Below are 218,747 nucleotides of genomic sequence, written 5' to 3' on the forward strand. Positions count from 1 at the left end.
TCACGGCGACCATTATTGATCGTCCGCTCTCTTAATCCTGGTGGTGTAACCTTTTGACACTGATTCAGCAAGCCCTAAATAGGAAATACTAACCGCCAGTGTAAGGCAAAATTAAAATCCCCAACACGTGAAATAAACTGGTAGCTAAAAGCGCGCGCGATCGCACTGCCCATCCCGTCAAAAAATAGCCGATTCCGCTCAGTTCCAACCACAGGGGACAGAGATTCGCCAACACTTTTCCCCAACTCAAAAAAATGGCAAAGTCGGTTAGCAGCAATGCTAATAACATCAGTATTACCCAACCGTAAAGCACCCAAGTCAGGCGTTCTATTTTAACCCAATAGTATGTCCAGCTTACCATAGCTGCTGTACCTACGAGGCTGAGTGTTGACCGCAAACCTGCTGGCAGCATCCAACTCACAGAAAAAAATTGTGCCGTGCCGAATACGGGTATTAACAGCAAGCTCCACAAGAGGCAAGCTCGATCGAGACAAGTATAAAATTTTGAATAAAATCGATCTTTGCCAAGGGGAAACTGAACGTGCCAAAGCCCTTCTAAATCCTGAACTGCAATGTTAATCTGTTTGCGGCGCAGAGGCGGAACTGAATAATTTAAAAATGTCATGTTTGACACTATTAAAATTAATAATTAGTGGAATCATGTACCTGTATAAACAGTAATCGGTATAATTGCTATCTGCCAAACGGGTTAATTTTATTAAGTTGACTCTCTATCGGCAGTAATAGTTATTAAATCGCAATTTAAAAGCAGAAGAGATCGATTAGAAAAATTTATAAATAGCTCTTGCGACAGATTGCTGCACTATTACTTGTCCGATAACTTAAAAACAGTCAACTTTGTTACCGACCCAATTTATGGTCACTTCATCCCATCCTCTGAAACAGCTATTTCACTGCCCGGAAGAATCAGATTTTTACTCGCACTGCTTGGAAAGTTTAGTGTTAAATGCCAGCGACAATTCTCGACTTATCGTAGAGTTTGGTTCAGGAGAGGGAAGTCCTGTTATTAAGTCTTTGCTGAGAACTGATTTTGACGGAAAAATACAGGGATTTGAGCTAAATAATGTAGCTTGGAAAATTGCTCAGTCTCAAATTAAAGAATATCAACTGAGCGAACAATACACCGTCAACAATTGCTCTTTTTTTGATTCGCCTTTATACGAGTCGGCGGATTGTGTAATCTCAAATCCCCCTTACTTGCCTGCGGTGGATGATAAAATTTACCAGCCGCTGTTGCACGGCGGGAGTGATGGTTCTACAATTGCTAAAAAACTTTTATCTCTGGACAGTGACGAAGTTTTCCTGATGGTTTCTAGCTATTCTAATCCGGTGGGTTTGGTCGATTATGCCTTGGATCGAGGCTACTCGGTTGCGAATTTTGAAATTGCACCTTTAAGTTTTGGCTATTATAGTTCGGAACCCAAGGTAAAAAGCGCGATCGCCACTCTCAGAGAACAGGGAATGGCTTTTTATTCGGAAAATATCTATCTGCTGGCTGGAGTTTTGTTTAAGAAGCACCAAAAGTTGCAAAGAGATTTGTCGATCGAGCTAATTCAGTTAATGACAGCATTTTAAAATACAGCACGGATCGATCGGAGGTTGTTTTATCGGTGGGGGCGGGTTTATTAGATTGTGGGTTGAGTGGCAATTATTGTCTGTGAACCCGCCCCCACCCAACGGCAAATCCCCATCTACGTGTTAATTCCGTTCTGCCGCTTGGATCGATATTTTAAAATACAGTTTTATCGGTGGGGGCGGGTTTATGAGATTGTGGGTTGAGTGGCAATTATTGTCTGTGAACCCGCCCCTACCCAACGGCAAATCCCCATCTATTTGTAAGGGCGGGTTCACCAACAATCTCGGTCTAAAATTGATAATCTGATAAACCCGCCCCCACCCAACGGCAAATCCCCATCTACGTGTTAATTGTATTCTGTGCCTTGGATCGATCGCACTACAGCAGCCGCAGCCCGATCGCCGATCGACTTCTCCTGATCGTACCCCAACACCAGCTCCCAAGCGTCCTGCGGGTATCTATCAACCAGCGGGATCGCCACTTCATCCAACATCCAGCGGCCGTGACGCTCGTCTTCTTTGATGTGCAGTTCCCAATAACCCATCGCAGCCTGCGAGAGTCCCAAACGCTGGGCGGCGGCTAGATAATTGCGGTAAGCCACGGGCCCCGCCACCTCAAAATAAGTAAGTCCGCCGTTGTAGCGCAGAAAATGGCGCTTGCGTTCCGTCAGCAGGAAGTTGTGATTGATGCCTGCGAGCACTTGCCAAGGCACTAAATCGAAGTACGCTTCCGGTTCCGTACTCATATCGAATTCTGCCAGCATTTGGGCAAAAAAGGTCGAGTGCTTGCGGGGGAGGCGACCGCCGCCGTATTCTTCGATTAGCACTCGGGTAAGGGTGCACTGAATTTCGTTGCCGGCACCGCCGAGGATGCGAGAAAGGCGGCTGGCTTCCACTAAACCGTCGAAAGATGCGATCGCCAGCAGGTGTCTGTATCCGGCTGCTGTCATCTGTTCCCGCAAATAGCGATCGAGATCGGTTAGCGGAGGATCGACATCGGCGGCGGCGCGATCGCGCAGGGCTTGCTTGATATCGGGCAATTTTTGCAGCGCTGCAACGTCGATTTGTGCGATTTCCCACTGCTGCCAAGGTTCCTCAATGCGATCGCGCACGGAACGCAAATAGTGCGATCGCTCGTTATTGTAGCGGCGCAAATCGTCGTACCAAAACAAGTTGAGGCGGTTGATGCGGTAAAGTACGCGCTGCAAGAAGCGGTGAGCGGCCTCATCACCCGCTTCCTGTTGGTAAGCTGCTTGAATTGCATAGGCGATCGCGCTTTCAAAATCGCTGACAAGTAACGGTTTTGCCGCCACCGTCTTGTCTAAATCCTCGACTTCTAGCAAATTGACAAATTGCCGATCGGCTGCTTCGTAATTTGGGAGTGCGAGTTGCTTTTTGGAAAGACTCGGCGAGTCTATTTTGGGTAGTAAATCTGCTGTGTTTTGCATGGAATCAACTTATTATGACTTTGATTATTGTGCTGCCTGCCCACACAGCCAACCGTTGCAGATTGCTGAGGATTCTGGCTAATTAATTTCAACATAGCGAATCTGTCAGCCGCATACACCCTTCCATTGATATAGATTTGATAGAAATTAATTTGGTCACAACTGCCCCGATTCATTCCGAAAGCAGGGTGACTGACGGAGACTTTATCAAACTCCCCAAAGTAATTGGAGCTAATATCTGGGCATCTTTTGGAGCCGGCACTGCTTGCCGCCACGCTTTGATACCTCCTGAAAGGACAACAACATTCAGGGTAATATCCTTAATCTTATTAGTCTCATTTCCCACAGATTCTTGGGAATACCGAGCGACTTTTTCCAACTGTTTGTATGCTTTAACCGATCGCCCTCCTCTGGCACAATAAAGTACAATTACTGGCTGAGGTCGATCGTCGGATTTAACCCTAGATTTTACAATGGATTGAATCTGCTTGACACCGAACCCCATCTCAATATCAATTATGGGAACAAGGGGACTTTCACCGATGCGATCTTCCGCGTATTCTTCGGGCGATCGCACATCGATCAAAATCACTGGTTTCAACTCACCCTGCTGCAACTGGGCAACAGTTATTTGTTTCGTATTTAAACTGGCGATAAAAGTTAGGATATCCATGTGATGAAATAGGGCAACTGCACCCACAGAAGCAACACTCGTCAGCCCAAAACCCATAATTGCCAGCAAAAGGCGAGAATAGCGATTAATACCTGGTTTTGCATTTTTATCTAGCATTTTTAATCATCCTCGAAAATGGATAAAAAATTTGTCCGACATATCCAGCAGGTATAGAATCAGAGATTCCATATTTATGAGGCATTTTTTGGGCTGGCATATAGATAGTGCCAAATAGCAAATCTAACAGTGGCAACTGAACAGCAAAGTTTTTGTTGTTTATTCCGGGAATTTTACTGTGATGCCAGTGATGAAATTGTGGAGTGGCTACGAACCATTTTAGGATGCCAAATTTTAATTTCATATTAGAATGAATTAAAAAAGCTATTGTCGCCGAATAAAGAGCATAAACCACCAAACTCTCCTTAGTAAATCCCAACCAGTAAAGAGGCATAATTTTGCAAATCTGAGTAAAAATTTGCTCGCCGGGATGCACCCGCACTGCTGCTAACCAGTCCATGTGTTCAATGCTGTGATGGACTGCATGAAATTGCCAAAGCCAGGGTACTTCATGCAGTAGTCTGTGGGCAATATAATATGCCATATCTGAAACGATAACTGCTTCGGCAAACTGCAACCAGACAGGTTGAGAGGCTACTTTGCTTTGCAATTCCAGGTTGAGTAAATTAGTCATCAGCGACAAAATTACAGTTACAACAAGAGCCGCGGATCTGCCAATAAAGTGACCTGTAAAAAAATAAGTGGCATCGGTTGCCCATCCGAGACGGAATATCTTTTGCTTGTGCAAGGTAAAGATTCTTTCGAGGGGAATGAAGATGCAAGCTAAGATGATGAAGCCTTTGACAATTTCAGGTAACATGAGATTCTCATTAATGTCGATGTTTACTTCGTCAATGATTCTGTACCAGCAGCGCAGACAGGATTACCCTTGTAAAGGATAGGAGCAGGCGGTTGGGTATTTCCAGGAGAATTTGCTGCACACAGAATGGATACAGTAGTCTTCTCTTTGTGAGTTCCTTGGGAAACAGGTACTAAAAATACAGCCCCGACATAGCTAGTAAGATTATTGCTGCGGGCTACACCATAACTAAACGCAGCATTTTTGGTAGATATGGTTGAATAGTTATAGTTTGTTGTCTGAGTTTTAATGCCGAGACCCAGGGCATTAACGGAATTGGAAAATGCGCCATCCTCGACGTATATTGCTTGTTGACCTTTGTTTATTGAGCTAACATATTGTTTACCTTCTGATTGCTTCGCTTTCTTCGCGCCACCACAACCGACAACAGAAGGGAGGGCGATCGCACCAAGTATTATGCTGCCCAGAGGAAAGTAAATAAAAGTGATCCTCAGTAAGATGCCTACCCAAGATTTACGTTTTTTGTCAGGGGGAAGGTTTTTTTCTGAAGATTCCGCTTTTTTATCGAGTGCATCGAGTTGAGGGTTTGTCTTAAGCTGCGTGGTTGTTCTCGATACTGCTTGTTTGTTGAGTACATCGAGTTGAGGATTTTTTTTAAGCTGCATGGTGGTTGTCCAAATGTGTTAGCCGATTAGTTGTCCAGCGAGTAATGATTGGACCAGAGGCGCGACAATATTCAGGTTTCAGGTAAATGCCTCATTGAGCTTAAACTGAATATATTATTGAGTGCGGCGGGGTATGCAAACCTCGCATATTGTGCTTTGCTTCTACTCTATCTCTATTAAATCACCAGGCTATTTGAGAACTCGACTGACTTTTCATCGACTTCTCATCGACTTTAGACATCACTGGCATTTAATAGGGCGTGTGACTATAATCGAAGAAATAATTAGAGGAACGGTAAGTTATGGCAGTGCAGTTGCTCAAAAGACTTTTCACCGTAGAAGAATACCATCTGATGGGTAAAGCTGGTATTCTTTCAGAGGGCGATCGCGTAGAATTGATAGAAGGAGAACTTGTTCAAATGGCCGCAATTGGAACTCGTCACGCTTCGTCTGTGAGGCGCTTAGCCAGACTGTGCAGCCAAATTCCAGAAAATTTGGTTATTTTCGACGTGCAGAACCCCGTGCTGTTGAGCGATCGCACGGAACCGCAACCCGATTTAGTATTGCTGCAACCTCGCGCCGATTACTATTCAACCGCCCATCCCCTACCATCAGAAGTTTTACTGTTAATAGAAGTAGCTGACACTTCAATAGATTATGACAGAGACGTGAAACTTCCTATTTACGCTCGATCGGGAATTCAGGAAGTCTGGATAGTAAATTTACAGGAAAACTGCTTGGAAGTTTACCGCCAGCCAACGGTTAACGGTTACAGTTTAATGCTGAGGTTTTGGCGGGGCGACGAAGTTTCGCCGCTGGCTTTTCCCGAATTTATAGTTAGTGTGGATTTGGCGATCGGGTAAATAGGGATTATTGGCAGTCAAGCCGATCGCGAAAATACTCCTCATACAAACTGCATCTCGCAGTGCAATAATTGCCCTCCTGCTTCACCAAACCCATACTGTTTAATTTAAACGCCAATTCTAGCCTCAATCGGACTGGCTTTGACACACTCGAAACCTCTCTCATCGCCTCGATTAATTCTGGAGATTTTTCTAAATTCCACAAATGTCGGCGCAAATGGTCGCTGTAAATTCCTGCCTCGGTTGTCGCCGATTTCAGCAATTGATTTAAAGTCACATCTTGACGGGCAATGCGATACATAGCCAGCCGCATTAAATAGGGATGTCCTCCCACTAGCGCCATCATTTCTGCAACTTCTGTCGCGCTCCAATTCAATCCGTGCCGCGCTGCTAAGTCTTGCACTTGCTGGGAATTAAACTCAGGCAAATCAATGGGCAATCCCACATTAAACGGCGATTTATTCACATCTAGCGGGATGTAAACTTCCGTCGAATGCACCACAATCAAACGCAATTTTTTCCAAATATCTCGCCGTTTTGCTTCTTCGTGCAAAGCTCGCAATAGCCCAAAAAAATCGTCGGCAATTTCGGGCGATTCAAACAGGCGATCGCTCTCATCCAACCCTAACGTCAGAGGTTTTGAGGATTCTGACAGCAAATACTGTTCAAAATAAGCCTTACAGCACTGATTGCTGCCAATCAAATCGGCTAATTCCCAACACTTGGGCAACTGCTCTAGCATTCCTAACTCTTGACCGATGCTAGCACAAAACCACTGCAAGAATGTATCTGAATTAGCGAATATTTTCCGATTCGCTAGCTGAAAACTCAGCGCTACCGTGCGAGAACCTTGCTGTTCTGCATGATGCAAAATCCTCGCCATCAAAGAAGTTTTGCCCATTTGTCTGGGTGCTTTTATGCGGATCAGCGCTCCCGGTTGGGCGATCGTCTCGTAACAGCGGGATTCGATCGGAGGGCGATCGATATAAAAACGAGAAGCTATTTCAACTTGTCCTCCCGGCAATTCTGGCGGCGCTGCGGGCAGGGGTTGAATTATTGACTGTTTTGTGCTAGTAATTGCTTTCCATTCTACAGCCAATTCATTGTCGGCAGTTAACGATGTGCGACCTTCTTTGATAATGGTTAAAATTTGTGATAATAACTTAAATGAGTCGCCAACACCGCGCCACAGCCAGGGCTGAATTCCTGCTAAATAGCTGAGTAAATCAAAGGAAAGCGGTGTATTGACTTCAACTAAAATCGGTAAAATTGCGGGTTTGTGAGCCGTTAAATTGTGGGATTCTTTGGCTAGCTGCACTTGTTCCAATATCATTTCGCTAGCGGCAGATTCTTCGGAAATCAGCAACAGCAAATAATCGCAACCCTTTAAATATGAGCCTGAGTCGCTGCTGTTGTTAATAAAAAAGACTTCGTGGCCTCGGGCACTCAAAGCTTGGTGTAACTGCTGGGAAAGGGTGTTGTGTGAGGTCGATCGTCTTCGAGGGCTTTCCTTCGGATCGCCCTCGAAGACGATCGCCACTTTTGCCCTCACCAGCAGTACCTCGTCTGGATCTGAATTCGCCTCAAAATCGGCTATATCGCGCCATTCCTGCCCCAATCCGCGACAAATTTCGATGAAATTGGCATAATCCACAGGTTTGCCATTCAGAAAATGGCTGACAGTAGATTGGGCCATCCCTAAATCCTCAGCCAAGATTTTCTGACTGGGAAAGCCATTTCTCAGGAGACAGGATTTAACTGCGCGAATGCACTCTTCGCGCACCCTTAGCGATCGTGGCATTGCTTATAACGATCGAGACACTGAAACCATCATAAATGCCAACCGTCTGTAAAGTCGATGAAAAGTCGATAAAAAGTCGATGAATTTTCAAATAACTCAGTCACCAACTCAAATAGCCGCCTGATTAGATTAGAAATAACAAGGTTGAATCCCATCGCAACGAGGTAAAAGCATTGTGTATTCTATCCTAATTTGGTCGCTGGCGTCAGCCACTAATCAACCAGGTTTCGCCTTCACCCCGCCCCTATTCTGGCTGCTGATCGGAGGTGTGCTTAGTGCGATCGAGCTATTAATCATCAAAACTCAGCCCCAAAAATACAGGTTTTACCTGCTAATGATGGGAACTTCGGCTTTAATTGAATCATTTATTTTGTGGAGAGGATCTGTAGCATTTCAGTTTAGTTGGGCGAACATAATGTATGAAGATTTTGACTGGCAAATCTTCTACTGGATGGGTATAGCCGTCGCGCTGAGTATCTGGATTCGACCGATTTTTATTGTTCGCAAAAAGTTTGTCATTCCCGAAGCAACCGAAGCGACAACAATCTCCGAAATTTTCCCCGGAGAAACCGGAATGGTGATTTATGAAGGGGCTTCGTGGAAAGCCCGCAACGAAGATTCTCAAGGGGCGATCGCACCCAGACAAAAAGTTTACGTTTTGCGCCGCGAAGGAAACACGCTGATTGTTGTACCTGACAGATTAATTCACATCAACAGCTAAATCTGAGTTCTTTTATGACTAGACGATTGAAATCGCTTCTTGTCAAACAAAGTCCGCCTTCGCGGACTAAGAAATCATTGTCAACTGTCAACTGTCAACTGTCAACTATTTACCAGGAGATTCACTATGTATCAGTATTTTTTGATGGTGTTGTTTGCAATCACCGGAGTATCCTTAGCCAACAGCGTCAAAATCGTCCGTCAAGGAGATGAGGCTTTAGTTGAAATTTTCGGAAAGTACGATCGCAAGAAACTCGAACCTGGTTTGACATTTTTGATTCCCTTTGTCGAAACAGTGGCCTACAAACAAACTCTGCGCGAGCAAATTTTAAAACTGTCACCGCAACAATGCACGACGCGCGATCGGGTTGCCGTCACCGTTGATTTTATTGTGTACTGGCGAATCATCGACTTAGAAAAAGCTTCCTACAAAGTGCAGAATCTCAAGGAAGCGATGTTAAATATGCTGATTCTTTCAATTCGCACTCACATTGCGACATTATCTGTGGAGGAACTTTACACGGCCCGCAATCAAATAAATAATGCTTTAGTGGAGGAGTTGGATACAACAACAGATTCTTGGGGTGTGAAGTTTACAAGAGTGGAATTGCGCGATTTTGCGATCGGCAGTAAAGTGATTCAGCCCACATCCATTGACCGGAAAGAAGTACAAAAGCTGCTAGCTTAGGGATTAGTATTACCTCGTTTTCATCGTTACCAGGCTCTTCCTGGTAACGCAGATCCAGAGGCTCTGCCTCGCCGACTTTAATTTGCCTTGCATATACCATTTACGGAGACAATTCATGACTAAATATCAAGAATCAAGTATTAGTAATTCAGCTTATAACGGTAGCGGATGCTTATTGCTTTTAATGGGCATTGTAGTAATTGGCGCGATCGCTCTGCCATCATTTCTTAATACTAGCCATAGATCCAGGATTTCCGAAGCAAAACAGTATGTTGGCTCGATGAATCGCGCACAGCAAGCCCTATTTATAGAAAAAAGTGCTTTTGGTACTTCTGTTGATGCTTTAGGACTTGGCATTAAAACAGAAACAACAAATTTCAAGTATTCAATTCGCGCCACTAAGAAAGCAGCATTTAATTATGGAGTATCCAAGGAAAAAAACTTAAAAAGTTATGTCGGTGGTGTTTTTCTGGTTCCTGCTAAAAACTTTGAGCCAAATGCTGCTAAAGAGGAAATAACTACAACATCCATATTGTGCGAAGCAGATTTTCCCGGTACAATTAAACCAGCGGAACCTACCTATGAAAATGGTAAAATTGCTTGCGGTCAAGGCACAACACAAGTGACCAGATAATCTAACTATACGCAATATAATGACAGTCGATTACAAGATCGAATCGGCATTTAATTGAGATTGAGCGCACTAAAGTCTTTTGTGCAAACAGAGAGGATACAAAACTATGAGCCAACAAGATTCTCAATCAGCTAGCATTTCACCTAATGGTTGCGGATGCTTATTGCTTTTAATGGGCATTGGAGTAATTGGTGCGATCGCTCTGCCATCATTTCTAGGTGGTTGCAAGGGATGTAAATATAAGAAAATGGAAGGGATACAGTATGTTAGATCAATGAGCCGAGGTCAGCAAGCCTATTTTGCAGAAAAAAATGCTTTTTCCAGTTCTGTTAAGGCTTTGGGAATTGGTCTTAAAACAGAGACAAAAGTTTTCAAGTATTCAATTCGCGCCACTAAGAAAGCAGCATTTAATTATGCAGTAGCAAAGGAAAACGAATTAAAAAGTTATGTCGGGGGGGTTTTTATTGTTCCGCCAAAAAACTTTGTTCCCAATGCTACTAAAGAGGAAATAACTACAACGTTCATATTCTGCGAAGCTGATTTTCCCGGTAGAACTCAACCAGCGGAACCCACCTATGAAAATGGTAAAACTGCTTGCGGTAAAGGCACAAGACCAATGGTCTCACCAAACTAACTATACGCAATATAATGACAGTGAATTACCAATATTAAATCGGTATTCAATAGACATTTACCAGACTAAAGTCTTTACTGCTAACAGATAGGATGCACTACAATGAGTCAACAATATTCTCAGTCAAATAGCTCTGCATATAATGGTTGTGGATGCTTAGTGCTTGTGATATTTATTGGGATAATTGTCGCGGCGGCTGTGCCAGATTTGCTTCATAGGGGTAATAGAAGCCCGTTGTCGGAAGCGAAACAGTATGTTAGTTCCATGAGCAAAGCCCAGCAAGTTCACTTTTTAGAAAAAGGTGCTTTTACTAATTCCATTGATGCTCTTAAAGCTGTGGGTGTCAGCATCAAAACAGAAACAGCAAACTACAAATATTCAATCCGCGCCACTGAAAAAGTAGCATTTACTTACGGAGTATCGAAGCAAAAAGAATTGAAAAGTTATGTGGGCGGTGTTTTTGTAGTTCCTGCCAAAGAAGTCGATGCCAATGCTGCTAAAAATGAAACAACAACAGTATTCATCTTGTGCGAAGCTGATGCTCAGGGTACAATTAAACCAGCGGAACCCATTTATCAAAATGGCAAAGTTGCGTGCGCTAACGGCACAAGAGATTTGAAAAAATCGTCCAGCTAGAGGCAATATAATGACAGTCGATTACCAATATCAAATCGGCGGTAGTCTCCCGCACAATGCACCTACTTATGTAGTGCGACAAGCTGACTCAGAACTTTATCAAGCCCTCAAAGCCGGAGAGTTTTGTTACGTGCTCAATTCCCGACAAATGGGCAAATCCAGTTTGCTGGTGCGAACTGTACAAAAACTCTCGGCTGATGGCATTGCCTGTGCCACGATCGACCTTTCGGACATTGGCAACCAGCAAGTCTCTCTGGATAAGTGGTACGGCGGCGTCGCTTACAAACTCTTGTGCAGTTTCAACCTGTTTAACCCAGTCGAGTTTATGGCGTGGTGGCGGGAGAGAGAGTTGATGTCGCCGGTGCAGCGTTTAGGAGAGTTAATTGAAGAATTGCTGCTGGTCAAAATTTCTCAAAACCTGGTCATTTTTATTGATGAAATTGATAGCGTTCTGAGTTTCCAAGAACCGCTAGACGATTTCTTTGCATTAATTAGATGTTGCTACAATAAACGCGCTCACAATTCAGAATACCAGCGCCTTACATTTGCTTTGCTGGGAGTAGCTACGCCATCGGATTTAATTAGCGATGCAACTCGCACGCCCTTTAATATCGGCTTAGCAATTGAATTGCACGGTTTTAAATTACAGGAAGCTCTGCCTTTAGCAAAAGGGTTTGAGGGACAGGTAGACAATCCTCAAGAGGTTTTAAAAGAGATTTTGGACTGGACTGGAGGGCAGCCATTTCTGACTCAAAAGCTTTGCAAGCTGATTTTACACCATTTAAAAATCTTAGCGTCGGCTTCTATTATATCAGATTCAACTGATAAAACCCCAACTGAAAAATTTACTACAAATCAATTATTAATTAGCGATATCGTGCAATCTCATATTATTGATAATTGGGAATCATCCGATGAACCGGTACACATCAAAACAATTCGCGATCGCCTTCTCAGAAGTCAGCACCGCGCCAGTAGGTTATTAGGACTATACCAAAAAATATTGCAACCCTTTGAACCCCCCCAACCACCCTTAAAAACGGGGGATGAAATGCCAGAGTTACCTTTATTAAGCGGTGCTGGAGAAGTCTGGGCTGATGATACTCCCGAACAAACAGAATTGCGGCTGAGCGGATTAGTAATAAAACGAGCCGGAAAATTAACCGTATCCAACCGCATTTACGCAGCTATATTCAGCCACAACTGGGTCGAAAAAGCACTCGGCGACTTGCGCCCCTATGCTGAATCCCTAACAGCATGGATAGCTACAAATTGTCAAGACGAATCTCGCTTGTTGCGCGGTCAAGCACTGGAAGATGCCCGACAGTGGGCGGCAAATAAAAGCTTGAGTACCCAAGATTATCAATTTTTAAATGCGAGTCAAGAAGCGGAATTTGCCAAGTTCCGCTGTCAAGAAAAACAGCATAAAGCTGAAATAGAACAATTGCGCCGCGAAAAAAAGTTACTAGAAGAACTAAGCGAAGCACAAAAGCAGAAAAAAGTGATTGCAGTTAAACTTTGGCGCGAGCAACAACTGAGAGTGCAAACAGTTACAGTAGCAGCAGGAATACTGATATTAATTCTGATAGCAGCCTTTTGGATTAAACCATCAATTGAAGAAAGAAACCACAAAATTCTCACTCTCAGTTTGCTATCAGAAACGCTCTTGGCTGCCGATAAAAAAGAGGAAGCTTTGCTAGAAAGCATTAGAGCTGTTACAGAAATGAAACGATCGCTCGGAGTGAGTTCAGATATTCAGATGCGAGTGGCGATCGCCCTCGAACAGGCAGTTTACAGCTTTCGGGAACGCTGCAGCTTGCAGAGTCAAGCCAGTACCCTTGCTTTCGCGAGTTTCAGTCCCGACAGTCAAACAATTCTAACTGCTACCGATGATAATTATATCAAATTTTGGCAAAAAAATGGAACTTTGCAAGCAATATTAACCGGGCATACGGATAAAATTAGAATTGCTATTTTCAATCCTAACGGTCAGCTTATTGTGTCAGCCAGCGACGACAAAACCATCAAAATATGGCAAAAAAATGGCAAGTTAATTCATAATTTAAAAGGACACATCGATAAAATAACAAGCGTCTCTTTTAGTCAAGACGGTAATATTATTGCTTCAGCCAGTGTCGATGGAACTGTGAAACTATGGAAAATCAACGGTGAAGAATTGTCAAGTTTTCAAGTAGAGCGAGGTTGGATAACCAGCGCCAGTTTTAGTCCAGACGGTCAGATAATTGCTGCGGCTGGCACTGATGGCACTGTTAAACTTTGGAGTTTGACAAAGCTTGTGGAAAAATTGCGAAAACGGCAGTCGCTCGAATCAAGCACCGACATCAAATTGCTCAGAAGTTTACAGATTGAAAGTGATAAAATTATGAGTGTCACTTTCAGTCCCGATGGAGCATTGCTGGCGACTGCAAGTGCTGGGGGAACTGCGAGAATTTGGAGCAAAGACGGCACACCGCTAAGTATTTTAAAGCATACAGGTGGATTGACAAATATCAGCTTTAGTCCCGACAGTCAAATGTTGCTATCTGCAAGCACAGACAAAATGGTGAGGCTGTGGAATATTGACGGTAGGTTGCTCCAAACTTTAAAAGGTAACAAGGATGCTGTTTGGAGTGCGAGTTTTAGTCCAGACGGCAAGGCGATCGCAAGTGCTAGTGCTGACGGTACGGTGATGCTGTGGAATCTTAATCTTGACGATTTGCTGGTGCAGGGCTGCAATGTCGCCCGCAATTATTTTCAGACAAATCCGATCGCCAATCCCAGCAATCGCCACCTCTGCGACGGAATTGAAACTCAGTCAGGCATTAGGCAAAAAAAACCCGGTTAAGGCTCAAACTCGTGAGTTTTGCAGCAAAGCATCCAGGCAGAAACCGGCTTTTTGACCGCGAATTTCAAAGGTGGTACCCGCCACGTGATTTATCCGTGCAATCCATCCAAAATCTAAAATCGAAAATCCTCAAGCCCCCGCCTTTATCCGCAAGGTCAATCTAAAATCTAAAATCTAAAATCTAAAATCGATTGACTCCCCCTGGGTCTAGGGCTGATATGGTTACAATTGGTAGCAGCTAATAGGTAATAGGTCAGCCCGATCGGTGTATTCAACTCTAGAGCAAAAGTACCAGCGCCTGCAAAAAGACTTAACGGGCGGAGTTATCGCCCTGGGCGGCATTTTATGCACGGGTACTCTCTGGTATTGGCAAGTGGAAAAATGGTCTTTCCTCGATGCCGTTTACATGACAGTATTTACCCTAGCAACTGTGGGCTACGGTGAACTTCAGCCTCTGGGCCAACGCGGGCGAATGTTTACCATATGCCTGATTTTGATGGGCGTGATTGTGATTGGTTTCATCGTCAACCGCTTTACAGAAGCGCTGATTGAAGGATATTTTCAAGAAGGAGCAAGAATTAGGCAGCAGCGGCGATTGGTAGATTCTTTGATCGGGCATTACATTCTCTGCGGTTTTGGGCGCACTGGCCGCCAAATTGCCTTGGAATTTCAGGCAGAAAATATTCCTTTTGTGGTGATAGATTCGGCGGTACAGTCGGTTGAAGCAGCTTTGGCACTGGGGTACACGGCTGTCCAAGGAGACGCGACTCTGGACGAAATTTTGCTGAGTGTGGGGATCGATCGCGCAAATTGCATAGTAGCAGCTTTGCCTTCGGATGCCGAGAATTTATACACTGTCATGTCAGCGAAAACTCTGAATCCCAAGGTGCGGGCGATCGCCCGCGCCACCACAGAAGAAGCCGTCAAGAAGTTGCAGCGGGGCGGGGCCGATGCCGTCGTATCCCCCTACATTACCGGGGGAAAGCGGATGGCGGCGGCGGCTTTGCGGCCTCAAGTTATGGATTTTTTAGACGGTGTTTTGACCGGCACCGATAGTTCTTTTTACATGGAAGAATTTTTGGTCGATCCCAATACCTGTGTCTACGTCGGGCAAACTTTGAGAAATGCCAAGTTGCGATCGCAATCGGGGGCATTGGTTTTAGCAGTGCGGCGCGCTGGCGGGACTTTGATTGTGGGGCCTACGGGAGAAACTGCGATCGAAGGAGGAGATATGCTGATTTGTTTGGGCACCGCCGAACAACTGCGAACTCTCAATCAAATCCTCAGTCCCCTGAGTTTTCGTCTCCCCCGGCCCCCGAACTAATACGATGTCAGGTTTGTATAGCATTCGCCAAATCGGTTAGGACAAATTCTTGTAGGGAGGGCGCTGCTATCATCTCATCTCATCCGATTAGGAGAAATATTTTCACATCAGCGCCCACCCTACTGCTGTTACTCTGTCTCAACCACCTTGAGGGTTGCTAGATATCCCTTGTTAACGAAAAATAAACCAGCATTCTGACTCAGAAATTCGGGCGTCAAACTATAGCAGCGGAAAAGAAATTGTTTTCCCTTTATAAATCTAGAAAAAATGCTAGAAGAAAAAGATTTTATAGCCACAAAATTGCTAATTCTCTCCATTAAAAAACTGAGCGTTCAGATTAGCCCTAGGGCGAGCGCTTAAGAAAGTTATCCCATCTATCCCAAGAAATTAGAGATTAAATTTTCAGTTTTGTAGTTAGTCGAGGTTTGGGGATTTCAAAAGGCGGCAGGCGCTAACTCTGATGGATCTTGCACTGATGTCCTTTTGAATATAAAGTGTAAAAATCTTGGAGTGCTGACATTTTTTCTCTCAATCTAGATATCTCTATATCCAAGGGAGAAATTAGTTTCTCAACGTAGCGAACGTCACTCAACCACAGTCGCAAATCTGGTTTGAGAGTTGCATAGAGCGTTTCGGGGCAGGATAGTAATATTACTGTTATTGTCTCTGCTACGAATGACTGTTGCGATCGCCACTTCCCTACAACAGACATTGCATCCCAGTCATCGCTTGACAAGTATTGGCGAACAATATTAAACAGTGAATTTAACTCAATAGCTGCTCGTAATTTCTCCAGTGTCTCTGCCGTCTCTGAGGAGGTATGCAGCATAGTTGCGAACTCCACAGGCCAATGGTGCAGGATGGTACTGACAAATGAAGCAATTGAATCAGGTTGCTCTTTTCTCAGAATGTCGGGCAGTATTTCTGTAAAGTAAGGAGCAATACTACGCCACTGATGTAAATCAAAAACAATATGAAAAAAGGTTGCTTGCAACCCTTCAATCTTCTGCAATAAAATATAACCTCGACCTTGATTAGTGACCGGATCGACAGGCTCAAACGCTTTCCATAACAAAGGCAGAGAAACCCAGTGAGGTGGATATTTGAAACGGGCAACATCTAGCAGAAGCACTAGATCCCGCTTTGGATGATAGCCACCAATTGGTGAGAAGTGACCGTCACCAGTTTGTCCTAATACCTTTCGGCTGTAGGAAACAACTAGATGAATATCACCTGGCGCAGCAGTCACCTGCTGAACTGCTTGCCGAAAGTTTTCCAAACTGCTTTGCTTGTAACGGTTAGGTTTTACAACAGCACCGTTGCAACGTGCGATACAGACAAACTCATCAAAGGTGATACCATTTTCTTTAATGACTGACAGAGGCAAGCAACAGTCTAAAAATTCCTCTCCATACCATCTCCACACCCCTTTCCAAATGCGACCCGGATCGATGGATAAAGCATTAAGAACAACAACTAAACTACCCAATCCACAAAAAGCGGGTTCTGCTTGAGTATGAAACTGTTCAGCTAGAGCAAAATACCCTTCCATACCTCCGAATGCCAACGCTTCTCGAAAAATTTGCCTTCCTTCTACTGAGGAAAAGGCAATAGCAGAATCGGGGAGTGAACGACGATAAAATCCTTGAGCGGACATTGAGTGTTTTAACCCTCATTGCTAACGGCTAATAGATCTGATGCAACATCGCTACACTGATACTGATGAATGCACATATCTACTACCTTTTTTGCATTTTAGCAAGACAGCGCTGCGAACGTTTGACTTTCTGGGTGAAAACTTTAACAAACGCGACCATTTTTCTTAGATAGAGTAACCGCCTTGGCGGTGGCTGCAGTCGCGAATGCAAATCCTCTCTCGATCGATGCTTCCCAGAACAAATAAATATTTTTACAAGGTACGAACAAAATCTTGAAAAATATTTACTTTTGATTTAAAAAATTCACCAGATCCACCACCAAGGATTGAGGGCAAATAAAAATGCTCTCGGCAAGTCGCCGAGAACATTTTTAAGCCGTTAAACAGCGTTTTGAACCGCGATCGATCCCGCAAAGCAATTTGGTATTACACAAAATAGCTGAAACCCAAAGCCGATGGCGGGATTTGAACCCGCGACCGACCGATTACGAATCGGTTACTCTACCACTGAGCTACATCGGCACAGACAATTTTGAATTATAGCATAACTTAAGCGAAAAAAGCAACGAGTTGTAGAATTTAATTCAAAACTCCACAACTCCTAACTCAGAACTTGTTAAACGACCAGTTCCCCGTCTGTTGAGCCGCCTCTGGCCCCGGAATAAACTAAACCCCGCTGCATATCCAGCGTCAGCATAGTTCCGTCCCGAATTACCCGCGTGGCATTCTGCACGCCCACCATCACCGGCACGCCCAACCGCAAACCGATAATCGCGGCGTGAGAAGTCAAACTATCCTCCTCCGTCACCACACCTGCGGCTTTGCGAATCATGTCCACAAAAGCGACGCTGGTGTGCTCTACTACCAAAATTTCTCCAGCGTGGAAATTGCCTACATCTGCAGCAGTGCGAGCAACCCTGGCCATGCCGCTCACCGAGCCCAAACCGACACCAGTACCTCTGCCTAAAACGGCTGTCACTACCTCAACTTTGATCAAATCCGTCGATCCGGCAACCCCTTGCAGAGTACCGGCGGTCATCACCACTAAATCTCCGTCGCACAGTAACTCTTTTTCCTGGGCGACAGTCATCGCAGATTGAAATGTCTGGCCGGTGGAGGGCAAATCCAGCACCAGCAAGGGTTTGACTCCCCATACCAGTTGCAGTTGTCGGGCTACGTCTACGTGAGGAGTAACTGCCAAAATCGGAGTTTTCGGTCGGAATTTCGAGACATTGCGGGCTGTAGCGCCGGTTTTGGTCAGCGTCATGATGGCGGCCGCGTTCAACTGTTCGGAGATTTGGCTGACTGCTTGGCTGATGCCGTTGGGGATCGATCGACCGATATCTTCTACATTCCTGATATTGCCCCTAATTCCTTCCCTCTCCATCCGCACCGCAATTCTCGCCATCGTCGCTACCGCTTCGACAGGGAACTTGCCTACAGCCGTTTCATTCGAGAGCATCACCGCATCAGTTCCGTCGATAATCGCGTTAGCCACGTCGGAAATTTCCGCGCGGGTGGGACGAGGATTACTTACCATGCTGTCGAGCATCTGGGTAGCGGTAATTACCGGAATTCCCATGCGGTTGGAGGTAGCAATCAGCCGCTTTTGCAAAAGCGGCACGTCTTCGGCGGGCAGTTCCACTCCCAAATCGCCGCGGGCGACCATCACGCCGTTGCAAAGGGCCAGAATTTCCTCCATTTGTTCGATCGCCTCGTGCTTTTCGATCTTGGCAATCACCGGTACTTGCTTGCCCGCACTGGCTATTAGTTCTTTAATTTCGAGCATATCCTGGGGATTGCGCACGAAGCTCAGGGCCACCCAATCGACACCTTGGTCGAGACCGAACATTAAATCTTTGCGGTCTTTGTCAGTTAGCGCCTTAATTGACAGGTAAACTCGCGGAAAATTCACGCCTTTGTTGTTGGAAAGCGGCCCGCCGACGACGACGCGGCAGTACAGTTCTCGCGCCGCGCGGTCTACTTTTTCCACCAGCATTTCCACTTTCCCGTCGTCGAGCAGAATCATTGAGCCCTCTGGAACTTCGTCTGCTAGGGGTTCGTAGGTGACGGAGGAAATTAGCTCGGTGCCTGGAACCGGGCGGCTGGTGAGAATGAAAGGGTCGCCGTTTTTGACAACAATAGACCCTGTTTCAAAGCGGCCCAAACGAATTTTCGGGCCTTGGAGGTCTTGGAGGATCGCCACCGGCTGGTTAAGTTCAAAGGATGTTTGCCGGATTAACCGAATGCTGCGTTGGTGGTCTTCTTCTGTTCCGTGAGAAAAGTTGAGTCGCAAAGTTGTGGCACCAGCTTCTATGAGGTTGCGCAGCACTTGTGGGTCCGAAGTGGCAGGGCCAATGGTGGCGACGATTTTAGTCCGGCGTAGGGCTTTTGGCAGTTGCATGAATTGAGATGGGGTGGCTGGAGGATTTATTGTTTAATTTTCGGCTAACGTTTCATCTTTCACTACAAGCAATGACGCACGTCTTAGTTCTTACAATTTTCTCGATCGTCAAAACAGCGGGCATTGACCATTCTCTAGAATATCTGACTTTATTACCGATCGATAATCTTTTCTTTTGGAGCGCCTTTTCTTCAAAATAACTTTCGCTCCAAGGCTTGACAAATATACAGATATACCCATTTTGTTGCGGGTTTCCCAAGAGCGTTGTGCGAATCTAACATCGGTATGCTTGCAAAACAACAATAGTTTGATTGTTGTGCAGACGACGGGCGATCGAGATTAGATACAGTGATTTCATAAAACTTTACTATTTAGAGGCTTGTATCTTATACTACGCAAGTGTGAAATATTAAGGAGTGCTAACGAAGATGTCGGAGGCAGGACGGCCGCTGACCGTGCCTAAAGAGTTTCTGAGTCCTCCCGGTGACTTCAATCCGACACTGCTGCTGTTTTTGAGTGCAGTGGTGATTGTCGTGATTTCTTACTGGGGTTTCTGGTTTTGGGAATGGCCCCAATGGTGCTGTTTTTCATTGAACGTGTTGGCTTTGCATATGGCGGGAACAGTGATTCACGATGCGTCTCACAATGCAGCACATCGCGATCGCACAATTAACGCTATTTTGGGACACGGTAGCGCGCTGATGTTGGGTTTTGCATTTCCCGTGTTTACGCGGGTACATATCCAGCATCACGCCCACGTTAACGATCCCGATAACGATCCAGACCATTATGTTTCGACGGGCGGGCCTCTGTGGTTGATTGCTGCGAGGTTTTTTTACCACGAGATATTCTTTTTTAAGCGCAAACTGTGGCGAAAAAATGAACTTTGGGAATGGTTTTTCAGCCGTTTGTTTGTCGTAGCGGTGGTGTATATTTCCATTCAATACGACCAACTAGGTTACGTGATGAATTTTTGGTTTTCTCCAGCTTTGGTGGTGGGGTTGGCGTTGGGGTTATTTTTTGATTATTTGCCGCACCGTCCGTTTCACGAGCGCGATCGCTGGAAAAATGCCAGAGTATATCCTAGCCCTATTCTAAATATCTTGATTTTGGGGCAGAATTATCATCTGATTCATCACTTGTGGCCTTCGATTCCTTGGTACAATTACAAGCCTGCTTATGAGGCTGTTAAGCCGCTGTTGGATGAGAAAGGTTCCCCTCAAAGTTTAGGAATATTGGAAGGGAAAAAGGACTTTTGGAGTTTTATATATGACATCTTTTTAGGGATTAGGCTGCATCACAGGAAGGCCCTTGATTGACAAAAAACCCGGTTTCTTTGAGAAGCCGGGTTTTTTGTATTACAGAAGGAACAAGGCAAAGGCAATTGGGGGTAACGGTTTTAGTAGGGAAACGGTACTGCCTTTAGTGGTGTCAACTTAAGCTTTTAGTCCGCTGGTTCTCCCACCCGACAGTCCGCCAGGGAATGAATTCCCCCTCTCATAGCTAAAGTCCTCTCCAAGAGGACTGAAGAACTCATTAGTCCTCTTTGAGAGGACTTTCACTTTGAGGCAGGGGTTTCAACCCCTGACTCCCACCCGGCAGTCCGCCAGGGAATGAATTCCCTGTCTCATAGCTAAAGTCCTGTCAAAGACGACTGAAGAACTCATTAGTCCTCTTTGAGAGGACTTTCACTTTGAGGCAGGGGTTTCAACCCCTGACGGACTATCGGTTTTACCTGAAGTTGACACGACCAAAGCTACTGCCGTCTCCTGACTGTGGGTAAGATTTATTCCGATGCCACGGGATTTGATATCAATCCCCTATCGGGGAAGTGGTAAACAAGCTAAGTAGGGGCCAGCGAAACCGGGTTTTTTTACGAAAATATGTGGTTGTAGTCCACAGATTCGGTAAAAAACCCGGTTTCTTTCGTGGGAGTGGATAAATTCTGGCGTTGCCAAAAAATGGAAAAATCTCAAGCAGATGTAGTTTCAATCCCCTCTCGGGGAAGTGGTAAAGGAGACACACAGGGGGATGCTTTAAAGTGAAAAATTTATCTAAAGTAGTTTTAATCCCCTCTCGGGGAAGTGGTAAAGGAGACCATCATGAATACTATCAAAAACGTTTGGGCTTCTTTGTTTCAATCCCCTCTCGGGGAAGTGGTAAAGGAGACTCTTTTTTTGACGAGTTGAAAAAAAGGGGGGCGTATAACGTTTCAATCCCCTCTCGGGGAAGTGGTAAAGGAGACTTTGTTAAAGGCCAAACAACCCAAGGCGTTAACAGCGCGTTTCAATCCCCTCTCGGGGAAGTGGTAAAGGAGACAATAGTTTTTGGACTTTCAATTATGTCTACCTTGTTTCAATCCCCTCTCGGGGAAGTGGTAAAGGAGACTGGCTTTCATCAAAAACATCCGTCAAGCTTTTGCTTTCGTGTTTCAATCCCCTCTCGGGGAAGTGGTAAAGGAGACATTGAGCGGCGTGATAACGGGGATGTGGATATCTACCGTTTCAATCCCCTCTCGGGGAAGTGGTAAAGGAGACTTCTGAAGTTTATCCCCATATTGCGGGGGCTTTAGAGAAAATGTTTCAATCCCCTCTCGGGGAAGTGGTAAAGGAGACTGGGGATGTCTCCAGGACATAATGGAGCAGATAGTTTCAATCCCCTCTCGGGGAAGTGGTAAAGGAGACAGCCAGTTACAGACGCTGAGCCGGTTCCAGAACCAGTAGCAATGTTTCAATCCCCTCTCGGGGAAGTGGTAAAGGAGACATTTGTGCACTTCTCTTTAGCCTAAATATAGAGAGAAGGTTTCAATCCCCTCTCGGGGAAGTGGTAAAGGAGACAATTCACCAAGGTAACAGCTTGATGTTTCAAAAAAACGTTTCAATCCCCTCTCGGGGAAGTGGTAAAGGAGACGTTGAAATTTACTAACATCCTTTTCCAACAAAAGTTTCAATCCCCTCTCGGGGAAGTGGTAAAGGAGACGTTAATTTTCTGGAATTGGTCAAATTAGCTCAACAGAGTTTCAATCCCCTCTCGGGGAAGTGGTAAAGGAGACACAAAAATGACGATCTTAGACCATGGTAAAAACAATGTTTCAATCCCCTCTCGGGGAAGTGGTAAAGGAGACGGAAAAAAACAATGGAAGCTCAAGCTATCAAATGTTTCAATCCCCTCTCGGGGAAGTGGTAAAGGAGACCCGAATCCGCAATTCGGCATCTAAAGGCTCATCCGGAAGTGTTTCAATCCCCTCTCGGGGAAGTGGTAAAGGAGACAGTGTGTAGATTATGAGCAGAAATTCAAATTCTGAAGTTTCAATCCCCTCTCGGGGAAGTGGTAAAGGAGACCTTCTTCTCGAAGAAAGTCCGGAACAGGATTAGACTCAATGTTTCAATCCCCTCTCGGGGAAGTGGTAAAGGAGACTAATAGTGTCTACTATGACACTTATAGAAAGAAGCAACACAGTTTCAATCCCCTCTCGGGGAAGTGGTAAAGGAGACGAAAGTTGTCGATTGGGTTTATGGTAATGAAAACAGTTTCAATCCCCTCTCGGGGAAGTGGTAAAGGAGACGCGATAAGTATAATTGCGATTTTCTGCCACTGATTCTGTTTCAATCCCCTCTCGGGGAAGTGGTAAAGGAGACGCTGTTTTAAGATTCATTAAAACAAATAATGTAAGTTCTAGTTTCAATCCCCTCTCGGGGAAGTGGTAAAGGAGACTTGCACCAGTTGCAAAAGCTCAGGAAATGCCTCAGGTTTCAATCCCCTCTCGGGGAAGTGGTAAAGGAGACATAACCTCAAAAACGCCTCAGAAATTAGCATAGATTTTGTTTCAATCCCCTCTCGGGGAAGTGGTAAAGGAGACGAAGCCCGAGCAAAAGGGTTTGTGGAAGATATTCAAGTTTCAATCCCCTCTCGGGGAAGTGGTAAAGGAGACAAACCTTCCTCAATGCGTTCAAGACAGCCTAGTTTTAATCCCCTCTCGGGGAAGTGGTAAAGGAGACAAAGCCAGCTTCCACTAAGACTTTCTAAGTCTTAATCACAGTTTCAATCCCCTCTCGGGGAAGTGGTAAAGGAGACTAGAGATTTTGGGTCAAATGGTTGATTATGATCCTAATGTTTCAATCCCCTCTCGGGGAAGTGGTAAAGGAGACCGAGGAAACACCCCCTACCCCCGAATTTACAATTCCTAAAAGGTTTCAATCCCCTCTCGGGGAAGTGGTAAAGGAGACTTTGTTGTGCAGAGCCGGGTGCTCCATAAGTAAGTTTCAATCCCCTCTCGGGGAAGTGGTAAAGGAGACCACTCATTTGGATGAATGGAGGTTTAATGATCATTCTTGTTTCAATCCCCTCTCGGGGAAGTGGTAAAGGAGACATAAAAGAAGTCGAAACAGTTGGTTTTTTTACTGTTGGTTTCAATCCCCTCTCGGGGAAGTGGTAAAGGAGACACTGGATTAGAAACATTAAGCACACAACCTGCACAGAGTTTCAATCCCCTCTCGGGGAAGTGGTAAAGGAGACTCTTCGGCCAGGGAGCCTTACCCAGAAAGGGTTTCAAGCTTCAAATCGACGCACCATTTTTTAGCTGTCAATAAGACTGTAAAACCTGCAATAAGCTCTGTTGCTTGCAAGGCGTAACCCTTGGTATCACAGCAATCGACGCACCCCAACGAGAAAATCAGGGTTTTGCCTATCGCCCGAGGTGCGTCGATTGACATTCTGCGACACTGAAACTAGCCGCAGATCCAAAATAAAACTATGCAATTTTCAACGTTCTGGAGCGATCGAGCTTTGCAACTCGCAAACTCACCATACACCTTAACCTGCAACTTGTCAACAAGAATGAGAGTGAAATCGGACGAGATCTCTTTTTGAGTTGTCGGGGCCTGCGACAAAATCAAAGAAACCGGGTTTTTGCGGTTTTCGTCGCCTGCAACCAAGTATTCTAGAAAAAACCCGGTTTCAGGGGGCCCGTGAGTCTAGGACTGTTTGACTTTGTGAGTTGTGGGGCCTGCGACTTTCACAATCGCCAAGTCTACTTTTCCCCAGCCACCGCCACCGCTAAATTCCTATCCGGGCGCAAATTTTGAGCTCCCCGCAAATAAGGATGATAAATTTCAGTATGTGCCGGCCAATTGACGAGAATTAACAACCGGATGCAGCGTTCCAAAGCACCCTCAACGTGCATTTGCTGTACGTCCAGCAAAGCAACATTACACCAGTGAGGACGTTCGCGGGCGATCGCAGCCGGAAACACAGCATCTAAATCACGAGTAGCAGAAAACGTAGCACTAATAATTAATTCTGGATTTATATCATTTTTTGCTTCTAATTCATCTAACAATTCTTTCACCGCTTCTCGAATTGCTGCCACCGAATTCTCGCTAGCAGTAGTTGCCCCACGAATCCCCCGCACTTGCCACTCCACGCAAATTTCCTCCATATTTTTGTTATGAGTCATTAGTCATTAGTTATGAGTCATTAGTCATTAGTTATGAGTCATACTAAATTAGGCTTAAATACCCACTTTATTTCTTAATCCCCGCTTGAGTGGACTTCGTTTGTGTAGTTTGACCTCCAACTCCTAGGCAAAGCCAGGGCGAAGCGCCACATTGGAGTTGGAGGTCAACAGATTTCAATCGCCCAATCATCCAGGGAGTAACTAATGACTGCTGACTCCTGACCGATGACTAATTTATTTAATCACGGGCGATACATCCACAGCGGCAAACCGCTAGTAGAAAGCTCGAATTCCAGCAAATTATTGTAAGCCCAAAGCCCGGATATATCCAGACTACTCCCCAAGACGCGATTTAGGAAAGGTTTTTGTTTTTCTAGCGTGCAAGACTCGGTTTTTTCCGGGTCCAGGCCTGCGAGTTCGGCGGCAAGGCGGCGGGCGTCCTCTTCTGTTCCCAGTCGATCGACCAAACCCAATTCTAAGGCTTGCTGGCCGGTAAAAACGCGGCCGTCGGCAAAAGTTTTCACGTTTTCAACTGCCAATTTCCGGGCTTCAGCAACGGTTTCCACGAATTGCTGGTAGCTGGTATCGATCAAGTCTTGCAGAATTTGCTGTTCGGGATCGGTCAATTCTCGATCGAATGCCAAGATATCTTTATACGGCCCCGATTTAATCACCTGAAAAGAAACGCCTACTTTTTCTAACAGCCGTTCTAGATTGTTGCCCCGGATAATCACGCCAATGCTGCCGGTAATTGTACCGGGATTAGCAACGATATGCTCGGCTCCCATGCCGATGTAAACTCCGCCAGAAGCTGAAATATTGCCGAAACTGGCGACAATTTTGACTTTTTCCCGCAAACGCTTCAGCGCGCTGTAAATTTCCTGGGAATCGCCGACAGTGCCGCCGGGGCTGTCTATCCGCAGCAGCAAGGCGGGAAATTTGCGTTCTTCAACGGTTTTGAGAGCTTCTAGCACTCGTTTGCGGGTTTCTCCGGCAATGGCTCCGGTGATTTCGATACGGGCGATTTGTTTGCGGTAGCGGGGCTTGAATGGCCAAATCATGGGCAGTGTACAGGCAATGTTACGGATTTTTCTAGCTAACTTCTTATAGTGTGCCTTATTCATCAAGGTAGATGTTGTGCCATTTAGGAACAGGCAAGATGCCTGTTCCACAAGAAATTGCTTGATTGTGGAACGGGCATCTTGCCCGTTGCTGATGGCCGCAACAGGCTTTCGGGCCTGTTCCACCTTGATTTTGTGGAACAGACCCGAAAGCCTGTTCCTCATGGCCGAGATTTGTGCGATCGTACTTAACCCAACATCAATAATATATAATTGTAAAAATTGCTTAACAAAACTACATCATTCTCGTCAGAGCCACTCTCATCAATAATTATTTGGAGTCTCCGCCATGCAGCTAAAACTTACCGATTCAAAACTGCCTTTTGCCCCGCTGTTGCTAATTGCGCCGTTTTTCCTGTGGGGAACCGCGATGGTAGCGATGAAGGGCGTGATGCCACACACGACGCCGCTGTTTGTGGCATTCGTGCGTTTAGTACCTGCGGGCGTGTTGGTGCTGCTGGCGGCGGCACTGATGGGAAAACCGCAGCCGCAGGGTTGGAAAGCTTGGCTGTGCATTTCGCTGTTTGCTTTAGTTGACGCTACCTTGTTTCAAGGCTTTTTAGCCGAAGGTTTGACCCGAACCGGTGCCGGCTTGGGTTCGGTGATGATTGATTCTCAACCGCTAGCTGTGGCGATTTTGTGTTTGTGGCTGTTTCAAGAAAAAATTGGTTTTTGGGGCTGGTTGGGATTAGTTATTGGCGTTGCTGGCATCAGTTTAATTGGGTTGCCGGATGGCTGGATTTTGGGGCTTTTGCATCCTGAAAACGCGCCGGTTTCTGCGGGTATCGAACAGTTGTTTCAGGGTGGAGAATGGTTGATGCTGTTGGCCGCTTTGTCGATGGCTGTGGGTACGGTTTTGGTGCGCTGGGTTTGCCGTTATGTTGACCCGGTGGTGGCGACTGGTTGGCACATGATTTTGGGCGGTTTGCCGCTGTTGGCAATTTCGGCTGCAACTGAGTCTGACCAGTTTGTGAATATCGATTTTTCCGGCTGGATGGCGTTAGGTTATTCTACTGTGTTCGGAAGTGCGATCGCCTACGGTTTATTCTTTTATTTTGCTTCCAGTGGCAGTCTAACAAGTTTAAGTTCTCTTACCTTTCTTACGCCTGTATTTGCTTTGCTGTTCGGCAATTTGTTTTTGGGCGAAGTGCTCAGTCCGGTACAATCGATGGGAGTTGGGCTGACTTTGGTGAGTATTTATTTGATTAACCAGCGGGATACTTTGGGTGAGAAATTGCGAAAAGTGCGAGATGGTGAAGCGAGTGCAGAAGTTGAAGCAACAGGATTGTTAGAGTCGTCTGAGTTGAATTCTGTAGAATTACCCGTGCAGTTGCGGGTTAGCGAATTGGAATCAGAAGTTTAGCGCTTTGAGAAATTTAGGGAGAATTGGTTAATTCTTGAATTAACTGATTGGGAGTTACAATCCTAGGAGTAGTAACCGGAAAATCTCGCGGGTTGCGGGTGACAATGGCATCAATTCGATTGATTGCAGCAGTGCTGTACTGAATCGCATCTTCAAAATCCTTGAAGTTGCAAGTTAATGCCATTGAAATAACAGAGTTATCTACTGTTGCTACTTGACAAAATGTGGCTAACTGCCGCAAAAAATCCAGCGTCCAATCGCGGCCTTTGTCTCGGCGAATAATATAGTAAAGGTCGCTAAAAGTTGAGGCTGAAATATAGCCTTGAATTTGTGCTTCTTCAACAAAAGTTAAAATGCGATCGCTTTCAGCAGAGAAAGGTTCTCGCTCAAGCGCAACATCTACTATTATATTGGTGTCTATCAGGATTTTCACAAGTTATGTTTCTCCTTTAAATATTCCCATTTTGCTTGTTTGTCTGGATCGTCAAAATCCAGCGGTTCGGGTACAGCATCTCGATCGAATAAACCTTGAAATGCCTTCACGTTAGTTTTAAACTTTTTTTGAGGTGCTTCAAGTGCGATCGCATTTTCTGACGCGCTGACTTGTTTAACCGTATCAGGTAGCTGCAAGACGATGATTTCTACATCTCCCGGCGGCATATTCACGGGTTCCACAACTACCAAATTGCCAGTTGCATCGATTTTACCTCTAAGTTTGTATGCTTGCATGGTAATCTCCGATAACTATGTTTCTATTATATGACATAATAACTTGTTTCATTACCAATCCTCTTCACCACCAATCTTAATGTCTCTGCTTTGAATCTCTTCTATAAAAGTTTTTAAACTGGGATTTTCTGGGTAATGCTTCATCAAAACTTTATGCTTGCAATATTTTTCTGAAATTACTCGATAATATTCAGGATTTTTAGCATTAGCGTCGATCGTAAAGTTGTGTTTTTTCTGAACTTCCCGATTTAACGTGTCGAGACAGTTTGTAATTTTAGCTTTTCTACTGTCTGTATAATACAGTGGAAGCAACCAACACTCAATAGAATGTACGGAGATGGCAAATATAATTTGTTGTTGATATGTGCTGTAAAAATTATCGCCGATCGCACTTCTAAACTTTTCAATAACTTTTGCAATTAACTGCTGGGGAGTAAACTCACCGTTTTCATCTTGTTTGGCTACACCATAATCTTCTGAAACATCCGTATCTATCTGAATAATTATATAGTCAATAAATTGAAATGCTTCTTGAAATTTTTTTGACCTACAATAATCAAATACTAAAGTCCAGCCGCCGGTTTTGGATTTATCTCTTTTGGGCTGAAGAGGTGTCACCTCTATATATGCACTATTAAAATATCCAGCTAAAATATCTTCTATTACAATTTGGTCAGTCAGTCCCTCTGCAATCAATCCAAAACTAATCATATTAAAAATTCTTAGGAAGTCCGCCGATATAGCCTCTCAAAAATGCCTCTGATAATTCTACTGGTTCTTGGCCCTCTAGAGGTTTGGGGCCCAGAATGCGTCTGGCTTTAGTATAACCTAATTGGTTGCGAGAAATCACAAGCAGTCGCTGTTCGTCATCCTCTAAATCCAAACCGTCCAAAACTGCCGGGTTGTGGGTTGTAAAGATGACTTGTTTATCATGTTTCTTGGCTAGTTCGACTAATTCTTGCATTAATCGGCGGCACAATCTGGGGTTAAGAGAAGCATCAATGTTATCAATTGCAAAAAATTTGGGAGTGATATCGCTGATAAACAAGGTAAAGTAAAACAGTAACAATAAAAAGCCTTCATTCGAGCTTCTTTGGTCGAAATAACTTAAATCCTTATCTAAGTACCTATCTTGGATTTGGATAGAAGTTTGCATTGCTGCTAAATTTTGAGGAACTTCAAAATCTTTAAACCAATCTATTAAGCGCAGCTTTTGTTTGATTTCATCAAGCTTGTCTTGATTTTTATCTGAATTCAAAAAGTTAATAAGTTTAAATAGACCTTCACCATTAATGCCTAACGGTTGAATCTGGCCTTCTTTTTCAAAAGTTCGTAAAGCTGGATTCTCCGGAGAGTAAATTATAAATTTATTCAAGTCAATTATTGGAATAAATGATTCCGCATCCTTTTTAAAGTTTAACCATTCTTTTTCTGGTAGCTCTGTTTTGCCTTCTGAAACTGCTGTAAATTTTTCTAGTCCCCCATGTTTTTGAAATACCAGCATGACAGCATTCTTGAGAGAAATTTCAGTATTCCCCAAAAAGTTTTTACTAACCCAGGGAGAATAGGGAGAATTATCATTTTGTAAAACACAACTAAATTGTAGCTCATTATTCTTTCTTAACTCAATGCAAATATCTTTATCTAAATTTGCCTTTTCAAAAGCCGATCGCATAAATTGAGGTTCTGTAACTCGGATGCCCCGAGAAGCTAAAAACTCGTTATCCAGCTTGTCATCTGCCGCAGCAGAAGCAAGGGCGATCGCCTCTAGGATATTGCTCTTTCCGCAACCATTTTCACCGATCAATACAGTTACTCGTCCTAATTCTAGCTTCAGCTTTTGAATGGACTTATAATTTTCGATTCTGACTTCTCCAATCATAATTCAATCCCATATAATCTTAGTGTACTCATTATATCTCCGATCGCATGGATCTCAAGGAACGCCTGCACAGCCATCTGATTCAAATTGTACGCGATCGCAATCCATACCTCGCATCCGAAGGGCATTTTTATGCCCAGCAATACATCCGCGAACAGTGGGCACAGTGGGGAACTGTAGAAATTGACGATTTTTCGGTTCGCGGGCGAATTCATCACAATTTGATTTTGGATTTACCCCCCTTCGATCAGGCGAGTAAGAAGCAGTTGCCGCCGATCGTAATTGGTGCTCATTACGATACTGTACCCGGATCGCCTGGGGCCGATGATAATGCTACTGGTGTTGCTGTTTTGCTGGAACTCGCAAGGGATATCGCATCTGCGCCGCTCAAATATCCAGTGCAATTAGTCGCCTTTGATATGGAAGAATACGGTTATTTGGGAAGCAGTCATCATGCAGCTAAATACAAGCAACAGCAAGAGTCAATCCGGTTAATGATTTGTTTGGAAATGTTGGGTTATTGCAACCATAATCCTAATTCTCAAAACTATCCCGCTGGCTTGAAATATTTTTATCCAAATTATGGTAATTTTATTGCTTTAATTGGCAATTTGCAGACTGTTCCAGATTTGATTAATTTGACTGACAAAATTCGGAAATCGGGTCAGCCCTGCGAGTGGCTATCGGTGCCGAATCAAGGTTTAATTGTGCCGGATACTCGCCGCAGCGATCATGTTCCTTTTTGGGATAATGGTGATCCGGCTATTATGGTGACTGATACTGCTAATATGCGAAATCCGCACTATCATCGAGAAAGTGATAGGATTGAAACTTTGGATTTGGATTTTCTGGCGGGTGTTTGTCAGGGATTGGTTGAGGCTATTCGATATATATAGCAGTTTTATTTTAACGAACCGCTTTCGTCGCGTTAGGCGAAGCTGCGGGTAAGCGCTAGGGCGCGAAGGAAGGAAAGAGAAGATGAGAGAGAAATAGATATGATTTTTATGAGTCTGAGGTTCTGAATTTTATGAAATTTATGAATTGACTTGCCGATATTTTTGTTTAATAATTCTGAATCAGTTAAACAATAAAACTCAGGAAAAAGATATGAATGCTGTTTTTGACGATCGCACTCGCTGGCAATTTTGGATCGATCGCGGTGGCACTTTTACTGATATTGTCGCCAAGAACCCCGACGGTAAATTAGTCATTCACAAGCTGCTGTCGGAAAACCCGGAACGCTACACCGACGCGGCAGTTCAAGGAATCCGCGATATTTTAGGAATTGGCGCAGATTTTCCGATACCCGCTGCACAAATTGAAGCGATTAAAATGGGGACGACGGTAGCGACAAATGCTTTGCTGGAACGAAAGGGCGATCGCACAATTCTGTTAATTACTAAAGGTTTCGGCGATGCGCTGAGAATTGGTTATCAGAACCGCCCTAATATTTTCGCGCGTCACATTGTTTTGCCCCAGATGCTGTACGATCGAGTTATTGAAGTTGCGGAACGCTACAGCGCAACAGGTGAGGAGTTAACTGCTGTCAATCCCGAATTTATCCCGTCTTTGCAGCAAGCATACGATGAGGGAATTCGCAGTTGTGCGATCGTCTTCATGCACGGCTACCGCTACTCGGAACACGAAAAACAAGTTGCTAAAATAGCGAAAGAAATTGGCTTTACTCAAATTTCAGTATCTCACGAAGTTAGCCCGCTGATGAAACTGGTTTCGCGGGGAGATACTGCGGTTGTCGATGCTTATTTATCCCCGATTTTACGTAGATACGTCGAACAAGTAATCAGTCAGTTAATCGAGGCAGATTCCGGGAACGAGGGATTATTAATGCCCAATTCCCAATTCCCAATTCCCAATTCCCAATTCCCCAAATTAATGTTTATGCAATCAAATGGCGGCTTAGTGGAGGCGGCACAATTCCAAGGAAAAAACAGTATTTTATCCGGGCCTGCTGGGGGAATTGTCGGTGCAGTTCAAACTAGCAAAAAGGCAGGTTTTGATAAAATTATTACCTTTGATATGGGCGGAACTTCCACAGATGTTGCCCATTTTAACGGCGAATACGAACGCGAATTTGAGACAGAAATTGCTGGGGTGAGATTGCGATCGCCCGTGATGGCAATTCACACTGTAGCAGCCGGCGGCGGTTCAATTGTCTTTTTTGACGGGGCTCGCTACCGTGTCGGGCCGGAGTCTGCGGGGGCCAATCCTGGGCCTGCTTGCTATCGCAAAGGCGGCCCTTTGACGGTGACTGATTGCAATGTGATGTTGGGGAAAATTCAACCGGATTTTTTCCCGAAAGTGTTTGGATTGAATGGAGATTTGCCGATCGCCCCTGACGTAGTAAAGCAAAAATTTGGGCAATTAGCGGGGGAAATTGGGGGCGAGAGGACGGCGGAACAGGTGGCGGAGGGTTTTTTGGCGATCGCGGTGGAAAAGATGGCAAATGCTGTCAAAAAAATCTCGCTTCAGCGCGGTTACGATGTTTCGGAGTATACATTGTGCTGTTTCGGCGGTGCGGGCGGCCAACACGCTTGTGCGATCGCCGATGCTTTGGGGATGAAACGGGTATTTATTCACCCTTATGCGGGTGTGTTGTCGGCTTACGGTATGGGTTTGGCTGATGTGCGGGCTATTCGCGAAAGGGCGATCGAGCAACAATTAAGTGCAGGATTATTAGCTGATTTGCATCATATTTTAACCGAATTGGAGGCTGAGGGAAAGAGGGAATTGAACCGCAGAGGCGCAGAGAACACAGAGAATGAGTCAGAGGTTTTAGTTGTCAGCAAGTTGCGCTTAAAATATCAGGGAAGTGATTCGGTTTTGGCGGTCAATTGGGCTGACAATATTGAGGTCATGCAGGCTGAATTTGAAGCAGCCCACCGACAGCGTTACAGTTTTATTATGCCAGAAAAACCGCTGATTGTGGAAGCGGTTTCGGTGGAAGTTGTAGAAAGTATGGATGTGCCGGAAGCATCCACAATTTCCGCTGCTTGTGGCGCGGGCATCTTGCCCGTGCAACCAATTTCAACCGTGCAAATGTATGTTGCTGGCGGGTGGCGGGAAACGCCTGTTTATCAGAGAGACGATTTGCGATCGCACGACTGCATTAGCGGCCCTGCTATGATTGTTGAGGCAACGGGAACTAATATCATAGAACCCGGCTGGGAAGCGGAAATAACCGAAAATAACGATCTAATTTTGAACCGCCAATGCACGCAGATGAACGCAGATAGTATCCGCGTTCATCCGCGTTTATCTGCGGTTAAATCCGATCCAGTTTTGCTGGAAATTTTTAATAATTTGTTTCGGGCGATCGCCGAACAAATGGGCATCACATTGCAAAACACAAGTTCCTCAGTCAACATCAAAGAACGTCTCGACTTTTCCTGTGCAATTTTCGACAAAAACGGGCAATTAGTTGCCAACGCGCCGCACATTCCCGTACATCTCGGCTCGATGAGCGAAAGCGTTGAAGCTTTAATTTTAGCACAAGGCAATGCGATTCAACCGGGCGATGTTTATGTTTCTAACAATCCCTACAACGGCGGCACGCATTTACCCGATATCACCGTTATTACTCCAGTATTCGATCGTGATTCCTCCCTTCCTTTGTTTTATGTTGCCTCGCGGGGACACCACGCCGACATCGGTGGCATCACTCCCGGTTCCATGCCCCCTAACAGTACAACAGTAACCGAAGAAGGCGTATTGCTTGACAATTTCCTGTTAGTAAGCGAGGGTACTTTTCGAGAAAAAGAATTAATAAAAATTCTGACAGCGGGTAATTTTCCTGTTCGCAATTCCGCTCAAAATCTAGCCGATTTGCAAGCACAAATTGCTGCTAACAAGCGCGGCGCAGAAGAACTGATCGAGATGGTAGAACATTATGGATTAGAGACTGTGCAAGCTTATATGGGCTTCGTACAAGACAATGCGGAAGAGTCGGTACGCAGGGTAATTGATGTTTTGCAAAATGGCGAGTTTACTTATCCGATGGATAGCGGCGGACAAATTAAGGTAGCGATTACAATTGACAAATCTGCGCGCAGTGCAAAAATAGATTTTACTGGCACTTCCGGTCAACAAACTAACAATTTTAATGCTCCCGCAGCCGTGTGCAAAGCCGCTGTTTTGTATGTTTTCCGCACGTTGGTAGATGACGATATTCCTCTAAATGCGGGCTGTTTGAAACCTCTAGAAATTATCAATCCCGAAGGCTGTATGCTGAATCCTCGCTATCCGGCGGCTGTGGTTGCGGGAAATGTGGAAACATCGCAGAATATTACCGATGCTTTGTATTGTGCTTTGGGAGTGATGGCGGCTTCTCAGGGAACTATGAATAATTTTACATTTGGAAATCAGCGCTATCAATATTATGAAACTATTTGCGGCGGTGCGGGTGCTGGTGCAGATTTTGACGGTACTGATGCGGTGCAAACTCACATGACTAATTCGCGTTTAACTGACCCTGAAGTATTAGAATTCCGGTTTCCGGTGCTGTTAGAAAGTTTTGCAATTCGGGCTAATAGCGGGGGGAATGGATATCATCGCGGGGGGAATGGAGTTGTGCGGCGAGTGCGGTTTCGGGAGGCGATGACGGCGGGAATTTTATCGGGGCGGCGGATGATTTCTCCTTGCGGTTTGAATGGGGGTGAAGCGGGGAAAGTTGGGCGGAATTATGTTGAAAGGGTTGATGGAAAAGTTGAAGATTTGGGGAGTACGGCGACTGTGGAAATGCAGCCCGGGGATGTGTTTGTCATTGAGACTCCGGGGGGCGGAGGATATGGTACTATTGTTTAGCCACAGTAAAATTCATTATTTAGAGTGTAGAGGTGACTGTGATGGCTGACAGTTCTTTCTTTGATGAGTCGAGAGATAATTCTTTAGTCAAAGCAGAAATAGTTGCTAAATACTTTTGGGCGTGGGCAAAGGTAATTATACCCACAGCGAAGAAATGGAGTAATAAAATTGCCTATATTGATTTGTTCTCTGGGCCCGGTCGCTATAAAGACGGTTCTAAGTCTACTCCATTACTTATCTTGGAACGTGCTATTGCCGATCCAGATATGTCACAAATGCTAGTAACGTTGTTTAATGATAAGGACTCAGATAATACTCAGTCTCTCCAGCAGGCTATACAATCAATTCCCGACATAGGAAGATTAAAGCATACACCAATAGTTTTGAACAAGGAGGTTGGAGAAGAAATTGTCCAAGCCATTCAACAAATTAATAATGTTCCTACACTATTCTTTATCGACCCTTGGGGTTATAAAGGCTTGTCTCTTGGGCTAATTGGAGCGGTTATTAAAGATTGGGGTTGCGATTGTATATTTTTCTTTAATTACAATAGAGTAAATATGGGATTGCCTAACGTTTCTGTAGACAAACACATGAACTCTCTATTTGGTCAAGAGCGAGCTAATGCGCTTCGGGAACAACTAAAATTGAAACAACCGTATGAGCGAGAGTTAGTTATTGTAGAGGAGATTTCCCAGGCTCTCAAAGAAATAGGTGGCAACTACGTTCTTCCCTTTTGTTTTAAAACGGATACAGGAACCAGAACTAGCCACCATCTAATTTTTGTCTCTAAAAATGTGCGTGGTTACTCAATTATGAAAGAAATTATGGCAAAGGAAAGCTCTAGTACAGAGCAAGGTGTACCGTTGTTTGAGTATAATGCAGCCACACAATATCAACCTTTACTTTTCGAGCTATCACGACCACTTGACGATTTAGAAAATATGCTATTGCATGAGTTTGCAGGTCAAACACTAACAATGGAAGAAATTTATAATCAGCATCATGTTGGCAAGCGTTACATTAGTAAAAATTACAAAGAAGCTCTGCGAAAACTAGAACAACAAGGTAAAATCATAGTAGATCCAGATGCCAGTAAACGAAGAAAGTACAAAGGAGAGATTACATTTGGAGAGCAGGTGAGAGTTACATTTTCACCAAAGTAGGTATTACTACTTTATTTGAGTTGCGACTCACACTCAAAGTGTAACCTTTCCATTGCTTTTGGTGCTGTTGCCATGCTTCTGGCATCTCATCCCAGATTTTTTCATCCAGAAGTCGCCCACCAGCTTTAGGTGTTCTACCTCCCCATTGCTTGAAGAAAAACGCTACTTCAGCCTCCTCACACTGCTGTTGAATACTCTCAACCCATTCTGCTTGCATGGGACGGTGTTTTTGTCCAGATTCTCCCCCAACTATTACCCAATGAATGCCTTTTAAATCAATATCCAAAGCACCTAAAAGCGGTTCGCACGATAGAAATCTGACCTTTGCAGGTACTTTTCGCAAACAATCAATCCTGTCAACGTACTTTTGATTTTCAACAGAAACTCCCATCCAAATGTTTTCATGCCAGTCTAATTTATCTGCTAATTCGCGAAGGCGTTCGTGTCTTTTGGTCAGAATTTGATATACGTGCCAAGGAGTTTCTCGAATCACTTCAAAAACTTCTTGAAGGAATGAAAAAGGAACTTCTTCGTGAAATAAATCGCTCATCGAATTCACGAAAATGCGGCTCGGTTTTCGCCAGCGTTTGGGTTCTTGCAGGCGCTCGCGATGCAGTGTTAAATCAAAACCGTTAGGAAAATTAGTGTGAAACCTTTTTGTTAATGCTTCGGCATAACAATGCGTACAGCCCGGACTGACTTTATCGCAGCCAGTCGTTGGATTCCACGTTCTGTCGGTCCATTCGATACCAGTATTAATGCTAGACATACAAGGATTTTACCATTAAAATAACCTTTGTAGGTGACGGTGAACAAATAAAATTCGATCTACTAATTGAGGTTTATTCACCGTCACCTACAACTTAATTATATAATTAATTTGACTTTATTATCAACATATTTTTTAAGCACTTGCATCAAATGTATATCGTGTTGTAGAATCGGGCTGCACCCGCATTTATTCTCCAAGCTATTCCAGAACAATTGTGCAAACACCTAATTTTTCCGAACTCAACCATCCTGTGGTCAAATCCCTGTTCCATCACAGCGACCAGGAATTATTGACTCTGTTTCAAAACCATCCCGATCAGGGTCGCTTCTTCACGGCGATTTTTTGCCGCTACGCTCAAATTGTACACTCCCTGATCCGCCATTCCGTGCGATCGCCCGTACAAGGCGATTACCTGTTTGCCCACACTTGGCAGCATATCTATCACGAGCTCCGAGGCCTCGATTTGCGCCGCGAAACCCAAGAGTCTGATGGCGGAAATCTCAGTCTCCAAAACTGGCTGATTAATGTGACAGCCGTCTGCATAAATCAAGCTGAATTGCCCCCTGTTGAGTCGATTCACTATTCTTTGCAATCGGCTCCGCCTCCCCTGTGGTGTTACGTCAAACAAGCCTTAGAATTGTTAGCGCCGCTGCCGCGTTTAGTGGTCTTGATGGCTCAGACTTTCCGCTGGAGCGAAACTCGAATTGCAGCTTATTTGCAAGCAGAAGGCGAAGCTATTTCGCCCGCTCAGGTAAAGGCTTTGCTGCAAAAAGGATATCAAACTTTAGAATCAAACTTGCCGGAGGATATTCGGGCTATTTATCTAGATGAAAATCTCGATTATCAAGAAGCACTTGTCTAGATATACACAGTTAGTATCGTAAAACTAACAGCATACAAAACCCGCTTTTTTTAGTTTTAGAGGCGGGTTTTACCCGAAATATTTGCTAGGACGAACAGCATAGTAAACCCGCCCTTTCGCGAGTACAGATAGACCAGATATTTCGGTAAAAATCGACTGTTCCAAGCAGTCGAGTTTTAGCTCAAACGGATTCGATCGCTAATTTAGATTGGCAAAAGCAGAGCAATCTTAATACTGAGGAAAAAATGGCTGTTTATCAAGTTCGGCTCGTGAATCAGGAACTGGCGCTCGATCGCACGATCGCAGTACCAGACGACCAGTATATCTTAGATATGGCAGAAGATGCCGGCATCCGCTTGCCGAATGGATGCAAGCAAGGAGAGTGTTCTGCTTGCGTTGTCAAACTGCTGAGCGGTGAAATCGACCAAAGCGAACAAAAGTTTTTGAAGCCGTCAGAATTGCAAGCTGGCTACGCTGTTACTTGTGTGGCTTACCCGCTTTCTGACTGTACTTTGTTAACTCATCAAGAACAAGTTTTATATCAAACATCTCTTTATTTTAAGTAATAAGTATGGAGCGATTCAAAGATACTCGTGAAACAATCTACTCATTCCAGGATGAATTTCTGGTGCGATGCCCTTGTTGTGATTCACGTGCGATCGTGCGCTGTATCGAGCCTGATAACGCCGATTTCTTTGCTACTCGCAGATTTTCCTGTACAGCTTGTGGTTCCTCAAAAGATTGGTCTGAGAAGAAGATTGAAAGCTGGTATAGCGAGGCATTGGATAACTACTTCCACTATCCTCTGTGGCTTCAAACTTCCTGTTGCGGTGAGACGCTTTGGGCTTACAATCTTCGACATTTAGAATTTATTGAGGCGTTTGTTAGGGTAAAGCTGAGGGAACGAAAACCTCATCAACTTTATGGCTGGTCGAATCGCAGTCTCTTCTCTCGACTTCCACAATGGATACAATCAGGTAAGAATCGAGAAGAAATTATCAAAGCGATCGCAAAAATACGTAAATCTGTTGTTTGATTCCTACAATCCTGGACGCAAAAACCCGGTCTCTGCACGTAATTTTGTCGTATACGCTCAAACGTGAAAACGAGCGAGCGGGTTTTTTTGGGAAGCGTGCGTCCAGGACTGTTCTACCTAATATTGGTTCCTGGAAATGGTTCTTCAAGCAGATTTGGTATGGTGTAACGTGCGTGACTCTCCAGCATCTCGCTGTTAATTGAACAACTAGAAAGTCACGCATCCTACTTATTTACTCAACGGGGCAGCAACTGTAGAATCCGCTGAAGGGGAATTTCTACCCCATCCAAGCGGTAATTGAGTTCGTATACCAGTTCGGCAACCCCTTTTTCTAAGATATAAGCATCGAGCAAAACTTGCAGTTCCGGGATAGATTTTGGTAAGAAATTTGCATCTGCTGCTGTCGCCAAATAACTCTTGACAAAAGTCAGGCTAACCCAGCGATGCCAAACGTTCGCCCACTGCTGCATCTCCGGGAGATTTTCAGGGCGAATCATGCCGCTTTCTACTTCATTGCGGAGTGCCAAAGTAACGGCGTAATTAAAAGATTGCAGCATTCCCGCAACATCTCGCAGGGGCGACCTTTTCATCCGCCGCTCGCTTAAGGGTCGATTCCGTTCTCCTCCGAAATCAATAATTACGAAGTCTTTGCCTGTATAAAGAACTTGCCCGAAATGAAAATCCCCGTGACAGCGAATTCTATCAGCCGTGATTCTCAAGTTCAAAATAGATTTGAAACGTTCCATCAGCAAGTCTTCGCGGTTGAGCAGATTTTGTGCCAATTTTTGGGTGGCAGGTGGCAGGTGGGACAGCCGTTTTTTTAGTAGCAGCAAAGTCCTTCCTGCTAGATTTCTCATCTGTTGATAGATCGAACGCTGGTAAAATGATGTGAAGTTTTCTGGGGCAAAAGCGGGATTTTCTATGTCAGAAGCTAAAGCGAGGTGAAGTTCGGCTGTCCGCTGACCTAAAAGTTCTGCTGACGCTAAGTAAGAGCCGATGAGTTCCCGAGCTAAGGCGGGAATTTCTAGGGATAAATCGGCTACTAGCGAGTTGGACGGCCGCTGCATTTGTGCAGTCAAAGTGCTCGGTAAATAATTTTCGGGGGAAGTTGATAAATTATCGCCGGAATGCTTTGCTTCTACTGTCATTACTTGCTCGAAATAGTCGCGCAGTGTGTCTAATGTATAAGACCAAGCGTCTATGCTGTCGGGGATTAATTTTTGTAAGATTCCGACTGTAACGACTTGTTTTCCTTGGGTGTGATATTCCAATGCTCCGGCAATTGGAGCGTAGTGTTGAATCGAGTTGCGTTCTGTTAAAAAGCGCCCGATTTCTAATTCGGGGTTGATGCCTTCCTCGACTTTTCGCAATATTTTCAGGACGAAGCGGTCGCCGTAACCTGCGGATGTATTGCTTTGTTCTTTTTTGAACAGGTGAGGTTCGAGCTGGGATAAATCTTGTTCTGAGCTGAATGGACTGTCGGCAATTCCTACCAGTTGACCTGCTGTACCTGTGTAACTGCGAGAACTGGCGATCGCCCCCAGCAACGCGCTCAGGAAACCTTTGTCGCCCGCAGCATCAAATAGTACCCCGACTTCGTTGGTTTCTGGGAAGTGCAGGCGCGCGATCGCCCGCTCGTCCGCTTCGCCTTTCATCTCTTCCCAACCTAAAGGCAAAACGTAAGTTTCCGGCATACCTTCAGTATAATTTAACTGCAAAAACAGAATGTAAACTGTAGATTGCTCCCCCGCGAGATCTTTAATTTCAACAGGCACAATTTCACTTATTTCTAATGATTGAGTTGTCCTGTCTTTACCGATAAACCAGCGACTGGATCGCAAGTAATTCGGCAAAATAGAGAGCAGCATATCGCTTAACTGACTTGTAGCAAAAGCGGTTTTCCAATTGCCGATGACCGCCAAACTCGGCAAGTCTGTCTGATAACCGTGCAACGAAAAATCTTCTTGTTTAACAGTCAGAGTAAACCAGTAAAACGTGTGAGGACTCAAGCTCAAAAAGTAAGGCAACTCGCCCACCGCCGGAAACTCAGTGCGGCCGAAAATCTCCACTGGAACAGCACCTTTAAAGGGCGAAAGGTCTAATTCTGCCGTCTGAACGAAGCGCGACAAATTAGCCACTACAAGGATGTGTTCGTCTTGATAAGTGCGTACAAAAGCTAAAACTTTGCGATTTTCCGGGTACAGAAACTCGCAAGTTCCGCGGCCGAATGCCTGGAAGCGCTGCCTAATTGCAATTAGGCGTTTCATCCACCACCAAAGAGAACTCGGATTAGCCCGCTGCGCGTCCACGTTAACAGATTCGTAGTGATATTCAGGGTCAACAATGGGCGGTGCGTACAGCCGCTGCGGGTTAGCGCGGCTGAAACCGGCATTGCGATCGCCACTCCACTGCATCGGAGTTCTCACCCCGTTGCGATCGCCCAAATATATATTGTCTCCCATGCCAATTTCATCGCCGTAGTAAAGCACCGGCGTACCCGGAAGAGACAGCAGCAAAGCATTCATCAACTCGATGCGGCGGCGGTTATTTCCCATCAAAGGAGCCAAGCGGCGGCGGATACCCAAATTAATTCTCGCCTGAGTGTCTTGAGCGTAAACCCGATACATATAATCTCGGTCTTCATCACTCACCATTTCCAGCGTCAATTCATCGTGATTCCGCAAAAATAATGCCCACTGACAGTTATTGGGAATATGTGGAGTTTGCTGGAGAATGTCGCTAATTGGGAAGCTATCTTCCATATGCAAAGCCATAAATAAACGCGGCATCAGCGGAAAATGAAAGTTCATGTGACATTCATCCCCAGCAGCGTAATATTCAACCGCATCCTCGGGCCACTGATTCGCCTCAGCCAGCAGCATCCGGTTCGGAAATTTCTCATCTACGTGCTGCCGCAATTGCTTCAGGAATTGGTGAGTTTCTGGTAGGTTTTCGCAGTTTGTACCTTCGCGCTCGTACAGGTAAGGCACCGCATCCATCCGCAGTCCGTCTACTCCCAGTGCCAACCAGAAATCTACCACATCTAAGATGGCTTGGCGGACGGCCGGATTGTCGTAATTCAAATCGGGTTGGTGGGAATAAAAACGGTGCCAGTAATAAGCTTTTGCTACAGAATCCCACGCCCAATTAGAGGTCTCAAAATCTTGGAAAATAATCCGAGCATCTTGATATTTTTCCGGGGTGTCGCTCCACACGTAAAAATCTCTTTCGTTACTGCCTTTCGGGGCGCGGCGCGATCGCTGAAACCAAGCGTGCTGGTCGGAAGTGTGGTTGACAATTAACTCAATAATGACTCGAATTCCCCGCTGGTGCGCTGCTTCTAAAAGCTCTTTAAAATCCTCTAATGTGCCGTAAATCGGGTTGACGGTAGTATAGTGAGATGTATCGTAGCCGTCGTCTCGGAGCGGCGAGGGAAAAAATGGCAGTACCCAAATTGCTGTTACTCCCAAGTTTTGCAGGTAATCCAGTTTTTCTGTCAGTCCTCTAAAGTCGCCGATCCCGTCTGCATTGCTGTCGGCAAAAGCCCGAACTGGCACTTCGTAAATAATCGCGTCTTTGAACCACAATGGGTCGTCATTTAACATTGAGTTGGGCATAATTTTTATGAGTGATTGGTAATTAGCAATTGGTACTGAAAATTTGGTAATTGGAATTTGTTAGTTCCAGTCCAAACTGATAAATCATAACTCATAATTTGGCTGCGATTCCTCATGCCAGCGGCAGAGTTTTAATCGTAATTTATTAATGCAAAACTTATAATTTCTTAACTATAAAATCCTAAAAATCTGTTTTGCTATTTCGGATACAGTTCACAATCCGGATACATATGCGCGGTGCACAGCCGAAAGACCGGTGCGCGGTGCACACCCACCAAGGCGTGTCAACTTAAGCCTGAAACCCCTCTGTATCTCTCGCTGGTAGCCCAGTCTAGATCCCCCTCGCATCCCCTTTGATAAGGGAGACTTTGAGAACGCTCTTGTCCACCCCTTATTAAGGGGTGCTAGGGGGGATCGAGCCCTTGTTGACACTAAGCACACCCTACAGACTCAGGATTAGGTGCGGTATTTACTACCTGCCGGACGGTTGCCACGACATTACACTACCTTGACTTTAACGGCTAGCTATTGTTACATTTGTTTACATAAATCAACAAAAGTTAAGGAAAAAACAAAAATGGCTCTTGTAATTGCTCTTTTAATCGTCGGTTGGGTCGCAGCAGCATTAATTGGCACTCAAGCATATTTCCTGGGCGAACAGTCAAAGCCCATCCACGAGCGGAATTGGAACGATGAATCTTTTGAAAAATTGGCTGTAGCAATCACAGCAACAGAGATTGATTACAGCGTTCGCGTTCCCGCCTACAGCCTGGATGCTTACGGCAGCCGCACCATCTCGAATTCTTGATATCAAGTAACAGGTTTCACCATTTTCAATAACAGGCATCTTGCCTGTTCCTAATTTTCAATAACAGGCAGGATGCCTGTTCCACAATAAAATTGATAGTTTGTGGAACAGGCATCTTGCCTGTTCCTAATTTTCAATAACAGGCAGGATGCCTGTTCCACAATAAAATTAATGGTTTGTGGAACAGGCATCTTGCCTGTTCCTAACTGTTCGGCAACTACAAACTGTTACCGGTCAGCGCTGGGCGAGAATCTTTTTTGCGAAATTGTAAACTATTATTTTCGCAGTCGATCGCAATTGTATCGCCCTCAACAAACGCATTTTCCAGAATCTTGTTGGCCAGCGGGTTTTCCAACTCCCGCTGGATGGCGCGTTTCAAGGGACGAGCGCCGTAAACCGGGTCGTAACCGACATCTGTGATATGGTTTTTCGCCGCATCCGACAGTTCCAAAGTAATTTTTTGTTCTGCCAACAAACGCTCGATCCGCTTGACTTGAATGCTGACTATTTGCCGCAATTCGACCTTGCTCAAAGTGTGGAACAAAATTGTCTCGTCCACCCGCTGAAGAAATTCCGGCCGAAAGTGCGATCGCAGCGCTGCCATCACCCGTTTTAACATCTGTTCGTACTCTTGGTCTGTCTCCCGTTCTTGAGTCAATAAATTTTCATTTTCGCTCTTGTCTGGAGTATCAACTCGCTCGGCCGACACCTCAACAGTACCGTCGGCAGCCACTTTATAATCTGTCTTTTGACTTGACAAATCTTTCATTTCCTGCTTCCGACTAGCAGGTTTCTTGACGGTTTTTTCCTTCTTAGTAAACACGTCTAAAATATGGTCGCTGCCGATATTGCTAGTCATCACAATTACGGTATTTTTAAAGTCAACCACTCGACCTTGAGAATCGGTAATTCTGCCGTCATCCAACACTTGCAGCAAAATGTTAAATATATCGGGGTGTGCCTTTTCCACTTCGTCAAACAGCACTACCGAATAAGGCCGTCTCCGCACTGCTTCGGAAAGTTGTCCCCCTTCATCGTAACCGACATATCCGGGAGGAGCTCCTACTAACCGGGAGACGTTTTGCTTCTCCATGTATTCCGACATATCGATGCGGATCATCGCATCATCGCTGTCAAACAAAAACTCCGCCAGCGCCCGCGCTAACTCTGTTTTTCCGACGCCTGTGGGGCCCATAAACAAGAAAGAGCCGATCGGCCTCCCCGGATCTTTCATGCCCGCCCTAGCGCGCCGAATTGCCGCCGCCACGGCTGTTACAGCTTCCTCTTGACCGATGACTTTTTGGTGCAAGTGTTTTTCCAATTGCAGCAATTTTTGGCGTTCTGATTCTAACAACCGGTTAACCGGAATGCCCGTCCATTTAGCGACAATTTCCGCAATATCGCCCTCAGTAACTTTTTCCCGCAGCAGGGAAGAACCTTGAGCTTGCTGTTTCAAAAGTTCCGCTTCTTTCGCTTCGCGATCGCGCACGGCAGTTTCCAACTTGCCGTACTTTAACTGTGCGGCTTTATTCAAATCGTAAGCCCTTTCTGCTTGTTCGATTTGCACTCGCAATTGGTCTTCTTCTGCTTTCAATTTATTGATTGCATCCAACAACTGCTTTTCGCCCAACCACTGAGAGGACAATTTTTCCTGCTTAGCTTTTAAAATGTCAATCTCAGATGTGATGCGTTCGACGCGCAAGCCTAGCCCTGGGGCTAGAGCACCTTTTCCTTCGCCTTCGATCGACAATTTTTCCATTTCCAACTGCATCACCCGGCGGTCGATTCCTTCCAATTCCACAGGTTTAGAGGTAATCTCCATTTTCAAGTGGGCGGCCGCTTCATCTACCAGGTCGATCGCCTTGTCGGGCAAAAAGCGATCGGAAATATAGCGGAAAGACAGAGTTGCAGCAGCTACCAGGGCCGAATCAGTAATTTTTACCCCGTGGTGGCGTTCGTATCGGTCTTTCAATCCGCGCAAAATCGAAACAGTATCTTCAACGCTGGGTTCGCCGACAAATACTTGTTGAAAGCGGCGTTCCAGGGCTGGATCTTTTTCAATATTCTTGCGGAATTCGTCGAGAGTTGTTGCGCCGATGCAGCGCAATTCGCCTCTGGCCAACATCGGTTTTAACAAATTTCCCGCATCCATTCCCGAACCGGAACTGCCGCCGCCGCCAGTCCCGACAACGGTGTGCAATTCGTCAATAAATAGGACTATTTGCCCGTCGGAATCGATGACTTCCCGCAGGACAGACCGCAACCGTTCTTCAAATTCGCCCCGGAATTTTGCCCCAGCAATTAAACTGCCCATGTCGAGGCTGAATAGCTGGCGATTTTTCAAAGATTCGGGTACGTCGCCGTTGACAATTCGCTGCGCTAAACCTTCGGCGATCGCAGTTTTTCCCACTCCGGGATCGCCAATTAACACTGGATTGTTTTTTTGGCGGCGGGAAAGAACTTGTACCACGCGGCGGATTTCCTCGTCGCGGCCGATTACTGGGTCGAGTTTGCCGGCAATGGCTGCTTCGGTCAAATCGCGGCCGTACTTGCTGAGGGCGTCGGAGTTAACTTCGCCATCTCGATCTTGGGCTTTAGCGTTGCTGCGGCTGCCTTTCCCCGTTTCGGAATTTTTTTCTTGGGCTTTAGCAGTGGCGCGGAAAGATTTGATTGCTTCTTCGAGTTTTGGTCGATCGATCGTACCGGCTGGGGGTTTGCGATCGTAACCGGGGCGGCCCGGCGGGCCGTCGCCTTTTGTCAGCAACCTGCGGCCGACTCGTTCGTCTTCTACTAAGCCCATTAATAAATGTTCAACGGCGATAAAATTATCTTGCCAAGCCGCCCTGGTGGCCTCGGCAACATCTAACATCACTTCTAAGCCGCGGCCGAGGTATAGTTGGTCAGCGTTGGCTACTCTGGGCTGTCGTTTGGCAAAACCATCTAACTGCTGGGCAAAGCGGGCGGCATCGACTCCAGCTTTGCTGAGAATGCTGTTGGCCTGACCTTGCTGTTCGAGAAGGGCGATGGCTAAATGTTCAACCTCTAGCTGCTGATTGGCAAAGCGGCGGGCTACATCCTGGGATTTGACAATCGCTTCCCAGGCTTGATCTGTAAATTTGCTAGGGTCTGTTGGCTGCACGTTGGTTCCTCGCAATCAAGGGGATTCCTGTTGTTATCCGTTTATACATCGTCTCACAACCATCATAATCTTTAAACAGGATTATGAATTTATGAGTGCGGTTAACTAAGGCGGAACTTGTGACCTAATTGACAAGATTGCAAAAGCTTGCAGTCCGCAATCCACCCCGAAATTTGGTGCGTTCAGACCGACTCTGGCGATTCCCTTCAAGATAGCTTCCCTGGTGCGTACTTAGAAAAATATTGCCAGAAACAAGATTTTTAATCGGCTGAGATATATGCTATTTCCAACTTACCAATTTCTAGTATTTTTCCTAATTATTTTTAGCGCGATCGTCTCTGTCAAACCCCAAGTCGAGTTGTATAAAATTGTCTTGTTAGTTTCCAGTTTATTATTTTATTCCTTTTGGAGTTTCGACTTTCTCTTGCTCCTCGTTTTCTGTACTGTCTGCAATTATATCATTCTCCGGGTTCTCTGCAACGGTAAATATAAAAAACTTGCTTTCATCTCCGGCTTAATTGTCAACATTGCCTATCTCGGCATCTTTAAATATTGCAACTTTTTTGTAACTTCTTTATTTGAGGTACTGAACCAGCTACAAATTCCAGCCAGCTTTCAAGTTGTGCAAATAATCGCCCCCGTCGGCGTGTCGTTCTACACTTTTAGAACGATTTCTCATTTAATCGACTGCTACCAGCAAAAAATCCCCTGCCCGAAATTTGTAGACTATGCCGCCTACATTACCTACTTTCCGCAAATTGCCTCCGGGCCAATCTCGCGAGCTCGCGAATTTTACTCGCAGCTAAATTCCCCGGAAAAGTACGACTATCAAATCGAAGAAGTTATAGTTTTGATTTTATCTGGACTCTTCAAAAAATATACTTTATCGAGTTTTTTGTTTAACTTCACTGAATTGCCATTCAAAGTCCCCCAGCAGTACAGCAGCATCGATTTAATCCTCGCGGCAATTTCCTATTCCTGTTTAATTTACGTAGATTTTAGCGGCTACTCGGATTTAGCCAACGGCATCTCGTGTTTGCTGGGTTTTAAACCCATTGCCAACTTTAATATGCCGTACCGATCGCTCAGCCTGCAAGAATTTTGGAAAAGGTGGCACATCAGTCTTTCCGAGTGGCTGAGGGATTACGTTTACTTTCCCTTGGGCGGCAACAAATACGGCAAGTTGAGGAAGTACGTAAATTTACTGATGACAATGGCGATCGGTGGATTGTGGCACGGCGCAGGTTTAAACTTTATTTTCTGGGGAGCAATTCACGGTTTAGGATTAATTGTCAACCATTTATGCAAAGATATCCCCCAAGCTATTCACTTTAAATTAGACTATGCCTTTCCCAGATTTGCTAAATTTTGCAGTTGGCTGTTAACATTTAGTTTTGTTACTTGTAGCTGGGTATTTTTCGGCACTCCCAATTGGGAAACTGCGGTGAGTTTTTTTGAAGGAATTGTCCATCCTGCTGTCGCAACTTTTCAATTTAACTTTTGGCAATTGTATTTAGTAATTGCAGTCATCTGCGCGATCAACTTCTGGGGCGATCGGATCTCCCAACTATTGCAAACCTTATTGTCATTAAAAAACATTTTCTTTCGGGTTGTCTTAGTTTCGCTGCTCGTGTATGCTATCTTGATGTTGGGGCCGAGCACGGTTCCGCCTTTTATTTACTTTAATTTCTAAGAAATATGAAAGACCGGGAATTTTTGCTGATTGTTACTTCTGTAATTCTCACTTTAATATTTTCAAACTTATCATTATTTCTGAAAAGCTTTGCTTCAACTCCTTTCGCCAGTCCAGAAATTAAACAAGCCGCCCGCCAGATTGAAATAGACGGTTTCAGAAAATCCGAACAAGATTTTTGGAGCAAAATTAAAGATATTAACTTCGATAGCCTCCCCAAAAAATCAGAACTTCCTCCTGTCAAAACTGCAACAAAAACGGCAATTTCGCCCCAAAAACCTGCTAAAAAACCCACTCCAGCTAAACCCAAACTGACCAGACCTTATCGCAAATTTTTATTTATTGGAGATTCCGTAATGTTCGACTTAGGAATTCAACTCCAGTACACTCTTAAGAAAAAATACAATATCTCGGATACAAAAATTGACTACAAGGTATCGACCGGATTAAATCGGATAGATTATTATGACTGGTATGCCAGAACTCGCCAAATTATTAATAATTACCAGCCGGATGTAGTGATAGTGTTGTTCGGGGCAAACGACCCTCAAAATATCATTGATTCTCAAGGAAAAGCTCGGGCTTTTATGACCCAAGAATGGCAAAAAGCTTATCAAGAAAGAGTTGAAAGATATGCAAAGTTACTGGATGCGTCATCCGTAAGAAAAGTGTATTGGATAGGTCAATCGATACCTAAAAAATCTTTTTATGTCAAAGCTTTTCCCGTCATGAACGACATTTATAAAACTGCCAGCAAATCTTCAGAAAAAATTGAATTTATTTCGACTTGGGAGACTTTTGCAAAAGCCGGGAAATTTGTTCCAGTAGTTGCTAATAAATCGGGCAAGCGAGGCTATGTAAAAAATAATGACGGGTTGCACTTTACCTCCCACGGAGCTCAAATTATCAGCGACTTAATCGTTGACGAAATGGTGACGGACAAAATATTAAAAGCTCCGACAAAGAAATGACTGTAGCAGGTTGGGTTGCGTGACCCTACCTAAAAATTTGACATTTGACCGATTATTGCAAAATAATATTATATTTAGTTGGGGATGCACATTTGCTTTGCTAAACCCGGTTTATAGGAAAAATCTGGGATTTAGTCAGGATAAATTTACTTGTGAAACCGCGTTTCTAGCTGCCTATGCGTTCCGGAAGAATATTGACAAAAACCAGTAGTAGATGTAAAGTTGAATAAAGCATAAAATAACGGCGTCAATATCTAACAATTGTCATGGCGACAAATTATGACGAGCAATCTGTGGAAAGTCGATCGCACTAGCATCCCTGAGTCAATCGGGTGCAGCGGCACAGCGCTAACCTTCCTTCTCACTAAATATACTCAACCCTGGCAAAGAATAAACATAGTTAAAAAAACCCTGCAACAGTGCGGGATCGAGCCTTTTGCTGAAGTTGTGGGCGTACCGAAAAGCGGAATATTCAGAGAAAATATACCCGAATCCGTCAGAAAACCGCATCCGAATTTGCTGTTTCGCGCTTTGGGGATTCAGGCATTGGGGAAGGTGCGAGATGAGTTGATATCAAGTGAGAAAGCGGCTAGAGCAAGTGATTTTAGCAAAAATCTGCTGGCGGCGTTAGAACAGGAAGCGGTAGGGGGATCGACTCCTTTAATCCGGTGGTCTGCGGCTGTTACTATTAAGTCAATTTGGTTGGATGAAGCAGAGCAACGACAAGGCAAGGAATGTGCTGTCAATGTCACAATCAATGCAGGGGAAATTGAGCGGCTGGTTGTAGAAGAGCAAATTAAACTGTTAGAAATCAACAAATTTGCTTTGGGCGACGGTAGAAATGACAGCAGCAAGGAATATGAGAATTGTCTCGATTTTTGGGTGTACGGCCCTAGCTGGCTGCTGCCGGGCCTGCCAATGGATTGCGAGGAATATCTGTTTTGGATCGAGAGAGTATTTGCTGCGATCGCACTTACGGGCCCGTACAAATTGAATGCCAAAAAGGATGCAGCAGTAACAAACTTTTTGGAAGTTGCGGAAAATAATTTTAATGACTTGGAATTCTCCAAAATACTTGCCAAAATTTTTGAGTTCCTGCACCACCCGGAAGCGAGAGTCAAAAATCTAGCTGCAATTATTTTAGAACCTTACAAAGACAAGCTTGACCGAAAATCAGCGCAGATTCTGACAGCGCTAGTATATAAATTTAATGTAGTAAAATATCAGCCCTTAGAATGTCTGACTATTCCCGAAATAGAGGAGTGCAAAGCGTCACTGTATCTAGATAAAAGGGAAATTGACAAGGTGTATAGTGAGGCTTTGTCGCTGTGCGGCGATGGGGATGTCGAAATGGCAAGTTTCTTGTCAGCTAAACAGAGGGAATACCAAAATACTGTAGACGAGCAGATCAACAATCTCAGCAAGTTAGTTAAGTCGATCGTAGATTGCCAGAGCTTGTTAGATGCTAATAGGGAACTTTTGTATTTGACTATAGAGCGGCTGCAAAAATGGGATTACACCCTAGGCCATAAACTGTCTGTGCACCGCAAGAAACTCCAAAATCTCAGTTTTGACAAAAGCACCTCCGAGCAGTGCATAAACCTCGACAACGAGCTAAATTATATCAGAGAGTCTTTGCAATATACTTTGTATGAAGTCACATCAAAAATTAACAGTCTAATTAGAGATTTAGAACTTTCTGTGTCTAAAAATAACAAGACTGCAACAGATATGTTTAAGTGGACGTGGGTATTGTTCGGGGTGTGGTTTTCAGTAGGGCTGCTCTTGTATTTATCGGATTCAGTGATTAACTCGATATTCACCGTCAACTACAAAAGCGAATTTGTAGTTTATTGGACTATTTTCTTTATTGTGATGGTGGTATTTTTGTCATTATTAGCTGTCTTCTTTTCGGCGCTAGCTGCCTTAGACAAGCGCCGAGAAGCTAAATTAATCCCTAAATTTGATAGTTTAAGTCAAATAGGCAACAGTTTTTCTATTTTGTGGCAAAAGAGTTACTTGCAGCAGTTTGTACCGTCGGTGCGATCGCATTAAAAGTGTTGAAAAATTCCTAAATCCCCTCATTAGGGTGCGTCAGAGAAAGAGTTTCAACCTAACTCAAAAAGTTTGTTTCTGACGCACCCCACCACGACTAGCAGGACAAACTCTAGGATGCGGTCGCCGCACTTAATTTTTGGGCGTTGCTACCTTGATTTTCCAGTTGAATTAATTCAACTTTATATCCGTCTGGGTCTTGCACAAAAGCGATGACAGTTGAACCGTGCTTCATCGGGCCGGGTTCCCGAATAACTTTACCGCTGCGGGCTTTAATTTCTTCGCAAGTAGCGTAAATGTCGTCAACGCCGATCGCAATATGACCGTAAGCATCCCCTAAATTGTACCGATCTACGCCCCAGTTGTATGTTAATTCCAAAACTGTAGTGTCGGATTCATCGCCGTAGCCAACAAAAGCCAGAGTAAATTTACCGTCTGGATAGTCCTTTTGCCGCAGCAATTTCATGCCCAGAACCTCGGTGTAAAATTTGAGGGATTCTTCCAGGTTGCCGACTCGGAGCATCGTGTGTAGTAGTTGCATTTAGCTCACTCCAAATTTTTTAAGCTTTCATCTATTTTAGCGATTTCTTGCTGAAAAAACCCGCGCCTCAACCGTCGCAATTGCCCCAGGTTGACAACTGTCTATTTGATTTAGCTTTGTACTTCCACCACACCCCTAAACATATTCATGCCGCAAGTAAATAGGTATCGTCCAGGTTTTTGAGGGGTGAATTCAACAGCCGTTACCTGATTGAGAGGTAATTCTCGCACAATGTGAAAATCTGGTAACAACACTTTTTCAAGACAACTGTTGGGGTCGCGCCTCAAGAAATTGAGCCTGACTAATTGACCTGCTTTCACAACTACAGTGGCAGGCTCATAACCCCCGTCTACAGTAATGGTCAACTCTTGTATCCCCTGAAGATATTCAGCTTGCTGCCCTTTAGCTTTACTGAACAAAAACCACCACAACTCCAAACCAATTAATGTCAAACCACCTATTGTTAGGCCAACTTTTAAACCGATTGGCTGTTCAATGCTGCGGAATTGAGTCGTTGAAGTTGAATGATGAACGGACAGTTCGGAAGCTTGAACTCCCGATGCAATTCCCATCACAAGTCCTAAACTCGCAAGACTTCCCCAAATTAGACTAGGCTGTAACATTTTTCTAATTCCTCCAAATTTAGGCAATAGATGTTGGTTTAAAATTCCGCAATCGCAAAGCATTAGTAACTACAGAAACTGAACTGAAAGCCATTGCTGCACCGGCGATAATTGGATTGAGCAGCCAGCCGAAAATGGGGTACAAAATGCCCGCCGCGATCGGTATTCCAGCGATGTTGTAAATAAAGGCAAAAAACAGATTCTCGCGGATGTTCCGCATGGTGGCGCGGGAAAGTTTAATTGCTGTAACTATGCCTTGCAAATCTCCTGAAATTAAGGTAATGTCGCTGGCTGCGATCGCCACATCTGTACCGGTGCCGATCGCAATTCCCACGTCAGAAGCGGCCAAAGCCGGTGCATCGTTAATCCCGTCTCCCACCATCGCGACAATTTTTCCTTGCCCTTGCAGGGCTTGAATTTGAGCTGCTTTTTGGTCGGGTCTAACTTCGGCAAAAATGCGCGTAATCCCCACGGATCGGGCGATCGACTCCGCAGTCGCGCGATTGTCCCCCGTCAGCATCGCCACCTCCAAACCGAGTTTTTGAAGTGCTTTCACCGCCTGCGCTGACGATGGTTTGAGAGCATCAGCAATGCCCAGAATTGCCTCTATTTTGCCTTCTACAGCCATCCAAACAACCGTTTTGCTCGCAGCTTCCAAAGCTCTCCCGCGCAGTTCCAGATATTCAGTATCGCAGCCTAGTTCCTGCATCCACCTCAGCGTTCCCAGGGCGATCGACTTTCCCTCCACAATCCCGCGCACGCCGCTTCCCGCGATCGCCTCAAAATCCTTAACATCCGTCAACTTCACCTCTTGAGATTGAGCGTATCGAACAACAGCTTCCCCCAAAGGATGCTCCGAATTTCGCTCTACAGACGCCGCCAATTTCAGCAAATTTAACTCATTGCTGTTCGCCGTTCCTTTTATTGTCACAAAATCAGTGACAGTCGGCTTGCCTTCTGTGAGAGTGCCAGTTTTATCTAACACGATAATTTGGATTTTATGAGCCAATTCTAAACTTTCGGCTCCTTTAATTAAAATTCCGTTTTCTGCACCTTTACCCGTGCCAACCATCACAGCAGTCGGAGTAGCTAAACCCAAAGCGCAGGGACAGGCAATAATCAGCACTTCCACCATTGTCACTGTGGCTAGAGTGAAGTTTCCCGTCGCGTTAAACCAGATAATAAAAGTAGCTAAAGCGACGGCAATTACTGCGGGAACAAACCAACCAGTCACTTGGTCTGCTAACTTTTGAATCGGTGCTTTTGACCCCTGTGCGTCCTGCACCATCTTGACAATTTGAGCTAAAAATGTATCTTTGCCAACTCTTGTCGCCCGAAACTGGAAGCTGCCAGTTTTGTTAATTGTCGCTCCGATAACTTCGTCGCCACGCTGCTTTTTGACAGGCAAACTTTCTCCCGTAACCATTGCTTCGTCTACCGTCGAAGCACCCTCAATTACCTCTCCATCTACGGGTATCTGCTCTCCCGGCCGCACCTGCACGATGTCGCCAATTTCTACTTTGGCGATCGGCACTTCCAACTCTTCTCCGTTGCGAACGATCCGAGCAGTTTTTGCTTGCAAACCCATGAGTTTGCGAATTGCCTCAGAAGTCTCTCCCTTCGCCCGATTTTCTAGGGTTTTCCCCAACAAAATTAAGGCGACAACGCTAGCGGCAACTTCGTAGTAAACGCCAGAATTTAACCCTTGGGCTGTGAATAAACCTGGGAAAAATGTCACAAATACAGAATAAAAGTAAGCAGCACTCGTACCCAAAGCAATCAGGGTATCCATTGTCGCCACCCGCCGTTTTAGGGATTTCCAAGCTCCCACATAAAACGATCTTCCGCACCAAAATTGTACGGGTGATGTCAGGACTAATTGCAGCCAATAATTGTGCAGCCACGCGGGAATAAATGGCAGGTGCAAGCCCGTCATCGCTGGAATAGCGCCCACAAATAGCAGGATGCTGATGATACCTGCTGTCCAGAGTTTCCGCTGCAAGGTTTGAGATTCCGATTTGCGATCGGCTTGTTCTGAATCATCCTTTGTGGCGGCCATTTCTGGAAGCGGCAAAGCTTGGTATCCCGCATCATCAACAGCCGATTGAATTGTTTCTAAGTTGGTTTGGTTGGAGTCGTATTGGATGCTTGCTTGTTCCATCCCAAAATTGACATGACACTCAATTACGCCGGGAACAGATTGAATAGCTTGTTCGACAGAGGCAGCACAAGAAGCACAACTCATGCCCCGCAATTTAAGTGTGAGATTGTCCATATATACCTCCTAAATTATACAATTACCTTCTGTCTTCAAATGACCGAAAGCACCCAGGATACAAGCCCCCGGATTCATTCCTTCGCACACTCAGGACGGAGAAATAAAAAACGTGTATCCGATGAAACTTGCCTCCCGAATTTATCCGTGGGGTCAATGCTTCAATCTAAAATCTAAAATCTAAAATCGCGCAATCGATTGACCTCGCCTCAAAACGGATAACGTGCGACGTACTCCTGTGGTGGAGAATCAAAAATTTTAGACTCTTGTTAAATCTCCCAGATTCACTGCGCTGCAAGTAAATCTAAAATCTCAAATCTCAAATCTCAAATTGACTTGCTGGATAGCCAGCAGATGCGATCGCTTTTCTAACTTCACTTTCCGGCTTGGCCGTTTGAATTGTGACCAATTTTGTCTTGAGATCCGCCTCAACCTTGGAGGCTGAGTCAATGTCTCGGATTGCTTTTGCGATTGTAGCCGCACAAGCGGAACAAGCCATCTTAGGAACTTTTAGCTGTAAAGTCATAGTTTGAACCTCACCAGAAACTGCTCAATAAGTGAATGAACTCCATTGTAAAGTCTCCAGTCAGCAGGAGAGTCAAGGGGAATTGCGAAATAAATCAGGAATTATCAAAAAAGTGGTTTGACAGGCTACGCATAGGGGTAAGGCGCGCACTGTGCACCCTACTTAATTACGTTCAAGTGAGTCCTGTCAATCTTAAATTTGAGTGCGATCGAGGCCCAAGAATAATTCTTTACAATTCCATCAAAAATTTCATCCTAATTTCATTTATATGTGAAAAACTGAAGATAAATGGCAGTTTTAAGGATATAATTTCTATGAAACCAATTTCATTGAAAACAGGCTTTGCAGCGCTGATATTGACCGCCACAGCCGCTTTAACCAGCGGAGTGCTTGCAGCTTGTTCCACAGCCTCTTCCAGCGAAACTCAAGCCCCAAATGTTACGACTGCAACCGAAGCAAACAACAAGCAAGACGTGGCACAAGGCGGCGGCATGGGTGGCATGAATCATGGCATGAATCACAATATGTCAATGGATTTAGGCCCTGCTGATGCCGACTACGATTTGCGGTTTATTGATGGCATGACAGTACACCATCAAGGTGCTGTAAACATGGCTAAAGAGGTACTCAATAAATCCAAACGTCCGGAAATGAAAAAACTAGCAAATAACATTATTGCTGCTCAAAACCGCGAAATCAATCAAATGAAAGAGTGGCGAAAAACTTGGTATCCCAAAGCCAGCAGTACGCCAATGGCTTATCACGCTCAAATGGGTCACATGATGGCAATGACTCCCGAACAAATGCAAAGCATGATGATGAGTATGGATTTAGGGGCTGCTGACGATCGGTTTGATTTGCGGTTTATCAATGCGATGGTTCCTCACCACGAGGGAGCTTTAGTGATGGCTGAAGATGCTTTGAAGAAGTCAAAACGGTCGGAAATGAAGAAATTATCTCAAGAGATTCTGACTTCGCAAAAGCAAGAAATTGAGCAAATGAAACAGTGGCGGCAAGCTTGGTACAAACAGTAATTTAGCTACCGCAAACAAAACATGACACAAATCCACAACATGAGTGACATGAATCACGTTAGGTCAAATGTTCAGGAAATACTTGCTTCACAAAAGCCAGAAATTGAAGACATGAAAAAGTGGCGACAACTTTGGTACAAACAGTAATTTAGCTCGACTTTGGCTGTCAGCATTTGTCTGACTCCACCTCAGTTTCCTTAGATTAAGTAGGTAGGCGCTGTAAAACACAATTATGTAAACGATTGTAAAGTATCCACATTCCCTAAGCGCGGCTGAGTCAGCCCTGTTTACATATTGTTACATAGCTCGGTTTAATCCCGCTTACCTACTTACCTAAATGTAGGCTATTGAGCGTTTCTACCTCTAAAGTAGTAGAAGGTTGCGTAAAACTACTGTAGAGTGTTGAGCGGCTCTACCTCTAAAGTAGTAGAAGATTGCGTAAAACTACTGTAGACTATCGAGCGTCCCTACGTCTAAAGTAGTAGGTAAATCAGTCAAAAGGTATATAGAGGGGGTAGTTCATGGTTTTGAATAGCTTGGAATTAAACACAACTTATCTATCAAATGCAGCCGCAGAAGAGCGAGTGAGTGAATTGACACAGGAAATTGAAGCGCAAGCAGAGATAACAAAACATAACAAAGAGCTACAGGGCAATCGCTTGGAATTAGGCACAACTTATCTTCGTATTTTAGAATCCGGTGGGCATCTGGGCTGCTGAAACGAAATTTCATCCTAATTTCATTTGGCAGTGAAATACTAGGTTGAGTAGAGCATTTATAGCTCTCGGTCATTGCTTAGCAGTCACTTCTTGGAAAATGCTAATAAGTAGCTCCCGTTAATTGAGTTCACTTACTTACCTTGGCAAAATACCAACCGCTAAACCTGTGGCACTCAACCTGATTTCAAGGACAATGCCAACGATGATATTTCACAAATATGCTCAAGATCCGGCAATTATTAGCAGCTTTTCTGGAACTTTGTTCGGCATAATTTTGCTAACTTCTCCGGCTGTCGTTTTTGCCCACGCTGGCCACGGAAATGAATTTCACCAAAGCGGCGAAACAACTCAAACTCCTGCTGCTATTTCTGTCGATGCCGAAACAGCAAAACGATTAGGTATTAAAGTCTCCCCTGCAGCCCGCCAGCGACTAGATATCGGCATCAAAACCACAGGACAAATTGAAACTTTGCCCAACCAAAAAGTAGAAGTGACGGCTCCTGTTGCGGGCAAAGTAGTAGAGTTGCTGGTTAAGCCTGGCGACAAAGTATCAAAAGGTCAACCGGTTGCGGTTTTATTGAGTTCAGAATTAGGACAGTTGCGGGTTGAATCTCTCTCGAAACGTGCCGAAGCTGAGGCAGATTTGCAGCAGGCGCAAGGGGATCTAAAACTAGCACGAGAAAATTACGATCGCCAACTTCAAATATCCGCAGCAGAAATCGCCCAAGCCCAAACCCAATTGACAGCGGTAACTAAGCAGTACCAGCGAGAACAAGAATTAGTAAACAAGCGTTCTGTGGTGCAAGCCGCTCAAGAAAACTATCAGCGTCAAGTTGAAATAGCGCAAGCAGAAATAGCGCGGGCCGAAACAGAATTAACTGTGGCTAAAGAACAGTTCGATCGCGACAAAGAATTAGCGGCATCAGGAGCGATCGCGCGGCGTACAATGCTGGAATCGCAAGCCCACTTCGCCGAAGCACAAGCCGCTGTTGCTAAGGCAAAAAGCCGTCCTGAAGTTATCAAAGCCCAAACCGAAATTAAACAAGCCGAAGTAGACCTGCCGATGCGGGAATTGCGGGAATCTCAAAGCAGAGTAGCAGACGCAAAAGCTCAACTTATCAGAGCTCAGAGTCGCCGGGAACTCCTAGAAGCCGAGAACCAACTCAAACGCGGCAAAACTGCCGTCGAAGTCGCTCAATCGCGCATTCGCTTGGCTGACGCAGCCTATCAAGCGCGGCTGCAACAATTAGGAACTGTTGCCAACGATCGAGGACTCGTTACCGTAGTTGCTCCGATTTCGGGGACGGTAGCCGATCGCGAAATCACCCCCGGAGAGTCAGTAAACGCTGAAAAACAGTTGATGAGTCTCTTAAATGACAGCCGCGTTTTTGCCACAGCCAATATTTACGAAAAAGACCTGAATCAAGTAAAACAGGGTCAGGAAGTCAGGGTAAAAGTCGCTAATTTACCCGATCGCACTTTCAATGGAAAAATCGCCTTAATTGGGTCATCCGTGGAAGGAGAAACGCGGGTTGTGCCGGTCAAAGCAGAACTAGATAATATTAACGGCGAATTAAAGCCAGGACTGTTTGCTGAGTTGGAGATTTTAACCGACAAAACTGCAACAAATATTTTAGCAATTCCGAGTGCGGCGGTAGTGGATGTTAGCGGTAAAAAAACCGTTTACCTCCAAAATGGCAATGCTTATCAAGCTGTTGAAATTGAACTCGGTCAAACTGCCGGAGATTTAGTTGAAGTGAAGAGGGGTTTATTCGAGGGAGATTTGATAGTAACGCAGCGAGCACCTCAACTTTACGCACAATCTTTGCGGGGCGGTAGCGATAAACACTCAGAAGACGAGGAAAAGAAAGAGGCAACTCCAAAGGCAACAGAGGTTAATTTTAATAATTTACCCGTGTCTTTATGGTGGGCGGGAATAGGGGGAGGAGTTGCGATCGCATCTCTGACTTTTGCAGCGGGCGTGTTGTGGGGAAATCGGCGCAAGTTGCCAGCATTAGCAGCGGATTCTGGAAACAATGCTGCAAATAATGGTTTTTCCCCCTCTGCATCGGCGTTGGACAATGAACTGCTGTTACACAATGACAACCATCACGTTAAAACTCAAGAGGCAGAAGTCAATCGATTTTAGATTTTAAATTTTAGATTAAAGAATTGAAGCATTGACCCCACGGATAAATTCGGGGGGCAAGTTTCTCGGATACACGTTTTTTATTTCTGGACGGATGAATCCGGGGGATTGTATCCTGGAGGCTTTCGGTCAAGAGTTTGAAGTAACAGCACGACACGGAAGTCACGGATACGCGGATAGCTGTTTTTATCAATGCCCCATGCCCAATTCCCAATTCCCAAATCCCAAATTATTAAATGTTCAGCACTATTCTGAGATGAGTAATTAACCGCCGCTGGCTAGTTTCGCCTTATCCCAGTTGGGGAAAGTTCGGAGTAAGATAGAATTACCAATTTCCAATTCCCAACTACCAATTACCTAACTAAATGTTCAGCACTATTGTAGTTGCACATACTCACTGTGGAAGTCCTAAGATATTTAAGAAAAGTATCTTTACTCAAATTCTCACCTCCTTCATCACTTTTGTACTGGTTGTTGCTTGCAGTCAAACCAATCAACCTACCACCACCACCACTAATACTCCGAGCAATACACCAGCAGCAGCTACATCCAATTGGGCCACCGCCCTTCCAATTGGAGCAGCATTCTCGCAAACCAGCAACTATGCTCTTTTAGCTCAGGAATCAGTGGCGGGTGCCAAAATTGCTGAGAAATATTTCAACGACAGGGGAGGTGTTAATGGTACTCCTATTAAACTGGTGTTTCAAGACACTGGAGGAGATGAAGCAGGAGCCATCAACGCCTTCCAAACTCTAATTAATCAAGATCGAGTGGTTGGCATTGTTGGGCCATCGGCTTCTCAGCAGGCATTTAGTGCCAATCCAATCGCAGAACGAGCAAAAGTGCCAGTCATTGGCGCATCGAATACTGCCAAAGGGATTCCTGAGATTGGTGAGTATATTGCACGTGTCTCTGCACCTATTTCGCTTGTAGCTCCCAATGCAGTAAAGGCAGCGCTGAAGCTTAATCCTAAGATTAAAAAAGTCGCTGTCTTTTATGCTCAAAATGACGCTTTCACGACATCGGAGACAGAAATTTTCCAGCAAGCGATTAAAAACCAAGGGCTGAATATCGTCACCGTCCAAAAGTTCCAAACTACTGACACGGACTTCCAAGCTCAAATTGGTAATGCACTCGCTCTCCAACCCGACTTAATTGTTATTTCAGGATTGGCAGCCGATGGAGGTAACTCGATCCGGCAACTGCGGGAACTGGGTTATCAAGGTACGATCGTTGGCGGCAATGGTTTGAACACGTCTAATATCTTCTCGGTGTGTCAAAGACTCTGCGATGGTATTATCATTGCTCAAGCCTATAGTCCCGAAGCCCCCGGCGAAATCAATGCTGCCTTCCGCGATGCTTATGTAAAGCAAAACAAGAAGGAACCACCGCAGTTTAGCGCTCAAGCCTTCACTGCCGTACAAGTATTCGTGGAAGCCTTGAAAGCTTTGGATAGTAAAACCAAACTCAGCGCGTTGTCATTGACAGAGTTACGCACAAAGCTGAATCAGCAAATCCTAGCTGGAAAGTACAATACCCCTCTCGGTGAAATTGCCTTTACCCCTGAAGGTGAAGTTGTACAGAGCCAGTTTTACATTGCTCAAATCAAGATGGATGTAGATGGAAATAATGGCAAGTTCATCTTTTTGAAGTAAGTCAAAAGGGTGCATCCCAATTTTGCAAAATAGTTGATTAATTTACCTGCACCCAGAAAGGCTCTACGATCGTTCTTCATCGAAAATATACGGCAGAGGTTTTTTGCGCCTTTTGAATTGAGCACGCACGATAACCAGTGGCGATTTTTTTTTGAACGGAATTGTAGTATATTATGTTTTTTTGTTCTTGTATTAATTTATAACTGCGAGTAGTGTTTTGGTGCTTGTATAATAACTATTGTAAGCTGCGTTGTTAAAAATAGCAATGCAGTTATACATTTGAGGTTTTAGAGTTGATATTTTAGATAGGAGAGTTAAAATATTTCATCCTAATTTCATTTTTGTCTGTCAATCTAAATTGAAGAGCTATTTAACAATCTTCAACCAAGGCATCCAGTTGAAATCACCAATTACCCACGACACGACACGGCAAACATGGATACACGGATAGGTTTTTCGGGAGTTCTGTAGGGGCGGTGCACCCGTGCCCGCCCAAAAGTTTTGAGTTTTGAATTAAAAACTGTCTTTAACTCAAAACATACTTGCCCCAATCCGCTATTCAAAACTCAAAACTCCTTACCAATTACCAATTACCAATTACCAATTACCAACTACCAAATTAAATGTTCAGCACTATTCTTAGATGGGTAATTAACCGCCGCTGGCTAGTCGTTGTCGCCACCATTATTATTAGTCTTTGGACATTTTCTATCATCCCCCAAATGTCCCTTGATGTCTTCCCTCCTTTTGCACCCCCGCAAGTCGAAATTCAGACGGAAGCACCGGGTCTCGCGCCGGAAGAAATTGAGTCTTTGGTAACACTACCGATCGAAAGTGCAATTAACGGAACTCCTGGGGTGACAGCAGTGCGATCGTCTTCGGCTGTGGGCCTTTCTTCGGTTAAGGTAATCTTTGATTGGGGAACTGACATTTATCAAGCGCGCCAGTTGATAACAGAACGGTTGCAGCAAGCTGAAAGCAAACTCCCGGCTGGGGTAGAAACACCGCAAATTTCTCCGACAACTTCTCCTGTCGGTACTGTTATCACCTATGCTTTTACATCAGAAACTACTCCTTTGATGGAAGTGCGCCGTCTGGTTGATTGGCAAGTCACCAATCGCCTTCTAGCCGTGACTGGCGTTGCTCAAGTGGTGGCATACGGCGGCGAAGAAAGGCAGTATCAAGTATTAGTAGAACCTGCTAAATTGAAAGCTTTTAATGTGTCGTTGCAGCAAGTCGCTGAAGCGGCGGCGGCTGCGAATGTTAACGCGCCGGGGGGATATTTAATTACGCCGGATCGCGAAACTTTAATCCGGGGGGTGGGGCGGATTGAGTCTGTGGAAGATTTGCAGCAATCGGCGATCGACTCTCGCCACGGAACGCCCGTCAGAATTAGTGATGTGGCTGATGTCAAGATTGGTGCTGCAATCAAGCGGGGCGATGGCAGTTTTAACGGCAAAAAAGCTGTGATTGTGATGGTAAACAGACAGCCAGTTGCTGATACTCCGACGGTAACTAAAGCGGTTGAGGCAGCAATGGCCCAGGTGCAGGAAGCTCTGCCCAAAGATATTAAAGTTACTGTGACTTTTCGACAGGAAGAATATATCAATTCCTCGGTGGAGAATGTGCGATCGGCTTTAGTTGAAGGCAGCATCATCGTCACCCTTATTCTCATCCCGTTTTTGATGAATTGGCGGACTCTGGCGGTTGTTTTGCTCGATTTTTTCCTAACTTGGCTGTTCGCGCTGCTGGCGATGTATTGGCTGGGGCTGGGGCTGAATACAATGACTTTGGGGGGTTTGTCGGTGGCGATCGGCACTGCGATCGACGATGCGATCGTCTATGCCGAAAATACCTACCGCAACTTGAGAGAAAATACGTCTTCTCTTCATCCGCGTCCGGTGATGGATGTGATTTTTGACGGCAGTCAGGAGGTGCGCGATTCGTTAATTGGGGCGACTGTTATTGGCATTGTTGTGTTTTCGCCTATTTTTACTTTGCCCGGTGTAGAAGGTCGGATTTTTACGCCCATGGGGATTACTTATCTGGTAGTTGTTGTGATTTCTAGTCTGGAATCGCTGTTAATATCTCCGGCCCTTTGTGCTATTTTGTTGCCTAACAAACGTATGAGTGCTGCGGAACCTTGGTTGCCTAGATTTTGCAAGAAAACATATCATTTTTTGATAAAATTGTCAATGCGTTATTCGGCGATTATTTTAGCTTTTGCTGCTGCTAGTATGGTGGCTGCCTTAATTATTTTGCCCTCTTTTGGACGGGTGTTTTTGCCGGAGTTTCAGGAGCAAACTTTGGTGAATACTATTCAGCTTTATCCGGGGGTGTCTTTGGAGACAACAGATAGCGCGGCTTTTGCGATTGAAGATGCACTTAAGGATGATACCAGGTTTGAATACGTGCAAGTGCGATCGGGCAGAGCTCCGGGTGATGCTGATGCTGCGGGAGTCAATTTAGCTCACATCGATATCGGTTTGAGCGAGGCTGGGATGAAAAACAGGCCGCAAACTTTGGAGTCGCTGCGGCAAGAATTTGCTAAATTGCCGGGAGTTGCACCCAATATCGGCGGTTTTATTTCTCACCGGATGGATGAGGTTTTATCTGGTGTCAGGAGTCAGATTGCTGTTAAAATCTTTGGCCCGGATCTGGATCAACTTCGCAGCATCGGTGCTCGAGTTGAAGAGCAAATGAAAACAGTTGAAGGAATTGTGGATTTGCAACTCGAACCGCAGGTGCCAGTGCAACAAATTCAAATTAACTTTAACCGCCAAGCTGCGGGTAGATACGGTTTGAAAATCGGAGAGCTTTCTGAAATAATTGAGACAGCTTTAAACGGCAAGGTTGTTTCTCAAGTTTTGGAGGTACAGCAAACTTTTGACTTAGTTGTTTGGTTGCAGCCTGAAGCGAGAAATAACTTAGAAACTATTCAGAATTTGCTGGTTGATACTCCAAGCGGCAACAAAATTCCCCTCGCCCAAGTTGCGACTGTAAAATACGGTACGGGGCCCAATACGATTAACCGCGAGAATGTTTCCCGGTTGATTGTGGCGGCGGCGAATGCTAAAGGTAGGGATTTGCGATCGGTTGTGAATGAAATTCAAGCTAAAGTCAAACGAGAGGTGCAGTTGCCTTTTGGCTATTTTATCCAGTACGGCGGTCAATTTGAAGCTGAGCAAAGAGCTTCGCAAAATATTATGATATTTAGTGCGATCGCCTTTTTGGTAATTACAGTATTGATGTACTTGTCCGTCAAGTCTATCGCTTCAACTGCTATGATTATGATTAATTTGCCGATCGGATTAGTGGGAGGAGTAATTGCGGTAGCTTTGACTGGCGGTATAATTTCCGTAGCTTCCCTGGTTGGCTTTGTCACATTATTCGGCGTTGCTACCCGCAACGGCTTGCTGTTAGTAGACAACTACAACACTAAGTTTGCCGAAGGACTGCCTTTTAAGGAAGTAATTATTAAAGGTTCGATGGAACGGCTCAACGCCATCCTGATGACCGCTTTAACTTCAGCTTTGGGTTTAGCACCTTTAGTCTTTGAAGGTGGGGCGGGCAAGGAAATCCTCCAACCGCTGTCAGTAGTAGTTTTAGGAGGGTTATTTACTTCTACAGCACTAACTCTGTTAGTTTTGCCAGCTTTGTACGCTCAATTTGGGCATTTTTTAAGACCTCAACAACCTCAGCCAGTTGTTGAAGACGGGAAGGTAGTCAATGTGTGATATCTTCTAATTAGTGTCAGTCAGCAAGGAGCCAAACCAATGAAATCGCTCAAGTCAAGTTTAATTGTTCTAGGTAGTGTCGGATTGCTGTTTTTGGGAGCTTGCAGTAAAGGCGACCAAGCAAGCGATCCAAATAGCACTCCAGCATCCCCTCCTGTCGCCTCTCAACCTTCGTCTTCCGCTCCCACCACTGCTCCTGCAACAGCAACTAAAGGGGGGCAAGTTGTAAAGTCTGGAGCTTACTATTTAGAGTTTGTACCGGAAAAAGAAGCTACCGGAACTCATTTAGATGTTTTTGTGCAAAAAGGGGAGAAAAAGGAACCAGTTCCTAACGCCAAAGTTACGGCTCAAGTGCAGTTGCCCAATGGAAAGCAGCAAACCCTAGCTCTCAAGTATGATGCTGAAGGCAAACATTACGCTGTAGTGTTTCCCGGCAAAGATGCAGGAAGTTATCCCGTGAAAGTGACGGCAGATATTAACGGAGAAAAAGTTGACGGTCGTTTTACCTTCAATCAATAGATGGCTGATTGATTAATGCAGTCTTAATAATTTAAATTGTCAAAAATTTGAATTAATTTTAATCAATTAGTTCAAGTTGCAATCTGAAATCTACAATTGGCAATTCAAACTGCCTCCGGCATTTCCACTAATCTGCTAGTTTCAAGGCGCTTCTGCGTTATTGGCAGCGAAATTACAAATTCCGTACCTTCTCCAAGTCCCGAAAGGCACTCCAAGCAGCCACAGTGCTTTTCTCTAACAATTTGGCTGCTAATTGATAACCCTAAACCCGTTCCTTTATCGGCGGGTTTTGTGGTAAAAAAGTGATTAAATATTTGATCTTTGACTTCTTCAGTCATGCCAGGGCCGTTGTCGGAAATGCGGATGATTGCCCGATCGCCTTCCGCTACTTCTGTGCTAATCTGAATCCTAGGACAGCTTCTCTCGCTATTCAAAACAGGCGAATTAGAAGTGTCTCGCAAAACATCAATGGCATTACTGATGATGTTCATGAATACCTGATTTAGTTGCCCTGCATAACATTCAACCAGCGGTAAATCGCCGTACTGTTTAATCAGTTGGATAGCAGGGCTTTTGCCATTTTCTTTCAGTCGGTGCTGGAGAATTAGCAGGGTACTGTCGATTCCTTCGTGAATGGAAGCAAAACTCATACCGTCTGTGTCTAAACGCGAAAAATTTCGCATCGACGAAACAATCACGCAGATTCTGTCAGTTCCTACCTTCATTGAACAAAGGAGTTTTGGCAAGTCTTCCTTTAAAAAACTTAGTTCTACTTTCTCAATTTCTTCTTGGATTTCTGCTGCTGGATTGGGATAATATTTGTCATATAAATTGACTAGCCGCAATAAATCTTCAACGTAATTGCGGGCGTAGGCGATATTTGCATCAATAAAGTTGATGGGATTGTTAATTTCGTGGGCAATTCCTGCTGTCAGTTCTCCCAAAGCTGATAACTTTTCGGTATGTACTAATTGAGCTTGGGTTTGCTGGAGTTGTTGCAAAGCTAGTTCTAGTTCTTGGGCTTTTTCTCTCAGTTGCAACTCAGATTGTAGCAGCGCTCTTTTGGCTGCTTTCCGCTCTAAAATTTCTTTACTTAAAGAAGCATTTGCTCTGGAAAGTTTGGCGGTTCTTGCGTTCACTCGCTGTTCTAATACTTCTGCTAGTTCCGCAAGTGCTGCCTCCGCTTTACGGCGTTCTGCAATCTCATTTTCTAATGCTAAGTTGGCGGCTTCTAGCTTTGCAGGGCTGGGAAGTGCCAGTGCAAAAGGCATCAATGTTAATAGCAACAAAACTGAACTTCCGGCTACGAAAGCTGTAATGGCTTTCATTAACTCTGACACTAAAGATTTAGGAAACCAAACATACCATGTTTCTATGACGTGGATTGTGCCGCAGGTGACGAAGAAAGCTCCAAATACCAGGAACATCCACTGAAAGGGGATATCTCGCCCTTTGTAAAGAGCATAAACTAGCATTGTGGGAATTACATAATAGGAAACTACGATGATAATTTGCAGCCAGTTCCAACTAGGCATTCCCGAGTTGACTAAAACCGAAGTAATTGCTAAGCAAATCATAAAAATCCTTGATGATAATCGGGTCAATTTTTACGAATTATACTCGATTAGATCAATGCACCATTTATTGCGATCGCGCTTTATTTCCTATTTCGTTGCCTGTGTTTTTTTGAATGGGAAGAAAACTCTACCTGCCAGACTTTGGAAGTAGATGCCACCGACAGTACCTAAAAACATCAAATAGGCGATCGCCTGCACGACATAGAGCTTATCAGTGTATCCAAACATCGCACTCAACAACAAACCGGGAAACTTGTCTTCTGGAAGCAGTTTCGAGGTATTCCAGACCATCGGCCCGAGAATGCAAGAGTGGATTTTAGTAAATCTTTCGTAATAGAAACACAGCCCTGCTGACTCGCGATTTGCTTGCGATAAAATATTCACCGCGCTGTCAAAAAGTCCCAAAGTAGATACCACTAAACCCGCTACAATGAAGAGCAATAAAATGCCCATATATTTGAAAAACAGGCGGATATTAATTTTGACTCCCCATTTAAACAGCAGGACACCAAGTCCGGTAGCTGAGAGAATGCCCCCCAAAGCACCAATCGCTGGAAGAATCCCTTGTTGAAACTTGGCGACCACAAACAAAACGGTTTCAAATCCTTCGCGTAAAACGGCAATCAAAACTAAACTAAATACGCCCCAGCCTGCATGAGAATTTTGGGTTAAGGCGGCACTCACAGCGCCTTCAACTTCGGCTTTCATAAATCGCGCTTGCTTGGTCATCCAAATCAGCATCCAGCTCAGCATTGCAATTGCTAAAACCCCAAAGGTTGCCTCTAGCAGCGATTCCATAATCGGTGCAAAAGGCTGATTGGATGCGGATAAAATTTGAATAGTCCAGCCGAACAGTACACCTATCAAAGCGCTGGCAATAAGTCCAACCGCAACACCGCCGAAAACCCAAGGACTTAAATAACTTTGTCCCGACTTTTTGAGACAAGCTAGAACGATTCCGACAACTAAAGCCGCTTCGACTCCTTCGCGGAGAGTAATTACAAATGTGGGCAATGCTTCGCTAAAATTCATCTTTTTAGTTGAGGTATTATGTGGAGGTAATTGGTATATTTTTTACCAATTACCGTTGGCGGTTTGAGTTAACTCTTTTAAGAGGCTGGTTTGAGAACTTTTTGGCTGTCGCTCTCGATCGCTTTAACTAGCTGGCTGACTTGTTCGGTGGTTTTTACGGGGGCGGCCGGCGCGATCGCACTTGGCCAACTTGCCTTAAGTTCAGTCATGCTGGCAACAATTGCTTTGTCGGTTTCGGGGCTGGTTTTAGCCACTTGTTCGGCGATATCTTTGTACAGCGTTTCGGCGTACATGACAAAACCACGCGAATCTTGGTATTCAATAATTGCGGAAATTTTGCCGTTAGCAACTGCAGCTCCGTATTCGGAATTAGCTGTATCCAGCAAGCCGTTAATCACTTGCAGCACGAATTTCGGATCTTTTCGCTGCGCTTCGGGAAGGCCGGCAATTGCTCCGTCAACTGCTTGCATTGAGGTGTCAAATTCCGCATTCACTTGAGCCGGATCTTTTGCACCCGCTTTAACTAAATCCTGCAATTTAATTAAAGTAGTCTTAAATTCGGGAACTTTACGCTCGTTTAGCTGATCTTCCACATCGGCATAAATTTCTTCTACTGGATGCCCGATGTGAGGTTCTGCCTGGTCTGGTTTGCCTTGCTCCAAGAGTTCTTTTGCTACGATAAGATGCCCTTTCATCAAGCCGAGTTTAGTCATGTAGTCTACATCTTTGGCTTCGCCTGTGAGTACGATATCCTCAATAGTTACCAAGTCTTTGATTTGGTCGAATTGGGCTTGAGTAATGACATTTTTTGAAACCAATTCTTCGACTTTTCCGTAAGGGCGGCTGGCTTGAATCTTGTTAGAAAGTGCCGGTATTCCTAACTTGGCTTCGAGTTTATCTAACTCCGAAAGAATGGCAGTATTGATGTTAATGCCGGGCTTGCCTCCGTGATTTCCGCTGTGACCGCTTGTGGATGCGGGACTGGCTGTAGCAGCGGGTGAGGGTGTGCTGTCGGTGTTGCTGGCCGTGGGGGAAACGCAACCGGTCAGAGCAACGAGGATGGCTGTAGCGGTTGCTGTAGGTAATAAACGATATCTTGCAACATTTGCAGCAACCCTGCTACGGGCGGGCGAGACGCCCACCCCACAAGAAAAGTCATTGTTGGCTTCACAGGCATCTTGCCTGTTCTTGGGGACGCCCACCCCACAAGCAAATTTAGTTTTTGTGGAACAGGCATCTTGCCTGTTCTTAAGAAGGGTCCAAGATGTGAGTAATAAACGAAATGTTGATAACATGGCAGTTGCTAATTTTTACGTTATGTGCATTTGGACTCACAAGTTATTAAGAAATATTCTCAATTAGTTGCGAGCTATTTATTTTACCTATTTGCGATCGAGCTTGTCAAATAATTTCATACTTTCTTTTTTTGAATCGGCGCACCCTAGTAGCAGGATGTGGTTTAAGTGATGACTTCAAATACACCCATGCAGCCAGCTTCGGCGATCGCATCTTGATGGGGATGAAACATAAATTTTCCAGCGTAGCCGTAGGTAAATTCTAAAATATGCCGTTCAGCTACTCCCATTGTAATTACATCGGTTCTTTCACTGGGAGTCAAAGTCATTCCCGTGCGATATACGTCAAAAAAGTTGGCGTGCAGGTGAAAAGTTACTGCCGCTTCATACTCAATCAGGTTGAGAACGTAGAGCCGAATTAACTGATTTCTGTAAATAGGAATCGGGTTGTTCATATAATAATTCGGCAACCCGTTAAAAGCGTATAGTTCGTTTTTTTCGTCGTCGTTTACGTCGTATCCTCCCATGATTAACAAGATTTCATCTGCGGGAGGGCGGGGTTTTGGCGGATCGATGATGAACATTCCATAGAGTCCCTTACCTATATGGCGAGTTACGGGTTCAATATGGCAGTGATATAGATGCAATCCGTAGGGATTGGCATCAAATTCATAAATAAATACCGAACCGTTTTTCACTGGTTTAACGCCATCCATTTCGCTGGTATGAACGCCGTGAAAGTGCAGCGAATGAGAATGTCCGGCTTTGTTATAAAAAATGACGCGGATACGATCGCCCTCTGTTGCCCTCAATGTCGGCCCCGGCACGCGATTGTTCACGTTCCAAGTGTTGAAAGTGACGGCGCTATTAAGTTGGACGATCGAAGTATTAGCTTCTAGGCGAAATTCCCGAACCGTGCGCCCGTTTTCGCGCGTCACCGTGCCGTAATCAAAATCCCGCGCAATTTGCATCGGGTTGATATTGCTGACGGTGAGTGCATCTGCGGGCATGGGCGGTATTCTCGCAACTGATGTCGGTTTGCGAGTCAAGTTTTGAAGTGCGATCGCGCCACCCGCTACCCCAGCCCCAGCTATTCCTAGCTGTAGCAGTTGGCGGCGACTCCAGCGCCCAGCCTTTTTTATGGCGGGACGATCGGATAAATCTGTCATACTTATTGAAAATTTTTCTCAAAAATTAACTCGTGGTTGATTATAAGCCATTACCAGCTTGTTGTCAATCATTGTCAACTGCGATCTTTTTCTGGGAAGTCAATCGATTTTAGATTTTAGATTTTAGATTTTAGATTTATTCCCGTCAGTCAGCCTGCGCGTTGGAATGAATCCGGGGGCTTGCGATCCAATTAGTTTCGGTCATAAAATTTCATGCTGATTTCATGTCAGTATGCGAGCTTAGATGTTGGGGTAGATGCTGCCGATCGCTAACAATGTATAAAGATTTACCGCTATAAATTAGAGTTATGAGAGTTTTGCTAGTTGAAGATGAGCCCGATTTAGGGAAAGCGATCGAGCGAACCTTAAAGCAGGAAAAATATATAGTTGATTGGGCCCTAGATGGCAGTGAAGCTTGGGAATATTTAGACAGCCAGTGGACGCAATATAACCTGGCTATTTTTGACTGGTTGCTACCAGGATTGTCAGGATTGGAACTGCTGCGGAGATTGCGTGCTAAACATAGCGCCCTGCCCGTATTGATGCTGACAGCAAAAGACAGCATGGAAGATAAAGTTGCGGGACTAGATGCTGGGGCTGACGATTATTTAGTTAAACCGTTTGGGATGGCGGAACTGTTAGCAAGATTGCGGGCTTTGCAGAGGCGATCGCCCCAAATTCAGCCACAACAGCTACAAGTAGGGAATCTCGTTCTCGACTGCGGAACTCGAACTGTGTGCCATCTCGATCGCAACGGCAAAAACCAGCTAATTTCGCTGACAAACAAAGAATTTCAACTGTTAGAATATTTTATGAAACATCCGAACCAAATTATCACCACTGACCAAATTCGGAATCAGCTATGGGAGGCTAGTGCAGATACCTTTAGCAATGTGGTAGCAGCTCAAGTGCGCTTGCTGCGCCGCAAACTTGAGTCGGTTGGCGGCACGAATTTAATTGAAACTGTACACGGCGTCGGATACCGCATGAGAAATTAAAGTAAAACCGATAGTCCGCCAGGGAATTCATTCCCTGGCGGACTGTTTGACTGACAGCTTAAGTTAGAAAAATGAATCAAAATAAACTATTTAACCGGACTCGCTGGCAATTAGCCATTTCCTATGCAGCAGTAATGGGTTTGATTTTAAGCTTGCTGGGATTTGGCGTATATAAGGCGATCGCCCACGCTCACTGGGTAGCCATAGACCGGGAATTAGAATCGGTAGCGGGGACGCTGCACGACAGCCTAGAACTCAAATTGCAGCAGCCCGGACGCTTGGAGCCAATAGTAAACGAACTTTTGCCCAACCTCCGCCTAATCGGAGTTAAAGGCATTAAAGAACAGTTGCCAAGCCGCCATATTTTAAGCGCTATCAACCAAGGCTATTACTATATTCGTTTATTTGATTATTCCGGTAACTTAATTGCTACAGCAGGCGCGTATCCAGAAGAATTACCACCAGCATTTAACTCCCAATACTGGCAAACAATAACTGACACCAAAGGCAATGTTTATCACCAAATTTCTGTAGCGCTACACACCCAAACACAGCAAGATTGGGGATATTTTCAAGTTGGCAGGAGCCTGCAAGACTTCAATGAATATCTCAGTACAGTGAAATGGGTTTTAAAATTAGGATTGCCTACAGCATTAATTCTGATAGGCTTTGCTAGTTGGTTATTGGCAGGATTGGCCATGAAACCGATTTATTCTTCCTACCGACAAATCCAACAGTTTACAGCGGATGCCGCCCACGAATTGCGGACGCCTTTAGCGGCTTCGCAGGCGACAGTAGAATCAGCGCTGTTGACGCTTCAATTGGATGAAAAAGAGGCGCGGGAAATTTTGCGGACGATCGATCGCCAAAACCGACGACTGACTCAGTTAGTGGCTGATTTGCTCTTGCTGGCTCGCATGGACAATCAAGCGATACGCGATCGCCCTCAATTGTGTTGTTTGAATGACCTTGTTAGCGATTTAGTCGAGGAATTGGCAGCAATGGCGATCGCTTCTAAGGTAGCCTTAACATCGTCCGTGCGGGTGCAGCAGCAATTAAATGTTGTCGGCAATTCCGACCAACTTTATCGCTTAGTTGCTAATTTAATTGTTAATGCCATTCAATACACTCCGGCGGGCGGCAAAGTAACAGTTATTTTAGATTCCAGCCACCAGGAGGCAATCGTTCAGGTTCAAGATACCGGTATTGGGATCGCGGCGGCAGATTTAGAGCGAATATTCGATCGATTTTACCGAGTCAACAGCGATCGATCCCGCCATACTGGCGGTTCGGGACTGGGATTGGCGATCGCCCAAACCATCGCCCGGGCACACCGCGGCAGCCTCAGCGCCCGCAGCGAATTGGGTTCCGGCAGCACCTTTCTCCTGCAGTTACCTTTGTGAGCTACTATGTGAGGGAAACTGACATCTTGCACCATGCTCGAGAACAGGCTTTCCGGCCCGTTCCGCGAAGAGTGATTCTTGTTGTGGGGCGGGCAGGAGAGCCCGCTAGTAAAAGGCTTATTGACAATTGTGCAAGATGTGGGGAAAACCGAATCATCTTTTTGTGGTAATCCCTTTTGCAGAAGAGAGTACGATCGCCGAAAATTATTAAATAGCTATTTCTCAGCAATTAGCAGTCATCAGAGAGAAAAATTATGACAGTTTTAGAACAGGGAACAATCTCAATCCATACCGAAAATATTTTCCCGATTATCAAGAAGTCGCTATATACTGACCACGAAGTCTTCTTGCGGGAATTAATTTCTAACGGAGTCGATGCCATTGCCAAACTCAAAATGGTTTCCCGTTCCGGCGAATACAGCGGCGACATGGGCGAACCGCAAATCAACATAGCGATCGACAAAGAAAACAAAACCCTCTCAATTTCCGATAACGGCATCGGCATGACCGCCGATGAGGTAAAAAAATACATCAACCAAGTCGCTTTCTCCAGCGCAGAAGAATTTATTCAAAAATACCAAGGCAGTGGCGACGACGCAATCATCGGTCACTTCGGCTTAGGTTTCTACTCTTCTTTCATGGTGGCAAAGAAAGTAGAGATTGATACTCTTTCTTACCAAGAAGGCTCCCAAGCAGTACACTGGTCTTGCGACGGTTCTCCGGCTTTTGAACTATCAGAATCTTCCCGCACGGAACGCGGCACTACTATTACTCTTACCCTCCAAGACGAAGAACAAGAATATGTAGAACCCAGTCGCATTAAGCAGTTAATCAAAACTTACTGCGATTTCATGCCCGTTCCCATCAAATTTGAAGGAGAAGAACTCAACAAGCACAAAGCAATTTGGCGGGAATCAGCCAGCAATTTGCAAAAAGAAGATTATTTGGAACTGTACCGCTACCTTTACCCGTTCCAAGACGAGCCGCTGCTGTGGGTACACCTGAATACAGATTATCCTTTTATTGTCAACGGGATTCTTTACTTTCCAAAACTGCGCCCGGATGTCGATGTTACCCAAGGCAATATTAAGCTATTCTGCAACCAGGTTTTTGTCAGCGACCACTGCGAAGAAATTATCCCAAAATTCTTGATGCCGCTGCGGGGAGTCATTGACAGTACCGACATTCCGCTGAACGTTTCTCGCAGTTCTTTGCAAAGCAATCGGACTGTGCGGAGAATCGCTGATTATATTGCCAAAAAAGTGGGCGATCGCCTGAAAGAACTCTACCGCGACGACCGTGACGAATACATCCGCTGCTGGCAAGATATCGGCACTTTTGTCAAGTTTGGAACTCTCAACGATGACAAGTTCAAAAAGCAAGTCGAAGATATCTTAATCTACCGCAGCACCTACGAACCAAAAGCCGACAAGCCAGAAACTGCAACGCCCGAAGTTCAGGTGCAAACAGAGGAAGGAGATTTGTGGCAAGATGTCACTCCGAAGTCGGAAAATTCTACTTCCACGCAGCCTTACACGACTCTAAAAGAGTATTTGGAACGCAATCAAAAACGCCACGAAAATCGCGTGTTTTATTGTACCGATCCGGCGTCTCAAGCAACTTACGTTGCTATGCACAAAAGCCAAGGTTTAGAAGTGCTGTTTATGGATTCTTTCATCGACACGCACTTTATCAGCTTCTTGGAAAGAGAATACTCAGATGTCAAATTCTCGCGGGTTGATTCCGACATCGACGAAACGCTAATTGACAAAGAGAAAGAAGCGGAAATTGTCGATCCGGCGACGAATAAAACTCGCAGCGAACAAGTTAAAGAAATGTTCCAAAAAGCTCTCAACAAGCCGAAAGTGAACATTCGCACAGAAGCTTTGAAGTCTGACTCTGCGGAGGCGACGCCACCTGCGATCGTACTTTTGCCGGAAGCTTTGCGCCGGATGCGGGATATGACGGCGCTTTTGCAGCAGCAAGCGGCGGAATTCCCCGAAGAACACGTTTTGCTGGTGAATACCTCTCACCCGCTGATTCAAAATTTGGCTAGTTTGAGTCAGGGTGCGATTATTCAAGGCGGCGGCGAGTCTCCGTCTGCCGAGTTGGCGAGTATGATTTGTCACCACGTTTACGACTTGGCTTTGATGGCCCAGAAGGGTTTCGATGCTGAAGGGATGAAAGAGTTTGTCGAGCGATCGAATCAAGTCTTGACAAAATTGACTCAACGTGCGATGTAAGTTCCCCACCCCCAACCCCCCCTTGCTAAGGGGGGGATCAAGAGTTTATTTCTATTGGTAAAGGGATAAGTCAACCCTTCTTTCTTCTTCCTTCTTCCTTCTTCCTTCGGGTATAATAAAAGGCTGCACGCAAAAAACGGTAATCTGGAGAGCAATATGTCACGGAAATGTCAGCTAACGGGGAAGAAGGCGAATAACGGTTTTGCGGTTTCTCACTCGCACCACCGCACTCACAAATTGCAAGACGCAAATTTGCAGTGGAAGCGGGTTTGGTGGCCCCAGGAGAAGCGCTGGGTAAGATTGCACCTTTCTACAAAGGCGATTAAAACCTTGCAAAACAAGGGTTTGGAAATCATGGCGAAGGAAGCTGGAATTAACCTTTACAAGCTTTAAAAAAACTTGGCTAAATTAAAATGAGGGCGATCGCACACTTGAGAGTGCGATCGCCCTTACTTTTAGAGAAAAACCTTTACTAAAGCTATTTTCGGCATTGCAGTAAATAAGTAGTCATCTCGCCTTTGCCTTTAACTTCGATCGCGCCGCGGTTTTCAAAGGAATACTTTTCTTGCAACTGCTGATAAGTTGTCTCTGTTACCTGAATACACCCCGGCAAGCCGTGAGATTCCATGCGAGAAGCGGTGTTAACGGTGTCTCCCCACAAATCGTAAATAAATTTTTTAATACCGATAACTCCGGCGACAACCGGGCCGCTGTTGATGCCGATTCTGATACTGAAAGCTTGGCTGTGGGTATTGCTGAAGTCAGTAATTGCCTGCTGCATATCCAAAGCCATTTCTGCGATCGCTTCTGCGTGATCCGGGCGAGGAATTGGCAGCCCTCCAACTACCATGTAAGCGTCGCCAATCGTCTTAATTTTTTCCAAACCGTGCCTTTCTGCTAGGTTGTCAAATGTCGAAAATATGTCATTTAGCAAGGAAACTAATTGCGTTGGAGAAACTAGGGAACTGAGTTGAGTAAAGCCTACTATGTCAGCAAATAAGACAGTAACTTCAGCAAAAGTGTCTGCGATCGTACTGTCTCCCCGCTTCAACCGATTTGCTATTTCTTCAGGCAAAATATTCAACAGCAAGCGTTCTGATTGTTCCTGTTGAACTCGCAGTGCATTTAAAGTATCATTGAGAGCATTAGTTCGTTCTTTCACTCTAAATTCTAACTCTTCATTGAGTTTGTGAAGCGCCATTTCAGCTCGCCTGCGCTCTGTGATATCCGTACCGATTCCCAGCATTCCTGCGAACTTTCCTGCCGCGTCAAACAGTGGTTTATTTGCCCAGGATACCCAAACCAGCTCGCCACTGCGTAAGATACTTTCATTTTCATTTCGCGTGTATTGTTCTGGGTTTTGCAAAATATCTCTCAATTTTGCTCCTAAGTCATTTCCTTTTGTATCTATCTCGGGAATAATTGTTCCCACTGCGTGTTTGCCAATTATCTCTTTTTCGTCGAAACCGAAAAATTTTTGTGCAAATTCGTTAAAAAAAGTAATATTTCCTTCCGTATCTATTTTTAAAATAATGCTGTTAGCATTTTCGACTAATTCCCGATACTTAATTTCGCTTTGCCGCAGCGAATCCTCTGCTGAGGCGCGTTCGGCTACAGTGGCGGCCAACAGCAGAGATGTAATTACAATTACGCTCATAAAAGCCTGCAAAAATAAGATAGCCTGATTGATATTTTCCGCTTTGGCAATAAAGGGGCCGCTTCCCTGAGAACCTCCCCAAATGGCGATACTGGATACAATGAAAGATGCTAAAACAGCCCCGCACTGACCGAATTGAATGGTTGCCCAAATCACTAAGGGAAATGGCAAGTATTCGAGGGGATAACCGGAGAGATTACTTTCACTTTTTGAGTTGTATACTAGCCAACTCACTGTTACTAATAACAGCAGGCATATTCCGGCACCGATGCGATTTACTATTGTTTGAGAAGCTGGAATTTGTGAATGACTGGGCGCTGGTTTGTGATTGTATACAATCAACAGCAGGGGAGTAAAAATTAAAACTCCTAATGTATCTCCGAGATACCAATTCCAGCGAATTTGCCAATATTGGCTCCAGTCAACTAAACCAGTTACACAGAGCCGCAGCGTGCCGAGAGTGCAGTTGATTTGAGTGGCTACTACAGCACCGCAAAAGACTAAATTGACTACATCGATCAGCCGATGGAGTGAGGGGCGAAACTTGAGATTTTGCAGCAAAATAAATGCGCACAAAGCTTGTAAACAAGCGCAAAAAGCACTAATTGCTGCAAGTGTTAAAGACACTTGAAGGTTAATAGTCTCGTAAAAAAATACGCCTAAAGCTATTCCCGGCCAAACACGCCGACCAAATAATAACATTGCAGCTTGTGCAATTCCTGCGGGCGGCCAGACGCAGGTAGCTAATTTATTTACGCCGGGTATTGAAACTGCTATTTTTGCTCCCAAAGCGTAAGCAAAAGCAATGGCAGCTACTTTTGCTAAGTATTGCCAATTTCTAAATTGAGTAAATCGCAGAAACTGATTTTTGTTTAGGTTCATACTGAGTGTTATATGTTTAACTAACTATAGCAACCGCGCCGGAATATGAGGAAAATTTTAATTTCTGAATTTTTAGTTATTATATTGCTTATTCCTTGTGAATTATTGCTTATGCTATAACTTTATCCCTTTAAGAAAATAAGTATTCATCTCGCCTTTGCCTTTGACTTCAATCGTGCCGCGACTTTCCAATAAATACTTGTCTTGCAATCGCTCATAAGTGGCCGACGTGACTTGAATACACCCCGGCAAGCCGTGAGATTCCATGCGGGAAGCGGTGTTAACGGTGTCTCCCCACAAATCGTAAATAAATTTTTTAATACCGATGACTCCGGCGACAACTGGGCCGCTGTTGATGCCGATTCTGATCCTGAAATCTTGATTGTGGGTATGGCTGAAGTCAATAATTGCTTGCTGCATATCGAGGGCCATTTGCGCGATCGCCTCTGCATGATCGCTGCGGGGCATGGGCAGGCCTCCTACTACCATGTAGGCGTCGCCAATCGTCTTAATTTTTTCCAATCCGTGCTTTTCTGCTAGGCGATCGAATGTGGAAAAAATATCGTTAAGCAAGGAAACTAATTCCGGCGGAGAAATTTGGGAACTAATTTGCGTAAAACCCACTATATCTGCAAACAATACTGTTACTTCGGAAAAAGTATCGGCGATGATGCTTTGGTCTTGTTTTAATCGGTCGGCGATCGGTTGCGGTAAAATGTTGAGTAGGAGACGGTCGGATTTTTCTTGTTCTAAGCGCAAAGCTGCCTCAGCTTGTTTGCGAGTTGTGATATCTTGAACAGTACCTTCGTAATAAAGTAAATTTCCATCTCGATCGCAGACAGTATAAGCATTCTCAGAAATCCAAATGATACTGCCATCTTGGCGGTAAACTTGAGATTCAACATCTGATATTTTGCCGTTTTTTCGCATTAAATTAATGATTTCTGTGCGGCGTTCTGTGTCTACATATAGCTGGCGGTTAATATTAGTTAAGTTTTTCCTCAACTCCTCAGAGGAACTGTAACCGTAAATACGAATTAAAGCAGGATTGATGCTGAGATATTCTCCATCTGGAGTAGTTTGAAAGATGCCGACGATCGCATTTTCAAAAATGCTGCGGTATTTAGCCTCAGCTTGCCGCAGCGCTTCTTCAGCACGCTGGCGTTCTCGCGCTTCCATTGCGAAAGTTACAGAGTCTGCTAGAGAAACAGCGAAACTTTGTTCTTCAATCGTCCAATAGCGGGGCATTCCTACCTGTTCTAAACAGACAACTCCGGCTGTTTCTCCGCCTATTTGAATCGGCGTATCTAGCATGGAAGTGATGCCGAACGGAATTAGGTAAGATTCCGCAAATTCTCTAGTTCTAGGGTCTTTTTGTGCGTCAAAGGCAGCAATTGCGCGTTCTTCTCGCAGTGCTTGAAAATAGACAGGATAGTCTGCTGCTGCTAATTCCAAACCGTGTGAGTGCTGGTTGAGAGTGCTATCGAACAAATCCAGGCACTCGATCTTGGATTTAGCGCGATCGTACAGCCAGACGCTAGATCGGGTAACTTCCAGAGTACGGCTAGCAGTTTCAGTTATTTCTTGAAGCGCTTTTGTTAAGTCGCCTTGATTCAGCGCTTTATTTTTGGCTAAATCAATTAATGCCGATTTCTGTTTCTGTAGCTGAAGTTCGCTTTGTTTCAGGGCATTTGTCCGTTCTTCAACTCTGATTTCCAGCTTTTCATTCAGATGAAGCAGCGCTATTTCAGCTTTTCGGCGATCGGTGATATCTGTGCCGATGCAGAGGATTCCCAGGAGTTCTCCCGCTGAATCAACCAGCGGTTTATTTGCCCAAGATACCCAAACGCGATCGCCATTCCGCCGCATATTTTCATTTTCATAGCTGATAAAGCGAGCGGGATTCTGTAAAATTTCATTATAAACCAGCTCTAAGTTATTCCCTGCGAGGTCTCTGTGGGGAATAATTGTTCCCACTGGATTTTTTCCCAGGATTTCTTCCTCCTTGTAACCAAAGAAATTTTCTGCAAACTCGTTGAAAAAAGTAATATTGCCGTCTCCGTCCAATTTCAAAATAATGCTGTTAGCATTTTCCACTAATTCTCGATATTTAATTTCGCTCTCCCGTAAAGAATACTCCGCTGATGTCCGTTCAGCTACTGTCGCTGCCAATAACAGCGAGGTAATTGTAACTACAGCCAAAAAAGCTTGTAAAAATAAGATAGCCTGATTGATATTTTCGGCTTTGGCTATGAAAGGGCCCCCTCCATGAGAACTGCCGAAAATTGCGATGATTGAGACAACAAACGATGCGAGGACAGCGGATCGCTGACCTAATTCGAGCGCCGCCCAAATTATCAAAGGAAATGGCAAATATTCCAGGGGATAACGAGCAATAGAAGCTTCATGTTTCGACTCAAATACCAGCCAGCTCACCCCAATCAATAATATTAACCATACTCCCCGCGCAATTAAATATTTTTTTTTGCTGTCTGTTTGTATTTTTAAACGCTCGGCGGTTACTTTAGGGCGAATAAATATTAGGATTAAAGGAGTGAAAATTAAAACTCCCATTGTGTCTCCCAACCACCAATTCCACCGAAGCAACCAATATCCTGACCACTCTACTTTGCCCGCTAAATATAGGGAAAACGCGCCTATAGTGCAACTGATTTGAGTAGAAATTATACTGCCAAACAAGATTAAATTAACTACATCTTTCAAGCGAGCCAGAGACGGACGAAACCCGAGCCAACGCAGGGCAGTTACTGCAAAAACAGCTTGCAGAATCGCCCCGGCGTTTCCTCCCAACCAAACCGCGAATATCTGTTCATTTGGGTTAACCAAATTGAGCAAAAATGTACCCAAAACTATGGCAGGCCAGACTTTACTCCCAAATAATAACAGTCCAGCTTGTGCAATTCCAGCAGGCGGCCACACCGAGGAAGCAAAGGGACTAACACCTTGAATTGAAATTGCTAGCCTCGCCCCCACGGCGTAAACGACAGCAACGACCGTTACTTGGGCTAAGTACCGCCCAATTCGGGATTGAGGGAATCGAAGAAACTGATTTAGGTTCAGATTCATATCGAGTTTTAAGTTTTAGATAATTTCACATCTCAAGGAAGAAGGAAGAGGGAAGAGGGAAGAGGGAAGAGGGAAGAGGGAAGAGGGAAGAGGGAAGAGGGAAGAGGGAAGAAGGAAGAGGGAAGAAGGAAGAGGGAAGAAGGAAGAGGGAAGAAGGAAGAGGGGGGAGAATCTCATATTTGTAAAAACACTTCTTCTGGCTCCTTCTTTCTTGCTCTTTCCTTCTGCATCCTGCCTCGCAGCAAGAGAGCCTCCAAACTCCTATTTATAGCTTTGCTGCTTTCATTGAGATGCTCCCAAGAGGGGAGCTAATTTAGGGCGCCCACCGCGCACATTGCGAGCCTAAATGTAGGTGCGCTAGGCGCACCTTACCAATTAAAAAGGCTTATTTGATGGCGGATTCAATCCACTGTTTTAAAGTAGAATTGACTTCATCAACAAGAATTTCCTGGGATTTGTGAGTTGCTCTTTCCACGACTTCAACTTTACCGACTTTCAGGGAACGGCCCGGAACAATGCGATAGGGAATTCCGATTAAATCGGCATCCTTGAATTTAACTCCGGCTCGTTCGTCGCGGTCATCTAGCAAGGTTTCAATCCCAGATTGGTTGAGTTCTGCATAGAGTTTTTCGGCGACTTCTACTTGTTGGGCGTCGGAAATATTAGGGATGCTAATGATGGCGTGATACGGGGCGATCGCCACCGGCCAAATTATCCCGTCTTTGTCGTAGGATTGTTCTACGGCCGATTGAGCTAGCCGCGACACGCCGACGCCGTAGCAGCCCATCACAAAGGGCATTTCTTCGCCTTGTTCGCTGGTGTAGGTGGCGCCCATTGCTTGGGAGTATTTGGTTCCTAATTGGAAGATGTGACCGACTTCGATGCCTCTGGCGCTTTGCAAGGTTTGTTCGGGATTGTGCACGGCCCGATCGCCCTTTTTGGCTGTTCTGACACCCACAACCGTTGCTGGCAGGGGAAATTCTTTATCCCAATTAGCCCCGACAACGTGGTATCCTGATTCGTTTGAACCGGTGACAAAGTTTGTCAGGTCAACTGCGGTGCGATCGACTAAACGCAAAAACTTAGAGTTTACCTCCTTACCCCCAGCGATATAATCATCAGCAACATCGGGAGCGATATAACCGAGAGGTAAAGATTTAGCAGCCCATTTCCGCTGAGCTTCCGCATCGGGAACAGTCAAAAATAAAACAGTTTTAGCTTGATAATTGCCCGCTAATTTCGTCAACTCATTCAGCAACTTTACCTGATTCACATCTTGGTCGCCGCGAATGCTTACCAATACCAAAACAGTCATGCCATTATCGTAAACAGCTTGGTAAAGCACATTTTTGACAACTTGCGTCGGAGAACATTTCAAAAATTTGCAAAGTTTATCAATTGTTTCAGTTCCCGGCGTTTCCCGCTTTTCAAAAGTTGCAAAGGGCGACGGTTCGGCATCAGCAGGCATCGATACAGCCTTTTCCACATTAGCTGCATACTGACCGTCTTCAGTATAAAGAACTTCATCCTCGCCCGCTTCTGCCAACACCATAAACTCTTGAGAACCAGAGCCGCCAATTGCTCCCGAATCAGCATCTACTGCTCGGAATTGCAAGCCAGATCGGCGCAGCATATTGCTGTAAGCTTGAGCCATATCCTGATAAGTTTTTTTCAAACTTTCTTCGTTAGTGTGGAAAGAATAGCCATCTTTCATAATGAATTCGCGACCGCGCATCAACCCGAAACGCGGGCGAATTTCATCGCGAAACTTAGTTTGGATTTGATAAAGATGTAAAGGCAATTGCCGATAGGAACGAATCATATCTTTAGCAATTGTAGTAATTACTTCTTCGTGAGTTGGGCCCAGTCCCAATTCTCGCTGCTGCCTGTCTGTCATTGCAAACATAATACCTTCAGCTTGAGTATAGGTATCCCAGCGGCCGGATTCCCGCCACAAATCGGCCGGTTGCAATTGCGGGAGGAGACATTCTTGAGCGCCGGTTGCGTCCATTTCTTCGCGCACAATTTGAGATACTTTTTTGAGAACTCGCCACATTAATGGGAGATAAGCGTAAATTCCGCTACCGATGCGCCGGATGTATCCGGCACGGAGTAATAGTTTGTGGCTGGGAATTTCTGCTTCTGCCGGGTCTTCGCGCAGGGTGACAAAAAGCATTTGAGAGAGTCGCATGGCTGATTTCCTTAAAATACCGGATGATTGTAATCTCTGATTAACTTCTGATATTATCAGACGTGAGGCGGATTTGATTAAATATATGAATAAAATTTGGCAAAACTACGAAAAAGGTATGGGAGTATTTGATAATTGTCACTCTCCTACTGTGCAATCTCAGTGGCTTGCCTTAAAAGATGAAATAGGAGAATTTGTTCGAGAACCTAATTCAAGCGAAATTTGGGATATTGTTCATGCTGCTGGTCGATTGCTTTACAAAATAATCGGAATTCCCTTATATTTACTGGCCTATCCTACTGTTCGCAAACACAGTCAACGTTTCGAGGAGTACGGCTGTATTCGCAGCATTCGCAACTGTGAGGGTAAATGCTGCGGCAAAAATTCGTAGGGTACGCTGCGGCGCACCTGATATCATGTTTGTTGAATGACCCGCAATTACATTCTAATGACGGGATTCAAAAAACAATGCAACTTTAGCAAGCGCAAAACTCATATCCAGTAACTAATTCCCAATCTAAAATCTCAAATCTAAAATCGCATGACCAGATTCATTCACGACCAATTTGCTAAACAGTATTTGAAAGAACTATTAACCCCTCTCGGTAATGTAGAAACCAGCCGGGATGTTGCTGGAGAAGTGAGGCAGGTTGACGTTTTATTTGCCCCGAAACCGGAACCGGAAGTCGAACCAACAGCCCTCGGCATTCTGGGTCAAATAGCAGCACAACCCGCTGTATTTGAACCCTTCCGCAGTCCAGTCCAGATCGGAGAAATTCGCAGTTGTCTGGGCAAACTCTTCGATATCCACGGCGAATTTGAACGCGCCGCAGCTAGAGAAAATACCCGGATTGCAGAGGCAGACTTGCCCCAACTCTGGATACTGTCGCCGACTGTTTCCGATACGATGCTAGCTGGATTTCGAGCCCTTCCCGAACCGGAAAATTGGGTAAATGGAGTTTATTTTCTGGGCCCATCTCTGAAAGCAGCGATCGTTGTCATTCACCAACTGCCCCGCACTCCAGAAACGCTGTGGCTGAGAGTTTTGGGAAAGGGAAACGTGCAGAAGCAAGCTATTGCCGAATTGAGAGAATTACCCTCAGATAATGTGTTTCGGGTGAGTGCGTTAGAATTGTTGTACAACTTGCGAACTATTTTAGAAGTCCGCCAAGACATAGATCGAGAAGATCGGGAGTTAATTATGGAACTGTCACCCCTCTACTTGCAACGGTTGGAAGATGCAACTCAGCGCGGTATCCAGCAAGGTGTCCAGCAAGGTATCCAGCAAGGTATTCAGCAAGGTATTCAGCGCGCTCAACGCCTGATAGTTGAGAGTATGCTACAAGTAAAATTTGGCGAGATTGATGAAGAATTAGCCCAAATAATCGAGCCTTTAATTCAGCTAGAACCCCTCGATCGCACGCGACTAATTAGGCAGCTCGATCGCTCTGAATTGCTAGCTCATTTTGAACATAAAAATCAACCGGAATCCTAACTCAGCAGCGCACTCTACGATACCGCCAAGACATAGATCGAGAAGATCGGGAGTTAATTATGGAACTGTCAAGCCTTTACTTGCAACGGCTGGCAGAGGCAACTCAGCGCGGTATCGAGCAAGGTATCGAGCAAGGTATCGAACAAGGTATTCAGCAAAGTAAACGCGAGATTCTTGAGAGTATATTACAAGTAAGATTTGGCGCAATTGATGAAGAATTAGCCCAAATAATTGAGCCTTTGATTCAACTAGAATTTCTTGAAATCGCGCGACTGAGTATGCAGCTCGATCGAGCGCAATTACTCGCTCGTTTTGAGCCTAAAAATCCAACGGAATCCTAACTCGCTAGCGCACTCTACGATATGTAGGGTGCGCCGAAAATTACTTTACTACTATTGATAATTGGTGGGGATCGCCCCAGCCTCAAACTTGCCACTTTGATGCGAACTCTGCTGCTAACAGTCGCATAAAAACTAATTTCTGACTTTAGACGGATTTATTTTTTAGCTTCCACAGGCATAATAAGTATTAAGGATGAGATTACTAGAAAACTGATTTACTCCTCATCCCAATTTCACTAATAAGGGCTTCCGTAAGATTAAGCCTGACCGAAACAAACCACAATCTAAAAATTACAAACTCCCCTATGAATAAATTTGGGGTCAAGTTTCGCTATGCCGAGTTAGGCATAAAACTGTAGGAGGTAATTTATGTTTGAAAGCGAGTTATTAATGTCGCTGTACAGTCCCAAATTCAATATTGCCCAAATGCCAGTAGAAATAGATGCGACATTTGACCACCCCGATATCGGAGGGCTGATGTTTTTAAGCCCGCAGTTTTTCGTGGCCTTAATCGCCGGAGTCATCATGGCTTTTGGCTTCCAATTCCTGTTAACAAATTTCTCCATAGCCGCCAAAATCTCAAATTGGGACGAGGCTTTACCCGACGATGACGATGATGAATCTGAAAGTTTTGGGACTAAAGTTCGCAAGACTGAAGGTTTAGTCGGGGGTTGGATTTTAGTCACCGTTAACCTGGCTTTATTTTTGGCTTGTTTTCTGGCAGTCAAACTAACTTCAATTGCCTCTGTAGACGGAGCGGCAATTATTGGTATTGTCATTTGGTCGGCGTACTTTTTAACCTTGGTGTGGCTAGGTTCTAGCGCCGTCGGTTCCGCGATCGGTTCTTTGATAAAAACTGCTTTTTCAGGCGTTCAAGGCGTCATGGGTACTGCGGGTGCTGCGATCGGCGGCAAGATGGCCAGCGACCAGATGGTCAATACTGTAGAGGCATCTGTTGCTGCTGTCCGCCGCGAATTGAGTTCGGCGGTAGACCCGGATAGCATTCGCGAAACACTGCAAGATTATGTGGGTTCTTTGCAGTTACCAAAACTAGATGTTAAGGAAATTCGCGGTCAATTTGAAAAGTTGCTGGGCGATGCAGATATCAAATCTCTTGCGGGAAGCGACGTTCTGAAGAATGTTAACCGCCAGACTTTTGTGGATTTAGTTAAGAGTCGCACAGACTTTTCTCAAGAGGAAATCAATCAAATTGCCGACCAACTCGAAGGCGTTTGGAAGCAAACTTTCGGCAAGCAGCAAGAGCAGAAAGACCCGAATTTAGAGTTGGTTGATTTTCTCAAGTTTGCGGCTCCCGATTTGCTGAAGTCTGACGAACTCAACGCCAAGCTGTCTCAAATTCTGGAAAGTAGGGAAAACAAATCGGAATCCAGCAGCGGCATGAAGCGAGCGATGCAGTTGGGTGTGGAAGCTCTTGTGGGCACTGTTTTGGCGCGGACGGATTTATCGGATTTGGATGTTGAAAAAATCTCCGGTCAGTTACAACAACTGACAGCACAAGGGACTCAAAAAGCTAAATCTTTTGCTTCTCAAGTGGGCGACAAAGTGCCAGCGCTGCCTTTCAATACAGCTAAGGCTGATGTGGAAAATTACTTGATGAATGCCCAACCTTGGCATCTCAACCGGGAGACAATCAAGCAGGAATTTAGGGATGTGATTTACGACCCGGAAGCTTCTCCTGGGGCTGTTTTGCGCCAGTTAGAAATGTTGAATCCCGATTATTTTGTAGGGATTCTGGGCCGACGCGAGGGGTTTGCTCCGGAACAGGTGACGGAAATTGCCGAACAGCTTGAAGGTGTCCGACAAGAAGTGTTGGAAATTGTGCGAAATGCTGCTGGTGAGGAACAGTCTCAAGATTTGCGGAGCCGGATTGAGAATTATTTGCGATCGACCGGCAAGGAGGAATTGAATCCTGAAGGTATCGAGCGGGATTTCCAAGCGCTTTTGGAAGACCGGGATGCTGGTTTTGAGGCTTTGCGCGATCGCCTGTCGCAGTTTAACCGCGATACTTTGGTACAGTTGCTCGGTCAGCGGGAAGATTTCAGTCCAGAGGAAGCCGATCGGTTAATCGGGCGGCTCGAAAGTTCGCGCGATCGCGTGATTTCAAGAGCTCAAGAATTGCAAGAGCAAGCGAAATCGAAAGGGCAAGAAGTGCGGCAAAAGGTAGAAGATTATCTCCGCAATACTAATAAGGAAGAACTCAATCCCGAAGCGATCGAGCGCGAGTTTCAAACGCTGTTAAGCGACCCGGAAGCCGGATTTAAAGCGCTGAGAGAACGCTTATCTCAATTCGACCGCGATACGCTGGTGCAGTTGCTGTCACAGCGCCAAGACCTCAGCGAAGAACAGATAAATCAGGCGATCGACCGGATCGAATCTGTGCGCGACAACATTATCCACGCGCCGCAAATAGCTGCAGATAGGGCTAAGCAACAGTACGAAGAAGTTACTGCAAAAATTGGCGAATACCTGCGGAATACAAACCTGGAAGAACTCGATCCTGAAGGCATCAATCGGGATTTGACTAAATTGTTTGAAAATCCGAAAGAGGGTGTTTTGGCACTTCGGGAAAGACTTTCTCAGGTCGATCGCGAAACTTTGGTAAAGCTGCTGTCGCAGCGGGAAGATTTGAGCGAAGAACAGATTAATCGGACGATCGATCGCGTGCAAGATTCGATTCGCAGCATCGTGAAATCGCCCCGCCGCTTGGCTTCTCGCGCTCAAAAAACAGTCCGGGATTTCCAAGGCAGTTTGGAAAATTACTTGCGGAATACGGACAAGGAAGAACTCAATCCTGAAGGCATCAAACGCGATTTGCAGTTGCTGTTTAGCGAGCCGGGAATGGGGATGCAAAGTTTGGGCGATCGCCTGAAGCATTTCGACCGATCGACTCTGGTAGCATTGCTGTCGCAGCGGGAAGACATCTCGTTCGATGAAGCCAATAGAATTGCCGACCAAATTGAATCTGTCCGCAACCAAATTGTCGAACAAGTTCAAATGGTTCAGGACAAGTTTCAGTCAGCAATCGACGGTATTTTCGGGAAAATTCGGGATTACCTCAATTCGCTCGATCGACCAGAGCTCAACTACGAGGGCATCAAGCGGGACTTACGCAAAGTGTTTGACGATCCGCAGGCAGGATTTGACGCGATTAAAGAGCGTTTAGGTGAGTTCGATCGCGGTACTTTAGTTGCCCTGCTGAGTTCTCGTCCCGATATTTCCGAGACTGACGCTCACCGAATTGTTGACCAAATCGAAGGAGCCCGGGACAGCGTTTTATTGCGAGCGGAACGCCTGCAAAATCAAGCCAAACAACGCATTAAACAGCTCAAAAACAAGGCCAAGCAGCAAGCAGAAGATGCGCGCGAAGCCGCAGCAGCCGCAGCTTGGTGGCTGTTCGGTACGGCTCTGACTTCTGTGGTTGTTTCGGCTTTGGCTGGAGCAATAGCAGTCAACGGGATTTCGGGTTTGTTTAGCTAGATTTTCAACGAGTTTGAAATAAAGTTCTCCTGATTCTAGGCTGGCTGTTTGCCAGCCTATTTTCTTTGACTAACACTTCATTTGTTTGGTGTTGCATAATTGCAGAATAATTTTAATTGTTTTGTGGGATGGGCGTCCCGCCCGTCCGGTGTATTGTCAAAGCAAGCGGGACACCCCACAACAATCATCCTCAAATTGTGCAATGCTGTTTTTTTAGTCCACCCGACCCTAGATCCTGCCACGTAAACTGCGGCGGAATTTGTTGATGTAGCGAATTCTATTCGCCGAGAAAACTAGGAGGAAATACTTTAGATAAATCGAGGGACAAATCCCCAAAAGTAGGGATGGCAACTGTCTCGTTAGACAGAAAAATTCTCTTGACGCGATAACCAAATTTGCCTTGCGAATTCTGATAAGGTTCGCTGTAACATTCCAAACAAGTTTCTAATAAATTAAATATCCAATAATCAGAGATAGCCGCTTCAGCATAAAGGGGCAACTTGACTTGTTTGTCGTATTTCAAAGAAGAATCCGCAATCTCAATCAGTAACAATATATCCGCTGTTGTGGGGTGAGAGGATAAATAGTCATCAGGGCGATTTTGCACGATCGCGCGATCGGGTTCAGGTTCGCTGTCATCAGGCAGAATAATCGGTTGTTGTCCTCGCAGTGTCGCCCGTTCTCCCAGCAGCTTAAATAACTCGCGTTCCAAGCGTGTCTCGCAAACAGAGTGAGCAGTACCTTTAGCAGCCCTGTTGACAAGTTCTCCCTTGATTAACTCAACTCGATCGTCCTCACCAAAGAACCCCAGTTCTGTCAGGCGGTGATATTCCGCTATGGTGAAGCGTTTTGCAGTTGCGATCGACATAACAGCCACCTCAATACAGGTCTGTTGCGATTATAGGCGATCGTCGATCGGCTAAACAATGCCGATCGCGAGCTCCGCTAACAACAATCTTGTCAAATTTCCCTCATCCTTTGGTTGCAAATTTTTCCAATTTTGGTGAATTTACTCCCCAAAATTATGTCCGGGATCATCTCTGTCTTAAGCAAGATTCTAGCAGCACTATTTATTAGGTACTTTAACTTTAAGTAGCAAACAAAAGTTTTCTCACAAATAAGAAAACTGAGCAATACATATTATTTTGGAGGCTTGAATGACCTTTACTACTACCAGTGCTTACGACCAAGGAAAAGCAGATATTAAACAGTTGAGTGTAGACGACCAATTAGGTTTGCTGTGGTTTGTTTACACCCAAATGGGCAAGTCGATAACACCTGCTGCTCCCGGTGCTTCCGGTTCCGACATCGCGCAGGGTTTGTTCGATCGCGTCAAGGAATTGCCTCACGAAGAACAACTGCAAGTGATGCGCGACATTGCATCAAAAGCGAATACTGAGATTAGTCGCATTTATGGGTCGATGAGTCCAGAAACCAAGCTGGCTTTTTGGTATTTTCTAGCAGTAGGAATGGACGAAGGAACTATTATTCCTGTGCCTGGAAACTATCAACTTCCCGAAGCAGGACAAGCTTTACTAGGAAAGATTGAGGGCATGGACTTCCAGCAGCAAATTGATTTCCTTCGCGGTACAATTTTAGAAATGGGTGCTGAAGCCGCTCCGGGGGCGGGCATTTAAAAAGATTAGTAATTACTCAGCGAATTAATTGCCTGCAACCCCGGTTAATTTGTGATTAAATTAGCTGGGGTTGCTCAATCTAGCAGCCGTGGAAGCACTTCAACGTAATGCTGTGATTCACAAGCGTTGTGAATCATCTTGCAGAGGCTTTGTTGTACTGCGTTTCACTCAGCATGACACCTAGGCTTTGCGTCGTAAATCGTGTCTAGAAAACTTCATGGCTGACCTCATAACTTTGCTTGCGCTAATAAGTTTTCTAACAGCGAGCTAACTTCCTGACCGTAGGAAATTTCCAGCGTATGACCGTCCGGGTCTCGGATATAAGCCCAGTAACCGACAGGAGGTTCCGAGTCATTAGGGCCGTTCAATAAAAGCCCTTCTGACTCAGCTTCACTGCAAAGGCGATCGACTTTTTCACGACTTTCGCAGGCGACACCGAGATGGGAATCTGGTAAAAGTTTGCCCTCCACTAATGGTGCTTTAATTAGCACAATAACGAACGGTCGAATCAAATCACTAATCCAAGCAACATCTAATGATGTAATTGGATCTACACGGCGGTGAACCACTTTTAGGTCAGCGTACTTCGCGTAAAATGAGATACTTTTATCTACATCCCTAACTGAAAGTGCAATGTGAGTAAAACCAATATCGCTCATTTGAAGTTTCCTCCTATAATGTAGGCAAATTTTAGCACTAATAACTGAATTCAGCAGATCTGTTCCCCACTATTTGCGGCACACCTGCTGTAAAACGCATATCTTCGCAGCCAAAAGTTAGCAAGGGCTGACCTAAGTTTAAACGGGCAAAATGACTTTCTTCAGGTATTTCTAATTCACCTCTAATCAAGCCGATTCGAGATTTAACTTCTCCTTTAAACAACAGCAAATTGCTGCGGTCAGCGCTAAAAAAAATTCCGCTCAAAGGCAGCGGTAAACCTAAAGTTTGCTTGCTGTAATTGAGACTGCACAGTTGACAATTTTCTTGGCGAACTGTGACGCGGTAGCCTAGCGGTGCTGCCTTTACCGAATCGCTGCCTTCCCAACTAAATGTAGCTAATTCTTTAGGAAGTCCCCAAATTTCGCGCCCGCCTGCTACCGAGTTAGGATTGTCTACGTAGATGTGGGAAATCCAAGCGCCCCATTTTCCGGCATAATTGGCGATCGCGCTAACTACAATTAACTCATTGTACTCCATCACCGAACCCAACCCGTAGGAGGATATATAAATGCCACCTAGGGTTTTTCCGGGCAATAAAGAGACAATTTCTAACTCAGAGGGAACCAAGGGGCGCACTCGTGCGACATCTACTAATTGTAAAGTCTCAACAGCATAACCTTGCAGATTCCAAGGCGCAGGTGGATATACCATTTTCAGTAATTAAATTTATGATATTTTATATTTATTTTACCTTAGCGTATCAAAAAGCAACAGTTTTTTGTATCTCTTCACAGATTCTTAGTAATTTTACATATAAAAAAGATTAATGTGTTGATACCAGGCAAACAGTTGACATTCCAGAGAAAGTTAAATATGGTCTATCTAGTGAATATTTAGAAGGAAACCTAAACCTGTATGCTGACATCTTAAAAACCAGATGTTTTCGATAGTTTAGAGCATTTTTTCACGGCGAGAGAGCTGCTAGAGCAAGCCCAGGACAACATGACAGAACTGGGTGCTATTATCCGCAGTCACGGTTTGCAAAAGCAGGTAGGTATTTGCTTGCTTCACAAACACTTTGACCTATCGGATAACGAAAGGTTGGTCGAAGAGTTTGACGGCAACAATGCTTATGTCAAACCGACAGCAGAATACGGCGATGCTATTCCATATATGTGGAAAGTTGAAAAAGATCGAACATCAGGCGACTGGGTTTGGTTTCCTTTAGAATTTGTCCGCGTTAGTGAAGCCGTGTCGGCAGCAATTAAACGGTCAGAAGCCGTTGTCAACAACTCAGAATTTCTCAATGAAATTGCAGGTAAACTGTCAGAATTAGCGCTGACTAATATGTTCGGCATCAGCATTTTGCACCGAGATGCAATTAAAGTTGCTGAGGGCGAAATTTTAGTAGAAAGCACAGACGATGAAGCCCGCGTTTTGACTTTTTCCTCAGTTCCCCGGCCGGATATTGACCCCGCAACTTTAACGCAAACTCTCTGGCAGTTTCCCCATGCTGAAGGGTTTGAAGTAGGATCTATGTGCAGTCACTGCACTCACTGCACCCATTGCAGTCATTAGGCAAGATTGCTAAAGGATAAAAAGTACATACCATAGGTAGGGACACGGCAGTCCCGTCTCCCTACGGAGATCGATAGGCGGGTGTACTTCATAAACTTGGAATCTGCTGTATTGCAGGTTTGTACAGCGCACCTTATCGCTAGAAGTACCACGTCAAACTACTTTTTACCTAAGTCCTGAAACTCAGAAGAAAAAACTCAAGTCCAGACTAAAAACATTTTTTTTGATAATTGGGATTAATAAATATTAAATAATGTCCAGCCTCCGTCAAAGTATAGTAATTTATCGCTGCCAAAATCGGGAGTCAGAAGCTACAGAGAAAGAGTTGCCAATTCGAGTGTGGCTGAGTTCGGGCACTCAGCTAGCTTTTGACAGCGTACCCGATCGCATTCAGTATTGCGAAGGGGCTTTTATGCCAAAAGAACCTTGGAGGGAACCAACACCGGCAGAGTCTGCACTGCTTTGGGTTCATGAACCCCCACCGCAATATTCGGGTGTAGGAATTGTGCGTTTACCGCCGGATGTTTTAGCTTTGTTTGCTGCTGCCGGTATCGCTTCCCTAACAACTCCGCTACAGGTTGCTGAGTTTAAATCCGAGGAAAAATGCCGGCAGGCACTCGATAAATTAATTGAGTATTTTCAGCCTTTTTGTCTCTCGGATGCGCCGCCGATTATTAACGGTATGGGAGGCAGGCAGCCGGGATTGAGTACGGCAACAATTGATAATAAACGCGGTTGCCGCAACGGTTTGCATACTGATAATTGGGACGGGTTGCCGCTGGCGAAAAAGCAGGAGGCTACTAATCGAATTTGCGTGAATTTAGGTCGGGACAGCCGTTACTTTTTGTTTGTGAATTTGACTGAAATTGATATTTTTGAAATGCTGGGGGGCCGTGATTCCGATCTTGGAAAACCTTGGACGCGACAGTTAACCAATGAGTTTATGCAGCGCTATCCAGAATATCCGGTGGTGAAGCTGAGAATTGCACCGGGCGAGGCTTATATTGCACCGACTGAAAATATGATTCACGATGCTTCTACTGCCGAAATGAAGCACTTGGATGTTAAGGTGATGATGCGCGGTTATTACAGGATTCCAGCATGAGTTTTGCCGTTAGCGAAGCCCTCGAAGAGGATCGCAATTTTACAGATACTTTTAGAGATAGTTTAAAGGATGAGGGAAAATTGCAAGAGTCGATCGCCCTTTACGAACAGTCGATCGCCCAAAATCCCAATTCGCCCTCAGCTTACCACAATTTAGGCAAAGCGCTGCAACAAAACGGGCAAATTGCAGAAGCTGTCGCCTGTCACCAAAAAGCCATTCTCCTCCAACCAAACTTTACTGCTGCTTACTTCCCCTTGCTGTACGCGCCGCTGCCTAAAGATTCTCCTCTGATTGACAGCCTGGTTGCTCTTTACCGCGAAGTTATCGAGATTTTGCCAAATTTTCCATTAGCCTATATTAACTTGGCTGTAGCGCTGAGCAAGCAGGGAAAAATTCACGAGTCGATCGCACTTTTTCAAACAGCAGTCCGCTTGCAAACAGTCGCATCTCGCCCGCAACTGTCGCAAGTAGAATGGAATTGGGCTTCATCGCGATCGGCAGATTTCATTATCGTCGGTTCTCCCCGTTGCGGCACAACTTCTCTCTACAAATATATCACTTCGCACCCTCAGATTTTACCCGCAGCCAATAAAGAAATCTGTTTTTTTTCCGAACATTTCAACAAGGGAATAGCTTGGTATCGATCGCATTTTCCGCCATCAATAGACGGGCATCATTTTTTGACAGGAGAAGCAACTCCGACTTATCTGACTCACCCGCTGGCTGCGGAAAGATTGCACGGTTGTTTGCCAAAAGTTAAGCTAATTGTAATTTTGAGAAATCCGGTCGATCGGGCTTTTTCGCACTATCAAATGCTGGTGAGGCGCGGTACGGAAGGCAGAAGTTTTGAAAAGGCGATCGATTCCGAGTTGCAATTGCTTGATGGCGCAACCGAAACAAACTTAGAAGATAAAAATCATTGGAAAGATTGTCATTATATTTATAAGAGTCTTTATGCTTGCAGTCTCAAAGAGTGGATGAAACTTTTTCCCAGGGAACAGTTTTTGATTTTGCAAAGTGAAGAATTTTATGGCAATCCGGCTGCGACACTCAAACAAGTTTTTGAGTTTTTAGATGTGCCAGATTTTCCACTCGGGAATTATCAAAAGTATAACGGTGGTGATTATCAGCCTGCAGATGATGCTGTCAGCCAGCGATTGCGCGAGTATTTTCAGCCGCACAATCGGAAATTAGCGGAATATGTAAAGAGAGAATTTGCATGGTAATTACAAAAAACTTATAGGGGCGGGTTTAGCGCGAAATACCAAACACCGAACAACTAATCTAGATACCAAATCCGCCCCTACAAACACTATCCGCGTTAATCCGCGTTAATCGGCTTAAATCTGCGGTTAAAAACCTCCAAATCTACTTACTAGCATAACCCGTACTTACCAAAAACTCCCGCAACTTCCCAAAAAATTGAGTGCGATCGCGCCCTTGATAAACCCTCTCCAACAACTGCCAACCTTCCGCCTCCTGGCCCATGAGATACTTGCTAGCCATGAAGGCCGCCAATACGCCTTTCGCCTCCCCATTTTCACTCAGACGCTTGTTAGATTCCAGCCAAAGCTCAGCAGAATTCGTGTATACTTCCACCGGATACTGTTTGCTAACATCTTGCATTTTTCCGGCGCGGTACTGCCAAACTTGCAGCGGGAAGCGAGAATCAGCGTAATTAGTAAAAGCTTCCGCAAATCGCCCGTCCTGACTCTTGAACTCTGGAATATCATTTTTGCCAAAATCGACAATTTCGTAACTCACATTGCCCCAGAAATGCTTGATATGAGTGTATTTGTTAGCGCCGGAATCGTAGCGGTAAATAAACGAATAATTGCAGCAGCGGACACCGCTTTTGATTGACACTAAATCTGCTAGCACTTCCGGTTCCTTGTCCCCGTCTAAATCGCGAATTCGCAGCGATAACAAACGTCCTTCTGATACTTCTTCGCTGGCTTTTTGGTCGGGATTATCTACTAGAGAACGAGTCGGAATCAGCACTGGTTCTTCTAATAACGTTTTACCGTCGCGGATAATTTTGATGCGGAGATTTTTAGCATTTTCTGCTTCTTTTACGAAAGAAACTTCCGCCCGAACTTTCCCCGCTTCGGAGATTTCTGTTGTTCTCGGCGGGCCGATATTCGGCGGAACTTGGGCGATATATTGGGCAGGAACTAAGGCAGTTTGGCCGGGTTTGGCGATCGCCTGACAGAGAAAAGTTGCTACTTCGGCGCGAGTTGCATTGCGTGTAGGTTCTAGCTGTTTGACGGCCGGATAATTGACCACAAGTTGTTTTTCTGTGGCGGCGGCGATCGCACTTCTGGCCAGTTCGGGAATATCCCGCGCATCTTCAAAAGTCGCATCCAAAATCTCAGCCGCCGGCCCTGCAGGTGTATATTGCAAGCCGCTGGTTAAAGCTACCAAAACCTGCCAGCGGGTAACATTCAAAGTCGGGTTAAAAATACTGCCACTGTATCCAGACATAAAACCCGTTTGATAAGCTTCTCGAATTGCTTTAAAACCCCAGTAATTTGTAGGAATATCTGCAAAGTCGATCGGATTCCGGACGGTTTTCGCATCGGGAAAAGCCCTCCGAAGCATCGCCGCAAACTCAGCGCGGCTGACTGGGCGATTCGGGCGAAAAGTGCCGTCTTCGTAGTAGCCGCTGATGATTTTTTTCTCTGCTAACTCCTCAATGCAAGCTTGCGCCCAATGGTCGTTAACATCCTTAAATTTGGGTTCAGCAAATGCCGGCGCTACATTCAGGCCCGGAAACACTAAATTCCCGATGATTATTCCCAGGGCTACCACTAAACCGATGATAGCTTGCCATCTGTGCGATCGAATCATAGAACAGACTCCTCTACTTACAAATTGGCGATCGAAACTTTCGGATACTTTATACTTTATATATAGCAATCCTCGCATTATTTGTGAATTTCTTACTCCCTCCCCTTACAAAGGGGAGGGTTGGGGTGGGGTAAAAAATTTACGACTCCTGCAATGATTGCTATATCAGGTATATTAACCCGATTTAATACCATTTATTAAAAATTTACCTGTTATTAAAAATTTACCTGCGACCAAGGACACGGCAGTGCCGTGTCCCTACTTTTGAGACTTCCTATAAGAAAGCTTACTTCGACTCTAAAGTCATCTCCATCGCCATTTTTGTTTTGATTGTTGATTCTTGAGAACTACCAGCATTTTTAGCACTCATTTCGCTATTTGAACTAATAGAGACAGTAGAGCGAAAAGGCATTAATCTATCCAAGCGCCCTGTAACTTTTCCCTGACCCTGAGAACTAAAAGATTTTAGGGTTAATGTAGTTCCAGCAGGCAGTTGGGGAGAGGTAATATTTTGGGGGTTTGCTTGCTGCTCTATACTTACATTCATAGAGACAACTCCATCTTGCCAGCTATCCAATTCATAGGTAGCAATGTCATTCACATTCATGCCACTGAAATCAGAGGTAGAAGAAACGCGCCATTTGGCTCCTTTTCCGACTGCTTCGGCAGGCAGCGGCGAGGCTAGTTGTTCTAGAGATTTAGACATTTGTCCAACCATTTGTTTGACGTTGTTGTCAGCTCCTTCGGGCAAAATAATGTCACCTCCTTTATGAAAACCGCGATTGTCCATGATGAAAGAGCCTTTTACTCCCACGATGTTTTTGAGTGCAGAACGCATGGCATCTAGGGCGGCGGGCTGGGTATTTCCAGTATCGCCGACGATATCTGCATTAGTATAAGCAAACTCGTAGTAAATATCGCCGTTGGGATCGATTTTAGTGACTTTGGTCTCGAAAGTCATCACCGATACTGGAATTTTAGTCACAGGCGAAGACTGACCGGATGCGGATATGTCCATATCCATTTTTACGGTCATCACAGTTGTTTCTTTGACATCGATAGCTGGTTTCAAACGCAGTTCCTGTCGGGGTTCCACTCCCGGATTTAGCAATTCCACTTGCGGGGTTTTCGAGTTGGGAACAGGCGCGGATACGCCACGGGATGGCTGCTGAACTACAAGTGGAGTTTGAGCGCTGAGGGAAGCAGGAGAAAGCTCGTGAAGCGAAGCTATCCCGTAGGGAATCGCCCATCCGGCGCTCGCCAAACAAAGAGATGCAATAAACAGTGTTTTTTTCATTAACTTAATTTCGTGTTATTTGAATGTTTGCTTGTTGCCAAAGTCGATCGACAGTCACAAATTTGTAACCTTTATACAAAAGCAATGGAATTATTTTATCGGCAGAAGCTGCAACATCTTCGCCGCCGCAATAGCCATCGTGCAGTACAATAATCGATCCGTTTTCAGTTTGCTGCACGACGCGACTAATAACTTTCCTAACCCCCGGCCGCACCCAATCTTCCGGGACGACGCTCCACATTACGGGGCGATATTCCCACTGTTGCAATAACTCTAATGTTCGCGGCGTAAAAATGCCGTTGGGCGGGCGCACGTCCAGGATTAATTTTGGGTCTAAATCGCAAGCTTTGGCAATTGCTTTTTGCGTGTCTTCTAAACTTTGTTTGAGTTCGTGGGTTTTGAGTTTGGGAAACGATATATGCTGGTAGCCGTGGAGACCGATCCAGTGTCCGCGATCGTACACTTCCTTAGCCGTTTCAGGATGCCTGTCCACGCAAAATCCCAGCCAGAAAAAACTAGCTTTGATGTCGTATTTATCTAAAACTTTTAACAGTTGAGGTGTGTGCTGGCGGTGCGGCCCGTCGTCAACTGTTAGGGCTATTTCTCGGCTGTTGATATCTCCCGTCCACAGACATCTGGGAAAAGCAGATTTGAGAATGGGATGAACGACAGGAAACAGGGGTGCTAGTGGCATGGATTAACCTTGTTAAATGCGATCGGGTAGAAATGAAGCTGCGTTACAATAGAATAAAGTTAACTCAATCTAGGTAAATATGACAACTGCCGTTGATATTGGAGCGCTAATTGTCCGCACTCCTGGAACCTGCGGCGGCCGCGAATTGCAGGAACTAGAATTACGGTAGAGAACATTGTTATTGATTTTAATGCGGGATGGACTCCTGAAGTAATTGTTCAAAAGAGAACGCACTTGAATTTAGCACAAGTTTATGCAGCCTTAGCTTACTATTATGCGAACAAAAAACAGATTGATGCGGAAATAGCAGCAGAAAATGCTGAGTCGGAGCGCTTGGAAGCAGACTCTATGGCAGGTAAGCTATCGTGAGTAAGATTCGTTTATATCTTGATGAGGATATTCAGGAACAATCTCTAATCTTAGCTCTGCGAAATTCGGGTGTAGATGTGATAAGAACCTCGGAGGCTAACAGGCTGAGTTTTTCAGATGAAGAACCGCTCATTTGGGCAACCGAGCAAGGGCGAGTTGTTTACAGTTTTAATAGGATAGATTTCAGCCGTTTACACAATATCTGTATTGCAGAAGAGAGAAGTCAATCGATTGCGCGATTTTAGATTTTAGATTTTAGATTAAAGAATTGAAGCATTGACCCCACGGATAAATTCGGGGGTTCCTTTATCGGATACAGGTTTTTTATTTCTAGACGGATGAATCCGGGGGCTTGTATCCTGGATGCTTGATTGTCATACTGGAATCATTCTTGCACAACAGCAGCGGTACTCGGTGGGCGCACAGTTGCGGGGACTTTTGAATTTGATTGCTGCTAAGTCAGCAGAGGAAATGATCGACGCACTGGAGTATCTTGGAACTTATATAAGAGATGAATAAAAATATGAAATAAATTTGAGTGAGTGCCGAATATTTAATGGTTTAACTCCTTTGATATAGACTAAATCTAGCCACAGTCGATCGACCTCTATCTCAAGGTCGATGCGATCGCCCTGCGGTGTCCTATTATACTGAAAACCACCACAATTAATCGAAAAACCATCAAGGAGGAAAAATGACAGAGGAATACCTAGCCGAACGCACAGTTTCAGCCGTATTTAAGGAAGAAGAACAATTAGACGGCGTAATTCGGCGGTTGCTGGATCGCGGAGTTTCGCGCGACCACATCTCAGTCATGGGAAAAAACTTTCAATCTAAAACTAAAATTGCCGGCTTTATTACTAAAAAAGATGTGATATTAGGCGGTCTGCGAAGCGGGGCGATTTTTGGTTCCTTATTCGGTTCTTTTTTGGGTTTGCTAACAGGCGTCGGCGTGCTGTTTATTCCCTTTGTCGGTGCAGTAGTATCGGCGGGCCCGCTGGGTGCGGTACTTTTGGGTGCGGCTAGCGGCGCGATCGCAGGTTCGGCCGGTGCGGGTCTAGTTTCGGCTTTGGTCGCTTTGGGAATGCCCGAAGAGAAAGCAACTATCTATCAAACCCGCGTTGAAGCTGGCGAATTTCTCGTGATGGCAGAAGTTCCAGCAGATAAATCGGGCGAATTTCAACTCTTGCTAGAAAGTGCAGGTGGCGAAGAAATTTCAGTTAGCGAGATGACCCTGCCGCGCGCCGTTAAAGGTCGCTGCAACAGTCCGGCAGATTTGTCTCCAGAAGTGCGATCGCACCTGTCGGAAGCTGCTCAAAAAACCTTTATGGAATCCTACAACGCCGCATTTGACGAAACCAACGACTCGATACAAGCCGAACACACCGCTTGGAACACCATTCACCAGCAGTATGAAGAAGATGAAAACGGCGTTTGGACTAAGCCTTTAGCCAAAGTCTAGTCTTTCAATTGCAGCAAACTAATAAAAAATACAATCAAGCCTCTAGAACTGCGGTTCTGGAGGCTTTGACGATTTTAGATTTTAGATTTTAGATTTGAAGATGGTGCAAAATTTAATTCGTAAAGACTTGGTAATTATCGAAAGTCTCATTACTTTTTGAAAGTGGTATTGCATTAGGTTGCGTTGTCAAGTACAATCTATAGGCTTACAATATAAAATTGAGTTAAGCAAATGCAAAAATACGTTTGTACAGTTTGCAATTACGTCTACGATCCAGCAGAAGGCGACCCCGACGGAGGCATAGCTCCCGGTACTGCCTTTGAAGATATCCCCGACGATTGGATTTGTCCCACTTGCGGGGCGGCAAAATCCGATTTTGAACCAGAATAAGCGAGAAAAAATTTGTCCGATCGAATCCTCAAAATTACAGTCATCGGCGGCGGTGCAGCGGGTTTTTTTAGTGCAATTACCTGTGCCAAAACCTACCCGCAGGCCCGCGTCACTTTACTAGAAGCTGGCCGGCAACTCCTGGCAAAAGTTCGCATCTCTGGCGGCGGGCGCTGCAATGTGACTCACGCTTGTTTTGACCCCGGTGTTTTAGTGCAGAATTACCCCAGAGGTGGAAAAGCTCTGCGCGGTGCTTTTACTCGATTTCAACCCCGCGATACTGTAGAATGGTTTGCCGGTCACGGTGTGAAGTTGAAAACAGAAGAAGACGGGCGAATGTTTCCGACCACCGACGATTCGGGGACAATTGTTAACTGTTTGATCCGGGCTGCTGAGGATGCAGGCGTGAAAATTCGCACCGGCGATGCAGTCGTTTCACTAAAGAAATTAACGGGCAACACGGCAGAGGACGAACAGGGGGACACCGCCCCTAGGTTTGAAATTGAGTTGAAGTCGGGGGAGAGATTTAAGTGCGATCGCATTCTTCTGGCTACAGGCAGCAATCCGTCGGGTTATAAGTGGGCAAAAGAGTTAGGTAATACTGTAGAACAGCCCGTTCCTTCTCTATTTACTTTTAATATTTCCGACAGCAGAATCAAAGATTTAGCAGGAATTTCTGTTCCTAATGTTAAGGTGAAATTGCCGGGAGCTAAATTAGAACAAAGCGGGCCTTTGCTAATTACTCACTGGGGTTTAAGCGGGCCTGCTGTACTCAAACTTTCAGCTTGGGGTGCGAGATTTTTGCACGATCGCCATTACAAAACATCTGTGCTGATTAATTGGCTTCCCCAGTACAATGCGGAAGTTTTGCGGCAGCAACTGCTAGCGGTTAAGTCGCAGTTGTCGCACCGATTGATTGTTTCTAGCTGTCCGTTTCCGGTGCCGCGCCGCCTCTGGGAACGCTTGACAAGTTCGATCGGCATTGACGAACAAAAACGCTGGGCCGACTTATCTAACAAAACCCTCGATCGCCTCCTGCAAGAACTCGTTCAAGGCGAATATCAGATTGCCGGAAAAGGCGCATTTAAAGAAGAATTCGTCACCTGCGGCGGTGTCAACCTCAAAGAAGTCGATTTTAAGACAATGGAAAGCCGCCGCTGTCCCGGACTTTTCTTTGCGGGCGAAATCTTGGATATCGACGGCGTGACGGGCGGTTTCAACTTCCAAAGTGCTTGGACTACAGCGTGGTTGGCCGGAAACGCGATCGGCAAACCATCCGATTTTAGATTTTAGATTTGAGATTTTAGATTGGGGAATATTTGCTGTGTAAAGGTTTGGGACTTGCGATCGCGCCTTCTGCTTGCCTGTATTAAATTTTGTGTTATTTTTGAATTAAGAGGCACAAAATGTGAATGCAGTTGAGCCTGTAGAAGAAATTCGCAGTTTTGCCTCCTTCAACATCGGGGTCAAACACATGAAAAACTTTAAGCTGAAAACCCTAAAATTCCCGAACCACACTGACAGCCATTTTGACTCACCTTTCATCGAAAAAAATGGCTTGCTGGAACTCAACCCCAAATTTATCACTCCCGAATTTTTAACAGCCTGGACGTTTGAAACACACCTGTACGACGAACAAGTTGCGATCGACCACTTTGTCATCACATTTCCCAGCCGAACCGAACTCGAAAACTACGCCGAATCTTTTTACCCCTTCGGTGCCACAACAGTCGAAGGCCCAGACTTATTCCCGCTCAACTTTTGTGCGGAAAACATTAATGTTCCCTCCGACTTGTGGCTGCATTTAATGACCTTATTAATGCCAGCCGGTGGGTTAGTAGTATTAGATGCCCCCCACGCACCGGGCGACCAAACAGACCGCTTCCAGCAAGCAAGAGGATTAGAAGCAGTTCACCACGTCGCGATTCGAGTTGAAAACGTGCAGAAGGCTGCTAAAATATGGCAAAATAAAAACTTTAAACCGCTATCAGAGCATCCTCTAAACTCCGGCTCATTAACCCAGTGGTTTGTGCAAAACCCCGCCGGACAAATTCTCGAATTAATAGAACGTCGCCCCGGCAACAACGCCACCTTTGACTGCAAAAACATCGCAGGTTTGCGCCTGAGTGAAATTGCAGTTGAGTAGGGCAGGCAAGATGCCTGCCCCACAATTAGCAATTACCCATTCCCTTACAAAATAAAATATATGGTTGCAATAAAAATCCCAAAAGTCACTTTTCAACCCCCAACATTCAACTCAATTGAAGAAGAACGCCGCCACCGCAAACAGCGTTTAGCCGCCGCATTCCGATTATTTGCCCGCTTCGGATTCAGCGAAGGAATTGCCGGACACATCACCGTCCGCGACCCCGAACACCTAGACCATTTCTGGGTCAATTCTTTTGGAATGCACTTTAGTTTAATTCGAGTCAGCGACCTAATTTTAGTCAACCACAAAGGCGAAGTTGTTGAAGGAAATAAACCCGTAAACGAAGCAGCATTTGCCATTCATTCCCAAGTGCACAGCGCCCGCCCCGACGTAATCGCAGCAGCCCACGCTCATTCTCCCTACGGCAAAAGTTGGTCGAGTTTGGGTCGCCTGCTTGACCCGCTGACGCAAGATGCTTGTTCTTTTTATGAAGACCAAGCTTTATTTGACGATTACACCGGAGTTGTTTTGGAAATCGAAGAAGCTAAACGCATCGCCAAAACTTTAGGTGAGAAAAAAGCCATTATCTTACAAAATCACGGACTGTTAACAGTAGGTCAAACAGTAGATGAAGCGGCTTGGTGGTTTATTGCAATGGAACGTTCTTGTCAAGCGCAGTTAATGGCCGAAGCAGCGGGAAAACCAATTCTCATCAAGCCAGAATGTGCCCGTTTGACACAGCAGCAAGTAGGGTCTCACCGCATGGGATGGTTTAGCTTTCAACCGCTTTACGACATGATAGTGCGCCGGGAACCCGACCTATTAGATTAGCACATGATATCTGTAGGGAAACGGCACTGCCGTGTCCTTACTGCTGCTGCGCTGACACCGATTCCAACCAAGCTATCAAATCCTCTTGACTGGTAAAATCTAACAAAATTTCTCCTAAATCCTGTAATTGTTCGAGAGATAACTGCCGAATGCGAGTTTTAGTTTCTGGCGGGATTTCACCAGTGCGCCGCGCGAGTAGACGGAGAATTAATGCTGTTTGCCCCTCAATTATGCCTTCTTGGCGACCTTCTTGCATCCCCTTAATAACAGCACCGCGCTGGTCTTCAAAAAACATTTCCCGCTTTTCCAATTCCTCTAATTCCTTAAGGGTTAAATTACTTCGGCTGGCGATGGAAAAAGCTGTTTTAATTTCGGGGATTGATGCAAATTTTTCGGGAATTTCATCTAATTGGGGAGCATTTTTGATAAAGTAAATCCAGCTTTGAATTAGATTTTCGATTTGTTCCAGTTCTTTGTTAAATTTGGGCAGTTCGACAAATACTAATTCGATTTCTCTGTTATAATACTCGAAGTTTTCTTGGAGTTCTTTAAATACAAAATGGGTGAGAAATTTTTCTGTATTTTCAAACAGAATAAAATCTGTAATTGTTAAAGCAATCAGAGGATTTAATTTCGAGTATCCTTCCCTGGGTTTGAGTTGAGTTGCGTAGGTTTTGGCGGCATTGTAAACTACCCGTTTAGTAAAAGCTTCTACATTTATTACCTGCATTTCGATAATCACAGTTTTGTTGCCTGTAATTTTGGCTTTAACATCCAGGTAAGTGTCTTTTAATCCAGTAACACTTGGCGCGGCGTAAGGGTCAATAATTTCTAAGTCTTCAATGGTTGGCTGCGCGTCATAGAGCATAGCATTTAGGAAGCTAATCAATATGTCTTTGCTCTGGGGGGAACCAAATATTTTTTTGAAACCAAAATCTGTTTTAGCACTAATGAAAGGCATAATGAGTAATGGGTAATTGGTAATGGGGGCGTTTAAATCACAAAAGTCCTTCCATTTCTAAATCTTCAATTATCTGCAATCCGCGCGGGTCGCCAACTCGCAAAAGTGAAGATTTAGCATCTTCCCTGACGCCCATATCTTCATCTTCTTCTAAAGCTTCAATCAGAGCGTCGATCGCCCCAGCGTACACTACATTATTCGGCAATTCCCGCGCCAGTTGCCCGATCGCCCAAGCGGCATTACTTCGCACAGCAGACACAGCATCTCCCCGCAGGGCTTGAATCAACGGCGGAATAGCAGTAATTACCACATAGTAACCAACTTTTGCCATTTGACCCAGAGAACTCGCCGCCCACAAACGCACCGCCGAAATATCAGTTTTCAGAGCATCAATTAAAGATGGCAAAGCGCGCTGATCGCTGCAATTTCCCAAGGCCCAAACTACCCCTTTGCGAACGTAACCGTTCCAATCGCGGTTAAGCTGAAGAATCAGCGGTTCCACAGCATCGGGACTCGGATTTCGCCCCAAAGCATAAGCCGCGCTCACTCGCACCAAGGGGCAACCGTCTCTCAATAAATTAATTAAATGCGAAATTGCTCGATCGTCCTGCAGTTCGCAAAAAGCCCGCGCCGCAATCATCCGGTGCTGAGGTTCCGGGGATTCGAGCAAAGGCAGCATTTCCTCGGGATCTGGCAGCGGGGGTTCGGATTCGTCAAATTGATCCAAAGGGCTTTCCAGTTCCGTGTCAGTATCAAGCGCGTTGGGGTAGTCGTTATTGTTCATAAAAAAACTTTACCGCACAGAGGATGCTCCTCAGCAACTCAGTCAGCAGTCAATAATTGTAGGGTGCGCGCGCAGTACCTTACTACTGAGATCTTGCACCATTGTCAGCAACAGGCTGTCCTGCCCGTTCCGCGAGAAAATTTATCTGTTGTGGAACAGGCGCAAAAGCCTTTTCATAAAAAGCTAATTGATAATGGTGCAACATATGACTTACTACAAACAAATACATCTGCTGTCACCTAATTTGGTAGCGATGAATTCAGTCCTCATAATTGCTGTCACCTAAGTTGGTAGTGAGGACTGAATTCCTCATAATTTGGATGAATCAGGACTAAAATCCTTACTACAAACGAATATCTCTGCTGTTACTTAAGTTGGTAGTGAGGAGTGAATTCCTCATAATTGGGATGAATCAGGACTTTAACCCTGATTCCCAACCAGTAGAATTTATATTTCAAAGGGATTTGAGCATTGAGAGGGAATGACTTTGATAGCCTAATTTTTGATAGAGATTCACCGCAGGCTGATTGCTCAGAAATACTTGCAAACCAATTTGCCGATCGCCCCTTTCCCGCGCCCAATTTTCAGCATGAATAACTAAAGCTGCACCGAGTCCCAGACGGCGATGTTCCGGTGCTACGTACAGCAAAAAAATGTGAGCGTAGCGTTCTCCGGTGGTTTGGTCGATCGCATTTCCCAACCACAAACATCCCACCACAGATTGGAGATTTTGGGCTTGAGATTGCGGATTGAGATACTGTTCGGGAAGCACCGGCAAAATTTCTGCCTCTTCCTGGCTGTTTTTCTGGCACTCTACCCACCAAACCGGCGTCTGGTTAGAAAAATACTGCTCGACAGTTTGAGCCAAATGTCCCAATTCCCCGTCCGGGTAAAGCTCTCGGTATGTCCGGTGCATAAACTTTACCAGTTTTGCCCGCGAATCGAGTCCCGATCCCGATCGCAGCCAGTAACCCGGTATCAGTTGAGCAGACATCAGCTCAGCGGACACCGAGAGCGGCATAATTTAGCCCCAAGAAAATTGGATTGACTGCTGCCGCTTGTTTTTGGGGGATCGCTTCCTCAATCGGTGCCGGGGCAGCCATGTCACCAGGCAAAAAGATGCGAGCGCTGACTGCTACCAGAGCCGCGAAAAATACTAATACCGCTATTAATGGAGCAATGTATTGACGAATGATAGCCATAACCGCAAAAACTTAATTCTTGAGTTGATCTTATCAAGTGTACCATACAAATCTTGTCAGCTATAATGGCTGCCATTGGACAATTAGCTCGAGAAGAGAGCGATCGCAAATACCAACAAACAGAAAATATAATATTATGAGTGCCTCGCCTGCTGTTTATGAAGCTCTGGCTAAATCTATTGTTTTTTTGAATCAAAAGCCTAGCGCGGCCAATGAAGTTTCGCGTTTCCTAGATACTAATGGCTACTATATCGATCGCATATTCGACGACCCAGAAACCAACTTTTATGCGATCGGGTTCGGTTCACTAGATCCCCAAAAACCGCCAGCCCTGGTATTTAAAGGTACAGATTTCATCGACGGCGACGCTATCTTTTCCGACTCCCGAGACATTGGTTTACCTGAATTTGAAAAGAACAAAGATAATCTCAAAAATTGGCTCGCAGAAATCGGTCAAAATACTGCTAAAAACCCCAACAAATTATTGCCCGATGTCATCGGACACAGTTGGGGCGGAGCAGTCGCTCAAATTGTAGCAACCGAATACACATCTCAGACCGGCGATATCTTTACTTTCAACTCTCCGGGAGTGTCAGCGAGTACATTCAACACTTTTCGGAGAAATCTCAGCAGGGCCGGCAACAAAAATGTCAATCACTACATTGTCAGCGGAGATTTCGTCACCTTGTTTGGCGAAGCATTTCTGCCGGGAAAAGTATTTATCCAAAGTTTTACAGACCCGAGTATTAATCCCTTAACTGTTTTGGCAAAACATCGAACAGAAAATTTGTTAACTGCTCCGCCAGTCGGTTTTTTGCAGAGGCAAATTTCTGTAGAACAATTAAATAGTCGCGAGTTTGCTTATAACAACGACTCAGATTTTAACGAGTTTATCGCTGCGATGAATTTGGCCCTGCCCAATGTGTCAGTAGCCATCAGAACCAGAGGAGGTGCAGAGAGTATCAGAACAGCACCAGAATTTTCTTTTGTGCAGTTAATCAGACAAATGCAATACGGCTTAGCTCCATTACAGCCGAATTATTTATCAGGGGACGATCGCAACAATACTGCTACTGGCGGCCCTGGAGAGGATACAGTTATCGGCAACCGCGGTAACGATACTCTCAGAGGCAATCGAGGTAATGACAGCATCACCGGTGGTGCTGGCGACGACTTCTTGTACGGCGGCAGAGATAACGATTATTTGGAGGGTGGCGACGGAAACGATTTGATTTCCGGCGAGTTTGGCAGCGATTTTTTAATTGGCGGTGCGGGGCGCGATCGCTTTGTATTGGAATCCGGCGGCGGAGCAGATGTGATTGTAGATTTTCGAGATAGTGAAGATTTAATTACACTGTCGCGGGGTCTAACTTTTCCTCAAATTAGAGTAACCCAAGGTGGTGACGGAGCTTTAATTACTATCCCGATTACTGGGGAGATTCTTGCTACTCTCAGAGGCGTAGTTGCCAGCGATATTACGCGGGTAGATTTTGTCTAGCTTGAGGGCGAGAAAAATTGGTGTTTTTGGTGGCGCGAAACCGGCCTGGGTTTTGTAGCTAGAGTGTTTTTTTGTATTAAAAAATCTCTCCAAAATTTGCCATTAAAAAAACACTAAAAATGACCAATTAATATGGTTGATAACCGGAGTTTACAGTAAAATTAATTAAGTAGCTTAAACACTAATTCCCAATCTAACGACAGGAAATAAAAAAATATGCCCTCCTCCCCCGCCGCTTACGAAACTATAGCCAAGCAACTTGCTTACATAGATGGCCAGCCCCAGTTTCAAACTGTAGTTCAAACAGGTTTGACCGCTGCTGGCTACCAAATCGATCGCACCTTTGACGATCCCGGAACTGGATTGCACGCGATCGGCTTAATTTCCACCACCCCAGACAAACCGCCTGTTTTGGTATTTCGTGGCACTGACTCGCCCGTAGACGATATTGCCAACGCAGACCCGCGCGGCGCCGGTTTCAACCAATTTGAAGCCAACAAACAAGCATTAGGAAATTGGCTCACACAAATCAGTCAAGATACAGCAAAAAACCCCCGCCGCTTGCCACCAGACCTTCTCGGACACAGCTTGGGCGGCGCCATAACGCAACTAGCCGCCACCGAATTTACATCTACTATCGGAGATGTTGTCACCTTCAATTCTCCCGGAGTCGATCAGAGTACAGTCAATACATTCAAGCAAAAAGCCGGGGCCGGAAAAAATGTAACTCACTACATAGTTAGCGGCGATTTTGTGAGTTTGGGAGGAGAAGCTTTTCTCCCCGGAAAAGTAGTTCTTCAAACATTTACTAACCCGATTATCAACCCACTACTTGTCTTGGACAAGCACACCCAAAGCGGTTTGTTAACTGCTCCTCCTCCCGGCTTAACTCAGGCAGAAATCTCTGTAGACCAGTTGAACCGCCCGGATTTCACTTTCACCGATTCAGATTATTTAGAACTGTTAGCTGGCTTAGACTTTGCACTGCCCTCCTTGGCAACATCGCTGGAATCGCGCAGCAGTTTAGAACAATTAAGAACCGCTCCGGGAAGCTCCTTTTTAGCAAACATTGCAGCAATGAAAACTGCTCTCGATCTGTCCCAAATTAATAATTTAGCAGGCGACAATGCCAACAACACAGCATCGGGTTTTGCAGGCGACGATATTATCACTGGCAACGGCGGAAACGACACTCTCAGCGGCAATAAAGGCAACGATATTATCAGCGGTGGCGCCGGCAACGACCAGTTATTCGGCGGCAAAGGGGATGACAATTTGAACGGGGGAGACGGGGACGATACGCTCATTGGCGGAGCAGGTTCAGATCTCTTAATTAGTGGCGCTGGACGCGACATATTTGTGTTAGGCGTTGGCGGTACAGATACACTTATAGACTTTCAAAAGGGTCAAGATTTAATTGGTTTGAGCCGAGGTTTGAGCTTCAACCAATTGAGAGTTACTCCAGGGGATTTTATAACGACGATTGAAATTGCCAGTAACGGCGAAGTTCTTGCCAGTATTCCCGGCCTTTCAAGTAGTCCCCTAACAGCTAGTGACTTTATTTCAATTTAGTTGGCGGCTGGCCATACAGATATTCGGTAGGGACACAACAATGTTGTGTCCTTATTTTATCTTCTGAACGCAAGCGCACAGAATGTATACTCATTTCATGATGAAAAACATCAATATTCCTGTAGGGAGGGGTTGACCGAAATCTCCAAAAGTAGTGCAGACATTGGTAAACCCGCCCCGGCCGGGTCTTATAATTATAGTGACTGGACTTGATATTAATCGAAATCGTCCAGTCCAGGCCTCGGCATGGATGCTAATTTTTTCTCATCTTCTAGGGGCAGAAAGAAAATGGTCAGCATACCGGGAATCACAGCCAGCGCGCTCATCAAAAAATAATTTTGATAGCCGAGACTCGCCTGCAAGTAGCCGCTGAAAACGCCCGGAATTAGCACTCCTGCGGCCATAAAAGCCGTTGTAATTGCATAGTGAGATGCTTCGTATTCAGGGCGGACAGTCCGCATCAAGAACACTGTATAGGCAGCTACGCCAAGTCCGTAAGTAAATTGCTCGATCGAGTTTACAGCATAAGCCCATTCAATCCCCGGTTGATTGATTGCCAACAGCCAATACAGCACGTTAGTCGAATTTTGCAGAATAGCCGTCGGCCACATCCATTTTTTCAATCCTTGTTTCGCAATCAAATAACCGCCAAGCAACCCTCCAATTAAGAGAAACATTACCCCTAAAGTACCGGATAATAAGCCCATATCCGACGTAGAAACTGCTAATCCTCCTTTCTCAACTTTATCCATTAAAAATGGAGGAGCCATTTTAAACGTCAAGGCATCTCCCAAGCGAAAAATCAAGACGTAAGCCACAATCCAACCTATTTTATCTTGCTGAAAATAGGTTTTGAATGCTTCGATAAAGCTGGTTGTTTGTTGAGGGGTGTCGGATTCCAGAGCGTAATTTCGAGGATAGGGAAGATACCACCGCTGAAAGAGATATATCAGCACAAACATAATCGCACAAATACCAAAGGCTGTCGCCCATCCGTAGTTAAGCGCAGACACGCTAAAATCCGAACCGAAAAGTGACAGCGGAATGTTTTGATATGTTTTGGTGTCGCCTGTATTTCCGGTGACTAAATGCTGTTCGGCCAGTTTCCCGGCTAAGAACACCAATACACCGCTACCCGCAATGACAGCACCTCTATAAGCCGTGTTCCGAACCCCGACAAACAAGGCTTGCTGGTCTTTATTGAGAGTGTTTAAATAAAATCCGTCAATGGCGATGTCGTGAGTAGCTGACACAAAGGCGATCGCCGTAAAGATAACAAGCGATATAATAATCGGTGCCGGCGTTAATACGCCAAAAGCTAGGAAAGCAAACAGAAAAGCACAAATGATTTCGGTTGTTAAAATCCATTTGCGTTTGGTGGAATACAAATCAACAACTGGCCCCCACAAACCTTTTAAAACCCAAGGAAAAGACAAAAGACTTGTCAATCCGATAATCTCGTTGCTGGTTCCCATACCTTTCAAAAAAATCACCGACATTAAATTAACGACGGTGTAAGGGAGACCTTGAGCGAAATACAATACTGATACCCACAATCCAGCGTTTTGCTTTTTTTCCATTGCAGAGATATTTTGCCTAGTTACTTATCTAATTTACTGAGTGCGATCGACAATTCCGGTCAATTAAACCGCTTGCATCACAGTATATGTCATTCCGATGCCAGCGGCCGCCATATAAATAGTGCATTTTACCATCATTCAGACTCACAAATATTTTCATTTTTGGAATAACCCTGCAAAAAATTTTCTCCGTTCAAATAAAGGAGGTAAGCCCGAACATTCTTTTCCCAGTCAGAAGTGTCATAAGTTTGCAGCAGTTCCAAAGCACTTTCTTCTATCTGATATGCAGTTTGTGGACTCTTCACCGGACGTTCGGGACTGTCAGGATTAACAACAATTAAACCTGCATCGAGAAACTGATGCACAGTCTGGCGGCGCACAGTTTCCCGCGTATTTGGTGCATACTTTTTACCGTATTGCTGAGCCATAAATTCCATAATTGGTGTGATTCCCAGAAGTGGAGATTTTGCCAATTCCCAAGCATCCTTTGGCTTGAGGTCAAGCAAAGCCAGAAGAGTTAAGGCTGAACGTTCGTTAAGCTGACCTTTTGGAAAACCCAACGCTGCAAGTATTTCTAGAGATTCATCAATACGGTTCTTGATTGTCATCGGACTATTTTCTAACGGATTTGTTGCGTTCAGCAGTTGTCTCTCGACAAGTCTATCGAGCTCCCGCTGTGTAGGAAATATGTCTCCAATTTCACTACCAAGTAAAAGTAATTGCTCTACATTAGGATACTTCAAATTGCGTAAATCCGTAGCATTAACTTGAGTGTGTCCGTTGAACAGTCGAAAAAACGCATCTACCAAGCTCGAATTTAGATAAACTGCCAATCCCCGCGCCAGGGTGAGGTCTAATCCGCGTCCCTGTTGGTGAAAGTAATTCAAATGGTTCTCAAAACCCAGGCTAGAACTATTAATTTTAGTGGCATCCCAGACAACTGCAACAATTCGCTTTTTCTCTTCCTTTGACGAGAAGCGCTTGCTCAAAACATAATGTTCGTTAGGTACGAGAAGTACAGCAGTTTTTTCCGTGACAGCTAAAGCTTGATGCTTTCTCGTTGCGGTGGGATATTCAACACAGCCAGCCGAGAAGTGTGCGGGATAAATCAGCGGGACTGTACCGTTCTCAGGTTTTAGCCGCAAGTCACAGCGAACACGAAAATCTACAACTTTTCCCGTGGAAACTGTTAAGCCTAATTCCTCTAGGGTGCAAGTAAATTGAGCCATTTGCTCGACTACTTTCTGGCTGACAGAATCCGGTAAAATCCGAATAAATTGCTCGGAATCTTGGGGATTAATTAGGGCGGTATAGGGCAGTTGGTGAGACAAAACCAGGTCCTCGCCCGCGCTGCTGCTTGAGGTAATTAGTACAGTATCTGGCTGTTCTATTTGTTTGGTGGCGCGCACAATAATAGTTTCTTGCAGCACCGCATCATCGCGAAATGGCAACTGTCGGGATTCAAAGATATGTACTTGACGTAAAGCCATCATTTGAAGGAATACTTTGCGGAAATCTCGAAAGTATAAACCGTTGCAAAAGCTGCGGGGAGTAATCGACACTAATTCACCGTTTGGTTTGAGCAGGTGAGCGGCAGCAACTGTGAAGCCAGCGTAGAGATTGCTGGTTTCTAGTCCTATAGAACGCAGCAAGGTTCGGGCTTGGGATTTAGCGTCTATCTTGGCATAGGGAGGATTGATAATTGCATGGGTAAATTCCCGTTTTACTGGTTGTGTAAATAGATTGGGCTGCAACATATCGGCGCTGTCTTGAATAAAATCAATTTCGCGAATCTCACAGGTAAAAGATATCCCAAAATGCTGACATTCAATACTGCACAATTCTAAAGTTTGCTTGAGGTATTCAATCAAAATAAGGTCAATTTCATAAGCTGTAACGTGCAGGCTACGCGGTTTGTTTGGGCGCTGACAAAGCTCGCAAACAACGGCTGCCAACAGCGAACCAATTCCTGCACCGGCATCTAAAAGCGATATATCGGGACAGTTAAATTCAAACATTCCCGCCATCAAACTTGCGACTGAGGAAGGTGTTAAAAATTGTCCCTTTTCTCCTCTCTGGCTTTGCTGCAACTTTCGGGTTGCTTCTTGGCGCCAGCCATCTACTCGATCGAGTAAATTGCTTGCAGTTGAGTAGCTGTTACCCGGAAGGGCTAGCGTTTGAAAGTGCGGTGCTATCATTTGTTTAAAAAGTGCGTGAAGCGCAGCTATCCCGTAGGGAATCGCCAGTTCAGTTTATTTTCGCAAAAATAGGAATCTATACGCTATCATAGTACCAGTTTACTCTCTTCCCATAACAGCAAAGGGCAGCCATGAGTCAAGAAAGTTTTACATTCCTCCTTGATAGCGAAAAAAAAGAGGCGCTGAAGGCGATCGCCAATGTCACGGATCGGGATTTAACTTATGTTTTGAACGAAGCGATCGCTTCTTACCTGGACATCTATCAATGGCTGCTTGATGAGATTAATAAAGGCATTGCCGAGGCGGAAGCTGGAGACTTTGCCAGCGATGATGAAGTCCAAGCAGTTTTTGTCAAATTAACCAATGAAAATTAAGTAGCTGCGACAAGCTTTGCGAAATCTAGAACAGGCTCACGCATATATTGTTAAAGACGATCCAGAGGCAGCAAGGCAATTAATTTTAAGGTTCAGAGTGCTGTAGGTCAACTCGCCGAGTTTCCTTTTATGGGTAGAGTTGGTCGCCCAGAAGCTACTAGAGAACTTGTCATTTCCAATACCTCTTATCTCATCATCTATCGAGTAAAAGAAGAAAGCGTAGAAATTCTGCGTATCCTTCACAGTTCAAGAAAGTATCCAGAAAATTAGGTGATGTTGCCGATCGCAATTCTGGGGGCAACAAGTCTACTCGATCGAGTAAATTGCTGGCAGTTGAGTAGCTGTTACCCGGAAGGGCTAGCGTTTGAAAGTGCGGTACTATCATTTGTTCAAAAAGTGCGTGAAGCGCAGCTATCCCGTAGGGAATCGCCTGTTCAGTGTATTTTCGCCCAAAATTTCACCGATGTGCGAAAATGTCAAGCGGGCGCGAAAATCTACAACTTTCCCGGTGGAAACTATCAGGAGGTAGCTGACGATGACAAAAACTCAAACCAAGCGTTTTCCGCGCAGCCTTGACTTATTTTGCGGCATGGGAGGGTTAACTCTGGGTTTTAAACGTGCTGGCATCCAAAGCATCGGCGGCATAGATTACTGTCAAAATGCCAAACAAACTTTTGAACGCAACCTATCTCCACTTCCGTGTCTGGTATCTGACTTAACCCAGACAACCGTTTCCGAAATAGAGGAATTCTTTAAAATTTCGGCAGCAGAAATCGACATTATTACGGGGGGAGCACCGTGCCAAGGATTCAGCACTGTTGGCAAGCGAGAGATAACAGATCCTCGCAATTCTTTATGGCGCAATTTTCGCGACTTGGTGGCTGAAATTCGTCCTGCTTATGTCATTATCGAGAATGTTGAAGGAATGCTGGTAATGCAGGGAGGCAAAGTGCGCGATTCAGTCATCGCTAGCTTTGCTGATATCGGCTATCACATGAAATGTCGCCTTTTAAAGGCGGCTGATTACGGCGTACCCCAACTGCGAAAACGTGCTTTTTTTATAGGTTGGCTTGATGGATTGCTGCCGCCTGAGTTTCCAGTGCCAATTTCTCACTATTATGTGACTGTAGCTGATGCAATTTCAGATCTACCGCCATTAAATGCTGGAGAAATATGTAAATCTTACCAGAGTATGCCACAAACTGACTATCAAATAGCTAGGCGCAAGACCGCCAACATACTGCTACATCACGAGGCTGCCAATCATTCACAAAAGTTAATTGAAATTCTGAAGTATATCCCAGATGGTGGAAACCGAAAGTCTATTCCCGATCGCCTTCAACCAGCCAGCGGTTTTCACAATAGCTATGCTCGACTAGCTAGTAATAAACCAGCTATTGCTGTAACATCTAACATGAGAAAACCTTCGTCTGCACGAGCCACTCATCCTAGTCAGCATCGAGGATTGACTGTCCGCGAAGGATTGAGGCTGCAATCTTTTGATGATGATTTTGAGGTTATTGGTTCGAGAACATCACAGTACCTTCAAGTCGGAAATGCCGTACCGCCACTACTAGGATTGGCGGTAGGAAAGGAAGTTGTCAAGGCTTATCAAAGCCACTCAGATGATGAAATTTTTAGAGCCAGAGCGCAAAAAGTAAAGTCGCTCAATGCAGAATTAAAGTTTCCCATTCAGCTTGCTCTTGAAATCATAGTTTAACTTTGATAATAAGTAAGAGAGTTGTGTCCGGGATCTCGCTCGCCGATAAATGCCAGTAGCCTGGCAACAGCACTAGGATTCTGTTCAACGTGAGCAAGATAGTGAAGCATTTCATGCACTGCAGCATCCTGCTTTTGCCAATCCCAGATCCTCACGGATCTAATTAGCTCGTCTTGTGCGAACGGAATGATGCCGTCGTCGCTAAGTAGAGAACGCGCTTCGCTGTTTATGGAAAGTACAAAAGCCACGCCAAGAATTTGATTGCCTGTTACTTGTTTCTGGAAACTTCCCAATTGTTGCTTGAGGTTTTTAAGCGAAATGTGGCAGTCTTTTACTTCTATTGATATTTCTAGATCCAGACCGTAATAACAGTCAATATCTCCAAAACGGCGCTGTCTGGACGACCCTGTTCGTACCTTATCAACGACAAAGCTGAGATGAGGCCGATCGGCTTTGAAATAACCGCAAGCAATGGCTTGAAAAACTAAACCCCCATTCTCATCTGGAGCGCTGCGCGGGTAATTGTTTATTATCTCTGGAAATAAACGAACTCGTAACGATTCTCTAGTAACAAATATGTTCTTTTGCAATCGTTCAAGACCAAAATCAATAAGTTTTTGGCAGAGTTGAAAGCGTCCCGACTCGGACAGACGAAAACAGAGAATCAGCAGGTCTTGAAACTTTTGCCATTGACCTGTATTGTAAACATAAGCACTGGGATATTTAGAACGATTTAGACTGTGAAAAAATTGAACAATTGACTCTTCTATACGTCGGATACCTACTTGAGTAGATTGAGCAAATTTTAAAGTTAGTGTATTTGCCTGTTGTTCTCCCCGTTCAGTGACAACTTGATAACGTTTAAATAATTCTTCAATTGTAAGCTGCTCTCTTAATTCTTTGGCAGAGTCATCAACATTAGATAGACGCTGTGCGACGATCGCAAAATCAAGGGCAAGACCGAGGATATACTTCATCCGGGTAAATCGGCTACCTACGTATTCCAATACCTGTTGGATTATTATCTGTTCGCTATTTGCTACTTCGTCAGGCTCAAAGCCAGTCCCAAAGTGTGGCGAAAGAAGTTCTTGAATTGCTTCTATCTCACTATCAGTGCGTTCGTACATTGAAAAAATAGAGCGATCGTATACAAAATACCAGAGTTCAGTATAAGCGATCGCTATTCCACAACACAGCTTGGCCCCATAAGTTGCTTTAACTCAAAGATGTGCGAAAATGTCAAGCGGACTCTCAAACCAAAAGCCCGTAAAGGACTGTTAAACGCTCTCTCACACACTTCTCATGCGAAAGACCAAAACATTCTTTTTGTCAAGCTTGTTCCTGATCGGCTTAACAATTAGTTTTCTGCTGACTCCGGGCTGGTTCTCCAATTTCCCATCCCGCGCGATCCTCTTCGAGGGCTTCGCTAACGCCACTATGCCCCCACAAACCCAAACCGCCGAATTTCGCGCCTTCTGGGTGGACGCCTTCAACCCCGGCTTCAAAACGCCTCAAGAAGTCACAAAATTGATCGCAGACGCGCAGCGGGCAAATGCCAACGCGATCGTCGCCCAAGTCCGCCGCCGCGGCGATGCCTTTTACACGAGTGCGATCGAACCCCGCACCCTCGATCCCAACGTTCCCCCCGGTTTCGATCCCCTGCAAGATTTGATTGACAAAGCCCACGCCGCAGGCATTGAAGTACACGCTTGGATGGTGACGCTGCCGGTGGTTTCGGGCACCAAACTTCCCGCCGGTCACGTTTGGCAACAACACGGGCCTTCTGCCCCAGGAAACGACAATTGGGCGATGCTGACTTACGGTGGGGAAGCCCAAGGCTATCTCGATCCCGGCCATCCAGACGCCGTAGATTATACTGTTTCCGTCTATTTGGACTTGCTGAAGCGCTACGATGTGGACGGCGTACAGTTGGATTACGTGCGCTACGGCGCGCCGACTTGGGGCTACAATCCGACTGCGATCGCCCGTTTCAACCAGCAAACAGGTCGATCGGGCAAACCCGCACCCACCGATCCCGCCTGGATGCAGTGGCGGCGCGATCAGGTAACAAATTTAGTGCGGAAGCTTTATGTAGAAAGCCTTGCGATTAAACCGCGCGTTAAAATTACCGCCGCCACGATCGCCTGGGGAGACGGCCCGACAAACGATGCAGGGTGGTATCAAACGCAGCCTTACAAAGAAGTATTGCAAGATTGGCGCGCTTGGCTGGAAGAAGGGATCTTAGACATGGCGATGCCGATGACTTACCAGCGCGAGTACAAACGATCGCAAAAACTCGCTTATGACCGCTGGATCGAGTACGCTAAAGACCACCAGTACAACCGCCAAATTGCGATCGGCCCCGGCAATTACCTCAACTACATCGAAGATACTCTAGGCCAGATTCGCCGCGCCGAACAGCCGTCTGCGAAAGGAAATCACGTCGCAGGTACGGTTCTCTATTCCTACGCTAGCAGCAACGTGTACACGAATGTGGAACTGCGATCGGGCGGTAGCGGTGATTTGCCCCGCCAGCCTTGGAAATACGTTCCCCAAAGCAACGATTTGTTTTACACCGCGCTTTCTGTGCCGAGTCAATACGTTGATGCTGCGACGGGCAAAACCTATGAAACTCAGCCTGTGTGGGCGACAGCAGCAGCCGTTCCCGATATGCCTTGGAAGTCGCGGCCGACTGCAGGTGCGATCGCCGGAAATTTGCAGCAGTGCGCTCAAACTTGCGACGGTGCCAGCTTGACATTGCAGTCGATCGATGCTGCTGCCCAGGTGCGTCAACTGCGCGCGGATGGTAAAGGATGGTTTGGGGCGATCGAGCTTTCTCCGGGAACTTATCAGTTAAAGGTTGATGGCAGTCAGATTCAACAAACTGTTAATGTTGTCGCAGGTGAAGTCACAAAAGTGAATTTCGGAGCCTCTTAATATCTTTTTAGGGTGCGCTGAGGTGCGCTATTGCGATCGACTTACAGCGTATCCCGGGTTTATAGAACCCATTTAGGATCTTTTTGTTGTCTCACAAGCTTTTGAGGTATCTAGGTTGTATCTGGTTTGATGCCTGTTAGCTTAAAGTCCTGACTCTGGTATTAAATCCTCTGGTAAAACTGTCCCCTCAAAACCATATAGTTCGCTCGAAAAGATACCAAATGGGTTCTATAAAGTTTCTAAGATTTCTGACTTAGGGAATCTTACTTTTGCGAGTGAAGCATACTTATCTGCTTCAGAGCGATAGCCAGCCGCACAAGCTACGACGGTAGTCAAGCCTTTTGCAGAAAGACCCAACAGGCGATCGTAATTGACAGGTTCAATTCCTTCCATTGGACAGGTGTCCACACCAAGCAATGCAGCACTGGTCATAAAGTTGCCCAGTGCAATATAAGTTTGGTGCGTTGACCATTGATTGATATTAAAACTGCGGGCACCATCCACCAAGTCACTGACGATTATATTCCGATATCCTGCCATTGCCTCTACAGTCCCGCCCCGCAGCTCGACAGTGCGGGCAACAAAGCGATCGACATCCTCGGCAGTGAGATTCTTTTTAATCGCGAACACGACATAATGAGAGCAATCAGTAACCTGTGACTGATTCCAGGAGAGGGGCTTGAGCTGTTCTTTAAGTTCCGAGCTGGTGATAATCAGAAATTTCCAAGGTTGAAGCCCATAAGAAGATGGTGTTAACACTAACGCATCTTCTAAAGCTGTCCAGATTTCTGGAGCAATTTTTTTGGCTGGATCGAACTGTTTGGTGGCATATCGCCATTTGAGATTTTCGAGTAAGTCTGTCGGAGTGATATGATTCATTTCTTTTACTTAAGAGATTGCAATTAATTATGGTTGAAACGGATAATTACAGGCTGTTTGCAAATAATCCTGGTTCAAATGAAATGATAGCGGAAGCGGTCTGCAAAAAGTAGCGAGCAGGTCGATTTTATCGCCCGACCGACTAATTTTTAGCTAATTCCTAATCGCTTTCTAGAATGCTTGCTAGCAAAGCTTGCTGAGCGTGCATCCGATTTTCTGCTTGATCCCAAACGCGCGATTGACTGCCCTCAATCACTGCATCGGTAATCTCTTCATCTCGGTGTGCGGGCAAACAGTGCAATACAATTGCATTCTTATCTGCTAACTTCAGCAATTGTTCATTTACTTGATAGGGTTCAAACAAAGGAATCCTGATTTTTGCTTCCTCTTCCTGTCCCATACTCGCCCAAACATCAGTATAAATCACTTGAGCATTCTTAGCTGCAGCTTCCGGATCGGCAGTCACAGTAACTTCTGTTTTTCCCTTAGCAATATTCTTAGCTTTTTCCACTATCTCAGCATTCGGCTGGAAATCTTGAGGGCAAGCTATTCTGACATTCATTCCCGTCATTGCACAGCCCAACATCAGCGAATTAGCCATATTGTTGCCATCGCCCAAATAAGTCAAAGTCACCCCTTTCAACTTGCCAAAACACTCTTTTACTGTCATTAAATCTGCCAGCACTTGACATGGGTGTTCCTCATCTGTCAGTGCATTAATCACAGGAATTTTGGCATAGTTGGCAAAAGTAACTAAATCCTTTTGCTCGAAAGTCCGAATCGCCAAAATGTCTAAATATCTGTCTAAAACCCGGGCTGTATCTACCAGAGGTTCGCCGCGGCTGACTTGTGTAACGTTGGGATTGAGGTCAATCACTTGCCCTCCCAATTTATACATTGCTACCGTAAAACTTACCCGCGTTCGCGTTGAAGCTTTGGAAAATAACAAGCCGAGAACTTTATTGCGTTTCAGCTTGACCATTCCCGATTTTAAACTAGCTGCTAGATCTAGCAAATAATTTAATTCGTCAATGCTTAAATCTGCCAGACTTAATAAATCTCGCCCTTTTAAGGAATCCATGCTTTCCCCCACACACAAATTTTTAACTTTGTCTTAAATCTTAGCCCGCAGAGGTGAATTTTGTTTCTGTAACCCCTAGTTGAAATCTGCGGGTAAGGTTTATGCGGGCAATTGCTCGATCGCGCGATCGATCGAATCGCAACCTTGTTCAACCGTTTCTACCACAGCCAACACGCCCCGCAATTCCCCAGCGCCCGGGAAACCCTTAGCATACCAGGTTAAGTGCTTGCGCGCTTGGCAAACACCGCTTTCGCCTTTATATTCCCACAATGCCCGCAAATGTTCTTTAGCACATTCGAGACGTTCAATTGGTGTCGGAGGTATCTTTTCAACACCAGTTTTCAAGAAATAATCAACTTCTCCCACCAAAAAAGGATAGCCCAAAGTTCCCCGCGAACACATGACTCCATCAGCGCCGGTTTCTTCCAGACATCGCATCGCGGCTTCTACTGAAAAAATATCCCCGTTAGCAATAACTGGAATCGATAAAACTTCTTTAACTCGGCGAATCCACTCCCATTTTGCCGGGCCGGTGTAACCTTGCGATCGAGTGCGGCCGTGCACGGTAATCATTTTTGCTCCCGCATCTTGCATCCGCTTCGCAAATTCCAAAATATTAATTTCTTTGTCAGTCCAACCAATCCGAGTTTTAACCGTGACAGGAACATCTACCGCTTCCACAACAGCCCGCACAATTGCCTCGGCCGTTTCCGGATCTCGCAGCAGGGAAGAACCGCCCCCGTTTTTAGTAATTTTGTTAACCGGACAGCCCATATTAATATCAACAGTATCCGCTCCTTCTGCCACTGCTTTCTGCGCCGCTTCTGCCAAGAAATCTGGCCGGCAGTCAAACAATTGAATGCTAATCGGGCGCTCGTTCGGGTCAACTTCCATAATTCTCGGCAGTTGCTTCACGTAGTGCAAACCCGTAGCGTTCACCATTTCCGTGTACATCATCGAATCCGGCGCGTAGCGGCGCACCAAGCGGCGAAATACCAAATCAGTAACGCCGGATAAGGGCGATTGCAGGACGCGACTTTTAACTTCAAAATCGCCGATTTTGAGCGGAGTTGCTAACCTTTCTTTTAATTCGGGAGATAGAGCAAGCATAGTGAATCGCACTTTAATTCTAATATCTGTATATTATACTACACTTCAGATAGTTGACAGTTGTTAACTATATTTTTAGCCGATTATTGAGTGACAGCTAAAAGTATATTTAACCTGACCGCAATGACTATTTTACAGATTCCGATCGCCTGCATTTGAATATTTTTAAACCAGGGGTCAAAGCCCAACCCCGACTGCACTTAAATCTCTGTGCCGCTTCGATCTATCTATGGGGTGTTGCCATGAACGGGCGATCTACCTATGAAGAGTGGTGTGCAACTCATATTTTTCTTGTTTAGTTCTGCCGAATGCTCTGACCAAGAATTTCAAAGGTGGTACCCGCCACGCGATCGATCCGTGGAATCAATCGAAAGCATCTAAAATCTAAAATCCTCAAGCCCCCGAATTGATCCGTGGGGTCAATCCAAAATCTAAAATCTAAAATCTAAAATCGAATGACTGCCTTCTGTTCCGGCTGCCTTCAGAGGACTCGTGCTTAAATTTATTGGGATTCTGCAAAAGCCGTACATCAGATCGTTTTAAACTACAATTGGTGGATTCCTGACGACGCCGATCGAACATTAAAAAAATTGTAGAGAATTCCTATGGACGCCGCAGCACTCTGGCAACGCTATCAAGACTGGCTTTACTATCACGAGGGATTGGGACTTTACCTCGATATCAGCCGCATGGGATTCGACGACGCTTTCGCAGCAGCACTGAAGCCCAAATTTGACAAAGCTTTCAAAGACATGGCAGCTTTGGAAGCAGGTGCGATCGCCAATCCCGACGAAAACCGCATGGTGGGCCACTACTGGCTGCGAAACCCCGATTTAGCTCCCACTCCAGAATTAAAACAAGAAATACTCGAAGTAATATCACAAGTCGAAACATTTGTCAAGAAAGTTCAAAACCGCGATATTAAACCGCCCTTTGCTCCGCAATTTACCGACATAATTTCGATCGGCATCGGCGGTTCGGCCCTAGGCCCCCAATTTGTCGCCGAAGCTTTATCCCCAGACATTCCGCCCCTAGCAATTCATTTTATCGACAACACAGACCCGGCGGGGATCGATCGAATCCTTAACAAAATCAAAGACAAACTCGCCAGCACCCTAGTAATTACCATCTCCAAATCCGGCGGCACGCCCGAACCCCGCAACGGGATGATCGAAGTTCAAAAAGCCTTCGCCGCCGAAAAACTAGACTTCGCCAAACAAGCAGTTGCCATCACCGGAGTTAACAGCCAACTAGACAAATTAGCCAAATCCGAAGGCTGGATTACCACTTTTCCAATGGCAGATTGGGTGGGAGGACGCACTTCCGAATTGTCAGCAGTCGGACTTTTGCCAGCAGCTTTGCAAGGCATCGACATTCGGGCGATGCTAGACGGCGCTAAAGTCATGGACGAAGCTACCAGAACCACCGAAATCAAACACAATCCCGCCGCCTTGTTAGCAATGTCCTGGTATTTTGCTTGCAACGGACGCGGCGAGAAAGATATGGTAGTTTTGCCGTATAAAGATTCACTGCTATTGTTCAGCCGCTACTTGCAGCAATTAGTCATGGAATCTCTAGGCAAACAGGAAGATTTAGACGGCAACACAGTTCATCAAGGAATCGCAGTTTACGGCAACAAAGGCACCACCGACCAACACGCCTACGTCCAGCAACTGCGAGACGGCGTGCCGAATTTCTTCCTAACATTTATCGAAGTTTTGGAAGACAGGCAAGGCATTTCCCCAGAAGTAGAAACCGGCGTCACTTCGGGAGATTATTTGTCTGGTTTGTTGCAGGGAACTCGACAAGCTTTGTACGAAAATCACCGAGATTCCATTACTGTCACAATTCCCCAAGTCAACCCTCGGACAGTAGGAGCATTAATCGCCCTCTACGAAAGAGCCGTAGGTTTTTACGGTTCCTTGGTGAATGTCAATGCCTATCACCAACCGGGCGTCGAAGCTGGCAAAAAAGCGGCCGCTGCTGTATTGGACTTGCAGCAGCGGGTACTGCAAGTGCTCAAAGACACTCAAACACCTCTGTCTGTAGCAGAACTAGCCAAAAAAGCAGGAAGACCAGAGCAAATCGAGACAATTTACAAAACTCTGCGGCATTTGGCAGCCAACGGGCGCGGCGTAGCTTTGGAGGGCAAATTAGGACAACCGGCTACTTTAACTGCCAGTTATCAAGAGAATTAAACAGTAGAATTAAACATTAAAAGTGAAATCAGTCACTTTTAATGTTTAATTTTTAATTCCCCCCCATGCCATTAACGATTCTGGTTGCTGACGACGATTTCGCGACTCGCTTGTCGATTACCGATTATCTAGAAATTACCGGATACTCTGTAATCGCTGCTGAGAACGGCAAAGAAGCTTTAGGTTTGGTAGATGAATTTGGGCCCCACTTGATTGTTACCGACATTACAATGCCCGAGATGGATGGCTACGAATTCGTGCGGCGAGTTCGGAGTCGTCCCGCTTTCCGCTTGCTGCCGGTGATTTTTTTGACGGAACGCACGAGCACAGAGGAACGGATTCGCGGCTATCAGATGGGGTGCGACAATTATCTGGCTAAGCCTTTTGAACTCCAGGAATTAGGGGCGGTTATTCGCTCTTTGCTCGATCGCTACGCTCTTATCGCTCAGGCCCCCTCTCGTACCCCGGAGCCCGAACCGACGCCAACAGAGGCACGCAGCAGAGCCAATGGCAAGCCAGAAGCAGATTTTTTAACTCAAAAGTCAAAGACAGGCGATTCCCTACGGGATAGCTCCGCTTCACGGGCATCTCCCAGCCAAAATGCTCCGAGTTTGACTCAGCGAGAGCGAGAAGTGCTAGATTTGCTGACAGAAGGTCTTTCTAATATTCAAATAGGGTCCCGACTCAACCTGAGTCCTCGAACTGTCGAAAAGCACGTCAGCAGCTTGTTCAGAAAAACCGACAGCAACAACCGAGCAGAACTCGTTCGCTTTGCGATGGAACACCATTTAGTCGGTAATTGGTAATTGGTAACTGTTAATTGGTAATTGTTAAATTTTCCTGATTTATAACGTACTCCAACAAACCCGCTTGAGCATCGTGCAGCAAATCAATTACTCGATCGAATCCCTCCGGGCCGCCGTAGTAAGGATCTGGCACTTCTTTAAGGTCGTATTTCTGGCAAAAATCGCACATCAGCCGCACTTTATCTTTATACTTTCCCGTAGCATCCAGAGCAAGAATATTGCGATAATTGTCCCGATCCATAGCCAGAATCAAATCAAAATTTTCAAAATCTTTCCTGGTAAATTGGCGGGCTTCGCCTAACAATTCAATGTTTCGCTTCCGCGCCGCCAATGCCATCCGCCTGTCAGGGGGACTGCCAACGTGATAGCTAGCTGTTCCGGCCGAATCGCAGGTAATGCGATCGCTCAAACCAGCTTGTTCAATTAAGTGATTCATAATATTTTCTGCTGAGGGCGATCGGCAGATATTTCCGAGACATACAAACAATAATTTATAAGACATTAAATTAGTAATTGATAATTAGTAATTGGTCAGCGGAAGGAAGAAAGAAAAATTTTCCTTTCTCCTTTTTAGCAATGTTTCTTGATTCAGAGAAATCCATCAGTCATTAGCTATAGAGCCATTTTTAAACACAGATAGCTAATAACTAATGACTGATGACTAATGACTAACCGAAACCGGGGAGATTCAGTCCGCCGGTGAGTTCTTCCATTTTCTCCCGCATCGTCATCGTAGACTTAGCGTAAGCATCCTGCATCGCCACCGTGACGAGTTCAGACACCACATCAGCACCTTCACCGAGGGCATCCGGCGAGATTTCCACGCGGCGGGGTTCTTGGTTGCCGCTGAGAAAAACCTTGACCAAGCCGCCGCCGGCAGTTCCCTCAATTTCCATTTGATCCAACTCTTCTTGGAGCTTTTTAGCTCCTTCTTGAACCTGCTGAGCTTTTTTGAAAGCTTCAGTCAGTTCTTTCATTTTGCCCAGGCCGAAGCCAAATCCTTGTCCTGATTTTGTCATAGCTACTTTGTGATGGTGTGTGGGCTGGCAGTCTGCCGTTTCCTTATTACTTTAATAATGCCCTAGAAGGGAAACTCTCCCAGTATTCTAACTTCTGGCTCCAACAACAGCGACCACCGCTGCTCGACTTGCTGTTGAACGTGGCGGATCACTTGAAAAATATCATTGGCCGTTGCCGACCCGCAGTTAAGAATAAAATTAGCATGGCGCTGAGCTACTTGCGCCCCGCCGATCTGGTATCCCTTGAGTCCCGCTTGTTCGATGAACCAACCTGCCGTCTTCGGGCCCGGGTTGCGGAAGACTGAGCCACAGCTCGGTAAGTGGTAAGGTTGAGTTGTCCGCCGCTGGCTGAAATGGCTATTAGTTTCTGCCATTACTTGCGATCGGTCGAATCCCGGCTGCAACTGGAAAGTCGCTTCTGTTACTAGCCGATCGCCCCCTTGCAGCACCGAAGTCCGGTAGCGGTACTCCAACTCTTGGGGAGTCAGAATTTCCACCTTGCCGCCAGGGGATAGGACGCGAGCGTTGACCAAAATATCAGCAGTACAGCCTTTGTGAGCGCCTGCATTCATCACCACAGCCCCTCCCACGGTGCCCGGTATGCCGACTGCCCATTCTAGACCTTTCCAGCCCCGTTTTGCCGCCAACCAAGCGAGGCGGGGAATTGACTCCCCCGCCCCGGCTGTAAGTTGACCTGTTTCTGCATTAAAATTCACCTGTTTGAGGTAGCGAGTGCTGACGACCAAACCGGACAAACCCCGATCGCTCACCAACAAATTAGAACCCGCACCCAGCAGAGTCACCGGCACCCCTTCATCCTGTGCCCAGGCAAAACTCGCTTGCAAAGCCTCCATACTGCGGGGAGCAACGTACCACTCGGCCGGGCCGCCGACTCGGAACGAAGTCAGGCCCGCCAGCGAAACTTGAGAGTTAATCTTGCAATCTGTTCCCCGCAAAGAAATAGGAGAATACACTCGCCGATTGTCCTTAACAGAGGAGTCATTCGAGATAGTCACCATCTTGAAAATCCTTAAAAATACCTGCCAAGAGAAGACGTGGTTGAAAATTCATTTACCTAACTTATGCCGCCCCTGTGAGCGAGCCTTTCAGCAGTGTCGGTATAACCTGCACCGCCCTGGTTGCGGCTCAACTCTTTTGGGCGTGCGATTGAGCTAATTCGGGCGATCGGCTTGTTGATAAAAAGCCATAACCTCTGGAATAATCTGATTCAGATTGCCAGCACCCAAAAACAGAGCCAAATCACCCGGTTGCAGATTTTCGGTTAAAAACTTACTTACCGACTCCAGGGAATGCCCAAACTCAACCTTTCTACCTTCTTTAGCAATCAAATCAGCAACCTGCTGCCCGCTAATTTCTCCTAAATTCGGTTCTCCAGCACTATAAATATCGCAAGCCACAACCAAATCAGCATCCCCAAAAGATTGAGCAAATTCTGGCAAAAATGTCAGAGTCCGGCTGTAACGGTGGGGTTGAAAAATCGCAACCACTCTTCGGGATTTGGGATTTTTTTCGCTACCTTCGATGCGCAAGCGAGCCGCCGCCAAGGTGACACGAATTTCGCTAGGATGGTGGGCGTAGTCGTCCACAAACAGGATGTCATTGTGAAAACCCCGCACCTCAAAACGGCGGCGAGCTCCTTCAAAGCCAGCAATCGCTTTGGCAATCGCCGAAAACTCTAACCCCAACAATCGACCCACTGCTACCGCAGCTAGTGCATTGCTGAGATTGTGTTTGCCTAGCAACTTCAACTCCAATTCCCCCAGGAAAGCTCCTCGCTCCCAAATGCCTGCCTTGGTGCTTTCGGCTCCGTATTCCACGCCTGAAGCCGTATAGTCAGCACCGCTGTTTTGCTGCAAGCTGTAGCTGACATTAGGCTGAAGGCAATCTTTGACGATTTGGTCGTCAATGCAGCCCACCAAGGTTTGACAGTTTTGGGCAAACACCTTAAATGTGTCTATTACCTGGTCGAGGGTATCGTAATGGTCTGGATGATCCAGTTCCACATTCGTCACTATGCCAATTTTGGCTACTAGCTTGATGAGAGAACCGTCGGATTCATCAGCCTCGGCAACTAAGTAGGGCCCTTCCCCCAAACGGGCATTGCCTTCCCAAGCGTTTACCTCGCCTCCTACCACAATCGTCGGGTCTAGACCCGCAGCCATCAGCATGAAACCGATTAAGCTGCTAGTAGTAGTTTTGCCGTGAGTCCCAGCTACGGCTATGCTTTGGTAATCTTGAATTAAGGCTGCCAACACATCCGATCGATGAAAAATCGGACAGCCCAAATCTAAAGCGGCTCGATATTCGGCATTTTCCGGGTGAATTGCCGTCGAACATACTACTTGAGGCAATCTTGGAATTGCTTGGCCGCTTGAACCGTTGCCGTTCAATTTGGGAGCTTCGGCTGTCGCGACGGAAGTCGCTACCGTGCCCGCGATTGCCGAGGATACGGCCCCAAGCGCCCCCCGGTCGGGACTACTACCGTTGAGGGCAGTTTGAAATAATTCAAAATTGCTGGCGTCTTGACGCCAAAAAATGTGAGCTCCCATTCCTTGCAAGCGCTCGGTTATGTGACTCGATCTAAGGTCCGAGCCGTACACAGGCAACTTGCGTTTAGCTAGAATGTAGGCAAGGGCTGACATCCCAATCCCACCAATGCCGATGAAATGAAATGGTCTACCGTTGAAATCAACAGAACTCGGCATCTTCGCTCCTCACACACCACACCACGCCAATAACACGCGATATCATATCAAGAATTGTTTTTTCAGGATACAGTTCGCTAGAGATTTTGTACAAAATTCTCTGCGCGTCCCTAGATTTGCGGGACTTGTAGAGATGTTTGTCTTGTATCCTATATGACTTAGTACCGAGTAGTTTTCCGGAACAGTCACAGCTCGAAAATTGCAGGTCAGAGAGAATGGGGTCTGGGGTCTGGGCCAAAAGACGAATTTTGGGCGGTTACATACTCCTGCATTCTTTCTAGTTCTATCCGCCTGCTGTGCTGGGATACGGCAGCAAAAGCCCCACAACCTTTTTACCAAGATTGAGGGTAAAACCCATAAGGATTTACAAACACTACCACGAACAACAAAATTTCGCTCATTTTGTAGTCATTTATCTAGTTGTACGGTCATTTTTTCTTGAAAGTGAGAGCTTGACACGATCGCCGCTCAACTACAGCAACTACAGATAGTATGTATTCTCACTTAATTGTATATATACGAAGTTATGCAGTTAGTTGAATAAGTCGAAAAGCGATAGAGCTTACGGGTAAAAGGGTACAAACATCAAATTTGGGCGATGTCTCTACTAATCCTGATTTTTGGGAAATATGGCGAAAATAGCGATTTTGGGGGGGACTTTTGACCCGGTTCACTGGGGTCACGTGTTGGTGGCCCAGACGGCTGCGAGTCAATTTAATCTCGATCGAGTTATTTGGGTACCCGATCGCTCTCCTCCTCACAAGTGGCGCCCGGATTTGGCAAGTTTTGAGCAGCGGCGCGAAATGCTCGCTTTGGCGATCGCCCATCGCCCAGACTTCGTAATTTCGCCGCCCTCGGCAAATCCCTCCGACAGTTCTTTTGCGATCGACACCCTGCTGTATTTGCAAAAATTGTATCCAGGCGATCGTCGCTGGTACTGGATTATTGGTAGCGACGCACTCCTTACTCTTCCCAAATGGCACCGGTGCGCCGAAATTGCCGGGTTGTGCGACTGGTTGGTGGCCCCGCGTCCGAGTCAGGGAGATCCAGAGACAGGAGAAAGCGAGGAGATTGAGGGAGTGTCGGAGTCGGGAGATAGTCTGAGTGGAAAACCCATCGATTCCGGGGGAGACAGGATGCAGGTTCAGGCAAATGCTGTGGGCCGGCGAGTTGCCGAACAAATGGCTCTTATGAACGTGGAAATTCGCTGGGAGGTGCTTTCGATGGCTGCGATCGAGATTTCGTCGAGCCACATCCGCCGCTGCTGCGCCGAAAGGATCGACCTCCGCTACTTAGTCCCGGAAGTTGTCGGGACTTATATTGCAGCCCATCAGCTTTACCAGTAACCAGCTGCAGAAAGCCTAATGCGTTCTGCCTTGCAATTTCAGCCTTCTAGAAAAGTTCAAGCTTTTTTGATCGACACAAAAAGTTAGAAAGGATCGACCTTTGCGATATGATCTTGTCTCATAAGTCAATTCTTAAATTTTTCCAAAATTTAAGCCTGAGCTAGAGGCTGCCATCGTTAGGAGGTACTAAAGTGATTCGAGTCGCGATCAATGGTTTTGGACGTATCGGGCGCAGTTTTGCGCGCTGCTGGCTGGGCAGAGAAAACAGCCAGCTAGAGTTGGTAGCTATTAATGACACTTCCGATCCCAGAAGTAATGCTCACTTGCTGAGATACGATTCCATGATGGGAACGTTGAAGAATGTGGACATCAGTGCGGATGAAAATTCCATTACCCTAAATGGGAAGACAGTTAAATGCGTAAGCGATCGCAACCCGCTAAACTTGCCTTGGAAAGATTGGGGTATTGATCTGATTATTGAAGCGACCGGTGTCTTCGTTGACCAAGCTGGTGCATCGAAGCATATCACTGCCGGCGCTAAAAAAGTGCTAATTACCGCTCCCGGCAAGGGTTCTGAAGTTGGCACTTACGTGATGGGAGTCAACGACGACACCTACAAGCACAGTGACTACACGGTCATCAGCAATGCTAGCTGTACTACCAACTGTCTGGCTCCTGTACTGAAAGTGCTGCACGAAAATTTTGGCATCATCAAAGGCATGATGACCACTACCCACAGCTATACTGGCGACCAGCGCTTGCTGGATGCCAGCCACCGCGACTTGCGGCGGGCCCGGGCGGCAGCAATGAATATTGTGCCGACTTCTACCGGAGCAGCCCAAGCTGTGGCTTTGGTGATTCCAGAATTGAAGGGCAAGTTAAACGGTATTGCGATGCGCGTGCCGACTCCCAATGTGTCTGTAGTGGATTTTGTGGCTCAGGTAGAGAAAAAGACTTTTACCGAGCAAGTAAATCAAGTTTTCAAAGAAGCAGCCTCTGGCTCCATGAAAGGGATTTTGGAATACAACGATTTGCCTTTAGTTTCATGCGACTATCGCGGAAGTGATGCTTCTTCGATTCTCGATTCCAGCTTGACCCTAGTCATGGACGGCGACATGGTGAAGCTGTTGGCTTGGTACGACAATGAGTGGGGCTACAGTCAGCGGGTGGTTGACTTGGCTGAATTGGTCGCCGAAAAGTGGGAAGCCTAGTACCCGAAGGCAGAAGGCATCAGTCATTCGGCAGAAGGTAAAAAATCCTGATATTTTGTACTTTTGAGTCGATTTCTAGCTGACTGGTTATTTCTGTTTTCGAGCGGTAGAGACTTTTGGCAGTCGATAGTTGGCGAGTACAAAATGAAATATCGTAGGGACATGGGAGTGCCGTGTCCCTACGATATCCTTATGCTGCTACTCCCAGCTATCGATCGAACTTTTTGCAACAATACTTCGATCGGGCTTTCGGGTCTGCTTGATGATAAATTTGTTGTTTGTTTGGAGTAAGCGCTTAAACTTGCTCTGGTCATTCCTCGGCAAATCCCAAATATTAAAAATAATAAAAATTACGACTATAAAAGTTAAACCACTCGAAAAATAGCAACAGCTACGGTAGAGTGTTGAAAGCAAAAAGTGATATGAAAAAAGCGTTAATTAGCGGTATATCAGGTCAGGACGGAGCTTATTTAGCTAAACTTTTGCTCGATCGAGGTTATGAAGTTTGCGGCACCTCCAGGGACGCCCAAATGTCTAGTTTCGGAAACCTGGCCCGTTTGGGCATCCGAGATAGAGTAAAACTAGAATCCATGTCTCTCAACGATTTTCGCAGCGTCTTGCAGGTACTAGCGAAAATAGAACCCGACGAAGTGTACAATCTAGCAGGTCAAAGTTCCGTCGGGCTGTCTTTTGAACAACCCGTAGAAACCCTCGAAAGCATTGCCACAGGAACATTAAATCTGTTAGAAGCAATTCGGTTTACAGGCGGAAAAATTAAACTTTATAATGCCAGTTCCAGCGAATGTTTTGGGGATACCGGAGGCAGTGCAGCGGATGAAAATACCCCCTTTCGCCCTAGAAGCCCTTACGCGGTAGCGAAAGCAACCGCATTTTGGGAAGTAGCGAATTATCGGGAAGCGTACAATTTGTTTGCGTGTTCTGGTATTCTGTTCAATCACGAATCGCCGCTGCGGCCGGAGAGGTTTGTAACGCAAAAGATTGTATCAGTTGTTTGCCGAATTGCTGCGGGTAGTTCCGAAAAACTGCATTTGGGAAATATTTCAGTGCAGCGGGACTGGGGTTGGGCGCCGGAATATGTGGAGGCGATGTATTTGATGTTGCAGCAGCAAGAACCGGACGATTATGTAATTGCCACGGGTGTAGCCTATTCTTTGGAGAAGTTTGTGCAGACAGCGTTTGTTTCTGCGGGTTTGGATTGGCGGGAACATTTAGTAACGGATGCGAGTCTTTACAGACCGACAGAGATTGCTGTTGGGAGGGGAAATCCGGGTAAGGCAAAAGAAAAATTGGGCTGGGAGGCGAAGTATAAAATGCCCGATGTGGTGCGGATGATGGTGGAGGCGAGGATGATGTGAGGGAAAATTATGGGGTGAAAATATGGAAGGAGAATATGCAACGGCTAAGGAGTGGTATAAAGCCTATCGCCGGGAGTTGAAGAAATATCGGGTCAGTGGATCTTTTATACTAACCGAGGGGTGATTAGTTGCGATCGTAATTATGACACAATGAAGGAAGGTGTCGCTCCAAGCTGAGCGAGCTTATATTCTGTAATTAAGAGTATATTTGAAAGCTAGTTTGTAGAGCCTATCCGGTTTTATCCTGTGAGAATGAGGACATTAAAAGCTCACGATTGGCAAACCTAAGTATGAGTTAAGAGTGAAGTCTCAGAACGCAGTAAAAGTGAAAATGCTTATTAATTTTGGTGTGAACTCAGTTTGAACACAAAAAATTAGGGAGGGATTTAGGCTGTGCTAAGGCGGGAGGAGAAATTAATAGTAAAGCAGAGGGTGTTGGGGGCGGTATTGAATACCTTTACGAAAGGTCGAAATCGAGTTAGAGGGTCATAGTTTTATGGCTCCTGTAGCTGGGAGACAAACGGATAACTGTGAGGATATTCTGTTAGGGAGGTAGTTTTTGATGTGTTTGATATAAAATTCAAAGAGGGTGAGATGACTGTTTTTAAGGGGCGATGACAGTGAACTACCTTGATCGAGTTTAAGCTAATTTTTGCGGTCGCACGAGCATAGTGATCTACGGTGATACATAAATTACTTTGAGCCAATGGCACTGGGTGGTGTGATAGACCTTCCCAGTTTACTATATCATGGGTGTATGTCTATCGCTACAGAGTTTAATTAATAAATTAATTGAGTCAAAAAAAGGAGTAAACAAATGGTTATAGATTTAATTCGTAATATTGTAGAAGCCGGACAGATTATATTTGATGTCGGAGCTAATATCGGACAAAAAGCAGATTTTTTTATAGACCTTGGTGCGAAAGTAATCTGTTTTGAACCACAACCACATTGTGTGGAAGTTCTGAATCAAAAATATGGAAATAACGATAAAGTGGCTATTGTCAACAAAGGTTTAGCCGATCGACCAGGAGAGATGCAGCTTTCTATTTCTAGTGATTTAAATGTCTTATCTACTTTTTCGGAGAAATGGAAAACTGGACGGTTTGCTGGCGTTAATTGGGATCAAAAAGTAACAGTAGAAATTTCTACTTTAGATGAAATGATTCAAGTGTTTGGATGCCCGCAGTTTTGCAAAATTGATGTTGAAGGATTGGAATATCTAGTTTTAAAAGGACTGTCTCAACCGATACCTTGTCTCTCCTTTGAATTCACAATAGAATTTATAGATGATGCGAAGAAATCGATCGATCACTTGGAGACATTAGGATATCAACTATTTAACTTAGCCAAAGGTGAAGACAGCCATCTTGCACTAGGTGAATGGGTTTCTAGCGCTCGCTTATTTGAAATTATTAGCTCATTTAATGAACCCCAATTATGGGGAGACATATATGCCAAATTTGAACCACAAAAACCAACTCAATCACTGATACCTACGAGGCTAAAAGAAATGGAACTTGATGGAGAAGTTCAAGTTATTAAAAATATAATTAATAAAGGTTATGTCATATTTGATGTAGGTGCTAATGCTGGCGATTGGACAGCGGAAGTGTTGAACCAAGGACATGACGTAGAAATTCACCTATTTGAACCAATTCCTCATGTTTACAAAAAGCTGATTCAGAACATAGATAAAAAAGTAATTTCCAATAATTTAGCTGTAGGGCAGAAGGAAGAAGTCAAGACATTTTATTATTATGAAGCTAATCCACTATTGAGTACCTTTTACCGCCGATTCGATGTGGAAAAAGAAGGGTGGCTGAATCCGCCAAAAGAAATACCAGTTTTGACGACAACTATCGACAATTACTGTCAGCGCCACAGCATTAAGAGAATTAATTTTCTCAAAATAGATGTTGAGGGCGGCGAATTAGACGTTCTATATGGAGCTAAACATTTTCTAGAAACAGGCAGAGTAGATTATCTGCAATTTGAATATGGTGGAACTTATCTCGATTCAAAAATAACGTTGAAAGAAGCATTTGAGTATTTGCAAAAATTCCGGTATTCAATTTTTAAGATTTTGCCGGATCGGTTAGAATACAAGCCCACCTTTTTGCCAGAGGATGAAAACTTTGAGTTCAGCAATTTCTTGGCTGTCAATGAGCGATTCCGCTCCAATGTTTTGGGTGAAGTAACCGACGGAAAGCTGAACATACAGGAACTTTGTCGGCAGTATGCCATCGCGCCGCGTGGCGTGATTCATGTCGGGGCTCATGAAGGCACAGAAATCACCGCATATCAACAAATGGGCGCGCAAAAAGTGCTGTTCGTAGAAGCCAACCCAGCGGTATTTGAACGCTTGCAAGCCAATCTAACCGGGATGCCCGATGTCCGATCGGTCAACTGTGCGATCGGCGATCGCAATGGTACTGTGGATTTGCACGTTACTTCCTTCGATCAAAGCAGTTCTATTTTGCCCTTGAAGCACCATCAAGAGGTTTATCCCCACATCACCGAAACTCATCAAATAACTGTACAGTCGAAAACACTCGATACTCTACTCCAAGAACAGGAACTCAATCCTTCAGACTTTAATATATTAAATATAGATATCCAAGGTGCAGAGCTCTTGGCTTTGCAAGGAGCAACCAATTGGTTGAAATCTGTTGAGTTAATCAACACAGAAGTTAATTACGAAGAACTGTATGAAGGCTGCGCCTTAATCGATCAGTTGGACGAATTTCTCGAAGGACACGGTTTTCAGCGGGTAGCAACCACAACACCAATTCACCCATCTTGGGGAGACGCAATCTATGTGAAAAAACCAGCGATTACCTCATCCGTACTCGGCATGGAGAATATGGGTCGGTTGGGAAATCAAATATTTCTGTATGCGTTTTTGAGAACTTACGCAAGCGAACACAATCTCAGGGTAGAAACACCAGCTTGGATCGGTCAGTATCTATTCGGTCACCATGATGCGCCTATTTCTCAGCCTTTACCTCTAGTTGGAGAACAAGCGCAGCCTTACAAACTTTCCGAGTCGGCAATTCTCAATGCACCGGAACCGTTGAAAAAGGTAGACTTCCACGGCTATTTTCAATTTCACACTCAATATCACGCCCAATATAAAGAATATTTCCAATCTTTATTCAAACCTCTGCCAGAAGTCGCAGCGAAGGTAATAGAAGCTCTCGATCGCTTGCGTTCCAAAGGTAAAACAGTTGTGGGATTGCATTTGCGGCGCGGTGATTACAGAAGCGTTCATACAGTTGTGCCGTATCTTGCCGTTGCTCCGAGTGAATGGTACAAGGAATGGCTGGACGGTTTGTGGGAAACTCTGGACGAACCCGTCTTGTTTATTGCTAGCGATGAAATCGAAACGGTTGTCGGGGATTTTGCGGATTACAACCCGATAACAGTCAAAGATTTGGGTGTAGAAATGCCAGAAGCACCTTTCTATCCTGATTTTTACATTTTGAGCCAATGTGATGTCTTGGCAATTTCCAATAGCACATTCTCATTTGCCGCATCAATGCTAAATGAACGGTGCAAATTTTTCTTCCGTCCCCACTTGCAAAAACAAAAACTGATTCCCTACGATCCCTGGAACAGCGAACCATTGTTGCGGGACAATCCTAATGATTTGCCAGCAACAGGAGCTCAAAAACCCATAAAAATTTTGAATATTCAAGAGGTGTCATTAATTTCTCCTGAAAAGCCGGAGTTGCTGTGGGGATTTAATATAGAGGCTCCGACGATGGGAACCACGGTAAATCCCAGTAATATTTTGATTGGGGGTTGGGTGATAGGTAAAAAGTCCCCGGCTGTTAAAGTTGAGTTGATTCGCGACGGTGAAGTTCTCCGCGAAATTCCTGTAAATCAGCACCGCCCAGATGTAGCAGCAGTTTTTCCGGGAGTACCGTTAGCAGAAAATAGCGGTTATGCGACTGAATGGGAAGTAACAGGAAGATTACCTGAATGTGAGATATTTATCCAAGCTGTATTAGCAGATGATACTCGTGTCAATATTGGATTGGTTCGCCTGCAAGAAATTATCTATGCGGCCCCCAGAGGCAGCCTCAGAGAAAAGTGTAAACTGAGTGTATGTGCAATTATGAAAGATGAGGCTCCATACCTTATAGAGTGGTTGGAGTTTCATAAAATAGTTGGTGTTGAAAAATTTTACTTATACAACAATAACAGTAGTGATAATACTTTAGATATTGTTCAGCCCTACATTCAATCCGGTGAAGTTGTTTTGCACGACTGGCCATTTAGCAATAAACAACAAGCTTCGGCTTATGAGCATTGCCTTGCCTCTTATAAGCAAGAATCTGAGTGGATAGCTTTTATCGATTTGGATGAGTTTTTGTTCCCTACAGAGCAAGAAAGTTTAACAGAAGTATTAGAAGAATTTGATTCTTTGCCAGCCGTGGGAGTAAATATGTTAAATTTTGGCTCTTCCGGTCACGAAATAAGACCCGAAGGGTTACAGATAGAACACTTTACTAAACGAGCCATAGACGATTTTGAACAAAATAGGTATGTCAAAAGTATTGTGCGGCCCGAACAAATTCAGCGCCCTAGCTGTCCTCACTTTTTTATACCTATTAATCAGGAAGCTTTTTCAGTTACAGAAAATAAAGAACCGTTAGGATGTTCGATATCTGAAAGACTTTCTGTACAAAAGCTGCGGATAAATCATTACTTTACTAGATCCAAACAGGAAACAAAACAAAAAATTATGCGGGGAGATGCTTTTTTTCCAAACCCGAAAGTTTCGTGGGTTATGGAATATAGGGATCGCAATGAAGTAGAAGATTTAACGATTCAACGCTTTGTTCCTAAGCTGAGACAGGCTGTTGATTCCGCAGTATCTCAATCTCGAATAGCGCAGATTTTAACAGAACAGTGGCATTTGCAATCTAAGCTGTACCAGATGCAAACAGAATTAGAGGAATTTCAGGCTGGTACAGATCGCACTCACGAGAAGTTGGCTTTGTCGGAAGCTGAACTGCATCAGACACAAGAGCAACTCAAACAGAGTCACGCTCGGCTTGACGAGCTTGAGGTAGGCTTGCAACAGGTTCCGAGTGTTGCCGTTGGCTTAAACGAATTCGCAGAACTCCGTTTAGCAGAAGATAAACTAGACGATGCAATGAATGCCTGCAAGTTAGCTTTGAAGATTAATCCTCAATTTGCTCTGGCCTACAAGACTATGGGGAATGGTTTCCAAGCTCAGGGCAAACTGGATGAAGCCAAGAATTGCTACATTTGCGCTCTAGAAATTCAGCCTGATTTTGCTGAAGCTTTAGCGAACCTCGGAACTGTTAGTGCACAGCAGCAAAAGTGGCAACAGGCGATCGCATCTTACCAAAAAGCTATCGCTATTCAACCGAATTTTGCTGGGGTCTACCGCAACTTAGCTAAAGTCTTCTCCCAAATTGGCAAGCCAGAGGAAGCCGCTGATAGCTGGTATGCGGCGCTGATTTTGGAACCCTCCAAGGCAACGGCCGAGGAATACCTCAATTTAGGAAATACACTTGTAGAACAGCAGAAACTCGATCGGGCGATCGTCTGTTACCGCCGCGCTGTTTATTTAAATCCAAATTTTGAGGCAGCTTATTCCAAATTAGGAGATGCCTTTAAAAAACAAGGAGTTGACGCTGAAGCAACTGCTGCTTACGAGCGAACTAGCAAACTCAAATCAAGCAATTAAAATCGTGTCTGATTGTTTCGGAGATTATGGCGGGGCGGGTTTATGTTTATTTATCTTTTTACCCACCCCATCTATCTTTGGTAAAACCCGCCCTTTGTAGCTACTAAAAATTAAAATCCAGAAGTACCAGGTCGCATTGCAACCAATGCAAAGCACGGCCCATTAGCATGGTCTAGCTGCTCGAAATTAATTTGGATTTCAGTTAACCCAAAATATTTCAAACACGATAAAATATCCTCGCGGCTCAGCCAGTGACTGAAGGCGCTGCTACCTCCGCAGAAGCCTGCATAATCTAGGGCGATTTGATATTCTTGGCGGTAAAGCGTATGCTTAAATCCTTCATATTCAGTCGCTACTTGCGCCGGAAACTTAGGACTGAGCTGAGGTTGCGTGTGGATAATATCGCCGTCGTAGTAGTGAGTCCAAATAAATACTTGGTCTGATGCTTTGGCTATCAAAGAAATTAGCTCCACTGGGTTTGTCATGTGGTAAAGAATACCGCTAGCCAAGCAAACATCAAATTTCCTCTGACTTGTCCGTAGATATTCTACACAGTCGCCGGACAGGAAATGGGCTTTTTGAAGTTCCATCACTTCTTTCACAATCAAGCATTTCAGGTAGGCGCGGCTGTTTGCTTCAATTGCTGTAATTGAAGCGGCGCCGTGTTTTTCTAGCATATAAGTGTGTCCAGCTTCGAGCGGACCCAGTTCAACAATATGCTTGCTTTGAACTCCCTTTAATTGTTCAATAGCCCACGCAATGCGGTTATCTTCAAATAGTGGAATTGTTCCAGCTACTAATGACGCCTTGGCTGGAAACATAGATGCCCACTCACCTTTAAAAATATCCAGTGCGTTCTGGCTACTCGGTGCTGACTTTATATAATAATCTAGAACTTCCATACAGTTATGCTTTGCTACAGGTTAAGTAAATATCCACGGCTTCGACTTTTTCATAAGAGGATAAAAATCCCTTTATTGCTGGTTTAACAACTTTTCCTTACTCATTATTTTTGTGAGGGTAGTTTTCTTAGAACCGTAATAATTTCCTCAAAATTTTCTTTAAATAGTTCAGTTTCAAAACCAAAAGATAGATTTTTATTGCAGTATTCGAGCAATTCTGGGAAAGTCTCTGATGTCCACACGTGAAAATGAATGCTGTAATTTATCTCAAGTAGATGCTGCATCCGTACAGCCACACTTTCTTGATGAAATTTGCTGTCCACTAGGCTGACCCATTCTTCATAATGACCTAACTTAGACCATTCCGGGCCTTCCTTATAGTCTTGAATTAGATGGTCGAGGGATGTGAGGGGGCGGTCGATATCGAATGTATAGCGTTTGTCTGGTACGCCCATATATACCAGCCCTCCGGGTTTGACAACTCTCAAAAAGTTTTCCAGAGCGCCGATCGGATTTTGACAGTGTTCTATCATGTGATTGGCAATGACAAAATCCCAAGAGTTGTCAGCTATGGATGAGAGAGTTTCGCCATTATCTACAATATCCGCTTCTACTAGATTAACCGCTGCTAATTCTGGGTATTGCTGTCTCAAATCGCTAACAGACATTCTATCGACGTAATGAACCTTAACGCCTTCAGGGACTTGAAGGGGAGCATGAAGGGCTCCTACTTCTATCCCCTCGCCCTTGAGGTATTGAAAAGCAATGTCTTTCCGTACTTGCTGAAAATCCACAGTTAACCTCTGTGATTAAAAATTTGTTCTATCTCGATCAACTTTAAGTTACTCTCTTTTCTGTACTCAGTCTAGCTCTTTGCTCTGATGCTGAGGTTGGGCTTTGACTCTACGGTACAAGGGTACAGCCCGATCGACCTTTCTAGTTTACCCGATCGCACGTGTTGGTCGATCGCTTGAGTGCGATCGTCTTCATGTGTTGATTTTTGGGGTAATATCTATTGTTAAGCTCGATGGCTTAGGGCAAGGGGGCGATCGCCTGTCTATAATACCTGATACTTGCGGGAACATCCTTAGAGGGCTGAAGTCTGATATCCTTGGGAAGGCAACGGCTTGAGTTCATTTGGAGCTCATTGGGGGCTATCTGCAAAAATCCCCCAAAGTTGTGGTAGACTCCTCAAAAAGATTTGTGGCAGTCGCTTGTGTCTGGGCAACTAGGAACTGAAAATTATCTACCATTTTAAAGATGTGAAACAATGCAAGTAGTTATATTAGCCGGCGGTTTGGGGACACGTCTTCGAGAAGAAACAGAATTTCGTCCTAAGCCGCTAGTAGATGTGGGCGGATATCCGATTCTCTGGCATATTATGAAAACCTATGCCCATTACGGTTTTCGCGAGTTTATTGTGTGTTTGGGCTATCGCGGCAACATGATTAAGGAATATTTCCTGAATTATGAAGCTATGAATAATGATTTTACTATTTGCCTGGGCCGCCAAAATCAGATAACCTATCACGAGGAGCACCGCGAGCAAGATTTTAAGGTGACACTGGCAGAAACTGGCGCGGACACTATGACTGGAGGGCGGGTGAAACGTGTGGAGAAATACATTACTGATGATACCTTTATGGTGACATACGGTGATGGAGTTGCTGATATCGATATTGGGGCGCTGGTGGATTTTCATAAGGCTCACGGTAAGCTAGCAACTGTTAGTACAGTTCGTCCGATATCGAGATATGGTATTTTAGACGTGGACAGGCAAGGCAAAGTTCTGGAATTTACGGAAAAACCTCAAATAGATGGCTGGGCTAGTGCGGGATTTTTGGTACTTCACCGCAGCATATTTGAGGATTTGAGCGGGGATGATTGTTTTTTGGAGCGAGAGCCACTAGAGCGGTTAGCGGCGGAAGGACAATTGATGGCGTACCGCCACAAAGGTTTCTTCTTTGCGATGGATACTTACCGCGAGTATAAATATTTGAACGAACTTTGGGATAATGGAGAGGCTCCTTGGAAGGTGTGGGAATGAGTGAATTTTGGCGCGATCGATCGGTATTGGTGACAGGCTGCACTGGCCTTTTGGGTAACTGGTTAGTGGCTGAGTTGCTGGAAAGAGGAGCCTTGGTAACGGGATTAGTCCGTGACTTGGTACCCCAATCCCGACTTTATGCTGGAGAGTGGTATCGGCAAATTAATATCGTTCGCGGTTGTGTCGAAGATTTACCAACGGTAGAACGAGCGATTAATGAGTATGAAGTAGATACGGTGTTTCACTTAGCAGCTCAGACAATTGTGGGAGTTGCAAATAGAGAGCCGCTGGCAACTTTTGAAACGAATATTAAAGGCACTTGGAATATTCTAGAAGCTTGTCGCCGGGTTGGAGGTGTCAGTCGCATTGTCATAGCATCCAGCGATAAAGCCTATGGAGACCAGCTTGTGTTGCCTTACAGCGAAACAACTCCTCTGCAAGGGGAACACCCTTACGATGTTTCTAAAAGCTGCGCTGATTTAATCAGTCGGGCTTATTATGTTACCTATGGTTTGCCGGTGTGCATTACTCGCTGCGGCAACTTTTACGGCGGTGGAGACTTAAATTTTAATCGGATCGTTCCGTCTACTATTAGATCGGCATTACGAGACAAGCCGGTAGTCATTCGCAGTGATGGTACTTTTATTCGGGACTATTTCTATGCGAAAGATGGAGTTTTAGCTTATCTGCATTTGGCCGAGCAAATGGACAGGGAAGAAGTTTTGGGAGAGGCGTTTAATTTCAGTAATGAGCTGCAAATTTCTGTGCGGGGCATGGTAGATAATGTTTTGAAATTGATGGGTAAAAGTCATTTAGAGCCTGTCGTCTTGAATCGGGCAAAAAATGAAATCAAACATCAGTATCTCTCGGCAGATAAGGCGCGAAAAATACTCGGTTGGGAATCTAAGTATCCTCTAGATGAAGGGTTGAAAGAAACAATAGAGTGGTATCGAAACTTTTTGAAGGATGAAAATACCTGTGTCATCAGCGTGTGATTGAAAATTTCTGTAACTCAGGTTCTAATTCTCTTTCTCTTAGTTGCTCTAGTGCTACTAAATTCCTTCAGGATTAACTCAGGATTTACGCACCGATAGTCTCAAATCTGGATCGCCCCTAGCCCCACTCCCGGGGGCAATTTGAAAGCCACCCTTGTTAAGGGGGCTGGGGGATATCTGCTTAAGTCCTGAGACAGTTCATAAAAAATTATTTGATAGCCAAGGGGGATCATTCTGTGCCATCTAAATGTCGTTTTTGCAGTCACGTATTGGAGCATACTTTTGTAAATCTGGGGATGTCACCGCTGGCGAATTCTTTTCTATCTCAAAAGCATCTGAATTGTGCAGAGAAATTCTATCCGCTTCATACTTATGTCTGTGGTAATTGTTTTTTAGTGCAGTTAGAAGAGTTTGAATCCCCGGATAGCATCTTCAGCGATTATGCTTATTTTTCTTCCTATTCAGACTCTTGGTTGCGCCATGCTCAGAAATACACTGATTTGATGGTGCAGAGGTTTGGATTTGACGAAACCAGTCACGTAATTGAACTCGCTAGCAATGATGGCTACTTACTCCAGTATTTTCAGCAGAAAGGAATTCCTGTATTAGGGATTGAACCTGCTGCAAATGTGGCAAAAGTAGCTGAGGAAAAAGGGATTCCAACTTTAGTCAAGTTTTTTGGCGTGGAAACCGCTAAAGATTTGGTTTCACAAGGAAAAAAGGCAGATTTGTTGCTGGGCAATAATGTGTTGGCTCATGTGCCTGACTTGAATGATTTTGTGGCGGGGATGAAAATTCTCCTGAAACCAAACGGCGTCTTGACAATGGAGTTTCCTCATGTATTGCAATTAATTCAGGACAATCTGTTTGACACGATTTACCACGAGCATTTCTCTTATTTTTCCTTGTTAACGGTTGAGAAAGTTTTTGCAAGTCACGGTTTAACTTTGTTTGATGTGGAGGAAATACCCACGCACGGGGGTTCTCTGCGGATTTACGGGAGGCATGAAGATTTTGATAGTATAGCAGTTGGCGATCGCATTTCCCAACTGAAAGCTAAGGAAGTGCAAGCAGGGCTAAACCAGATAGAAATTTATGTAGGATTTGGCGAACAAGTTAAGTCTACTAAACGTCAAATGCTCAGTTTCCTAATTGATGCCAAAAACCAGGGCAAATCAATTGCGGGCTACGGTGCACCCGCGAAGGCTAATACGCTGCTGAACTATTGCGGTATCCGCACGGATTTGATTGATTATACGGTAGATTTAAGCCCGCACAAGCAGGGTTTGTTTTTGCCGGGAACTCAGATTCCGATATATCATCCCGACAAAATTCGGGAGACTAAACCGGATTATTTGGCGATATTGCCTTGGAATATCAAGGATGAGATAGTAAGTCAGATGGATTATATTCGCGAGTGGGGAGGTAAGTTTGTCGTGCTGATTCCTCAAGTGGAGGTAATCGCGTGAAGTTTACTGAAACCAAGCTTAAGGGAGCTTATGTTATTGAGGTAGAACCCATAGCCGATGAGAGGGGATTTTTTGCCCGCAGTTGGTGTCAAAAGGAGTTTGCAGAACATGGTTTAAATGCTAACCTAGTGCAGTGCAATATTTCTTTTAACCTGAAGAAAGGTACTTTGCGGGGGATGCACTACCAGGCTAAGCCTCACGAGGAAGCGAAGTTGGTTAGGTGTATCAAAGGGGGAATTTATGATGTAATTATAGATTTGCGTCCCGATTCTCCTACTTTTAAAGAGTGGTTTGCAGTAGAGCTAAACTCGGAAAATCGCAAGATGATATATATACCTTCAGGTATGGCTCACGGCTGTCAAACTTTGGCAGATAATACTGAGGTATTTTACCAGATGTCTGAGTTTTATTACGCAGAATTAGCAAGGGGAGTGCGGTGGAATGATCCGACTTTTAGGATAGATTGGCCGGATATATCTCAGCGCGTGATTTCGGAAAAAGATCGAAGTTTCCCGGATTTTGTGCTATGAAAAAAGTCTTGGTTACGGGTGCGGGGGGTTTTGTTGGCAGACACTCGCTCAAGACGCTGGTGGAACGCGGCTTCGAGGTTCATGCTGTCGCTTCTAAGACTTTGCCGACTTTAAGTTCTGACTGTACGTGGCATCTGGCAAATTTGTTAGATCGTACATCCATTAAAGAGTTAGTTTGTCAAGTAAAGCCAACACATTTGTTGCACTTTGCCTGGTGTTATACTGTACCCGGTCAATATTGGAAATCTGAAGATAACTTTTTGTGGGTGCAGGCAAGTTTGGAATTATTGAGGCAGTTTCGAGAGCAAGGTGGCGAAAGAGTAGTGATGGGTGGAACCTGCGCCGAGTATGATTGGAAGTATGGTTATTGCTCGGAGTTTATAACGCCGAGAAATCCAGATACTCCCTACGGTATTTGTAAAAATGCTTTGCAGGAGATAGTAAGCTGCTATTGTGAGACGACAAGTCTCAGCAGTGCTTGGGGACGTATTTTCTTTCCCTACGGCGCTTACGAGTACCGAAATCGGCTGGTTTCTTCAGTGATTCTTTCTCTCTTAAAGGGAGAGCCTGCGCGCTGCTCTCACGGTAATCAAATCCGGGATTTTATGTATGTACAGGATGTGGCTGATGCTTTTGTGGCTCTTTTGGAGAGTGAGGTGACAGGATCTGTTAATATTGGATCGGGACATCCGATCGCCATTAAAGATGTTGTTTATAAAATAGCGCATCTAATCGGGCGATCGGATTTAGTGCAGTTAGGTACTATTCCCTCTCCTCAGAAAGAAACACCTTTGTTAGTGGCTGATGTGACTCGTTTGTCTCAGGAAGTGGAATGGAGGGCTAAATTTAATTTAGAGATGGGAATTGAACAAGCTATAATTTGGTGGAAAAACCAATAGTCTTCGTATTCATATTCTCTTATTAAGGTTAAAGACTATGAACCATTGCTATTATAAACTTTATGGTATATACTATACGACTAACATACAGTGTCCAGATATGGTGTAACAGGAGGCAGTCCCCCCGTGGTTGCCTTGTCTGAGGTGTTGTTGCGTAAGTCTTGTACTAACTGATATTAAAAACAGTTTGTCCATTGGCTTTTTATTTTGTTAGTAAACTTTAAACTATCCATATATTTTCCAGGTAGTTCACCAAAATGCTAAGTCAAAGTCAGTCAAATGCACTAATTATTGCTAGTATGCACCGATCGGGAAGTTCCCTAACAGCAGCTATTTTGCAAAGCGCGGGCGTCTATATTGGTCGTGAGTTATTATCCCCGAATGTAGGAAATATTAAGGGACATTATGAAAATCTTGATTTTTATCATTTTCACATGGCTGTTTTGGAGTCTCAAGGAATTAATTCGTCTGGTTGGACATTGCAAGAAAAAATAGATGTAGAGGATAGATTTGTTGAAAAAGCTAAAGAAATTATCAAGAAAAATAGTCTCAGTGAAATATGGGGATGGAAAGAACCACGCACAACTTTATTTTTAGATTTTTGGGCTGAACTATTACCGGAAGCTAAGTTTATTTTTGTTTATCGTTATCCTTGGGAAGTAATAGATTCTCTATACAGGCGTGGAGATCCTATATTTCAATCTCAACCCGATATGGCAATTAAAATATGGCTACATTATAATCAAAAAATTTTGAATTGCTATAATCGATTTTCAGATCGATCCCATTTAGCAAGCCTGAATAATATTATCAGTACAAGCGATAAGTATATTGAGTCTGTTAATCAAAGGTTGCAGATTAATTTGATTTATAGTGGTGCAAATATTATTTATGAACCACCCTTATTACAACAACTGAGTTTGGATAGTTATCGGCCTAGTTTGGTTGCCCATTATTTTCCTGAAGCAATAAAGATGTATCAGGAGTTGGAAGCTAGGGCGTGGCAACCGCAAGGGGATCCGGATTTTTCATGGTTGGAAAAGATTAATGCTAATCCTTATAGGATTTGGGCTTTTCAAGACTGGGCAAGTGTGAGAAGTTTGGAGCGACAAAATCAGGTCAGTCAAAATAATGTTGATCCTGCGCAGTTAGTAAATTTACAAGCCCAATTCCAGCAAGTTCAGACAGAGTTACAACAAACTAGATTAGTGTTAGATGAGTTGATATCCCAAAGGGATGAAACTTTGGCAATAGTGGATTTATATCAAAGTCAATTGCATCAGACAGAGGAAGTTTTACAACAGTCTCAAGCACAGTTAGAGGCAAGCCGCTCCAACTTACAAAGTTCCCAAAATGAATTGCAAGAAGTTCGCTCTAACTTCCAAACTTTTCAAGATGAATTAAAAAAACTTGATACAGAAGCAAAACTAATCGGTGAATTACATCAAGCCGAGAAACTTTTGAGTGAATATGAAACTCACCTGGAAGAACTTGAAGTCATAGGTTGGCAATCTCAAACTGAATTACAATCTTTGAAAGATAATTTTCAAACTAAAGTTAATACAGAAGCAAAACTAATCGGCGAATTACATCAAGCCGAGAAACTTTTGAGTGAATATGAAACTCACCTGGAAGAACTTGAAGTCATAGGTTGGCAATCTCAAACTGAATTACAATCTTTGAAAGATAATTTTCAAACTAAAGTTAATACAGAAGCAAAACTAATCGGTGAATTACATCAAGCCGAGGAACTTTTGAGTGAATATGAAACTCACCTGGAAGAACTTGAGGCTATAACTAGCAAGTATCAAGATCAATATCTGGAATCTAAGACCCAGCTACAACAGACTCAAGCTGATGCTAACGAATATCAATATAAATACCACAAATCAGAAGATGCACTTCATAAGTATAAAACTGAACTTGAACAAAGAAAAGCTCAGTTTCACACTAGAATGAGTGAAGCAGAAGCATTAATTGAGGATTTTCAGCAGCAACTGATTCAAACGGAATCCGTTTTAACAGATTATCGGGGTTGTTATGAAGAGAATCAATTGGACTTACAGGAAGTTCGATCGCACTTACATCAAAATCAAACTGAACTAAAGCGCTATCAATCTGAAAATTATCAGTTGATTGAAGAATTAAGTATGCTTGACCAGCAAACTAAACAAAAGGGTGAAATAATCACTGAACAGCAAAAAATAATCACTGAACAGCAAAAAATAATCACTGAAAAGCAAGAAATAATCACTGAAAAGCAAGAAATAATTATGCAGCTAGAGGCGGTCAAAAACAATATTCAACAAGAAGCAGAACAATTAGAATTACTTTCTCAAGAATACCAAAGTCATATAGACGAGTTACAGCAAGCTATAGAAGATTTATTTTCAATTAAACAGGATGAGGCAAATACCTATAAGCAAGAAATCAATAAAATGCGCCAAAATCAGGTAGAGTCTGAAATTGTATTAGCGAATTATAAGTCTCAGTTAAAAGCAACTCAAGTTCAGTTAAAAGCAACTCAAGTTGAGATTGAACAACTTAAAGCTTGGCAAATTTTTAATGATAGTCAAGTAAGTGAGGGCGGGTTATCTAAATATAAAACTTTAGTATGGCAAGGGTGGCAAGCATATAATATCGGTAATTATGGTCAAATGGTCAATTATTTACAACAGTCTTTAGCTTATGCCCCCTTGTCACGGCCACAAGCTATAATAGATTGGGTTGAAAATTTCAGTCGCTTTTCTTCAGCCCAAGCTACTAGCTTAGATACTTATTCCTTGACTAACTTACCTGAATGGCAAAAGCTAGTGCGCCAAACAGCGAGATCATCACCTCCTAGGTAATGGAATGATACCTAAGTAATAAGAATTCTTTGCCACAATCTATCATTTCAGAAGTCAAACAACTTTGTAAGTTAATAGAGGTTTCTAATATGGCACTAGGTCAAGATGTTTTTGTAGAAGTATTAGAGGTTAGTCCTCAGCCCCTTCCTGCTGATGTGTTATGGGGTTTTAATATTGATGAGCCATTGGTAGGGGATGTCAGTGATTCTGATAAATTGCTAGTTAAAGGTTGGGTATTGGCGAAAAATTCAAAAGTAAAAGAAGTCCAAGTTTTGAATGGGAAAAGTTTAGTCCAGACCATCCCTGTTGACCAAACCCGTTTGGATGTAATCGCAAATTTCCCAGATGCTTCTGCTGAGCCTGGAACTGCTGGTTTTTCCTCTTGTTTAGCGCCTAGCAAACTGGAGTTGACAGAATTGCAATTGTTTGACGGAGAGGGAGAAATAGCTTTAGGAGCGGTGTTATCTAATGGTAGTAAGGTAGACTTAGGAAGAATTATAATTAGGAGGAAATTATCTCATACTGAGTATCTGGCCGGATTGGAGTCAAAAGTTAACGAAGATATAGAACGATCGAAATTACTCGTTCAATCTAGTCGTGAAAAACTAGAAGCATCTAAAATGAGATTGCAAAAACTTAAAGAAGGTTTGTAGCGATCTCTGATATAATAAAAGTCCGATCGGCAAACCACCCCGTTTTTTCGCTCTAAAATCCAAAGAGAAACATTAAAGATTAGCTTGAGCGGGCTAGATTTAGATTAAAGTAACAAGCAGAGGCGTTTTTGCATGGTTTTGAATAGTGGATTTGTGGGGAAAAAATAAAAATTTAGGAGTAATTAAATGATTTCAAACTACGCTGCAGAAACTAATCCAACATCCAAGAATGCCCCTGACGCAAATATAGAGAGACATTTTTTAGGGTATATTGATAAGATTACAGATAAATTAGTTCACGGCTGGGCTTGTAATTGTGAAGATTTTAACGAAGCTTTATGGGTTGAGGTCTATGCTGATAATGTGAATATAGGTATGGCTTACGCCAATATGTACAGGGATGACTTAAGGCATCAAGGTATCGGTGATGGCAATCACTCGTTTACTTATGAATTGCCACCTGACGCAACAGGAAAAAATATCTCCGTAAAAATCTCATCTTACGATTTTGAATTAGTTAAGAGTAAGGGATTGTTAGACGCAGAATTGTTAGCCATTAACCTAGATGATTCAGTGACACATCGTAACAAGTATCCCAGGAATAGTCTAGCTCATATTACCTACCATTATATGCCTAATGGTTGCCCTATTGTTGAGTATTTTTCTGAACCAACTATAGAAGAAGATGAATCATCTGATATTCATTTGTGCGAACGGTTGATAACTGCATTTAGAGCATCGACCCTCCCCTTTGCTCGTAAAACAGCAACTTCAGGTATGTGGAAAAGGATAGGAGATATTTTTCATTCACAGCTCTATAATATCCTTGAAGAAGGAAATCCAAGCTCACTTGCCAAATATCTTTGCAATGCTTACAGAGAAAATATTGGTCATGGATTTGCTCATATTTTAACCAGCGACATGCAGAACCCCAAATCAGCAATAGGGACAAGGATGGTTGATAATCTAATATCATTATCCGAAGCATTAGGAGTAATTGAATATGAAAACCCTGAACAAGGAAGATATGGAGTAAATATTTATGAAAACATTGATGATGTGGTATTGAAGATAGAACAGAAGGTAGGCGTTTCAATTGGTAAGCCAAAACTTTTTGGGTTGCACGGAATTAAGAATGGCGATCGAGTAATAGATATGAGGGCATCACAACATTTGTGGGCAGCTTGGCGAATGCGTGAAATCGTTGGCTTAAATAAAAATATTTGTGAAATTGGGGGAGGGTTTGGTGGTTGCTGTTATTATTCACATCTGATGGGAGCTAGGTCATACACAATCATAGACTTACCCATAATTAATGTTATATCAGGGTATTTTCTCATGAAAACTTTGGGCGAAGAAAAAGTATCACTTTTGGGAGAATCAAACAATGATAAAGCTATAAAAATAATGCCACCTTCTCAATTTTTGATGGCAACTAACAACTTCGATTTCGATATATGTTTAAATCAAGATTCGTTTCCTGAATTACCTATTGTTAGTGTATTGGAGTATCTGCAAAGGATACCTGAAGTTACTAAATCCTACTTTTTTCATATTAATCAAGAAGGATGTGCTATTACCTATGAAAACTTACCCCAGTTGAATATACATAAGATCGTGGCGGAGATGCCGAACTATAAACTTTTATATCGCTATCCTAACTGGATACGGAAAGGTTATGTTGAGGAATTGTATAGTATTGTAACTCCCCTATACCTCGATTAAAAAAAGTGGGATATCGTTAAACTTCTATCTTTGGCACATAATACAAACGAAATTAAAAATCCATCATTTCCTTAAGAGACATTCTTTTACGTTTTGCTCTTAACTCTAAACAAGATTGATATAATTCCATATCTTTTTGGTTTAAAGATACAATTTTACTTATTAACTTTTTATCACACAACAACGCTTTCAAATCATGTTTGTATTTAGGGTGTGTAGTTTCGTTAACTTGCTCTAATTCAATTTTCGGCCAGTGTAACAAATTAGTTAAATCAGTTATATCATCATCAAAAAATTCTTGAATGCCAATAAAGAAATAATCTCTATCTAATTTACAATATTGATTTAAGACATTTTGCCGACCAGGTATTTCCGCAAACTGCTCTAAACTTAAATTGCTTTCAAAAATATCCTTGTTAAGTTTGTTGGCGGACTGGTTCAAAACTTCTATGGGTCTCGAAAAAATATAATAATAATCGGACACTAACCTAACTATAGGGTTCCTAATCCACACTATTATTTTAGCCGTTGGAAATTTGGTAACAAATCGAGTTGCTAAGTGACCATGAATAACTTTATGTTTAGAAGTGATTACATCTAAATTTACTAATGATGGTTCATAGTCCAAATAACAATGCTCCTCACCATAAATTTTGGTTAATATGTTACCAAAAGAGGAACCGGCGGTTTTAGGTATATGAACCGAAACTATTTCTACTGATAAATTTGATGTTTGTTGGGATTTAGATGCTAAGGGTTGTTGATAACTGTTTAAGTCTTTTTTAAATTGTCGTAGGGAGGAACGCGCTCTCAACAAGTCTGCTTTAAATCCTTCTAAACAATAATTATTTGATTTGGATGATATATTGTCCATAATAGACCTCTTGGTATTTACACTAATATTTTATGCTTATTTTACAGGATTTTTTATTTCGGCTAGATGTCTATTATTTCTCTTAATGGATCTCCAAGTGCATAGCCTCTATCTGAGTGCTGTGAAAGCAATGGATGATAGTAGCGACTATATTCCGGTAGAGAAAGACCAAACTTTTGTAGTAAATCCTGTGGTATCATTGCGGGACAAGTTATAATTCCCGGACAATTTGTCTTTGCAGTTGCAAAAGGTGTATATGCCACTAACTTATTCTCAGAATAGCTGAAACAAGACAAATATGTTGCCAGAACACGACTGTCAGTTTCTGAAGGTAACTTAGGTAAAATTTTTAACAAAAAGTTTCGCTCGACTGCCCAAAAAAGCGGCGAAATAGCATCAACACAACGCTGACAGTTAACAGTACCAAAATAACCTGAGTCATCCAAGGATCTAGTGGTATCTGGTGAACCAATAAAGCCATCAATACCAAAAAATCCCCCAGCCCAAAGCAGATTATGTTCGTTAATGATGCGTCCCCCAACAAGCACAACATTATCAAAACCATTAATTAGACCAGCCATTTCTTGTACCCACACGGGGGAATCTTGAGCTAACTTAGCATCTAAAAAACCAATTACTTTACCTGACAAGATATTTTTGCTTGCTAATACCTGCAAAGCTGAGACAATAGAATTTGCTTGAATAGTATAAACTGAAACATTCTGAAATAGGGAAGAATCTGATTTAAGCCCAACCAACCTTTTGAATGTATCCTTTAAACCACTGTCGGGAAACACTAAAGCCAAGTTAAAATCAGGATAGTCTAAATTCAAAAGATTTGACTGGAAGTATTTAACGATTTCGTTTGCTGAAGTTACCCTAGGGATTTCAACAACGATCGTGGCTTTAGGTAAAGCACTCCTTTGAGGTTTGATACGCCATATACCATCATGGCTGAAAAGGTCATTGGCAACAACCTCAAAATGAGTTCCCAGTTTAGTCAGGCGTAAATGCTGATTTAGGACATACTGTTGACTTGTAATAGTGTAAGGTTTAGCACTCGTTTCTATAGAAGCAGTTGAGCCAGGGTGAATGCGCCATGAATACAGAACCTCTGGCACATGAATCGGGTGATATCCTGCTCTAATAATCCGCAAAAAAGTGTCCCAATCGTGACAACCAGCAGCCTTATTATCTTGGTATGCACCTATTTCAATAGCTACGCTACGCTTAATAGCACAAACATGAGCAACAAAACAGATATTGGTGAATAGAAGGTCATCCCAGTCTGGCTTGAGGAATGGGGATACAACTGTAGAGTGGATATTAGTTTTGTCTTCGTCAGAATAGAGTGCTGCTGGCCACTGATGTCGATCAATATAAGCTGCTATGATTTTCAGTGCATCAATAGTCAGAAAATCATCAGCATCTACAGGTACAATGTAATCGCCACTAGCCGCCTTAAATGCAGCGCCATATCCACCCATAATACCTTGATTAGTTTCTAACCTAAAGTAATGAACCTTCTCTCGTTGAGAAATTTTATCTAGCCACGCTCTGCACTCCGGTAAGTCACTACCATTATCCACCACAATCCACTCAAAATTATGGTATGTCTGCCTTAATATTGTTGCCTCTAGCTCAGAAAGATAGCGTTCCTTGACATTATAAACACTTAAAACCAGAGAAAATTTTATATCCTGTTTAAATAGTTTTATTTGATGATTGCGAGTCACTAAGCGTTGATTTTTCCAAGAGAGGTAGTCTAATTCCTTTTTATCTTGTTTTTTGGAAAAGTTTTTTTCATAGAATGGAGAATTAGACCTAAAGTTCGGATTATAAAAAGGATCGTTAGGATAGCCCCAAAGCAATGTAAATTGCTCCAACTCCCATAAATTAGTGCCTGATTTTGACTGACCTTCAAAATGAAACCACTCTATTGATGGCTCAATAACGATACGCAAACCCATCTGGCGCAATTTGAAACAAAAGTCCACATCGTTATAGTTTAAAGGCAACTCTTCATTAAACCCACCAACGCTTAAATAAATATCCCGTCGCGTTAAAAGACAAGCTCCTGTTGTGGCAACAGCATTATGGGTAAGTTGCAACATTGCTTGTGGCCCATTAGTCAGTCGATGTTCGCCAATCATACTATGAGTCGGACCACCATCCATCCAAAGAACACCAATATGTTGTAAGGTGAAATTTTCAAATAACATTTTCACACCTACAGCACCAACTTTGTTGAGGTTAGCTAACCCCAACATTTCCCCAAGAAAATTAGGCGTTATTGCTTGAGTATCATCATTTAGCAATAAAATAAATTCACCTTTTGCCTCTTTTACGCCCAGGTTAATTTTTTCTGCAAGGTTGAATGGTGAGGATTGATAATTAACAAGGTGGATATTTTTTATCTTATTTAAAAAATGTCGCGTAGATTGAGACAAATCACCATTTTCAATTACAATCAACTCATAATTGTTATATCCAGCATAATCAATAATACTCTGAATGCAATTGCAGAGCAAATCAATGCTCTGACCGCCAATCATGGCACTGCGACCGGCTGTTGGGATGACTATGCTGACAAGTGGTTTGCTCTCAGGAGGTGCGTAAATTATTCTCCAATTACCCGCACTTAAACGGCTGACAACCTGACCAGATAGATTCTGGTTCTCTAGGTAACTCATTAGTGCTTGCTTTTGAAGTTCAATAGCACTTGGTTTATTGGCAAGAGTTTGAGCCGTTGATGTATTGGTTGCACGCCAATGATATAAAATTTTGGGGATGTGATGGAATCGGTCAGTTATAGCAGAAACCCGTAAGGCTAAATCATAGTCCTGGGTTCCATCAAATGCAGAACGAAAGCTACCAGCGAGAGCGATTATTGTAGCACGGTAAACGGTAAAATGACCTATATACATGGTGCTAGTCAACAAATCCGGCGACCATCCTGGCTTGAAAGTTTTATCAAAGCTCTCACCATGAACTGAGAACTTGTCCTCATCACTATAAATAACATCTAGGTTCTGCTCATCATTGAGCGCACAGGCTATTTCTAGCAAAGCGTCCGGCGTGATCTCGTCATCGTGATCTAGTAGTCCAATAAACTCCCCAGTCGCTAGTTGTAAAGCAGAGCGTGACGCAGCAGAGATCCCGCTATTTTGAGATAAAAAAGTTGCTTTAATTCGATGGTCTTGCTTCTCGTAACTCAGCAGAACATCCCTTACATATATGGAATTAGAACCATCATCGGCTAGGCATAATTCCCAATGGGGATAAATTTGCTTTTTAACGGACTCAATACATAGTTCAAGAAACTCTCGCTCTGGATTAAAAACAGGAACTATAATAGAAATTATTGGTTTGTACGTCAACTGAGCGAGTCTTTGTAAGCTGGAAGGTATATCAATATTATCAATCCAAATTTCCTTTTTCTGCTCCAATTCAATTTGTATCGATTTTAGCCGAGTATTTCCTTCGGTCCAACCATGCAGAAGAAAATGCTCGTATCCAGACTTGTAAATACCTTGATTGACGACATTACTTACATCAGGATTTTCTCTGAGATAAACAGCCTCTATATAACCTGGTAATCGCTTACGCAGACCTTGTATATCTTCGGAAGCGCCATACTCCATCCAATGATCGAAACCTGATTTGAAGTTTCCCTGATTTACACCTTCTGCAACATCAGCATGAAATTGCAAATATAATTTTTCACAAAAGGTAGATTGTTTTAATTCACAATCTTTGGGTTCAAACAAGGAATTAACTACCTCATTTTCTTGTATGAGTAGAGCTTCTGCTAAATGTTGTTTGACCACTTCAGAATTAGGACTGATTTCCCAAGCTTTCTGGTAAGCTGTGATCGCCTCATCATACCGCCCCAACTGATACAGAGCAAACCCCAAATGATCCTGAGCCTCCAGCGAATTCGGATCGAACTCAACTGATTTGCGATAGGCCCCGACAGCTTGATCCCACTTTTGCAGTTTCGCCAAAGCATCGCCCAAATGCTGGTAAACCACCGCCGCATCAGGGACAAGCTCAAGCGTTTTCTGGTAAGATTCGATCGCCTCCTCCCACCGCTGCACGATCGACAAAGTATGCCCCAAATAGTGATGGACGATCGCCGAACCCGGTTCCAACTCAGCGGCCTTGCTGTAAGCCGCGATCGCCTCCTCCCATTGACCCTGTGCCGCTAAAGCCGTTCCCAATTTATAGTAAAGCCAATGGAAATCTGGTTTTAACTGAATCGCCTTTCGGTAATAACCCACCGCTTCTGCTAATTCATTCTTACCTTGCAAAGCCTCTGCCAACTTCAGGTACAAATCTCCCTCGCCCGGATTTAGATCGATCGCATGACACAAGCACTCAATCCCTTCATCAACCCGTCCCTGTCTTGCCAAAGCCTCCCACAAATTTTGGTAAGGCAAAGCCGATTCCGAGTCAAGCTCGATCGCTTTTCGCAAACAACTTATAGATTCATCCAGTTGACCTTGCAAACACAAAGCCTTGCCTAAACTATTGTGAAACTCGTAGAAATCCGGATATATTTCCACAGCTTTGCGGTACGCAGCAACGGCTTCATCTAGATTACCCTGCTGTTCCAAAACCTCTCCTAAATTGTGCCAAGACCAAGCCGAATTCGGGTTAAGTTCGCAGGCCCTGCAGTAACTTTTTTCCGCCCCATCCCGCTGCCCCAATTTCGCCAAAACTTCACCCAAATTGTGGTGATACCAGGAAAAATCCGGGTTGAGTTCTGTACAGCGCTGGTAGGCGGCGGCGGCTTCCTCTAATTTACCAGACTGTTTCAAGAGGTTGCCTCTATGAAAATAATTAGAAGCTGTCTCTTCATGCACTTGTAATGAATTATTCATAATTTTGTACCCGAGATTTCATTTTTTTTAGCTTGGTCGAGGCTGGGTTTATAAGTACCTTGTATCTGACATCTTGCACCAATGTCAATCTTCAGGATGCTCGCGCGGGGTGGGGCGGTTTTTTTAGTCTTTGGGTATCCCTTGAAGCTATCGGTGAACCCGCCCCTGCAGGTTTTTGACATTGGTGCCGTCTGGTGAATTGTATCGGTCTTCTGTCTGAGTCACAATCCTCTCGATCCCCCCTAGCCCCCCTTAGCAAGGGGGGGACAAGAGCGTTCAAAGTTCCTCTTCTTGAGTCTGAGTCACAATCCTCTCGATTTCCCTAGTCCAGGGCGGGTACGGGGGTGAACAATAAGCGTTCAAAGTCCCCCTTCTTAAGGGGAATTTAGGGGGATCGAGACTTTGGTGCAAACTAGAGATACAGAAGGTTTTAGGCTTAAGTTGACACCCTAAACTCATGGGGATGTTCCTAATTCGTCGGCCGCCAATTCTCGTCCTCCAATCTGATACCGCTATCTTGACACGCTCTGGTTAAATGAGGGCTGTAGTAAGGGTCATTATCAATATACTTTTGCCAGCGGCTTTCCATCAGCTTCGATTCTTTTTTCAGCCGCTCTTTCTTTTCAGGCGAGTCCTCGTAACCTCGACTTTTAGATTCGTGGTGGTAGAGAACTACATGAGGCAGGTAAATATTGCGATACCCTTTCTCTAGCATCTTCAAACACAAATCCACATCATTGTAAGCCACTGTTAGTTCCTCGTCAAACCCCCCAACACTTTCAAATACTTCGCGGCGACACATTAAACACGCAGCAGTTACCGCTGAAACATTGTTCATGCCTACCACATTCCCGAAATAGCCAGGAATCGATCGCGGCATATGGTAATAACTGTGACCGGCAACTCCGCCGCCGAGTCCCATCACCACTCCCGCGTGCTGGATTTTGTGATCTGAGTATATCAACAAATTGCCCACAGCCCCGATCGAGCTTCTCTGAGCTTGTTCAACCATCCCGTCAATCCAATCGGGAGTAATTACCTCTGTATCGTTATTCAAAAACAGCAAGTAATCTCCCTCCGCTTTGCTAGCAGCGTAGTTGTTAATCTTCGAGAAATTGAAGGGAATGTCTAGTCGGTAACTTTTAAATCTGGCTGATTCCTTAGCCGTCCATTTAGCTAGAATTTCCGCCGTGTGTTGCTCTTGACTGCCGTTATCGATGACTATAACTTCGTAGTTGGGGTACACGCTCTTAGTAAAGATAGACTCCAAGCAATTGTCCAAAACATCGCCCAAATCCCGGGTCGGAATAATGATGCTGACCCGCTTGTAATCCGCAATTTTGTAGCGTGCAATAAAGTGTCCCAAAAAGTAGGGAACGCCTTCTATTTTCCCCGGTTCGCCCCTGCGTTCGATCGCCTCTTGCAAAGCTTTTTGCCCTGCATCATAGGCATAGGGTTTAGCCTCTACACCGCCAGCAGCCGAACCTGCGTGCATTCTCCAGTGGTAAAGAATTTTAGGAATGTGAAATATTTTGTCAGTTTTTTCTGTAAACCTCAACACCAGATCGTAATCTTGAGCTCCTTCAAAACCTGCTCTAAAACCGCCGATTTCATTGATTAGCGATCGCCTGTAAGTTCCCAAATGGCAAGTGTACATCCGAGATAAAAATGAATCCGGACTCCATTCTGGCTTGAAGAAAGGATTTATCAGTTCCCGATCTTGGTAAATCTTATCTTCATCTGAATAAATCATGTCCGCTTCCGGGTGGCGGTTCAGCAGCAGCACCACTTCATACAATGCCTCTGGTGTCAGCGTATCGTCGTGGTCTAGCAAAGACACAAATTCACCCGTCGCCAACTCCAAAGCAGAATTAGAACAGTGAGAAATGTGACCGTTTTTGGTTCTGTAAGCTACTTTTATCCGGCTATCTTTGGCTGCATATTCTTGCAAAATTTGCTTGACATGAGGCGCGGTTGATGCATCATCCGCAATGCACAATTCCCAATAAGGATATATCTGATTGAGAACTGATTCTATTGCCTCCTTTAAATAATTTTCTGGCGTATTGTAAGCCGGCATGACGATGCTAATCAGCGGCTTGTAGTTAAAGATTTCTAATATTTCCGCCATCTTCCGCAAGTCAGCTTCTCTGGGGCTGTTCTTAGCGCGCCACTTCGTGTAAGCTGGGTCTTGACCGAGGAATAGCGAATCTCGCAAGTTTTGATAATCCAAACCAAAAAGTTTCGGATCTAGTTTGCTCGCCGTCTGATAAGCTTCCAGAGCTTCCGAAAGCTTGTCTTGTTTAGCTAAAGTTTTTGCTAAATTGTAGTACGACCAGCCAAAGTCAGGAGCCACCTCGATCGCTTTCCGATAAGCGCCAACAGCTTCATCAAGCCGACCTTCTTGTTGAAATAGATCGGCTAAATTGTGGTGCGACCAAACAAAACTTGGATTCAGTTCTGCCGCTTTCCGATAGCTTTTTATAGACTCATCAAATTTACCTATTGATTTTAGGACATCGCCTAAATTGTGGTGAGTTCCAAAGTAGTTAGGATTAATTGAAATTGCTTTGCGGTAGGCGGCCACAGCCTCGGCAAATTTACCTTCTTCTTGCAGAGACGCCCCTAATTCGTGGTACTCCGCAGCTATCCCAGGGGTGTGTTCTATCGCATTTCCAGAGTGTCCGTGAACAGCGTGAGGGATCTTTTCGGTCGCTTTAGTTATTCCCTTTTTTTTTAACACCTCTTCTAAGCGTTCAGAAATAGCCTTGTCATCAGGTCGAATCTGCAAAGCCATCTGATAAAAGACGATCGCCCCATCGGGCCAATTCTTCCGCACCAAAGCATCAGCCAACTCAACATAAAGATCGGCATCATTCGGCGCAATCTCTAGCGCCTTGTGATACAACTGCACGTCATCAGGATTCTCATCAATCGCCCGCCGGTACAAACGCATCGCTTCCTTCAAATCCCACTGCGACCGCATCCTCACAGCATCAGCCAACTTTTGCGAAAGCCACGGTAAATCCCCCTGAATCTCCGCAGCGCGGCGGTAAGCGGCGATCGACTCATCCCACCGTTCCAGCTTCTCAAAAGCCGTTCCCATGTTGTAATAAGTCCACGGAAAATCGGGATTTAACTCGGCCGCGCGCCGGTAAACATCGATCGCTTCCTCCCACCTTTCCATTTCTAGCAGCACGTCGCCCAACTTGCTCTGCGACCAGAAGAAATTCGGATTAACTTCGTTAGCACGCTGGTAGGCAACAACCGCCTCATCCCACCGTTCCAACTTCACCAGCGATTCTGCTAAATTGTTGTGCGCCCAAAAATGGTCGGGATTGAGTTCGATCGACCTTTGGTAAGCCGAAATTGCCTCATCCCACCGTTCCCGTTTAATCAGCGCGTCTGCTAAATAATTGTGCGACCAACTGAAATCTGGATTTAATTCTGTTGCTTTGCGGTAAGACTCTACAGCTTCTTCCCACCGTTCCAACTTAACCAGAACGTCTGCTAAATTGTTGTGAGACCAGCTAAAATCTGGATTTAATTCGATCGCTTTGCGGTAAGCATTTACAGATTCCTCCCACCGTTCCAACTTAACCAGTGACTCAGCTAAATTGTTGTGCGACCAAGAAAGATCGGGATTGTTTCTAATCGCATTAGTGTAAGCTTCTACCGCCGCTTCCCACTGTTCTTGATTTCTGAGAATTTCGCCCAATTCGTGATAAGCTGCGCCTGCATTTGGGTTCAACTCAACCGCGCGCCGGTAACACTCAATTCCCTTATCTACCTTACCTTGCTCGATCAAAGTTTTGGCTAAATTTTCGTGTTCCTCAGCCGTGCCCGACTTGGGGTCGATCGCAAATGCTCGATACCAAGCCTCAGCCGCCGCCTCCGACTTGCCTAACTGCGTCAAAAGTTTCGCAAAATTGCGAAAAGCACCCGCAAAATCCGGCTTGAGGGCGATCGCCTTTTCGTAAGCAGAAACCGCTTGCTGCCACTGTTCTTGCTGCGCGCAAATGCTGCCGTAATTAGCATAAGCTTCGGCAAAATTTGGGTTAATTTCTATTGCTTTGACATAGCAACTTTTAGCTTCATCAATTTTGCCGCCCGCTTGCAGCGCGTTGCCCAGCATTTTGTAAAGCGGCGCTTCCGGCTTAATTTGCAGCGCCTTCTTGCAAGCTGCGATCGCCTGTTCCAATTTGCCCTGAGCAAAATAGCCTTCCGCCAGTATTTTGTATGCTTCTGGATCTTCTATATTAATTGGAGAATTAACTGCCTGCTGAACTGGCGGCTTAACTGGCGGCTGCACTGGCGGCTGCACTGGGGTGGCTGCGGGCTGCTGCTTAACTGCACCGTTTGTCGCAGTGGCACCCGCCAAAGTTTGCTGTCCCTCGCTGCCGTTTCTGGCATTAGCTGCATTCAGTTCAATAGCTTTGCGATAATATGCTGTCGCTTCCTCTAACTTGCCTTGTTTTTTTAGCGCTTCGCCCAAATTTTGGTAAGCAGTTGCCACATTAGGATTTAATTTTATGGCGCGATCGTAACAAGCGATCGCTTCGGCGAATTTTTCCTGCCGAAAAAAAGCGTCGCCCATATTCAAGTGTTCCCCAGGCGGTACTTTTTCCGGTTCCAAACTAAATGCTTGATACCAGCACTGCTGCGCTTCTTCCGGTTTGCCAATTTGTCCGAATACTTTTGCTAAATTCCGGTAAACTCCCGCGAAATTCGGCTTAATCGCGATCGCCTTTTGATAAAATCCGATCGCCTCCTGCCATTTTTGCTGCCCGGCGCCCAGGCTGCCCAAATTCGCGTATACTTCCGCAAAATTCGGTTCTATTTCAATCGCTTTAGCGTACCAGTGCCGCGCCTCTTCCATCCTGCCTTGAGCTTGCAGCGCGTTGCCCAAAGTCTTGTAAGCCGGTGCAAAATTGGGATGAATTTTCAAAGCTTGTTCGCAGGATGCGATCGCTTCTTCTATTTTTCCTTGGGATAAGTATGTTTCTCCCTGTTGGTTAAATTGAACCGCTGTTGATTCTGTACTGACTGTTGATGGCATAGGGGCGGCGGCTCCACAAGTAGCAAGTAAATTATAGGATTCAAAATGTTTCACAATTATACAGCGGTTTGACGCCAACAATTGTCGTCTTACCCAAGCTGTCGAGAATGTGATGGAAAGGTTCAACAATAGCAGAATACGATCGCGATCGCGTAACTCCGGCAAAAAAGCGATCGACCTTATGCGCCTCGGTTGTTTCCAGGCATTCTGCTGCTTGCACCCGATCTAGCGGTTTTCACGCCCCATAAGAGATGCCAGAGTCGGCGAATGTCAGGATTTTCGAGGTTGGGTTTGTACCTCCAGAAACCTGAGAAAGGCGATAGTGCCGCAGACGACGATCCAGCGGCAATAGTTCCTCACACACCAAAATCGATGGCAGGCAAGATGTCTGCACCACAAGACTTATTGAAGAAATATATTAAAATAATTAACAGTAAATGTTCTGTCAACTTTCCTTAAAATTGCGGTAATTTTGATGTTGTTAGAGCCACCCCCTCAACTTGTCGGTGAAAAGCGTCTCACCTTTCGCGAGATCGATTGGCAAGCCTTTAAGCAAATTCAAAGTTTGCTGATGGAGCGCACCCGCGCCCGCTTTACCTACGATAATGGAGTATTAGAAATTACCATGCCCCTCGAAGGACACGAACGCTCTGCTCGCTTGATTGAACTCTTTGTTAGAGTCCTTGTAGTAGAGATGGGGATGAGAATGAAGACGATGGGATCGACTACGCTCGATCGCGAAGACCTACTCAAGAGCGCCGAGCCAGACAATGGATATTACATCCAGAATTATGCCTTAGTTGCCGATCGTGAGGTTAATTTGAATGTCGATCCAGCCCCGGATTTAGTCGTGGAAGTGGATATTACCCATACCGATATCAATAAAAATACACTCTATGCCAGTATGGGCGTGCCTGAGTTTTGGCGGTTTAACGGGCGGGTGTGGCGGATTCTGCAATTAGTCGATGGGGCTTATGTGGAGTGCGATCGATCTCCGACTTTTCCTATCGTTGAAAAAACGGATTTATTCCGGTTTCTAGAAGCGGCTTTCATTGATGAAGTTGCCGCCGAGATTGATTTTCGTCAATGGGTGCGACAGCAGATTCTAGGCGGAGTAGAGTAAGTGCGATCGCGCTCAAACTAGAATAGCCTTTTTAGCAAAAAACGATCGCCCTTTTGGGAGAAAGCGATCGCCCTTTTTTTCCACAATTAGTTAACAACTATTAGCAATTACTAATTAAGCCGCTGCGTCTGCGTCTGCGTCTGCGTCTTCTGCTTCAGCACCTGCTTGAATTCCGAGCACGGTAACAACCACCTGATCTGGTTCGCCGAGAGCTACCACTCCGGCAGGCAAAACTAATTCGTGAATGTGCAGCGCATCCCCAACCTTTAAATTAGAAATATCTACTTCAATTCCTTCAGGAATGCTGTCAGGTTTGCACTTCACTGCTAGTTGTGTCAGCACGGTATCCAAGATGCCGCCTTCTAACTTAACGCCGACAGCTTCGCCGACAAAATTCAGCGACAATTCAACTTCCAGGCTGTCTTGAGTCGCCACGGAGAAAAAGCTCAGGTGGTAAGGATAGCCCTTCCAAGGATGAACTTGAACTTCCCGGAGCAAGGTTTTTCCGCTCCAAGAGAGGTCGGGAATGCTGAGGTCAATTAGGGTATTGTTGACTGCGTGCTTTTTGAGCAGGTGTTCAACTGTTTTGGCTTTGATGGTAAGGGAAATGGATTCAGATCCTTTGTGACCGTAGAGGACGGCGGGAATCAATCCAGAGCGGCGGAGGGCGTTAGGTTTGCTGCCTTCTGCCCGCTTTTGACATTCTACTGCGAGTTCCATTTTATGACTTTCTGCTGATTGTTTTCACATTTTACCAGAATTGTGATATTGCGATCGCCCTTAATTAAACGACCCGCTGAAGATACTGATAATCTTCGTTTTCAACACATTTTAGCAAGTCCAGCAATTTCCTCAAACGGTAGGTTGCTGTTTGATACTCTTCTTTGAGAGGGGAATCTCCCAGCTTGGTGAGGACGGTATCGCTTTCGCAGATAATTGCATCTCGGAAAAAATTTCTGAGCTTCTGGCGAATATCTCGATCTAACTCAACTACAGGTAGCTTCTCCTCTTCTTCATCTATCAAAATATTTCTGGGGAGCGATTTGCCGATTTGGGAAAATTCTGATTTTGCCAACCACTCGTAAACGTCTTCAGATATTTCGACATAGTGCGGTGGTCGAGCTGTTTTTAAGGCATAAAAAATAATATCTAACATTAGCTTTCTTCTTGGCCTTCCTGATTCAACAACTCACTTTCTGGAAAATTTTCTACCCAAGCTACATCTCCTTTGTCGAATACAGCCTTAGCCGATTGAGTAATTTTTCCTGTGGTAATAACTCCAATCACAGTTCCTTTTTGACATATTTCCTTAGCTTTTGTGGAATCTATTTTCTTGGTTTTCCAGGCTTTGATTTCAATATGCGGTTCATTCATTATTGTTTATATTTTTTTATAAATTAACTATTAAATTCGCTCTGCCAATTGCGGAGTAGCTGTTTAACTCGGGGAACATCCCAATCGTTGACTATCAAAATATCACCTTTGGGATTGTTTCCGGTTGTTCTCTTGGCTTGTATTCCTTGTTTTCCTAGCTTTATTATAATCCACCCAATCATGTCTCTGTGAACTTCTAGCCGTGCTATCAGTTCATCCTCGTCAGTCATTTACGTAACTCCTTATAAATAAGGATGCACTTGACCTCGCCGCAGATCGAGTGCACTAATCTCCTGGAACCTTGAGCTAGGTGGGTGGCGGCGAGGCTGGCAACAGCTTCGAGTATTATGGATCGAGACCCAACATTATATTTTACCTCACAACGTTAAGCTGGTGCTGCTACAGGCATACCGTCAGCAGAGAGCAAAGCGCGCTTCGGGCCGTGAATCGGGTCTTCTACAATAATAGTTTGGTCGCGGCTGGCACCGAGAGAAACGATCGCGATCGGCACTTCCATCAAATCTGCCAAAAACTTCAGATAATTCAAAGCTTGCTGGGGCAAATCTTCCAAATTCCGGCACTCTTCCGTAGACTGTTTCCAACCGGGAAGGGTTTCGTAAATAGGTTTGCACCGAGAAAATATCCGGGAACCTTTGGGGAAATCAACACATTTTTCGCCGTCAATTTCGTAAGCAACGCAAACTTTTATTTCTTCTAATTCATCCAAAACATCTAGTTTGGTAATTGCCAGACAGTCAAGGCCGTTGATGCGGACTGCGTAGCGGCCGATTACCGCGTCGAACCAACCGCAGCGGCGTTTGCGGCCGGTTGTCGTGCCGAATTCTGCACCTCGATCGCCCAAAATTTGGCCTATTCCATCTACCATTTCGGTAGGGAATGGGCCTTCCCCGACGCGGGTTGTATAAGCTTTTGCTACGCCAATTACGCGATCGATCGCTGTCGGGCCAACTCCGGTTCCCACACAAGCCCCACCAGCGATCGGATTGCTCGAAGTAACGTAAGGATAAGTACCGTGGTCTAAGTCTAATAAAGTGCCTTGCGCGCCTTCAAACAGAATATTTTTCCGCTTGTGAATTCCCTCATAAATCTTCAGGGAACTATCTACTACGTGCGGCCGCAAACGTTCGGCATAAACTCGATATTCATCAATTACGTCTTGCGGATTTAAAGGCGGCAAATTGTAGAGTTTTTCTAGAAGGACATTTTTACAGTTAATCGTCCATTCCAATTGTTCTTGCAACCCTTCCAAGTCCATTAAATCGAGCATCCGAATCCCAGTGCGTTCCGACTTGTCGGCGTAAGTAGGGCCGATGCCGCGTCCCGTCGTCCCGATTTTATAATTTCCCCGCTGCGTTTCCGATGCTACATCAATTAATCGATGATAGGGCATCGTGACGTGAGCCGTCTCCGAAATCATCAGCGAGGTTGTTGAAATATTCAGTGCCTCTAGCTGATCTAACTCTGCAATTAAAACTTTAGGGTCGATCACCGTACCGCAGCCGATGATACACTCTTTATCAGGGTAGAGAATCCCGGACGGAATTAAGTGCAGTTTGAAAGTTTGACCGTTTACTACCACGGTGTGACCGGCGTTGACGCCCCCTTGGTACCGGACAACGATATCTGCGGATTTGCTGAGCAAATCGGTAATTTTGCCTTTTCCTTCATCGCCCCACTGGGCGCCGATCACAACTACGTTAGCCAAGGGTTTCTCGCGTTCAGTTCAGGTTGACACAATCTCCGATTATGTATGAATGCGTCCTCAATGTCAAATAAATTTTTGTTACAATTGAGAGACTTGAGGCTGTATTGCTCTCAAAAACCAACTTCCAGCACTATCGGGGGACTTGGGAAGGGAGAGTAGGAGAGGGGAAGAATGGGTGAGGATTTGACGAGTTTTTAGGGGAATCCCACGTGCAGCTTAAATGTGGAAGAGTTTACCTGCTGGAGGTTGTTGGCTAGTATTTGGGAAAACCCGGTTTCTGGCCGCTGATGCGTATAGGACTAAATTACAAATTCTTCAATCCTTCAATTCTTCAATCCTTCAATTCTTCAATCCTTCAATTCTTTCAATCTAAAATCTAAAATCTAAAATCTAAAATCGCATGACTTTACACGCTGAGTTGCACCGCCATCTGGGTGGTTCTGTCGTTCCTAGGGTGCTGTGGCGGTATTTCGACCGCCACAATGCTGAGATGGTTAATCGATTTCAAGAATACTCGGAGTTTGAGGAGTTTTACACTCGTCCGCGCAATACTCTCAATGAGTATTTGGAACTGCACACATTGGTAGAAAGCGTTCAAACTGTTGAGACGTTGCCTTATTTCATCTATCGGTTGATGCGGGGCGCTTACGTGTTTGAAAATCTGGCTTATTTGGAGTTGCGCTATACGCCTTATTTGCGGACTCCCGAACATTTGGAACAGTCAGAACGCATTGATTTGATGGCAGAAATTGTACAAGTTGTGGGCAAGGCAAGTCAAATTAGCGATTGTCCGATTGTTACCAGCCAAATTTTGTGCATGCACTCGCGTTTGCCTTATGAAGTGAATCGGGCGATCGTAGATTTGGCGGCCGGGATGGGAGAATATGTTTGCGCGATCGATATAGCTGGCGGCGATGATTGTATTGGCGAGCGTTTGGAGGAGTTTGTGGGATTGTACCAGTACGCGAGGTCGATCGGCATCAAAACTACCGGCCACCTCTACGAAACTACCTCTGGGTGTTATCCCGAACTTTTGCCCTATCTGATGCGTATCGGCCACGGGATTCAAATTCCGTTAAAATATCCCGAATTGCTGCCAGAAGTCGCGCGCAGGGGTCAATGCTTGGAAGTTTGCCCGACTACCTATCTCAAAACGGGGACGTTGCAGGATATGCGCGAATTAAAGGTTGTGTTCGATCGATGTTTTGAAGCTGGTGTCGATATTGCCATTTGTACCGACAACGCGGGATTGCACAACGTGCGATTGCCTTTCGAGTACGAGAATTTGTTAACTTTGGATATCATTGATTTTCGGCAATTGCAAGCGTGTCAAAATGCTGCTTTCCGCCATGCTTTCGCGTGGCCTTACGGGGAGCAACCTGCCCAAATGCTGAATGGTTTGTTGCAGCATGAGTCTGTAGGGGCGCTCGTTAATTAAAGAATATCTATTGAATGAGGCGCGAAGGAAGAGAAAGAGAAAGATAGGTAGATATTTTCAGGTAAAAACTCTACTGGAAATGAGAAAAAGCTCTTTCTTCTCTGCCTTCGCGCTCTTTGCGTCTTCGCGGTTCGTTTAAAAAAGATGTTTGTAAAATTATAATAAGCATCTGGCAATCGGCAATCGGTAGCAAGTTATAGTTTGAAGGCAGAATCATCAATATAAAAAGATAAAAAAACGATGACAAATATGGACGCTTACTGGATGCCCTTCACTGCCAACCGACAGTTTAAAGCGAACCCGCGAATATTGGTTTCGGCAAAAGATATGCACTTTACAACTGATGATAACCGATCAATTTTAGATGGTACTGCGGGGCTGTGGTGCGTGAATGCAGGACACGCCCGCGAGACAATTGCCGAAGCAGTTAAACAGCAGGTTTTGCGTTTGGATTACTCCCCAGCTTTTCAGATGGGACATCCGGGGGCTTTTGAATTAGCGGAACGTTTGGTAAAGATGATTCCGGGCAATTTCGATCGCGTTTTCTTTACTAATTCGGGTTCGGAATCTGTTGAAACAGCGTTAAAAATTGCGATCGCTTATCACCGGGTAAAAGGTGAAGGAACTCGCCAAAGATTGATCGGCAGGGAACGCGGCTATCACGGCGTTGGTTTTGGAGGAATTTCTGTCGGCGGTATCGGTACAAACCGCAAGTTTTTTGGCAGTTTGCTCACGGGAGTCGATCATTTGCCTCACACTCACAATCTCGAACACAATGCTTTCAGCCGCAAACAACCGGAATGGGGAGCGCATTTGGCGGATGAATTGGAACGGATTGTCGCTTTGCACGATGCGTCTAATATTGCAGCGGTAATTGTCGAACCGGTGGCTGGTTCTACAGGTGTTTTGATTCCGCCGAAAGGTTATTTGGAGAGGCTGCGGGCGATTTGCGACAAATACGGAATTTTGCTGATTTTTGATGAGGTAATTACCGGATTCGGGCGACTCGGATCGAGTTTTGCTACGGAATATTTTGGGGTGGTTCCCGATATTGTGACGGCGGCGAAAGGGATAACTAACGGTACGGTGCCGATGGGGGCGGTGTTTGTGAAAGAAGGCATTTACGATGCTTTTATGAATGCTCCTGAAAATGCGATCGAGCTTTTTCACGGTTATACTTATTCTGGTCATCCTCTGGCTTGTGCGGCTGCTTTGGCGACGCTGGATATTTATGAGGAAGAAAGGCTATTTGAACGGGCAGATAAGATGGCTGGTTACTGGGAAGATGCGGTGCATTCTTTGAAGGGCGTGCGGCACGTAATTGATGTCCGCAATCTGGGACTGGTGGCGGGTATTGAGTTGGAATCTATTGCTGGGAAGCCGGGGAAACGGGCTTTTGATTGTTTCTTGCAGTGCTATGAAAAAGGCTTGCTAATTCGCACGACTGGTGATATTATTGCTTTGTCGCCGCCGCTGATTATTGAGAAAGAACATATCGATCGTCTTGTGGAAATTTTAACTGGGGTTTTGCAGGAGATGGAGTAGGATTTAATGAACCGTTTTCGTCGCGAAGGAAGAGAAAGAAGAAGATGTTTTCCGGTAAAAAATCTACTTAGAAATGACATCAAATTCGTGGGGATCGGAATTATTTATCTCTCTCTTTTCTTCCTCTGCGGTCTCTGCGGTCTCTGCGGTTTAATCATTCCGAAACAACCGTAAACGATATGAAAAAGACCTCTCTCTCTCTTTCCTTCCTACCCTACCCTTCACCGAACCCCTGCGGGGAACGGGAACGGCTTCGCCGAACGCGCTCTTTGCGTCCTCGCGGTTCGTTCAAATAATTAAAAAGCGCTATAATAATTAACAACTAACGACGAATTACGAATAACTATGGTGCAATTAACTGCAAAAATCTCTGCTAACGAGTTGGCAAATTTGGCTGTAGATTTGATTCGGAAAACAGGTTGCGAGTACGGTGATGTGCGTTTTTGCAGTTATCGAAGCCAGAATCTTTACGCGCGCGATCGATCTTTAAGCAATTTGTCCGATAATGTAAGTTCCGGTTTTGGCGTGCGAGTGCTTCTAGACGGCGCTTGGGGGTTTGCCGCCAGTCACAGCAAAACGCCGGCAGAGGTTGCAAGAATAGTCGCTTTGGCTGTAGAAATCGCTAAAGGCAGCCGCTTAACTCAGAAGGAACCGGTGCGGTTAGTGCCTGTGGAAAAATATGTCGATACCTACATTACTCCCATCGCCATTGACCCTTTTTCTGTACCCGTTGCTGATAAAGCGGAACTGCTGCTAACTATCAACGAGAAGCTGCTAGCACACGCCGAACAAGGCATTAAAAAAGCTGATTCTTTTTTGCAGTCAAGCCGCGAAGACAAGGTTTTTGCTTCTACAGAAGGCTCGCTAATCGAACAAACAATCTACCGCAGTTATCCGGGTTTTGGCTGTACGGCAATTGCGGGCGGCGATGCCCAAAGTCGCAGTTACGAACGACCGCCGCTGAATATCGGTTACGAACATATTAATCCCGATGATTTGTTGAGTCAAGTCGAAAGAGTTGCCGCCGAAGCTATTGAGAAAGTGCACGCTCCCAAAATCCCGGCTGGTATTTGCAAATCTCTGATTCTTAAGCCGACAAATTTGTATTTGACAATCCACGAATCAGTAGGACATCCAACAGAATTAGACCGAGTTTACGGCTACGAGTCTAATTTTGCTGGCACGAGCTTTGCTACTACTGATAAGTTAAATAAACTGCAATACGCTGCACCTTGGGTGAATTTTAAGTGCGATCGCACTCAGCCGGGCGGTCGCGGTACAATGGGTTACGATGATGAGGGCGTAAAATCACAAGAGTGGTACGTTGTCAAGGATGGGATTTTAGTTGATTATCTCACTGACAGAGAGACGGCTTATCGCCTCGGACGTGCCAGCAGCAACGGTTCTGCTTGCGCTGACAGTTGGTCGAGCGTGCCGATGGTGAGAATTCCCAATTTGGGATTGGAACCGGGCCCGGATGGCGGCAGCCATACTGCTACTTTGGCAGAGATGATTGCTGATACGGAAGACGGGATTTTAATCGACGGTATGGGCAGTTTTTCGATCGACCAACAGCGGCGCAATTTTCAATTCGGCGGCGATGCTTTTTGGAAGGTGGAAAAAGGTAAAGTTGTCGGTATGTTGAAGGATGTAACTTATCACGCGATGACTACTGATTTCTGGAATCAAATAGATGCGATCGGGCCGGCTTCGGAGCTGGTTCAGTGCGGTACTAATATATGCGGAAAGGGCGAGCCGATGCAGGTTGCTCAGATGACTCACGCTTGTGTACCGGTGCGAGTGAGGGATATTCAAATTGGGGGAAATTCTTAATTAGATTGTAGGCTGTTAACGTGAAAATTCCACCGGATGCTATAATACCCGAAGCAAAATTAACGCGCTATCTACTTGTTTTAAAAGCGCAAGATGACAAGTCAAAGTTTCTGAGTCAGGGTGGTTTTAGCAAAGATAACGCAGAAGCTTTGTTAGCAGCAATCCAGTTTTTGATAACCTCAGGAGATGCTGTAGAAGATGGTGCTAATGAATTCGGAAAGTTCTTTCGCGCTGAAGGTGAGCTGCCAGGAGTTAACGGACGTAATTTAACAGTTGTTACAATTTGGTTGCAGTGGCAAATTGACGGAAGTTTTCATTTTATTACTCTCAAACCGAAAAAGGAGTCTCGACGTGAAACTTGAACTTTACCAGCGTGTAGCATTGTGTCGGGATATACCGCTATATCAGCTAAAAAAAGGCGATGTAGCGATGCTAGTCGATCGCGTACCTCACCCAAACGAAGGCGAAGATGGCTGCGTTCTAGAAATATTTAATGCTTTAGGAGAATCGATTTTAGTTGTGGCTGTCTCCCGTTCTGATGTGGAACTTCTGCGAGCTGATGAAGTGTTAGCAGTTCGCTCTTTAGTACAGGCGAGTTAACCGCTGTATCGCGGTTCAAAATGTTTTCAAATACAACAAATTTTCCTAGCATTTTAGCTTATGCTCGTAACATCCCCCCCACTTTTAAGTGAAGACCAAGCCTTATCTTTACTAGAAAAAGCAGTCAAACTATCCAAAGCAGAGGAAGTATTTGTCAGTCTCTATACTGGCGAAGAATCTCTTTCGAGATTCTCGGAAAATCAAATCAGCCAAAATATCAGCAAAACTGTATTTAGCCTGAACATTACTAGCTATTTCGGCAACAAAAGCGCCTCCGCTGCTGTTACAGAATTTGATGAAGATGCGATCGCCTCCGCCGTCAAGCGATCGGAAGAATTGGCCAGAATTGCGCCGGCAGACCCCGAATGGATGCCCCTGCTTCCGCCTCAAACCTACGATTTGCGATCGCCCGCATTCGACCCAGCAACGGCAACTGTATCGCCTCTAGCACGGGCCCAAATGGTGCAGCAAGCTTGCGCCATTGCCGGAGAGGGGGGGGCTCACGGTTCGGGCACTTTGAGCACTGAGGCGTCGCTGTACGCGATCGCATCGTCAACCGGACTCCGCGCCTGCAACCAGTCTACAGAGGCGGATTTCAGCTTTACTGCTCGCGTTGAAGACGGTTCTAGCTGGGCGAAGAGCATTGCTTGGAGTATCAACGAATTGCCGATCGCCCAATTAGCAGAACAAGTGCTCGATCGGGCGATCGCATCGCGCAACCCCCGCGAAGTCACTCCCGGCGTTTATCCGGTAATCCTTGACGGCGCTGCTTTTGCGAGCTTGCTACCGTGGGTAATTTGGAGTTTGGATGCGAGGGCGGCGGATGAGGGGCGATCGTTTATGTCGATCGCCGATGCAGAGGGAAAACCAGCGGGAAACCGCGCGGGGGAACAACTTTTTAGCCCGTTAGTGCAAGTGCAGCGCGATCCGGCTCATCCTTTGCTGCGATCGAATACTTTTTTCGGCGACGGATTGAGCAATAACTATTTGGAAATCATCAAAGATGGCGTACCTCAAAGTTTGTCTTATTCCCGCTACTGGGCCGCACAAAAAGGCAAAGAGGCAAAAGGTGCTTTTTACCCGATAGTGATGACAGGTTCCGACCAAAGTTTAGCAGATTTAATTGCTCAAACCGAGCGAGGAATTTTTGTCAGTCGAGCTTGGTACGTGCGCTACGTTAATCCGAAAACATTGGAAGTAACGGGAATGACTCGCGACGGTACTTTTTGGATTGAGAATGGCAAAATTGCTTACCCGATTAAAAACCTGCGTTTCAATCAAGTTTTACCTGATATGTTGCGCGATGTGGATGCAGTTAGTGCGGTGAAGCGTTACGGCGGTAGTGTCGTGCCCGGAGTGCGCGTGAAAGCTTTTAATTTCACGAGTATTACTGACAGTTTGTGACTTGCAGCGGTGAGGTGCGCCTCCCTCCGCGCATCCTCTGGGCGTTTGTTTTTGTGTCGGGGAAGGTAGACTGGGTGAGGGTGAGGGCGATCGCTTGTTCACAAATTTCAACCAGCTACGATCTAATATCAAATCTGTTAGCATCGGAATTATTCATCTATCTCCGATCTTCATCTGCGTTAATCTGCGTCAATCCCTTGTCATCTGCGGCTCAGAAATTATCTTTTTTTAACCGCAGATGAGGGCAGATTAACACAGATTTACGCAGATGAATTAGATCGAGTCCGGTTGCACCGTCCGTGGTTGACTGTTGACTGGATTTTACAATTCCGATGGTACCGGATTTGATATAATTTAGGGCGATCGAGAAAAACCAATTACCAATTCCCAATTACCAATTCTCAATGAATCAATATTTTGCTACAGTTGCGCGCGGTTTAGAAACTATTGCCGCCCAAGAATTAGAACGTTTAGGGGCTCAGGATGTCAAGCCAGATTTTACTGGGGTTTACTTTGCTGGCGATCGCACTTTATTGTACCGCGTCAATCTGTGGTCGAGAACAATTTTTCGAGTGTTAATGCCGATCGCCGAATTCCGGTGTTACAACTCGGATATGCTCTACCGCGAAGTGCAGAAAATCCCTTGGGACGAATACTTATATCCCGAAAATACTTTAGCAGTAAACTGCACCGGCGGCAACGAAAAGTTGAACCATACTCACTATACAGCTTTGCAGGTCAAAAATGCGATCGCCGACCAACAGCGCCTTCAATTTAACAAGCGTTCTAATGTCGATGTAGAGCATCCCGATTTGCTAATTAACATTCACATTCATCAAGATAGAGCTATTTTAAGTTTAGACAGTTCTGGCGGCAGTTTGCACCGCCGGGGATATCGACCGGCGATGGGGCTTGCTCCCCTCAAAGAAACCCTCGCTGCGGCTTTGTTGGAGATGGCAGAATGGACGCCTGATTTGCCGTTTTTAGACCCGATGTGCGGTTCTGGAACTTTGCCTTTGGAAGCGACTTTAAAAGCCTTGAATATTGCACCGGGATTGTTTCGAGAAAAGTTTGGATTTATGACTTGGCGGGATTTTGACGAACCTTTGTGGGATAAATTGTGGGCAGAAGCTGAAAATAGTGAGTTACCGGAACTTAAGCAAGTGGTTGCTGGGTGCGATCGCGATTTTGATATGTTAACTCAAGCTCGCACGAACGCGCAGCAAGCCGGTATTTCCGGTAAGATTCAGTTTGCTCAAACCGAATTATCTCAGTTGGAAGCCCCCGCAGACAGAGGCGTTCTGATTTGCAATCCTCCCTACGGAGAGCGCCTGGGAGATGCTAGCGAATTGGGAGATTTGTACAAGATGTTGGGGGATATTTTTAAGCATCGTTTTAAAGGTTGGAATGCGTTTATTCTGACTGGAAATAAGGAGTTGGGTAAAAAGGTGGGACTCAGGACATCGCGGCGAATTCCGGTTTATAATGGCTCGATTCCGTGTACTTTGCTCAAGTATGAACTGTATTAAATATTAATAGAACATATCACTCAACTTGGCAATAGCCAATATTAATTGGAAGAGGTTATGCTGAATGAACATCTTTGAAATTGACGAGCACAAGCTCATTTTAGGAGATGTGTTAGAAGTGCTGGGCAGTAAAATACCAGACAACTCAATCGATTTAATTTTTGCCGATCCACCCTATAATATTGGCAAAGATTTTAATGGTTTTAAAGACAAGTGGGAATTTGAAAACGATTATTTAGAATGGAGTTATAGTTGGTTAAACTTATGTATTAATAAGCTCAAGCATAACGGCAGTTTGTATCTAATGGCGTCAACTCAAAGTATGCCCTACTTTGATTTATATTTGCGCGATCGTTTAACAATCCTTTCTCGAATAGTGTGGTATTATGACAGTTCGGGCGTACAAGCAAAAAAATTTTACGGTTCTCTGTACGAACCAATTTTATATTGCGTCAAGGACAAACGAAATTATACATTCAATTCCTCAGATATTCTAGTAGAGGCAAAAACCGGATCTGTTAGAAAACTAATTGACTACCGCAAGGCTACACCATCAGTATATAATTCTAAAAAAGTTCCAGGTAATGTGTGGGAGTTTCCGAGAGTGAGATATCGTATGCCTGAGTATGAGGAACATCCTACCCAAAAACCAACATCATTGTTAGAAAGAATTATCAAAGCCAGTAGTAATGAGGGCGACGTTGTACTAGATATATTTTCGGGAACTTTTACAACATCATTTGTTGCCAAGCAGCTTAACAGAAAGTCAATCGGCATAGAATTACAAGAAAAGTATCTACAAATAGGATTGCGGAGGTTGCAAATTACCCCGGATCAGAGTGAAGAGGCTCTCATGTCTGAAGTCAACTCTGGTGAACTTTCGCCACAGCAGCTAACACTAAACTTACAACTCTAATTAAAATGGAACATGAATTTACAAAAATAATTAAGACCATTCTAGAGGATAAGTTTGGCGACGTGGGGTATCAAATATTGCGTGAAAGCCAGCTAATTTCATATTTGAATATCAAGACTAAATCTTCAAATAAAGGCTCAAAATCAAGAGGAAGTTTTGCCAACTTATACGCAATCTATGTTTTAGTGGAAGATTATTTGGGGAAAAATTTCGATCGGACAGGAATGTATTCAGATTATGAAGGTGCAGTTTATACGAATCTTTTTAAGAGACAGCGTGAATTACCATTCGGGCAAAAGCTTCAAAATCATGGCTTGAACCATAGGATGAATGAAGAATTTAAAAAATATTTTCCCACTTGTGAGTTCATCCCAATTTTGAGAAATCAGAAAAATAACAGGTATTGGTTTAACGAAAATTTATTAAAAGTCAAAATCAATGAGAATGAACACAATATAGCAGAAACAGTAATCCAAATAATTGATGCTTATGTTGAAGCTAAGAGAGATAGCTTTGAAAAGTTTATTCAAATTTGTAAAGATGCTCAAAGATTGACAGAAGTTCAAGTCAGAGAACTTATAAAACAAATGGTAGCGCCAACTGTAGATGCTCGAATCTTCGAGATTGTCAGCTACAGTATATTAAAATACTACTACAATGACCGATTTATTTATTGGGGTTATGCACTAGACAGACTCCAGCAAGAAAATTTCAAGCTGTTTAAAACAGGTAGGACAAATGCTAATGATGGGGGAATTGACTTTGTAATGAAACCCCTAGGACGTTTTTTTCAGGTGACTGAAACTGTAGATGTAAATAAATATTTCCTAGACATTGATAAAATTGAAAGGTATCCGATAACATTTGTAGTTAAATCTTTAGATTCAGATAGGGAAATTAAATCAAAGATTGAAGCACAAGCTCGAAAGCTGTATTCAATAAATGCTATAGTATCTCAGTACATGGAATGTATAGAAGAAATAATCAATGTTCCTATTCTAATAGAAAGATTTGAACAAGCTGTTGCCAAAGGGTACTTAAGCAATATATTGAGCGAGATTATTAAGCAGAGCAGATTAGAATTTAATTATGAAGATGAGGAAGAAAATCGGGAAATTGAACTATTAGACGTTTCTCTAGATGATGAATGATTCAGTCATTCGATTTTAGATTTTAGATTTTAGATTTTAGAGTGACCCCACGGATAAATCCGGAGGCTTGAGGATGCAAGGATTTTGGATTTTGGATTGATTCCACGGATAAATCACGTGGCGGGTACCATCAAGAAATTATTGGTCATAAAGTCCGCCTGCTTTAGACAATTATTGTTTCCTTACCTTTAACATCTACACTGGCAACAAAGAAACGTGAGCCGAAACAATCTTCCACCCTTGAGGAAACTTCCGCCACATCTGACTCTGCCGCCCCAGTCGCACCACTCCATCCATTACACGGCGAAATTCCAGCGTCACAGCCGCCGTGTCTGCATCAAAAGTCACGACTTTGAGGTTGAACATTTCTCGATCGACATTTACAGGCGATCGCCCTTTGCGAAAAGCCCTCACCTCCTCGCTCCCGTACAGGTTCTCCGTCACCCCAAACCGCACGATTTCCGGCGCATCCCAGAACAAATTATCGAGAGTTTCAATATCATTCGTACAAAGAGCTTTTTCGTATTTTAAATATAGTTCAGTTAACTCAGTCGCCACAGCAGAATCATTGATAACAGTCATTCGATTTTAGATTTTAGATTTTAGATTTTAGATTGACACCACGGATAAATCTGGGGGATTTTCGATTTTCGATTTTCGATTTTAGCTTGACACTGCAGATAAATCTGGGGAATTTTCGATTTTCGATTTTCGATTGACACCACGGATAAATCCGGGGGCTTGTACGATCAAGAAATGATTGTCATAAATTGTAGATTTTAAAACTCTTAACTTTCACAGGTTTTGTTTGCAATAAGGACTAAAGTCCTTACTACAAACGCAACTAATTAGAGGAAATTAATGCTCAATTTTGAGCGAAATAATCTTGTCACCTTGGCGGATAGCATTGACTACAGACATATCCTCAGTTTTGCCAAAAGTTGTGTGAACTCCATCTAGATGAGACTGGGGAGAATGGCAAATAAAGAATTGGCTGCCACCCGTATCGCGGCCCGCGTGAGCCATCGATAAAGTTCCTGCTAAATGTTTGTTCGAGTTGATTTCGCACTTGATTTTGTAGCCTGGGCCGCCAGTTCCATTGCCTTTTGGACAGCCACCTTGAATCATAAAATTAGGAATGACTCGGTGAAAGGTCAATCCATCGTAAAAACCTTTTTCCGCCAAGTCAACAAAATTCTTCACTGTATTAGGCGCATCCGCATCGAACAATTCCAAATTGATTGTGCCTTTCTCGGTTTCCATAATAGCGCGGGTCATGATTTTTCCTTGCTTCCTAAAATGAGTGTGTTGCCTGCGTGTTAATTCCGGACTTCGCTTTTATAGCGACAGGTTTCAAACTGTCGTTATATTGTTGCTTTCAGAAGTGTACCATATTCCGGCAACTCTCGTAGGACTGATGTGCGCTTTCTGAGGCAACTCGGTTTATTGCGAGATTTCTGGTTAGCAAAGCCAATATTTTCCCAGACACCGAGTTTGTTACCCTCAGTCATATTTTAATTGTTGGTCACTTGCGGGCGATCGTGTTCTTCCTGAATATCGCTCATATTAAAAATGAAAGGCACCCGACTCGAACCGGCGCCCATAACCAGCACTTTTGGCATCTGAGCACCGCCGCTTCTCCAAGCTTCGATCGCCTCTTTTTGCAGCACTAAATCGCCGCCCTGAGCCTTCAAAGTTTCAGCCAACAGCCTTTGAGCTTCCGCCCTACCTTGAGCGCGGTTAATGTCGGCTTGAGCCTGTTGTTCTGCTTCCTGAGCCACATAAACAGCCCTTTGCGCCCGCTGTTCAGCAACCTGTTTCTCTTCAACCGCCTTCGCAAAATCTGCGGAAAATCGAATGTTAACAACGCTCGTATCGAGTACGATTACATCATACTTTGATAGCCTTTCCTTCAGCGCCGTATCAAAGTCTCGCTTCAGTTCACTTCTTTGAGTAATAGATTGTTCTGCCGTTCTCAGTGCAGCCGCTGTTTTAAATGCTTCTTGAGTCTGAGGGGCAATAATTTTGGAGACTATATTCTCCAAAGTTCCTTGAGTTCTTCTGATCTCAACTATTCTCTCAGCATCGAGGCGAAAATTGATCGCAAAACTGGCATTTAAATCCTGAAGGTCCTTAGTAGCACTCTGGGCGGGAACTTCAAATTTTTGCACTGTTACATCGTACACATCTACCTTAGATATCAGCGGGGGTCTGAGGTGAAACCCCTCTAACAATGCTCCATCTCTGGCTTTTCCTAAAACGCTAACCACCCCTGCTTCACCTGGATTGATGACGACAAAAGAGTTTAAGCCTAGGAGTAGCACACTTACTAATATAATTCCCGCGAGTGCTGATGATATGTTTTGGAAACTTTGACTTTTCAACTTCGACGCTCCTTTGTGATTATTCCATTATAATGGTTAAATGGATTTGGTTGGCTCTAAAGTCTAAAATCTCAAATCTAAAATTATTATCTAAAATGGATGGGGTTGCCTCTGAAATCTCAAATCTAAAATGGATGGGCTGATGCTCAAACTTATTAAATATCCTAGAACTTATCACATCGAAGGTTCGCGTTTCCAACCGGGTGATGAAGACCTCGACAGCGTGCCATTTAGCGCCTTGATCGATCGCCCTCTAATTATAGAAGAAAAGGTAGACGGCGCTAATACAGGCATCAGCTTTGCACCAGACGGACAAATGCTGCTGCAAAGTCGCGGCCACTATCTCACCGGCGGGCCCAGAGAAAAACATTTTAACTTATTCAAACAGTGGGCTTTCAGTCTCAGCCCAGCCCTGGGAGAAGTGCTGGGAAATCGCTACATTCTTTACGGTGAATGGCTTTATGCCAAACATACTGTTTTTTATGATTTTTTGCCGCACTATTTTATGGAATACGACGTGCTGGACTTAGATACCAGTCAATTTCTGAGTACAGAATCCCGCCGCAATTTGTTAAGCGGATTGCCGTTGGTGTCCGTTCCCGTGCTGTTTTCTGGAGTCCTGAAATCTCCAAAGCAAATGATGCAGTTTGTGGAAAAATCTAATTTTATTCAACCCGGACATTTGGAACGCTTGCGTTTGTACTGCCGGGAATTGGGATTAGATGAAGAACGGTGTTTGAAAGAGACTGACAAGAGCGATCGCATGGAGGGTCTGTACATTAAAGTAGAAGAAGATGGCATAGTCAAGGCGCGTTACAAATACGTCCGTGCCAGTTTTTTGACTGCCATTAAAAATGCCGAAGGACATTGGCTAAATCGCCCAATTATACCGAATATTCTGCGTCCCGGCGCAGATTTATTTAATTTTAGTTAACCAGCAGGTGAATTTATGAATACACTGTTATCGCCCTCGCCGCCTTGGACTTTTCCCTTTTGTCCCGAACCGCCCGATTGGTTCCTGGATTGGGACGGTATTCAAACGCATTTCGACTGGATTGACAGCCTCAAAGGATGTCAGCAAGACCCGATTTACCACGCCGAAGGAGACGTTTTTATTCATACAAAAATGGTCTGCGAAGCCTTAATATCTTCCCCAAATTGGCGGCAGCTTCCCGAAAAAGAACGATCGATACTTTTTGCCGCCGCTTTGCTGCACGATGTCGCAAAACCAACCTTTACAAAAATCGAAGCCGACGGCAGAATTAGCTCAAAAGGTCACGCCCGCCAAGGTGCGAGAATGGTCAGACAAATTTTATCTCAATTCGAGCCGCCCGTGCAGTTTGAGATTCGCGAAACAGTGGTGGCGATCGTCCAATTCGGCAGTTTACCCATCTGGCTGATCGACAAACCCAACCCGCAGCAGTCGGTAATTAAAGTCAGTCAAGTTGTCCGCTGCGATTTCCTCGCACTTTTAGCCGAAGCAGACGTGCGCGGCCGACAGTGTAGCGACAAACAAGAATTGCTCGATAAAATAGAACTATTTCGGGAGTTTTGTCAAGAAAATAATTGTTTGGATTCTCCCCGACAATTCCCCTCCGCACACAGCCGATTTATCTACTTCCGAAAAGAGAATGGAAACCCAGATTACGAAGCATTTGACGACACTAAATGCGAAGTAATTTTGATGTCTGGCTTGCCGGGAAGCGGTAAAGATTATTGGATTAAAGAAAATCTGCCCGATCGCCCGGTAATCTCGCTGGATGCACTGCGAAAAGAAATGAATGTCCCTCCCGATGAAACTCCCGGCCATGTAATAATGGAAGCCAAAAATAGAGCGCGGGAATATATGAGATTGGGGCGTTCTTTTATTTGGAATGCTACCAATACAACTAAACAAATGCGGCAGCAAGTAATTAATTTTTTTGCAGATTATCAAGCCAGAATTCGGATTGTTTATCTGGAAGTACCTCTAGAAGAAATATTGCGGCGGAATCGATCGCGCACAGCAACAGTACCGGAAGCAGTCATTCGCAAATTAGCTGCGCGGCTGGATATTCCCGACATCACAGAAGCGCATCAAGTCGATCGGATTGCGGGCTAGATTCTTTTGATAGGATGTGACTTATATCGTTTCCGGTTGCATCGGAATGATTGAACTGCAGAGAACGCAGAGGACGCAGAGGAAGAGATGAGAGAGATATCATCCGCCCTTTTCTCGAATTATTCGACTTTTCACTTCTGCTGAAATTCCGCGACAATTTAAAATTTCATCCAGCAACGCCGAATTTCTGCCTTGACTGTGGGCGATCGCCACTGCTACGGCTACTTGATTGTCTGCGGGCATTTGACAATCCACATCGGTGATATCTTCCCTCGCTATTTTATCCAAAAATTCCGCATCAAATCTCGCTAATTTGCTCAACAATCCCGTGACGATCGACTTATCTATTTTACCGCTGATGTCCGCTGTTCGCAAGAGCGATCGCCCGCAATCTTTGATGCTATCCATCAACCTGATATCTTCTAGCAGCGCCATCCTGTCTAAGGTAATAAAAGCTGATTTTACCGTCATGTCTAAGGTTTTTTTATTGCCAATATTTACCAGTCTGTTAGTTAAATTAAAAGCTGCTTCTGCTATGCCAGCATGGAGAGCACGATCGCCCTTTTTTTGAAGGGCGATCGCGCTGTCGATTAACTTGTACATCAGCAGCAGCACTTCCGGCGCCGTTTCCTTTTCTAAAGCTGCAAAAATAGCTGTAATTTCGCTGGGATCTGCACTAACTCCGCAGTCGATAACTTCCAAATACGCTTTCAAACAATTTTGCCGCACCCCAACAAACGGAGATTTAGCAAAAATTGGGAGGATTTTTTTACAATCAATTAATTTTTTCTGTTCCGCTAAATTCAGCACCGCCCAAGACGCATCGAGGGCGACATCGCGGGAATCATCTAAACATAATTCGACGATTTTGTCAAGGCTTGAGTGCGAATTATTTTCGGCTTGTTGGCGGTAAACTTTTAGCAAAGCAGTTCTCGATTCTTTAGAAGTTGCTGTTTCTTGCAGGTAGCTTTCTATTTGAGGGGGAACGTGTTTTAATTTTTTAATAATCGGAGGAATTTGAGTTGGCGGTAGTTGGGAAATTAACTGTTTTAAGACTTCCCCCTGTAAATGCAGGACTTCGGGAGAATTCACCGCTAATTCATCGATGACGCGGATTAATTCAGCGGGATATTGACTGATTTTTGGCACAACCCAACTCGCTAAAACTAACTTTAATTTTGGGCTGATTTGACAATTTTTTGGGGATGTTTCCGTTAGTTGGCTTACCAATTTCGATAGCAGGTGGATCTTGCTTCCCGGAATATTTTCGATCGCTATTTTCACCAGCAGCAAAGCCACTAAATCGCCCGAACCTCCCTCGATCGCCTTGCTAATTGCCATGAGATTGCAGCGGTTAAAATCAGCCGATTCTCCGGGCAAATTCTCCCGCAGCAAATGCGATAAGATTGTTTTGAGAAATTCCCGTTCGCCCTTAGCTACCTCGCTGACTGCCGCCGCCACAACTCCCATCCAATCTCGGTGAATCGGGGCGTGCAGCGCCTCAAACCAACTTTTGCCGAATACCGAATTTCGCGATACAATTAAAGTCGGCAATAACTGCTGCAAAAGTTTTGTTGCATTTTCGCCTTCAAAGAAGGAAGGAGAAGGAGGTTGAAAAATTATGGCTGTTAAAAAATTTTGCTTTACTGTTTCTGGAATTCCCGGCGCGAGATACAGTTTCACAACCAGCGATCGCGCTTTGCTTCCTAATGTAAAATAGATATCTTTCAAACAACTTAAAATTTCTAAATCGACGGTTTGGGAATTTTTGTCAGCGCGATCGCAGTACACTGCCAAAAATTTACCCCAAACTTGGTGATTGTTGCTGGCATTAGCATTATCTCTTAAATAATCGCAGTTTTTAATAGTATTTACAGCTTCTTTAAATCTCTGACTTCTTTCATCGTTTAAACGAAACAGCAATTCCGCGACAGTTTCCGCCGCTTTATTAATCAATTCTTGGCTGACAGTTGCTAAAAGTCTGACAGCCACTTCCCACACAGTTTTGCTGTGGCGTTGCGGTGCGGAATTAGCGGCGACTAGCAAAGTCTCTTGAAAAGTATAGCCATTGCAAATCGCAATCTCCAGCATCGGCAGCAATACCGCAGCAGATTCCGGTTCTTTCCGGGAAATCGAGGCAAAAGTCACAGCCCGAAACGGCATGATTTTATGTTTGTTTAAAGCTCGTTCTGTTTGATAAAATTCAGTTAAATCCATCAAAGTTAGCAGTTGCCGAAAAATCGGCCAGATGTAGTAGCGAGAAAACTCGGATTCGGCAAAAACCATCTCGCTTTTTAACTGATTTTTTGCAGCTTCTCCCGACTCCGTAGAATTCAGCCAGCGGGCCACTGTATATTCTAAAAAAGTTTGGTGAAAAAATCCGATGCGCTTGCCGCCGAAATCTTTCAACACGCCTTCGCTTTTGAGAGAAGTATAAGCTTCAAATTCAGTTTCGCTAAATTCTAAATTGCTTTCATAGATAAAATCTCGCAGCCTTTCTCCAGAATGGCTGTAGATAATCTCCGCAATCTTCAAGCAGAGTTTTTCCTTAGCAATCCTGGCGCGCTGCGGCTGCAAATTGCTGCGTACTGTCGAGACTTTCCAATTCCAGTATTCTCCGTAGAGTTGGCTGACTGTCAAATCTTCCGGCACGTTTTCCAATTCGGTAAATAAGTCGCACAGTAAAGCCAGCAGTAACGGATTGCGGACGATTTCTTGCAGGGAAATGCTGTCGGTGGAAAGGGCTATAATGCGATCGGCAAAAGCTTCGCCATCCACCAGTAAATTTTCCCCTTTCCGCTTCACAAATTCTGCCGCCGCTTCCCTGACTTCCCCGTCGCTGAAGGCTGTAATCCTGCATCCGTCTTGGACACTTTCTCGGAAGCCGGCAAAACTTTCGTGATACGGTTCAAAGAAGTTGCTGTAGTCGGTGTCGCGGCAGGTAAAGGCAACGGTAGTGCCCGTTTCTAACAGTTGCTGCAAGACGTTTCGCAACACGGGAACCAGGGGTTTTGTGAGCACGATGTCCAGAGTGTCGATCGCAATTGTGCCGCGCCCCCTTTCTGCGGTAAGCTGTTTGGCAACTTCCACGATCGACTGCCGTTTGCCGCTGACTTTTTCCCCGACTTCCAAAGCAAAGGTTTCCGCAGATTCGATTAAATCGTCGCACCGGATCAAAGCCATCCATCCCGTCTGGGCTGCTGCAATTTCGCCGCTGAGTTCGTCGTAGATAGTTCCCAGAATCGTGCTTTTGCCGTAGCCCGCAGCGCCGAGAATCGGGATGACGCGCCGTTTGTTTTCCCAGATGCCCGATCGCATTTGTTTGAGGCATTTTTCCAACAGACTTTGGCGGCGGATCGGAGGTAAGATGTAAGGATCGAGGGCTTTTCTTGCCCGATCGCTATTTTGTTTGACTATCTCTTGCAGGGTCAAAATTACCCCGCCGCCGCCCCCTCCTCTCTCTTCTTCTTCCTCGCTTTCCGTCCCAAACACGACATCTTCCCACTCCAATTCTAAGGCTTCGCAAATCTCTACAAAATATTTGCGATCGACCCTTTTTCCCGTGAAAAACTTGTTGATAGTTTTTAAGGAAATTTCCAATTCTTCCGCAAACGCAACTTGCGACAAGCGCCTGCTTTCCAATTTCTGCTTGGCGATTTTGATGCCGTTAATAGATGCTGTTAGCGATCGCGACATAATCAAATTAATAGTAATTTTTACATTAAACCTTTTGATATCCTGTCCGGTCAATCGATCGTGATTCTTGTAGGGGCCGGTTCACCCCGATATTCAACACAAATCCCAAATCCAATAAACCCGCCCCGGCCGGATATGAATGCGCCAGACTAAATAGAAATTCCGCGCCTGAATTCCCGCGTCGCCTCCAAAGTTGAAGCCATCAGCAAACAGCGCGACAGCAAACTGATATCTAAATCCGGCAAGACAGCGCTTGAGGAAATTTTTTCATAACCCTCAATGCCCAAGCGGTACATAGCAAACAAGCCATCTTCCCAAAACCACACTTCCGGCACTTCCAGGATTCGGTAACGGTTTAGTTTGCTTTCGTTGCCGCTGCTAAACACTACTTCGATCGATAAATCTGGAGGAGAGTTTGCAGTTCTTCCCCTGCCGATAAAATAGGATTCGTCAGCTTGTGCCGATGCAATTCCTTCCTTTTCTTGAGTAAAGCTGCCGGTAGGTGCGAATTCAATCTCTTTTTCCAAGCAGTAGATGAACAGGAGTCCAGCAATTGTCCTGCTCAAAAACTCGTGGTCTTGCGAAACTGCCAAGATTTCTACCTCGCCCTGGCAATAAAATAACCGAACTCCCGGAGCATTGGCAAATCCGGTTTCGATCGATTTAAATTCTTGCCAGCTAATCCCGGAATGAATTAGCCGTTGGTCTTTTGGTTTTAAGCGCGTTTCTATCATAGGTTTTTTAGTGAAACCGATCGCCCCAGTTCTTCTAGTTCGACTCGGCTGGAGGTAAGCCAGCCTGAAATATCTGCCCCGCCGTCAAGTTCAATTCTGGAAAAGCCGGCGACTCAACTTTGTCATCACCCCGAAACTGTTTGACCTGATACTCTCCATCTACCAGTTGGCAAACCGATAGTGTGGGTTGTTTGGGATTGCCGATGAACTTGCGGCCGCCCAAACCGAGGTAGTCTACGATCCAGTATTCGGGAATGCCCATTTCCTCGTAGTCGGAAGCTTTGAAGAAGTAATCATCCCGCCAGTTCGTGCTGACGACCTCCACAGCCAGTCGCACTGAAGGGCCCATCGTGATAATAGATTCCTTTTTCCAGCGCGGTTCGCTTGCGAGAGCCGCTTGGTCTAGGACAACCACATCAGGCTGATAACCCGCCTCATCGCGAGTGGGTTTAAGCAGGCAGTCACCGGGGATGGAGTAGGGTAATTCACGTCGGTCAATTTCAACTCCTAGTTTTAAGCTGATAAAACCTGTAACGCCGGAATGGTCGCCAGTTCCTAAAGGCATTTCAACAATCACTCCGTTGTGCAGTTCGTAGCGGCGGACAGAGTTCTCTGGATACCAGGCAGCGAATTCGTCAAACGTGACTGTTTTCGTTATGGTTTGCATCATGATGTATCCTCCCGCACTTTTAGAACTCGGTAGCGATCGCTCCTGTTTCTCATCAATTATATTCAACACTCGGGCGATCGAGCTTTCTTTTCTGCACAAGGGCGATCGGCTCACTTACTTCTGATCTAATTTTATATCTATAGCCGTTCTCAAGTAAATGAGGTACGTAGTTGGGATGCGAGCCCTCTTCTTTAGTATTTATATAAGTTATCAGTCATACCTCATCTACCCGATAAGTTGGTAAAAGTCGAGTTTCAATCCCCGTGAGGGGAAATGGTAAGTCAAAGTTTTCAAGGTGTTGTTGAAGGATTAAGTGCCATTGGCGATGTTTCAATCCCCTCACGGGGAAGTGGTAAGTCAAAGCAGCTAAAGCCTCTTGCGCTTGGTGTAATGCTTGCCGTTGGTTTCAATCCCCGTGAGGGGAAGTGGTAAGTCAAAGGAGATTGTGGACTGCCCAAACGCGTCTCCAGCAGCACGTTTCAATCCCCGTGAGGGGAAGTGGTAAGTCAAAGCTGCAGTCCTTTTAGTTTCTGCTATTTTTAATCCTATTGTTTCAATCCCCGTGAGGGGAAGTGGTAAGTCAAACCCTTGGATAGCCCTGCTTAACTTCTAAAAATGTTTCAATCCCCGTGAGGGGAAGTGGTAAGTCAAAGGGGAACAATTTTTTTTGTTTTAGTGAAACATGCCCGGGGTTTCAATCCCCGTGAGGGGAAGTGGTAAGTCAAAGTTTTTGGCGGTTGTGGTCAAAAGGTACATGACCTTGTTTCAATCCCCGTGAGGGGAAGTGGTAAGTCAAAGGGGGTACAAGTCACTTCCTATGGAGAGGCGAGCGTTTCAATCCCCGTGAGGGGAAGTGGTAAGTCAAAGTAAATAGGATAGTCAAGCGAGAGGCTGGAAGTATTTGTTTCAATCCCCGTGAGGGGAAGTGGTAAGTCAAAGAAGTCATCTTAACCGGACCGATGGCGGTTTGGTCTTGTTTCAATCCCCGTGAGGGGAAGTGGTAAGTCAAAGTATCCCTTGGGCTGGAGGTACACTTCCTCCACTCTAGTTTCAATCCCCGTGAGGGGAAGTGGTAAGTCAAAGGTAATTTCAACGACGGGGGTCGCCGCGACCCCGAGTTTCAATCCCCGTGAGGGGAAGTGGTAAGTCAAAGGGGTAATAAGTCTCGGAGAAACGATCCTCGAGAAGTTTCAATCCCCGTGAGGGGAAGTGGTAAGTCAAAGATTACTTCGGCGACATGGGACCCTACGACCAAAAGTTTCAATCCCCGTGAGGGGAAGTGGTAAGTCAAAGCTTTGTTTGCTTCTGTTATCATTCCTGGTGCTGGTTTCAATCCCCGTGAGGGGAAGTGGTAAGTCAAAGCACACGAAGACGAAGAAGACAGGAACAACTCCAACGGTTTCAATCCCCGTGAGGGGAAGTGGTAAGTCAAAGCCTGCCACCAAAAAGTTGAGTGTCATCTATGAAGGTTTCAATCCCCGTGAGGGGAAGTGGTAAGTCAAAGTCATGCGGTCCGTGCGGCCAAAGAAGGAAATTTTATATAGTTTCAATCCCCGTGAGGGGAAGTGGTAAGTCAAAGCTTCTTTATTTGTCGGTCCCGGCGACGATGACGATGAAGTTTCAATCCCCGTGAGGGGAAGTGGTAAGTCAAAGGAGAGCCCAATACAACGGCCAAGAGATTGCCATTTTGTTTCAATCCCCGTGAGGGGAAGTGGTAAGTCAAAGCAGTGCCAAAGATTCTGACGAAGGCAAGATGGGTCGGTTTCAATCCCCGTGAGGGGAAGTGGTAAGTCAAAGCCAAAGCTGGTGGTGGTTACTACAATCCTAATGTGTTTCAATCCCCGTGAGGGGAAGTGGTAAGTCAAAGTTATCTGCGACGCAGTCAACTCGGGTGCTCGAAAAGAGTTTCAATCCCCGTGAGGGGAAGTGGTAAGTCAAAGTCCAAAGGCAACAACAACACCCAAATGCTTAGCGTGTTTCAATCCCCGTGAGGGGAAGTGGTAAGTCAAAGCGCCCACACTAAAGGAAGAGATGGAGATGAAAAGTTTCAATCCCCGTGAGGGGAAGTGGTAAGTCAAAGACCCTTACCTCAAAACCCTTGTCGAATCAGGGATGTAAATAGCCAAAATTGCTACCCCCCTTTTCGATCGCCAACAATCTAAATTTATTCAAAACTACGGCTCTCTTAACAAGCCTCAAACCCTTACAGCGTAAGCGACCCGCTAGGGTCAACCACAGAATAGGGGTTTGGGCAATTCGGCGACCCTAGCAAATCCGGCTTTTGCAAGACCGGAAACTGAAACTTAGCTGGGTGGCCGTAACACGAAAAATATTAATTTGTCAAGGTTCAGGTTGAACTTGATTTTAAGCACACAAACAACATACCCGACTCCTCGATCGCTGTCAAGCACCGCAGAAAAAAAAAAGCCGCTGTCATCGATATCAGCGGCTCAAACTCGATTTCTTAGTCTCTTAGAGAGGGACTTTGTATGTGCAAACGCGGTTTCAACCGCCGAGTGACTCAGATTTGGTACTCAGATTTGGTACAAAACCCATCATTGATCCCACTTCATCGGTCGATAAACCTCTTGTTCCCCAGTCAAACAAGCGATATATTCCCAAACCTGCAACTCCAGACAGCGGTAATAATTCACCTTGTATCCCGTATGCGGGTGCGTCACCTTAGTTTGCAGCTTCTCATTCCAGCGGTTGAGGTATTTTTTCAACGCATCCGGGAACAGATAAACCCCACCCCGTCCGTCCGGCGGCGTGAAATCCTCCAAAGTCAAAATCCTGGAATTCACCAAATAAGCCACCAAAGAATCCACCACCGGCGCGCGAAACTCCTCAATCAAATCCGAAATCAAAGCCGGATGATTCTTGCGGGGAACGTGCAAGTTGCCGAAGTGCGGGTGCAACCCCACCGCCTGCACCAGAGAAAAAATATTTTGGTGCAGCAGCGTGTAACCGAGACTCATCATACTGTTAACCGGGTCAGTCGGAGGGCGGCGAGTCCGCTTTTCAAACACGAACGGTTCGCTCAGCAAACTCCCGAATGCCTGAAAATAAACGTGTGCTCCCTGTCCTTCATAACCGAACAGCACCTCTACAGACTCAGTAGCCGGCACCTTAGTCATCAACTCAGCCAAATCAGCAATCGCCTTCACAACCTCATCTTTGCGGTGGTGCTTGCGGCGGTTCAACCGCATCAGCAAAATCCGGGAATTGTGCAGCTTAGCCGCCACAATACTTTGAGCTTGCCGCAGCACGAATTCCGGGTTTTGAGACAGCAAAACTTGCTTCGCCAAATACTCAACTTCCGCCATCCCCTCAGCTTCCAAGCGGCCGAAATAGCGCCCTTGGTGAGAGAGAAACATCACCGGAATTCGCCGCTGCAACGCCAAACTCACCGCACCGTGAGACAAATTGCAGCAGCCAAATAAAACAATGTGGCTGACTCGGTTAACGGGAACGGAACAGCGGAGTTCGCCTTCATAAAGAACTTGAAACTGCTGGTGGTGCACTTTCACGTAAGCACCTTGGTCGGTAACATATAAAGTAGTCATCGATTCGCTCCAGAAATGTTCGGAGGGCGGGCACGGGGGCACCGCCCCTACGGGGGGTCGGTGAGTTTTGACAATGCTGCAACTGCGCGGCGCTTTGGAAGGCGGCAAAGTGCTCTGTTTCGGAAGTTGCGGAAACGAGGGTTTTTTTCGCACGGGCGCGATAACTCGACCAGCGTTAAACTGATAGCCGAGAAAAGTAAACTCCTCGTGCGGCGCGATAATCCGAGTTTTTTCCGGGTGGAGGCCCAGATAAATATCAGCCAGCCAGCGATCAATTAAATTGAGCACCCGCGTAGCTTCCAACAGCCCCCCGACAGCCACAGCAAAATCGTCGCCGTACCGGATTAAATGGATGCCGGCAGTTTGGCAAAGCAGGTCAAATTCAGTCAGGTAAAGGTTAGCCAGAACACCGGACAGAATGTTGCCTTGAACAACTCCTTTACCCGGATTGAAATAGCGGCCGGAAATCACGATGCCCGCTTTGAGTTGCTGTTCGACTAACTGAACTTGTACCGGTGCAATTTGCAGCCGTTCCAAATCGGTTAACAGCAGCGGCCAGCAGAGATTGTCAAAGAACTTTTCGATATCGGCCTTGACAATCCAAGTCGGTTGTGCTGTGTAAATTTCCGACAAATGGGCGACGGCCATACCTGCGGAATAACCGGGCCGATAAGCGTAGCAAGTGTCGCTGAAAACCTCATCGAGCACCGGATAGAGGGATTGAAGCAGGAGGCGCTGTACGATACGATCGCGCACGGTAGAAATGCCGATCGATCGGTGTCCGCCGCTTTTTTTAGGAATGTGAAATCCTTTAGCCGGCTTGGGAAAATAGCGCGAGTGCATCAAATCTCGAAACAGCAAATGCAACTGTTCTTCAGCAGCCTGCGCGAACAACTCGCAAGTCAAACCGTCAATTCCAGCCGCATTGCTGCGAGTGCGAACAAGCTGCCAAGCAGCCAGCAAATGCCAGTAGGAAAAATCCACATTAAAAACCCCCATCAGTGGATTACTCTTTCCATCTTGCTGGGGGTTAAGTTTGTTCTTGAGTGCGTTTCTGAGAGTGTTTGAATTGTGTGGGCGAGTTGTACCAAAAATACCGTAAGGGCGGGTTCACCAATAGCTTTAAAACATAGCCAAAGACTAAAAAACCCGCCCCCACCCGGCGCGAAAATCATTAAACCTGTAGGGGCGGGTTCACCAATAGCTTTGAAACATAGCCAAAGACTAAAAAACCCGCCCCCACCCAACAAATAATCCAGATCGACCTTGATTTATAGCGGTTCTCAAAAAAGTGAGGTACGTAGTTGGGCTTTAGCCCTCTTAGTTATTGTGGTTATATAATCTATCAATCATACCTCATCTTTTTGAGAAAGGCTATATATTCAATCGGAACAATCGGCGCGGCGATCGATCTTTGGGTGGGGGCGGGTTTTGCAGATTGTGCTTTGTCGGCCGGTGTTTTTGGTGAACCCGCCCCTACCACAATCATCCAGATCGACCTTGATTTCTATTCAATCGGAACAATCGGCGCGGCGATTTTTCGTTGGGTGGGGGCGGGTTTTGCAGATTGTGCTTTGTTGGCCGGTGTTTTTGGTGAACCCGCCCCTACAAGTCGATCGCAGAAATTAACTCGAATACAAAATCGGGTCAACATCAATCACCACCGGCTGCAGATCCCCGGCCGGCACGGGATTTCCTTCCCAGTCCCGCTGCGAATCCATGTACTGCATTCGGCGTTTTGGGGGAATGCAAGCCATACCCAAAGCCACACTCATCATTTTTGTGCCGCCGGTAATATCGGCAACTATCACCTCATCTTTGTATCCCGAATCGCGGAAAATTTTCTCCGCCAGCCGCCACAATCCCTGATAATCGTAATCTCTGACTGATAATCCCTCCGAGTTAATATCAAGGGTTTTTCCGTAGAGAAACCGCAGGTATTGACTGAGAATTAGTGCCGAGTCTTCGGAACCTTTAACTTTAACTTTACCTTTGTCCGTCTCGTAGCTTTCGGTGCTGATCAGCCAAATATCTCGCAGTTTTCCCTGTTTTTCATGAAATTCTACAGCTTTGATTTGGGGAAAAAGATTGGAATTCAACAAGTCTAGCCGATCGAAATCTGCTTGAGTCAGTTTGCCGATCTCGCCGTTGATGACAGCATCAATCAAAGGGGCGATCGTCTCTGGATTTTTCAGTGCTTGATTGTGGGGCGAATAGCGACTCAGTAACAGGATCAAGCCTTTAGCTCCTGTAGGCGCTTCTTTGTCCACGGAGATTGCTAAATCGCTGTACAACCTTTGAGCGCGGGCTTTGGCGCGGGCGCGATCGACCCGCCACCAGATAAAACCGACAACTGCTACACACAAAGCTCCGAATATAGTACCCGGTATACTGCTGCCCGCTGCCGCTGTTAGCAAGCTAATCGACACTGTTACTACTACAAATCCTGCAAATTCAGGAGCAGTTCGAGGGGCGATAATATTTTCAATGGCTAATTTTTCTTTGGATGGAGGGAGTAAGCTCATAATTTTTGGGAAATTGGACGAGAGATGAAATACACCCAATTTATCAAGACGAGTACCGATCGCACGTAAAGCGCTTTCGTACTGGGGCAGGAACTAACTTACCCCCCTGCAAATATGGATTCTAACGACAGCAAAAGGTCAAATTTGTCCACCTTTGAGCTGTTGGTGTTTCACTTCTTGCCAAAGAATCCATGATTACACTATACGCTACTGAGCCCGGTTCGATCGTGCATTTAGATGGCTCTCACTTTCAAGTCTTTTTCCTCGAAAAACTCTGCTGCAAAGTGGCGGCAGTCAAAGTCAAACAAATCATCTTGTTTGACTGGTGCGACATCACTGCGCCGGCGATTAAATGCGCGATCGCCCGCAGCATTCCGGTAGGATTCATTGCCGACGGCGGGCGCTATGTCGCGCGCTTGCACGATGGGGGGAAATGCCTGCATTTAAGCCGTCAAAAACAGTGTTTTGGCGATGCTGAATTTCAACTGGCGATCGTCGAAAGTTTGCTGCGAGCAAAACTGCACAACTCCCGCGTTTTGCTAATGCAATTAAACAGCCGCCGCAACTGCAAAATTGTTGGCAAAGCCATTGACAGTCTCGCTTATTTGCTGGAAGCGTTGCCCGCAGTCACTACCAGGAAAGGCTTCTGGCAATTTGAAGCAGCATCCGCCCGGATTTATTTTCAAGCCCTCAGCTACCTGTTGCCCGCAGCGTTCAATTTCCAAGGGCGATCGGCTGATTTAGCGGGCGATCGAATCAACAGCCTGCTGAATCTAGGTTACGCCTTATTGAGCCAAAACCTGTACGCCTGCGTGCAAAAATTCGGGCTGAATCCAGACTTCGGCAACTTGCACCATACCTGCTTTAATCACACACCTTTAGTCTGCGATTTAATGGAGCAATTCCGCGCGCCGATCGTGGAAGCATTAGTAGCAGATTTAGTCAATCAAAATTGCATAAAAATCGGAGATTTTTTACCGCCCGACGAACGGGGAGGACTGTATTTGCATCCCCAAGCGCTGCAAGAGTTCTTATTGCATTGGGAAACCAAGTTGCAGAGTTTCGCCACGCATTTATATGCCGGACAAGTCAGTTACCGTCACTGTTTGGAATTGCAAGTCAAAGAATATCTTGCTTGCGTGAAAGGAGAACAGGATGTTTATCGTTCCCTGCTGTGTCAAGAGGCGATCGCACGTTTGTAGTAAGGACGGATATCATGTCCGATCGATTAACCATAATATCCCGGTCGGGGCGGGTTTTTGAGATGGGAGATTGTTGGCAGGTATTTTTGGTGAGGGGAGCCCCTACGAAAATCGCGGTCGATCGACCGGACATGATATGAAGTCCTTCAACCAAATTTATAAGGAGTTTAGTCCTCACTACTAACAGGTTGAGTAATGTTTTACCTAATTTGCTACGACATCGCAGACGACAGGCGGCGAACGAAAGTTTCAAAGCTTTTAGAAGCTTTCGGAATGCGCGTGCAGAAATCAGTTTTTGAAGCAGTGCTGAATCAAAGCCAGTACGATAAGCTGCAAAAAAAACTGTCCAATCTGCTCGACGAAAAACAAGATCAACTGCGTTTTTATCCTTTACCTGCCAACAGCCGCTACCAGGTCAAGATATTAGGAACTGAGCCGGAATTTGCGATCGACGATTCTGTTTTTATCGTCTAACGGTCTATCCCCGCCGTAGGGAGACGGCAATGCCGTGTCCCTACTATCGGCCGAATGAAAACAATCGGTAAAGGGGCAAGATTTCATGTCATGTCGAACCCCAAAATTTCAGCTTGCTTTCACCAAACAAGTCACCAAAAAACTGAGTTTTCTTCCCCTCCCAGCCCGAAAGCAATACGAAAAAGCTTTCAAATTATTAGAAACAGAAGGGCCTAGCTACAGAAGTTTGAGAACCCACCGATACAAGCAAAAAACCGGAGATATTTGGGGGTCTTCAGCTTCAATGGCGTTGAGGTTTTACTGGGACTATACGGCAGAGAGAGAGATTTTGGTAACTAATCTGACTTCCCATTAATTTTGCAAAAATAGGGAAAATTTCGATGGCGAATACCCCGCGAAAAATTGAAGAGCGAGAACTGCGGTTAATTGCTCTTTACTGTCAGTGCCGATTAGGGATGACTCCTCAGAAATTCTACGGGAAATGGGATGTGACTTACGAGCAAATGGCGGAAATTTGCGGCCGATCGATCTCGACTGTTAAAGGGTGGTTTAAAAAAGACCGCCACTACCGGCGCCCTACTCCTGCTGACTTGCGAAATTTAGCTTTGATGGATTTTTTGCTAGAGCATTTTGAGGAAATAGGCGATAGCCTGTGGAACTTGATATGTCACCCAGAGCAATAAGTCAAGAGCATTTTGACCTGTTTTTACTCAAAAGTTCCAACTAAAAAAGCAAATAACTCAATGTTCGATCGGGAGAATGTCATGACGTATTTGGAAAAGTTGCACCCTTGGTGTATAGTGCGTTTGCTGCCGAATATGCAGCGGATTGTTGTGGGAAGGTTTCGCCGTCGAAACGATGCGATCGCCCACTGTCAAGCTTTGCAAAAGTTAGTTCCCCACGCGGCTTACACGATTATTTTTGATGTCGGTCAGCCGCAGGTAGAAAACAAAAAGTAGCAGGTAAAATTAATACCAAATCCTGCTTAAATATTGCCCTTTTTTCTTAGTCCGCGCAGGCGGACTTCGTTTGACAAGAAGCGGTTTCAACCGCCGATTGATATCATGTCCGATCGATCTACCACGATCGAAGGCCGGGGCGGGTTTACAGGATTTCTCCAAACTATTACAGATATGGGTGAACCCGCCCCTACAGGAATTACGATCGATTCACGCCTACACGATCTGACTTTTCGGTTGTCAAAGGGCGATCGAAGCCATCTCAATTAGTTTTATAATTTTCCTCAGTCCAGCAACGCGGCAAAACTTCGCCGGAGGGAAAAACTAATTTACCCTTCGGAAAATTCGCTGGTTCTTGCTCTTCTTCACCTGCTTGATTTCGTCCTAATACCTCATTTTTTGCAGGGCTGATTAAAGCATCTACATCGAGGATTTCTACCAAATCACCTGATTCTTTTTCTTGTAAAAGCATAGTTTTTCCGTGAATAAATGCGAGTTAGGGTTTGAGGACAACTTTGATGCAGTTGTCTTTTTTCTGTTTGAAAATCTGGTAAGCGTGGGGCGCTTCATCCAATTTCATGCGGTGCGTAATAACGAATGACGGGTCAATTTCGCCTTTTTGAACGCGATCGAGCAAAGGCCGCAAATAGCGGTGAACGTGCGTCTGTCCCATTTTCATGGTCAAGCCTTTGTTGAAAGCTGCACCTAGGGGCACTTTGTCTACGAAGCCGCCGTAAACGCCGGGAATTGAGACTGTGCCGCCCTTCCGACACGCGAGGATCGCTTGTCGCAGGGCCGTAGGCCGATCGCTCTCCAACCGCACGGTTTGCTTGGCTTTGTCGTACAAAGCGTCGAGACCGGTGCCGTGGGCTTCCATCCCCACCGCGTCGATGCAAGAGTCGGGCCCGCGTCCCCCCGTCATTTCGGTGACGGCTTCCCCGGCGTCCATTTCTTCGTAATTGATGATTTCAGCTTTGGCGGAGGCCGCCATTTGCAAGCGTTCCGGTACGCGGTCGATCGCAATTACTCGATCGGCCCCCAGCATAAACGCGCTTCTGATCGCAAATTGTCCGACCGGCCCGCATCCCCAAACTGCTACAGTATCCCCCGGTCCAATGTCGCAGTTTTCGGCCGCCATGTAACCGGTAGGAAAGATATCGGTGAGGAACAATACTTGTTCGTCAGAAAGTCCGTCGGGAATTTTTAAAGGGCCGACATCTGCAAACGGAACCCGCGCGTATTCTGCTTGACCTCCTGCATAACCGCCCGTTAAATGCGAGTAGCCAAACAGTCCCGCCGGCGAATGACCGAACATTTTTTCAGCCAGCCCAGCATTGGGGTTGGAGTTGTCGCACAGCGACCACAAATCGCGGTTGCAAAAGAAGCAACTGCCGCAAGAAATAGTAAAAGGAATGACGACGCGATCGCCCTTTTTTAAGTTCTTGACTTGGCTGCCGAGTTCGACTACTTCCCCCATGAATTCGTGCCCCATGATGTCGCCAGATTGCATGGTGGGGATGTAGCCGTTATAAAGGTGCAAATCAGAGCCGCAGATTGCTGTAGACGTGATTTTAACTATCGCATCGCGCGGGTTGATAATTGTTGGGTCTGGTACATTATCAACTCGCACATCATTTGCTCCGTGCCAGCAAAGAGCTTTCATTATTTTTTTCCCTCTAGTTAACTACTAGCTAGTAGATTTTTGATGGTAAATCTTAAACTTACTGCGCTGATAAATTACTGACTTGGATAATTTTTAATTTAACCCGATAAAATTTATTTTCTCTCTACCGTAGGTATAATTCATAAATCTATCTTCCGGCTGTTTTCAATAACAAAAATGTAAAGTTTATCCTCCAAATAAAGTGCGCGAGATTTCACATTCTTCTGTTAAGCCCCAACATTTATAGCAACCGCGCCCGACGGTTAGAATGTTCTTAATTGCTGAAACCGTTGCGGAAGATTGCTTCTGACTTCTCTTCCAGATAACTAAAGCCTTCTGACTTCTCTTTTAGATAACTAAAGCCTTTTTCCTTTTTCCTTTTTCCTTCTTCTTTCTTCCTTCAACATCTGCTATAACAGCTAACAACTACATAGCTGAGATTGTTTTTGTCGATCGGCGATCGCTCCCTTCTCACAATCAATAAACTTTCCGCATTTTGCCTCACTATAGCCGCTATTTTCGCTCACTTGAGATAAAAACCGACCGAAAACTTCTCATAGACCTCTTGCAAAAATAATTAGGACGGGCTCTTCGGCCCATCAATTGATGAAAAGGATTTTTGCAAGAGGTCTCATGTAAAAGCGGGTTTATCAATTATTAAGCAGGGTGCGTGACTTTTGTATAGCTCAACACTTCACCCCAATCAGGAGAATCCTGCACCCTGCTTAAGGAGGATTAATCGTCAAATATTGTATATTAGTTATCGCTAAAAGCCGAGCTTGCGCTAAAGTTGTTAAAGATTAAAATTTATCGATCGCCTTTTATGCCTTACACTGCATCTACCCCAACAGATCCGAATCAACCCAACATCCGCAATGCCGACCACCGCCTACTAGAATTCACCAAGCTGACGCCGATGATGCAGCGGTATGTGGAAGTGAAAGAACAGTATCCCCACGCACTTTTATTGTTTCGAGTCGGAGATTTTTTTGAGTGTTTTTTCCAAGATGCAGTTACTATTTCGCAGGAATTAGAACTTGTTTGTACTAGCAAAGAAAGCGGCAAAGAAATTGGCAGAGTGCCGATGACAGGAGTGCCGCACCACGCCCTCGACCGCTACACCTCAATGTTAGTAGAAAAAGGCTATGCCGTGGTAGTTTGCGACCAAGTTGAAGATGCCTCGATTGCTGCTAGAGAAGGTCGTCAAGTCAAGCGAGAAATTACCCGGATTCTCACTCCCGGAACTTTGACTGATGACGGAATGCTCAAACCCAGACAAAATAATTTTTTAGCAGCAGTCGTCATTGCTGGGGAACATTGGGGATTGGCTTATACTGATATTTCTACGGGAGAATTCGTCACTACCCAAGCAGACAGTTTAGAACAATTAACCTTAGAATTATTGCGCTTGCAACCTTCGGAAGTCTTGGTACCGACTAATGCGCCGGATTTGGTGACTATGTTGAGACCCGGAGAGAAATCCGAGCATTTGCCCGATTGTTTGCCGAATTCGTTTTGCTATTCTTTGCGATCGCAAATTCCGTTTACTTTGCCCGAAGCAAAACAGAGAATCCTGCAAAAGTTCAAAGTACGATCGCTCGAAGGCATGGGATGCGGACACCTTTCCCTCGCAGTGCGCGCCGCCGGCGGTTTGCTGCAATATATCGAAGAAACTCAAAAGGAAAAAGCAGTTTCTTTGCAAAGATTGCACACTTACACTCTCACCGATTTTCTCATACTCGACTACCAAACCCGCCGCAATCTCGAAATTACTCAAACAGTGAGAGATGGGGTTTTTCACGGTTCGCTGCTGTGGGCAATAGACAAAACCAGCACCGCAATGGGAGGCCGCGCTTTGCGCCGCTGGGTGCTGCAACCTCTGCTCAACATTAAAGGTATTTGCGCCCGACACGACACGATTCAAGAATTAGTAGAAAATAACGCCCTACGCCAAGATTTGCAGCAGTTGCTGCGCCAAATTTACGACATCGAAAGACTGACAGGCCGCGCCGGTTCGGGAACAGCTAGCGCGCGGGATTTGGTCGCTTTAGCTGATTCTCTCTCGAAACTGCCGGCATTAGCCTCGATCGCAGCCCAAGGGCGATCGCCCTATTTGAAAGCGCTGCAAAATGTACCGCCAATTTTAGAAGAATTATCAACTAAAATTCACGCTCATTTAGTTGATGAACCGCCGATTCATTTAAAAGAAGGAGGTTTGATTCGATCTGGAATCAATCCCATGCTAGATGAAATGCGCCAAACTGCATCAGCAGACCAAGAATGGATTGCAAATTTAGAAGCTACTGAGAGGAAACGCACCGGAATTTCTAATTTAAAAGTTGGCTACAATAAAGCTTTCGGCTATTACATCAGCATTACTAAATCGAAAGTAGACCAAGTGCCGAAGGACTACACCCGCAAGCAAACTCTCACCAATGAAGAACGCTACAGCACTGAAGAATTAAAAGAAAGGGAAGTGCGAATTCTGACAGCGCGGGAAGATTTAAATCAATTGGAATACGATATTTTTGCTAAAGTGCGATCGGAGGTAGGAGAACACGCCGAAATTATTCGCAACGTTTCCCGCGCCGTGGCGGCGGTCGATGTTTTGTGCGGTTTAGCAGAAGTAGCAGTTTACCAGAATTACTGCCGCCCGACTATGACAGAAAGTCGGGAAATTAAAATTATTGAAGGTTGTCACCCTGTGGTGGAAAAGTCTTTGCCGCCGGGATTTTTTGTACCTAATTCGGCTTTTTTGGGTCGGGAAGCATCGCTAAACCGCCCAGATTTAATTATTTTAACCGGCCCGAATGCTAGCGGGAAAAGCTGCTACTTGCGGCAGGTGGGTTTGATCCAGTTAATGGCGCAGATGGGCAGTTTTGTGCCGGCGAAAGCTGCGAGTTTGGGAATTTGCGATCGTATTTTTACCCGCGTCGGCGCAGTAGATGATTTGGCAACCGGTCAATCTACCTTTATGGTGGAAATGAACGAAACTGCAAATATTCTCAATCACGCGACGCCGCAATCATTAGTTTTGTTAGATGAAATTGGCAGGGGAACGGCGACCTTTGACGGACTTTCGATTGCTTGGTCTGTGGCAGAATATTTAGCAAGCGAGATTCGGGCGCGGACAATTTTTGCGACTCACTATCACGAGTTAAATGAGTTAGCTTCTATTTTAGATAATGTCGCAAATTATCAGGTGACAGTGAAAGAATTGCCGGATCAAATCGTATTTTTGCACCAAGTTCAGCCGGGAGGTGCTGACAAATCTTACGGAATTGAAGCGGGCAGATTAGCTGGTTTACCGCCGTCGGTGATTGACCGGGCGAGACAAGTGATGAAGCAGATTGAGAAACATAGCAAAATTGCGATCGGGCTGCGGAAAGGTGTTAAAAAAGATGGTAAAAAAGAGTCGGAGGGCCAACAGTTAGATATTTTTGAGGATTGAAATGATCGAATTGCGCTCCGAATCCAAGACTTAGCTATCAACTGTATTTTAAGGTCAGTAATCTGGGCATTGCTGACCTTAAAATTACGAAAGTGTGATACTATTTTTGAAGATATCAAAAGCTTTACATAGGAGAATGAGATGGAAGGCAAAAGATTTATCCGAACTCTTCGCTTAAAAAATTTTCTATCCTACGGAAGTGAAGGAGAGGAAATAGAACTTCAACCCCTGAATGTGTTAATTGGCCCCAACGCATCTGGTAAGTCCAACTTGATCGATGCCGTGGGCATTTTACAGTCTACACCCAATGATATAAATACTCCATTTCGGCAAGGAGGCGGTATTGGCGAGTGGCTTTGGAAAGGTGAAAACAATTCCAACAATATTCCGACAGCTACAATCGAGGCAACCGTAGATTACCCTGAAGAACCTATCCCCTTACGCTATCAAATCTCTTTCACGATGGTAGGTCAAAAACTAGAAATTGTAGATGAAGCTGTAGAAAATGAAGAAAAATTTGGTTCAAGTTATAAAGATGTATATTTTTTCTACCGCTATCAAAATGGCAATCCAGTCTTAAATATTAGAAAGGTCTCAGAAGAGGGAACAAGTACATACACTAATAGGGGCGAACGCCATCTTCGCCGTGACGAGATAAATCCTTCTCAATCAGTTTTGTCCCAAAAACAAGACAAAGATTTTTACCCTGAATTAGCCTACTTAAACAATCAGTTTTCCAAGATCCGTATTTATCGGGAATGGAATTTAGGCAGGTACACGCCACCAAGAAAGCCCCAACCATCTGATCTACCAAATGACTTCCTTGAAGAAGATGCAAGTAACCTTGCTCATGTTTTGCTCGATTTAGATTTCCAAGGTATTAAACCTTTACTAATCGAGCAGTTGCAAAAGTTCTACGAGGCAGTAGGTGACATCACAGCTAGACTTGAAGGAAGTACAATACAAACATTTCTCAGGGATAAAAAATTCAAGAGAGCAATTCCTGCTACCCGTTTATCAGATGGTACCCTTCGTTATTTGTGCTTGCTGACTTTACTTTGCCACCCAAGTCCACCGCCCCTGATTTGTATTGAAGAACCCGAATTAGGGTTGCATCCAGATATCTTACCGACTGTTGCTGAATTGCTAATTGCGGCATCTAAAAGAACTCAAATAATTGTTACTACTCATTCTGATGCTTTAGTTTCTGGTTTGAGTGAAGTTCCCGAATCCGTCTTAGTTTGCGAACAGAATAACACAGGCAGTCACTTGCGCCGTCTAGATCCTCAGCAACTTAAAAAGTGGCTGGAAAAGTACACTCTAGGAGATTTGTGGCGGATGGGACACATCGGAGGAAACCGATGGTAAGGGAGATTCGTATTTATATTGAAGGCATTGGAGATGAAAGTGAAGATGAAAGTACAACAGAAAATATACCTCCAAAACGTCCGGGATTTAGGAGTAAAATTCCGGCTGGAAAAGAGACAACAGCGGGGCTCCGAGCGGGTTTTGTTCATTTCTTCAAAGAACTCTACGAGCTCGCAGAGAGCAAAGGCATAAAAATCCTGTCAATCATGTCTGGATCTCGCCGCGATGCTTGCGAAGATTTCCTAATGAGTGTGGAATCTTATCCAGATGCTTTTAATGTTTTGCTTGTTGATTCTGAATCTCCTGTTTCGGAAACTCACACACCTTGGGAGCATTTAAGGAGCCGAAAAGATGACCAACCTTGGATTTTGGCGACCCAGGGGCGTGATGATGACTGTTGCCACTTAATGGTACAAACTATGGAGGCTTGGTTTATTGCTGATATTGATGCTTTAAGCAAGTTTTATAATGGCGGATTTAAAGAAGATTATCTTCACAAAAGGCTGGAAAATCAAAGTGTGGAGAAAGTTTCCAAATACAACCTGAGTCAGTGGCTGAAATCAGCCACTAATAAAACCTCTAAAGGTAAATATCACAAAACACGACACGCTCCCAAACTGTTAGAACTTTTAGATGTTGACAAGGTACGCAAGGCTTCTCCTAGTTGCGATCGCCTTTTCACAACAATAATTACCAAAATCCTAGAAGAGACATAAATAGATTGCGTGTATGTAAGTCCTATTTACTTGCCATTGTGTAACTTTCTTACCTCTTTGTGCACGCTCATCCCAATTTCAAAAGCCTCATTTAGCAACCGCCCGTATTCAGTCGCCCGATCGCTCACATCCATCGCCATCAAGGCAGCCAAATTATTTTCAATATTAGCAAATAACTCGTAACGGCGGCCGATAAATTGCTGATTTTCCCTGAGAATCCTCTCGGTTTTCAAAGCACACACTAAACTTTCTCTAGTGATTTTTAACGCCTCAATTGCATCTGCTCGGTTAATTAAATTGGCTTGTAAATTGCCAGCAGCCGTTAGGCGATCGATAATATCTAAAGCCTGAATCACCTCATGATACTTCTCAACTTCATCCAGCAGACCCGCCAGAGTTGCCAGAGGCTTTGCCTTAACCCATTTATAGACATTCCAAGCCACAGTAATCACCAGCGACAAACCCAAAGTTATTTGTAAAACCCGGACAAATATCTCAGCATCGCTAAATGAACCAACATTATGTTTATTGACCAGTAAAGCAACCGGCAGCGAAACAACTAAGGTCAAGCAAAATATCAGCAACTCATTCAACAAAATAGAAAACAGCTTTTTCCCATTTCGCAATGCAGCAGATCGGTAAAAATCCGCGGCAAAACCGTCGCTCAAAGCTATTCCGCTCAAATCCTCCAACTCCTTCTCAGGAATTTTTAACTCATCCAAATCCGCTTGTATCACTCTTTAAAATCTCCTTCAATTGGGATTGATTACGATCCTCCCAGAGACATAATTGATTGCCACAAACTCAGATAAAAATTGCTTTCTCGGTTGCGGAACAGTTGAAAAGCCATTCCCGGCGACCCGAAAAACGGTCTCAGCGTCCATCCCAACTGACTGCCAACAAACGCATAGAGTCCCAACCAAAAGCGCAAAATATTTAGCCTGATGTCTTTGCCTTCCGTATCTTGTTCGGACAGAAAGTGCATTCCTTGATAAATGAAACTTACCCCCAAAAATCCTGTGATTGCCATAATAGCAACATTCAGCAACAAATAAAAAGTGTAATTGGTACTGCTGATGAGAAAAAACAGACTGACAGGTGCAAATCCAAACAGCAAAATGCTAATCATCGCCATCGCTGTCATCAACAATGTCAAATACTGTTCAAAAGTTCGTTTTGAACCAAACATGACATTAAAAAAGTACAGCGTGGGAAAGCAGATAATCAGTGTCAGCAAGTAAAGTGCTGGCAGTTTAATTGCTGAAACCAAACATTGCATCCACGTACTAGAGGCACCTAATATCGCTCCGTAAATGCCAAAAAATACGGTACTAGAAATCAACAAACCGAAAATTTTAGATTTGAGCTTGACACCTTGGCGAATTTCTTCGAGAAACTGTTGCCGTTCCCGCAGCAAATACATTACTACTGAAAAATATTTCACGGGCTCTCCTTGTGACTGATGCGACTCCGGATCAGTCATAACTCAAGCTGAGTGCGCTTGGCAAGCTTGTCAAATCAGGACACTCTATGTTAACCAATTATTCTTGGGCCCAGCTCACCACAAACTCAGATGTGGAGGCGTTTTGAGAGATACTTGCAAAGCTAAACGGCTCAAACTGAATACAGGTATGCTTTGTATTCAATTTATCTCCAAATTGTCTCCAAAAAGAGCGATCGGGCAGTCATTTGATACTCAGTTGATACTATGTTTGGTAATTCCGCAGTCATTTTGTATCCAATTTCTAGTCAATCCGACCCCTGGGCAACCCAGAGAATCGACAATAAAAAACCTCAAACCGTTGGTTAATCGTAGGTTTGAGGTTCTTATAGAAAGCATTTGACATTTTTTCTTAAAAAATAAGGCAAACAAACAAGTCGTCTCACATAACTCAATAGCCACAAGACGAGAAATCATGGGGCCATGGTGGCAAAAGAACCCAAATCGATATCGCACAGGGCTTACGCTTACAGCAATTGATCTCAAATGGGTTCTATACAGCGTAACTTGCATAATATTTTCCCACTGCCGCAGCGGACAAAACCAGAGTCACGTCATCTGCATGGTGTGAAAAAAGCAAAAGTTTGTGCAGACTGAGACGATCGCGGTGAAAGCCGATCGCGCGAAAGCGGCTAGAATCTTCCCAGCAGAGTTGTGGATTAGATGAGGGTGAGTAGGTTAATAATTGCGTCTAATTGTGGGCTTAAAGGGGTCATATCTTAGAAATATCCTAGAAATGTTGGACAGTAGCTGAAAGTATTGATATTGGGTTACTTATTTTGAACGGGCAGGGTAAAGTGAAAACAACTGCCTCGATCGGGTACGGAGTCTACCCAAATTTGACCGTAGTGGGCGCGGATGATCCCTTGACACAGGGAGAGTCCAATGCCGTAACCGTTTGTTGATTTATCTCGCTGCAAGCGAAAGCTGTCTTCAAAAATGCTCTCGCAATTTTCTTCAGGAATTCCCGGGCCGCTGTTGCAAATGCTGACTTGAACTTTGTAAGCGGTGCGGTGGAGAATTGAAAGATTAACAGTTCCTCGGTCTGGCGTGTACTTGCTGGCGTTGTCAAGCAAGTTGACCACGACTTGTTTGATGCGATCGGGATCGGCATAAATCAAGGGCAAATCTGTGGGAATGTCTGTTTGCAAGTTCAGACTTTTCTCCTGGAATTTGTCTTGAAACTGCAAGATTACGTCTTGACAAATCGCCCCCAGTTCGATTTTTTTTGGTTCAATGTGAAGTTGAGCGTTTGTACCCCGGGCTGCTTCCAGGATATCTGTAATCATGCGATCGACTATCCGGATTTGGCGGCGGGCTTGTTTCATCAAATGAGCCGCCAGAGTCGGTGTCAAACGCGGCTTTTCCCCCTGTTTCACCTTCTGACTTGACTCAATAGTTTCCAAAGCCAAAGATGCGGCCGTCAAGGGATTGCGCAAGTCGTGAGCTAGCATCGCAATAATCCGGTCTTTCAACTGCAATTGCTCTTGCAGGCGTTCTTTTTCCTGTTTTAGGCGAAAAACTTCATCGGATAGCTGCAGGAGTTCGGCGGCGCAAGCAACGGAATAGATTGGTTTTGGATTGGCTAGACTTGCAGCTAGAGCTGGGGCAGACTCTTGCCCAGGTGCGTATTCTTCTAGAGAACGCTGCCAGCGGGGCCACCAGTGTTCGAGTTGGGCGATCAAATTGCTGCCGGCGAGAGTTTGTCGCGGCTCAGGATGAATTTTGAGCAGCGAGGGAGTGGCTACAAGTTTAAAGTGTTCGGCTAAATCCGGCTGTTCTCCTACGTCGATGATTTGAAGTTCAAAGTCGCACTCTGCCTTCAAATCTTTGAGGTACTTGCGGATGTGTCTGGTTTGTTCCCGGGAAGAGGGACGCTTGTCTACGAACAGCAAAAGCTGTAGAAGCTGTGCAGAATTTGCCGGCGGTTCGGGAGAACAGTCGGTATTGCTGGTGCTGGGTGTTGGATGGACGCTGTTGAGCTTTTCGATCGGGTGAAAATAATTGACCATTGCCGAGCCGAGTTATTTCACTTCTACTTTAATTTAATACTTACTTTAGATTTGTGCTATTGTCCGATAATTTCATTATGGCGGGCCGATGATATTTTTGAGATGGAAGAAAAATGAGTCGCTGCGGGTGGTGGTTCAAGTGGCGGCCGCCTTTTTTGTGCTGTGCTTGTTGCTGACCCTGCACCGCTACTACAGCTTTTACGCTACTTACGACCAAGGCATTTTCAATCAACTTTTTTGGAACGGCACTCGGGGTCACTTGTTTGAGAGTTCCCTCTCTTCGGCTTTGTCCACTAATGTCGTTCATCAAAACCAGCTCCCGTCCGTATCTTACTACCGGTTGGGACAACATTTCACTCCGGCGCTGATGCTGTGGCTGCCAATTTACTCGCTGTTTCCCTCCCCCGTCACTTTGACTGTGTTGCAGGTAACTTTAATTACCGCGGCTGGAGGAGTTCTCTACGCTCTCGCCAGACACTATCTGGAACCGAGGCTGTCGGCGACAATTGTTGTGAGCTATTACTGCGCTAACGCGGTTATCGGCCCGACTTTGGGCAATTTTCACGATGTTTGTCAAATTCCGCTGTTTGTCTTCGGCTTGCTGCTGGCGATGGAGAAGCGCTGGTGGTGGCTGTTTGGGATTCTGGCAACTTTAATTTTGGCCGTGCGAGAAGATTCGGGAATTGTTTTGTTTGGCGTCGGATTTTACATGATTTGCAGTCGGCGCTACCCTTGGACTGGCTTGGCTGTCTGCATACTCAGTTTTAGTTACACGATCGTCCTGACTAATCTGATTATGCCTTTGTTTTCTGCTGACATATCCCAGCGGTTTATGATGGAGCGCTTCGGTCAATATGCCGATGGAGAGGAAGCTTCGACTCTCGAAATTATTTGGGGAATGGTGAGCAATCCCGGGCGGTTGGTGGCTCAATTATTTACGCCGTTTTTTGCTAAGATTAGATACCTGCTTGGCCAGTGGTTGCCATTAGCTTTGGTTCCAGCTTTCGCGCCTGCGTCTTGGATGATAGCTGGATTTCCGCTGCTTAAGCTATTTTTAGCGAAAGGAGAGTCGGTGCTGGCGATTAATATTCGCTATGCGATGACTGTGGTTCCAGGGCTTTTTTATGGGGCAATTTTGTGGTGGGCTAACCGTCAAAAGGAAGAAGATAGAATGGTGATAGAGGAAAGACTGTTTTTGCGTTTTCCTTCTGCTTTATTTCCTCTGCCTTCGTCTTCAAAGTTTCGCCGTTTTTGGGCGTTTTGCATCTGCTTGTCGCTATTTTTTACCTTCACGTCAAACCCAAATCGGACTTTTTCTTTGATTTTGCCCGATGCGATCGACCCTTGGGTGCAGGTTCCTCTTGTCAGACAATGGCAGCACGTTTTGCAAGTCCGGCCGCTGTTGGCTCAAATTCCTGCTGATGCTAGCGTGGCTGCGACGAATACTATTGTGCCGATTTTGTCAAGCCGCCGGGAAATTCTCAGGTTTCCGATGTTTGAACTGCGCAATGATGCGGGGAAGGCCGTGAAGATGGAATATGTAATTGCCGATATCTGGCAGTTGCAGCAGTATCAGGCTGCGTTTCGCCGAGAACGCCGACAGTTGCAGGAGATTGTACCGGCGATCGATCGAATGTCCAAATCTGGAGAGTACGGAATTGTTGGCTTTGAAGACGGCACGATTTTGATGCGTCAGGGTGCTGTTTCTAACTCTGCATCGGCTGCTGCTTGGAGCCGTTTTCGCCGCGAATTGGAGCCGATTTTGAAGAAAGGGTAAGCGGGTAGGCGCGATCGCCATTGCTTTCTTGAGTCACTCAAATCTTGAGGAAACCTGTTTTTTTTCAGGCAATGGCGATCGAGCAATTTCCTGCAAAAACCAGGTTTATGCATGATTTTCCGTCCTTGTTGCTGCCAAAAGTCAGGCCTTGGGCCTCCACTTGCGAACCGCTCAAATTAGAGGCTGGTTATTATACAATAAATCTGTTAATCATAAACATTAAGATATATAAAATCTTTGGAGGCGAGAAAAATGAAAATTTTGGTATTGGCATGGGAGTTTCCTCCCAGAATCGTAGGCGGTATCGCCCGCCACGTATCGGAACTGTATCCAGAATTGGTAAAGCTGGGCCACGAAATTCACTTAATTACAGTAGAGTTCGGCCACGCGCCGATGTACGAAGTGGTGGAAGGAATACGGGTGCATCGGGTGGTGGTGGGGCACGCCAGGGACTTTTTTCACTGGGTGGCGAACCTCAACCAAAGCATGGGCCACCAAGGCGGGAAACTGATGCTGGAGGAAGGCCCCTTTGATATCATCCACGCTCACGATTGGTTAGTGGGAGATGCGGGAATCGCGCTCAAGCATACCTTTAAAGTACCGCTAATTGCCACGATCCACGCCACCGAATACGGCCGCTTCAACGGCCTCCACAATGACGGGCAGCGCTACATTAACGCCAAGGAAAACGACCTCGCTTACAACGCTTGGCGGGTAATTGTTTGCAGCGATTATATGCGGCGTGAAGCCGAACGGGTACTATCTACTCCGTGGAACAAAATAGAAGTAATTTACAACGGAATTAGACCAGAGAAAAAACCCCGATGGCACGAATTTGACGCGATGAATTTCCGCCGCCAGTTTGCTGCTGACGATGAGAAAATAGTCTATTATGTAGGAAGAATTAGCTATGAAAAAGGCATTTCTGTATTTCTCAATGCTGCACCTAAAGTAATTTGGGAGATGGGCGGTCATGCAAAAATTGTAATTGTTGGCGGCGGCAATACAGACCATCTAAAACATTTAGCTTGGCATTTAGGAATTTGGAATAAGTGTTATTTTACTGGGTTTATGTTTGAGGAACATCTCGACAAATTCCAGACGGTGGCTGACTGCGCGGTTTTCCCCAGTCTTTACGAACCTTTTGGGATTGTAGCGTTAGAAAGCTTTGCCGCAAGGGTGCCCGTGGTCGTTTCGGATGCCGGCGGACTTCCAGAGGTGGTGCTGCACACTAAAACTGGCGTTGTTACTGAGGCAAACAATCGGGATTCTTTGGCCTGGGGAATTTTGGAGGTTTTGAAAAATCCGGGTTACGCGCAGTGGTTGGTTGACAATGCTTATGAGGATTTGGAACGCCGGTTTAGTTGGCCGAAGTTGGCGATGGAAACTCAGTGGGTTTATGAACGGGTGGTGGAGGAAAGGGCTGAGGTTGATTGGTAAAAATGCTCTTTTTTGAGAGTTGAGAGTTGACAGTTGACGGTTGACTGTTAAAGGTTGACAGTTGACGGTTGACGGTTGACAGTGACTCGAATATCAACTTTTTTGGTGCAAATCTTAAGAATTTGTAACACAATGATAGAGACACTCGAACTTACTTTGAGCGCACTCAAAAGATTTAAAGGGAATTAGCATCTTGAATATTTTTAGGGACATCGATCCCCAACCCAGACGCAGCTTACTGATTTTATTCACCGCAGGTCTGCTATTCTGGTCGAGTTTGGCTTCGCTACTGCCAACTTTGCCCCTGTACGTTCAATTTGTGGGTGGCACAAAACAGCAAATTGGCTTTGTGATGGGTGCATTTGCGATCGGACTTTTGCTATCGAGGCCACCGTTGGGTAAAATAGCCGACAGCAGGGGGCGAAAACAAGTTTTGCTGCTAGGCGCGGCAGTCGCTGCGATCGCCCCTTTGGGCTACCTGTTAGCTCAATCTATCCCCTTACTGTTACTTATTCGCGCTTTTCACGGCATTAGTATCGCCGCTTTTACCACAGCTTACAGCGCTTTGGTAACAGATTTGTCGCCGCCAGGAAAGCGCGGCGAATTAATCGGTTACATGAGCTTGGTGAGTCCTATTGGTCTAGCATTTGGCCCGGCTATTGGCGGATTTGTGCAAGCTTGGGTTGGTTATACTCCTTTGTTTGCGATGTCGGCGGTTTTCGCTGTAACTGCTGTATTTTTCACCTGCAAAATTGCGGAACCTAATTTGGCAGATTTAACAAAATCGGACTCCCTATCGGAGGACAAAAATAGCCAAAAATACTGGGAAATGCTCTGGAACCCTAGAGTGCGGATTCCGGCTGTAGTGTTATTGGTGGTTGGTTTGGTATTCGGAACTTTGAGCACTTTTATGCCTTTGTTTATCCAAGAAACCAAGGCTAATTTGAATGCTGGATTATTTTATTCTACGGCTGCTATCGCCAGTTTCGGTATGCGGTTAGTTACGGGGCGGGCTTCGGACAAATACGGCCGCGGCTTGTTTATTTCTGGCGGATTAATCTGTTATGCCGTCTCTATGTTATTGTTGTATTTTGCTAACAACAGCAGTGCTTTTTTAATCGCCGCTTTGGTTGAAGGTTGCGCGGGCGGTACGGTTATGCCGATGATGGTAACGCTGATGTCGGACAGGTGCGAACCTCATGAAAGGGGCCGCTTGTTTTCGCTTTGTATTGGCGGATTTGATTTGGGAATTGCGATGGCTGGGCCGACTTTAGGCTTTGTTGCTGAACAAGTTGGCTACAGAAATATGTTTGGTTTGGCGGCTGGACTCGCTGGCATGGCTTTCCTGATTTTTATTACTCAGTCTAACAAGGGCTTGTCTAATTCGATGAAATTTGCGATCGGTCGAGGCAAAGATTTTTATGCTTTGAATCGATAGATCTAACAGAAAAAAGAAGCAAGAGGCCATCATGGGACTTAAAAAAAATCGGTTTCTCCCAAAACATCGTGAATCTATGCGACAGATATTGAGGCAGAAACCGGGTTTTTGTCCCCGCGCACTATTCTCACAAACAGGCAAGATGCCTGTGAACCGAAGAGTGAGGTTTCTTGTAAAATACCAATTAAAAAAGTTATGAGTCTTGAATGTTGAGTTGAATTAATTTCTTAATTCAAAACTCAGAACTCAAAACTCATAACTTTTATTAGTGGGCTTGGAGGGATTCGAACCCCCGACCTCATGGTTCGTAGCCATGCACTCTATCCAACTAAGCTACAAGCCCCTGTTGAGTTCAGATTTAATCTAAAATTGATTAAGTTCTTTTCTCACAGAATCTAACATTAACACCATTACCAAAATAATGCAAGACCTTTCGCCAACTTTTTCTAAACTGCCCGATGCGGCACAGCTAACTCACCTCGACAGCAGCGGAGAAGCCCAAATGGTAGACGTTTCAGCGAAGGAGCCCAGTGTGCGACAAGCTGTGGCCGCGGGCCGGGTGCGGATGTTGCCGGAGACGTTTGCGGCGATTGAAGCGGGGAATGCGCCGAAAGGTGATGTGTTGGGGACTGCAAGGCTGGCTGGAATTATGGCGGCGAAACAGACTGCACATTTGATTCCTCTGTGCCACCCTCTGCCGCTGAGTAGCGTGGAGGTGCAGGTGATAGCGGATGCTGGGTTGCCGGGGTATCAAATACGGGCGACGGTGAAAATTAAGGCGGAAACAGGGGTGGAAATGGAGGCGCTGACGGCGGTTTCGGTGGCGGCGCTGACTTTGTACGATATGGCGAAAGGATTGGAAAAGTCGATCGCCATTGAATCGATTCGACTGGTGAGTAAAAGCGGCGGCAAGTCAGGGGACTATCAAAATTTAGAGGCTTAATTTTTCGGCCTTGAGAGGGATGTAGAATTCAAAAAGCTGCACTTAAGATTAAAATAGGCACGGAACTACTAATATCAAGTGAAAAACTATGCCTCCTCGTTGGCCCCGCAAACCCGATCGCAACGATCCAGAGTACCGCCGCTTAGATGACCGCATGAATTTTGCCATCCACGTCGGTCTTTTTTCTGCTACCAATTCTGGTTTGTGGTTTGTTCACAATTTGCAAAAGGCTGATTGGCCTTGGGCAATTTCGGTAACGGGTGGATGGGCTCTAGTAGTTTTGGCCCACGCGGTTTACATTTTTGCGATCGCCGATTATTCTCCCCTCACCAAAGATTCTGGCTGAAGGCAGCGGTGGGCGATTTGTTAAGTCTTTTGATTGGTAACAAATAACTTTCGGCTTTTTTGATATGGCTAATACTACACAGGCGATCGAATCCTTAGCAGCCGAAATCGGCGAAAATGTCTACATGGACATTGCCAAGTGGCATTTGTATCTTAGTAATGCTCACCTGCATACGGTTGTTGCCCAACAACTTTACCCGATGCTGGAAGATGGCAATTTAGATGAAGATAAAGTTGGACAAGTTTTGCAAGGAATTCCAGTCAAATTGGGCGGCGGCAAGCGGGAAGTGCCGCTGGCAGATTTAATTCCGATGCAGTGTCAAGTTCAGTTGATGGATGTGCTTGAGGAATTTCAGCGGAAGATGTAAAGTAAAGGGCGGATTTGGTAAACAAATTGTGGGCGTTGTGTCTGGTATTTCGCCCTTAACCCGCGCCGACAATTTTATTTGCGAAAACGCCCCCGAATGCGATTGACAAACATATCAACTTCCGGCAACTTCATCTGACTGACAAACAGGGCAAAAACTCCTAACCCTACAAAACTTGCTACACTCAACTGCACTAATTGAACTACCAAACCTTCAGTACCCAAAACTCTTTGACAGGTTTGCAGAGTAGCCAAGGTAACGAAAGCAGTTAGACAACTCCCAGAAGTTAACCCCAGAAAAGGCAAACTCCACTGCCCCCAAGGCAGGCCGCCCAGCTTTTTATCTAATAAGTACAAAAGCATAACCATCGAAAGAAGATTCACTCCCACCGTCGCCAAAACTAATCCGGGCGCCCCAAAAGCTCCAACCAACAAATAATCCAAAAGAGCGTTTAAAAAGATATTGATAATACTGATGCGAAAAGGGGTTTCCCCGTCTCCCAAAGCGTAAAATACCCGTACCACAACGTCGCGTCCCAAATACACAAACATTCCAATACTGTAAGCCATCAAGATCGGCGTGACAAACTCCGAGGCTGACCGATCGAAAGCATAGCGTTCGTAAACAACGCGGACGATCGGTCCAGCCAGCGTTACCATTAAAGCACTCAGCGGCAGCATCGTAAGGGCAGTCAAAATTAAAGATTGACGAATTCGATCTTTTAATTCCGGCCAATCTCTCGGATCGGTGAGGCGAGAAAATATCGGCAAAAATGGCACTAAAATTACATTAGAAATGATGCCTAAAGGCGTCATAACTAACAAGCCGCTGTAACCCATCGCAGAGGCAGCTTGAGGGATGTAGGATGCGAAAAATAGGTCAGTATAAACATTTATTTGCAGCATTCCTGATGATAAGGTAGCAGGAACCATCACCTTAATTACTTCTTGCACTCCGGGGCGTTTAAAATTAAACCGCAAGCGCAATGTTCCCAAGCCGGCGCGCCACTGCGCCGCTAGTTGCACCAACCACTGCAAAACTGCTCCCGCTAGAGTTCCCCAAGCTAACACTAAGCCGCCGATTAGTGAGTATTCTGGCTGAATAATTTTGTCTCCGAGTTGCAGTGCGAGAATCCCCAAACCCCCGACAAGTGCAACGCTAGAAAATAAAGGGCTAATCGAAGGCAACCAGTACATATCGGCGGCATTGAGAGTGCCGAAACCAATACCAATTAAGCCTGAAAGTAAGGCCATCGGTGCCATAATCTGAAATTGCTGGACGGCAATTGCTTTAATTTGTAAACCTTCTGCTGTTCTATTTAATCCAGGTGCTACCAAATCGATCAGCGGATCGGCAAAAATAATTAAAGCGACTGTTACCAATAGCAGCAAGCCACCGACTAAAGTGGTGATAGTCTCGACTAAGGGTGCTGCTTCTTTTTTATCGCGGCGGGCTAAAACGCTGACTATGGCGCTGTGAAATGGCCCGTTAATGCCTCCGAGCAAAATAAATAAGAAACCGGGGATAACGTAGGCGTAGTTGTAGGCATCGACGGCGACACCGACTCCAAAGGCTGCGGCGATCGCAATTTGGCGCACCAATCCAAAGACTTTGCTAATTAGAGTGGCGACTGCGACAATGCCGGCAATCCCCGCTAGGGAACGAGAGGGCTTCTGGGTTTCAGACACAAATAGTTACAAACGCAAGTGCTAACAGGCTTCACTAAGTTTAATAGCAAATCTGGAAAATGATAACATGAATTCAGAAAAATTATATTTCTAATTATCTTTTCTTGCTAATTTTGGTGATATTACTGAGCCCGAGAACTTTATTGATATGCCGGATGCCTGGTACATTCTTGTCACAGATATTCGCGGTTCGACGCAAGCGGTAGAAGCCGGACGTTACCAAGATGTTAACTTATTGGGGGCTTGTTCGATCGTTGCTGTTTTGACTGTCGCTGGTTAAACATAGATGCGGTTTGTGTTGGTGGCGATCGCGATTCTGTGTTAATTTGGTCGCAAATTTTACCCGCTGCGAAAGAAGCTTTTCTGGCGGTGAAAGAAGTGGTAAAAAGCGAATCTAACCTAGTTTCCGAGTTGGCGCAGTCGCGGTAACAATTGCACTCGCAGCTAAGTTTAGGGTAAAAACATTAGAACTCCGCAAGTTCCGCAGGAAGTCAAAGACAGAGCCTCGAACGGCCAGGCAGAAGGCGCATAGCTGGCAGGTTTAAAAAATAGCTGATCCGTATGAATTGGACTCCACAAATAGTGAGACAGGTTTTACATGAATGGCAAAAGCTTGGTAACGAAGGGCTTGGGAAATTGTGGAAAATACTGGGTTTATCTATCTTTTTATGACCAAAATATTGGTCGGAATGAATAAATTGAATTGGAGTAGCAGCAGAACAAAAAAATGGTATACTGATTTTTGGGACTGGAGGGCGATCGTCGAGGTTTTGAATGAACGCTGAAGAACTTTTAAAAATATACGCAGCAGGACAACGCGACTTTCAGGGAGCAGACTTAAGTGGGCTCGACCTCAAAGGTGCAAATCTGAGTGCAACAAACCTACAGAATGCAAATTTATCGGGAGCTGAGTTGAGTGAGGCAACTTTGAACAATGCAAACCTTGATGGAGCAAACTTCAGTAGAGCATCCCTGCTAGGAACAAATTTAGTCGGGGTAAAAGGTAATGCCAACTTCAGTTTGGCAGACCTCAGCGGTGCTGACTTGAGTAGGGCAAATTTGTATGGTTCCAACTTGAGTAATACTAAGTTGAACCATGCAAACTTGAGTGATGCCGAATTAGTCGGGGCACAGTTAACGAAAACTTCCTTCAAGGAAGCAAATTTAAGTAGAGTAAATCTGACAAGCTCAAAATTAACGGGAGCCAACTTGACTGGAGCAGAATTGAGTCAAGTGAACTTAAAAGGTGTTAGTCTCCAAGAAGTCAATTTTCAGAGAGCTAAACTCCGAGGTGTCAATCTATCTGGATTTAACTTATCAGGAATGAATCTGGGTGAGGCGGATCTTAGTGCAGCAGACCTCACAGGGACTAATTTGAAAAAAGCCTGTATGAAAAGGACAAATCTAAAAAAAGCTAGCCTTAAACAAGCAAGTATAATGCTAGCAAATTTGGAGGGAGCCAACTTTGAGAAAGCAGACTTAACTGATGCTAAGACTTATGGTTGGAATATTAAAAATGCAGACTTCACTGGTGCTATAATGCCCGATGGAGAAATCTACGAGCCTGACACTTCCGAACCAGAAATCTCAGAACCAGAAATCGACTACAAACCGGAAACCTCTCAACAAGAATCCCAAAAAGTGACATCTATGACGCGCAAAATTATTCGTACTGACAAAGCACCCGCACCCGTGGGCCCTTACAATCAAGCCATTGCCGCTACGGGCACTATGCTGTTTGTAGCCGGCCAAATTGCGATCGACATTAGACTAAACGATATTGTCTACACCGACGATGTGGCAAAACAAACCGAACAAGTTATGGCAAATATCGAAGCCATTCTCGCAGAAGCCGGCGCGACTTGGTTGGATGTGGTAAAAACTACGGTTTTCCTCAAAGATATGAATGATTTTGCCGCTGTGAATGCGGTTTATGCCAAGTATTTTGATGAGGCAACTGCACCGGCGCGCGCTTGTGTCGAGGTTTCGCGTTTGCCGAAAGATGTGTTAGTGGAAATTGACTGTATTGCGGTTATTTAACGTGAGTTAGACTGCTGACAATCAAGCATCCAGGATACAAGCCCCCGGATTCATCCGTCCAGAAATAAAAAACCTGTATCCGATAAAGGAGCCCCCGGATTTATCCGTGGGGTCAATGCTTCTCTTCTCAAATCTCAAATCTCAAATCTCAAATCGATCGTCCAGAAATAAAAAACCTGTATCCGATAAAGGAACCCCCGGATTTATCCGTGGGGTCAATGCTTCTCTTCTCAAATCTCAAATCTCAAATCTCAAATCTCAAATCTCAAATCTCAAATCTCAAATCTCAAATTGATTGACCTGGCCGGAAAATCTATCGACGTGCAAGGTATGTAGAGTCTGACAAAATTGCCTCGACTGACTGCAATATCACTGTCGGAATTGGGCGTACAAGTCAGCACAGTTCACCAATATCTTCGCTCGAAACAAGCGAGGGAGCGCGCCAACCACTAATATTATTTCCTGTCGATTATCGCTAATACGGTAGGGGCTGCCCTCACGAAAAATATCTGCCAAAAATCTCCAATTTCAAAAACCCGCCCTTTTAATCGCGGTCACTCGATCGGACATGATATAACTGAGCAAGATCGGAATTTGCGCTCATCGACCGGACAATATCTTTTACCCCAACTAACTGAAAGTGGAAATAGGAGGGTAAATATCATAGAGAGATGACTTTTGAGGCTGGTATGTGTACGCAATTAGATGGGAGACTAGATTCACCATAAGAATAGAGATTTTCAGTCTTGTCTATTGCAGTTGACACAGAAAAGAGTCTTTAACCGATCGTTGACTGACTCAATTATTTCTTTTTGATTAAGTCGCATTTTATCGAAAGGGGCAAGAGTTTATTTTTCATGTTTGATGCGGAACTTACCCGACGTGCGGGGTAAGTTCCGCATCAAACATCCAAACATCGGCAGGATCGCGGTTTTTTGGGCAAGCTTCAGCCTGCTGAGGTAGCGAAGATCGGGTTCTGATGAAGATTTGGTTTGATGCCAGATTGTCCGCCATTAATCACCGATCAAGCTGCGATAGTCTCACTATTTCAAATTAGCAGGAGGAGTTTCAGGTACAACCCAGTAGTAGACTGTTCTGTCGTCCACTTTTACTACCTGCTCAGGTTTCCAGTCGCCCATATCGAATTCATGAGACACAATGCGCGTACCTGGTTTTAATTCACTGAGTAATTTGGGGCGCAGTTTTACGTTGAGTTCTGGCAAGAGATAAAGCGTGACAACTGTTGCCTCACTGAAGTCTGTTTGGAATAAATCTTCCTGACGAAACTGGACGCGATCGGTCACGCCAGCCTTTTTGGCGTTCTCGTTAGCTTCTCGAATGCGTTCTGGGTTGATGTCAATACCAATGCCCCGCGCCCCAACCTTTTGAGCGGCTGCAATCACAATCCTACCGTCGCCACTACCTAGGTCGTAAACCACGTCATTGGATTGCACGTTTGCCAGCCGCAGCATTTCATTCACAACTGCTACAGGCGTTGGAACGTAAACGACATCGGGTTGACGGGTGGGAGCTTCTGTTGTGGGGCTAGGAGTCGCTTGAGCCAGATCGGAAACAGAATTAGTTGGGGATGTGGCAGCCGGAGTTGGAGCCACTGTCTCAAAGTTACGTTGTTCGGTACAGCCGATCGCAGCAAAACTGAGAATGCTAACGCCGACAAAGAGTGATTGCCTAATGGTTTTGAGTTGCACGATCGTAAATCTCCAAAAAAAGTTGCTATGTAGTATGACGGACAAAGGGAAGACCCAGTAGAACGACGATGACCCCTGCGATCGCGCCGATGCCTGTATAGACCAGACTGGAATAGAGCAAATAGCCACAAATAGCGCAGAACACTATGGGAACGATCGGGTAAAGCGGTACGCTAAACGGGCGGAGTCGATCGGGTTCTCGAATGCGTAAAACAATTAACGACAGGGTGCCGATCGAAAAGAAAAACCAGAAGATGGGCGCAGTGTAGTCCACCATCGTTTCAAATCCTTTGCGGGTGAAGGTTCCCAGCCCAATCAGCGTCAGCGCGATCGCACCTTGCAATAAATAAGCGGTCGTCGGTGAACTCGGATGCGGGTGCCAGCGTCCCAACCAGCGAAACGCAGACATATCCTGCCCCAGAGCAAAGCTGCTGCGTGCGCCCGTAAAGATAGTGCCGTTGATCGACCCCAGCGTGGCGATCGCAACCAGCAAACTCACAAAGGCGGCTCCCGGTTCACCCAGCACTCGCCGCAGTAAATCTGCTGCAACGGCTTGAGAGCCTGCCATACCTGCGATACCCAATCCCTGCAGATATGCCAGATTGATCAGCACGTAAAGTCCTGTAATGATGCCAATGCTCCAAAGGAACGATCGCACGATATTGCGTTGCGGGTTGTGAATTTCGGCAGAAATGTAAGCAGCTTCATTCCAACCCCCATAGGACAGCAACACAAAGACCAGCGCTAAGCCCCAGGAAGAGGTAGGGGAAGCATCGGAGGAAAGGGGTCCGACGGCAGGAGGGGAGGATGCCAGACCAACCACGATCACCAGCAGCAAGCCTAAAACGAGTATCACCGCTAGCCAGTTCTGGAGGCTTTTACTCTGGCGCAGTCCAATGATGTTCAGCATTGTGAGCAGGGCGATCGCGACTGCTGCGTAAATTGCAGGCGAGTAGCCACCTAGTGGAAGTAGCTCAGAGGCATAGTCGCCAAACACAAATGCCAGCAGCGCGATCGATCCAGTCTGAATCACGGTCATGCGCGCCCAGGCAAATAAAACTGCGATCGGTTGCCCAAATGCCCGTTTCAGGTAGTAGTAGTTGCCGCCGACATGGGGATATGCCGTTGCCAATTCGGCGTAGCAAAGTGCCCCCAGCAATGACACAACACCGCCTATCAGCCAGACTCCTATGACACCACCAACCGTTCCGGTATTAGCAGCGACCAGAGCAGGGGTTTCAAAAATTCCTGCGCCGATTACTAGCCCGACAATCAAGGCGATCGCATCAATTAGAGTAATAGAGGGTTTTGGAGTCCCTGTTTGGGGTTCGTTACGTTCCACCAGTGCAGTGTTCTCTAATCTATCCACAGTTTTAGCTTCTCAACGAGTAGAATTTTTAACGACACCCAGGCGTAAAGCAATTTCCGTTTTGCCCAAAAATCCGACGCCCGCTCAGAAGAATTAGAATTCCTGCGATACCAGAAATTAAAAATAATTGCTGGAAACGTGAATTGTTCATCCTCAAAAACCTATTTAAAATAGGGTTGACAATCAAGGTCTACTCTTAGCGTCAACAGCAAATGTGACTCAAAGGTGACAATTCCCACATTTTTCCAATTAATTACTCAGAGCAGGTGCCCGTGCTTCGATTGTTTGCAGGATAATCAAACCAGAACGAACCATTGCTTGCAGTTGAGGTAGCATCTACCAAATCCGCGTCACTCCTGAAATCAATACACGATCGCTTCGATCGCCAACCAGACAACCGCACAGATAATCCATACACGAGACTCAGCCTTTTGTAAGATGATCGGCTCTACACGATCTTGCACAATAGCAATCATGTTGTTGAATGGTGAGAAGCACTGGATTGCTAGATCGGGGCTTGGTATTGTCGGCAAATTTTCGGCTTAAAAGTGATTAAACGACGATCGATCGTGTCTGCAAGAAAAAGTGATTTGAACGGGTGGATAAGCGGTGTTAGCTGTTTTCTTTGATTCACAAAAATTGATGGCAATTGGAGCGTAGCTCAAAAGTAATTAACAGGTAAAAAGGCATGAAACGAACAAACATTCTTAAAACCCACATTCCGCACCCCAAACTGGCACATAGTCGGATTGAGGGGGTAAAAGTGAATCACCCGAGACAAGGGTGAGTAAAAATACTCAATAATTTTGGTCACACTCCAATCATGAGGGCTGAAAATTTCTGACAAGAGAAGTGAAGGCATGAGTTAAATCTGATACGAGTTAAAATGGCGAGCGGTAGAAAACGAAGTTTATGGCGTATTCGTAACCTGATTGATGACGAAAATGCGTTAATTGCGCTCGCAACCATAGCCAATAATCACCAAAAACAGTGTAAACTAGCAATCGCGATAAACGCTTAAATCAGGATTCAGCAGCCCATGCAGAAAGCATCCCAGATAAAAGTAGAAAACCTAGATCATCTGGGCTTGATAGCCGGTCTAGTTGATGAAATAGGAATTGTTGAAAAAATCAATGAATTAGTAGGCGAACAACCGGGTGAGATAGTCAGTCCCGGCCTGGTAGTTAAAGCCATGATCATCAATGGATTAGGGATGGTTTCCGCCCCATTATACTTATTTTCTAAATTTTTTGAAGGGAAAGCAACAGAACATTTACTTGGAGCAGGGATTCAAGCATCACATTTAAATGATGACCGCTTAGGAAGAGTATTAGATAAATTATATTTAGCAGGAATTACAGAAATATTTACAACCATTGCCCTGTCAGCAGCTCAAAAATTCGAGATAAATACCGACACATCTCACCTCGACTCAAGTTCATTTCATCTACATGGCAAATATGAACAAGAATTGCCATCAGTATCTTTTGCTAAAACAGAAATGGATAGCAATCAGTTAGATAATTCATCAATCAACCATCAAACATCCCCAATACCAATTCAAATTACCTACGGCTACTCTCGTGACCATCGTCCCGACTTAAAACAATTTATTTTAGACCTAATTTGTAGTGGAGATGGAGATGTGCCACTATTTTTACGAGTAGCTTCAGGAAACGAATCAGATAATTCCATATTCGCCTCAATCTGTCAAGACTTTAAAAACAAATTAAATCTCGACAGTTTAATGGTAGCTGACAGTGCATTATATACCGCTCCCAATTTAGAAATGTTAACCAATTTAAGATGGTTAACTCGTGTACCACTAAGCCTGAAACAAGCGCAGCAACTGGTGTCTCAGCTAAATGAATCAGAATTCACTGAAAGTTCAATAACGGGATATCGTTGGTCAGAACACAAAAGTAATTATGGTGGAATTGCACAAAGATGGTTAGTAGTAGAGAGCAGTTTGCGTCGTGATGCCGACCAACGTAAATTAGAAAAAAAACTCAAAAAAGCTGAAATTGAGGGTCAGAAAAAGTTGCGAGAGTTATCCAATATTGAATTTGCTTGTGACACCGATGCCTTGTCAGCAGCACGTCGTTTATCTACAGAACTAAAATATCATAATTTAACCCAAATTAGTAGCAGACAA

176 protein-coding genes, 2 tRNA genes, 1 pseudogene and 2 CRISPR repeat arrays are annotated in these 218,747 nt (G+C 45.0%); of the genes and pseudogenes, 101 read left to right on the top strand and 78 right to left on the bottom strand.

What is annotated here, in order from left to right; translation table 11 throughout:
• Nucleotides 1–88 precede the first annotated feature (88 nt).
• Entirely contained in the window at nt 89–625 is a 537-nt protein-coding gene (locus tag QUA80_RS01340) for a hypothetical protein (protein ID WP_333420669.1), read from the bottom strand.
• Between the two features lie 251 nt (nt 626–876).
• On the opposite strand from QUA80_RS01340, the gene QUA80_RS01345 reads away from it, so the two are divergent.
• A complete protein-coding gene (locus QUA80_RS01345) occupies nt 877–1,596 on the top strand; it encodes an SAM-dependent methyltransferase (RefSeq protein ID WP_333420671.1) in 720 nt (239 codons plus the stop codon).
• A 347-nt stretch (nt 1,597–1,943) separates the two neighbouring features.
• Here the strand turns inward: QUA80_RS01345 and QUA80_RS01350 are convergent, their stop codons facing one another.
• From QUA80_RS01350 to QUA80_RS01365, 4 genes are all read right to left on the bottom strand, one after another.
• The gene (locus tag QUA80_RS01350; RefSeq protein WP_333420673.1) at nt 1,944–3,044 is read right to left on the bottom strand and encodes an iron-containing redox enzyme family protein; all 1,101 of its coding nucleotides are present in this window, start codon (nt 3,042–3,044) and stop codon (nt 1,944–1,946) included.
• A 172-nt stretch (nt 3,045–3,216) separates the two neighbouring features.
• Nucleotides 3,217–3,834 carry a rhodanese-like domain-containing protein gene (locus QUA80_RS01355; RefSeq protein ID WP_333420675.1) on the bottom strand — a complete coding sequence of 206 codons (618 nt, stop codon included), beginning with the start codon at nt 3,832–3,834 and terminating at the stop codon, nt 3,217–3,219.
• The gene (locus QUA80_RS01360; RefSeq protein ID WP_333420677.1) at nt 3,824–4,594 is read right to left on the bottom strand and encodes a sterol desaturase family protein; all 771 of its coding nucleotides are present in this window, start codon (nt 4,592–4,594) and stop codon (nt 3,824–3,826) included. Before QUA80_RS01360 ends, QUA80_RS01355 begins: the two co-directional genes overlap by 11 nt.
• Nucleotides 4,595–4,617: 23 nt before the next feature.
• The gene (locus tag QUA80_RS01365) at nt 4,618–5,259 is read right to left on the bottom strand and encodes a type IV pilin-like G/H family protein (RefSeq protein WP_333420679.1); all 642 of its coding nucleotides are present in this window, start codon (nt 5,257–5,259) and stop codon (nt 4,618–4,620) included.
• A gap of 302 nt (nt 5,260–5,561) precedes the next feature.
• On the opposite strand from QUA80_RS01365, the gene QUA80_RS01370 reads away from it, so the two are divergent.
• A complete protein-coding gene (locus QUA80_RS01370) occupies nt 5,562–6,122 on the top strand; it encodes a Uma2 family endonuclease (protein WP_333420681.1) in 561 nt (186 codons plus the stop codon).
• A 7-nt stretch (nt 6,123–6,129) separates the two neighbouring features.
• Here QUA80_RS01370 and QUA80_RS01375 read toward each other — a convergent pair whose 3' ends face one another.
• On the bottom strand, nt 6,130–7,923 hold the full coding sequence (locus QUA80_RS01375; RefSeq protein ID WP_333420683.1) for an AAA-like domain-containing protein: 1,794 nt from the start codon (nt 7,921–7,923) through the stop codon (nt 6,130–6,132).
• Between the two features lie 175 nt (nt 7,924–8,098).
• Between QUA80_RS01375 and QUA80_RS01380 the strand changes: the two genes are divergently transcribed.
• From QUA80_RS01380 to QUA80_RS01410, 7 genes are all read left to right on the top strand, one after another.
• Nucleotides 8,099–8,644, top strand: a complete 546-nt coding sequence (locus tag QUA80_RS01380; protein WP_333420685.1) for an NfeD family protein — start codon at nt 8,099–8,101, stop codon at nt 8,642–8,644.
• Nucleotides 8,645–8,770: 126 nt separating this feature from the next.
• Entirely contained in the window at nt 8,771–9,331 is a 561-nt protein-coding gene (locus tag QUA80_RS01385) for an SPFH domain-containing protein (protein ID WP_333420687.1), read from the top strand.
• Nucleotides 9,332–9,446: 115 nt separating this feature from the next.
• Complete coding sequence (locus QUA80_RS01390) at nt 9,447–9,965, top strand: type IV pilin-like G/H family protein (protein WP_333420689.1); 519 nt, start codon at nt 9,447–9,449, stop codon at nt 9,963–9,965.
• A 106-nt stretch (nt 9,966–10,071) separates the two neighbouring features.
• Nucleotides 10,072–10,599: a type IV pilin-like G/H family protein gene (locus QUA80_RS01395; RefSeq protein WP_333420691.1), complete on the top strand. Its 528-nt coding sequence runs from the start codon at nt 10,072–10,074 to the stop codon at nt 10,597–10,599.
• A gap of 102 nt (nt 10,600–10,701) precedes the next feature.
• On the top strand, nt 10,702–11,235 hold the full coding sequence (locus QUA80_RS01400) for a type IV pilin-like G/H family protein (protein ID WP_333420693.1): 534 nt from the start codon (nt 10,702–10,704) through the stop codon (nt 11,233–11,235).
• A gap of 10 nt (nt 11,236–11,245) precedes the next feature.
• Nucleotides 11,246–14,080: an AAA-like domain-containing protein gene (locus tag QUA80_RS01405; protein ID WP_333420695.1), complete on the top strand. Its 2,835-nt coding sequence runs from the start codon at nt 11,246–11,248 to the stop codon at nt 14,078–14,080.
• Nucleotides 14,081–14,345: 265 nt separating this feature from the next.
• Nucleotides 14,346–15,404 (top strand): potassium channel protein, encoded by a 1,059-nt coding sequence (locus tag QUA80_RS01410; RefSeq protein ID WP_333420697.1) that lies wholly within the window; start codon nt 14,346–14,348, stop codon nt 15,402–15,404.
• 451 nt (nt 15,405–15,855) lie between these two features.
• On the opposite strand, the gene QUA80_RS01415 is transcribed toward QUA80_RS01410, so the two are convergent.
• The 3 genes from QUA80_RS01415 to pyk form a co-directional block, all read right to left on the bottom strand.
• Nucleotides 15,856–17,061 carry a phytochelatin synthase family protein gene (locus QUA80_RS01415; protein ID WP_333420699.1) on the bottom strand — a complete coding sequence of 402 codons (1,206 nt, stop codon included), beginning with the start codon at nt 17,059–17,061 and terminating at the stop codon, nt 15,856–15,858.
• Nucleotides 17,062–17,511: 450 nt separating this feature from the next.
• A tRNA-Thr gene (locus tag QUA80_RS01420) sits at nt 17,512–17,583 on the bottom strand.
• Between the two features lie 94 nt (nt 17,584–17,677).
• On the bottom strand, nt 17,678–19,465 hold the full coding sequence (gene pyk / locus QUA80_RS01425; protein ID WP_333420701.1) for a pyruvate kinase: 1,788 nt from the start codon (nt 19,463–19,465) through the stop codon (nt 17,678–17,680).
• Nucleotides 19,466–19,893: 428 nt separating this feature from the next.
• On the opposite strand from pyk, the gene crtR reads away from it, so the two are divergent.
• The gene (gene crtR, locus QUA80_RS01430; protein ID WP_333235837.1) at nt 19,894–20,784 is read left to right on the top strand and encodes a beta-carotene hydroxylase; all 891 of its coding nucleotides are present in this window, start codon (nt 19,894–19,896) and stop codon (nt 20,782–20,784) included.
• Nucleotides 20,785–21,450: 666 nt separating this feature from the next.
• Nucleotides 21,451–23,980: a CRISPR direct-repeat array (repeat unit 36 nt; unit sequence GTTTCAATCCCCTCTCGGGGAAGTGGTAAAGGAGAC).
• A 514-nt stretch (nt 23,981–24,494) separates the two neighbouring features.
• Here crtR and aroH read toward each other — a convergent pair.
• Both aroH and sppA read right to left on the bottom strand, forming a co-directional pair.
• Entirely contained in the window at nt 24,495–24,920 is a 426-nt protein-coding gene (aroH, locus tag QUA80_RS01435) for a chorismate mutase (RefSeq protein ID WP_333420703.1), read from the bottom strand.
• Between the two features lie 242 nt (nt 24,921–25,162).
• Nucleotides 25,163–25,981: a signal peptide peptidase SppA gene (sppA, locus tag QUA80_RS01440; protein WP_333235752.1), complete on the bottom strand. Its 819-nt coding sequence runs from the start codon at nt 25,979–25,981 to the stop codon at nt 25,163–25,165.
• A gap of 349 nt (nt 25,982–26,330) precedes the next feature.
• Here sppA and QUA80_RS01445 point away from each other — a divergent pair, with 349 nt between their 5' ends.
• Nucleotides 26,331–27,404 carry a DMT family transporter gene (locus QUA80_RS01445; RefSeq protein ID WP_333420705.1) on the top strand — a complete coding sequence of 358 codons (1,074 nt, stop codon included), beginning with the start codon at nt 26,331–26,333 and terminating at the stop codon, nt 27,402–27,404.
• 13 nt (nt 27,405–27,417) lie between these two features.
• Here QUA80_RS01445 and QUA80_RS01450 read toward each other — a convergent pair whose 3' ends face one another.
• The 4 genes from QUA80_RS01450 to QUA80_RS01465 are packed head-to-tail and all read right to left on the bottom strand — an operon-like array spanning nt 27,418 to nt 30,015.
• Entirely contained in the window at nt 27,418–27,837 is a 420-nt protein-coding gene (locus tag QUA80_RS01450) for a PIN domain-containing protein (RefSeq protein WP_333420706.1), read from the bottom strand.
• Entirely contained in the window at nt 27,834–28,133 is a 300-nt protein-coding gene (locus QUA80_RS01455; protein WP_333420708.1) for a hypothetical protein, read from the bottom strand. Before QUA80_RS01455 ends, QUA80_RS01450 begins: the two co-directional genes overlap by 4 nt.
• A gap of 51 nt (nt 28,134–28,184) precedes the next feature.
• Entirely contained in the window at nt 28,185–28,844 is a 660-nt protein-coding gene (locus QUA80_RS01460; RefSeq protein WP_333420710.1) for a phage tail protein, read from the bottom strand.
• A gap of 1 nt (nt 28,845) precedes the next feature.
• Complete coding sequence (locus QUA80_RS01465; protein ID WP_333420712.1) at nt 28,846–30,015, bottom strand: AAA family ATPase; 1,170 nt, start codon at nt 30,013–30,015, stop codon at nt 28,846–28,848.
• 47 nt (nt 30,016–30,062) lie between these two features.
• Between QUA80_RS01465 and QUA80_RS01470 the strand changes: the two genes are divergently transcribed.
• The 3 genes from QUA80_RS01470 (at nt 30,063) to QUA80_RS01480 (ending at nt 36,002) form a co-directional block, all read left to right on the top strand.
• Complete coding sequence (locus QUA80_RS01470; protein ID WP_333420714.1) at nt 30,063–30,911, top strand: M28 family peptidase; 849 nt, start codon at nt 30,063–30,065, stop codon at nt 30,909–30,911.
• Between the two features lie 211 nt (nt 30,912–31,122).
• Nucleotides 31,123–34,836, top strand: a complete 3,714-nt coding sequence (locus QUA80_RS01475) for a hydantoinase B/oxoprolinase family protein (RefSeq protein WP_333420716.1) — start codon at nt 31,123–31,125, stop codon at nt 34,834–34,836.
• A gap of 41 nt (nt 34,837–34,877) precedes the next feature.
• On the top strand, nt 34,878–36,002 hold the full coding sequence (locus QUA80_RS01480) for a three-Cys-motif partner protein TcmP (protein ID WP_333420718.1): 1,125 nt from the start codon (nt 34,878–34,880) through the stop codon (nt 36,000–36,002).
• On the opposite strand, the gene QUA80_RS01485 is transcribed toward QUA80_RS01480, so the two are convergent.
• Nucleotides 35,983–36,771, bottom strand: coding sequence for a phage Gp37/Gp68 family protein (locus tag QUA80_RS01485; protein WP_333420720.1), 789 nt, complete (start codon nt 36,769–36,771; stop codon nt 35,983–35,985). The genes QUA80_RS01480 and QUA80_RS01485 overlap by 20 nt on opposite strands.
• A 217-nt stretch (nt 36,772–36,988) precedes the next feature.
• On the opposite strand from QUA80_RS01485, the gene QUA80_RS01490 reads away from it, so the two are divergent.
• The 3 genes from QUA80_RS01490 (at nt 36,989) to QUA80_RS01500 (ending at nt 38,672) form a co-directional block, all read left to right on the top strand.
• Complete coding sequence (locus QUA80_RS01490) at nt 36,989–37,636, top strand: sigma-70 family RNA polymerase sigma factor (RefSeq protein WP_333420722.1); 648 nt, start codon at nt 36,989–36,991, stop codon at nt 37,634–37,636.
• A 245-nt stretch (nt 37,637–37,881) separates the two neighbouring features.
• On the top strand, nt 37,882–38,202 hold the full coding sequence (locus tag QUA80_RS01495; RefSeq protein WP_333420724.1) for a 2Fe-2S iron-sulfur cluster-binding protein: 321 nt from the start codon (nt 37,882–37,884) through the stop codon (nt 38,200–38,202).
• A gap of 5 nt (nt 38,203–38,207) precedes the next feature.
• Nucleotides 38,208–38,672, top strand: a complete 465-nt coding sequence (locus QUA80_RS01500) for a hypothetical protein (RefSeq protein WP_333420726.1) — start codon at nt 38,208–38,210, stop codon at nt 38,670–38,672.
• Nucleotides 38,673–38,908: 236 nt separating this feature from the next.
• Here the strand turns inward: QUA80_RS01500 and treS are convergent, their stop codons facing one another.
• Nucleotides 38,909–42,289, bottom strand: coding sequence for a maltose alpha-D-glucosyltransferase (treS, locus tag QUA80_RS01505; RefSeq protein ID WP_333420728.1), 3,381 nt, complete (start codon nt 42,287–42,289; stop codon nt 38,909–38,911).
• A 577-nt stretch (nt 42,290–42,866) separates the two neighbouring features.
• Between treS and QUA80_RS01510 the strand changes: the two genes are divergently transcribed.
• The gene (locus QUA80_RS01510) at nt 42,867–43,097 is read left to right on the top strand and encodes a photosystem II protein, Psb35-related (protein WP_333420731.1); all 231 of its coding nucleotides are present in this window, start codon (nt 42,867–42,869) and stop codon (nt 43,095–43,097) included.
• A 50-nt stretch (nt 43,098–43,147) separates the two neighbouring features.
• Here QUA80_RS01510 and QUA80_RS01515 read toward each other — a convergent pair whose 3' ends face one another.
• Nucleotides 43,148–43,288, bottom strand: coding sequence for a hypothetical protein (locus tag QUA80_RS01515; RefSeq protein ID WP_333420733.1), 141 nt, complete (start codon nt 43,286–43,288; stop codon nt 43,148–43,150).
• A 26-nt stretch (nt 43,289–43,314) separates the two neighbouring features.
• Nucleotides 43,315–46,236 carry an AAA family ATPase gene (locus tag QUA80_RS01520; RefSeq protein ID WP_333420735.1) on the bottom strand — a complete coding sequence of 974 codons (2,922 nt, stop codon included), beginning with the start codon at nt 46,234–46,236 and terminating at the stop codon, nt 43,315–43,317.
• Between the two features lie 277 nt (nt 46,237–46,513).
• On the opposite strand from QUA80_RS01520, the gene QUA80_RS01525 reads away from it, so the two are divergent.
• The 3 genes from QUA80_RS01525 to QUA80_RS01535 all read left to right on the top strand — a co-directional run bounded on the left by QUA80_RS01525 (nt 46,514) and on the right by QUA80_RS01535 (nt 50,955).
• Complete coding sequence (locus QUA80_RS01525; RefSeq protein WP_333420737.1) at nt 46,514–47,929, top strand: MBOAT family O-acyltransferase; 1,416 nt, start codon at nt 46,514–46,516, stop codon at nt 47,927–47,929.
• A gap of 5 nt (nt 47,930–47,934) precedes the next feature.
• A complete protein-coding gene (locus QUA80_RS01530) occupies nt 47,935–48,900 on the top strand; it encodes a DUF459 domain-containing protein (RefSeq protein ID WP_333420739.1) in 966 nt (321 codons plus the stop codon).
• Between the two features lie 279 nt (nt 48,901–49,179).
• Nucleotides 49,180–50,955: a hypothetical protein gene (locus QUA80_RS01535; protein ID WP_333420741.1), complete on the top strand. Its 1,776-nt coding sequence runs from the start codon at nt 49,180–49,182 to the stop codon at nt 50,953–50,955.
• Between the two features lie 112 nt (nt 50,956–51,067).
• On the opposite strand, the gene gloA is transcribed toward QUA80_RS01535, so the two are convergent.
• The 4 genes from gloA to QUA80_RS01555 form a co-directional block, all read right to left on the bottom strand.
• A complete protein-coding gene (gene gloA, locus QUA80_RS01540) occupies nt 51,068–51,496 on the bottom strand; it encodes a lactoylglutathione lyase (protein WP_333420743.1) in 429 nt (142 codons plus the stop codon).
• 110 nt (nt 51,497–51,606) lie between these two features.
• Entirely contained in the window at nt 51,607–52,119 is a 513-nt protein-coding gene (locus tag QUA80_RS01545) for a cupredoxin domain-containing protein (RefSeq protein WP_333420745.1), read from the bottom strand.
• Between the two features lie 19 nt (nt 52,120–52,138).
• Nucleotides 52,139–54,394 carry a heavy metal translocating P-type ATPase gene (locus QUA80_RS01550; RefSeq protein ID WP_333420747.1) on the bottom strand — a complete coding sequence of 752 codons (2,256 nt, stop codon included), beginning with the start codon at nt 54,392–54,394 and terminating at the stop codon, nt 52,139–52,141.
• Nucleotides 54,395–54,713: 319 nt separating this feature from the next.
• The gene (locus tag QUA80_RS01555) at nt 54,714–54,920 is read right to left on the bottom strand and encodes a heavy-metal-associated domain-containing protein (protein ID WP_333420749.1); all 207 of its coding nucleotides are present in this window, start codon (nt 54,918–54,920) and stop codon (nt 54,714–54,716) included.
• 314 nt (nt 54,921–55,234) lie between these two features.
• On the opposite strand from QUA80_RS01555, the gene QUA80_RS01560 reads away from it, so the two are divergent.
• The 7 genes from QUA80_RS01560 to QUA80_RS01590 all read left to right on the top strand — a co-directional run bounded on the left by QUA80_RS01560 (nt 55,235) and on the right by QUA80_RS01590 (nt 64,733).
• The gene (locus QUA80_RS01560) at nt 55,235–55,954 is read left to right on the top strand and encodes a DUF305 domain-containing protein (RefSeq protein WP_333420751.1); all 720 of its coding nucleotides are present in this window, start codon (nt 55,235–55,237) and stop codon (nt 55,952–55,954) included.
• A gap of 21 nt (nt 55,955–55,975) precedes the next feature.
• Nucleotides 55,976–56,101 carry a hypothetical protein gene (locus QUA80_RS01565; protein WP_333332639.1) on the top strand — a complete coding sequence of 42 codons (126 nt, stop codon included), beginning with the start codon at nt 55,976–55,978 and terminating at the stop codon, nt 56,099–56,101.
• A 374-nt stretch (nt 56,102–56,475) separates the two neighbouring features.
• Nucleotides 56,476–56,673, top strand: coding sequence for a hypothetical protein (locus tag QUA80_RS01570; RefSeq protein ID WP_333420753.1), 198 nt, complete (start codon nt 56,476–56,478; stop codon nt 56,671–56,673).
• Between the two features lie 202 nt (nt 56,674–56,875).
• Nucleotides 56,876–58,822, top strand: a complete 1,947-nt coding sequence (locus QUA80_RS01575) for an efflux RND transporter periplasmic adaptor subunit (protein ID WP_333420755.1) — start codon at nt 56,876–56,878, stop codon at nt 58,820–58,822.
• Nucleotides 58,823–59,187: 365 nt separating this feature from the next.
• Entirely contained in the window at nt 59,188–60,477 is a 1,290-nt protein-coding gene (locus QUA80_RS01580) for an ABC transporter substrate-binding protein (RefSeq protein ID WP_333420757.1), read from the top strand.
• A 623-nt stretch (nt 60,478–61,100) separates the two neighbouring features.
• Nucleotides 61,101–64,214, top strand: coding sequence for an efflux RND transporter permease subunit (locus QUA80_RS01585; RefSeq protein ID WP_333420759.1), 3,114 nt, complete (start codon nt 61,101–61,103; stop codon nt 64,212–64,214).
• 39 nt (nt 64,215–64,253) lie between these two features.
• Entirely contained in the window at nt 64,254–64,733 is a 480-nt protein-coding gene (locus QUA80_RS01590; protein ID WP_333420761.1) for a hypothetical protein, read from the top strand.
• Nucleotides 64,734–64,837: 104 nt separating this feature from the next.
• Here the strand turns inward: QUA80_RS01590 and QUA80_RS01595 are convergent, their stop codons facing one another.
• The 4 genes from QUA80_RS01595 to QUA80_RS01610 all read right to left on the bottom strand — a co-directional run bounded on the left by QUA80_RS01595 (nt 64,838) and on the right by QUA80_RS01610 (nt 69,806).
• Nucleotides 64,838–66,310 (bottom strand): ATP-binding protein, encoded by a 1,473-nt coding sequence (locus QUA80_RS01595; RefSeq protein ID WP_333420763.1) that lies wholly within the window; start codon nt 66,308–66,310, stop codon nt 64,838–64,840.
• A gap of 87 nt (nt 66,311–66,397) precedes the next feature.
• Nucleotides 66,398–67,342 carry an FTR1 family protein gene (locus QUA80_RS01600; RefSeq protein ID WP_333420765.1) on the bottom strand — a complete coding sequence of 315 codons (945 nt, stop codon included), beginning with the start codon at nt 67,340–67,342 and terminating at the stop codon, nt 66,398–66,400.
• 77 nt (nt 67,343–67,419) lie between these two features.
• The gene (locus tag QUA80_RS01605; RefSeq protein WP_333420768.1) at nt 67,420–68,637 is read right to left on the bottom strand and encodes a helix-hairpin-helix domain-containing protein; all 1,218 of its coding nucleotides are present in this window, start codon (nt 68,635–68,637) and stop codon (nt 67,420–67,422) included.
• Nucleotides 68,638–68,801: 164 nt separating this feature from the next.
• A complete protein-coding gene (locus QUA80_RS01610) occupies nt 68,802–69,806 on the bottom strand; it encodes a multicopper oxidase domain-containing protein (protein WP_333420770.1) in 1,005 nt (334 codons plus the stop codon).
• Nucleotides 69,807–70,114: 308 nt separating this feature from the next.
• Between QUA80_RS01610 and rppA the strand changes: the two genes are divergently transcribed.
• The 4 genes from rppA to rpmB all read left to right on the top strand — a co-directional run bounded on the left by rppA (nt 70,115) and on the right by rpmB (nt 74,843).
• Nucleotides 70,115–70,804 (top strand): two-component system response regulator RppA, encoded by a 690-nt coding sequence (rppA, locus tag QUA80_RS01615; RefSeq protein WP_333420772.1) that lies wholly within the window; start codon nt 70,115–70,117, stop codon nt 70,802–70,804.
• A gap of 71 nt (nt 70,805–70,875) precedes the next feature.
• Complete coding sequence (gene rppB, locus QUA80_RS01620) at nt 70,876–72,207, top strand: two-component system sensor histidine kinase RppB (protein ID WP_333420774.1); 1,332 nt, start codon at nt 70,876–70,878, stop codon at nt 72,205–72,207.
• A 254-nt stretch (nt 72,208–72,461) separates the two neighbouring features.
• The gene (gene htpG / locus QUA80_RS01625) at nt 72,462–74,450 is read left to right on the top strand and encodes a molecular chaperone HtpG (RefSeq protein WP_333420776.1); all 1,989 of its coding nucleotides are present in this window, start codon (nt 72,462–72,464) and stop codon (nt 74,448–74,450) included.
• Nucleotides 74,451–74,606: 156 nt separating this feature from the next.
• Nucleotides 74,607–74,843, top strand: coding sequence for a 50S ribosomal protein L28 (rpmB, locus tag QUA80_RS01630; protein ID WP_015177569.1), 237 nt, complete (start codon nt 74,607–74,609; stop codon nt 74,841–74,843).
• Between the two features lie 85 nt (nt 74,844–74,928).
• Here rpmB and QUA80_RS01635 read toward each other — a convergent pair whose 3' ends face one another.
• The 3 genes from QUA80_RS01635 to proS form a co-directional block, all read right to left on the bottom strand.
• A complete protein-coding gene (locus tag QUA80_RS01635; protein ID WP_333420778.1) occupies nt 74,929–76,989 on the bottom strand; it encodes an adenylate/guanylate cyclase domain-containing protein in 2,061 nt (686 codons plus the stop codon).
• A gap of 114 nt (nt 76,990–77,103) precedes the next feature.
• Nucleotides 77,104–80,076 carry an adenylate/guanylate cyclase domain-containing protein gene (locus tag QUA80_RS01640; protein WP_333420780.1) on the bottom strand — a complete coding sequence of 991 codons (2,973 nt, stop codon included), beginning with the start codon at nt 80,074–80,076 and terminating at the stop codon, nt 77,104–77,106.
• Between the two features lie 385 nt (nt 80,077–80,461).
• Nucleotides 80,462–82,267: a proline--tRNA ligase gene (proS, locus tag QUA80_RS01645; RefSeq protein ID WP_333420782.1), complete on the bottom strand. Its 1,806-nt coding sequence runs from the start codon at nt 82,265–82,267 to the stop codon at nt 80,462–80,464.
• A gap of 85 nt (nt 82,268–82,352) precedes the next feature.
• On the opposite strand from proS, the gene QUA80_RS01650 reads away from it, so the two are divergent.
• The 4 genes from QUA80_RS01650 to QUA80_RS01665 all read left to right on the top strand — a co-directional run bounded on the left by QUA80_RS01650 (nt 82,353) and on the right by QUA80_RS01665 (nt 87,601).
• Nucleotides 82,353–82,658 carry a hypothetical protein gene (locus QUA80_RS01650; RefSeq protein WP_333420784.1) on the top strand — a complete coding sequence of 102 codons (306 nt, stop codon included), beginning with the start codon at nt 82,353–82,355 and terminating at the stop codon, nt 82,656–82,658.
• A 150-nt stretch (nt 82,659–82,808) separates the two neighbouring features.
• The gene (locus tag QUA80_RS01655; protein ID WP_333420786.1) at nt 82,809–83,762 is read left to right on the top strand and encodes a hypothetical protein; all 954 of its coding nucleotides are present in this window, start codon (nt 82,809–82,811) and stop codon (nt 83,760–83,762) included.
• Between the two features lie 59 nt (nt 83,763–83,821).
• Complete coding sequence (locus QUA80_RS01660) at nt 83,822–84,103, top strand: hypothetical protein (RefSeq protein WP_333420788.1); 282 nt, start codon at nt 83,822–83,824, stop codon at nt 84,101–84,103.
• A gap of 369 nt (nt 84,104–84,472) precedes the next feature.
• On the top strand, nt 84,473–87,601 hold the full coding sequence (locus tag QUA80_RS01665; RefSeq protein WP_333420790.1) for an MFS transporter: 3,129 nt from the start codon (nt 84,473–84,475) through the stop codon (nt 87,599–87,601).
• A 277-nt stretch (nt 87,602–87,878) separates the two neighbouring features.
• Here QUA80_RS01665 and QUA80_RS01670 read toward each other — a convergent pair whose 3' ends face one another.
• Nucleotides 87,879–88,469: a Uma2 family endonuclease gene (locus tag QUA80_RS01670; protein ID WP_333420792.1), complete on the bottom strand. Its 591-nt coding sequence runs from the start codon at nt 88,467–88,469 to the stop codon at nt 87,879–87,881.
• Between the two features lie 289 nt (nt 88,470–88,758).
• Here QUA80_RS01670 and QUA80_RS01675 point away from each other — a divergent pair, with 289 nt between their 5' ends.
• Entirely contained in the window at nt 88,759–89,238 is a 480-nt protein-coding gene (locus QUA80_RS01675; protein ID WP_333420794.1) for an orange carotenoid protein N-terminal domain-containing protein, read from the top strand.
• Nucleotides 89,239–89,465: 227 nt separating this feature from the next.
• Here QUA80_RS01675 and QUA80_RS01680 read toward each other — a convergent pair whose 3' ends face one another.
• Nucleotides 89,466–89,897, bottom strand: coding sequence for a VOC family protein (locus tag QUA80_RS01680; RefSeq protein ID WP_333420797.1), 432 nt, complete (start codon nt 89,895–89,897; stop codon nt 89,466–89,468).
• A 37-nt stretch (nt 89,898–89,934) separates the two neighbouring features.
• The gene (locus tag QUA80_RS01685; protein ID WP_333420799.1) at nt 89,935–90,609 is read right to left on the bottom strand and encodes an acetoacetate decarboxylase family protein; all 675 of its coding nucleotides are present in this window, start codon (nt 90,607–90,609) and stop codon (nt 89,935–89,937) included.
• Nucleotides 90,610–90,900: 291 nt separating this feature from the next.
• Between QUA80_RS01685 and QUA80_RS01690 the strand changes: the two genes are divergently transcribed.
• From QUA80_RS01690 to QUA80_RS01700, 3 genes are all read left to right on the top strand, one after another.
• The gene (locus QUA80_RS01690; RefSeq protein ID WP_333420801.1) at nt 90,901–91,476 is read left to right on the top strand and encodes a glycerol-3-phosphate ABC transporter substrate-binding protein; all 576 of its coding nucleotides are present in this window, start codon (nt 90,901–90,903) and stop codon (nt 91,474–91,476) included.
• 253 nt (nt 91,477–91,729) lie between these two features.
• The gene (locus QUA80_RS01695; protein WP_333420803.1) at nt 91,730–92,581 is read left to right on the top strand and encodes a hypothetical protein; all 852 of its coding nucleotides are present in this window, start codon (nt 91,730–91,732) and stop codon (nt 92,579–92,581) included.
• Nucleotides 92,578–93,807: a tetratricopeptide repeat protein gene (locus QUA80_RS01700; protein WP_333420805.1), complete on the top strand. Its 1,230-nt coding sequence runs from the start codon at nt 92,578–92,580 to the stop codon at nt 93,805–93,807. Before QUA80_RS01695 ends, QUA80_RS01700 begins: the two co-directional genes overlap by 4 nt.
• A gap of 142 nt (nt 93,808–93,949) precedes the next feature.
• Here the strand turns inward: QUA80_RS01700 and QUA80_RS01705 are convergent, their stop codons facing one another.
• The 3 genes from QUA80_RS01705 to QUA80_RS01715 all read right to left on the bottom strand — a co-directional run bounded on the left by QUA80_RS01705 (nt 93,950) and on the right by QUA80_RS01715 (nt 97,422).
• Complete coding sequence (locus QUA80_RS01705; RefSeq protein WP_333420806.1) at nt 93,950–95,431, bottom strand: S-layer homology domain-containing protein; 1,482 nt, start codon at nt 95,429–95,431, stop codon at nt 93,950–93,952.
• Nucleotides 95,432–95,717: 286 nt separating this feature from the next.
• Nucleotides 95,718–96,728, bottom strand: a complete 1,011-nt coding sequence (locus QUA80_RS01710) for a DUF6263 family protein (RefSeq protein WP_333420808.1) — start codon at nt 96,726–96,728, stop codon at nt 95,718–95,720.
• A gap of 4 nt (nt 96,729–96,732) precedes the next feature.
• Entirely contained in the window at nt 96,733–97,422 is a 690-nt protein-coding gene (locus tag QUA80_RS01715) for a polysaccharide deacetylase family protein (RefSeq protein WP_333420811.1), read from the bottom strand.
• 234 nt (nt 97,423–97,656) lie between these two features.
• Between QUA80_RS01715 and QUA80_RS01720 the strand changes: the two genes are divergently transcribed.
• From QUA80_RS01720 to QUA80_RS01755, 8 genes are all read left to right on the top strand, one after another.
• Nucleotides 97,657–97,791 carry a hypothetical protein gene (locus QUA80_RS01720; protein WP_333420813.1) on the top strand — a complete coding sequence of 45 codons (135 nt, stop codon included), beginning with the start codon at nt 97,657–97,659 and terminating at the stop codon, nt 97,789–97,791.
• A complete protein-coding gene (locus tag QUA80_RS01725; protein ID WP_333420815.1) occupies nt 97,788–98,036 on the top strand; it encodes a DUF5615 family PIN-like protein in 249 nt (82 codons plus the stop codon). The genes QUA80_RS01720 and QUA80_RS01725 overlap by 4 nt, the downstream gene beginning before the upstream one ends.
• Before the next feature lie 118 nt (nt 98,037–98,154).
• Nucleotides 98,155–98,310: a hypothetical protein gene (locus QUA80_RS01730; RefSeq protein ID WP_333420817.1), complete on the top strand. Its 156-nt coding sequence runs from the start codon at nt 98,155–98,157 to the stop codon at nt 98,308–98,310.
• Nucleotides 98,311–98,485: 175 nt separating this feature from the next.
• Nucleotides 98,486–99,253: a ChaB family protein gene (locus QUA80_RS01735; RefSeq protein WP_333420819.1), complete on the top strand. Its 768-nt coding sequence runs from the start codon at nt 98,486–98,488 to the stop codon at nt 99,251–99,253.
• A gap of 231 nt (nt 99,254–99,484) precedes the next feature.
• Entirely contained in the window at nt 99,485–99,643 is a 159-nt protein-coding gene (gene rd, locus QUA80_RS01740) for a rubredoxin (RefSeq protein WP_333420821.1), read from the top strand.
• Between the two features lie 24 nt (nt 99,644–99,667).
• Nucleotides 99,668–100,933, top strand: coding sequence for an NAD(P)/FAD-dependent oxidoreductase (locus QUA80_RS01745; RefSeq protein WP_445302194.1), 1,266 nt, complete (start codon nt 99,668–99,670; stop codon nt 100,931–100,933).
• Nucleotides 100,934–101,048: 115 nt separating this feature from the next.
• On the top strand, nt 101,049–101,786 hold the full coding sequence (locus QUA80_RS01750; RefSeq protein ID WP_333420825.1) for a hypothetical protein: 738 nt from the start codon (nt 101,049–101,051) through the stop codon (nt 101,784–101,786).
• A gap of 60 nt (nt 101,787–101,846) precedes the next feature.
• The gene (locus QUA80_RS01755; protein WP_333262849.1) at nt 101,847–102,620 is read left to right on the top strand and encodes a class II aldolase/adducin family protein; all 774 of its coding nucleotides are present in this window, start codon (nt 101,847–101,849) and stop codon (nt 102,618–102,620) included.
• 37 nt (nt 102,621–102,657) lie between these two features.
• On the opposite strand, the gene QUA80_RS01760 is transcribed toward QUA80_RS01755, so the two are convergent.
• From QUA80_RS01760 to QUA80_RS01775, 4 genes are all read right to left on the bottom strand, one after another.
• Nucleotides 102,658–103,581 carry an Rpn family recombination-promoting nuclease/putative transposase gene (locus QUA80_RS01760; protein WP_333420827.1) on the bottom strand — a complete coding sequence of 308 codons (924 nt, stop codon included), beginning with the start codon at nt 103,579–103,581 and terminating at the stop codon, nt 102,658–102,660.
• A gap of 37 nt (nt 103,582–103,618) precedes the next feature.
• Nucleotides 103,619–104,365 carry a HEAT repeat domain-containing protein gene (locus tag QUA80_RS01765; protein WP_333420829.1) on the bottom strand — a complete coding sequence of 249 codons (747 nt, stop codon included), beginning with the start codon at nt 104,363–104,365 and terminating at the stop codon, nt 103,619–103,621.
• 454 nt (nt 104,366–104,819) lie between these two features.
• Nucleotides 104,820–105,359, bottom strand: a complete 540-nt coding sequence (locus QUA80_RS01770; protein ID WP_333420831.1) for a GNAT family N-acetyltransferase — start codon at nt 105,357–105,359, stop codon at nt 104,820–104,822.
• 4 nt (nt 105,360–105,363) lie between these two features.
• A complete protein-coding gene (locus QUA80_RS01775; protein WP_333420833.1) occupies nt 105,364–105,567 on the bottom strand; it encodes a hypothetical protein in 204 nt (67 codons plus the stop codon).
• 136 nt (nt 105,568–105,703) lie between these two features.
• On the opposite strand from QUA80_RS01775, the gene QUA80_RS01780 reads away from it, so the two are divergent.
• On the top strand, nt 105,704–107,065 hold the full coding sequence (locus tag QUA80_RS01780) for a calcium-binding protein (RefSeq protein WP_333420834.1): 1,362 nt from the start codon (nt 105,704–105,706) through the stop codon (nt 107,063–107,065).
• Nucleotides 107,066–107,281: 216 nt separating this feature from the next.
• The gene (locus tag QUA80_RS01785) at nt 107,282–108,637 is read left to right on the top strand and encodes a calcium-binding protein (protein WP_333420837.1); all 1,356 of its coding nucleotides are present in this window, start codon (nt 107,282–107,284) and stop codon (nt 108,635–108,637) included.
• 215 nt (nt 108,638–108,852) lie between these two features.
• On the opposite strand, the gene QUA80_RS01790 is transcribed toward QUA80_RS01785, so the two are convergent.
• On the bottom strand, nt 108,853–110,217 hold the full coding sequence (locus QUA80_RS01790) for an MFS transporter (protein ID WP_333420839.1): 1,365 nt from the start codon (nt 110,215–110,217) through the stop codon (nt 108,853–108,855).
• Between the two features lie 134 nt (nt 110,218–110,351).
• Nucleotides 110,352–112,415: an Eco57I restriction-modification methylase domain-containing protein gene (locus QUA80_RS01795; protein WP_333420841.1), complete on the bottom strand. Its 2,064-nt coding sequence runs from the start codon at nt 112,413–112,415 to the stop codon at nt 110,352–110,354.
• 131 nt (nt 112,416–112,546) lie between these two features.
• On the opposite strand from QUA80_RS01795, the gene QUA80_RS01800 reads away from it, so the two are divergent.
• From QUA80_RS01800 to QUA80_RS01815, 4 genes are all read left to right on the top strand, one after another.
• Nucleotides 112,547–112,789, top strand: a complete 243-nt coding sequence (locus QUA80_RS01800) for a CopG family transcriptional regulator (protein ID WP_333420843.1) — start codon at nt 112,547–112,549, stop codon at nt 112,787–112,789.
• Between the two features lie 129 nt (nt 112,790–112,918).
• Nucleotides 112,919–113,059 (top strand): type II toxin-antitoxin system RelE/ParE family toxin, encoded by a 141-nt coding sequence (locus tag QUA80_RS01805; protein WP_333420845.1) that lies wholly within the window; start codon nt 112,919–112,921, stop codon nt 113,057–113,059.
• Between the two features lie 3 nt (nt 113,060–113,062).
• Nucleotides 113,063–113,365, top strand: a complete 303-nt coding sequence (locus tag QUA80_RS01810; protein ID WP_333420847.1) for a hypothetical protein — start codon at nt 113,063–113,065, stop codon at nt 113,363–113,365.
• Nucleotides 113,325–114,509, top strand: coding sequence for a DNA cytosine methyltransferase (locus QUA80_RS01815; protein WP_333420849.1), 1,185 nt, complete (start codon nt 113,325–113,327; stop codon nt 114,507–114,509). Before QUA80_RS01810 ends, QUA80_RS01815 begins: the two co-directional genes overlap by 41 nt.
• On the opposite strand, the gene QUA80_RS01820 is transcribed toward QUA80_RS01815, so the two are convergent.
• On the bottom strand, nt 114,506–115,636 hold the full coding sequence (locus QUA80_RS01820; RefSeq protein ID WP_333420851.1) for a hypothetical protein: 1,131 nt from the start codon (nt 115,634–115,636) through the stop codon (nt 114,506–114,508). The genes QUA80_RS01815 and QUA80_RS01820 overlap by 4 nt on opposite strands.
• Before the next feature lie 175 nt (nt 115,637–115,811).
• On the opposite strand from QUA80_RS01820, the gene QUA80_RS01825 reads away from it, so the two are divergent.
• Complete coding sequence (locus QUA80_RS01825; RefSeq protein ID WP_333420853.1) at nt 115,812–117,446, top strand: family 10 glycosylhydrolase; 1,635 nt, start codon at nt 115,812–115,814, stop codon at nt 117,444–117,446.
• Nucleotides 117,447–117,674: 228 nt separating this feature from the next.
• Here QUA80_RS01825 and QUA80_RS01830 read toward each other — a convergent pair whose 3' ends face one another.
• The 3 genes from QUA80_RS01830 to dusB all read right to left on the bottom strand — a co-directional run bounded on the left by QUA80_RS01830 (nt 117,675) and on the right by dusB (nt 120,516).
• Nucleotides 117,675–118,325 (bottom strand): NAD(P)H-dependent oxidoreductase, encoded by a 651-nt coding sequence (locus QUA80_RS01830; protein WP_333420855.1) that lies wholly within the window; start codon nt 118,323–118,325, stop codon nt 117,675–117,677.
• A gap of 160 nt (nt 118,326–118,485) precedes the next feature.
• Complete coding sequence (gene argF, locus QUA80_RS01835) at nt 118,486–119,406, bottom strand: ornithine carbamoyltransferase (RefSeq protein WP_333420857.1); 921 nt, start codon at nt 119,404–119,406, stop codon at nt 118,486–118,488.
• A 99-nt stretch (nt 119,407–119,505) separates the two neighbouring features.
• Nucleotides 119,506–120,516 (bottom strand): tRNA dihydrouridine synthase DusB, encoded by a 1,011-nt coding sequence (gene dusB, locus QUA80_RS01840; protein ID WP_333420859.1) that lies wholly within the window; start codon nt 120,514–120,516, stop codon nt 119,506–119,508.
• Between the two features lie 605 nt (nt 120,517–121,121).
• Here dusB and QUA80_RS01845 point away from each other — a divergent pair.
• Together QUA80_RS01845 and QUA80_RS01850 are read left to right on the top strand one after the other, a co-directional pair.
• A complete protein-coding gene (locus tag QUA80_RS01845) occupies nt 121,122–122,714 on the top strand; it encodes a glucose-6-phosphate isomerase (protein WP_333420860.1) in 1,593 nt (530 codons plus the stop codon).
• Nucleotides 122,715–122,779: 65 nt separating this feature from the next.
• Nucleotides 122,780–123,520: a response regulator transcription factor gene (locus QUA80_RS01850; RefSeq protein ID WP_333420862.1), complete on the top strand. Its 741-nt coding sequence runs from the start codon at nt 122,780–122,782 to the stop codon at nt 123,518–123,520.
• Between the two features lie 10 nt (nt 123,521–123,530).
• Here QUA80_RS01850 and QUA80_RS01855 read toward each other — a convergent pair whose 3' ends face one another.
• The 4 genes from QUA80_RS01855 to murC form a co-directional block, all read right to left on the bottom strand.
• Nucleotides 123,531–124,022: a low molecular weight protein-tyrosine-phosphatase gene (locus tag QUA80_RS01855; protein ID WP_333420864.1), complete on the bottom strand. Its 492-nt coding sequence runs from the start codon at nt 124,020–124,022 to the stop codon at nt 123,531–123,533.
• Between the two features lie 166 nt (nt 124,023–124,188).
• Complete coding sequence (locus QUA80_RS01860; protein ID WP_333234470.1) at nt 124,189–124,539, bottom strand: YbaB/EbfC family nucleoid-associated protein; 351 nt, start codon at nt 124,537–124,539, stop codon at nt 124,189–124,191.
• Nucleotides 124,540–124,601: 62 nt separating this feature from the next.
• Nucleotides 124,602–125,558 (bottom strand): UDP-N-acetylmuramate dehydrogenase, encoded by a 957-nt coding sequence (gene murB, locus QUA80_RS01865; protein ID WP_333420865.1) that lies wholly within the window; start codon nt 125,556–125,558, stop codon nt 124,602–124,604.
• Between the two features lie 153 nt (nt 125,559–125,711).
• A complete protein-coding gene (gene murC, locus QUA80_RS01870; RefSeq protein ID WP_333420867.1) occupies nt 125,712–127,265 on the bottom strand; it encodes a UDP-N-acetylmuramate--L-alanine ligase in 1,554 nt (517 codons plus the stop codon).
• 629 nt (nt 127,266–127,894) lie between these two features.
• Between murC and nadD the strand changes: the two genes are divergently transcribed.
• The 5 genes from nadD to QUA80_RS01895 all read left to right on the top strand — a co-directional run bounded on the left by nadD (nt 127,895) and on the right by QUA80_RS01895 (nt 136,926).
• The gene (gene nadD, locus QUA80_RS01875) at nt 127,895–128,611 is read left to right on the top strand and encodes a nicotinate (nicotinamide) nucleotide adenylyltransferase (protein WP_333420869.1); all 717 of its coding nucleotides are present in this window, start codon (nt 127,895–127,897) and stop codon (nt 128,609–128,611) included.
• Between the two features lie 191 nt (nt 128,612–128,802).
• Nucleotides 128,803–129,822, top strand: coding sequence for a type I glyceraldehyde-3-phosphate dehydrogenase (locus QUA80_RS01880; protein ID WP_333420871.1), 1,020 nt, complete (start codon nt 128,803–128,805; stop codon nt 129,820–129,822).
• 144 nt (nt 129,823–129,966) lie between these two features.
• On the top strand, nt 129,967–130,113 hold the full coding sequence (locus QUA80_RS01885) for a hypothetical protein (RefSeq protein WP_333420873.1): 147 nt from the start codon (nt 129,967–129,969) through the stop codon (nt 130,111–130,113).
• Between the two features lie 131 nt (nt 130,114–130,244).
• A complete protein-coding gene (locus QUA80_RS01890; RefSeq protein WP_333420875.1) occupies nt 130,245–131,198 on the top strand; it encodes a GDP-mannose 4,6-dehydratase in 954 nt (317 codons plus the stop codon).
• An 817-nt stretch (nt 131,199–132,015) separates the two neighbouring features.
• Nucleotides 132,016–136,926, top strand: a complete 4,911-nt coding sequence (locus QUA80_RS01895; RefSeq protein WP_333420876.1) for an FkbM family methyltransferase — start codon at nt 132,016–132,018, stop codon at nt 136,924–136,926.
• A 110-nt stretch (nt 136,927–137,036) separates the two neighbouring features.
• On the opposite strand, the gene QUA80_RS01900 is transcribed toward QUA80_RS01895, so the two are convergent.
• On the bottom strand, nt 137,037–137,828 hold the full coding sequence (locus tag QUA80_RS01900) for a DUF1698 domain-containing protein (protein WP_333420878.1): 792 nt from the start codon (nt 137,826–137,828) through the stop codon (nt 137,037–137,039).
• A 104-nt stretch (nt 137,829–137,932) separates the two neighbouring features.
• Nucleotides 137,933–138,622, bottom strand: coding sequence for a methyltransferase domain-containing protein (locus QUA80_RS01905; RefSeq protein ID WP_333420880.1), 690 nt, complete (start codon nt 138,620–138,622; stop codon nt 137,933–137,935).
• 103 nt (nt 138,623–138,725) lie between these two features.
• Between QUA80_RS01905 and QUA80_RS01910 the strand changes: the two genes are divergently transcribed.
• From QUA80_RS01910 to QUA80_RS01950, 9 genes are all read left to right on the top strand, one after another.
• Nucleotides 138,726–138,959 (top strand): hypothetical protein, encoded by a 234-nt coding sequence (locus tag QUA80_RS01910; RefSeq protein WP_333420882.1) that lies wholly within the window; start codon nt 138,726–138,728, stop codon nt 138,957–138,959.
• A gap of 139 nt (nt 138,960–139,098) precedes the next feature.
• Complete coding sequence (gene rfbF, locus QUA80_RS01915; RefSeq protein WP_333420885.1) at nt 139,099–139,875, top strand: glucose-1-phosphate cytidylyltransferase; 777 nt, start codon at nt 139,099–139,101, stop codon at nt 139,873–139,875.
• The gene (locus tag QUA80_RS01920) at nt 139,872–140,870 is read left to right on the top strand and encodes a GDP-mannose 4,6-dehydratase (protein WP_333420887.1); all 999 of its coding nucleotides are present in this window, start codon (nt 139,872–139,874) and stop codon (nt 140,868–140,870) included. Before rfbF ends, QUA80_RS01920 begins: the two co-directional genes overlap by 4 nt.
• Nucleotides 140,871–141,106: 236 nt before the next feature.
• The gene (locus QUA80_RS01925; protein ID WP_333420889.1) at nt 141,107–142,339 is read left to right on the top strand and encodes a class I SAM-dependent methyltransferase; all 1,233 of its coding nucleotides are present in this window, start codon (nt 141,107–141,109) and stop codon (nt 142,337–142,339) included.
• The gene (gene rfbC, locus QUA80_RS01930; RefSeq protein WP_333420891.1) at nt 142,336–142,869 is read left to right on the top strand and encodes a dTDP-4-dehydrorhamnose 3,5-epimerase; all 534 of its coding nucleotides are present in this window, start codon (nt 142,336–142,338) and stop codon (nt 142,867–142,869) included. Before QUA80_RS01925 ends, rfbC begins: the two co-directional genes overlap by 4 nt.
• Nucleotides 142,866–143,768: an NAD(P)-dependent oxidoreductase gene (locus QUA80_RS01935; protein ID WP_333420893.1), complete on the top strand. Its 903-nt coding sequence runs from the start codon at nt 142,866–142,868 to the stop codon at nt 143,766–143,768. The genes rfbC and QUA80_RS01935 overlap by 4 nt, the downstream gene beginning before the upstream one ends.
• A gap of 257 nt (nt 143,769–144,025) precedes the next feature.
• Nucleotides 144,026–146,617 carry a hypothetical protein gene (locus QUA80_RS01940; RefSeq protein WP_333420895.1) on the top strand — a complete coding sequence of 864 codons (2,592 nt, stop codon included), beginning with the start codon at nt 144,026–144,028 and terminating at the stop codon, nt 146,615–146,617.
• A gap of 29 nt (nt 146,618–146,646) precedes the next feature.
• Nucleotides 146,647–147,270 carry a hypothetical protein gene (locus tag QUA80_RS01945; protein ID WP_333420897.1) on the top strand — a complete coding sequence of 208 codons (624 nt, stop codon included), beginning with the start codon at nt 146,647–146,649 and terminating at the stop codon, nt 147,268–147,270.
• 186 nt (nt 147,271–147,456) lie between these two features.
• A complete protein-coding gene (locus QUA80_RS01950; RefSeq protein WP_333420899.1) occupies nt 147,457–148,995 on the top strand; it encodes a putative sugar O-methyltransferase in 1,539 nt (512 codons plus the stop codon).
• Nucleotides 148,996–149,047: 52 nt separating this feature from the next.
• Here the strand turns inward: QUA80_RS01950 and QUA80_RS01955 are convergent, their stop codons facing one another.
• The 4 genes from QUA80_RS01955 to QUA80_RS01970 form a co-directional block, all read right to left on the bottom strand.
• Nucleotides 149,048–149,869, bottom strand: a complete 822-nt coding sequence (locus QUA80_RS01955) for a sulfotransferase family 2 domain-containing protein (protein WP_333420901.1) — start codon at nt 149,867–149,869, stop codon at nt 149,048–149,050.
• A gap of 62 nt (nt 149,870–149,931) precedes the next feature.
• Entirely contained in the window at nt 149,932–154,755 is a 4,824-nt protein-coding gene (locus tag QUA80_RS01960; protein WP_333420903.1) for a tetratricopeptide repeat protein, read from the bottom strand.
• A 469-nt stretch (nt 154,756–155,224) separates the two neighbouring features.
• Nucleotides 155,225–159,814: a tetratricopeptide repeat protein gene (locus QUA80_RS01965; RefSeq protein ID WP_333420905.1), complete on the bottom strand. Its 4,590-nt coding sequence runs from the start codon at nt 159,812–159,814 to the stop codon at nt 155,225–155,227.
• A gap of 40 nt (nt 159,815–159,854) precedes the next feature.
• Nucleotides 159,855–160,034, bottom strand: a complete 180-nt coding sequence (locus QUA80_RS01970) for a hypothetical protein (protein WP_333420907.1) — start codon at nt 160,032–160,034, stop codon at nt 159,855–159,857.
• Nucleotides 160,035–160,081: 47 nt separating this feature from the next.
• On the opposite strand from QUA80_RS01970, the gene QUA80_RS01975 reads away from it, so the two are divergent.
• Nucleotides 160,082–160,273: a hypothetical protein gene (locus tag QUA80_RS01975; RefSeq protein ID WP_333420909.1), complete on the top strand. Its 192-nt coding sequence runs from the start codon at nt 160,082–160,084 to the stop codon at nt 160,271–160,273.
• Nucleotides 160,274–160,289: 16 nt separating this feature from the next.
• Nucleotides 160,290–160,937, top strand: a complete 648-nt coding sequence (locus QUA80_RS01980) for a Uma2 family endonuclease (protein ID WP_333420910.1) — start codon at nt 160,290–160,292, stop codon at nt 160,935–160,937.
• Nucleotides 160,938–161,051: 114 nt separating this feature from the next.
• Here QUA80_RS01980 and QUA80_RS01985 read toward each other — a convergent pair whose 3' ends face one another.
• From QUA80_RS01985 to QUA80_RS02005, 5 genes are all read right to left on the bottom strand, one after another.
• Entirely contained in the window at nt 161,052–161,657 is a 606-nt protein-coding gene (locus QUA80_RS01985) for a 50S ribosomal protein L25/general stress protein Ctc (protein ID WP_333420912.1), read from the bottom strand.
• A 64-nt stretch (nt 161,658–161,721) separates the two neighbouring features.
• Nucleotides 161,722–162,093 carry a hypothetical protein gene (locus tag QUA80_RS01990; RefSeq protein WP_333420914.1) on the bottom strand — a complete coding sequence of 124 codons (372 nt, stop codon included), beginning with the start codon at nt 162,091–162,093 and terminating at the stop codon, nt 161,722–161,724.
• Nucleotides 162,093–162,311, bottom strand: coding sequence for a hypothetical protein (locus QUA80_RS01995; RefSeq protein ID WP_333420916.1), 219 nt, complete (start codon nt 162,309–162,311; stop codon nt 162,093–162,095). The genes QUA80_RS01990 and QUA80_RS01995 overlap by 1 nt, the downstream gene beginning before the upstream one ends.
• Before the next feature lie 23 nt (nt 162,312–162,334).
• Nucleotides 162,335–162,541, bottom strand: coding sequence for a hypothetical protein (locus QUA80_RS02000; RefSeq protein WP_333420918.1), 207 nt, complete (start codon nt 162,539–162,541; stop codon nt 162,335–162,337).
• A 155-nt stretch (nt 162,542–162,696) separates the two neighbouring features.
• The gene (locus QUA80_RS02005; protein WP_333420919.1) at nt 162,697–164,037 is read right to left on the bottom strand and encodes an adenylosuccinate synthase; all 1,341 of its coding nucleotides are present in this window, start codon (nt 164,035–164,037) and stop codon (nt 162,697–162,699) included.
• Between the two features lie 400 nt (nt 164,038–164,437).
• On the opposite strand from QUA80_RS02005, the gene QUA80_RS02010 reads away from it, so the two are divergent.
• The 9 genes from QUA80_RS02010 to QUA80_RS02050 all read left to right on the top strand — a co-directional run bounded on the left by QUA80_RS02010 (nt 164,438) and on the right by QUA80_RS02050 (nt 174,453).
• On the top strand, nt 164,438–165,475 hold the full coding sequence (locus tag QUA80_RS02010) for an adenosine deaminase (protein WP_333420921.1): 1,038 nt from the start codon (nt 164,438–164,440) through the stop codon (nt 165,473–165,475).
• 240 nt (nt 165,476–165,715) lie between these two features.
• Nucleotides 165,716–167,020 carry an aspartate aminotransferase family protein gene (locus tag QUA80_RS02015; RefSeq protein ID WP_333231481.1) on the top strand — a complete coding sequence of 435 codons (1,305 nt, stop codon included), beginning with the start codon at nt 165,716–165,718 and terminating at the stop codon, nt 167,018–167,020.
• A gap of 345 nt (nt 167,021–167,365) precedes the next feature.
• Nucleotides 167,366–168,853 (top strand): TldD/PmbA family protein, encoded by a 1,488-nt coding sequence (locus QUA80_RS02020; RefSeq protein WP_333420923.1) that lies wholly within the window; start codon nt 167,366–167,368, stop codon nt 168,851–168,853.
• A 20-nt stretch (nt 168,854–168,873) separates the two neighbouring features.
• Complete coding sequence (locus tag QUA80_RS02025; protein WP_333420925.1) at nt 168,874–169,215, top strand: DUF6883 domain-containing protein; 342 nt, start codon at nt 168,874–168,876, stop codon at nt 169,213–169,215.
• A complete protein-coding gene (locus tag QUA80_RS02030; protein WP_333352777.1) occupies nt 169,205–169,453 on the top strand; it encodes a DUF4926 domain-containing protein in 249 nt (82 codons plus the stop codon). Before QUA80_RS02025 ends, QUA80_RS02030 begins: the two co-directional genes overlap by 11 nt.
• A gap of 60 nt (nt 169,454–169,513) precedes the next feature.
• The gene (locus QUA80_RS02035; protein WP_333420927.1) at nt 169,514–170,857 is read left to right on the top strand and encodes a TldD/PmbA family protein; all 1,344 of its coding nucleotides are present in this window, start codon (nt 169,514–169,516) and stop codon (nt 170,855–170,857) included.
• A 404-nt stretch (nt 170,858–171,261) separates the two neighbouring features.
• The gene (locus QUA80_RS02040; protein ID WP_333420929.1) at nt 171,262–172,386 is read left to right on the top strand and encodes a THUMP domain-containing protein; all 1,125 of its coding nucleotides are present in this window, start codon (nt 171,262–171,264) and stop codon (nt 172,384–172,386) included.
• A 64-nt stretch (nt 172,387–172,450) separates the two neighbouring features.
• Complete coding sequence (yhdJ, locus tag QUA80_RS02045; protein ID WP_333420931.1) at nt 172,451–173,302, top strand: adenine-specific DNA-methyltransferase; 852 nt, start codon at nt 172,451–172,453, stop codon at nt 173,300–173,302.
• A gap of 5 nt (nt 173,303–173,307) precedes the next feature.
• A complete protein-coding gene (locus QUA80_RS02050; protein ID WP_333420934.1) occupies nt 173,308–174,453 on the top strand; it encodes a restriction endonuclease in 1,146 nt (381 codons plus the stop codon).
• 195 nt (nt 174,454–174,648) lie between these two features.
• On the opposite strand, the gene hpxZ is transcribed toward QUA80_RS02050, so the two are convergent.
• The 3 genes from hpxZ to QUA80_RS02065 all read right to left on the bottom strand — a co-directional run bounded on the left by hpxZ (nt 174,649) and on the right by QUA80_RS02065 (nt 176,837).
• A complete protein-coding gene (gene hpxZ, locus QUA80_RS02055; protein WP_333420936.1) occupies nt 174,649–175,035 on the bottom strand; it encodes an oxalurate catabolism protein HpxZ in 387 nt (128 codons plus the stop codon).
• A 276-nt stretch (nt 175,036–175,311) separates the two neighbouring features.
• On the bottom strand, nt 175,312–175,731 hold the full coding sequence (locus QUA80_RS02060) for a peptidylprolyl isomerase (protein WP_015178429.1): 420 nt from the start codon (nt 175,729–175,731) through the stop codon (nt 175,312–175,314).
• A gap of 236 nt (nt 175,732–175,967) precedes the next feature.
• Entirely contained in the window at nt 175,968–176,837 is an 870-nt protein-coding gene (locus QUA80_RS02065) for a prohibitin family protein (protein WP_333420939.1), read from the bottom strand.
• 142 nt (nt 176,838–176,979) lie between these two features.
• On the opposite strand from QUA80_RS02065, the gene QUA80_RS02070 reads away from it, so the two are divergent.
• Both QUA80_RS02070 and QUA80_RS02075 read left to right on the top strand, forming a co-directional pair.
• Nucleotides 176,980–177,771 carry an RNA ligase family protein gene (locus tag QUA80_RS02070; RefSeq protein ID WP_333420941.1) on the top strand — a complete coding sequence of 264 codons (792 nt, stop codon included), beginning with the start codon at nt 176,980–176,982 and terminating at the stop codon, nt 177,769–177,771.
• A 15-nt stretch (nt 177,772–177,786) separates the two neighbouring features.
• Nucleotides 177,787–178,938, top strand: coding sequence for an AAA family ATPase (locus QUA80_RS02075; protein ID WP_333420943.1), 1,152 nt, complete (start codon nt 177,787–177,789; stop codon nt 178,936–178,938).
• 99 nt (nt 178,939–179,037) lie between these two features.
• On the opposite strand, the gene QUA80_RS02080 is transcribed toward QUA80_RS02075, so the two are convergent.
• The 5 genes from QUA80_RS02080 to QUA80_RS02100 all read right to left on the bottom strand — a co-directional run bounded on the left by QUA80_RS02080 (nt 179,038) and on the right by QUA80_RS02100 (nt 190,129).
• Nucleotides 179,038–182,634: a helix-turn-helix transcriptional regulator gene (locus tag QUA80_RS02080; protein WP_333420945.1), complete on the bottom strand. Its 3,597-nt coding sequence runs from the start codon at nt 182,632–182,634 to the stop codon at nt 179,038–179,040.
• A 149-nt stretch (nt 182,635–182,783) separates the two neighbouring features.
• Nucleotides 182,784–183,368: a Uma2 family endonuclease gene (locus tag QUA80_RS02085; RefSeq protein WP_333420947.1), complete on the bottom strand. Its 585-nt coding sequence runs from the start codon at nt 183,366–183,368 to the stop codon at nt 182,784–182,786.
• Nucleotides 183,369–183,402: 34 nt separating this feature from the next.
• A complete protein-coding gene (locus QUA80_RS02090) occupies nt 183,403–184,038 on the bottom strand; it encodes a Uma2 family endonuclease (RefSeq protein ID WP_333420997.1) in 636 nt (211 codons plus the stop codon).
• A gap of 251 nt (nt 184,039–184,289) precedes the next feature.
• Nucleotides 184,290–186,118: direct repeats of the CRISPR family, unit length 36 nt; unit sequence GTTTCAATCCCCGTGAGGGGAAGTGGTAAGTCAAAG.
• A gap of 475 nt (nt 186,119–186,593) precedes the next feature.
• Nucleotides 186,594–188,603, bottom strand: a complete 2,010-nt coding sequence (gene cas1 / locus QUA80_RS02095; protein ID WP_333420949.1) for a CRISPR-associated endonuclease Cas1 — start codon at nt 188,601–188,603, stop codon at nt 186,594–186,596.
• A gap of 626 nt (nt 188,604–189,229) precedes the next feature.
• The gene (locus QUA80_RS02100) at nt 189,230–190,129 is read right to left on the bottom strand and encodes a hypothetical protein (protein WP_333420951.1); all 900 of its coding nucleotides are present in this window, start codon (nt 190,127–190,129) and stop codon (nt 189,230–189,232) included.
• 191 nt (nt 190,130–190,320) lie between these two features.
• Here QUA80_RS02100 and cas1 (QUA80_RS02105) point away from each other — a divergent pair, with 191 nt between their 5' ends.
• The 5 genes from cas1 (QUA80_RS02105) to QUA80_RS02125 all read left to right on the top strand — a co-directional run bounded on the left by cas1 (QUA80_RS02105) (nt 190,321) and on the right by QUA80_RS02125 (nt 193,034).
• The gene (gene cas1, locus QUA80_RS02105) at nt 190,321–191,331 is read left to right on the top strand and encodes a CRISPR-associated endonuclease Cas1 (protein WP_333420953.1); all 1,011 of its coding nucleotides are present in this window, start codon (nt 190,321–190,323) and stop codon (nt 191,329–191,331) included.
• Between the two features lie 195 nt (nt 191,332–191,526).
• Nucleotides 191,527–191,805 (top strand): CRISPR-associated endonuclease Cas2, encoded by a 279-nt coding sequence (cas2, locus tag QUA80_RS02110; protein ID WP_333420955.1) that lies wholly within the window; start codon nt 191,527–191,529, stop codon nt 191,803–191,805.
• Between the two features lie 380 nt (nt 191,806–192,185).
• A complete protein-coding gene (locus tag QUA80_RS02115; RefSeq protein ID WP_333420957.1) occupies nt 192,186–192,488 on the top strand; it encodes a helix-turn-helix domain-containing protein in 303 nt (100 codons plus the stop codon).
• Nucleotides 192,489–192,569: 81 nt separating this feature from the next.
• Nucleotides 192,570–192,764: a hypothetical protein gene (locus tag QUA80_RS02120; protein ID WP_333420959.1), complete on the top strand. Its 195-nt coding sequence runs from the start codon at nt 192,570–192,572 to the stop codon at nt 192,762–192,764.
• Nucleotides 192,765–192,797: 33 nt separating this feature from the next.
• Nucleotides 192,798–193,034 carry a hypothetical protein gene (locus QUA80_RS02125; RefSeq protein ID WP_333420961.1) on the top strand — a complete coding sequence of 79 codons (237 nt, stop codon included), beginning with the start codon at nt 192,798–192,800 and terminating at the stop codon, nt 193,032–193,034.
• On the opposite strand, the gene QUA80_RS02130 is transcribed toward QUA80_RS02125, so the two are convergent.
• Nucleotides 193,027–193,236: an acetyltransferase gene (locus QUA80_RS02130; RefSeq protein WP_333420963.1), complete on the bottom strand. Its 210-nt coding sequence runs from the start codon at nt 193,234–193,236 to the stop codon at nt 193,027–193,029. The two genes, QUA80_RS02125 and QUA80_RS02130, sit on opposite strands and share 8 nt — an antisense overlap.
• A 24-nt stretch (nt 193,237–193,260) precedes the next feature.
• A complete protein-coding gene (locus QUA80_RS02135) occupies nt 193,261–194,427 on the bottom strand; it encodes a zinc-dependent alcohol dehydrogenase (RefSeq protein ID WP_333420965.1) in 1,167 nt (388 codons plus the stop codon).
• A gap of 823 nt (nt 194,428–195,250) precedes the next feature.
• On the opposite strand from QUA80_RS02135, the gene mutS reads away from it, so the two are divergent.
• From mutS to QUA80_RS02150, 3 genes are all read left to right on the top strand, one after another.
• Complete coding sequence (gene mutS / locus QUA80_RS02140) at nt 195,251–197,878, top strand: DNA mismatch repair protein MutS (protein ID WP_333420999.1); 2,628 nt, start codon at nt 195,251–195,253, stop codon at nt 197,876–197,878.
• 141 nt (nt 197,879–198,019) lie between these two features.
• Nucleotides 198,020–199,246, top strand: a complete 1,227-nt coding sequence (locus tag QUA80_RS02145) for an AAA family ATPase (RefSeq protein WP_333420967.1) — start codon at nt 198,020–198,022, stop codon at nt 199,244–199,246.
• Nucleotides 199,240–199,962 (top strand): DUF4276 family protein, encoded by a 723-nt coding sequence (locus QUA80_RS02150; protein ID WP_333420969.1) that lies wholly within the window; start codon nt 199,240–199,242, stop codon nt 199,960–199,962. The genes QUA80_RS02145 and QUA80_RS02150 overlap by 7 nt, the downstream gene beginning before the upstream one ends.
• Before the next feature lie 26 nt (nt 199,963–199,988).
• Here the strand turns inward: QUA80_RS02150 and QUA80_RS02155 are convergent, their stop codons facing one another.
• The 3 genes from QUA80_RS02155 to QUA80_RS02165 all read right to left on the bottom strand — a co-directional run bounded on the left by QUA80_RS02155 (nt 199,989) and on the right by QUA80_RS02165 (nt 203,475).
• Entirely contained in the window at nt 199,989–200,699 is a 711-nt protein-coding gene (locus QUA80_RS02155) for a hypothetical protein (RefSeq protein ID WP_333420971.1), read from the bottom strand.
• Between the two features lie 29 nt (nt 200,700–200,728).
• Nucleotides 200,729–201,406, bottom strand: a complete 678-nt coding sequence (locus tag QUA80_RS02160) for an actin-binding WH2 domain-containing protein (RefSeq protein ID WP_333420972.1) — start codon at nt 201,404–201,406, stop codon at nt 200,729–200,731.
• Between the two features lie 827 nt (nt 201,407–202,233).
• Entirely contained in the window at nt 202,234–203,475 is a 1,242-nt protein-coding gene (locus tag QUA80_RS02165) for a histidine kinase (protein ID WP_333420974.1), read from the bottom strand.
• Between the two features lie 88 nt (nt 203,476–203,563).
• On the opposite strand from QUA80_RS02165, the gene QUA80_RS02170 reads away from it, so the two are divergent.
• From QUA80_RS02170 to QUA80_RS02180, 3 genes are all read left to right on the top strand, one after another.
• Nucleotides 203,564–205,252, top strand: a complete 1,689-nt coding sequence (locus QUA80_RS02170; protein WP_333420976.1) for a DUF2079 domain-containing protein — start codon at nt 203,564–203,566, stop codon at nt 205,250–205,252.
• Nucleotides 205,253–205,504: 252 nt separating this feature from the next.
• Complete coding sequence (locus QUA80_RS02175) at nt 205,505–206,692, top strand: glycosyltransferase family 4 protein (protein WP_333420977.1); 1,188 nt, start codon at nt 205,505–205,507, stop codon at nt 206,690–206,692.
• Nucleotides 206,693–206,885: 193 nt separating this feature from the next.
• The gene (locus tag QUA80_RS02180; protein WP_333420979.1) at nt 206,886–208,130 is read left to right on the top strand and encodes an MFS transporter; all 1,245 of its coding nucleotides are present in this window, start codon (nt 206,886–206,888) and stop codon (nt 208,128–208,130) included.
• A 269-nt stretch (nt 208,131–208,399) separates the two neighbouring features.
• Here the strand turns inward: QUA80_RS02180 and QUA80_RS02185 are convergent.
• Nucleotides 208,400–208,473 (bottom strand) — tRNA-Arg (locus QUA80_RS02185).
• Nucleotides 208,474–208,551: 78 nt separating this feature from the next.
• Here QUA80_RS02185 and moaC point away from each other — a divergent pair.
• The 3 genes from moaC (at nt 208,552) to QUA80_RS02200 (ending at nt 209,786) form a co-directional block, all read left to right on the top strand.
• Complete coding sequence (gene moaC, locus QUA80_RS02190; RefSeq protein WP_333420982.1) at nt 208,552–209,073, top strand: cyclic pyranopterin monophosphate synthase MoaC; 522 nt, start codon at nt 208,552–208,554, stop codon at nt 209,071–209,073.
• A gap of 88 nt (nt 209,074–209,161) precedes the next feature.
• Nucleotides 209,162–209,419 (top strand): 2TM domain-containing protein, encoded by a 258-nt coding sequence (locus QUA80_RS02195; RefSeq protein ID WP_333420983.1) that lies wholly within the window; start codon nt 209,162–209,164, stop codon nt 209,417–209,419.
• Nucleotides 209,420–209,483: 64 nt separating this feature from the next.
• A complete protein-coding gene (locus QUA80_RS02200) occupies nt 209,484–209,786 on the top strand; it encodes a DUF3181 family protein (protein WP_333420985.1) in 303 nt (100 codons plus the stop codon).
• Between the two features lie 74 nt (nt 209,787–209,860).
• Here the strand turns inward: QUA80_RS02200 and murJ are convergent, their stop codons facing one another.
• Nucleotides 209,861–211,474 (bottom strand): murein biosynthesis integral membrane protein MurJ, encoded by a 1,614-nt coding sequence (murJ, locus tag QUA80_RS02205; RefSeq protein WP_333420987.1) that lies wholly within the window; start codon nt 211,472–211,474, stop codon nt 209,861–209,863.
• Between the two features lie 115 nt (nt 211,475–211,589).
• Between murJ and QUA80_RS02210 the strand changes: the two are divergent.
• Both QUA80_RS02210 and QUA80_RS02215 read left to right on the top strand, forming a co-directional pair.
• Nucleotides 211,590–211,754, top strand: a pseudogene (locus QUA80_RS02210) (DUF3095 family protein); the annotation flags it as partial.
• 494 nt (nt 211,755–212,248) lie between these two features.
• Nucleotides 212,249–213,514: a Rid family detoxifying hydrolase gene (locus QUA80_RS02215; protein ID WP_333420990.1), complete on the top strand. Its 1,266-nt coding sequence runs from the start codon at nt 212,249–212,251 to the stop codon at nt 213,512–213,514.
• Between the two features lie 1,043 nt (nt 213,515–214,557).
• On the opposite strand, the gene QUA80_RS02220 is transcribed toward QUA80_RS02215, so the two are convergent.
• Together QUA80_RS02220 and QUA80_RS02225 are read right to left on the bottom strand one after the other, a co-directional pair.
• Nucleotides 214,558–215,223, bottom strand: a complete 666-nt coding sequence (locus tag QUA80_RS02220) for a methyltransferase domain-containing protein (RefSeq protein WP_333420992.1) — start codon at nt 215,221–215,223, stop codon at nt 214,558–214,560.
• A 25-nt stretch (nt 215,224–215,248) separates the two neighbouring features.
• Nucleotides 215,249–216,592 carry an amino acid permease gene (locus QUA80_RS02225; RefSeq protein ID WP_333420994.1) on the bottom strand — a complete coding sequence of 448 codons (1,344 nt, stop codon included), beginning with the start codon at nt 216,590–216,592 and terminating at the stop codon, nt 215,249–215,251.
• A gap of 1,039 nt (nt 216,593–217,631) precedes the next feature.
• Here QUA80_RS02225 and QUA80_RS02230 point away from each other — a divergent pair.
• On the top strand, nt 217,632–218,747 hold a 1,116-nt coding region (locus QUA80_RS02230), incomplete at its 3' end, for an IS1634 family transposase (protein ID WP_333420995.1).

The sequence above is a fragment of the Microcoleus sp. F4-D5 genome, assembly GCF_036704885.1.
Taxonomy (GTDB): Bacteria; Cyanobacteriota; Cyanobacteriia; order Cyanobacteriales; family Microcoleaceae; genus Microcoleus.

Bases quoted from the DNA above. Each gene is read 5' to 3' on its own strand.
- QUA80_RS01340 (WP_333420669.1), bottom strand. From the start codon at position 625: ATGACATTTTTAAATTATTCAGTTCCGCCTCTGCGCCGCAAACAGATT.
- QUA80_RS01345 (WP_333420671.1), top strand. From the start codon at position 877: ATGGTCACTTCATCCCATCCTCTGAAACAGCTATTTCACTGCCCGGAA.
- QUA80_RS01350 (WP_333420673.1), bottom strand. From the start codon at position 3,044: ATGCAAAACACAGCAGATTTACTACCCAAAATAGACTCGCCGAGTCTT.
- QUA80_RS01355 (WP_333420675.1), bottom strand. From the start codon at position 3,834: ATGCTAGATAAAAATGCAAAACCAGGTATTAATCGCTATTCTCGCCTT.
- QUA80_RS01360 (WP_333420677.1), bottom strand. From the start codon at position 4,594: ATGTTACCTGAAATTGTCAAAGGCTTCATCATCTTAGCTTGCATCTTC.
- QUA80_RS01365 (WP_333420679.1), bottom strand. From the start codon at position 5,259: ATGCAGCTTAAAAAAAATCCTCAACTCGATGTACTCAACAAACAAGCA.
- QUA80_RS01370 (WP_333420681.1), top strand. From the start codon at position 5,562: ATGGCAGTGCAGTTGCTCAAAAGACTTTTCACCGTAGAAGAATACCAT.
- QUA80_RS01375 (WP_333420683.1), bottom strand. From the start codon at position 7,923: ATGCCACGATCGCTAAGGGTGCGCGAAGAGTGCATTCGCGCAGTTAAA.
- QUA80_RS01385 (WP_333420687.1), top strand. From the start codon at position 8,771: ATGTATCAGTATTTTTTGATGGTGTTGTTTGCAATCACCGGAGTATCC.
- QUA80_RS01390 (WP_333420689.1), top strand. From the start codon at position 9,447: ATGACTAAATATCAAGAATCAAGTATTAGTAATTCAGCTTATAACGGT.
- QUA80_RS01395 (WP_333420691.1), top strand. From the start codon at position 10,072: ATGAGCCAACAAGATTCTCAATCAGCTAGCATTTCACCTAATGGTTGC.
- QUA80_RS01400 (WP_333420693.1), top strand. From the start codon at position 10,702: ATGAGTCAACAATATTCTCAGTCAAATAGCTCTGCATATAATGGTTGT.
- QUA80_RS01405 (WP_333420695.1), top strand. From the start codon at position 11,246: ATGACAGTCGATTACCAATATCAAATCGGCGGTAGTCTCCCGCACAAT.
- QUA80_RS01415 (WP_333420699.1), bottom strand. From the start codon at position 17,061: ATGTCCGCTCAAGGATTTTATCGTCGTTCACTCCCCGATTCTGCTATT.
- pyk (WP_333420701.1), bottom strand. From the start codon at position 19,465: ATGCAACTGCCAAAAGCCCTACGCCGGACTAAAATCGTCGCCACCATT.
- crtR (WP_333235837.1), top strand. From the start codon at position 19,894: ATGTCGGAGGCAGGACGGCCGCTGACCGTGCCTAAAGAGTTTCTGAGT.
- aroH (WP_333420703.1), bottom strand. From the start codon at position 24,920: ATGACTCATAACAAAAATATGGAGGAAATTTGCGTGGAGTGGCAAGTG.
- sppA (WP_333235752.1), bottom strand. From the start codon at position 25,981: ATGATTTGGCCATTCAAGCCCCGCTACCGCAAACAAATCGCCCGTATC.
- QUA80_RS01445 (WP_333420705.1), top strand. From the start codon at position 26,331: ATGCAGCTAAAACTTACCGATTCAAAACTGCCTTTTGCCCCGCTGTTG.
- QUA80_RS01455 (WP_333420708.1), bottom strand. From the start codon at position 28,133: ATGCAAGCATACAAACTTAGAGGTAAAATCGATGCAACTGGCAATTTG.
- QUA80_RS01460 (WP_333420710.1), bottom strand. From the start codon at position 28,844: ATGATTAGTTTTGGATTGATTGCAGAGGGACTGACTGACCAAATTGTA.
- QUA80_RS01465 (WP_333420712.1), bottom strand. From the start codon at position 30,015: ATGATTGGAGAAGTCAGAATCGAAAATTATAAGTCCATTCAAAAGCTG.
- QUA80_RS01470 (WP_333420714.1), top strand. From the start codon at position 30,063: ATGGATCTCAAGGAACGCCTGCACAGCCATCTGATTCAAATTGTACGC.
- QUA80_RS01475 (WP_333420716.1), top strand. From the start codon at position 31,123: ATGAATGCTGTTTTTGACGATCGCACTCGCTGGCAATTTTGGATCGAT.
- QUA80_RS01480 (WP_333420718.1), top strand. From the start codon at position 34,878: ATGGCTGACAGTTCTTTCTTTGATGAGTCGAGAGATAATTCTTTAGTC.
- QUA80_RS01485 (WP_333420720.1), bottom strand. From the start codon at position 36,771: ATGTCTAGCATTAATACTGGTATCGAATGGACCGACAGAACGTGGAAT.
- QUA80_RS01495 (WP_333420724.1), top strand. From the start codon at position 37,882: ATGGCTGTTTATCAAGTTCGGCTCGTGAATCAGGAACTGGCGCTCGAT.
- QUA80_RS01500 (WP_333420726.1), top strand. From the start codon at position 38,208: ATGGAGCGATTCAAAGATACTCGTGAAACAATCTACTCATTCCAGGAT.
- treS (WP_333420728.1), bottom strand. From the start codon at position 42,289: ATGCCCAACTCAATGTTAAATGACGACCCATTGTGGTTCAAAGACGCG.
- QUA80_RS01510 (WP_333420731.1), top strand. From the start codon at position 42,867: ATGGCTCTTGTAATTGCTCTTTTAATCGTCGGTTGGGTCGCAGCAGCA.
- QUA80_RS01515 (WP_333420733.1), bottom strand. From the start codon at position 43,288: ATGCCTGTTCCACAAACCATTAATTTTATTGTGGAACAGGCATCCTGC.
- QUA80_RS01525 (WP_333420737.1), top strand. From the start codon at position 46,514: ATGCTATTTCCAACTTACCAATTTCTAGTATTTTTCCTAATTATTTTT.
- QUA80_RS01530 (WP_333420739.1), top strand. From the start codon at position 47,935: ATGAAAGACCGGGAATTTTTGCTGATTGTTACTTCTGTAATTCTCACT.
- QUA80_RS01535 (WP_333420741.1), top strand. From the start codon at position 49,180: ATGACGAGCAATCTGTGGAAAGTCGATCGCACTAGCATCCCTGAGTCA.
- gloA (WP_333420743.1), bottom strand. From the start codon at position 51,496: ATGCAACTACTACACACGATGCTCCGAGTCGGCAACCTGGAAGAATCC.
- QUA80_RS01545 (WP_333420745.1), bottom strand. From the start codon at position 52,119: ATGTTACAGCCTAGTCTAATTTGGGGAAGTCTTGCGAGTTTAGGACTT.
- QUA80_RS01550 (WP_333420747.1), bottom strand. From the start codon at position 54,394: ATGGACAATCTCACACTTAAATTGCGGGGCATGAGTTGTGCTTCTTGT.
- QUA80_RS01555 (WP_333420749.1), bottom strand. From the start codon at position 54,920: ATGACTTTACAGCTAAAAGTTCCTAAGATGGCTTGTTCCGCTTGTGCG.
- QUA80_RS01560 (WP_333420751.1), top strand. From the start codon at position 55,235: ATGAAACCAATTTCATTGAAAACAGGCTTTGCAGCGCTGATATTGACC.
- QUA80_RS01565 (WP_333332639.1), top strand. From the start codon at position 55,976: ATGACACAAATCCACAACATGAGTGACATGAATCACGTTAGGTCAAAT.
- QUA80_RS01570 (WP_333420753.1), top strand. From the start codon at position 56,476: ATGGTTTTGAATAGCTTGGAATTAAACACAACTTATCTATCAAATGCA.
- QUA80_RS01575 (WP_333420755.1), top strand. From the start codon at position 56,876: ATGATATTTCACAAATATGCTCAAGATCCGGCAATTATTAGCAGCTTT.
- QUA80_RS01580 (WP_333420757.1), top strand. From the start codon at position 59,188: ATGTTCAGCACTATTGTAGTTGCACATACTCACTGTGGAAGTCCTAAG.
- QUA80_RS01585 (WP_333420759.1), top strand. From the start codon at position 61,101: ATGTTCAGCACTATTCTTAGATGGGTAATTAACCGCCGCTGGCTAGTC.
- QUA80_RS01590 (WP_333420761.1), top strand. From the start codon at position 64,254: ATGAAATCGCTCAAGTCAAGTTTAATTGTTCTAGGTAGTGTCGGATTG.
- QUA80_RS01595 (WP_333420763.1), bottom strand. From the start codon at position 66,310: ATGATTTGCTTAGCAATTACTTCGGTTTTAGTCAACTCGGGAATGCCT.
- QUA80_RS01600 (WP_333420765.1), bottom strand. From the start codon at position 67,342: ATGAATTTTAGCGAAGCATTGCCCACATTTGTAATTACTCTCCGCGAA.
- QUA80_RS01605 (WP_333420768.1), bottom strand. From the start codon at position 68,637: ATGTTATCAACATTTCGTTTATTACTCACATCTTGGACCCTTCTTAAG.
- QUA80_RS01610 (WP_333420770.1), bottom strand. From the start codon at position 69,806: ATGACAGATTTATCCGATCGTCCCGCCATAAAAAAGGCTGGGCGCTGG.
- rppA (WP_333420772.1), top strand. From the start codon at position 70,115: ATGAGAGTTTTGCTAGTTGAAGATGAGCCCGATTTAGGGAAAGCGATC.
- rppB (WP_333420774.1), top strand. From the start codon at position 70,876: ATGAATCAAAATAAACTATTTAACCGGACTCGCTGGCAATTAGCCATT.
- htpG (WP_333420776.1), top strand. From the start codon at position 72,462: ATGACAGTTTTAGAACAGGGAACAATCTCAATCCATACCGAAAATATT.
- rpmB (WP_015177569.1), top strand. From the start codon at position 74,607: ATGTCACGGAAATGTCAGCTAACGGGGAAGAAGGCGAATAACGGTTTT.
- QUA80_RS01635 (WP_333420778.1), bottom strand. From the start codon at position 76,989: ATGAACCTAAACAAAAATCAGTTTCTGCGATTTACTCAATTTAGAAAT.
- QUA80_RS01640 (WP_333420780.1), bottom strand. From the start codon at position 80,076: ATGAATCTGAACCTAAATCAGTTTCTTCGATTCCCTCAATCCCGAATT.
- proS (WP_333420782.1), bottom strand. From the start codon at position 82,267: ATGCGACTCTCTCAAATGCTTTTTGTCACCCTGCGCGAAGACCCGGCA.
- QUA80_RS01650 (WP_333420784.1), top strand. From the start codon at position 82,353: ATGAATAAAATTTGGCAAAACTACGAAAAAGGTATGGGAGTATTTGAT.
- QUA80_RS01655 (WP_333420786.1), top strand. From the start codon at position 82,809: ATGACCAGATTCATTCACGACCAATTTGCTAAACAGTATTTGAAAGAA.
- QUA80_RS01660 (WP_333420788.1), top strand. From the start codon at position 83,822: ATGGAACTGTCAAGCCTTTACTTGCAACGGCTGGCAGAGGCAACTCAG.
- QUA80_RS01665 (WP_333420790.1), top strand. From the start codon at position 84,473: ATGTTTGAAAGCGAGTTATTAATGTCGCTGTACAGTCCCAAATTCAAT.
- QUA80_RS01670 (WP_333420792.1), bottom strand. From the start codon at position 88,469: ATGTCGATCGCAACTGCAAAACGCTTCACCATAGCGGAATATCACCGC.
- QUA80_RS01675 (WP_333420794.1), top strand. From the start codon at position 88,759: ATGACCTTTACTACTACCAGTGCTTACGACCAAGGAAAAGCAGATATT.
- QUA80_RS01680 (WP_333420797.1), bottom strand. From the start codon at position 89,897: ATGAGCGATATTGGTTTTACTCACATTGCACTTTCAGTTAGGGATGTA.
- QUA80_RS01685 (WP_333420799.1), bottom strand. From the start codon at position 90,609: ATGGTATATCCACCTGCGCCTTGGAATCTGCAAGGTTATGCTGTTGAG.
- QUA80_RS01690 (WP_333420801.1), top strand. From the start codon at position 90,901: ATGACAGAACTGGGTGCTATTATCCGCAGTCACGGTTTGCAAAAGCAG.
- QUA80_RS01695 (WP_333420803.1), top strand. From the start codon at position 91,730: ATGTCCAGCCTCCGTCAAAGTATAGTAATTTATCGCTGCCAAAATCGG.
- QUA80_RS01700 (WP_333420805.1), top strand. From the start codon at position 92,578: ATGAGTTTTGCCGTTAGCGAAGCCCTCGAAGAGGATCGCAATTTTACA.
- QUA80_RS01705 (WP_333420806.1), bottom strand. From the start codon at position 95,431: ATGATTCGATCGCACAGATGGCAAGCTATCATCGGTTTAGTGGTAGCC.
- QUA80_RS01710 (WP_333420808.1), bottom strand. From the start codon at position 96,728: ATGAAAAAAACACTGTTTATTGCATCTCTTTGTTTGGCGAGCGCCGGA.
- QUA80_RS01715 (WP_333420811.1), bottom strand. From the start codon at position 97,422: ATGCCACTAGCACCCCTGTTTCCTGTCGTTCATCCCATTCTCAAATCT.
- QUA80_RS01730 (WP_333420817.1), top strand. From the start codon at position 98,155: ATGCTTGATTGTCATACTGGAATCATTCTTGCACAACAGCAGCGGTAC.
- QUA80_RS01735 (WP_333420819.1), top strand. From the start codon at position 98,486: ATGACAGAGGAATACCTAGCCGAACGCACAGTTTCAGCCGTATTTAAG.
- rd (WP_333420821.1), top strand. From the start codon at position 99,485: ATGCAAAAATACGTTTGTACAGTTTGCAATTACGTCTACGATCCAGCA.
- QUA80_RS01755 (WP_333262849.1), top strand. From the start codon at position 101,847: ATGGTTGCAATAAAAATCCCAAAAGTCACTTTTCAACCCCCAACATTC.
- QUA80_RS01760 (WP_333420827.1), bottom strand. From the start codon at position 103,581: ATGCCTTTCATTAGTGCTAAAACAGATTTTGGTTTCAAAAAAATATTT.
- QUA80_RS01765 (WP_333420829.1), bottom strand. From the start codon at position 104,365: ATGAACAATAACGACTACCCCAACGCGCTTGATACTGACACGGAACTG.
- QUA80_RS01770 (WP_333420831.1), bottom strand. From the start codon at position 105,359: ATGTCTGCTCAACTGATACCGGGTTACTGGCTGCGATCGGGATCGGGA.
- QUA80_RS01775 (WP_333420833.1), bottom strand. From the start codon at position 105,567: ATGGCTATCATTCGTCAATACATTGCTCCATTAATAGCGGTATTAGTA.
- QUA80_RS01780 (WP_333420834.1), top strand. From the start codon at position 105,704: ATGAGTGCCTCGCCTGCTGTTTATGAAGCTCTGGCTAAATCTATTGTT.
- QUA80_RS01785 (WP_333420837.1), top strand. From the start codon at position 107,282: ATGCCCTCCTCCCCCGCCGCTTACGAAACTATAGCCAAGCAACTTGCT.
- QUA80_RS01790 (WP_333420839.1), bottom strand. From the start codon at position 110,217: ATGGAAAAAAAGCAAAACGCTGGATTGTGGGTATCAGTATTGTATTTC.
- QUA80_RS01795 (WP_333420841.1), bottom strand. From the start codon at position 112,415: ATGATAGCACCGCACTTTCAAACGCTAGCCCTTCCGGGTAACAGCTAC.
- QUA80_RS01800 (WP_333420843.1), top strand. From the start codon at position 112,547: ATGAGTCAAGAAAGTTTTACATTCCTCCTTGATAGCGAAAAAAAAGAG.
- QUA80_RS01805 (WP_333420845.1), top strand. From the start codon at position 112,919: ATGGGTAGAGTTGGTCGCCCAGAAGCTACTAGAGAACTTGTCATTTCC.
- QUA80_RS01810 (WP_333420847.1), top strand. From the start codon at position 113,063: ATGTTGCCGATCGCAATTCTGGGGGCAACAAGTCTACTCGATCGAGTA.
- QUA80_RS01815 (WP_333420849.1), top strand. From the start codon at position 113,325: ATGACAAAAACTCAAACCAAGCGTTTTCCGCGCAGCCTTGACTTATTT.
- QUA80_RS01820 (WP_333420851.1), bottom strand. From the start codon at position 115,636: ATGTACGAACGCACTGATAGTGAGATAGAAGCAATTCAAGAACTTCTT.
- QUA80_RS01825 (WP_333420853.1), top strand. From the start codon at position 115,812: ATGCGAAAGACCAAAACATTCTTTTTGTCAAGCTTGTTCCTGATCGGC.
- QUA80_RS01830 (WP_333420855.1), bottom strand. From the start codon at position 118,325: ATGAATCATATCACTCCGACAGACTTACTCGAAAATCTCAAATGGCGA.
- argF (WP_333420857.1), bottom strand. From the start codon at position 119,406: ATGGATTCCTTAAAAGGGCGAGATTTATTAAGTCTGGCAGATTTAAGC.
- dusB (WP_333420859.1), bottom strand. From the start codon at position 120,516: ATGCTTGCTCTATCTCCCGAATTAAAAGAAAGGTTAGCAACTCCGCTC.
- QUA80_RS01845 (WP_333420860.1), top strand. From the start codon at position 121,122: ATGGACGCCGCAGCACTCTGGCAACGCTATCAAGACTGGCTTTACTAT.
- QUA80_RS01850 (WP_333420862.1), top strand. From the start codon at position 122,780: ATGCCATTAACGATTCTGGTTGCTGACGACGATTTCGCGACTCGCTTG.
- QUA80_RS01855 (WP_333420864.1), bottom strand. From the start codon at position 124,022: ATGTCTTATAAATTATTGTTTGTATGTCTCGGAAATATCTGCCGATCG.
- QUA80_RS01860 (WP_333234470.1), bottom strand. From the start codon at position 124,539: ATGACAAAATCAGGACAAGGATTTGGCTTCGGCCTGGGCAAAATGAAA.
- murB (WP_333420865.1), bottom strand. From the start codon at position 125,558: ATGGTGACTATCTCGAATGACTCCTCTGTTAAGGACAATCGGCGAGTG.
- murC (WP_333420867.1), bottom strand. From the start codon at position 127,265: ATGCCGAGTTCTGTTGATTTCAACGGTAGACCATTTCATTTCATCGGC.
- nadD (WP_333420869.1), top strand. From the start codon at position 127,895: ATGGCGAAAATAGCGATTTTGGGGGGGACTTTTGACCCGGTTCACTGG.
- QUA80_RS01885 (WP_333420873.1), top strand. From the start codon at position 129,967: ATGAAATATCGTAGGGACATGGGAGTGCCGTGTCCCTACGATATCCTT.
- QUA80_RS01890 (WP_333420875.1), top strand. From the start codon at position 130,245: ATGAAAAAAGCGTTAATTAGCGGTATATCAGGTCAGGACGGAGCTTAT.
- QUA80_RS01895 (WP_333420876.1), top strand. From the start codon at position 132,016: ATGGTTATAGATTTAATTCGTAATATTGTAGAAGCCGGACAGATTATA.
- QUA80_RS01900 (WP_333420878.1), bottom strand. From the start codon at position 137,828: ATGGAAGTTCTAGATTATTATATAAAGTCAGCACCGAGTAGCCAGAAC.
- rfbF (WP_333420885.1), top strand. From the start codon at position 139,099: ATGCAAGTAGTTATATTAGCCGGCGGTTTGGGGACACGTCTTCGAGAA.
- QUA80_RS01920 (WP_333420887.1), top strand. From the start codon at position 139,872: ATGAGTGAATTTTGGCGCGATCGATCGGTATTGGTGACAGGCTGCACT.
- QUA80_RS01935 (WP_333420893.1), top strand. From the start codon at position 142,866: ATGAAAAAAGTCTTGGTTACGGGTGCGGGGGGTTTTGTTGGCAGACAC.
- QUA80_RS01940 (WP_333420895.1), top strand. From the start codon at position 144,026: ATGCTAAGTCAAAGTCAGTCAAATGCACTAATTATTGCTAGTATGCAC.
- QUA80_RS01950 (WP_333420899.1), top strand. From the start codon at position 147,457: ATGATTTCAAACTACGCTGCAGAAACTAATCCAACATCCAAGAATGCC.
- QUA80_RS01955 (WP_333420901.1), bottom strand. From the start codon at position 149,869: ATGGACAATATATCATCCAAATCAAATAATTATTGTTTAGAAGGATTT.
- QUA80_RS01960 (WP_333420903.1), bottom strand. From the start codon at position 154,755: ATGAATAATTCATTACAAGTGCATGAAGAGACAGCTTCTAATTATTTT.
- QUA80_RS01965 (WP_333420905.1), bottom strand. From the start codon at position 159,814: ATGCCATCAACAGTCAGTACAGAATCAACAGCGGTTCAATTTAACCAA.
- QUA80_RS01975 (WP_333420909.1), top strand. From the start codon at position 160,082: ATGTCAGGATTTTCGAGGTTGGGTTTGTACCTCCAGAAACCTGAGAAA.
- QUA80_RS01980 (WP_333420910.1), top strand. From the start codon at position 160,290: ATGTTGTTAGAGCCACCCCCTCAACTTGTCGGTGAAAAGCGTCTCACC.
- QUA80_RS01985 (WP_333420912.1), bottom strand. From the start codon at position 161,657: ATGGAACTCGCAGTAGAATGTCAAAAGCGGGCAGAAGGCAGCAAACCT.
- QUA80_RS01990 (WP_333420914.1), bottom strand. From the start codon at position 162,093: ATGTTAGATATTATTTTTTATGCCTTAAAAACAGCTCGACCACCGCAC.
- QUA80_RS01995 (WP_333420916.1), bottom strand. From the start codon at position 162,311: ATGAATGAACCGCATATTGAAATCAAAGCCTGGAAAACCAAGAAAATA.
- QUA80_RS02000 (WP_333420918.1), bottom strand. From the start codon at position 162,541: ATGACTGACGAGGATGAACTGATAGCACGGCTAGAAGTTCACAGAGAC.
- QUA80_RS02010 (WP_333420921.1), top strand. From the start codon at position 164,438: ATGACTTTACACGCTGAGTTGCACCGCCATCTGGGTGGTTCTGTCGTT.
- QUA80_RS02015 (WP_333231481.1), top strand. From the start codon at position 165,716: ATGACAAATATGGACGCTTACTGGATGCCCTTCACTGCCAACCGACAG.
- QUA80_RS02020 (WP_333420923.1), top strand. From the start codon at position 167,366: ATGGTGCAATTAACTGCAAAAATCTCTGCTAACGAGTTGGCAAATTTG.
- QUA80_RS02035 (WP_333420927.1), top strand. From the start codon at position 169,514: ATGCTCGTAACATCCCCCCCACTTTTAAGTGAAGACCAAGCCTTATCT.
- QUA80_RS02040 (WP_333420929.1), top strand. From the start codon at position 171,262: ATGAATCAATATTTTGCTACAGTTGCGCGCGGTTTAGAAACTATTGCC.
- yhdJ (WP_333420931.1), top strand. From the start codon at position 172,451: ATGAACATCTTTGAAATTGACGAGCACAAGCTCATTTTAGGAGATGTG.
- QUA80_RS02050 (WP_333420934.1), top strand. From the start codon at position 173,308: ATGGAACATGAATTTACAAAAATAATTAAGACCATTCTAGAGGATAAG.
- hpxZ (WP_333420936.1), bottom strand. From the start codon at position 175,035: ATGACTGTTATCAATGATTCTGCTGTGGCGACTGAGTTAACTGAACTA.
- QUA80_RS02060 (WP_015178429.1), bottom strand. From the start codon at position 175,731: ATGACCCGCGCTATTATGGAAACCGAGAAAGGCACAATCAATTTGGAA.
- QUA80_RS02070 (WP_333420941.1), top strand. From the start codon at position 176,980: ATGCTCAAACTTATTAAATATCCTAGAACTTATCACATCGAAGGTTCG.
- QUA80_RS02075 (WP_333420943.1), top strand. From the start codon at position 177,787: ATGAATACACTGTTATCGCCCTCGCCGCCTTGGACTTTTCCCTTTTGT.
- QUA80_RS02080 (WP_333420945.1), bottom strand. From the start codon at position 182,634: ATGTCGCGATCGCTAACAGCATCTATTAACGGCATCAAAATCGCCAAG.
- QUA80_RS02085 (WP_333420947.1), bottom strand. From the start codon at position 183,368: ATGATAGAAACGCGCTTAAAACCAAAAGACCAACGGCTAATTCATTCC.
- QUA80_RS02090 (WP_333420997.1), bottom strand. From the start codon at position 184,038: ATGATGCAAACCATAACGAAAACAGTCACGTTTGACGAATTCGCTGCC.
- cas1 (WP_333420949.1), bottom strand. From the start codon at position 188,603: ATGGGGGTTTTTAATGTGGATTTTTCCTACTGGCATTTGCTGGCTGCT.
- QUA80_RS02100 (WP_333420951.1), bottom strand. From the start codon at position 190,129: ATGAGCTTACTCCCTCCATCCAAAGAAAAATTAGCCATTGAAAATATT.
- cas1 (WP_333420953.1), top strand. From the start codon at position 190,321: ATGATTACACTATACGCTACTGAGCCCGGTTCGATCGTGCATTTAGAT.
- cas2 (WP_333420955.1), top strand. From the start codon at position 191,527: ATGTTTTACCTAATTTGCTACGACATCGCAGACGACAGGCGGCGAACG.
- QUA80_RS02115 (WP_333420957.1), top strand. From the start codon at position 192,186: ATGGCGAATACCCCGCGAAAAATTGAAGAGCGAGAACTGCGGTTAATT.
- QUA80_RS02120 (WP_333420959.1), top strand. From the start codon at position 192,570: ATGACGTATTTGGAAAAGTTGCACCCTTGGTGTATAGTGCGTTTGCTG.
- QUA80_RS02130 (WP_333420963.1), bottom strand. From the start codon at position 193,236: ATGCTTTTACAAGAAAAAGAATCAGGTGATTTGGTAGAAATCCTCGAT.
- QUA80_RS02135 (WP_333420965.1), bottom strand. From the start codon at position 194,427: ATGAAAGCTCTTTGCTGGCACGGAGCAAATGATGTGCGAGTTGATAAT.
- mutS (WP_333420999.1), top strand. From the start codon at position 195,251: ATGCCTTACACTGCATCTACCCCAACAGATCCGAATCAACCCAACATC.
- QUA80_RS02145 (WP_333420967.1), top strand. From the start codon at position 198,020: ATGGAAGGCAAAAGATTTATCCGAACTCTTCGCTTAAAAAATTTTCTA.
- QUA80_RS02150 (WP_333420969.1), top strand. From the start codon at position 199,240: ATGGTAAGGGAGATTCGTATTTATATTGAAGGCATTGGAGATGAAAGT.
- QUA80_RS02165 (WP_333420974.1), bottom strand. From the start codon at position 203,475: ATGGTCAATTATTTTCACCCGATCGAAAAGCTCAACAGCGTCCATCCA.
- QUA80_RS02170 (WP_333420976.1), top strand. From the start codon at position 203,564: ATGATATTTTTGAGATGGAAGAAAAATGAGTCGCTGCGGGTGGTGGTT.
- QUA80_RS02175 (WP_333420977.1), top strand. From the start codon at position 205,505: ATGAAAATTTTGGTATTGGCATGGGAGTTTCCTCCCAGAATCGTAGGC.
- moaC (WP_333420982.1), top strand. From the start codon at position 208,552: ATGCAAGACCTTTCGCCAACTTTTTCTAAACTGCCCGATGCGGCACAG.
- QUA80_RS02195 (WP_333420983.1), top strand. From the start codon at position 209,162: ATGCCTCCTCGTTGGCCCCGCAAACCCGATCGCAACGATCCAGAGTAC.
- QUA80_RS02200 (WP_333420985.1), top strand. From the start codon at position 209,484: ATGGCTAATACTACACAGGCGATCGAATCCTTAGCAGCCGAAATCGGC.
- QUA80_RS02215 (WP_333420990.1), top strand. From the start codon at position 212,249: ATGAACGCTGAAGAACTTTTAAAAATATACGCAGCAGGACAACGCGAC.